General features: G+C 62.4%; 211 protein-coding genes, 11 tRNA genes and 1 riboswitch (1 of these 223 only partly in view). Of the genes, 144 read left to right on the forward strand and 78 right to left on the reverse strand.

Annotation, left to right across the window (positions count from 1 at the left end; genetic code table 11):
* Positions 1 to 365: 365 nt before the first annotated feature.
* On the forward strand, positions 366 to 1949 hold the full coding sequence (nadB, locus tag ACZ9XP_RS00005; RefSeq protein WP_465187745.1) for an L-aspartate oxidase: 1584 nt from the start codon (positions 366 to 368) through the stop codon (positions 1947 to 1949).
* 49 nt (positions 1950 to 1998) lie between these two features.
* On the opposite strand, the gene ACZ9XP_RS00010 is transcribed toward nadB, so the two are convergent.
* Entirely contained in the window at positions 1999 to 4287 is a 2289-nt protein-coding gene (locus ACZ9XP_RS00010; protein ID WP_465187746.1) for a PAS domain-containing sensor histidine kinase, read from the reverse strand.
* A gap of 189 nt (positions 4288 to 4476) precedes the next feature.
* Here ACZ9XP_RS00010 and ACZ9XP_RS00015 point away from each other — a divergent pair, with 189 nt between their 5' ends.
* From ACZ9XP_RS00015 to ACZ9XP_RS00050, 8 genes are all read left to right on the forward strand, one after another.
* Entirely contained in the window at positions 4477 to 5475 is a 999-nt protein-coding gene (locus ACZ9XP_RS00015; protein WP_465187747.1) for a TRAP transporter substrate-binding protein, read from the forward strand.
* 63 nt (positions 5476 to 5538) lie between these two features.
* Positions 5539 to 6150, forward strand: a complete 612-nt coding sequence (locus ACZ9XP_RS00020) for a TRAP transporter small permease (RefSeq protein ID WP_465187748.1) — start codon at positions 5539 to 5541, stop codon at positions 6148 to 6150.
* Positions 6147 to 7430, forward strand: coding sequence for a TRAP transporter large permease (locus ACZ9XP_RS00025; protein ID WP_465187749.1), 1284 nt, complete (start codon positions 6147 to 6149; stop codon positions 7428 to 7430). The genes ACZ9XP_RS00020 and ACZ9XP_RS00025 overlap by 4 nt, the downstream gene beginning before the upstream one ends.
* Before the next feature lie 140 nt (positions 7431 to 7570).
* Positions 7571 to 9847: an NADP-dependent malic enzyme gene (locus ACZ9XP_RS00030; protein ID WP_147683360.1), complete on the forward strand. Its 2277-nt coding sequence runs from the start codon at positions 7571 to 7573 to the stop codon at positions 9845 to 9847.
* A 125-nt stretch (positions 9848 to 9972) separates the two neighbouring features.
* On the forward strand, positions 9973 to 10215 hold the full coding sequence (locus ACZ9XP_RS00035; RefSeq protein WP_147683362.1) for a PhaM family polyhydroxyalkanoate granule multifunctional regulatory protein: 243 nt from the start codon (positions 9973 to 9975) through the stop codon (positions 10213 to 10215).
* Positions 10216 to 10328: 113 nt separating this feature from the next.
* Positions 10329 to 13763, forward strand: coding sequence for a DNA polymerase III subunit alpha (gene dnaE, locus ACZ9XP_RS00040; protein ID WP_465187750.1), 3435 nt, complete (start codon positions 10329 to 10331; stop codon positions 13761 to 13763).
* Between the two features lie 154 nt (positions 13764 to 13917).
* On the forward strand, positions 13918 to 14268 hold the full coding sequence (locus ACZ9XP_RS00045) for a DMT family protein (protein WP_017508910.1): 351 nt from the start codon (positions 13918 to 13920) through the stop codon (positions 14266 to 14268).
* Between the two features lie 122 nt (positions 14269 to 14390).
* Positions 14391 to 16064 (forward strand): SulP family inorganic anion transporter, encoded by a 1674-nt coding sequence (locus tag ACZ9XP_RS00050; protein WP_465187751.1) that lies wholly within the window; start codon positions 14391 to 14393, stop codon positions 16062 to 16064.
* Positions 16065 to 16145: 81 nt separating this feature from the next.
* Here the strand turns inward: ACZ9XP_RS00050 and ppk2 are convergent, their stop codons facing one another.
* Entirely contained in the window at positions 16146 to 16994 is an 849-nt protein-coding gene (gene ppk2, locus ACZ9XP_RS00055) for a polyphosphate kinase 2 (protein WP_465187939.1), read from the reverse strand.
* 354 nt (positions 16995 to 17348) lie between these two features.
* Here ppk2 and ACZ9XP_RS00060 point away from each other — a divergent pair, with 354 nt between their 5' ends.
* Entirely contained in the window at positions 17349 to 19034 is a 1686-nt protein-coding gene (locus ACZ9XP_RS00060; RefSeq protein WP_465187752.1) for a glutamine--tRNA ligase/YqeY domain fusion protein, read from the forward strand.
* A gap of 104 nt (positions 19035 to 19138) precedes the next feature.
* Positions 19139 to 20779, forward strand: a complete 1641-nt coding sequence (gene ushA / locus ACZ9XP_RS00065) for a bifunctional UDP-sugar hydrolase/5'-nucleotidase UshA (RefSeq protein WP_465187753.1) — start codon at positions 19139 to 19141, stop codon at positions 20777 to 20779.
* Positions 20780 to 20958: 179 nt separating this feature from the next.
* On the opposite strand, the gene ACZ9XP_RS00070 is transcribed toward ushA, so the two are convergent.
* From ACZ9XP_RS00070 to ACZ9XP_RS00090, 5 genes are all read right to left on the reverse strand, one after another.
* The gene (locus ACZ9XP_RS00070) at positions 20959 to 21846 is read right to left on the reverse strand and encodes a dienelactone hydrolase family protein (RefSeq protein ID WP_147683374.1); all 888 of its coding nucleotides are present in this window, start codon (positions 21844 to 21846) and stop codon (positions 20959 to 20961) included.
* A gap of 113 nt (positions 21847 to 21959) precedes the next feature.
* Positions 21960 to 22403, reverse strand: coding sequence for a DUF192 domain-containing protein (locus ACZ9XP_RS00075; protein WP_465187754.1), 444 nt, complete (start codon positions 22401 to 22403; stop codon positions 21960 to 21962).
* Positions 22404 to 22419: 16 nt separating this feature from the next.
* On the reverse strand, positions 22420 to 23445 hold the full coding sequence (locus ACZ9XP_RS00080; RefSeq protein WP_465187755.1) for an aminopeptidase: 1026 nt from the start codon (positions 23443 to 23445) through the stop codon (positions 22420 to 22422).
* A 137-nt stretch (positions 23446 to 23582) separates the two neighbouring features.
* Positions 23583 to 24197, reverse strand: a complete 615-nt coding sequence (locus tag ACZ9XP_RS00085; protein WP_147683380.1) for a PH domain-containing protein — start codon at positions 24195 to 24197, stop codon at positions 23583 to 23585.
* Between the two features lie 82 nt (positions 24198 to 24279).
* Positions 24280 to 24858 (reverse strand): TMEM175 family protein, encoded by a 579-nt coding sequence (locus ACZ9XP_RS00090; protein WP_465187756.1) that lies wholly within the window; start codon positions 24856 to 24858, stop codon positions 24280 to 24282.
* A gap of 163 nt (positions 24859 to 25021) precedes the next feature.
* Here ACZ9XP_RS00090 and ACZ9XP_RS00095 point away from each other — a divergent pair, with 163 nt between their 5' ends.
* The 7 genes from ACZ9XP_RS00095 (at position 25022) to ACZ9XP_RS00125 (ending at position 29036) form a co-directional block, all read left to right on the forward strand.
* Positions 25022 to 26086 carry an extracellular catalytic domain type 2 short-chain-length polyhydroxyalkanoate depolymerase gene (locus ACZ9XP_RS00095; protein ID WP_465187757.1) on the forward strand — a complete coding sequence of 355 codons (1065 nt, stop codon included), beginning with the start codon at positions 25022 to 25024 and terminating at the stop codon, positions 26084 to 26086.
* Positions 26087 to 26103: 17 nt separating this feature from the next.
* Complete coding sequence (locus ACZ9XP_RS00100; RefSeq protein WP_465187758.1) at positions 26104 to 26556, forward strand: hypothetical protein; 453 nt, start codon at positions 26104 to 26106, stop codon at positions 26554 to 26556.
* A gap of 126 nt (positions 26557 to 26682) precedes the next feature.
* Positions 26683 to 27501, forward strand: coding sequence for an AraC family transcriptional regulator (locus ACZ9XP_RS00105; RefSeq protein ID WP_465187759.1), 819 nt, complete (start codon positions 26683 to 26685; stop codon positions 27499 to 27501).
* A gap of 153 nt (positions 27502 to 27654) precedes the next feature.
* A complete protein-coding gene (locus tag ACZ9XP_RS00110; protein ID WP_147683389.1) occupies positions 27655 to 28623 on the forward strand; it encodes a DMT family transporter in 969 nt (322 codons plus the stop codon).
* Between the two features lie 164 nt (positions 28624 to 28787).
* Positions 28788 to 28863: transfer RNA gene (locus ACZ9XP_RS00115), tRNA-Ala, on the forward strand.
* A 13-nt stretch (positions 28864 to 28876) separates the two neighbouring features.
* Positions 28877 to 28952, forward strand: a tRNA-Glu gene (locus ACZ9XP_RS00120).
* A gap of 8 nt (positions 28953 to 28960) precedes the next feature.
* A tRNA-Ala gene (locus ACZ9XP_RS00125) sits at positions 28961 to 29036 on the forward strand.
* A 93-nt stretch (positions 29037 to 29129) separates the two neighbouring features.
* On the opposite strand, the gene ACZ9XP_RS00130 is transcribed toward ACZ9XP_RS00125, so the two are convergent.
* The 3 genes from ACZ9XP_RS00130 to ACZ9XP_RS00140 form a co-directional block, all read right to left on the reverse strand.
* Positions 29130 to 29654: a hypothetical protein gene (locus tag ACZ9XP_RS00130; protein WP_465187760.1), complete on the reverse strand. Its 525-nt coding sequence runs from the start codon at positions 29652 to 29654 to the stop codon at positions 29130 to 29132.
* Between the two features lie 45 nt (positions 29655 to 29699).
* On the reverse strand, positions 29700 to 30308 hold the full coding sequence (ribA, locus tag ACZ9XP_RS00135; RefSeq protein WP_147683985.1) for a GTP cyclohydrolase II: 609 nt from the start codon (positions 30306 to 30308) through the stop codon (positions 29700 to 29702).
* Positions 30309 to 30394: 86 nt separating this feature from the next.
* Entirely contained in the window at positions 30395 to 31090 is a 696-nt protein-coding gene (locus ACZ9XP_RS00140) for a GAF domain-containing protein (protein ID WP_147683987.1), read from the reverse strand.
* A gap of 66 nt (positions 31091 to 31156) precedes the next feature.
* Between ACZ9XP_RS00140 and ACZ9XP_RS00145 the strand changes: the two genes are divergently transcribed.
* Complete coding sequence (locus tag ACZ9XP_RS00145) at positions 31157 to 32236, forward strand: hypothetical protein (RefSeq protein WP_465187761.1); 1080 nt, start codon at positions 31157 to 31159, stop codon at positions 32234 to 32236.
* Here the strand turns inward: ACZ9XP_RS00145 and ACZ9XP_RS00150 are convergent.
* From ACZ9XP_RS00150 to ACZ9XP_RS00175, 6 genes are all read right to left on the reverse strand, one after another.
* Complete coding sequence (locus tag ACZ9XP_RS00150; protein WP_465187762.1) at positions 32231 to 33442, reverse strand: response regulator transcription factor; 1212 nt, start codon at positions 33440 to 33442, stop codon at positions 32231 to 32233. The genes ACZ9XP_RS00145 and ACZ9XP_RS00150 overlap by 6 nt on opposite strands.
* Complete coding sequence (locus ACZ9XP_RS00155; protein ID WP_465187763.1) at positions 33439 to 35151, reverse strand: putative bifunctional diguanylate cyclase/phosphodiesterase; 1713 nt, start codon at positions 35149 to 35151, stop codon at positions 33439 to 33441. The genes ACZ9XP_RS00150 and ACZ9XP_RS00155 overlap by 4 nt, the downstream gene beginning before the upstream one ends.
* Positions 35148 to 38228 (reverse strand): sensor histidine kinase, encoded by a 3081-nt coding sequence (locus ACZ9XP_RS00160; RefSeq protein WP_465187764.1) that lies wholly within the window; start codon positions 38226 to 38228, stop codon positions 35148 to 35150. Before ACZ9XP_RS00160 ends, ACZ9XP_RS00155 begins: the two co-directional genes overlap by 4 nt.
* Positions 38229 to 38379: 151 nt before the next feature.
* A complete protein-coding gene (locus tag ACZ9XP_RS00165; protein ID WP_465187765.1) occupies positions 38380 to 39558 on the reverse strand; it encodes a GGDEF domain-containing protein in 1179 nt (392 codons plus the stop codon).
* Between the two features lie 261 nt (positions 39559 to 39819).
* A complete protein-coding gene (gene alr, locus ACZ9XP_RS00170; RefSeq protein WP_465187766.1) occupies positions 39820 to 40887 on the reverse strand; it encodes an alanine racemase in 1068 nt (355 codons plus the stop codon).
* Between the two features lie 7 nt (positions 40888 to 40894).
* Positions 40895 to 42202: a D-amino acid dehydrogenase gene (locus tag ACZ9XP_RS00175; protein WP_465187767.1), complete on the reverse strand. Its 1308-nt coding sequence runs from the start codon at positions 42200 to 42202 to the stop codon at positions 40895 to 40897.
* A 192-nt stretch (positions 42203 to 42394) separates the two neighbouring features.
* Here ACZ9XP_RS00175 and ACZ9XP_RS00180 point away from each other — a divergent pair, with 192 nt between their 5' ends.
* From ACZ9XP_RS00180 to ACZ9XP_RS00190, 3 genes are all read left to right on the forward strand, one after another.
* Positions 42395 to 42871, forward strand: coding sequence for a winged helix-turn-helix transcriptional regulator (locus ACZ9XP_RS00180; protein WP_147684131.1), 477 nt, complete (start codon positions 42395 to 42397; stop codon positions 42869 to 42871).
* A 74-nt stretch (positions 42872 to 42945) separates the two neighbouring features.
* Positions 42946 to 43569, forward strand: coding sequence for a 4'-phosphopantetheinyl transferase superfamily protein (locus tag ACZ9XP_RS00185; protein WP_147684003.1), 624 nt, complete (start codon positions 42946 to 42948; stop codon positions 43567 to 43569).
* A gap of 216 nt (positions 43570 to 43785) precedes the next feature.
* A complete protein-coding gene (locus ACZ9XP_RS00190) occupies positions 43786 to 44985 on the forward strand; it encodes an ammonium transporter (RefSeq protein WP_465187768.1) in 1200 nt (399 codons plus the stop codon).
* 66 nt (positions 44986 to 45051) lie between these two features.
* Here the strand turns inward: ACZ9XP_RS00190 and ACZ9XP_RS00195 are convergent, their stop codons facing one another.
* Both ACZ9XP_RS00195 and ACZ9XP_RS00200 read right to left on the reverse strand, forming a co-directional pair.
* Complete coding sequence (locus tag ACZ9XP_RS00195) at positions 45052 to 45813, reverse strand: VirB8 family type IV secretion system protein (protein ID WP_465187769.1); 762 nt, start codon at positions 45811 to 45813, stop codon at positions 45052 to 45054.
* 33 nt (positions 45814 to 45846) lie between these two features.
* Entirely contained in the window at positions 45847 to 47223 is a 1377-nt protein-coding gene (locus tag ACZ9XP_RS00200; protein WP_465187770.1) for a tetratricopeptide repeat protein, read from the reverse strand.
* Positions 47224 to 47477: 254 nt separating this feature from the next.
* On the opposite strand from ACZ9XP_RS00200, the gene hemP reads away from it, so the two are divergent.
* From hemP to ACZ9XP_RS00230, 6 genes are all read left to right on the forward strand, one after another.
* A complete protein-coding gene (gene hemP / locus ACZ9XP_RS00205) occupies positions 47478 to 47648 on the forward strand; it encodes a hemin uptake protein HemP (RefSeq protein ID WP_465187771.1) in 171 nt (56 codons plus the stop codon).
* A 66-nt stretch (positions 47649 to 47714) separates the two neighbouring features.
* A complete protein-coding gene (locus ACZ9XP_RS00210; protein ID WP_465187772.1) occupies positions 47715 to 49814 on the forward strand; it encodes a TonB-dependent hemoglobin/transferrin/lactoferrin family receptor in 2100 nt (699 codons plus the stop codon).
* Between the two features lie 10 nt (positions 49815 to 49824).
* A complete protein-coding gene (locus tag ACZ9XP_RS00215) occupies positions 49825 to 50880 on the forward strand; it encodes a hemin-degrading factor (protein ID WP_465187773.1) in 1056 nt (351 codons plus the stop codon).
* Positions 50870 to 51685 (forward strand): ABC transporter substrate-binding protein, encoded by an 816-nt coding sequence (locus ACZ9XP_RS00220; protein ID WP_147684015.1) that lies wholly within the window; start codon positions 50870 to 50872, stop codon positions 51683 to 51685. The genes ACZ9XP_RS00215 and ACZ9XP_RS00220 overlap by 11 nt, the downstream gene beginning before the upstream one ends.
* Positions 51682 to 52686, forward strand: a complete 1005-nt coding sequence (locus ACZ9XP_RS00225) for a FecCD family ABC transporter permease (RefSeq protein WP_465187774.1) — start codon at positions 51682 to 51684, stop codon at positions 52684 to 52686. The genes ACZ9XP_RS00220 and ACZ9XP_RS00225 overlap by 4 nt, the downstream gene beginning before the upstream one ends.
* Positions 52667 to 53443, forward strand: coding sequence for an ABC transporter ATP-binding protein (locus ACZ9XP_RS00230; protein ID WP_465187775.1), 777 nt, complete (start codon positions 52667 to 52669; stop codon positions 53441 to 53443). The genes ACZ9XP_RS00225 and ACZ9XP_RS00230 overlap by 20 nt, the downstream gene beginning before the upstream one ends.
* A gap of 78 nt (positions 53444 to 53521) precedes the next feature.
* On the opposite strand, the gene map is transcribed toward ACZ9XP_RS00230, so the two are convergent.
* Positions 53522 to 54316 carry a type I methionyl aminopeptidase gene (gene map / locus ACZ9XP_RS00235; protein ID WP_147684034.1) on the reverse strand — a complete coding sequence of 265 codons (795 nt, stop codon included), beginning with the start codon at positions 54314 to 54316 and terminating at the stop codon, positions 53522 to 53524.
* Complete coding sequence (locus tag ACZ9XP_RS00240; protein WP_147694576.1) at positions 54316 to 54546, reverse strand: ParD-like family protein; 231 nt, start codon at positions 54544 to 54546, stop codon at positions 54316 to 54318. Before ACZ9XP_RS00240 ends, map begins: the two co-directional genes overlap by 1 nt.
* Before the next feature lie 253 nt (positions 54547 to 54799).
* Between ACZ9XP_RS00240 and ACZ9XP_RS00245 the strand changes: the two genes are divergently transcribed.
* Complete coding sequence (locus ACZ9XP_RS00245) at positions 54800 to 55924, forward strand: methyl-accepting chemotaxis protein (protein WP_465187776.1); 1125 nt, start codon at positions 54800 to 54802, stop codon at positions 55922 to 55924.
* A gap of 98 nt (positions 55925 to 56022) precedes the next feature.
* Positions 56023 to 56499, forward strand: coding sequence for a YbaK/EbsC family protein (locus ACZ9XP_RS00250; protein ID WP_147684040.1), 477 nt, complete (start codon positions 56023 to 56025; stop codon positions 56497 to 56499).
* A gap of 82 nt (positions 56500 to 56581) precedes the next feature.
* On the opposite strand, the gene ACZ9XP_RS00255 is transcribed toward ACZ9XP_RS00250, so the two are convergent.
* The 5 genes from ACZ9XP_RS00255 to ACZ9XP_RS00275 all read right to left on the reverse strand — a co-directional run bounded on the left by ACZ9XP_RS00255 (position 56582) and on the right by ACZ9XP_RS00275 (position 62929).
* Complete coding sequence (locus tag ACZ9XP_RS00255; RefSeq protein WP_147684042.1) at positions 56582 to 58276, reverse strand: methyl-accepting chemotaxis protein; 1695 nt, start codon at positions 58274 to 58276, stop codon at positions 56582 to 56584.
* A gap of 346 nt (positions 58277 to 58622) precedes the next feature.
* The gene (locus tag ACZ9XP_RS00260) at positions 58623 to 59210 is read right to left on the reverse strand and encodes an SIS domain-containing protein (RefSeq protein WP_147684044.1); all 588 of its coding nucleotides are present in this window, start codon (positions 59208 to 59210) and stop codon (positions 58623 to 58625) included.
* Positions 59211 to 59326: 116 nt separating this feature from the next.
* Complete coding sequence (locus tag ACZ9XP_RS00265) at positions 59327 to 60271, reverse strand: ABC transporter ATP-binding protein (RefSeq protein WP_465187777.1); 945 nt, start codon at positions 60269 to 60271, stop codon at positions 59327 to 59329.
* Positions 60255 to 61787, reverse strand: coding sequence for an ABC transporter permease (locus ACZ9XP_RS00270; RefSeq protein WP_465187778.1), 1533 nt, complete (start codon positions 61785 to 61787; stop codon positions 60255 to 60257). Before ACZ9XP_RS00270 ends, ACZ9XP_RS00265 begins: the two co-directional genes overlap by 17 nt.
* A gap of 128 nt (positions 61788 to 61915) precedes the next feature.
* The gene (locus ACZ9XP_RS00275; RefSeq protein WP_465187940.1) at positions 61916 to 62929 is read right to left on the reverse strand and encodes a thiamine ABC transporter substrate-binding protein; all 1014 of its coding nucleotides are present in this window, start codon (positions 62927 to 62929) and stop codon (positions 61916 to 61918) included.
* A gap of 55 nt (positions 62930 to 62984) precedes the next feature.
* Positions 62985 to 63079: riboswitch (TPP riboswitch) on the reverse strand.
* A 111-nt stretch (positions 63080 to 63190) separates the two neighbouring features.
* On the opposite strand from ACZ9XP_RS00275, the gene ACZ9XP_RS00280 reads away from it, so the two are divergent.
* Positions 63191 to 64534: a DUF1800 domain-containing protein gene (locus tag ACZ9XP_RS00280; protein WP_465187779.1), complete on the forward strand. Its 1344-nt coding sequence runs from the start codon at positions 63191 to 63193 to the stop codon at positions 64532 to 64534.
* Between the two features lie 10 nt (positions 64535 to 64544).
* Complete coding sequence (locus ACZ9XP_RS00285; RefSeq protein WP_465187780.1) at positions 64545 to 65732, forward strand: DUF1501 domain-containing protein; 1188 nt, start codon at positions 64545 to 64547, stop codon at positions 65730 to 65732.
* Between the two features lie 109 nt (positions 65733 to 65841).
* Here ACZ9XP_RS00285 and ACZ9XP_RS00290 read toward each other — a convergent pair whose 3' ends face one another.
* Positions 65842 to 67374: a methyltransferase regulatory domain-containing protein gene (locus tag ACZ9XP_RS00290; protein ID WP_465187781.1), complete on the reverse strand. Its 1533-nt coding sequence runs from the start codon at positions 67372 to 67374 to the stop codon at positions 65842 to 65844.
* A gap of 421 nt (positions 67375 to 67795) precedes the next feature.
* On the opposite strand from ACZ9XP_RS00290, the gene ACZ9XP_RS00295 reads away from it, so the two are divergent.
* The 9 genes from ACZ9XP_RS00295 to ACZ9XP_RS00335 all read left to right on the forward strand — a co-directional run bounded on the left by ACZ9XP_RS00295 (position 67796) and on the right by ACZ9XP_RS00335 (position 76710).
* Positions 67796 to 67871, forward strand: a tRNA-Thr gene (locus ACZ9XP_RS00295).
* A gap of 133 nt (positions 67872 to 68004) precedes the next feature.
* A complete protein-coding gene (gene phnF, locus ACZ9XP_RS00300; RefSeq protein WP_465187782.1) occupies positions 68005 to 68736 on the forward strand; it encodes a phosphonate metabolism transcriptional regulator PhnF in 732 nt (243 codons plus the stop codon).
* A gap of 144 nt (positions 68737 to 68880) precedes the next feature.
* Positions 68881 to 69894: a putative 2-aminoethylphosphonate ABC transporter substrate-binding protein gene (locus ACZ9XP_RS00305; protein ID WP_465187783.1), complete on the forward strand. Its 1014-nt coding sequence runs from the start codon at positions 68881 to 68883 to the stop codon at positions 69892 to 69894.
* A 43-nt stretch (positions 69895 to 69937) separates the two neighbouring features.
* Positions 69938 to 70504 carry a phosphonate degradation HD-domain oxygenase gene (locus tag ACZ9XP_RS00310; RefSeq protein ID WP_465187785.1) on the forward strand — a complete coding sequence of 189 codons (567 nt, stop codon included), beginning with the start codon at positions 69938 to 69940 and terminating at the stop codon, positions 70502 to 70504.
* Positions 70501 to 71637 (forward strand): putative 2-aminoethylphosphonate ABC transporter ATP-binding protein, encoded by a 1137-nt coding sequence (locus tag ACZ9XP_RS00315; protein WP_147684063.1) that lies wholly within the window; start codon positions 70501 to 70503, stop codon positions 71635 to 71637. Before ACZ9XP_RS00310 ends, ACZ9XP_RS00315 begins: the two co-directional genes overlap by 4 nt.
* On the forward strand, positions 71630 to 73321 hold the full coding sequence (locus tag ACZ9XP_RS00320; protein WP_465187786.1) for a putative 2-aminoethylphosphonate ABC transporter permease subunit: 1692 nt from the start codon (positions 71630 to 71632) through the stop codon (positions 73319 to 73321). The genes ACZ9XP_RS00315 and ACZ9XP_RS00320 overlap by 8 nt, the downstream gene beginning before the upstream one ends.
* Before the next feature lie 71 nt (positions 73322 to 73392).
* Positions 73393 to 74493 carry a 2-aminoethylphosphonate--pyruvate transaminase gene (locus ACZ9XP_RS00325; protein ID WP_465187787.1) on the forward strand — a complete coding sequence of 367 codons (1101 nt, stop codon included), beginning with the start codon at positions 73393 to 73395 and terminating at the stop codon, positions 74491 to 74493.
* Positions 74494 to 74503: 10 nt separating this feature from the next.
* Positions 74504 to 75319, forward strand: a complete 816-nt coding sequence (gene phnX / locus ACZ9XP_RS00330; RefSeq protein ID WP_465187788.1) for a phosphonoacetaldehyde hydrolase — start codon at positions 74504 to 74506, stop codon at positions 75317 to 75319.
* Entirely contained in the window at positions 75316 to 76710 is a 1395-nt protein-coding gene (locus ACZ9XP_RS00335) for an FAD-dependent oxidoreductase (RefSeq protein ID WP_465187789.1), read from the forward strand. Before phnX ends, ACZ9XP_RS00335 begins: the two co-directional genes overlap by 4 nt.
* Positions 76711 to 76720: 10 nt before the next feature.
* Here ACZ9XP_RS00335 and ACZ9XP_RS00340 read toward each other — a convergent pair whose 3' ends face one another.
* Positions 76721 to 77410: a thermonuclease family protein gene (locus ACZ9XP_RS00340; protein ID WP_465187790.1), complete on the reverse strand. Its 690-nt coding sequence runs from the start codon at positions 77408 to 77410 to the stop codon at positions 76721 to 76723.
* A gap of 113 nt (positions 77411 to 77523) precedes the next feature.
* Between ACZ9XP_RS00340 and ACZ9XP_RS00345 the strand changes: the two genes are divergently transcribed.
* Positions 77524 to 78948: a DUF945 family protein gene (locus tag ACZ9XP_RS00345; protein ID WP_465187791.1), complete on the forward strand. Its 1425-nt coding sequence runs from the start codon at positions 77524 to 77526 to the stop codon at positions 78946 to 78948.
* 53 nt (positions 78949 to 79001) lie between these two features.
* On the opposite strand, the gene ACZ9XP_RS00350 is transcribed toward ACZ9XP_RS00345, so the two are convergent.
* A complete protein-coding gene (locus ACZ9XP_RS00350; protein ID WP_147684076.1) occupies positions 79002 to 79796 on the reverse strand; it encodes an AraC family transcriptional regulator in 795 nt (264 codons plus the stop codon).
* A 96-nt stretch (positions 79797 to 79892) separates the two neighbouring features.
* Here ACZ9XP_RS00350 and ACZ9XP_RS00355 point away from each other — a divergent pair, with 96 nt between their 5' ends.
* The 6 genes from ACZ9XP_RS00355 to ACZ9XP_RS00380 all read left to right on the forward strand — a co-directional run bounded on the left by ACZ9XP_RS00355 (position 79893) and on the right by ACZ9XP_RS00380 (position 84627).
* Positions 79893 to 80780 carry a DMT family transporter gene (locus ACZ9XP_RS00355; RefSeq protein ID WP_147684078.1) on the forward strand — a complete coding sequence of 296 codons (888 nt, stop codon included), beginning with the start codon at positions 79893 to 79895 and terminating at the stop codon, positions 80778 to 80780.
* A gap of 94 nt (positions 80781 to 80874) precedes the next feature.
* Positions 80875 to 81594, forward strand: a complete 720-nt coding sequence (locus tag ACZ9XP_RS00360) for a phosphatase PAP2 family protein (protein ID WP_465187792.1) — start codon at positions 80875 to 80877, stop codon at positions 81592 to 81594.
* A 150-nt stretch (positions 81595 to 81744) separates the two neighbouring features.
* Positions 81745 to 82014 carry a PepSY domain-containing protein gene (locus ACZ9XP_RS00365; RefSeq protein ID WP_147684083.1) on the forward strand — a complete coding sequence of 90 codons (270 nt, stop codon included), beginning with the start codon at positions 81745 to 81747 and terminating at the stop codon, positions 82012 to 82014.
* A gap of 60 nt (positions 82015 to 82074) precedes the next feature.
* Complete coding sequence (locus tag ACZ9XP_RS00370; RefSeq protein ID WP_147684085.1) at positions 82075 to 82617, forward strand: cytochrome b/b6 domain-containing protein; 543 nt, start codon at positions 82075 to 82077, stop codon at positions 82615 to 82617.
* A 37-nt stretch (positions 82618 to 82654) separates the two neighbouring features.
* The gene (locus tag ACZ9XP_RS00375) at positions 82655 to 83317 is read left to right on the forward strand and encodes a winged helix-turn-helix domain-containing protein (protein ID WP_465187793.1); all 663 of its coding nucleotides are present in this window, start codon (positions 82655 to 82657) and stop codon (positions 83315 to 83317) included.
* Positions 83314 to 84627, forward strand: coding sequence for an ATP-binding protein (locus ACZ9XP_RS00380; protein WP_465187794.1), 1314 nt, complete (start codon positions 83314 to 83316; stop codon positions 84625 to 84627). The genes ACZ9XP_RS00375 and ACZ9XP_RS00380 overlap by 4 nt, the downstream gene beginning before the upstream one ends.
* Positions 84628 to 84714: 87 nt before the next feature.
* Here ACZ9XP_RS00380 and ACZ9XP_RS00385 read toward each other — a convergent pair whose 3' ends face one another.
* From ACZ9XP_RS00385 to ACZ9XP_RS00395, 3 genes are read right to left on the reverse strand one after another with little or no spacing between them, the layout of a single operon-like run.
* The gene (locus tag ACZ9XP_RS00385; RefSeq protein ID WP_147684091.1) at positions 84715 to 85068 is read right to left on the reverse strand and encodes a translation initiation factor Sui1; all 354 of its coding nucleotides are present in this window, start codon (positions 85066 to 85068) and stop codon (positions 84715 to 84717) included.
* Between the two features lie 28 nt (positions 85069 to 85096).
* Positions 85097 to 86062: an alpha/beta hydrolase gene (locus ACZ9XP_RS00390; protein ID WP_465187795.1), complete on the reverse strand. Its 966-nt coding sequence runs from the start codon at positions 86060 to 86062 to the stop codon at positions 85097 to 85099.
* Positions 86059 to 87300 carry an MFS transporter gene (locus ACZ9XP_RS00395; RefSeq protein ID WP_147684095.1) on the reverse strand — a complete coding sequence of 414 codons (1242 nt, stop codon included), beginning with the start codon at positions 87298 to 87300 and terminating at the stop codon, positions 86059 to 86061. The genes ACZ9XP_RS00390 and ACZ9XP_RS00395 overlap by 4 nt, the downstream gene beginning before the upstream one ends.
* A gap of 236 nt (positions 87301 to 87536) precedes the next feature.
* Between ACZ9XP_RS00395 and ACZ9XP_RS00400 the strand changes: the two genes are divergently transcribed.
* The gene (locus tag ACZ9XP_RS00400) at positions 87537 to 88109 is read left to right on the forward strand and encodes a hypothetical protein (RefSeq protein ID WP_465187796.1); all 573 of its coding nucleotides are present in this window, start codon (positions 87537 to 87539) and stop codon (positions 88107 to 88109) included.
* Positions 88110 to 88573: 464 nt separating this feature from the next.
* Here the strand turns inward: ACZ9XP_RS00400 and ACZ9XP_RS00405 are convergent, their stop codons facing one another.
* Positions 88574 to 89476 carry an NHL repeat-containing protein gene (locus ACZ9XP_RS00405; protein ID WP_465187797.1) on the reverse strand — a complete coding sequence of 301 codons (903 nt, stop codon included), beginning with the start codon at positions 89474 to 89476 and terminating at the stop codon, positions 88574 to 88576.
* 163 nt (positions 89477 to 89639) lie between these two features.
* Entirely contained in the window at positions 89640 to 91016 is a 1377-nt protein-coding gene (locus ACZ9XP_RS00410; protein ID WP_465187798.1) for an esterase-like activity of phytase family protein, read from the reverse strand.
* Positions 91017 to 91430: 414 nt separating this feature from the next.
* Here ACZ9XP_RS00410 and ACZ9XP_RS00415 point away from each other — a divergent pair, with 414 nt between their 5' ends.
* The 10 genes from ACZ9XP_RS00415 (at position 91431) to ACZ9XP_RS00460 (ending at position 98429) form a co-directional block, all read left to right on the forward strand.
* A complete protein-coding gene (locus ACZ9XP_RS00415; RefSeq protein ID WP_465187799.1) occupies positions 91431 to 91898 on the forward strand; it encodes a DUF4262 domain-containing protein in 468 nt (155 codons plus the stop codon).
* A 141-nt stretch (positions 91899 to 92039) separates the two neighbouring features.
* Entirely contained in the window at positions 92040 to 92336 is a 297-nt protein-coding gene (locus tag ACZ9XP_RS00420) for a VOC family protein (protein WP_206211208.1), read from the forward strand.
* A 772-nt stretch (positions 92337 to 93108) separates the two neighbouring features.
* Positions 93109 to 93621, forward strand: a complete 513-nt coding sequence (locus ACZ9XP_RS00425; RefSeq protein ID WP_465187800.1) for a hypothetical protein — start codon at positions 93109 to 93111, stop codon at positions 93619 to 93621.
* Positions 93622 to 93700: 79 nt separating this feature from the next.
* On the forward strand, positions 93701 to 94696 hold the full coding sequence (locus ACZ9XP_RS00430; protein WP_465187801.1) for a tetratricopeptide repeat protein: 996 nt from the start codon (positions 93701 to 93703) through the stop codon (positions 94694 to 94696).
* A gap of 86 nt (positions 94697 to 94782) precedes the next feature.
* Positions 94783 to 95178: a hypothetical protein gene (locus tag ACZ9XP_RS00435; RefSeq protein WP_465187802.1), complete on the forward strand. Its 396-nt coding sequence runs from the start codon at positions 94783 to 94785 to the stop codon at positions 95176 to 95178.
* Positions 95179 to 95191: 13 nt separating this feature from the next.
* Complete coding sequence (locus tag ACZ9XP_RS00440) at positions 95192 to 95581, forward strand: hypothetical protein (protein ID WP_465187803.1); 390 nt, start codon at positions 95192 to 95194, stop codon at positions 95579 to 95581.
* 87 nt (positions 95582 to 95668) lie between these two features.
* Positions 95669 to 96064, forward strand: coding sequence for a hypothetical protein (locus ACZ9XP_RS00445; protein WP_465187804.1), 396 nt, complete (start codon positions 95669 to 95671; stop codon positions 96062 to 96064).
* 458 nt (positions 96065 to 96522) lie between these two features.
* Positions 96523 to 96810 carry a hypothetical protein gene (locus ACZ9XP_RS00450; RefSeq protein WP_465187805.1) on the forward strand — a complete coding sequence of 96 codons (288 nt, stop codon included), beginning with the start codon at positions 96523 to 96525 and terminating at the stop codon, positions 96808 to 96810.
* Between the two features lie 81 nt (positions 96811 to 96891).
* Positions 96892 to 97590, forward strand: coding sequence for a hypothetical protein (locus tag ACZ9XP_RS00455; RefSeq protein ID WP_465187806.1), 699 nt, complete (start codon positions 96892 to 96894; stop codon positions 97588 to 97590).
* 83 nt (positions 97591 to 97673) lie between these two features.
* Positions 97674 to 98429: an antA/AntB antirepressor family protein gene (locus tag ACZ9XP_RS00460; protein WP_465187807.1), complete on the forward strand. Its 756-nt coding sequence runs from the start codon at positions 97674 to 97676 to the stop codon at positions 98427 to 98429.
* Positions 98430 to 99136: 707 nt separating this feature from the next.
* On the opposite strand, the gene ACZ9XP_RS00465 is transcribed toward ACZ9XP_RS00460, so the two are convergent.
* Positions 99137 to 100171: a phage portal protein gene (locus tag ACZ9XP_RS00465; protein WP_465187808.1), complete on the reverse strand. Its 1035-nt coding sequence runs from the start codon at positions 100169 to 100171 to the stop codon at positions 99137 to 99139.
* Complete coding sequence (locus ACZ9XP_RS00470) at positions 100171 to 101940, reverse strand: terminase ATPase subunit family protein (protein WP_465187809.1); 1770 nt, start codon at positions 101938 to 101940, stop codon at positions 100171 to 100173. The genes ACZ9XP_RS00465 and ACZ9XP_RS00470 overlap by 1 nt, the downstream gene beginning before the upstream one ends.
* Before the next feature lie 150 nt (positions 101941 to 102090).
* On the opposite strand from ACZ9XP_RS00470, the gene ACZ9XP_RS00475 reads away from it, so the two are divergent.
* From ACZ9XP_RS00475 to ACZ9XP_RS00575, 21 genes are all read left to right on the forward strand, one after another.
* Positions 102091 to 102906: a GPO family capsid scaffolding protein gene (locus ACZ9XP_RS00475; protein WP_465187810.1), complete on the forward strand. Its 816-nt coding sequence runs from the start codon at positions 102091 to 102093 to the stop codon at positions 102904 to 102906.
* A 31-nt stretch (positions 102907 to 102937) separates the two neighbouring features.
* Positions 102938 to 103951 (forward strand): phage major capsid protein, P2 family, encoded by a 1014-nt coding sequence (locus ACZ9XP_RS00480; protein WP_465187811.1) that lies wholly within the window; start codon positions 102938 to 102940, stop codon positions 103949 to 103951.
* Positions 103952 to 103974: 23 nt separating this feature from the next.
* Positions 103975 to 104625, forward strand: a complete 651-nt coding sequence (gene gpM, locus ACZ9XP_RS00485) for a phage terminase small subunit (protein ID WP_465187812.1) — start codon at positions 103975 to 103977, stop codon at positions 104623 to 104625.
* Between the two features lie 93 nt (positions 104626 to 104718).
* Positions 104719 to 105195, forward strand: coding sequence for a head completion/stabilization protein (locus tag ACZ9XP_RS00490; protein WP_465187813.1), 477 nt, complete (start codon positions 104719 to 104721; stop codon positions 105193 to 105195).
* Positions 105195 to 105407, forward strand: a complete 213-nt coding sequence (locus tag ACZ9XP_RS00495) for a tail protein X (protein WP_465187814.1) — start codon at positions 105195 to 105197, stop codon at positions 105405 to 105407. The genes ACZ9XP_RS00490 and ACZ9XP_RS00495 overlap by 1 nt, the downstream gene beginning before the upstream one ends.
* A 2-nt stretch (positions 105408 to 105409) precedes the next feature.
* A complete protein-coding gene (locus ACZ9XP_RS00500; protein WP_465187815.1) occupies positions 105410 to 105784 on the forward strand; it encodes a putative holin in 375 nt (124 codons plus the stop codon).
* Positions 105781 to 106143 (forward strand): phage holin family protein, encoded by a 363-nt coding sequence (locus ACZ9XP_RS00505; protein ID WP_465187816.1) that lies wholly within the window; start codon positions 105781 to 105783, stop codon positions 106141 to 106143. Before ACZ9XP_RS00500 ends, ACZ9XP_RS00505 begins: the two co-directional genes overlap by 4 nt.
* A complete protein-coding gene (locus tag ACZ9XP_RS00510) occupies positions 106134 to 106943 on the forward strand; it encodes an N-acetylmuramidase domain-containing protein (protein WP_465187817.1) in 810 nt (269 codons plus the stop codon). The genes ACZ9XP_RS00505 and ACZ9XP_RS00510 overlap by 10 nt, the downstream gene beginning before the upstream one ends.
* Before the next feature lie 3 nt (positions 106944 to 106946).
* Positions 106947 to 107165 carry a TraR/DksA C4-type zinc finger protein gene (locus tag ACZ9XP_RS00515; protein ID WP_465187818.1) on the forward strand — a complete coding sequence of 73 codons (219 nt, stop codon included), beginning with the start codon at positions 106947 to 106949 and terminating at the stop codon, positions 107163 to 107165.
* Positions 107162 to 107635, forward strand: a complete 474-nt coding sequence (locus ACZ9XP_RS00520; RefSeq protein ID WP_465187819.1) for a phage tail protein — start codon at positions 107162 to 107164, stop codon at positions 107633 to 107635. Before ACZ9XP_RS00515 ends, ACZ9XP_RS00520 begins: the two co-directional genes overlap by 4 nt.
* On the forward strand, positions 107616 to 108059 hold the full coding sequence (locus ACZ9XP_RS00525; protein ID WP_465187820.1) for a phage virion morphogenesis protein: 444 nt from the start codon (positions 107616 to 107618) through the stop codon (positions 108057 to 108059). Before ACZ9XP_RS00520 ends, ACZ9XP_RS00525 begins: the two co-directional genes overlap by 20 nt.
* A 79-nt stretch (positions 108060 to 108138) precedes the next feature.
* The gene (locus ACZ9XP_RS00530; RefSeq protein ID WP_465187822.1) at positions 108139 to 108810 is read left to right on the forward strand and encodes a phage baseplate assembly protein V; all 672 of its coding nucleotides are present in this window, start codon (positions 108139 to 108141) and stop codon (positions 108808 to 108810) included.
* A complete protein-coding gene (locus ACZ9XP_RS00535) occupies positions 108807 to 109169 on the forward strand; it encodes a GPW/gp25 family protein (RefSeq protein ID WP_465187823.1) in 363 nt (120 codons plus the stop codon). The genes ACZ9XP_RS00530 and ACZ9XP_RS00535 overlap by 4 nt, the downstream gene beginning before the upstream one ends.
* Before the next feature lie 2 nt (positions 109170 to 109171).
* Positions 109172 to 110170 (forward strand): baseplate assembly protein, encoded by a 999-nt coding sequence (locus tag ACZ9XP_RS00540; RefSeq protein WP_465187824.1) that lies wholly within the window; start codon positions 109172 to 109174, stop codon positions 110168 to 110170.
* Entirely contained in the window at positions 110167 to 110901 is a 735-nt protein-coding gene (locus ACZ9XP_RS00545) for a phage tail protein I (RefSeq protein ID WP_465187825.1), read from the forward strand. Before ACZ9XP_RS00540 ends, ACZ9XP_RS00545 begins: the two co-directional genes overlap by 4 nt.
* On the forward strand, positions 110898 to 111413 hold the full coding sequence (locus ACZ9XP_RS00550; RefSeq protein ID WP_465187826.1) for a phage tail protein: 516 nt from the start codon (positions 110898 to 110900) through the stop codon (positions 111411 to 111413). Before ACZ9XP_RS00545 ends, ACZ9XP_RS00550 begins: the two co-directional genes overlap by 4 nt.
* A complete protein-coding gene (locus tag ACZ9XP_RS00555; protein WP_465187827.1) occupies positions 111410 to 112219 on the forward strand; it encodes a hypothetical protein in 810 nt (269 codons plus the stop codon). Before ACZ9XP_RS00550 ends, ACZ9XP_RS00555 begins: the two co-directional genes overlap by 4 nt.
* Before the next feature lie 9 nt (positions 112220 to 112228).
* Positions 112229 to 112501 carry a tail fiber assembly protein gene (locus ACZ9XP_RS00560; protein ID WP_465187828.1) on the forward strand — a complete coding sequence of 91 codons (273 nt, stop codon included), beginning with the start codon at positions 112229 to 112231 and terminating at the stop codon, positions 112499 to 112501.
* Positions 112498 to 112917 (forward strand): hypothetical protein, encoded by a 420-nt coding sequence (locus ACZ9XP_RS00565; RefSeq protein WP_465187829.1) that lies wholly within the window; start codon positions 112498 to 112500, stop codon positions 112915 to 112917. Before ACZ9XP_RS00560 ends, ACZ9XP_RS00565 begins: the two co-directional genes overlap by 4 nt.
* Before the next feature lie 91 nt (positions 112918 to 113008).
* A complete protein-coding gene (locus tag ACZ9XP_RS00570) occupies positions 113009 to 113218 on the forward strand; it encodes a Com family DNA-binding transcriptional regulator (protein WP_465187830.1) in 210 nt (69 codons plus the stop codon).
* Positions 113166 to 113966, forward strand: a complete 801-nt coding sequence (locus ACZ9XP_RS00575; RefSeq protein WP_465187831.1) for a DNA adenine methylase — start codon at positions 113166 to 113168, stop codon at positions 113964 to 113966. The genes ACZ9XP_RS00570 and ACZ9XP_RS00575 overlap by 53 nt, the downstream gene beginning before the upstream one ends.
* On the opposite strand, the gene ACZ9XP_RS00580 is transcribed toward ACZ9XP_RS00575, so the two are convergent.
* Together ACZ9XP_RS00580 and ACZ9XP_RS00585 are read right to left on the reverse strand one after the other, a co-directional pair.
* Positions 113920 to 114165: a hypothetical protein gene (locus tag ACZ9XP_RS00580; RefSeq protein ID WP_465187832.1), complete on the reverse strand. Its 246-nt coding sequence runs from the start codon at positions 114163 to 114165 to the stop codon at positions 113920 to 113922. The two genes, ACZ9XP_RS00575 and ACZ9XP_RS00580, sit on opposite strands and share 47 nt — an antisense overlap.
* A 34-nt stretch (positions 114166 to 114199) precedes the next feature.
* A complete protein-coding gene (locus ACZ9XP_RS00585) occupies positions 114200 to 114628 on the reverse strand; it encodes a response regulator transcription factor (RefSeq protein WP_465187833.1) in 429 nt (142 codons plus the stop codon).
* A 130-nt stretch (positions 114629 to 114758) separates the two neighbouring features.
* Here ACZ9XP_RS00585 and ACZ9XP_RS00590 point away from each other — a divergent pair, with 130 nt between their 5' ends.
* Genes ACZ9XP_RS00590 through ACZ9XP_RS00620 form a run of 7 tightly spaced genes read left to right on the forward strand, consistent with a single transcriptional unit; the run spans position 114759 to position 121845 of the window.
* On the forward strand, positions 114759 to 115931 hold the full coding sequence (locus tag ACZ9XP_RS00590; protein ID WP_465187834.1) for a phage tail sheath protein: 1173 nt from the start codon (positions 114759 to 114761) through the stop codon (positions 115929 to 115931).
* Between the two features lie 38 nt (positions 115932 to 115969).
* Positions 115970 to 116482, forward strand: coding sequence for a phage major tail tube protein (locus ACZ9XP_RS00595; RefSeq protein ID WP_465187835.1), 513 nt, complete (start codon positions 115970 to 115972; stop codon positions 116480 to 116482).
* Between the two features lie 26 nt (positions 116483 to 116508).
* A complete protein-coding gene (locus ACZ9XP_RS00600) occupies positions 116509 to 116802 on the forward strand; it encodes a phage tail assembly protein (protein WP_465187836.1) in 294 nt (97 codons plus the stop codon).
* Between the two features lie 11 nt (positions 116803 to 116813).
* Entirely contained in the window at positions 116814 to 116930 is a 117-nt protein-coding gene (locus ACZ9XP_RS00605; RefSeq protein WP_465187837.1) for a GpE family phage tail protein, read from the forward strand.
* Positions 116927 to 120232 (forward strand): phage tail tape measure protein, encoded by a 3306-nt coding sequence (locus tag ACZ9XP_RS00610; RefSeq protein WP_465187838.1) that lies wholly within the window; start codon positions 116927 to 116929, stop codon positions 120230 to 120232. Before ACZ9XP_RS00605 ends, ACZ9XP_RS00610 begins: the two co-directional genes overlap by 4 nt.
* A gap of 3 nt (positions 120233 to 120235) precedes the next feature.
* On the forward strand, positions 120236 to 120670 hold the full coding sequence (locus ACZ9XP_RS00615; RefSeq protein WP_465187839.1) for a phage tail protein: 435 nt from the start codon (positions 120236 to 120238) through the stop codon (positions 120668 to 120670).
* Positions 120667 to 121845 carry a phage late control D family protein gene (locus ACZ9XP_RS00620; RefSeq protein WP_465187840.1) on the forward strand — a complete coding sequence of 393 codons (1179 nt, stop codon included), beginning with the start codon at positions 120667 to 120669 and terminating at the stop codon, positions 121843 to 121845. Before ACZ9XP_RS00615 ends, ACZ9XP_RS00620 begins: the two co-directional genes overlap by 4 nt.
* 310 nt (positions 121846 to 122155) lie before the next feature.
* Here ACZ9XP_RS00620 and ACZ9XP_RS00625 read toward each other — a convergent pair whose 3' ends face one another.
* Together ACZ9XP_RS00625 and ACZ9XP_RS00630 are read right to left on the reverse strand one after the other, a co-directional pair.
* Positions 122156 to 123262, reverse strand: coding sequence for a chymotrypsin family serine protease (locus tag ACZ9XP_RS00625; protein WP_465187841.1), 1107 nt, complete (start codon positions 123260 to 123262; stop codon positions 122156 to 122158).
* A 160-nt stretch (positions 123263 to 123422) separates the two neighbouring features.
* A complete protein-coding gene (locus ACZ9XP_RS00630; protein ID WP_465187842.1) occupies positions 123423 to 123770 on the reverse strand; it encodes a helix-turn-helix domain-containing protein in 348 nt (115 codons plus the stop codon).
* Between the two features lie 68 nt (positions 123771 to 123838).
* Between ACZ9XP_RS00630 and ACZ9XP_RS00635 the strand changes: the two genes are divergently transcribed.
* The 7 genes from ACZ9XP_RS00635 to ACZ9XP_RS00665 all read left to right on the forward strand — a co-directional run bounded on the left by ACZ9XP_RS00635 (position 123839) and on the right by ACZ9XP_RS00665 (position 129244).
* Positions 123839 to 124030, forward strand: a complete 192-nt coding sequence (locus tag ACZ9XP_RS00635; RefSeq protein WP_465187843.1) for a hypothetical protein — start codon at positions 123839 to 123841, stop codon at positions 124028 to 124030.
* Positions 124031 to 124081: 51 nt separating this feature from the next.
* Positions 124082 to 124534, forward strand: a complete 453-nt coding sequence (locus ACZ9XP_RS00640) for a YmfL family putative regulatory protein (RefSeq protein ID WP_465187844.1) — start codon at positions 124082 to 124084, stop codon at positions 124532 to 124534.
* Positions 124535 to 124536: 2 nt separating this feature from the next.
* On the forward strand, positions 124537 to 124827 hold the full coding sequence (locus tag ACZ9XP_RS00645) for an Ogr/Delta-like zinc finger protein (RefSeq protein WP_465187845.1): 291 nt from the start codon (positions 124537 to 124539) through the stop codon (positions 124825 to 124827).
* Positions 124828 to 124911: 84 nt separating this feature from the next.
* Positions 124912 to 127623 carry a toprim domain-containing protein gene (locus ACZ9XP_RS00650; RefSeq protein WP_465187846.1) on the forward strand — a complete coding sequence of 904 codons (2712 nt, stop codon included), beginning with the start codon at positions 124912 to 124914 and terminating at the stop codon, positions 127621 to 127623.
* A 24-nt stretch (positions 127624 to 127647) separates the two neighbouring features.
* The gene (locus ACZ9XP_RS00655; protein WP_465187847.1) at positions 127648 to 127977 is read left to right on the forward strand and encodes a helix-turn-helix domain-containing protein; all 330 of its coding nucleotides are present in this window, start codon (positions 127648 to 127650) and stop codon (positions 127975 to 127977) included.
* Between the two features lie 77 nt (positions 127978 to 128054).
* The gene (locus ACZ9XP_RS00660) at positions 128055 to 128384 is read left to right on the forward strand and encodes a helix-turn-helix domain-containing protein (protein ID WP_465187848.1); all 330 of its coding nucleotides are present in this window, start codon (positions 128055 to 128057) and stop codon (positions 128382 to 128384) included.
* Positions 128385 to 128515: 131 nt separating this feature from the next.
* Entirely contained in the window at positions 128516 to 129244 is a 729-nt protein-coding gene (locus ACZ9XP_RS00665; RefSeq protein WP_465187849.1) for a tyrosine-type recombinase/integrase, read from the forward strand.
* Between the two features lie 83 nt (positions 129245 to 129327).
* Here ACZ9XP_RS00665 and ACZ9XP_RS00670 read toward each other — a convergent pair.
* The 13 genes from ACZ9XP_RS00670 to ACZ9XP_RS00730 form a co-directional block, all read right to left on the reverse strand.
* Positions 129328 to 129414 (reverse strand) — tRNA-Leu (locus ACZ9XP_RS00670).
* Between the two features lie 98 nt (positions 129415 to 129512).
* The gene (locus ACZ9XP_RS00675) at positions 129513 to 130796 is read right to left on the reverse strand and encodes an acetyl-CoA C-acetyltransferase (RefSeq protein WP_465187850.1); all 1284 of its coding nucleotides are present in this window, start codon (positions 130794 to 130796) and stop codon (positions 129513 to 129515) included.
* Positions 130797 to 130993: 197 nt separating this feature from the next.
* Positions 130994 to 131488, reverse strand: a complete 495-nt coding sequence (locus tag ACZ9XP_RS00680; protein ID WP_465187851.1) for an RrF2 family transcriptional regulator — start codon at positions 131486 to 131488, stop codon at positions 130994 to 130996.
* Between the two features lie 49 nt (positions 131489 to 131537).
* Positions 131538 to 132752, reverse strand: a complete 1215-nt coding sequence (gene hmpA / locus ACZ9XP_RS00685; RefSeq protein WP_465187852.1) for an NO-inducible flavohemoprotein — start codon at positions 132750 to 132752, stop codon at positions 131538 to 131540.
* Between the two features lie 329 nt (positions 132753 to 133081).
* Positions 133082 to 133155: transfer RNA gene (locus tag ACZ9XP_RS00690), tRNA-Cys, on the reverse strand.
* Between the two features lie 50 nt (positions 133156 to 133205).
* Positions 133206 to 133281: transfer RNA gene (locus ACZ9XP_RS00695), tRNA-Gly, on the reverse strand.
* Positions 133282 to 133306: 25 nt separating this feature from the next.
* A tRNA-Gly gene (locus ACZ9XP_RS00700) sits at positions 133307 to 133382 on the reverse strand.
* 25 nt (positions 133383 to 133407) lie between these two features.
* Positions 133408 to 133483 (reverse strand) — tRNA-Gly (locus tag ACZ9XP_RS00705).
* Between the two features lie 25 nt (positions 133484 to 133508).
* Positions 133509 to 133584, reverse strand: a tRNA-Gly gene (locus ACZ9XP_RS00710).
* 25 nt (positions 133585 to 133609) lie between these two features.
* Positions 133610 to 133685: transfer RNA gene (locus tag ACZ9XP_RS00715), tRNA-Gly, on the reverse strand.
* Positions 133686 to 133782: 97 nt separating this feature from the next.
* Positions 133783 to 134364, reverse strand: coding sequence for a CDP-diacylglycerol--glycerol-3-phosphate 3-phosphatidyltransferase (gene pgsA, locus ACZ9XP_RS00720; RefSeq protein WP_017508599.1), 582 nt, complete (start codon positions 134362 to 134364; stop codon positions 133783 to 133785).
* 17 nt (positions 134365 to 134381) lie between these two features.
* Positions 134382 to 136184 carry an excinuclease ABC subunit UvrC gene (gene uvrC / locus ACZ9XP_RS00725; RefSeq protein WP_465187853.1) on the reverse strand — a complete coding sequence of 601 codons (1803 nt, stop codon included), beginning with the start codon at positions 136182 to 136184 and terminating at the stop codon, positions 134382 to 134384.
* Complete coding sequence (locus ACZ9XP_RS00730) at positions 136184 to 136582, reverse strand: DUF4124 domain-containing protein (RefSeq protein ID WP_147683643.1); 399 nt, start codon at positions 136580 to 136582, stop codon at positions 136184 to 136186. Before ACZ9XP_RS00730 ends, uvrC begins: the two co-directional genes overlap by 1 nt.
* Before the next feature lie 137 nt (positions 136583 to 136719).
* On the opposite strand from ACZ9XP_RS00730, the gene guaB reads away from it, so the two are divergent.
* Entirely contained in the window at positions 136720 to 138183 is a 1464-nt protein-coding gene (gene guaB / locus ACZ9XP_RS00735) for an IMP dehydrogenase (RefSeq protein WP_017508596.1), read from the forward strand.
* Between the two features lie 115 nt (positions 138184 to 138298).
* Here the strand turns inward: guaB and ACZ9XP_RS00740 are convergent, their stop codons facing one another.
* Entirely contained in the window at positions 138299 to 139144 is an 846-nt protein-coding gene (locus ACZ9XP_RS00740) for an AraC family transcriptional regulator (RefSeq protein ID WP_147683647.1), read from the reverse strand.
* A 57-nt stretch (positions 139145 to 139201) separates the two neighbouring features.
* Here ACZ9XP_RS00740 and ACZ9XP_RS00745 point away from each other — a divergent pair, with 57 nt between their 5' ends.
* The 3 genes from ACZ9XP_RS00745 to ACZ9XP_RS00755 all read left to right on the forward strand — a co-directional run bounded on the left by ACZ9XP_RS00745 (position 139202) and on the right by ACZ9XP_RS00755 (position 142173).
* Positions 139202 to 140095: an alpha/beta fold hydrolase gene (locus tag ACZ9XP_RS00745; protein ID WP_147683649.1), complete on the forward strand. Its 894-nt coding sequence runs from the start codon at positions 139202 to 139204 to the stop codon at positions 140093 to 140095.
* Positions 140096 to 140158: 63 nt separating this feature from the next.
* Positions 140159 to 141244, forward strand: coding sequence for an aminotransferase class I/II-fold pyridoxal phosphate-dependent enzyme (locus ACZ9XP_RS00750; protein ID WP_465187854.1), 1086 nt, complete (start codon positions 140159 to 140161; stop codon positions 141242 to 141244).
* A 68-nt stretch (positions 141245 to 141312) separates the two neighbouring features.
* A complete protein-coding gene (locus ACZ9XP_RS00755; protein ID WP_147683651.1) occupies positions 141313 to 142173 on the forward strand; it encodes an HDOD domain-containing protein in 861 nt (286 codons plus the stop codon).
* A gap of 58 nt (positions 142174 to 142231) precedes the next feature.
* On the opposite strand, the gene hslO is transcribed toward ACZ9XP_RS00755, so the two are convergent.
* Together hslO and ACZ9XP_RS00765 are read right to left on the reverse strand one after the other, a co-directional pair.
* A complete protein-coding gene (gene hslO / locus ACZ9XP_RS00760; protein WP_147683653.1) occupies positions 142232 to 143110 on the reverse strand; it encodes an Hsp33 family molecular chaperone HslO in 879 nt (292 codons plus the stop codon).
* Entirely contained in the window at positions 143107 to 143691 is a 585-nt protein-coding gene (locus ACZ9XP_RS00765; RefSeq protein ID WP_147683655.1) for an MFS transporter, read from the reverse strand. The genes hslO and ACZ9XP_RS00765 overlap by 4 nt, the downstream gene beginning before the upstream one ends.
* 178 nt (positions 143692 to 143869) lie before the next feature.
* Here ACZ9XP_RS00765 and ACZ9XP_RS00770 point away from each other — a divergent pair, with 178 nt between their 5' ends.
* The 3 genes from ACZ9XP_RS00770 to ACZ9XP_RS00780 all read left to right on the forward strand — a co-directional run bounded on the left by ACZ9XP_RS00770 (position 143870) and on the right by ACZ9XP_RS00780 (position 147209).
* Positions 143870 to 144712, forward strand: coding sequence for a class II glutamine amidotransferase (locus ACZ9XP_RS00770; RefSeq protein WP_465187855.1), 843 nt, complete (start codon positions 143870 to 143872; stop codon positions 144710 to 144712).
* Between the two features lie 83 nt (positions 144713 to 144795).
* Positions 144796 to 146604 (forward strand): putative nucleotidyltransferase substrate binding domain-containing protein, encoded by a 1809-nt coding sequence (locus ACZ9XP_RS00775; RefSeq protein ID WP_147683659.1) that lies wholly within the window; start codon positions 144796 to 144798, stop codon positions 146602 to 146604.
* A complete protein-coding gene (locus tag ACZ9XP_RS00780; protein WP_147683661.1) occupies positions 146601 to 147209 on the forward strand; it encodes a 3'-5' exonuclease in 609 nt (202 codons plus the stop codon). The genes ACZ9XP_RS00775 and ACZ9XP_RS00780 overlap by 4 nt, the downstream gene beginning before the upstream one ends.
* A 157-nt stretch (positions 147210 to 147366) precedes the next feature.
* Here ACZ9XP_RS00780 and ACZ9XP_RS00785 read toward each other — a convergent pair whose 3' ends face one another.
* The 3 genes from ACZ9XP_RS00785 to radC all read right to left on the reverse strand — a co-directional run bounded on the left by ACZ9XP_RS00785 (position 147367) and on the right by radC (position 148956).
* Positions 147367 to 147741 carry a Gfo/Idh/MocA family oxidoreductase gene (locus ACZ9XP_RS00785; protein ID WP_147683663.1) on the reverse strand — a complete coding sequence of 125 codons (375 nt, stop codon included), beginning with the start codon at positions 147739 to 147741 and terminating at the stop codon, positions 147367 to 147369.
* Between the two features lie 213 nt (positions 147742 to 147954).
* Positions 147955 to 148206 carry a hypothetical protein gene (locus tag ACZ9XP_RS00790; protein ID WP_147683665.1) on the reverse strand — a complete coding sequence of 84 codons (252 nt, stop codon included), beginning with the start codon at positions 148204 to 148206 and terminating at the stop codon, positions 147955 to 147957.
* 75 nt (positions 148207 to 148281) lie between these two features.
* On the reverse strand, positions 148282 to 148956 hold the full coding sequence (radC, locus tag ACZ9XP_RS00795) for a RadC family protein (RefSeq protein ID WP_465187856.1): 675 nt from the start codon (positions 148954 to 148956) through the stop codon (positions 148282 to 148284).
* Positions 148957 to 149122: 166 nt separating this feature from the next.
* On the opposite strand from radC, the gene coaBC reads away from it, so the two are divergent.
* Genes coaBC through ACZ9XP_RS00810 form a run of 3 tightly spaced genes read left to right on the forward strand, consistent with a single transcriptional unit; the run spans position 149123 to position 151774 of the window.
* On the forward strand, positions 149123 to 150307 hold the full coding sequence (coaBC, locus tag ACZ9XP_RS00800) for a bifunctional phosphopantothenoylcysteine decarboxylase/phosphopantothenate--cysteine ligase CoaBC (protein ID WP_465187857.1): 1185 nt from the start codon (positions 149123 to 149125) through the stop codon (positions 150305 to 150307).
* 6 nt (positions 150308 to 150313) lie between these two features.
* Positions 150314 to 150766 (forward strand): dUTP diphosphatase, encoded by a 453-nt coding sequence (dut, locus tag ACZ9XP_RS00805; protein ID WP_147683671.1) that lies wholly within the window; start codon positions 150314 to 150316, stop codon positions 150764 to 150766.
* A gap of 21 nt (positions 150767 to 150787) precedes the next feature.
* Positions 150788 to 151774 (forward strand): GGDEF domain-containing protein, encoded by a 987-nt coding sequence (locus ACZ9XP_RS00810; protein WP_465187858.1) that lies wholly within the window; start codon positions 150788 to 150790, stop codon positions 151772 to 151774.
* 75 nt (positions 151775 to 151849) lie between these two features.
* On the opposite strand, the gene ACZ9XP_RS00815 is transcribed toward ACZ9XP_RS00810, so the two are convergent.
* The 5 genes from ACZ9XP_RS00815 to ACZ9XP_RS00835 form a co-directional block, all read right to left on the reverse strand.
* Positions 151850 to 152674, reverse strand: coding sequence for an ABC transporter permease (locus ACZ9XP_RS00815; protein ID WP_147683675.1), 825 nt, complete (start codon positions 152672 to 152674; stop codon positions 151850 to 151852).
* A gap of 6 nt (positions 152675 to 152680) precedes the next feature.
* Positions 152681 to 153943, reverse strand: coding sequence for an ABC transporter permease (locus tag ACZ9XP_RS00820; RefSeq protein ID WP_147683677.1), 1263 nt, complete (start codon positions 153941 to 153943; stop codon positions 152681 to 152683).
* 72 nt (positions 153944 to 154015) lie between these two features.
* Positions 154016 to 155053, reverse strand: coding sequence for an ABC transporter substrate-binding protein (locus ACZ9XP_RS00825; RefSeq protein ID WP_147683679.1), 1038 nt, complete (start codon positions 155051 to 155053; stop codon positions 154016 to 154018).
* 68 nt (positions 155054 to 155121) lie between these two features.
* Positions 155122 to 156237 carry an ABC transporter ATP-binding protein gene (locus tag ACZ9XP_RS00830; RefSeq protein ID WP_147683681.1) on the reverse strand — a complete coding sequence of 372 codons (1116 nt, stop codon included), beginning with the start codon at positions 156235 to 156237 and terminating at the stop codon, positions 155122 to 155124.
* A 419-nt stretch (positions 156238 to 156656) separates the two neighbouring features.
* Positions 156657 to 161459: an NAD-glutamate dehydrogenase gene (locus ACZ9XP_RS00835; protein WP_465187859.1), complete on the reverse strand. Its 4803-nt coding sequence runs from the start codon at positions 161457 to 161459 to the stop codon at positions 156657 to 156659.
* A 517-nt stretch (positions 161460 to 161976) separates the two neighbouring features.
* On the opposite strand from ACZ9XP_RS00835, the gene ACZ9XP_RS00840 reads away from it, so the two are divergent.
* From ACZ9XP_RS00840 to ACZ9XP_RS00890, 11 genes are all read left to right on the forward strand, one after another.
* Positions 161977 to 162741 (forward strand): ABC transporter substrate-binding protein, encoded by a 765-nt coding sequence (locus ACZ9XP_RS00840; RefSeq protein WP_147683685.1) that lies wholly within the window; start codon positions 161977 to 161979, stop codon positions 162739 to 162741.
* A gap of 85 nt (positions 162742 to 162826) precedes the next feature.
* The gene (locus tag ACZ9XP_RS00845; protein WP_147683687.1) at positions 162827 to 163591 is read left to right on the forward strand and encodes an ABC transporter substrate-binding protein; all 765 of its coding nucleotides are present in this window, start codon (positions 162827 to 162829) and stop codon (positions 163589 to 163591) included.
* A 90-nt stretch (positions 163592 to 163681) separates the two neighbouring features.
* Positions 163682 to 164371, forward strand: a complete 690-nt coding sequence (locus ACZ9XP_RS00850; RefSeq protein WP_147683689.1) for an ABC transporter permease — start codon at positions 163682 to 163684, stop codon at positions 164369 to 164371.
* Positions 164368 to 165099, forward strand: coding sequence for an ABC transporter permease (locus tag ACZ9XP_RS00855; RefSeq protein WP_017508572.1), 732 nt, complete (start codon positions 164368 to 164370; stop codon positions 165097 to 165099). Before ACZ9XP_RS00850 ends, ACZ9XP_RS00855 begins: the two co-directional genes overlap by 4 nt.
* Before the next feature lie 9 nt (positions 165100 to 165108).
* Positions 165109 to 166236: a succinylglutamate desuccinylase/aspartoacylase family protein gene (locus ACZ9XP_RS00860; protein WP_147683691.1), complete on the forward strand. Its 1128-nt coding sequence runs from the start codon at positions 165109 to 165111 to the stop codon at positions 166234 to 166236.
* Positions 166233 to 167015: an ABC transporter ATP-binding protein gene (locus ACZ9XP_RS00865; RefSeq protein WP_147683693.1), complete on the forward strand. Its 783-nt coding sequence runs from the start codon at positions 166233 to 166235 to the stop codon at positions 167013 to 167015. The genes ACZ9XP_RS00860 and ACZ9XP_RS00865 overlap by 4 nt, the downstream gene beginning before the upstream one ends.
* Positions 167016 to 167188: 173 nt before the next feature.
* Positions 167189 to 168166: a GlxA family transcriptional regulator gene (locus ACZ9XP_RS00870; RefSeq protein WP_147683695.1), complete on the forward strand. Its 978-nt coding sequence runs from the start codon at positions 167189 to 167191 to the stop codon at positions 168164 to 168166.
* Positions 168167 to 168343: 177 nt separating this feature from the next.
* On the forward strand, positions 168344 to 168802 hold the full coding sequence (locus ACZ9XP_RS00875; protein WP_465187860.1) for a MarR family winged helix-turn-helix transcriptional regulator: 459 nt from the start codon (positions 168344 to 168346) through the stop codon (positions 168800 to 168802).
* Positions 168799 to 169335 (forward strand): cytochrome b, encoded by a 537-nt coding sequence (locus ACZ9XP_RS00880; RefSeq protein WP_465187861.1) that lies wholly within the window; start codon positions 168799 to 168801, stop codon positions 169333 to 169335. Before ACZ9XP_RS00875 ends, ACZ9XP_RS00880 begins: the two co-directional genes overlap by 4 nt.
* 29 nt (positions 169336 to 169364) lie before the next feature.
* On the forward strand, positions 169365 to 169910 hold the full coding sequence (locus tag ACZ9XP_RS00885) for a YceI family protein (protein ID WP_438696999.1): 546 nt from the start codon (positions 169365 to 169367) through the stop codon (positions 169908 to 169910).
* Between the two features lie 63 nt (positions 169911 to 169973).
* Positions 169974 to 170543 (forward strand): YceI family protein, encoded by a 570-nt coding sequence (locus tag ACZ9XP_RS00890; protein WP_147683704.1) that lies wholly within the window; start codon positions 169974 to 169976, stop codon positions 170541 to 170543.
* Positions 170544 to 170639: 96 nt separating this feature from the next.
* On the opposite strand, the gene ACZ9XP_RS00895 is transcribed toward ACZ9XP_RS00890, so the two are convergent.
* From ACZ9XP_RS00895 to ACZ9XP_RS00910, 4 genes are all read right to left on the reverse strand, one after another.
* Entirely contained in the window at positions 170640 to 172442 is a 1803-nt protein-coding gene (locus ACZ9XP_RS00895; RefSeq protein ID WP_465187862.1) for a sensor histidine kinase, read from the reverse strand.
* Positions 172439 to 174082: an EAL domain-containing response regulator gene (locus tag ACZ9XP_RS00900; protein WP_465187863.1), complete on the reverse strand. Its 1644-nt coding sequence runs from the start codon at positions 174080 to 174082 to the stop codon at positions 172439 to 172441. Before ACZ9XP_RS00900 ends, ACZ9XP_RS00895 begins: the two co-directional genes overlap by 4 nt.
* On the reverse strand, positions 174075 to 176171 hold the full coding sequence (locus ACZ9XP_RS00905; protein WP_465187864.1) for an ATP-binding protein: 2097 nt from the start codon (positions 176169 to 176171) through the stop codon (positions 174075 to 174077). Before ACZ9XP_RS00905 ends, ACZ9XP_RS00900 begins: the two co-directional genes overlap by 8 nt.
* Before the next feature lie 112 nt (positions 176172 to 176283).
* Positions 176284 to 176934 (reverse strand): pyridoxamine 5'-phosphate oxidase family protein, encoded by a 651-nt coding sequence (locus ACZ9XP_RS00910; protein WP_170253573.1) that lies wholly within the window; start codon positions 176932 to 176934, stop codon positions 176284 to 176286.
* A gap of 280 nt (positions 176935 to 177214) precedes the next feature.
* On the opposite strand from ACZ9XP_RS00910, the gene ACZ9XP_RS00915 reads away from it, so the two are divergent.
* The 18 genes from ACZ9XP_RS00915 to ACZ9XP_RS01000 all read left to right on the forward strand — a co-directional run bounded on the left by ACZ9XP_RS00915 (position 177215) and on the right by ACZ9XP_RS01000 (position 193767).
* Positions 177215 to 177877, forward strand: a complete 663-nt coding sequence (locus tag ACZ9XP_RS00915) for a type 2 periplasmic-binding domain-containing protein (RefSeq protein ID WP_170253575.1) — start codon at positions 177215 to 177217, stop codon at positions 177875 to 177877.
* 196 nt (positions 177878 to 178073) lie between these two features.
* Positions 178074 to 178691 carry a HyaD/HybD family hydrogenase maturation endopeptidase gene (gene hybD, locus ACZ9XP_RS00920; RefSeq protein WP_147683716.1) on the forward strand — a complete coding sequence of 206 codons (618 nt, stop codon included), beginning with the start codon at positions 178074 to 178076 and terminating at the stop codon, positions 178689 to 178691.
* Positions 178691 to 179017, forward strand: a complete 327-nt coding sequence (locus ACZ9XP_RS00925; RefSeq protein WP_147683718.1) for a HypC/HybG/HupF family hydrogenase formation chaperone — start codon at positions 178691 to 178693, stop codon at positions 179015 to 179017. Before hybD ends, ACZ9XP_RS00925 begins: the two co-directional genes overlap by 1 nt.
* Before the next feature lie 19 nt (positions 179018 to 179036).
* Positions 179037 to 179483 (forward strand): thioredoxin domain-containing protein, encoded by a 447-nt coding sequence (locus ACZ9XP_RS00930; protein WP_147683720.1) that lies wholly within the window; start codon positions 179037 to 179039, stop codon positions 179481 to 179483.
* Positions 179480 to 180370: a hydrogenase expression/formation protein gene (locus tag ACZ9XP_RS00935; protein WP_147683722.1), complete on the forward strand. Its 891-nt coding sequence runs from the start codon at positions 179480 to 179482 to the stop codon at positions 180368 to 180370. Before ACZ9XP_RS00930 ends, ACZ9XP_RS00935 begins: the two co-directional genes overlap by 4 nt.
* Positions 180367 to 180579: a rubredoxin gene (locus ACZ9XP_RS00940; protein ID WP_147683724.1), complete on the forward strand. Its 213-nt coding sequence runs from the start codon at positions 180367 to 180369 to the stop codon at positions 180577 to 180579. Before ACZ9XP_RS00935 ends, ACZ9XP_RS00940 begins: the two co-directional genes overlap by 4 nt.
* Positions 180576 to 181058, forward strand: a complete 483-nt coding sequence (hybE, locus tag ACZ9XP_RS00945) for a [NiFe]-hydrogenase assembly chaperone HybE (protein WP_147683726.1) — start codon at positions 180576 to 180578, stop codon at positions 181056 to 181058. Before ACZ9XP_RS00940 ends, hybE begins: the two co-directional genes overlap by 4 nt.
* Positions 181055 to 182053: a hypothetical protein gene (locus ACZ9XP_RS00950; protein WP_147683728.1), complete on the forward strand. Its 999-nt coding sequence runs from the start codon at positions 181055 to 181057 to the stop codon at positions 182051 to 182053. The genes hybE and ACZ9XP_RS00950 overlap by 4 nt, the downstream gene beginning before the upstream one ends.
* Positions 182046 to 182387, forward strand: coding sequence for a hydrogenase maturation nickel metallochaperone HypA (hypA, locus tag ACZ9XP_RS00955; RefSeq protein WP_206211189.1), 342 nt, complete (start codon positions 182046 to 182048; stop codon positions 182385 to 182387). Before ACZ9XP_RS00950 ends, hypA begins: the two co-directional genes overlap by 8 nt.
* Before the next feature lie 70 nt (positions 182388 to 182457).
* Positions 182458 to 183471: a hydrogenase nickel incorporation protein HypB gene (gene hypB / locus ACZ9XP_RS00960; protein ID WP_147683730.1), complete on the forward strand. Its 1014-nt coding sequence runs from the start codon at positions 182458 to 182460 to the stop codon at positions 183469 to 183471.
* Between the two features lie 3 nt (positions 183472 to 183474).
* On the forward strand, positions 183475 to 185787 hold the full coding sequence (gene hypF, locus ACZ9XP_RS00965; RefSeq protein ID WP_147683732.1) for a carbamoyltransferase HypF: 2313 nt from the start codon (positions 183475 to 183477) through the stop codon (positions 185785 to 185787).
* Positions 185766 to 186002: a HypC/HybG/HupF family hydrogenase formation chaperone gene (locus tag ACZ9XP_RS00970; protein ID WP_147683734.1), complete on the forward strand. Its 237-nt coding sequence runs from the start codon at positions 185766 to 185768 to the stop codon at positions 186000 to 186002. Before hypF ends, ACZ9XP_RS00970 begins: the two co-directional genes overlap by 22 nt.
* The gene (gene hypD / locus ACZ9XP_RS00975; RefSeq protein WP_465187865.1) at positions 185999 to 187123 is read left to right on the forward strand and encodes a hydrogenase formation protein HypD; all 1125 of its coding nucleotides are present in this window, start codon (positions 185999 to 186001) and stop codon (positions 187121 to 187123) included. The genes ACZ9XP_RS00970 and hypD overlap by 4 nt, the downstream gene beginning before the upstream one ends.
* Positions 187120 to 188157, forward strand: a complete 1038-nt coding sequence (gene hypE, locus ACZ9XP_RS00980; RefSeq protein ID WP_465187866.1) for a hydrogenase expression/formation protein HypE — start codon at positions 187120 to 187122, stop codon at positions 188155 to 188157. Before hypD ends, hypE begins: the two co-directional genes overlap by 4 nt.
* 40 nt (positions 188158 to 188197) lie before the next feature.
* Positions 188198 to 189634, forward strand: a complete 1437-nt coding sequence (locus ACZ9XP_RS00985; RefSeq protein WP_147683741.1) for a sigma-54-dependent transcriptional regulator — start codon at positions 188198 to 188200, stop codon at positions 189632 to 189634.
* A gap of 1 nt (position 189635) precedes the next feature.
* A complete protein-coding gene (locus ACZ9XP_RS00990) occupies positions 189636 to 190628 on the forward strand; it encodes an NADH-quinone oxidoreductase subunit B family protein (RefSeq protein WP_147683743.1) in 993 nt (330 codons plus the stop codon).
* A complete protein-coding gene (locus ACZ9XP_RS00995) occupies positions 190625 to 192070 on the forward strand; it encodes a nickel-dependent hydrogenase large subunit (RefSeq protein WP_147683745.1) in 1446 nt (481 codons plus the stop codon). Before ACZ9XP_RS00990 ends, ACZ9XP_RS00995 begins: the two co-directional genes overlap by 4 nt.
* Before the next feature lie 356 nt (positions 192071 to 192426).
* Positions 192427 to 193767 (forward strand): ATP-binding protein, encoded by a 1341-nt coding sequence (locus ACZ9XP_RS01000; RefSeq protein ID WP_147683748.1) that lies wholly within the window; start codon positions 192427 to 192429, stop codon positions 193765 to 193767.
* 57 nt (positions 193768 to 193824) lie between these two features.
* Here ACZ9XP_RS01000 and ACZ9XP_RS01005 read toward each other — a convergent pair whose 3' ends face one another.
* Complete coding sequence (locus ACZ9XP_RS01005; RefSeq protein WP_147683750.1) at positions 193825 to 194214, reverse strand: ribonuclease E domain-containing protein; 390 nt, start codon at positions 194212 to 194214, stop codon at positions 193825 to 193827.
* A gap of 463 nt (positions 194215 to 194677) precedes the next feature.
* On the opposite strand from ACZ9XP_RS01005, the gene ACZ9XP_RS01010 reads away from it, so the two are divergent.
* From ACZ9XP_RS01010 to ACZ9XP_RS01030, 5 genes are all read left to right on the forward strand, one after another.
* Positions 194678 to 195256, forward strand: a complete 579-nt coding sequence (locus tag ACZ9XP_RS01010; RefSeq protein WP_147683752.1) for a HupE/UreJ family protein — start codon at positions 194678 to 194680, stop codon at positions 195254 to 195256.
* A gap of 342 nt (positions 195257 to 195598) precedes the next feature.
* The gene (locus ACZ9XP_RS01015) at positions 195599 to 196708 is read left to right on the forward strand and encodes a hydrogenase small subunit (protein WP_147683755.1); all 1110 of its coding nucleotides are present in this window, start codon (positions 195599 to 195601) and stop codon (positions 196706 to 196708) included.
* Entirely contained in the window at positions 196708 to 198498 is a 1791-nt protein-coding gene (locus ACZ9XP_RS01020; RefSeq protein WP_147683757.1) for a nickel-dependent hydrogenase large subunit, read from the forward strand. Before ACZ9XP_RS01015 ends, ACZ9XP_RS01020 begins: the two co-directional genes overlap by 1 nt.
* 203 nt (positions 198499 to 198701) lie before the next feature.
* Positions 198702 to 199406, forward strand: a complete 705-nt coding sequence (cybH, locus tag ACZ9XP_RS01025) for a Ni/Fe-hydrogenase, b-type cytochrome subunit (RefSeq protein ID WP_147683759.1) — start codon at positions 198702 to 198704, stop codon at positions 199404 to 199406.
* 125 nt (positions 199407 to 199531) lie between these two features.
* A complete protein-coding gene (locus ACZ9XP_RS01030; RefSeq protein WP_147683761.1) occupies positions 199532 to 199813 on the forward strand; it encodes a HigA family addiction module antitoxin in 282 nt (93 codons plus the stop codon).
* A 4-nt stretch (positions 199814 to 199817) separates the two neighbouring features.
* Here the strand turns inward: ACZ9XP_RS01030 and ACZ9XP_RS01035 are convergent, their stop codons facing one another.
* Positions 199818 to 200249, reverse strand: coding sequence for a hemerythrin domain-containing protein (locus ACZ9XP_RS01035; protein WP_147683763.1), 432 nt, complete (start codon positions 200247 to 200249; stop codon positions 199818 to 199820).
* Between the two features lie 318 nt (positions 200250 to 200567).
* On the opposite strand from ACZ9XP_RS01035, the gene ACZ9XP_RS01040 reads away from it, so the two are divergent.
* Positions 200568 to 201230: a class I SAM-dependent methyltransferase gene (locus tag ACZ9XP_RS01040; protein WP_147683765.1), complete on the forward strand. Its 663-nt coding sequence runs from the start codon at positions 200568 to 200570 to the stop codon at positions 201228 to 201230.
* A gap of 64 nt (positions 201231 to 201294) precedes the next feature.
* Here ACZ9XP_RS01040 and ACZ9XP_RS01045 read toward each other — a convergent pair whose 3' ends face one another.
* Positions 201295 to 202155 (reverse strand): L,D-transpeptidase family protein, encoded by an 861-nt coding sequence (locus ACZ9XP_RS01045; RefSeq protein ID WP_240803386.1) that lies wholly within the window; start codon positions 202153 to 202155, stop codon positions 201295 to 201297.
* A 152-nt stretch (positions 202156 to 202307) separates the two neighbouring features.
* Here ACZ9XP_RS01045 and rlmD point away from each other — a divergent pair, with 152 nt between their 5' ends.
* Positions 202308 to 203903: a 23S rRNA (uracil(1939)-C(5))-methyltransferase RlmD gene (gene rlmD, locus ACZ9XP_RS01050; RefSeq protein ID WP_147683767.1), complete on the forward strand. Its 1596-nt coding sequence runs from the start codon at positions 202308 to 202310 to the stop codon at positions 203901 to 203903.
* 416 nt (positions 203904 to 204319) lie between these two features.
* Here the strand turns inward: rlmD and ACZ9XP_RS01055 are convergent, their stop codons facing one another.
* The 4 genes from ACZ9XP_RS01055 to ilvD all read right to left on the reverse strand — a co-directional run bounded on the left by ACZ9XP_RS01055 (position 204320) and on the right by ilvD (position 217911).
* Positions 204320 to 208051, reverse strand: a complete 3732-nt coding sequence (locus tag ACZ9XP_RS01055) for a pilus assembly protein (RefSeq protein WP_465187867.1) — start codon at positions 208049 to 208051, stop codon at positions 204320 to 204322.
* A gap of 233 nt (positions 208052 to 208284) precedes the next feature.
* Positions 208285 to 211917 carry a PilC/PilY family type IV pilus protein gene (locus ACZ9XP_RS01060; RefSeq protein ID WP_147683771.1) on the reverse strand — a complete coding sequence of 1211 codons (3633 nt, stop codon included), beginning with the start codon at positions 211915 to 211917 and terminating at the stop codon, positions 208285 to 208287.
* Between the two features lie 221 nt (positions 211918 to 212138).
* Entirely contained in the window at positions 212139 to 215753 is a 3615-nt protein-coding gene (locus ACZ9XP_RS01065; RefSeq protein WP_147683773.1) for a PilC/PilY family type IV pilus protein, read from the reverse strand.
* A 301-nt stretch (positions 215754 to 216054) separates the two neighbouring features.
* Entirely contained in the window at positions 216055 to 217911 is a 1857-nt protein-coding gene (ilvD, locus tag ACZ9XP_RS01070; RefSeq protein WP_147683775.1) for a dihydroxy-acid dehydratase, read from the reverse strand.
* A gap of 220 nt (positions 217912 to 218131) precedes the next feature.
* On the opposite strand from ilvD, the gene lgt reads away from it, so the two are divergent.
* Positions 218132 to 218926, forward strand: coding sequence for a prolipoprotein diacylglyceryl transferase (gene lgt, locus ACZ9XP_RS01075; RefSeq protein WP_147683777.1), 795 nt, complete (start codon positions 218132 to 218134; stop codon positions 218924 to 218926).
* A gap of 10 nt (positions 218927 to 218936) precedes the next feature.
* Positions 218937 to 219278: a hypothetical protein gene (locus tag ACZ9XP_RS01080; protein WP_147683779.1), complete on the forward strand. Its 342-nt coding sequence runs from the start codon at positions 218937 to 218939 to the stop codon at positions 219276 to 219278.
* 80 nt (positions 219279 to 219358) lie between these two features.
* On the opposite strand, the gene ACZ9XP_RS01085 is transcribed toward ACZ9XP_RS01080, so the two are convergent.
* Positions 219359 to 219802, reverse strand: coding sequence for an Lrp/AsnC family transcriptional regulator (locus ACZ9XP_RS01085; protein ID WP_017508524.1), 444 nt, complete (start codon positions 219800 to 219802; stop codon positions 219359 to 219361).
* 121 nt (positions 219803 to 219923) lie between these two features.
* Between ACZ9XP_RS01085 and ACZ9XP_RS01090 the strand changes: the two genes are divergently transcribed.
* Positions 219924 to 220538 (forward strand): LysE family transporter, encoded by a 615-nt coding sequence (locus ACZ9XP_RS01090; RefSeq protein WP_147683781.1) that lies wholly within the window; start codon positions 219924 to 219926, stop codon positions 220536 to 220538.
* A gap of 101 nt (positions 220539 to 220639) precedes the next feature.
* On the opposite strand, the gene ACZ9XP_RS01095 is transcribed toward ACZ9XP_RS01090, so the two are convergent.
* On the reverse strand, positions 220640 to 221539 hold the full coding sequence (locus ACZ9XP_RS01095; RefSeq protein ID WP_147683783.1) for a LysR family transcriptional regulator: 900 nt from the start codon (positions 221537 to 221539) through the stop codon (positions 220640 to 220642).
* Between the two features lie 98 nt (positions 221540 to 221637).
* On the opposite strand from ACZ9XP_RS01095, the gene ACZ9XP_RS01100 reads away from it, so the two are divergent.
* Positions 221638 to 222651: a putative sulfate exporter family transporter gene (locus tag ACZ9XP_RS01100; protein ID WP_147683785.1), complete on the forward strand. Its 1014-nt coding sequence runs from the start codon at positions 221638 to 221640 to the stop codon at positions 222649 to 222651.
* A gap of 346 nt (positions 222652 to 222997) precedes the next feature.
* On the opposite strand, the gene ACZ9XP_RS01105 is transcribed toward ACZ9XP_RS01100, so the two are convergent.
* Both ACZ9XP_RS01105 and ACZ9XP_RS01110 read right to left on the reverse strand, forming a co-directional pair.
* Complete coding sequence (locus ACZ9XP_RS01105) at positions 222998 to 223270, reverse strand: hypothetical protein (protein WP_147683787.1); 273 nt, start codon at positions 223268 to 223270, stop codon at positions 222998 to 223000.
* 86 nt (positions 223271 to 223356) lie between these two features.
* On the reverse strand, positions 223357 to 224577 hold the 3' portion of the coding sequence (locus ACZ9XP_RS01110; protein ID WP_465187868.1) for a heavy metal translocating P-type ATPase. It continues 1122 nt past the right edge of the window; 1221 of the gene's 2343 nt are visible here — the last part of the coding sequence; its start codon lies beyond the right edge, outside the window — the gene reads right to left on this strand; its stop codon occupies positions 223357 to 223359.

A 224577-nucleotide genomic window follows, 5' to 3' on the forward strand; every position in this document is an offset into this window, starting at 1 on the left:
AAGCAATTTTTTGGCACGCAAGTTCAAAGAAACATCGTTTCTCTAAATCTTTGCAGTGCAAGTATTTGGCTTAGCCAGACACTTACACCTATCGGTTATTTGGTCTGTTAAAGAGCGGTGCTGACTGGCTTGTTTCGTTTGCGTCGTCAGCTGAGGAGGCGAACTATACCCAGACGAGCGAAGGGCGTCAACACTTACCCCGCAATAAACTGCAAGTATTTGCTTAAGATATTGATTTGCAACGGCACACAAAAGCAAAAAAGTTGGCCGCAGGCAGCCCTAGTGCCACAAAAGACAGCGCGGCTGCGCTCTGCTACCCTTTAGGCCTTGTTTATCGACTGTATGCGACGATCGCACCCAAGGTAATGACCACTCTCAAGTTTGATGTGCTGATTATTGGCAGCGGCCTGGCGGGCATGACGCTGGCGCTACATTTGGCTGAAACCCGCAAGGTAGGCCTGATTACCAAACGCGACTTGCTGGAGGGCAGCTCCAGCTATGCGCAAGGTGGCATTGCCGCCGTGCTGGATACCGGGGATTCGGTAGAACAGCATATCAGCGATACGCTGATAGCCGGCGCGGGCCTGTGCAATGAGGCCACGACGCGCTTTATCGTGGAAAACTCGAAAGAGGCCATCGACTGGCTGGTGGACCTGGGCGTGCCGTTTACGCGCGACGACAGCCACCAGACCGGCTTTCACCTGACACGTGAAGGTGGTCACAGCCACCGTCGCATCATTCACGCTGCCGATGCAACTGGCGCAGCCGTCACCAGCACGCTGGGGCAGAAGATCAAAGCCCACCCGCAGATTACGGTGCTGGAAGACTTTATCGCGGTAGACCTGATTACCAGCAGCAAGCTGGGGCTAGAGGGCAAACGCTGCTACGGCGTATACGCACTGGACAAGCTGGCAGACCAGGTGGTGACCATTGCGGCCAACCATACCATTCTGGCTTCCGGCGGCGCCGGCAAGGTCTACCTGTATACCACCAACCCGGATACCGCTACCGGCGACGGCATTGCCATGGGCTGGCGTGCGGGCTGCCGCGTGGGGAATATGGAGTTCATCCAGTTTCACCCCACCTGCCTGTACCACCCGCACAGCAAGTCTTTCCTGATTTCGGAGGCGGTGCGTGGCGAAGGCGGCATTCTGCGCCTGCCGGATGGCACCCGCTTTATGCCCCACCACGATGAGCGCGCCGAGCTGGCACCGCGTGACGTGGTAGCACGCGCTATCGACTTCGAGATGAAGAAACACGGTCTGGACTGCGTGTATCTGGATATCTCGTACAAGCCGGCCAGCTTCATACAGGAGCATTTCCCCAATATTTACGCGCACTGCCTAGAACTGGGTATCGACATTACCCAGCAACCTATCCCGGTGGTACCGGCAGCACACTACACCTGCGGCGGCCTGATTACAGACCTGAAGGGGCGCACCGACGTGGAAGGCCTGTACGCTGTAGGCGAGGTGGCCTGCACCGGCCTGCACGGTGCCAACCGCCTGGCCAGTAACTCGCTACTGGAATGCATGGTGATCGGCAAGGCTGCGGCAGCCGACATCAACGCGGCAGCGCCCGTGAAACAGCCCTCGATTCCGGGCTGGGACGACAGCCGCGTGACCGACACCGACGAAGAAGTGGTGATCTCGCACAACTGGGACGAGCTGCGCCGCGCGATGTGGGATTACGTGGGCATTGTGCGCACCAACAAGCGCCTGGAACGCGCGCTGAACCGCATCAAGCTGCTGAATGAGGAAATTGACGAGTATTACAGCAACTTCCACATTACCAACGACCTGGTGGAGCTGCGCAACTTGGTGCAAACCGCCGAGCTGATCGTGCGCTCTGCCCTGGCGCGCAAAGAAAGCCGCGGCCTGCACTTTAGCCGCGACTACCCGGACACCTTGCCGCAAAGCAGCGATACCGTCCTGACACCACAGAAGTAAACTGCAACAAGGGTTGGCCGCACACTGCGGCCAACCCGCCTTCCCCGCCTCAATCCTGTACCACGAATACCGGCAAGGTGAACCAGAACACGCAGCCCCCCGCCAGCGGTGTACTGACACCAAACTCGCCGCGGTGGAATTCCACAATCGAGCGGCAGATATTCAAGCCAATACCCATGCCGTCTGTTTTGGTGGAGTAGAACGGCGTAAACAGGTTCTCTTTCACGCCATCTTGCAGCCCTGGCCCGTTATCGCTCACTTCAACACGCCAGAACTGCTTGCCCGTGGTGCTGCGCAGATGAATGGTTGGCCGCACACTGCCAGCTTCACGCATGGCTTCTATCGCGTTTTTGATGAGATTCAGCAGCACCTGCTCGATCAGCACAGGATCCATTTCCACCCGCAAGCCGCCGCGGGCAGGCTCCAGCAGCAAGCGCACGCCGTACTTGTCGGCCATGGGCTGTGCCAGTGCCAGTACGCGCCGCACTGCCAGGTCCGGGTCGCTCAGCTCCAGCTGTGGTGCATGCTTTTTCACGAAGGCACGAATACTGTTGACGATTTGCCCGGCGCGGCGCGCCTGGTCGGCAATGGCCTGCACCGCCTCGCCCACGCCACGCGTTTGCGCCAGCTCGGCGGGCAGTTTGCGCGCCAGGCCGGAGGCGTAAGTGGAAATGGCAGTCAGCGGCTGGTTCAGTTCGTGCGCCAGCGACGAGGCCATTTCGCCCATCGCGATCAGGCGCGAGGTGGTCTGGAAGCGCTCCTCCTGCGCCAGCTCGCGCTCGGCACGGGAACGGGCATCGGTAATATCCAGCAGCATGCACAGCCAGGCCGACTCGCCCCCTACCCAATTGATACGCCGGTATTGCAGCTGGAACCAGCTACGACCGCCATCGGGCGAACACTCCAGGTTGGCCGCAGTGGCGTGGCTATCCCCCATCAGGCCAGGCATCAGCGGGCAATAACTGCCGTCCACCGTAAAACTCGCCCAGCCTGCGGCAAAGGCCGGGTTGGCGTATAGCAGCTGGCGCGTATCACCATCAATCACGCACAGGCCACTTTCCAGGCCGTTCAGCACCGCCAGAAAGCGCCGGTGTGATTCATCCAGCGCCACACGCTTCTTCTTGAGCTCGGTAATATCGTACATGGAGGCGACCCAGCCATCGTGCCGCCCGCCTTCCAGCAACAGCGGCGTGGCGTACAGCCGCACCTCTACCTTTTCGCCGTCGCGGTGGCGAAACGGCAGCTCAAAGCCGTGCTCGGGCAGCTGGCCAGCCAGCATGGCCTGCATGGCCTGCATCAGCAGCGGGTAGTCTTCTTCTGCCCAGAAGCTATAGGGCAGCTGCTGGCCCACCAGTTCGTCAGCACTCAGCCCGGTCAGCTCGCTCATGGCACGGTTCACCCGCAGGATCTGGCCATTACCGGCAAAGGCGATCAGCCCGCTTTTCATGCTGTCTTCTACCGAGCGGCGCAGCGACATTTCATGCTGTAGCGCGCGTTCGGCGTGCGCCCGCACACGCACCTGCCCACGGATGCGCCACAACAGGAATAACAATGCCAACACCAGCAAGCCGATAAGCAGGCTGAGCACAGGCAGCGAAAACCCCACCCCGGCACGGTAGGTAATGGCACGCAGGCTAACGCCATAGCCTGGCGGGTCGAAGCTGAGCTCGTGTGACAGCGTGCCCACTGGCGAAGCCTGGTCAAACTTGCTGGCCAGCACCTTGCCCCCCAGGTCCACCAGGCTGATGTGGTATTTGGTCGCCAGCCACCACGGCACCTGGTTCTGCAACAGGCTGTCCATGCGGTACACCAGGCGCAGGCCGCCCAGATAGCGCCCGGCTTCAAAAGCGGGTACCGCCAGATCAAAGCGGTACTTGCCATCCTGCCCCAGGTATGGCGGGCTGTACGAGGCACGCCCCAGTCGCTCGGCGCGCCACAGCGCGTCGTAAGCATCGCCACCCAGCTGTAAACCGGCACGCTTTTGCGCGTCCAGCAGCACGGCACCGCGCGGGCCGACCCATTGCACCGCTTCTATTTCTTTGCTTTCGCGCTGCAACAAGGCGGCGGCGGCAAAAAAGCGCCGGGATTCGGCACGCGTCAGCGGCATGTCCAGCTGCATGGCCTCTACGCTTTGCTGGTGGTTTTCCAGGTGCAGGCGCAGGCTCTGGTCCAGCCACAACAGCTCCTGGATCAGGCCATCGCGCTGCTCGTCGCGCCAGTCCTTGTATACCACCCAGAACAGGCTACCCAACGCCAGTAGCAGCCCGATCAGGATAAAAGCCGCCCCCAACCATAAGCGGCGTGGGGCGGAGTGCGTTGGGTACTCGGTAAGCATCATGAGATTTTGTCTAGGTTGGCCGCAGGGCGCCAAAGTGCCGCTGACGCCCCGTCATCGATATTAGGGAATTCCCCAATGCCGAATTCCCTAATGGCTAAAGTAGTGCTTTGATTCTAGTGTTCAGCTTGCGATGAGCCTCAATAAGAAAATTGGCCTGAGCAACACAGACAAACACTGGAGAGTACACAAATGAAACTGAAATATGCAGCCCTGATCGCCAGCCTGGCATTTGGCGTAGCTGGCGTAGCCAACGCCGCCGACTTCGTGATCAAGTTCAGCCACGTGGTGGCGCAGGATACCCCGAAAGGCAAAGCCGCCGAGTACTTCAAGAAACTGGCGGAAGAGCGCACCAAAGGCCGCGTTCAGGTACAAGTATTCCCGAACAGCCAGCTGTACAAAGACAAGGAAGAACTGGAAGCCTTGCAGCTGGGTGCCGTACAAATGCTGGCCCCGAGCTTGGCCAAATTCGGCCCGTTGGGTGCCAAAGAATTCGAAGTGTTCGACCTGCCGTACATCTTTGACAACTACGACGAGCTGCACAAAGTCACCCAAGGCCCGATCGGCATGCAGCTGCTGGCCAAACTGGAAAGCAAGGGCATCAAAGGCCTGTCTTTCTGGGATAACGGCTTCAAGATCCTGTCGGCCAATAAGCCGCTCAAGACCCCTGCTGACCTGAAAGGCCTGAAAATGCGTATCCAGTCGTCCAAGGTACTGGAAGAGCAAATGCGCAGCATGGGCGCCCTGCCACAAGTGATGGCGTTCTCGGAAACCTACCAGGCGCTGCAAACCGGCGTGGTAGATGGCACCGAAAACCCGCCGTCCAACATGCTGACCCAGAAAATGCACGAAGTACAAAAGTACGCTACGGTCACCAACCATGGCTACCTGGGCTACGCCGTGATCGTGAACAAGAAGTTCTGGGACGGCCTGCCGGCTGACGTACGCACCGCACTGGACGGCGCCATGAAAGACGCCACCGTGTACGCCAACAAGATTGCCAAGCAAGAGAACGACGAAGACCTGGCCAAGATCAAGGCCAGCGGCAAAACCCAGGTCTACATCCCTACTGCAGCTGAACGCGCTGCATTCAAACAGGCTCTGGTGCCTGTGCATACCAAGATGGACGACCGTATCGGTGAAGGCCTGGTACAGCTGATCTACAAGCAGACTGGCTACACCCCGAACTAAGCCCCTTCTGAGCGCACCAGGTTGGCCGCAGCCCTGCGGCCAACCTTCCACCGGAGTCAACACATGAAATTCCTCGACCACCTCGAGGAGTGGCTGATCGCAACCCTGATGGCGGTAGCAACACTGATTACGTTTTTTGCAGTGGTGCACCGTTACGGCAGCGGTATCGAGTCACTTCAACCTTATCTGGCACACATTCACACCAGCTGGGCACAAGAACTCACTATTTACCTGTTTGTATGGATGGCCAAATTCGGCGCGGCCTATGGCGTGCGTACCGGCATCCACGTGGGTGTGGACGTGCTGATCAACAAACTGTCGGACCAGAACCGCAGCAAGTTCATCATCATCGGCCTGCTGTCCGGTGCCCTGTTCACAGGTATCGTAGGTACCCTGGGCGCCACCTTTGTATGGGAAATCGCCCATACCGACCAGACATCGGCTGACCTGGAAGTGCCAATGTGGATCGTCTACCTGGCCGTACCGCTGGGTTCTTACCTGATGAGCTTCCGCTTCTTGCAGGTGATGGTCAATTTCCTGAAAACCGGCGAGCTGCCCAAGCATGACCACAGCCACGTGGAAGGCATGGACGATGTCAACGAAGACAGCAACTGGTTTGCCATGGACGACAACCTGCACCCGCACGACCTGAAAAACGGAGGCGACAAAAAATGAGCGCACTCATCATTTTTGGCCTGCTGATCGTGCTGATGCTCACCGGCATGCCGATCTCCATCTCGCTGGGCCTGACCGTACTGACTTTCCTGTTCACCATGACCGAAGTACCGATCGAGGCGGTCGCGCTGAAGCTGTTCACCGGTATCGAGAAGTTCGAAATCATGGCGATTCCGTTCTTTATCCTGGCGGGTAACTTCCTGACCCACGGTGGCGTGGCCAAGCGGATGATCAATTTTGCGTCGTCCATGGTAGGCCACTGGCACGGTGGCCTGGGCCTGGCTGGCGTGCTGGCCTGCGCACTGTTTGCTGCCGTATCCGGCTCCAGCCCGGCTACCGTGGTCGCCATCGGCTCCATCCTGTTGCCCGCCATGGTGAAACAGGGCTTCCCGAACAGCTTTGGCGCTGGCGTGATCACCACCTCGGGTGCACTGGGCATCCTGATTCCACCTTCCATCGTGATGGTGATGTACTCGGTAGCCACCAACACCTCGGTAGGCCAGCTGTTCATGGCCGGCGTGATTCCGGGCCTGATGCTGGCCGGCTTCCTGGGCCTGACTACCTGGTACCGCGCCCGCAAGTTCGGCTACCCGCGTCTGGCCAAGGCCAGCATGAGCCAGCGCCTGAAAGCACTGCGTGAGTCGGTTTGGGGCCTGTTGCTGATCGTTGTGGTGATCGGTGGTATCTACACCGGTATCTTCACCCCAACCGAAGCTGCCGCCATGTCTGCCGTATACGCCTTCATCGTGGCCGTGTTCATCTATAAAGACCTGACGCTGAAGCAAGTGCCCAAGGTCTTGCTGGATTCGGCCAGCATGTCGGCCATGCTGCTGTACATCATCACCAACGCCGTGCTGTTCTCGTTCCTGATGACCAGCGAAGGTATCCCGCAAGCCATGGCCAGCTCGCTGATTGACGCAGGCCTGGGCCCGGTAGCCTTCCTGCTGGCCGTGAACGTGATCCTGCTGCTGGCTGGTAACGTGATGGAGCCATCGTCCATCGTACTGATCTTCGCCCCTATCCTGTTCCCGGTAGCCATGGCGCTGGGCATCGACCCGGTGCACTTCGGCATCCTGATCGTGGTGAACATGGAAGTGGGCATGTGCCACCCGCCAGTGGGCCTGAACCTGTACGTGGCATCCGGCATTACCAAAATGGGCATTACCGAACTCACCATCGCGGTATGGCCGTGGCTGCTCACCATGCTGGCTTTCCTGGGCCTGGTGACCTACGTACCGGCCATCTCGCTGTGGCTGCCCAAGACACTGGGCATGATGTAAACCGCGCCAAACGGCGACACGACGCGACGGAACCCTTCCGTCGCGTTTTTTGTCAGACACGCATAGCCCATAAGCAAGGGTTGGCCCTATAATGGCCGGCCTCTCCACACCCTCTGAAATAACAATCAGGAGCCAACAGAATGGACGAGCAACTGCGCTTAGCCGCACTCGATTTCCACCAGTTCCCGCAGCCGGGCAAGATCCAGGTCGCCCCAACCAAGCCGCTGGCCACCCAGCGCGACCTGGCACTTGCCTACTCCCCGGGCGTAGCCGCACCTTGCGACGCTATCGTGGAAGACCCGCTGAATGCCTATAAATACACCGCACGCGGCAACCTGGTTGCCGTAGTCACCAACGGTACCGCCGTACTGGGCCTGGGCAATATCGGCCCACTGGCCGGCAAACCGGTTATGGAAGGCAAGGGCGTACTGTTCAAGAAATTTGCCGGTGTTGACGTGTTCGACATCGAGCTGGACGAAAACGACCCAGACAAGCTGGTAGACATCATCTGCGCGATGGAGCCGACTTTCGGCGGCATCAACCTGGAAGACATCAAAGCCCCGGAATGCTTCTACATCGAGAAGAAGTGCCGTGAGCGCATGAATATTCCGGTATTCCACGACGACCAGCACGGTACCGCCATCGTGGCCGCCGCCGCCGTACTGAACTCGCTGCGCCTGGTGAACAAGGATATCGGCAGCGTACGCGTAGTCACCTCCGGTGCCGGCGCCGCCGCCATTGCCTGCCTGGAACTGCTGGTAGCCCTGGGCGTGAAGCGTGAGAACATCACCGTTTGCGATTCCAAAGGCGTGATCTACCAGGACCGCGACGACAAGATGGACGAATCGAAGAAACGCTTCGCCATCCCGGACAACGGTCAGCGCAAACTGGCCGACGCCATGGTTGGCGCCGACATCTTCATGGGTCTGTCCGGCCCGAAACTGGTCACGCAAGACATGGTGAAATCCATGGCTGCCTACCCGGTGATTCTGGCCATGGCCAACCCGGAACCGGAAATCCTGCCGCCGCTGGTAAAAGAAGTGCGCCCGGATGCCATCATCGGTACCGGCCGTTCGGACTTCCCGAACCAGGTCAACAACGTACTGTGCTTCCCGTTCATCTTCCGTGGTGCACTGGACGTCGGCGCTACCACCATCAACGACGAGATGAAGCTGGCTTGCGTACGCGCCATTGCCGACCTGGCCATGGCCGAGCAGAACGACGTGGTGGCATCGGCCTACGGTGATCAGGAGCTGTCCTTTGGCCCGGAATACGTGATTCCGAAGCCATTCGACCCGCGCCTGATCGTGAAAATCGCCCCGGCCGTAGCCAAAGCCGCCATGGATTCCGGCGTAGCGACCCGCCCGATCAAGGACTTTGACGCTTACGTGGACCAGCTGGCCCAGTTTGTGTACAAGACCAACCTGTTCATGAAACCGGTATTCGCCCAGGCTAAAAAAGAAGCCAAACGCGTGGTGCTGGCCGAAGGTGAAGACGAGCGCGTACTGCACGCCACCCAGGAAATCGTATCGCAAGGCCTGGCCAAGCCGATCCTGATCGGCCGCCCGTCCGTGATTGCCAAGCGTATCGAGAAGCTGGGCCTGAAGCTGGAAGCCGGCGTGGATTTCGAGCTGGTCAACAACGAATCCGACCCGCGCTTCAACGACTACTGGCAGGAGTACTACAACCTGATGAAGCGCAAAGGCGTTTCGCAGGAGCAGGCTCGCCGCCGCGTTATCGGCAACACCACGCTGATTGGCGCCCTGATGGTACGCCGCGGCGAAGCCGATGCGCTGATCTGCGGTACCTATGGCACCTACCGCCAGCACCTGGATATCGTGCGTGACGTGATCGGCTACGCCCGTGAAGACAAAGTGGCCGGCGCCATGAACGCGCTGATCCTGCCTACCGGCAACATCTTCATTACCGACACCTACGTCAACGAATCGCCAGATGCAGCGCAGCTGGCCGCCATTACCGAAATGGCCGCCCGTGCGGTAAGCCGTTTTGGTATCGCCCCGAAAGTGGCCCTGCTGTCGAACTCCAGTTTCGGCACCTGGAACACCGAAGGCGCCGGCAAAATGCGTGACGCGCTGGAGCTGATCCAGGCCGCCCACCCGACGCTGGAAATCGATGGCGAAATGCAAGGCGACGCCGCGCTGGTAGAAAGCATCCGCCAGCAAGCCATGCCGCAAAGCAACCTGAAAGGCGCGGCCAACCTGCTGGTCATGCCAAACGTGGAAGCCGCCAACATCAGCTACAACCTGCTGCGCGTATCGGCCTCCGACGGCGTGACCATCGGCCCGATCCTGATGGGCATGGCCAAGCCAGTGCACATCCTGACGCAAATCTCGTCGGTACGCCGCATCGTGAACATGGTGGCCATGGCTGCTGTGGATGCACAAAACGGCAACTGATCCTCACGGCGCAAGCCAGTGTGACAACGGGCACCTTCGGGTGCCCGTTTTTTATTGCCAGGTGCATGCCCGCCGCGGCAATCTGCACTAAGATACAGCCACAACAACCCGAACCAGGAGCCAGCATGAGTGCCGAATTCAACCCAGCCGACCCGTTTGCCCTGTTCCGCCAGATGATGCAGTCGGCCACCCCGCCAGGTGCCCAGCCCTTTCTGCCGCCCATGAGCGTGGAAGAGGTCGACCGCAAGATCGCCGAGCTCAAAGTGGTAGAAACCTGGCTTACCATGAACCTGGGCATGTTATCCATGCAAATCAAGACCCTGGAAATGCAGCGTGCCGCCATCGCCGCCCTGCGCCCGAAAGAGTAAGCCGACCCGCCCGGCCATGATTGGCCACCCCACCCTGCCATGGTTGGCCGCACACCCTGCGGCCAACCATGTTTCATTTGGACAGCACGCGCAGCACCGGTAGAATGCCCGCCATGAACGCACCCCGCTTTGTCCATCTTCGCCTCCACTCGGAGTTTTCCATCACCGACGGGATTGTCCGCCTGGACGACGCCATCAAGCGCGCCGTCAAGGACGGCATGCCGGCGCTGGGCATGTCCGACCTGATGAACATCTTCGGCATGGTCAAGTTTTACAAGGCCTGCCGTGGCAAGGGCATCAAGCCCATTGTGTCCTGCGACATCTGGCTGGAAAACGGCGAAGACCGCGACAAGCCCTTCCGGCTGATGCTGACGGCGAAGAACCGCGAAGGCTACCGCCGCCTGTGCGAGCTGCTCACCCGCGCCTTTACGCATAACCAGTACCGTGGCCGCGCCGAGATCAAGCGTGCCTGGCTGGAAGAAGGCGACAACAGCCACCTGCTGTGCCTGTCCGGCGCCCACCTGGGCGACGTGGGCGTGGCGTTTGCCAACGGCAATGCCGACGAAGCACGCAGCCGCGCCGAGTACTGGGCGCAGCTGTTCCCCGGTGCGTTTTATCTGGAGCTACAGCGCACCGATAGCGCCCAGGTAGAAAACATCCTGCAGTCCACCCTGTGGCTGGCCGGCGAAACCGGCCTGCCGGTGGTGGCTACCCACCCGATCCAGTTCATGGACCCGGACGACTTCAAGGCGCACGAAGCACGGGTGTGCATTGCCGAAGGCTATACGCTGGGTGACAAACGCCGCCCGCGCAGCTTTAGCGAATGCCAGTACTTCCTCAGCACCGAGCAAATGCTGGAACGCTTTGCCGACATCCCCGAGGCGCTGGAAAACACGGTGCAGATTGCCCGCCGCTGCAATATCAACGTGGTGCTGGGCAAAAACTACCTGCCAGACTTCCCCACGCCGGATGGCATGACGCTGAACGACTTTCTGGTGTACGAAGCGCAACGCGGGCTGGACATGCGCCTGGCACAGCTGTACCCGAATGAAGCCGAGCGCGAAGCACGGCGGCCGGAGTACGACGCGCGGCTGAAGTTCGAGTGCGACACCATCATCCAGATGGGCTTCCCCGGCTACTTCCTGATCGTGGCCGACTTTATCCAGTGGGGTAAGGCGAACGGCTGCCCGGTGGGCCCGGGCCGGGGTTCCGGTGCCGGCTCGCTGGTGGCCTACAGCCTCAGCATTACCGACCTGGACCCGCTGAAATACGCCCTGCTGTTCGAGCGCTTCCTTAACCCGGAGCGGGTATCCATGCCCGACTTCGACGTGGATTTCTGCCAGGAAAACCGCTGGCGCGTGATCGAATACACACGGCGCAAATACGGCGAAGAGGCCGTGAGCCAGATCGCCACCTTTGGCACCATGTCGTCCAAATCGGTGATCCGTGACGTTGGCCGCGTGCTCGACCTGCCCTTCGGCCTGTGCGACAAGCTGTCCAAGCTGATTCCGCTGGAGGCCAACAAGCCGCTGAGCCTGGAAAAAGCCATGGCCGCCGAGCCGCAAATTGGCGAAACCATCGAAAGCGAAGGCGCTGGCGAGCTGATCGAGCTGGCCATGAAGCTGGAAGACCTGACACGCGGCATCGGCATGCACGCCGGTGGCGTGCTGATTGCCCCCGGCAAGCTCACCGATTTCTGCCCGCTGTACATCGCCAGCGGCGACGGTGCCGCGCCGGTATCGATGTACGACAAGGACGACGTAGAACAAATCGGCCTGGTGAAGTTCGACTTTCTGGGCCTGCGCAACCTCACCATCATCGAGCTGGCGCAAAAGTACATCAAAGACCTGAGCGGCGAAGACGTCGACGTGGCCAAGCTGCCGCTGGACGACGCGCTGGCCTACAAGGTGTTTGCCAACGCCAACACCACCGGCGTGTTCCAGTTTGAATCCACCGGCATGAAGAAGATGCTGGTAGAGGCCAAACCCAGCAAGTTCGAAGAGATTATCGCCTTCGTGGCGCTGTACCGCCCCGGCCCGATGGACCTGATCCCCGACTTTATCCAGCGTATGCACGGTGCCAAATTCGAGTACCTGCACCCGCTGCTGGAGCCAGTACTGGCGCCTACCTACGGCATCATGGTGTACCAGGAACAGGTGATGCAGGCGGCGCAGGTCTGCGGCGGCTACAGCCTGGGCGGCGCCGACTTGCTGCGCCGCGCCATGGGTAAAAAGAAAGTAGAAGAAATGGTGGCGCAGCGCGCCATGTTCGTGGAAGGCGCGGCCAAGCAGGGCATCGAAAAAGCCAAGGCCGACGAAATCTTCGACTACATGGAAAAGTTCGCCGGCTACGGTTTCAACAAATCGCACGCCGCCGCCTATGCGCTGGTGGCCTACCACACTGCCTGGCTGAAAGCGCACCACGCGGCCGCCTACATGGCCGCCACCATGTCCACCGAACTGGACAACACCGACCAGCTGAAAGTGTTCTACGACGACGCCACCGACAACAAGAACGGCCTGCGTTTCCTGCCACCAGACGTAAACCACAGCTTCTACCGCTTTGTACCGGTAGACCGCAAACACATCCGCTACGCGCTGGGCGCCATCAAGGGCACCGGCGAGTCGGCGGTGGAGCACATTGTGCAGGTGCGCGAGGCAGGCGGCCCGTTTACCAGCCTGTTCGACTTCTGCCACCGCACCGACAAGAAAATCGTCAACAAGCGCGTGATCGAAGCGCTGATCCGCGCTGGCGCCTTCGACAGCATCGAGCCCAGCCGCGCCCTGCTGTTCAGCAACGTGGCCCTGGCCATGACCGCCGCCGAGCAGCAAGCGGCCAACGCTAACCAGGGCGGCCTGTTCGACATGTTCGACGACGACAGCGCGCCCAGTGTCGACATGGTGGCGTGCAAACCGTGGCCAGCCGCCATCCAGCTGGCCGAAGAAAAGCTCGCCATCGGCTTTTACCTGTCCGGCCACCCGTTCTCGGCCTACGAAAAAGAAGTACGCGGTTTTATCCGCACGCCGCTGGCCAAGCTGGCACCACGGCGCGAGCCGCAACTGCTGGCCGGTTTTGTCACCGGCATCCGCACCAAGGTAGGCAACCGCGGCAAAATGGCCTTTATCCAGCTGGACGATGGCACGGCCAAGGTAGAAGTAACCCTGTTTGCCGAGGCGGTAGACGCCAACCGCAACAAGCTGAAAGACGACGTGGTGCTGGTGGTGGAGGGTAAAGTCAGCGAAGACCGCTTCAGTGGTGGCATGCGCATCATTGCAGAAAACCTGTACGAGCTGGGCGAGGCGCGCAGCCGCTACGCGCGCAGCCTGTCGGTGCAGATGCACCCGCGCCACGACGTGGCCACGCTGCGCAATATCATTACCCCCTACCGCAGCGAAGACAGCGGCTGCCCACTGCGCATTACCTACCACACCGGCAAAGCCAAAGGCGACCTGATGCTGCCGCCACAGTGGGGCGTACGCCTGGATGATGCGCTGCTGATGACGCTGGAAGACTGGCTGGGCGACAACAGCGTCAAGATCCTGTGGTAACACAGCGGCCCCGCGGGGCCGCTCAGGCTGCTGACTTTGCATCCGCAGCTTTCCTGTTTACCAGACAAAGCCTGTTTGCGTTGCAGACAGGCTTTGTCATCGATCCCGGCGGCCCTGCAACGCCGCTTTTTCTTGATCCGATACGACACGCATCATGAACCTGCTTTCACCTTATCTGGCCACCCCTGTCCTGCTGGTACTGTCCAACGTCTTCATGACTTTTGCCTGGTACGCCCACCTGAAAGACGCCAGCCACAAAGCCTGGTACGTGGCGGCGCTGGCCAGCTGGGGCATTGCCCTGTTCGAGTACCTGCTGCAGGTGCCGGCCAACCGCATCGGCTACGGCACCTTTACCCTGTCGCAGCTGAAAATCATCCAGGAAGTCATCAGCCTGTCGGTGTTCATCCCCTTTGCCATTTTCTACATGAACCAGCCGTTCAAGTGGGACTACGTGTGGGCGGGCGCCTGCCTGGTGGGCGCGGTGTATTTCATGTTTCGCGGCTAGGGCCTGTTGCGGCCAACCTTGCGCTGGCGCACAGCATGGCGTGCTGACACGATTAAACCTTGAAACGGGCAGGGTTTATTGCTTAGTCTGGTAGCAATAAAACTCGAACAAGACGGCCTGCCATGCTCAATACCCTGCCGGGGCTGCGCCCCACACTGCTGGACACCCTGCGCCACTACAACCGACAGCTGTTCCGCCAGGACCTGATGGCCGGCTTGACGGTAGGCATCGTGGCCTTGCCGCTGGCCATGGCCTTTGCCATCGCCAGCGGCGTACCGCCACAAGCAGGCATTTTTACCGCGGTGATTGCCGGCTTCATTGCGTCGGCGCTGGGCGGGACGCGGCTGTGCGTTACCGGGCCCACCGGGGCGTTTATCGTGATCATCTACGGCATCGTGCTGAAGTACGGCGTGGCCAACCTGATTATCTGTACCTTCATGGCCGGGGTGATGCTGGTGATCATGGGCTTGTTGCGCCTGGGGCAGGTCATCAAGTTTTTCCCCATGCCGCTGATTACCGGCTTCACCAACGGTATTGCGGTGCTGATTTTCCTGACCCAGCTGAAAGACTTTTTCGGTCTGCCCATCGACAAGATGCCGGCCGGCTTTTTTGCGGTCATGGACCTGCTGCGCATTACCCTGCCACAGTTCGACCCGCTCACACTGGCGGTATCCATGGCGTCGCTGCTGCTGATTCTGTTCTGGCCGAAAAAACTGGGCAAAACGCTGCCCGGCCCCTTTGTGGCGCTGATCCTGGCCACGCTTACCGTTAGCCTGTTCGGGCTGCCACTGGCGACGATCGGCAGCAAATTTGGCGGCATTCCGCAGGGCTTGCCTGCGTTTCACGGCCTGAGCTTCGACCCGGAACACCTGTCCGACCTGCTGGCGCCAGCCTTTACCATTGCCCTGCTGGGCGCGATTGAATCGCTACTGTGCGCGGTGGTGGCCGACAGCCTGACCGGCGACAAGCACGATGCTAACCAGGAACTGATCGCTCAAGGCGTGGCCAATATGGTGGTGCCGTTCTTTGGCGGTATTCCCGCCACCGGGGCGATCGCGCGCACGGCCACCAATATCAGCAACGGCGGGCAAACACCGGTATCGGGCATCGTGCATGCGGTCTTGCTGCTGCTAGTGATTCTGGTCGCGGCACCGTTGGCCGCGTACATTCCGCTGGCAGCGCTGGCGGCCATCCTGATCTCGGTCGCCATCAAGATGGGCGACTGGGATATCCGCAAGGCCGCGCAGTTTCCGCGCCAGGACACCGCCGTGCTGGCGATCACCTTTGCCCTCACCGTGATCTTCGACCTGACCATTGCAGTAGAAATCGGCCTGCTGATTGCCGCGGTGTTCTTCATCAAGCGCATGGCCGGCAGCACCAGCGTGCAGCAGCTCAAACCGGAACACGCCGTGCTGTACGAGCGCCACTCTATTGCCGGCAAACACATTCCGCCGGGCTGCGTAGCTTACCGGGTAGAAGGTGCGCTGTTTTTTGGCGCGGCCGATACGGTAGACCACATCGCACAGGAAGCACCGGAGGCGCGGGTGATCATCTTGCAGCTGCACCGCCTGGTGCTGCTGGACACCAGCGGCCTGCTGGCGCTGTCGGCGCTGAACCAGCGCCTGGCGCAGCAAAACCGCACGCTGATCATTTGCGGGGCGGGTACCGAAGTCACCGCCATGATACGCAGCGCCCACCTGGCCGAGGAAATGGGGCCACGCAATATCCAGCCCGACCTCACCACCGCCCTGCAACGGGCAGAAGAGGTGCTGACCAGCGGCGTGGTATGGGGCTGAGCCGCCCGCTTTAAGGCATGCACGAAAAAAAGGCTGGCCGCGATGCTGTTGCGGCCAACCTTTTTCAGGCTACAGACAAGCTTAGAAACGGTTGATGTCTTTTTCGGCCGCCTCGAACACGTCGGCTGCGGCGCCGACAATGCGCTCGTCCGGCTTCAGGATGGCGGTGTTCTTATTGGGGTACGGCAGCGTCCACAAGAAGTGGCGCAGGCAGTTCAGCCGCGCGCGCTTTTTGTCATCGGACTTGATCACCGTCCATGGTGCATCGGCAGTGTCGGTATGGAAGAACATGGCCTTTTTGGCTTCGGTGTAATCGTCCCACTTGTCCAGCGACTGGATATCGATAGGCGACAGCTTCCAGTGCTTGAGCGGGTCATCGCGGCGCGAGATAAAGCGGCGCAGCTGCTCTTCGCGGCTTACCGAAAACCAGAACTTGAACAAGCGGATGCCGCTGTTTACCAGCATGCGCTCCAGCTGCGGGGTCTGGCGCATGAACTCCAGGTATTCCTGCGGCGTGCAAAACCCCATGACGCGCTCTACACCGGCACGGTTGTACCAGCTGCGGTCAAACAGCACCATTTCACCAGCAGTGGGCAGCAGCGGGATATAACGCTGGAAATACCACTGACCACGCTCCTGCTCGGTGGGTTTTTCCAGCGCGACCACACGGGCGCCTCGCGGGTTCAGGTGCTCCATGAAGCGCTTGATGGTACCGCCCTTGCCGGCAGCATCGCGGCCTTCAAAAATCACCACGATCTTCTGGCCGGTTTCTTTCACCCAGTTTTGCACCTTTAGCAGCTCTACCTGCAGCTCGGCTTTCTGGCGTTCGTAATCGGCACGCTTGATGCGGGTTTTGTACGGGTACGACGCTGGCAGCGGTGCACTATTGCTGTCTTCGGCGGTGCCATGCGGTGCGTGCGCTACCTGCATCGCCACGGGTGCATGGCTGACGGCTTCGATTTCGCGAGCCGCCGCCTCGCGCTGTGCCTGCGCCGAAGGTTTGCGCCGGCGCCCTGCTGGCCGCGCCGCCGCGGGTGACGCAGTGTTGCCCGCAAGTGCATCAGGCGTATCAGGGTTGGCCGCCATGGCCTTTTCGTTATCATTCATGGGCTTCTCCCGGTGGGTGGGTAACGATTCCATGCTACGCCGATGCTCTGCCACGCCAGCCAATTTCGATAAATCGACTTGATATGGCGCAAATCACCTGCCCCATTTACCCACTATCCGCGACACCGGGGTTATCGGTTACAATCGTCCGATTATCTATTGCTACAAGAAAAGTCGATGTCCGCAGAAAACAATGCCCCGGTGATCAGCAACTTCATCCGCTCGATCATCGACGATGACCTTGCCACCGGCAAACGCACTGCCGTGGTGACCCGCTTCCCGCCCGAGCCGAACGGCTACGCCCACGTAGGCCACGCCAAGGCGATCTGCATCAACTTTGGCCTGGCCGAAGACTACAACGGCCAGTGCAACCTGCGCATGGACGATACCAACCCGGAAAAAGAGTCCGACGAGTTCGTGCAGGCTTTCCGTGAGGACATCAGCTGGCTGGGCTTTGCGTGGAACGGCGAGATCCGTTTTGCCTCCGATTACTTCGGCCAGCTGTACGACTACGCCGTCGAGCTGATCCGTGCCGGTAAAGCTTTTGTCTGCGACCTGACCCCGGACGAAATGCGCGAATACCGCGGTGGCCTGACCGCCCCGGGCAAGAACAGCCCATACCGTGAACGCAGCGTGGAAGAAAACCTGGACCTGTTCACGCGCATGAAAAACGGCGAGTTTGCCGACGGCAGCAAAACCCTGCGCCTGAAGATCGACATGGCCTCGCCCAATATCAACCTGCGCGACCCGGCCATCTACCGCATCCGCCGCGTGCACCACCACCGTACCGGCGATGCATGGTGCATCTACCCGATGTACGACTACACGCACTGCATTTCCGACGCTATCGAAGGCATCACCCACAGCCTGTGCTCGCTGGAGTTCGAAGACCATCGCCCGCTGTACGACTGGGTGCTGGACAACATCAGCATCGGCCACCACCCGCAGCAGATCGAATTCTCGCGCCTGGAGCTGCTGTACGCGCTGACCTCCAAGCGCAAGCTGCAGCACCTGGTGAACCAAGGCGTAGTCACCGGCTGGGACGACCCGCGCATGCCGACCATCGCCGGTATGCGCCGCCGTGGCTACAGCCCGGCCGGCGTGCGCCTGTTTGCGCAGCGCATTGGCGTATCCAAGAGCGAAAACATTATCGATATGTCGGTACTGGAAGGCGCGGTACGCGAGTCGCTGGAAAACGAATCGCCACGCGTGATTGCAGTACTGGACCCGATCAAGGTGACCCTCACCAACTACCAGGACGGTGTAACCGGCAGCCGCAGCGCGCCGTTCCACCCGCACCACCCGGAAATGGGCGAGCGCGACATCCCGCTGGCACGCGAGATCTACATCGAGCGCGAAGACTTTGCCGAGGTACCGCCACCAAAATGGCAGCGCCTGACACCGGGCGGCGAAGTGCGCCTGCGCTATAGCTACGTGATCAAGTGCGACGAAGTCATCAAGGACGACAGCGGCAAGGTCATCGAGCTGAAGTGCTCCATCGACCACGACACCCTAGGCCAGAACCCGGTAGGCCGCAAGGTGAAAGGCGTGATCCACTGGATTGCCGCCAATCACGCTATCGAAGCCGAAGTGCGCCTGTACGACCGCCTGTTTACCGAAGCCCGCCCGGATGCGGTACGCGGTGAAGATGGCGAGTACGTGGACTTCATGAACTTCCTGAACCCGGCCTCGCTCACCACCATTACCGGCTATGTAGAGCCCGTGGTACTGCAAGCTGCGCCGGAAACCCGCTACCAGTTCGAGCGTATCGGTTATTTCGTGACCGACCGCCACGAACACCAGGCGGGCAGCAAACCGGTGTTCAACCGCACCGTTGGCCTGAAAGACAACTGGAGCAAATAAATCCAGCAATCACGGCAAGCCCTGCAACCGGGGCTTGCCGTTTTTTTTTGCCCTGCGCGATACTGCAGGGTCTGCGTCTATAAAACGAAACAAGGGGCCCATCCATGAAACTACGCCATCCGGTACTCTGCCTGTCTGTGCTGGCCGCACTGTCTGCCACCTCTGGTGCTGCACTGGCCAAGCCGGTAAAAGACCAGGTTTACAAGATCACCATCCTGCATACCAACGACCACCACGGCCGCTTCTGGCGCAATGGCGACGGCGAATACGGCATGGCCGCGCGCAAGAATGTGATCGAGCAGATTCGCGCCGACGTGCGCAAGAACGGCGGCTACAGCCTGCTGCTGGACGGCGGTGACGTGAATACCGGCGTACCCGAATCGGACATGCAGGACGCCGAGCCCGACTTCAAGGGCATGAACCTGCTGGGCTACGACGCCATGGCGGTAGGCAACCACGAGTTCGACAAATCCCCCGAGGTGCTGGCCAAACAGCGCCAGTGGATCAATTTCCCCATGCTGTCGGCCAACATCTACAAAGATGGCAAGCGCATGTTCGAGCCGTACCGCATCTTCAAGCTGGGCGATGTGCGCGTAGCGGTCATGGGCCTGACCACCGACGACACCAAAAAGCTCACCAACCCGGAAAACACCAAGGGTATCGAGTTCCGCAAACCGGCCCGTGAAGCCGCCAAGCTGGTACCGCAGCTGCGCAAACAAGCTGATGTGGTGATTGCCACCACCCACATGGGCCACTACGACAACGGCGACCACGGCGTGAATGCGCCGGGCGACGTGGAAATGGCGCGCGCGGTAAAAGGCCTGAACCTGATCGTTGGCGGCCATAGCCAGAACCCGGTGTGCATGAAAGCCGAAAACGTACGTGATACCGCCTACGTGCCGGGTAGCGACTGTGCGCCAGACCGCCAGAACGGTGCCTGGATCGTGCAGGCGCACGAATGGGGCAAATACGTTGGCCGCGCCGACTTCGAGCTGAAAAACGGCGAGTTCAAACTGGTGAAGTACCAGCTGATTCCGGTAAACCTGAAGAAAACCGTGAAAGACAGCGCCGGCAAAGAACAAAAGGTGTATTACACCCAGCAGATAGCCGAGCACAGCGAGGTGCTGGAATTCCTGCGCCCGTACCAGAACAAGGGCCAGGAGTCGCTGTCGGTAGAGATTGGCGCCACCGAAGCCAAGCTGAACGGCGACCGCAACCAGGTCCGCAGCCAGCCTGCCAGCATGGGCATCCTGATCGCCAGTGCCATGAAAGAAAAAGCCCAGGCCGACTTTGCCATCATGAACTCGGGTGGCGTGCGTGACTCCATTGCCGCCGGCAAGATCACCTACAAGGACGTGCTGAAGGTACAGCCATTCGGCAACACCCTGGTGTACGTGGACATGAGCGGCAAAGAAGCACTGGAGCTGCTGCGCACCGCCGCCAAGATGAGCCCCGGCTCTGGCGCCTTCCCGCAGTTTGCCGGCGTGAAGCTGGTGATCGAGGGGGGCGAGCTGAAACAGGCGCAAATCGGTGGCAAAGACATCGACGCAGCCAAAACCTACCGCGTGGCGCTGAACAACTTCACCGCGGCCGGTGGTGATGGCTACCCGAAACTGTCCAGCCACAAGGGTTACGTCAACACCGGCTACGCCGACGCGGACGTGCTGAAAGCCTTTATCAGCGCGCGCAATGGCGTGATCAAGGCCGGTGCGTTCGACCCAGCAGGCGAGATCGTGCGCAAGTAAGCCTCTGGCTCAAGGTTGGCCGCACGCGGCCAACCTGGGCGTTCGCCACGCCAAGCAGCCCCCGGTTTGCCAGCCCGGCCGGGGGCTGCTTACTGGCTGGCGCATTGCAGGGCGACACCCGCAAAGCACAAGGCCGCTGCAATGTAGCGGCCTTGTGCTTTGACGATACCCGCGATGCCTTACGCCAGCTGCTGACGCAGAAATGCCACGGTACGGCCCCAGGCCAGCTCGGCAGCGGCCTTGTCGTAGCGGGCGGCGTTGGTGTCGTTATTGAATGCGTGGTTTACGCCGGGGTACAGCTGCAGCGTATAGCGGCTACCGGCAGCCTTCAGCGCATCTTCAAACCCCGGAATACCGGCGTTGATGCGCTCGTCCAGCGCGGCGTAGTGCAGCAGCAGCGGCGCTTTGATGCGTGGCACGTCGGCGGCCGCCGGCTGCGCACCGTAGTACACTACCCCCGCACCCAGCGCCGGCGCATGCACGGCCAGCTGGCCAACCTGGCCACCCCCCCAGCAGAAACCCACCGCCCCGACCTTGCCCTTACCCTGCACTTGCAGATACGACAATGCCGCCAGCGACACATCGCGCGATACGGCCGCATCCAGCTTGCCGAATAGCTCGCGCGCCTTGTCTTCGTCTGCCGGTGTGCCGCCCTGCGTGGACAGATAATCCGGCGCCAGCACCACAAAGCCCTCCAGCGCCAAGCGGCGCGCCACGTCGCGGATATGCGGGTTCAGACCGCGGTTTTCGTGGATGACGATCACCGCCGGCAGCTGGCGCGCATCGGCACTGGCAGGCTGCACGCGATAACCGCTGAGGCTGGCGTCCCCAAGCCGGCCAAATACCGTATCAGCCGCCTGCAAACGGCTATCACCGGCCGCCACCTGCTGTGCCTGCGCGTAGTTGTTTTCCAGTAAAGGCAGGATGGCATACGCGGCAGCCGTGCCACCGGCCAGGCGGGTAAGCCGCTGGAAAAAATCGCGGCGGGATAGCGGTGCGTGGGTGTATTCGTCGTACAGCCGGATAATGTCCTGGTTCACAGCGTGCTCGGTAGGTTTCTGGCTCATGTCGGGCTTCCTGGCGGGGTTGAAAGGGCATTGGGCAAGCTAGCACAGACCATGCGGATACAGAAAAATTCCCCCCTGCCCGCGGGGGAGGCCAAAGCAGCCTGCGGCGCCAGCTATTGGCAGTGCTGCAGGCTGACCCGGGTACCCGGCTGCACCCCAAGCATGGCAAAGCTGCCACGCGGCAGCTCTAGCGCCGCCACACCGGCACGGCTGCTGGCGTGGATATCCAGCGTATCCGGCTGCATGTCGGCTATCTGGAAAATCACCCCGGCTGCGTCGATAAAACCTATCGACAAGGGCTGCCAGGTGTCGCGCATCCAGAAGCGCAGCGGCTGCGGCTGCGCAAAGGCAAACCACATGCCGCTACCCACATCGTGGCGGCGCGACAAGCCACGCATCTGCTGCTCGCTGGTTTCGGCCAGCGGCACCTCGGCCAGGCGTGCACCATTGTCAAACACCACCTGGCAATGGCGCATGGCCGGCGGGGCGTCACCTTCCACGGCTTGTGCGCCAGCCAGCAGGGGTAAAACACCTATCAGGTAGAGGATGTTTTTCATGGCAGGGCTCCGGGTATCACGGTGCCGGGCGGGCGCCGCTGGCCTCCAGCAAGAACGGCAGCAAAATACGCAAGGTATCGCGGGCGCGCTGCTCTAGCCGGCCGGGCAGTAGCTGTGGCAAGCGCGCCAGATTATCGATGTCGGGGCGGTGCCAGCTACTACCGCCGGTAATGCCCGGCAAGGCGGTTTGCATATAGCCATCACCCTTGCCCAGCGACCAATTCGTGGCTTCTACCGCCAGTACGGGAATGCCTGCTTTATCAAAGCTTTCCTGGTCGGAACAACAGCCGGTACCCGCGGGGTAATCAGGGTGTAGCCCGGGGTTGCTGCGGGCGTCGATGCCCAGCGCGGCGGCCAACGCCAGGGCACGGTCGCGCGCGGCGCCGGCGGCAGGGTTGGCCGCCACGGTACGCTTGCCGGCATTGAAATACAGCGTGTCACCGGTCAGCAGGCTGTCCAGGTTAACCATCAGCAGCGTGCGGCTGAGCTCGGCCGGTGGCAGGCTGTCCAGATAGGCCTGCGAGCCTTTCATGCCCAGCTCCTTGGCGCCAAATGCCACAAATTTGAGCGTGTGCTGCACCGGGGCATTGGCTAGCTCGCGCGCCAGCGCCAGCATGACGCCGACACCCGATGCATTATCGTCCAGCCCTTGCAGCTGCTCGCCGCCAAACACGCCTTCGTGTACTTCGTGCAGGGTGGTGGCGGTGTCAAAGTGGGCGCCAATGACGATGACCTGGCCGCTGACACCCGGTTTGGTAGCAATGACATTACGCGACTGCAACAGACGGCGCTGGCGCACATTGTTGGCAAACACGTAGTTGTATTCGGTATCAAACGCCTGGGTTTGCGTTTGATAACCCATGCTGGATAGCTGGATATGCAGGTACTCGGCGGCGGCAAACTCGCGCTCGGCCCCGGCCAGTCGGCCGGGAAACTGGCTGGCGATATAGCGCATTTCGCGTGCAGCCCACTCTGCTGCGGGCAAACCATCCGCCGCCACACCCGGCGGTATGCTTGCCAGCAAGCCCAGTACAAGCAGCATCTTATGCAATGTCATATTTATCCAGATTAAACATCATGCCCGGATGATAGCCGTAGTTCAGTGCCAGACCAACACCGCAACCGCATAATAAAAAAACCGCCTGCACGTGACAGGCGGCTGCGGCTTGCTTTTGCGGTCTAGCTGCGGATAAAGCACTCGAATACGCTGCTGTAGTCCTTGCGGTGCGCAGCGTGGCTGGCCTGTAGCAGGGTATCCTGATAAAACCCGTACAGCGCGCTGGCCTGCTGCGCCAGGTCTGTCTGCCCGCCGGCCTGCCGCGCCAGCGAGCTCACCACGCGGTCCAGGCTCTGCGTCACCAGGCCCAGCTTGTGGTGCTCGTCGGCCATGTGCTGGCTAATCTCGATCAGCGCCTTATAGATGTCTTTTAGCGGTTCAATGTGCTCTTTATGCACATCGATAGAAAACACCTGCTCGCCCAGCGCAAATTTCAACTCGATATCCAGATCGATCGTGCCAGCCGTTTCCAGCTGTACATCGCTGATGTCGTGCTGGTAGTAGTCGTAGCGCTTGAGCAACCGCTTTTTGCTGATGGCGCTATCACCATCCAGGTGCAGCAGTGCCAGGTTGGTAAAGCAGTATTCGTCGGTCTTGCTCTTGATCAGGAAGAAAATCTTCTCCCCTTTCTCGTGCATGATGTAGTCGTCGCTTTCTACCTTGTGATAATCCTGCGGGGCGATAACGCGGCCGATATCACTCAGGCCCAGTGCATCCGATGCCAGTTTGCCGAACATGTTTTCCTCCAGGGTTAGCCGGCTAGCGCCGGCATGGTGTCCCGCCTTGCAAGCTAAGACCACGCCACATTATGGCCATGCCTTATTGCTCGCGCAGCATCCGCTCGATGCGCCGATCCGGCACCAGCCACATCAGGGCGACCGCAGCGTACATGCCCCAAGCCAGCGACGGTAGCTGCGTAGCCACCACAATCCCCAGCAGGTACATCACTAGCGACAGCTTGCCTTTGACATCACGGCCCACGGCTTGTGACAGCAGTGCATTTTCCGGCGAACGTTTCAACGCGGCCTGCAATAGCCAGTACGCCAACGCCGACATCAGCAGCACCACGCCATACAGCGCCGTAGGCAGTGGCGCAAAGTGGTTTTCACCCATCCAGCCGCTGGCAAACGGCACCAGTGATAGCCAGAACAGCAGATGCAGGTTAGCCCACAGCACCAAACCGCTGACATGGCGCGTGGCGTGCAGCATATGGTGGTGGTTATTCCAGTAAATGCCGACGTACACGAAGCTGAGGATGTAGCTGACAAACACCGGCCACAGCTGTTGCAACACGGCCCAGTCAGCCCCATGCGGCACTTTCAGCTCCAGCACCATGATGGTGATGATGATCGCCAGCACCCCGTCGCTAAACGCTTCCAGCCTGTTTTTACCCATCATGATGCTGCTCTCTTTCTGTGTGTGAGCAGGCAGTATAAAAAGATTGCAGCGACTGTTTTAACGAAACCTTGCAGCAACAATAAATATAAAAATCATGCAAAATTCATATAAAAATCAGGCGCCTGGCCAACAATACGCGCATCACTCCCACAGAAAGCCCGACATGCCTCTACCTGCCCCCCAGATAGCCCAGCTTGGGCCATACAAGGTCACCCCTGGGGAAAGCTCCGTTTCCGGGCTCTCCTCCGGCGCTTTCATGACGGTACAGCTGCACCTGGCGCACTCGGCCAGCTTTATTGGCGCAGGCGTCGTCGCCGGCGGCCCCTACCGTGGCGTAGAAACCTTTCGTGGCGCCGCCTGGCTGGCCGAGGATGCCTACGCGCTGAACGCACTGCAGCTGTGCATGGCCCCGCTCACGCCAGAACTGGCACCACCGGCACGGCTATCGGTAAAGCTGGCACAAGAGGCCGAGCGCGATGCGCTGATCGACCCGCTGGCCAACCTGGCACGCCAGCGCGTGTACGTGTTTACCGGCAGTGCCGACAGCGTGGTAAACAGCGCCGTGGTGGCGCAAACGCACGAGATGTACCGCCTGCTGGGGGTACCAGATAGCCAGATTGCTTACTACCACCAGCTGCCGGCCGGCCACTCGCTGATTACCGATAACCCGGAAGACTCGCCGCTGGGCAGCAACCAGCCGCCCTACCTCAACAACGGCGGCTTCATGCAGTCACACCACATCCTGCAGCACATCTACCCCGGCCTGGCCGCGCCCGCAGCACAGGCCAGCGGCCAACTGCTGCGCTTTGACCAGCGCGAATTCTTCGGTAACGACCCACACGCCAGCATGGCCGACTTTGGCTATGTCTACGTACCGCGAGCGGTGCTGGAAGGTGCCCCGGCACGCGTGCACATTGCCCTGCACGGCTGCAAGCAAGGTTACAGCTATGTCAGCTACACCCTGGGCCAGGCCGATACCGCCAGCCAGCCGCCTTATGGGAACCGTTACATCACCACCACCGGCTACAACACGATCGCCGACAGCAACAACCTGATCGTGCTGTACCCGCAGGCCGCCGGTAGCGACAACACATTGGCCCAGAACCCCGACGGCTGCTGGGACTGGTGGGGTTACACCAGCCGCAGCGCTGACTACCCCGACTACTACTCGCGCCAGGCACTGCAAATCCGCGCCATCCACGCCATGCTGCAACGCCTGGGCGGCTAGCCCACAAAGGACACCCCATGACCCACGCAGATCACGCCCTCCCCCATGCCCTGGCACACAGCCCGGCCATACCGAAACCAGGCCACGCCCAGCTGCTGGGCAACCTGGCCACGCGCGGCCAACATAACCTTGGCGCCAGCCTGGCCATGCTGCCCGCCCTGGCCCATACCGAGACCTGGCTGAGCCTGACACAGCTGCAAGCAGCCAGCCTGCAAAAGCTGATAGCCCAGCAAGATGGCTGGCTGGCGCAGTGGCAAGGCTGGTTGCACAGCGCCTGCCAGCTTAGCCAGGCCAACACCGTGTCCAAGCTGCTGGAGCAAGAAGTCAACCTGACCCTGCGTGCGGTGCAGATCATGGGCCAGCAAGCCGTAGACCTGGCCACCCTGCAGGAAAACCTGGAAGTGAACTACGGCTACTGGGCCAGCCTGCATACACCGGCAGCGCCCGCCATGCAGCACGGCGCCGACTAGCCCCCGCCCAAGGTTGGCCGCACCCGCGGCCAACCTTGACCGCATGGCAGCCCCACTGCCCGTGCATTGCCAGCCTGCGCCGTGGCCGCTAAGCTGCCACTACCCGTTTCGATAAGCCATCCAGCCATGCAAGGCGTCCCCCGGCAGTTTGAATTTACCCATGACCAGGCACAGTTCTTTCACCCGCGCGCCCGCGCTGGTATCGAGCTGTACCGCGCCCATATCGTGCAGCACGCCTTCGAGCCGCACACCCATGCGGCCTACGGCTTCGGCACGGTAGCCTGTGGTGTGGAGCGCTTCCGCTACCTTGGCAGCGAGCACCTGGCCGGCCCCGGCAGCATCGTCACCATGAACCCCGACATACTGCATACCGGGCGGGCTGAAACCGACAGCGGCTGGCAGTACCACATGATCTATATCGAACCGCAGGTGCTGGATGAGATTGCCGGTGCGGGCGGCTGGTGGTTTGGCCAAGCCGTGCAACATGACCCGGCACGGGCACAGCGGCTGGCGCAACAGCTGGCAGCCCTGTGGCAAGAAGACGATGCACTGGCTTTCGACTGCCAGCTGGCACAGCTGGTAAGCACCCTGGCCCCGCTAGCCAGCACACGCCAGGCGCCGCAAGCAGGCCAGCGCTTTGACCGCGTCATCGACTACATGCACGCCCACCTGGCGCAGCGCCTGAACCTGGATACGCTGGCCGCGGTAGCCGGCCTGAGCCCGTTTCACTTTCTGCGCCAGTTTCAGGCGCAGTACCACGCCACCCCGCAGCAAATGCTGATGGCACTGCGGCTATACCGTGCCAAGCAGCTGCTCACCCGGGGCACACCACCGGCACAGGTAGCCGCAGACTGCGGCCTGGCCGACCAGGCCCACCTTAACCGCAGCTTCCTGAAACGCTACGGCACCACCCCTGCGCGTTACCAGAAAGCCATACGCGGCTAGAACCTGTCGTCCTCCGCCTGGCATTGGAAAATCTTGCGAGCCTGCGCAGCGGCAAGACATAGCGCTCACGGGCCCTGTGATACCACCGCAAGCTGGTACAAGACAGCCGCTGCAGGCTGCGCGACACTGGTGGCCACCCTTCTGGAGATGCCCATGTTGACCGGTATTGCCTTTGCCCTGGCCGCCGGCACGCTATGGGGGCTGGTTTTCATTGCCCCGCTATTGCTGCCCGACTACCCCGCCGCCCTGCTAAGCTGCGGCCGCTACCTGGCTTTTGGCCTCATTGCCCTGCCACTGGCCTGGCTGGACCGGCGCGAGCTGGCCCACCTCAGCCGCGCCGACTGGCGTGAAGCGCTACAGCTATCACTTATCGGCAATGTGCTGTACTACCTGTTCCTGGCCAGCGCCATACAACGCACCGGTGGCCCGCTGCCCACCATGCTGATCGGCACGCTACCGGTGGTCATTGCCATCAGTGCCAACCTGTTCAATCACCAGCGCGACGGGCACCTGCCCTGGGGCAAGCTGCTACCGCCGCTGGCGGTCATACTGGCCGGTATTGCCTGCGTCAATCAGGCGGAGTTGGCCGCACTGGCCCTGCAGCCCGGCATCGACATGGCACGCTACGGCAGCGGTGCCATCATGGCGCTGCTAGCCGTAGCGTGCTGGACCTGGTACCCGATACGCAATGGCAACTGGCTGCGCGCTCACCCGCAGCGCAAACCGCGCGGCTGGGCCACGGCGCAAGGTCTGGCCACCCTGCCGCTGGCACTACTGGGCTACGCCGGCTTCTGGCTGTACAGCGCACAGGTCACACCGGGGTTTGCCATGCCACTGGGGCCGACGCCGGGCAAGTTCATGCTGATGATGCTGGGCGTGGCCCTGCTGGCTTCCTGGCTAGGTACGCTGTGCTGGAACGAAGCCAGCCAGCGCCTGCCCACCAGCCTGGCAGGGCAGCTGATCGTGTTTGAAACACTGGCGGCATTGACTTTCGCCTACCTGTTAAGGGGGCAATGGCCCGGCGGGCTGTCGCTGGCGGGCATCGGCCTGCTGCTGGCGGGGGTGATGTGGGCCATGCGCGTACGCCCGGAAAAAGCGGCACCCGCTACAGCATTGCAATAAGTACCGACCCCGATCGGAAACGCTCCCATATAAATCATGCACTTGCAGATTAAGTGCATTTTTTTTGAAAAAATGTGCGGTAAAACGCTTGACGCCTACAGGGTGGCAAGTTAAAGTGCGCACCTCTTCGCAACGCAGCGATGCGAAACGAAGAGCTGGTGTCAGGGGGTATAGCTCAGTTGGGAGAGCGCTTGCATGGCATGCAAGAGGTCAGCGGTTCGATCCCGCTTACCTCCACCAGGAAACACACTAGGTCCCCATCGTCTAGAGGCCTAGGACATCGCCCTTTCACGGCGGTAACCGGGGTTCGAATCCCCGTGGGGACGCCACATTGCGTGGGGGTATAGCTCAGTTGGGAGAGCGCTTGCATGGCATGCAAGAGGTCAGCGGTTCGATCCCGCTTACCTCCACCACCAATTAAAAAAACCGGTCAGCTGACCGGTTTTTTGCATTTCCCGCACACTGAAGCACCACAGCCCGCCACGCAACAACACAGCGCCGCCGGGCTAGGCGGCAAATACCGCCTCGTACTGCCCCCATAGCCGGCTCTGCGCCTGCCAGTCTGCCGGCTCGGCACTGTGCTGCAACACCCGCAGCAAAAAATGCACCGTGACAAACAGCGCATGAATACGCCCACGCGCGGCCTCACAGGCTTCCGGCATGCTCAGCCACAGCCGCTGCCACAAATGACCCAGCCGCGCCACCACCTCGCTTATCTGCACCAGCTCGTTGAACAAACCATGCGCAGGTTGGCCGCCACCCAGTAGCGCCCGCTCTCGCATATCCGCCAGGCGCTCTTCCAGCAGCGCCAGCAGCTGACCCAGGGCGTGCGCCAGCTGCGCCGGGCTGGCATTCTCCCCCGCCTGCCCGTCCGGGTCCAGCAGCAAGGCATGCTGGCTGAGCAAGCTGGCACTAAACGTTGTGCCGGCTACTGCATGACCATGACCGTGCGCCTGACCGTGGCCAGGCAAGTGCTGTGACGTATGCTGGCTGATGGCCTCGGCACTGCCTACCGGTTCAATCTTGATCATGCTGCCCCCCTGTCTAGTGCTTTTATCGCCATCCGGGTGACAAACTTAACGGCCGAACAGATGGCCCAGCTTGGCGCGTTTGGTGTCCAGATAGTGGTCGTTGTACGGGTTGCGGCCAACCTGCAGCGGCACGCGCTCGGCCACCCGGATGCCTGCCTGCTCCAGCGTGGCAATCTTGCGCGGGTTGTTGGTCATGATGCGCACCGCATCCACGCCCAGCAGCGCCAGCATTTCGCGGGCAATGCGGAAGTCGCGCATGTCGGCTGGGAAGCCCAGCTGCTCGTTGGCCTCTACCGTATCGGCGCCGCCATCTTGCAGCTTGTAGGCGCGAATCTTGTTGATCAGGCCAATACCACGACCCTCCTGGCGCAGGTACAGCAAGATGCCGCGGCCCTCAGCGGCAATGGCCTCCAGCGCAGCTTCCAGCTGGAAACCACAATCGCAGCGCAGGGAAAACAGGCCGTCGCCGGTAAGGCATTCGGAATGCACACGGGCCAGCGGGGCATCGCCACCGCTGATATCGCCCAGCGTCAGTGCAACGTGCTCACGCCCGCCTTGTTCTTCAAAACCATGCATCTGGAACACACCCCAAGGCGTAGGCAGATTGCAACTGGCGACCAGATCTACACGGGGCTGGGTGTCGGCTTGGCTCAAAATAGACTCCGATTCAATGAAAACAGGCGGGGCATGGTAGCCATGCCCCCACCAAATGAGAAATATCAATCAAACGAACACATCAGTCAGCTTTTTTCAACAGCGCTGCCAAGCTGGCTAAACGGTACCGACAAGGCCATCGCCAGTGCCGCCAGCGCCGCTTGTTCGGCCTCGCCAAAAAAACCCGGGCGGGCATCTTCGGCGTCCAGAATACCCACCACGCGGCCATCTGCGGCCAACACAGGCAGGCACACCTCACTTTGCACCTTGGGGTCACACTCGTAATACGCACCGCCCGCTGCCTGCCAGGCGGCCACATCCGCCACGATGGCCGCACGGCCGCTCAGCCCCACACGGCTATTGTTGCTGAACAGGGCAAAGTCTTCGGTCAGCGGAAACTCGCCACGGCTGGGCAGCCCGCGGTAGGCCAGCTTGACCAGGCGCGCTTGGCCGTCGCGCTCGAAACGGCAGTACACGCCCAGCCAGTCGGCAGCAACCGACTGCAGCGTGGCCTCCACCAGCGCATGCAGTTGCAGTAGCGCCGCGTGTGCTGCCGCACTCTCGCCGCCCAGCCAGGGCGCCACGTCATAGGGCGTGTCATCCAGCTCGTCTACCAGCGAGCAGCTCCCCCCCTCACCCAGCTTGGGCACCGGGTAACGATACACATCCGCCGGTGCCGCCAGCGGCAAACCGGGCAATGCGGCGGCCAGCTGGCCTGTGGCACGGGTAACAGCAGCAGCCGGCAGGGCCAAGCCCACGGCATCCAGATACGCCTGAGGCATACAACAGACTCCGGTAAAGTAATTTAGTCGGGTATTATGACCGCTTTTGTACTAGACACTCCAGCCATGACTGCCATTATTCTGCGCCAGGCACCGGCCCTTACCCTGAAAGCCGGCCCTGCGGCACGCCGCAGGCTACAGCAAGACGGCCTGCAGGCTGTGGACATCACCACCCTGCCGGGTGCCGCTGGCGGGCCCAAGGCACTGGGGTTGTCCGGGCTGGACCAGGCGGTGTTCGGCTGGCTGGCCGAACAGCCTGCGGTGCGCGACCTGGTGGGGGCATCGATAGGAGGCTGGCGTTTTGCCTGCGCCATGCAGGCCGACCCCGTCGCTGCCTTGCAGCGCTTTGCGGCCAACTACGTAGCCCAGGACTACAGCCGCCAGCCCACCCGTGCGTTGATTTACCAGAACTGGCAAGCCCTGCTGCACGACACGCTAGGGCCGCATGGGCTGCAGGCCATACTGCAACACCCGCACTATCGGCTCAGCCTGGTGCTGGTACGCGCGCGCGGCCTGCTGCGCCATGAGCAGCGCGCACCGCTACTGGCCGGCCTGGCGCTGGCGGCGGCATGCAACACCGCAGGGCGCGGCCAACTGCGCCATGTCTTCGAGCGGCTGATCTGCCACGATGCGCGCAGCGCGCTGGCGTTTGCCCCGCAAGACCGTATCCCCACGCAGCGCGTGCCGCTGTCTGCGGCCAACCTGCTGCCCGCGCTGCTAGGTACCACCGGTGTACCGGGGCTGTTTGACGGGGTCGCCATACCCGGCGCCAGCGCCGGGGTATACCGTGATGGCGGGCTGCTGGACTACCACCTGGACTACCCGTGGCAGCAGCAGGCCGGCATAACGCTGTACCTGCACTACCAGCCGCGCATCGTGCCGGGCTGGTTTGACAAGATCCTGCCGTGGCGCCAGCCGGTCGCTGCACACCACCACAGCACGCTGCTGGTGACCCCCAGCCCGGCCTACCTGGCCAGCCTGGGGCTGGGCCGCCTGCCAGACCGCGGCGACCCGAAACGCTTTGCGCACGACGACGCCATGCGCCGCCGCTTATGGGGACAGGCGGTGGCAGAAAGCCAGCGCCTGGGGGACGAGTGGCGCGAGCGGCTGCTGCGCCAGGACTGGGGCGACGTTGCCCCCTTATGATGCAGCCCGGCCGGCATCCAGCGCCTGCAGCAGCGCCTTCATGCTGCTATCCACATCGGCACTCTGGTCGTACAGCTCGGTGGCTTCCTGCGTAGCACGTGCCACCAGCCCGGCCAGCATGCGCTCCTGGCCCTCGGTGAGCCCCAGGCTGACAAAAGCGCGATCGATGTCCTCGCGCAGGCGCAGCATGATGTCGTTGCTGCTCCACTGCTGCTGGCGAAAACGGTTATCGATAACCTGCAGCGTCTCACGGGTGCGCGACACCAGCTGCGCCAGCGTGGCCGCCTGATGCTGCTGCTGCCAGGCGGCATCCAGTGCAGCCAGGCGCGCGGTGGCGCCTTCTACCAGAAAAGCCAGGTTGTCTCGCAGGCGGCCATTGCGCTCTTCGTCTTCGCGCGGCATGTTTTTGACGGCCAGCGACACCTGGCCATAGGTAAACACCGTCACCCGGCCCGCATCCACAATCGGCCCGCGCCGCGCCAGGGTGTCGATCAGCCCGATTTCCAGCTGGCCACACGGGCCCTCGCCATTCACGGTACTGACACCACGGACAGAGCGCAGCTGCACGCTGGCATCCAGCCCCAGGTCTTGCAGCGCCTGCAGCATGCACTGCTGCAGGGCCGCGTTATCCGGCAACACAAAGGTGCTTTTCAAAAACTGCAGCACGATGCCGATCTCGCTGGCACTGGTCATGGCGGTAAACGCCGCCTGCATGGCATGGGCCACCTGGCCTTGCAGCTGCTGGCCTGCCTGGCGCGCCTCGCCATTACGCAGGGCCACGCCGATTTTGCTCAGCAGCTCGGCATTGACATACGGCTTGGCGATATAGTCTTCCGCCCCGGCCTCGTAGCCGGCCATTTTGTCTTCCAGCTCTACCCTGCCAGACAAAAAGATCACCGGCACGTGCGCCAGGCGGGCATCGGCCTTGATCTCGCGGCAGATATCGTAGCCTTCCATGTCCGGCAGGCCCACATCCAGCAACACCAGCTGCGGGCAGGTATGCCCCTGGCTGGCCAGCACGTCCAGCCGCGATAGCGCACTCATGCCGTCTGCGGCCTCTTCTACCGCAAAGCCTTCCAGCTCCAGCAGCTGCTTCAGGTTAAAGCGCAGCGGCGGCTGGTCTTCCACCATGAAAATGCGGATAGCTGGCGCGCTTTGGGCAACCGTCACGGTAGCCACGCTGTCTTCTTCAAAAAAAATGGTCATGTTGGCACCCTTGCTATCGTCCAGTCTGGCAAACGCTCCGTCACATCGCGGGCACTCAGCGGCGGGCTAAACAGATAGCCCTGATACGCATCGCACCCCATTTGCTGCAATAGCTGCTTTTGTTCTTCCCGCTCTACCCCTTCGGCAATCACCGACATGCCAAAGCTGCTGGCCAGGGAAATCACCGCCTGGGTAATGGCGCGGTCTCCGGCCGAGGTGAGGATATTGCGCACAAAGGACTGATCGACCTTCAGCACATCCAGCGGAAAACGCTTCAGGTAGGCCAGGCTGGAATAACCGGTACCAAAGTCGTCCAGCGCCAGCTTCACCCCTAGGCTTTTCAGCTGCAGCAAGGTACCCACCGTGCGCTCGGCATCCACCATGGCCGTACCCTCGGTGATCTCGATTTCCAGCAGCGTGGGGGGCAAACCGCTAAAGTCCAGCGCCGCTTCGATGCTGTGCAGCAAGTTGGCCGCAGCAAACTGCCGCGCCGACAGGTTTACCGCGACGCGCACGCCCGGTGCCACATGCTGCCAGCTAGCCAGGCGCTGGCAGGCTTCGGCCAGTACCCAGCACCCAATTGAAATGATCTGGCCATTCTCTTCGGCCAGCGGGATAAAACGTAGCGGCGACACCCGGCCCAGACGCGGGTGGTGCCAGCGCAGCAGCGCCTCGAAGCCGGTAAGGCTGCCGTCTTGCAAGGAAATCTGCGGCTGGTAGTGCAGCTCGAATTCATTGCGCTCCAGCGCACGGTACAGGTCGTTGCTCAGGCGCAAGCGCTCGCTGGCCTCGGCGTTCATTTGCGCGGTATAACCCAGCACATGGCTGCCGCCCATGCCCTGCGCCTGATGCAATGCCACCTCGGCCCGGCCCAGCAGCTGCTGCGCATCCGATGCATCGGCTGGATACAGGCAATAACCGATGCTGACCGGAATAAACATCTCCTCGCCCAGCACCGTCATGGGTTGCAGCCAGGCTTCCTGCAGGCAGGTAGCCAGCAGCTGCGCGGCGGCGGGCTCGCCCACCTGGGCCACCACGGCAAAATTGGGCCCCACCAGGCGGAAAGCACGCCCCATGTCACCCAGGGTTTGCTCCAGCCGGCGGCCACACTCACGCAATGCAGCATCGCCTGCCTGGTAGCCCAGCGAGTCATTAATGCGCGAAAAATGATCTACCCCAAGCACCAGCACCAAGACCAGCTGGCCAGGGGTTTCGCACAAGCCGCCCTGCCCGGACAGCGCCTCCAGCAATGCCATACGGCTGCCCAGCCCGGTCAGCTGGTCCAGATAGCGCAGGCGGTGTGCCTCGGCCTGCAAGCGATGTGCCTCTACCTGCTGCTGGGCGCTGCGGCCCAGGCGGGTTTCGATGGCATTCAGCAGGTCTTCACGCTGGAAAGGCTTAGGCAAGTAGTCGTCTGCGCCCAGGTTCATGCCCTGGCGCTGGTCTTGTTTATCTGCCAGCGCGGTGAGCAGGATCACCGGCAGCTGTGCGGTAGCCGGCTGGGTGCGCAGCTGGCGCAGCAAGGCGTAGCCATCCATGCGCGGCATCATCACATCACTGATGACCAGCGCGTAAACATGGCTGCGCAGGTAGTCCAGCGCTTCCTGCCCGTCACCCGCCGCATCGGCTTCGTAGCCTTCCAGCCGCAGCAACGCCATGATGTTGTTGCGAATGGCGATGTCGTCTTCCACTACCAGGATACGCCTCATGTTGGCCGCCCTTTCTGCTGTTCCTGCACCGGCAGGCGCACGCAAAAATGCGTGCCACGCCCCTGCTCGCTGCTCACGGTGATCTGCCCGTGGTGCAGCTCCACTGATTTGCGCACAATGCACAAGCCCAGGCCGGTACCGGGTATCGGCCCCACATTCTGGGCACGGTGAAAGGCATCAAACAGCTGCGGCAGGTCTTCCGGTGGAATGCCTATGCCTTGGTCTTGTACGTCAAAAATGATTTCGTTGCCGTCACAGCGCGCAGAAAAACGGATCTCGCCGCCTTGCGGCGAGTACTTGAAAGCATTGCTCAGCAAGTTGCCCAGAATTTCGCGTAGCAGCTTTTCGTCCAGCAGCAGCACCGGCTGCGGTAGCGCCATGTCCACCACCACACTGGCCAGCACTTCCTCGCCACGGGCGTGCGACGCCTGGCTGACCTCGTGCACCAGGTGGTGGCAGAAACGCGTCACGTCCAGCGGCTGCGGCACAAACTCGACACGCTCGGCCTCTACCCGGCCGATCAGCAAAATGTTATCCAGCATGTCGGTCATGCGCTGTACCGAGGTCTGGATGGACTCCAGCAGCGCTTCGCGCCGCTCTGGCGGCAGGCGGTCGTGATAGTGGCGCAGCAGCTCGGCCGACGACAACACGGTGGCCAGCGGGGTGCGGAACTCGTGCGAGGTCATAGACACAAAACGCGATTTCAGCACGTTCAGCTCTTGCTGCTTGGCCAGTGCGTCACGGATTTCCTGCTCTGCAGCATGGCGCTCGGACACATCCACCAGCGTCCAGATGGTGCCTTTGTCCGGCTGGCTCTTTACGATACTGGTACCGTTCATCTGCACCCAGATCAACTTGCCGCTTTTGGTTTGCAGCTGCCGCTCGGTCGTAAAAATCTGGCCGGCAGCCAGGCAGCCGTAGGCGTCGCGGCCAAAGCTGTCGAACTCCTCGTCGCTGCGGAAATAAATGCGGCTGCTCATGCCGATCAGCTCGGCCTCGCTGTAACCCAACAGCAGCGAAAAAGTGCGGTTGATCCACAGCAGGCGGCGGTTGGTGACAAAGGCCATGCCCACCAGGGCAGACTGCAAAATGGCCTCGCGCTCGGTATGGGTGCGCAAGAGCTCGAATTCCAGCTCTTTGCGGCGGCTGATATCCATCATTACCCATACCGTGCCCTGCGCCATCTGCTCGGGGTTGATGGGCTTGCCGGACAGCTGCACCCACAGTAGTTGGCCGCAGGCCGTGCGCATGCGCATTTCCGTGGCGTAGGCGCGGCCCTCGGCAAACGCCAGCCGCGCATCCCGTGTGGTACGCAGGTAATCCTGCTGTACATCGTAATAGCGCTCCAGGCTGCCACCCTGCATGCGCTCCGGCGTGGTCTGGAACAGCTCGGCGGCGGTGCTGTTGACCCAGCGCACAAAGCCCTGGCCATCGACAAATGCCATGCCGGCAATGGTGTTGTCCAGGATGGATTCGCGCTCGCGCAGCGTGCTGGTCAGGTCTTTTTCCAGGCGTTTGCGGTGGGTAATGTCGGTAAAAAACACCAGCGCGGCCTGACTGCCGTGCCACTCGATAAGCACCACACCGCTGTCTACCCAGCGCACCTCGCCATTCTTGTTCACCACCCGCAAATCATCGCGCGCTTCTACCGGCTCTCCCCCTACGCGACGGCGGTGCATCTCCAGTACACGGCCCTGGTCGTCCGGGTGAATCAGGCTGGCAAAATCCACCTCGGCCAATTCGGCAATGCTGTAGCCGCTGATCTCCGCAGCACGCGGGTTGGACAGCACAATGCGCATGCCTTGTACCACCACAATGCCGTCACGCACGTTATCGATCACCAGACGGTAGTGCTCTTCGGACTGGCGCAGGGCGTCTTCGCTGCGGCGGCGGGCGGAGATATCGCGAAAGAATGCCCCGATAAAGCCCTGCTGGCTGGACGAGAACGGCCAGAACGAGGCATCCACATGCTGCAGCTGGCCATCGCGCTGCAGGGTGAATTCCAGCGACGTGGCCTCGGCCAGCTGCATGCCCTGGTCACCCAGCAACAAGCCGGCAGGCAGCTGCTCGGGAGACAGTGGCAGCACCTCCAGCAGCGGCCGGCCTACGGCCTGCTCGCCGTGCAAGCCAAAAATCTGCTCGGCGTGGATATTCCAGTCGATGATCACGCCGGTGTGGTCCAGCACCACCATGGCGATGCTGGCGAACTCGAACAACATGCGCGCCCGTTCCATGTGCTCGTACAGCACCTGCTCGGCCACATGCTGGCGTGTCATGTCGCGCAGGGTAATTCCGCGATAAGGCAAGCCGGATAGCACAAACTGCCAGCCGGACAACTCTAGCGGTACGCGGCTGCCATTGCTGTGCAGCGCGGGGATTTCCAGCGGGCGCATGGTCTGCGCCATGGCGCCGCCGTCGTCAGAAAACAGCCAGTCGTGAAAACGGTTATGCAGCGGCGCGGGCACCAGCAGCGCCGCCAGCGGCCGCCCCAGCGCGGCACTGTCCGGCCAGCCCAGCAGGCGCTCTGCCTCGCGGTTCCACTCGCAGACATAGCCCTCGGCGTCCAGCACGATCACGGCAATGGCCGAGTAGGCAAACAGGTGGCGCAGGTTGTCGTCGTTGCTGATGCTGCGCTGGTACAGGCCGACCAGCTCGTCCACGATACTCTCCCGCCCGGCCAGCCAGTCTTCGGGCAGCTGTGCCGGGTCTGCCGGCTGCTCGAACAACACACCGGCCAGACGCGGCTCGCCACCAAACGGGGAAATCATGCTGAAGGTGCACTCGGCCACCGAGCGGTAGCTGCCATCCGGCTGGCGCAGGCGGAACAGGCGCTGGCGGCGGCCGGAAGCCATGGGCTGCGGGTCGGCGAACTGCGCCAGGTCATCGGGGTGTACCGAGGCCAGATAGCGCGACGGGTCTTCGTGCAATGCAGACACTGGCCTGCCCCACAGGGCTTCAAAGCCAGACGACACAAACAGGAAGCGGCTGCGTGCCATATCTGCCAGCCAGTAAGCGCAGGCTAAAGGCTGGGTGTCACCGGCGGGAGCCGACAACGACAGGGTAGACTCAAGCGGCATGAACGGGTCCTTGCAAACTGGCTTGCCAGCTTCATTCTTTCTTCATGCCGTTAGGGTTTTCAAGTAATTATTTATAAATATAAACGGTTTACGTAATAGTAAAATCTATTGCCAATGATAAAACAGCAGGATTTGACCAAGCGACCACCCACTAACCGCCCCCAGGCAATGCAGGCTCGTCACCGTATATCACCCGGTTTCGCCCCTGCTGTTTGGCCTGGTACATGCGGTTATCCGCCAGTGCCAACAGTGCCGGCCAGTCTGTGGCATCGTCTTCGTGCCATTCGGCCACCCCCATGCTGGCGGTCAATGGCTGGCCATCCGGGCGCAGGCCCAGCCCACGGCGGCGCACGCGGCGTAACACCAGCCGCGCCTGCGGCAGCGTGGTTTGCGGCAGCAGCAGCAAGAACTCCTCGCCGCCCCAGCGGCACAGAATGTCGCTTTTGCGCAGTAGCTGCGCCAGGTCTGCGGCCAACCTTTTCAAGGTCTTGTCCCCTGCGGCGTGGCCAAAGTTGTCGTTGATGGTTTTGAAATGATCCAGGTCGATAAACACCACCGCCAGCGGCATATCGCTACGCTGCGCTTGTACGGCGAGCAGCTCCAGCATTTCTTCGGCGCTACGGCGTGAAAACACACCGGTCAGCGGGTCGCGCACGGCCTGCTGCACCAGCGCCATCATGAAAGCCAGCTGCGTGGTACAGGCCAGTGCCGATACCCCGGCAATCAGCACCTGCAGCCAGAAAGCCCCCCAGAATACCGGCGGTACCATGGCAGACCACTCCAGATAGCCGGACAGCAAATGTGCCAGCAAGGCGGGCAGCGCAAACGCCAGGCACTCCAGCAGGGTAAGCGGGAAAATCGCCAGCCCGGCCAATAGCACAAAAGGCAAAAAAGTATAGCCGGCGCTGATAATGCCGGACACGCCTACCAGTGCGTAGTGGCTAAGCAGCAGGTGGGAAAACAGATAAAACAACGAAGGGATGGCAAACAGCATGGCCATGCCGCGCCACGCGTGCAGCAGGCGGCCATCGGGGCGCAATGCACGCGTCAGACTGACAAAGGCGACCGTGGCCAACACGCGCAGCGCCGCCAGTTGCCAGGAAAGCGGCGATGGCAGCGTGTAAAGGTCGACCACAATCCACAAGGGCGTCAGGATGGAAAACAGGCAGGCAAACAAGCGTACGCGGTTCAGCAGCATGTGGGCGCGGCGGCTGGCCAGCAACGGCATATGCCGATGCGGCGACAGCAAGCTGCCGGCATCGCCGTGGCCCACTTCGCCTGGCAATAAGCCCAAGACTTTTACCCAGAACAGCACAGACAGTCGGCCCATCACGTCCCTAGCATCATCAGTAAGTCGTTATTATCAAAATAATATCGTTTCGATAGTTTGCTAAAAATCAAGATCGCCGATACTTGCTATAGGGATAACCATTTTCTGCCAACTTGCAGGCTTGAATGGCAGCGCCATGCCCAGAATACCCGGTGCAGGCAGCCCTGCCTGCATGAAAAACCCCCTTGCCATGACTGCCAAGGGGGTTTTTATACAGCACAAAAAGCGCACAATCCTGCACTTCCATGCCATGGCTATGTTTTATTCGTAGCGGAAATGCGCTCGCTTCACATTGCACAATACTTCGTAGCCAATGGTGCCGGCATGCGCCGCCACGTCGTTTACGCTGATGTTGTCGCCCCACAGCTCCACGGTGCTGCCGACGCCCGCCTGCGGAATATCGGTCAGGTCTACCGTCATCATGTCCATCGACACACGGCCGATCACACGGCTTGCGATACCGTCGATCCGCACCGGGCTGCCGGTAGAAGCCAGCCGCGGGTAGCCGTCGGCGTAGCCGCAGGCCATCAGGCCCACACGGGTGGGGCGCTCGGTATGGAACGACGCGCCGTAGCCTACCGGCTCGCCCACGCCCAGCTCGCGCACGCCAAAAATACGCGTGGTCAGCTGCATCACCGCCTTCAGGCCAACGTTGGCCGCATGGCCGGCTGGCAGCGGCGTGGCGCCGTACAGCATGATGCCGGGACGGCCCCAGTCGCGGTGCGCGTCGGCGTGAATCATGATGCCGGCCGAGTTGGCCAGGCTGGTTTCCCCGCCCAGGCCGACGGTGGCGGCATCGAAAGCTGCGATCTGCGCGTCGGTAGCCGGGCAGCCCGGTTCGTCGGCACGGGCAAAGTGCGTCATCTTGACGATGGCGTCTACCTTGCCGCTGGCCTCCAGCTCACGGTAGGCGGCAGCGTAATCGGCCGGGAAGAAACCGGCGCGGTGCATGCCGGAATCCATCTTCAGCCACACGCGGTACGGTTTGCCCGCTGGTGCGGCCATCAGCATGGCCAGCTGCTCGCGGTTTTGCACCACCAGCCACAGGTCGTGCGCCTGCACCTCGTCCAGCTCGGCCGGCTCGAACACGCCTTCCAGCAGCAGAATAGGCAGACGGATGCCGGCGGCGCGCAGCTGCAGTGCTTCTTCCAGGCACGCTACGGCGTAGCCGTCGGCCACATCGGCTACCGCCTGGGCGCAGCGTACCGCGCCGTGGCCGTAGGCATTGGCTTTCACCACGGCCAGCGCGCGGCCACCGTGCTGCTGGCGCGCCAGCAGGTAGTTATGTCGGAAATGATCCAGGCGGATCGAGGCAATCAATGGGCGCATGGCAGTCTCAGACTTTGGCCGCAGCGGGCTGGAACATCGGCACCACCAGGGTTTCGCCTTGTTTGGCGTAACGCTGCATCGACAGGCCGTCTACCAGGATTTCCGGCTGCGTGCCGGTGATCAGGTCGGCCAGCACCTTGCCGGAACCGGCGCACATCGTCCAGCCCAGCGTGCCGTGGCCGGTGTTCAGCGACAGGTTGCTGTAGCGGGTGCCACCGATGATCGGTGTGCCGTCCGGGGTCATCGGGCGCAGGCCGGTCCAGAACTCGGCACGCGATACGTCGCCGCCGTCCGGGTACAGGTCGGTGACCACCATTTCCAGCGTGGCACGGCGTTTCGGGTTCAGGCTCAGGTCGAAACCGGCCAGCTCAGCCATACCGCCGACGCGGATGCGGTGGTCAAAGCGGGTGATGGCGATCTTGTAGGTTTCATCCAGCACGGTGGACACCGGCGCGCCCTTGACGTTGGTAATCGGCACAGTCAGCGAGTAGCCTTTTACCGGGTACACCGGAATGTCGATGCCGATAGCCTTGACCATCTCGCGCGAGTAGCTGCCGGTGGCGACCACGTAATGATCGGCGCTCAACAGCTCGCCTTCCACCACCACGCCGGTCACTTTGTCGCCGTAGGTCTGGATGCTGTCGATGCTCTTGCCCCACAGGAACTTCACGCCCAGGCCGGCGCACATTTCGGCCAGGCGGGTGGTGAACATCTGGCAATCGCCGGTATCGTCGTTCGGCAGGCGCAGGCCGCCTTTGAGCTTGTGCTTGGTCTTTTTCAATGCCGGCTCGATGCGGGCGCAGCCGTCGGCGTCCAGCACTTCGTATGCCACGCCGCACTCTTTCAGCACTTCGATGTCCTTGCCCATGGCGTCCACCTGCTGCTGGCTGCGGAACAGCTGCAGCGTGCCGCCTTCGCGGCCTTCAAAGCCCAGGCCGGTTTCGGCTTTCAGCTCGCGGATCTTGTCGCGGCTGTACTCGGCCAGGCGCATCATGCGGCCTTTGTTCACGTTGTACGCCTGCGGGTTGCAGTTGGCGAACATGCGCGCCATCCATTCCCACTGGTAGGTGCTGCCGTCCACGCGGATAGCCAGCGGGGCGTGCTTCTGGAACAGCCATTTCATCGCTTTGGCCGGGATGCCAGGTGCGGCCCACGGTGCGGCGTAGCCCGGGGAGATCTGGCCGGCATTGGCAAAGCTGGTTTCCAGCGCCGGGCCGGGCTGACGCTCCACCACGGTCACGTCAACGCCGGATTTGGCCAGATACCATGCCGTGGAAATACCGATAACCCCACCACCAAGAACGATGACTTTCATGTTTACCTCCAGGCTACCCTGTTGAAACAGGACAGCGCAGCTGTCCTGTCGTGTGTGCGATTGGCGGCTTTTGCCGCTCAGTGAATTTGCGTAGTATATTGATTAAAACGCAGTTTTTTTCACTTATATTTAACAACCAGCCAGTCAATAACCCTGCGAAAAAAGGCGAAAATAGTGAAACCGCAACGCACCATGGACAAAACGCGCCAGCTGGACAAACTGGACATCAAAATCCTGCAGCACTTGCAGGCCAACGCCCGTATCGCCATGACCGAGCTGGCGGAAAAAGTCGGCCTGTCCACCACGCCGTGTACCGAACGCGTGCGCCGGCTGGAGCGCGAGGGCGTGATCGAGGGCTACCATGCCCGCCTGAACCCGCAGGCGCTAGGTGCCAGCCTGCTGGTATTTGTCGAGATTAAGCTGTCGGCCAAGTCCGGCGATATCTTCGACGCCTTTCGGCGCGAGGTACAAAAGCTGCCCGACATCATGGAGTGCCACCTGGTATCCGGCGAGTACGACTATTTATTAAAGGTGCGCCTGCCGGACATGTCCATGTACCGCAAGATCCTGGGCGATATCCTGCTGAAACTGCCGCAGGCCAACGAATCGCGCAGCTACGTGGTGATGGAAGAAGTCAAGGAAAGCTGGCTGCTGAATCTGGACAGCTAGCGCGCATTGGCAGGTGACTTATCTGTGCTTCCTGCTAAGCTGCCGACCATGACAACCGTATCCACGTACCTGCAATGAATACCCTGATCCTGCTGGACCGCCTGCCGGCCCCGCCAGAAGATGCACCAGCACAGCGCGAAGCCCTGAAAACCCTGGGCCGCCAGCTGGCGCTACAGGCTGCCTCGCAGCTGATGTCGCTGCCGCTGCGCCACTTCGCCATGGATAGCGATAAGCCACCCTGTCTGCTGCTGGAAGGCGCACCTGCCCCGCTTGGCCTGTCCATCAGCCATAGCGGGCCTTGGGTCGCCGCGGCGGTATCGGCTTGCCACCCGCTGGGCCTGGATCTGGAACAAACCACGGCCCCCGCGCCCGCTGCGCTGGGCGAGCTGCTGGCAGCGGATGAGTCGGCATGGTTGGCCGCACAGCCAGCCGGCACCGTACCCGCGCCAGCTTTCTGGGCGGTATGGACGCTGAAAGAGGCGCTGGGCAAATACCACGGCCGCCGCTGGGAAACGCCGGCCGAAACCCGCCACATCCACCAGCTAAACCATTACGCCGCCCACCTGGCCCTGCCAGAGCACAGCCTGCTGCTGGCCATCAGCGCCCCGGCAGCGCTGGACTGCAAGCTGCAATACGCTGGCCAGCCGGCCCAGCGCGTTAGCTTGCAACGCTGGCCGGGCTACCAGGGGCAAAGCTAGCCTGCTGCGGCCAACCATACCGGTGCACATCAGCACAATAACGGTGCATAAAAAGGTATCTGCACCAAACACTTGCAGCAGCATTGCACCAAAGCCCATCACGCCAAACGCATAGCCATGCAGCCACACAGGCCGCATGGCTACCGCGCACCTAAAACGGTCATCTGGCACTGTTATTGCTCACCCTGCACCATAATATCCATCAGGGAGCAAGAGATGCCTGCCACTACCCCTAACGACGTACTGTTTCTGCTGCTGGGCGCCGTGATGATCCTGGCGATGCACGCCGGCTTTGCCTTTCTGGAGCTGGGCACCGTGCGCAAGAAAAACCAGGTCAATGCACTGGTAAAAATCCTGACCGACTTTGCCGTGTCAGCCATCGCCTATTTCTTTGTGGGCTACAGCGTGGCCTACGGCGTGGATTTTCTGGCCGATGTGAAACACATCAGCCAGGCCAACGGCTACGAGCTGGTAAAGTTTTTCTTCCTGCTCACCTTCGCCGCCGCCATCCCCGCCATCGTCTCTGGCGGTATTGCCGAGCGCGCCAAATTCCACCCGCAGTCGGCTGCCACCTTCTTGCTGGTAGGCCTGGTGTACCCGTTTTTTGAAGGCATCGCCTGGAACGGCCACTTTGGCGTGCAAGACTGGCTGACGGCCAACCTGGGCGCCCCGTTTCACGACTTTGCCGGCTCGGTGGTGGTACACGCCGTGGGCGGCTGGATCGGCCTGGCCGCCGTGCTGCACCTGGGCGCACGCCGTGGCCGCTATACCAAGGAAGGCCGTGTGGCGGCGCACCCGCCGTCGTCCATCCCCTTCCTGGCGCTGGGCGCCTGGATCCTGATTGTGGGCTGGTTCGGCTTTAACGTGATGAGCGCGCAAAAAGTGGCCGGCATCTCGGGCCTGGTAGCAATGAACTCGCTGATGGCCATGGTAGGCGGCACGCTGACCGCGATGTGGCTGGGCAAGAACGACCCGGGCTTTATCCATAACGGCCCGCTGGCCGGCCTGGTAGCCGTATGCGCCGGCTCCGACATCATGCACCCGGTGGGCGCGCTGATCGTGGGTGGTGTGGCCGGTGCCATGTTTGTGTGGCTGTTCACCCTGACACAAAACCGCTGGAAGATCGACGACGTACTGGGCGTATGGCCGCTGCATGGCCTGTGCGGCGCCTGGGGCGGCATTGCCGCCGGTATCTTCGGGCTGGAAGCGCTGGGCGGCGCGGGCGGCGTGACGCTGCTGTCGCAGCTGGCCGGCACGGTGGCCGGTGTGGTGGTGGGCTTTGGCGGCGGCTATATCGTGTACGGCGTGCTGAAGAAAACCGTGGGCATTCGCCTGAGTGATGAGGAGGAATTCAACGGCGCCGACCTGTCTATCCACCAGATCACCGCCACGCCAGAGCGCGAAAGCAACTGGTAAGGTTGGCCGCAAGACAAAGCGCCCGGCGTGTCGATGACACGCCGGGCGCTTTATTCATACCACAGCTTACAGACTGGCCAGATGCTGCTTGGTGGTGGCGATCTGCGCCGGCAGCGTCTCCAGTTTGTCCATCGCCGTATCGTTACCGATAACCCATTTACCCGCAAAGTCGGTGGCATCCAGCACTTGGGCCACAATCTCGCGCGACTGCGCCTCGCGCACTGCAAGCGTGATGGGTTTATCAAACGACAGGAAACCCACCATGCTGCCGGTAATGGTGGCCTCTTGCCCAGGGCGCAAACCATTCTGGAACTCGGCTAGCGGTTCAAAGGTATACAGCACCTCCGGCTGGCGGTTAATGCCCAAGGTGGCATGCAGCTTCACCGTGGAAAGCGGAATACTGGAACCATTGCGCACTTTCATGGTGTAGCGCACGTCCCATTTGTCAAAAAAACTGTCATGCGTGATCTCGCTGGACAGCACCGAAACCTGCACACGGGCGAAATCGGCCTTGGTTTTCAGCAGCTGGGGCTTCTGTTTCTCGATCTCTTGCCATTGTGCTTCCAGCCCCGACAGGTAGCTTTGCAACTCGCGGGTAGCAATATCACGGTAACTGCTGCCCTTGTACCTGGCCTTCAGCGTGTCAAAGTCCAGGTTGGATACCGCGTAGTTGAACGCCGCCACCTGCTCGGGCTTGGCCTCGGCAAAATCCTGCTCGATACGCACCTTGTACACGTCCAGGCTGCTGGTATCCGGCGTTTTATCAATGCCCTTGCTGCAGGCAGCCAGCAACAGCAGCAATAACGAAGCGTAGAGGGTCTTTTTCATCATCAACTCCTGGCGTCGTGGTCTGTGGCAGGCTCAGCAACCGCCTGCATCCCAGGTAGGCTGGTTGGTAAACGGGTCAAACTTGAGCTGGGCGCGAAAGCGCACTTTCTTGCCGGAATCGTAGGTACGGTAGCAGTCGGCGTTATGGCATACCGTATTGCAGGTAGTACGCCCCGCCACCCGTGCCGGGCGGGCCGGAAACGGATCGGCTGCCGCCTGTGGGCGTACCTGAGCAGGCTTGGCAGCCTTGGGGGCAGGCAGGGTTTTCTGGAAGCGGTCCAGTGCCGCCAGTAGCTGCCCCGGCTGCGACATCTGGCGCGACAGCTGCTGCGCGGTGGCTATCTCGCGGCTGGACATGTCTTGCTCCAGCCCACGCAGATTGTCGGCAGCCTTTTCATCACCCCCCGCCTGCGCCAGGTTGTACAGCGCGTAGGCCATCACGCTACTGGCAGGCACACCCTGGCCATAGCGATAGTTGACGCCCAGATTGTTCAGGGCAGCGGCATAACCCTGCTCGGCCGCCTTGCGGTACCAGGCCACCGCCAGCGCGGCGTCTTTCGGCACACCACGGCCATTGTCATACATCAAACCAAGATTGAACTGGGCCGCGGCATAACCCTGCTCGGCCGCTTTGCGGAACCAGGCCACAGCCAGTACTTCGTCTTTCGGCGCGCCTTCTCCGTTGGCATATATGCACCCAAGGTTGTACTGCGCTGCCGCATCACCCTGCTCGGCCGCTTTGCGATACCAAGCCACCGCCTGAGCGGCGTCTTTCGACACACCGTTACCGTATTCATGCATCACACCAAGGTTGAACTGCGCAGCGGCATAACCCTGCTCGGCAGCTTTACGGTACCAAGCGACTGCTTGGGTGGCATCTTTCGACACACCAATACCGTTGCCATACATCGCACCAAGGTTGAACTGCGCTGCCGCGATGCCCTGCTCGGCCGCTTTGCGGTACCAGGCCACTGCCTGAACCGCGTCTTTCGACACGCCATTACCGTTGGCATACCTCACACCAAGGTTGTACTGCGCTGCCGCGATGCCCTGCTCGGCCGCCTTGCGATACCAAAAAACGGCCTGAGCGGCGTCTTTCGGCACACCTTCGCCGTTGGCATATATGGCGCCAAGACTGTACTGCGCGTTAGCAGTGCCTTGCTCGGCCGCCTTGCGGATCCAACTAGCCGCTTGGGCTAAATCTTTTTGCACGCCCCAACTGGAGTAATACATCAAGCCCAGATAATACTGCGCGGCGGCGTTGCCCTGCGCGGCTTCCGGCTGCAGGGCGGCTAACGCGGCGGGATAATCCTGGCGTTTGTAAGCCGCTTCGCCGGCCTGAAAGTCGGCCAGGGCCAGAGCCGGGCTGGTGGCCAGCAAGACGGCCAGCAAGAGTGATCGCATGCGCATGGGAGTTCTCCATCGATAGTGACAGGGGTTGGCCGCACCTTAAAAATGACATAGGCACGGAAAAACATGTGAAAACTATAAGATGGATGGGTAAATCTTAAATCATCAATTTGAATGATTTTGGCCAGCCGGCTGGCAGCAGCCCTGCCCGAGCGCGCCTTCAACACCCCACACCCCACCGGCTCAGTACATGGTCCGCGTGGGGCTTGCCCTTAAAGTAAATAAGAATTATTATCATCAAAGGAGGTGACACCATGATGCATACACCCGCACCGCGGCCGCAAACGGCCGTAGACAAGCAGCCCTACACGGTACTGGATACGCGCACGCTGTTTGCGCGCGACCGCCAGCTGCTGATCTGCCACCGTGGCGAGTACTACCGCCTGCAACTGACACAAAACGACAAACTGATACTAGTGAAGTAACACCGCAACCCACCCCGCCGAGCCAGCCATCGCCAGCCACGGTGCCACGCATACAGGAGAAGATCCGTGTCCAAGGATCGTATTACCCTGGCGGGCATCTGTCTGACGACAGTGGCCCTGCCTGTCTTTGCCGACACCCCCACCGTGCTGGAAACCACCACGGTTACCGCCAACCGCATCAGCGAACAGCTGGCTGATACCGCGCCCCATATCTCGGCCGTTGGCCGCAAACAGCTGGACCGCCAGCACGCCAGCGACCTGGACAGCTTGCTCGCGCAGGAACCCGGCGTGTCGGTGTCGGGTGACCAGGGCCGCCGTGGCAACGCCGGCGTGACCATACGCGGCATCGACACCAACCGCATCCTGATGCAGGTAGACGGCACACGCCTGCCCGAAGCCTATATGAGCGGTAGCGGCGCCATCTCCGGCCGCGACCTGGTAGAGCCGGACACCCTGCGCCAGATCGACATCATCAAGGGCCCGGCGTCGGCGCTGTTCGGTAGCGACGCCATTGGCGGCGTGATTAGCCAGCACACCTTCGAGCCCGCCGACTTCGTCGACCGTGACAAACCCCTGCACTTCGGCCTGAAGCAATCGTACGACGGCGCCCGCCACGGCAGCGCCACCACCGCCAGCGTGGCGGCTGCCGGCGACAACACCGCCGCGCTGCTGATGCTGACCCAGCGCCGCGCCCATGCGCTGGACACCCCGGCCAGCCGCGACATAGAAGGCGGCCAGCGCACCGTGGCCGACCCGCAGCTCACCGACACCCGCAACCTGCTGGCCAAGGTAGCGCTAGGCCAGGACGGCCCGCACCAGCTGCTGCTGGGCGTGGAAAGCTTCGACCGCCAGCGCCAGACCGAGCTGCTCAGCGCCCGTGGCGCCGCCACCGGCTACACTGTGCGCGACCGCGATAGCACCGACGACACACGCCGCCAGCGCTACAGCGCCGAATACCGCTACCAGGGCGACGGCAGCCTGGCGGCGGCCAACCTCAAGCTGTACCAGCAAACGCTGCGCAACGAAGACAAAGCGGTAGAGGTACGCAACACCGGCACCCGCTACGAAAACCACCGCTTCGACCAGGACATCAGCGGGCTGGATGGCCAGCTGGAATGGCGCCTGGGTGAGCACCGCGTGCTCACCGGCGTGGAAGCCACCCGCACCGACACCAGCCGCCTGACACGCACCACCAGCGGCAGCACCACCAGCAGCAGCAAGACCTTCCCCGATAACCGCAGCGAGCGCCTGGGGCTGTTCGTACAAGACCAGTTCCGCCTGGGCAGCCTTACCCTTACCCCGGCGCTGCGCTACGACCGCTACACCATGACGCCGCAAAGCGACGCCATCTATCAGGCCAGCAGCGGCGGCGCGGTACCGGTCAGCCGCTTTCAGGACAGCGCGTGGTCGCCACGGCTGGGCCTGAGCCTGCCGCTAGCCAGCGGGTTCACCGGCTTTGCCAACCTCAGCACCGGCTTTCGTGCACCACCGTTCGACAGCTCGTTCATGACCTTCAACAACGCGCAGGCCGGCTACCGCATCATCCCCAACGCCAGCCTGAAATCGGAAACCTCGCGCGGCATCGAGCTGGGCAGCAAGTACCAGGGCGGCAGCGTGAGCGGCCAACTCACCGCCTTCTACAACCGCTACAACGACTTCATCGACACCGTCACCCTGGGTACCGACAGCACCTCGCCGCGCGGCATTTTCCAGTACCAGAACCTGGACAGCGTGCAAACCCACGGTGTGGAAGCCCGCGCCGGCTGGCAGGCCAGCAACGCGCTATTGCTGGACGGCAGCCTGGCCTGGGCCCACGGCAGCAACCGCAAAACCGGCACCCCGCTCAACAGTATCGACCCGCTGAAAGCCACGCTGGGCGCGCATTACCAGCAGGGGCAATGGGGTAGCGATGCGCTGCTGACCATGGTGGCCGCCAAAACCCGCGCCGCCAGCGCCAGCCAGTTCAAGGCCCCCGGCTACGCCACGCTGGACGTGGGCGGCTGGGTGAAGCTGGGCAAGCACACCACGCTGCGCGCCACCGTGCACAACGTGAGCGACAAGAAATACTGGCAGTGGGCGGATGTGAAGAACATCACCGGCAGCGCTGTCGACTTCTACGCCCAGGCCGGCCGCAGCGTGAGCGCCAGCCTGGAAACCCGCTTCTGAAAGGATAAACATGAACGCGCCTACTCCCCTACTGCAGCGCTACCAAGCACTGAAAGCCGAACAAACCCAGCTGCGCCAGCGTGACGCCGCCGCCGCGCTGGGCGTGAGCGAGGCCCAGCTACTGGCCTGCCTGCCCGGCACCCACCGCCTGCGCTGCGACCTGCCCGCCCTGCTGCCGCGCCTGGCAGCGCTTGGCACACTCAAGGCCATCACCCGCAACGACCTGGCGGTGCACGAAAAGGACGGCCGCTACGACAACCTGACGCTAGCCGACAAAGTGGGCCTGGTGCTCAACCCCGGCCAGCTCGACCTGCGGCTGTTCCCCGCGCACTGGGCGCACGCCTACGCCGCCGAGCAGGCCAGCCCACGCGGCACGCTGCGCTCGCTGCAGTTTTACGACGCCGCCGGCCACGCCATCCACAAGCTGTACCTGAAAGAAGACAGCGCCGTGCCTGCCTGGCAGGCGCTGGTGGCCGAGTTTGCCGACGCCGACCCTGCGCCGCTGTTCGATAGCAACCACCCCCAGGCCGCGCCGGCCAGCCAGCCGCTGCCAGACGGTTTCGACGCCAGCGGCTTTGCCGACGCCTGGCTGGCGCTGCAGGACGTGCACCACTTCCACGGCCTGCTGCGCAAACACGGCCTCACCCGCCAGCAAGCCTTCCGCCACGCGCCAGCCGGCCACGCCTGCCAGCTGGCCGGCGATGCGGTAGACAGCCTGCTGCGCGGCGCCGCCAATAGCGTGCTGCCGATCATGGTGTTTGTCGGCAACCGCGGCATGGTGCAGATCCACAGCGGTGCCATCCAGCGCGTACAGCGCATCGGCGAGTGGCTGAACATCCTCGACCCCGGCTTCAACCTGCACCTGCAAGACAGCCAGCTGGACGAGATCTGGCTAGTACGCCGCCCCACCCGCGACGGCATCATCACCGCCATCGAGGCGTTCGACACCCAGGGCCACAGCATTGTCAGCTTCTTTGGCCAGCGTACCGAAGGCGAACCGGAGCTGGCCGGCTGGCGCGAGCTGGCCGAGCACCTGCCACGCAAAGGGGGCGAACATGTGGCGTAAACGCCTTCCGCTGTTACTGGCGCTGGCCATGGCCCCCACGCTGGCCGCCACACCGGCGCAACCGGCGGCCAGCCCGCGCGTGGTAGCGCTCACCGCCGACGTGGCCGAAATCGTGCTGGCGCTGAACGCCCAGCACCTGCTGGTAGGCCGCGACAAGCTGGCGCGCCAGCCACAATTGGCGAAAGTGCCCGAGATCGGCAGCTCGCGCGCGCTAACGCCGCAGCCGGTGCTGGCCAGCAAGCCCGACCTGGTACTGGGCAGCGACCAGGCGCAGCCGCCAGCCATCTACGACCAGCTGCAGGCACTGGGGCTGAAGGTTGGCCGCATCCGCCACAGCGAAGACCCGGCCGCCTTTGCCGATGGTATCCGTCAGGTGGGGCAGGCGCTGGGCCAGGCGCCGCGCGCCGAGCAGCTGGCGGGCACCTGGCTGCAGGCGCTGCAACCCCGCAGTGGCAAGGGCAAACGCGTGCTGTTTAGCTACGACGGCAGGCTGGTGGCCGGTAGCGGCACAGCGGGTGACGCCATCATCCGCGCTGCCGGCGCCGTGAACGCCGCCGCCGACGTGCAGGGCTTTTTGCCGATGACGCCAGAGGCGTGGCTGCGCGCCGCGCCGGATGTGGTGATCGTGGCGGCGCACAACGCGCCGGTATTCGGCAGCCTAGCCGCGCTGAAAGCCCGGCCGGAGCTGGCCGCCAGCCCGGCGGTAAAAACAGGCCGTGTGCTGGCCTGGCCAGCGGCCGACTTCCTGCGCCTGGGCGTGGCTAGCCCGGCCACGGTGCAAAAACTGCGGGCGCTGGCCTCATGAGCAGCAGCCGCACACTGGGTGCCCTGCCCGCGTGGCCGCGCTTGCCGGGGGCAGGCTTAGGGTTGGCCGCACTGGCCGGGCTGGCGCTGATCTGGCTACTGGCCGGCTTTGGCGCCGGGCAATGGCAGGCACCGGACTGGCACGACCCCATCGTGCGCCAGCTGCGCCTGCCGCGCATCGCCAACGCGCTGCTGGTGGGCGCGGCACTGGCCATGAGCGGCGCGGCGCTGCAGGCGCTGTTCCGCAACCCGCTGGCCGACCCTGGGCTGATCGGCACCTCGTCCGGCGCCGCGCTGGGGGTCATCGCCGTGATCGCGCTGGGCATCGGCGGTCTCAGCGTGCCGCTGGCGGCGTTTGGCGGCGGCCTGGCCGTCACCGCGCTGATTCTGCTGCTGAACCGCCTGCTGCAAGGCGGCCAGGCCGGGCTGCTGATCATCGGCGTGGTGGTGGGGGCGTGCTGCGGTGCCATCGTCAGCCTGCTGCTGTTCCTGTCCGACGACCTGACGCTGCGCGGCGCCATGAGCTGGCTGTCCGGCAGCCTGGCCGAAGCCCGCTTTGCCGAGCACGGCTACGTGCTGCCGGTGATGGCGCTGGGCGCGGCCACGCTGCTGCTGGTGGCACGCGACCTGGACTGCCTGCTGCTGGGCGACGACACCGCCCGCTCGCTGGGCGTGCACGTTGGCCGCACGCGCACCCTCACCGCCATTGGCGCCGCGCTGCTGGCCGGCGGCGCAGTGACGCTGTCCGGCATCATCGGCTTTGTCGGCATGATGGTGCCCAACGCCATCGCGCTGCTGGGCGGCGGTACACGGCGCCAGCTGATGCTGTGGTCGGCTTGGGTCGGCGCCTTGTTTTTGCTGCTGATCGACACCCTGGGCCGCGAGCTGGCCTACCCGGTAGACCTGCCAGCCGGCGTGATGGCGGCCTTTGCCGGGCCGGTGTTCTTTTTATGGCTGTTCCGCCGCCTGCAAGGAGGCCGTCATGACCGCCCCCGCCTTTGAGCTGGACCACATCGCCGTGCACGCGGGCAGCCGCTGCCTGTTTAGCGCGCGCCAGCTGCAGATACCCGCCGGCAGCCTGTGCGCCATCATCGGCCCCAACGGCGCGGGCAAAACCACGCTGCTGCGTGCGCTGGCCGGTTGTCATGGCCACTGCCACGGCCACAGCCTGGGGCAGCCGCTGCGCGCTGGCCAGCCGCGCCCGCTGGCGTGGGTGGGCCAGCACGAAGGCGCCGACAGCCCGCTGTGCGTGGCCGACTACGTAATGCTGGGCCGCCGCCCGCAGCTGGGCTGGCTGGGGCGCAGTAACGCAGCCGACCAGCAGGCCGTGGCGCAGGCGCTAGGCAGCATGGCGCTGCAGGGCCTGGCCGGGCAGCGGCTGGCCACGCTGTCAGGTGGCGAGCGCCAGCGCGCCGCCATTGCCCGTGCCTTGGCACAAGACACCCCGCTGATGCTATTGGACGAACCGTGCAACCACCTGGACATCCGCCACCAGCAGTTGCTGCTGCGCCAGCTGCAGCGACTGGCGCGCGAGGGCCGCACGCTGGTCTGCGTACTGCACGAGCTGCAACTGGCGGCCAACTTTGCCGACTGGCTGCTGCTGGTGGCAGACGGCCAGCTGGTGGCGCAAGGCACGCCCGACACAGTGCTGCACGGCGACCTGCTCAGCCAGGTGTACCGCTGGCCGATACGCGCCGAACGCCAGCCCGCGAGCGGGCGCTGGCAACTGGACGTACATGGCCACGCCGCCGTGGCCTGAGCCGCACGCTTTAGCCACAGCGTTAAAACAAAAGCCCCTGTCTTGTGACAGGGGCTTTAGCTGGCTGGCCCGCCAGGGTCAGATCGGCGCGTAGCTGCCTACTCCGTCCGGCCAGCGCGTCAGCACGTCGTAGCCGTCTTCGGTGACCACCACCATATGCTCCCACTGCGCCGACAGCGAGCGGTCTTTGGTGACCACGGTCCAGCCGTCTGCCAGCTGGCGGATGTCGGCCTTGCCGGCGTTGATCATCGGCTCGATGGTAAAGATCATGCCGGGCGCCAGTGTCAGGCCGGTGCCGGGGCGGCCGTAGTGCAGCACTTCCGGCTCGGTGTGGTACACGGTGCCAATGCCGTGGCCGCAGTACTCGCGCACCACGCTAAAGCCCTCGCGCAGCGCCACTTGCTGGATAGCGTGGCCCACGTCGCCCAGGCGCGCGCCCGGGCGCACGGCGCGGATACCGGCGCACATGGCCTCGTAGGTGGTGTCCACCAGGCGCTTGGCCAGCGGCGACGGCGTGCCCACGTAGTACATGCGGCTGCTGTCGCCATACCAGCCGTCCTTGATCACCGCCACGTCGATATTGACGATGTCGCCATCCTGCAGCTTTTTATCGTTGGGGATGCCATGGCAAATCACGTGATTTACCGAAGCGCAGATGGTTTTGGGGTAGCCGTGGTAGCCGATATTGGCCGGTTTGGCCTGCTGCACATTGATGATGTACTCGCGGCACAGGCGGTCCAGCTCGTCGGTGGTGACGCCCGGCTGAACGTGCGGGCCGATCATCTGCAATAGCTCGGCGGCCAATGCCCCAGCACGGCGTGATTGTTCGATCTCGCCAGCGTTGCGGCGGATCACTTGTCGTTGGTTCGCCATCAGGCGTGCTCCTGCGTGGTAGGTGGCAAGGCAATACCCGGCAGACGCTCGCCGGCCTCGGCGCGAATCAGCAGCTGGCAGATATCGCTATAGCTCAGCTTGGGGTTCAGCTCGGCCAGCATGCCCACACGCAGCCAGTGCTCGGCCTGGGCATTGATGGAGCGGCTAAGCGCCCCGCTGGTCTGGCGCAGCGTCTCGTGCATCTGTTCGGAAATCTTGACGATGCCCATGGCCACCTCGTTATACGGTTTATATATGCTTCGTATATTAACAGCCACCCTATTAGTTGGCCACGCTTGATTGCACGGCACCTGCACGGCCTTACCCGTATTGCTTATTTAAAAAAGCGCGGTGTATTTCAAGTGCTACAACGAAATCGATAGGAATACGCCCATGTACCAGGTTGGCAGACAAAGAAACGCGCAACATGCTACACAGGAGCTATCAATAAAGTGCCGCGGCAGACACACAAGGGAGATAACCATGTTCGGTTTTATGAAACGCCAGCAAGCCAGCACCGCCCAAGACCAAGAAATCAACCAGCTGCGCCAGATGCTGGACTGCGTGGACAACCTGATCATGCTGGCCGATACCACGCCGGACAACACCATCATCTACATGAACAAGACAGCGCGCGACACGCTGGCACACCACCGCGCGGCCATGAACCAGAAGTTTCGCCCCGGCGTAGACGTAGACAAGGCCTATCAGCACTCCATCCACCAGTTCCACGTATCGCCAGACCGCATCCGCGGCATTCTGCAAGACCTGGCCAGCGGCAAGCTAGACGTACACAAGGCCATGATCCCGGTGGGCGACATTACCTTTGAAACCAAGATCTTCCCCATCTGGCGCCAGGGTAACAACCGCGAGCTGCTGTGCTTCATGGCCAGCTTCCGCGATGTCAGTGCCAGTGTGATGGCACAAAAGCTGGCCACAGAAACCGCCAGCCGCCGCCAGTTTCTGGAAGAGCGCGTGGGGGAAATCTCGCAGAACATGCAAGGCATGAGCGCCACCATCGAAAACGTGGCGGTGCAAACGGCGGCGGCGTCCGAATCGGCCGAAGTGATGCTGCGCGAAAGCCGGCAAGGGGTCGTGATTGTGGACGAAACCAGCCAGAGCATGAAAACCGTGGCCAATATGGTGCGCAGCACGGCAGACAGCCTGACATCCCTGGGGCAGCGCTCCGAGGCCATCGGCCAGATCGTGAACGTGATCAAAGACATTGCCGACCAGACCAACTTGCTGGCGCTGAATGCGGCCATCGAAGCTGCCCGCGCCGGTGAAATGGGCCGCGGCTTTGCCGTGGTGGCCGACGAAGTGCGCAAGCTGGCCGAGCGCACCACCGCCGCCACCCAGCAGATTGGCGGCATGATCAAGGAAATCCAGCAGGACGTGCAGCAAAACGTGGCAGCTATCGAACAGGGCCGCCAGCAAGTGGCGGCCACGGAAAGCGACTTCCAGCGTGCCGAAGCCGCACTGGAAAAAATCGTGCAGGAGGTAAACCAGATGCGCGATTTTGTGGTGCAGATTGCCCAGGCGAGCGAAGAACAGGCCGCTACCTCACAAGATATCTCGGACAAGCTGGGCGATATCGCACGCAGTTAGGCCGCCATACACCACCACCGTCACGGGCAGCGTACAGCTGCCCGTTTGCATGGCGCCGCCGCTGGCCGATAATGGCTTTTTTAACGAAAGAGCCCAGCATGAGCCTGCAATCTGTCCGTGACTTCTTTGCCGCCAGCCATCTGGCGATCGACATTATCGAACTGGAAACCAGCACCGCAACGGTAGCGTTGGCCGCAGCAGCGCACGGCGTGGAACCGGGGCGCATTGCCAAGACACTGGCGTTTCGCCTGGCCGACGAGCGCACCATCCTGCTGGTGGCACGCGGCGACGCCCGCATCGACAACAAGAAATTCAAGGCGGCTTTCGGCAAAGGGCGCATGCTGCCTGCCGAAGAGGTGCAAGCGCTGACCGGCCACCCGGTAGGCGGGGTCTGCCCGTTTGGCCTGGCCACGCCACTGCCGGTGTATGTGGATGTCTCGCTGCAGGATTTTGACGAGGTGCTACCCGCCGCCGGCGATGTGCATACCGCAGTACGCATCAGCCCGGCGCTGCTGGCACAGATCGTCGACGGCCAATGGGTGGATGCCTGCCAGGCACAAACGACCGAGGCCTGAGACACGCGCGGCCAGCACGCCAAAGCCCTGCCGATGCTGCCGGCAGGGCTTGGGATTGAGGTAACAAGGTTGGCCGCAGTACTTATGCCACCTGCACCGCCCCACCCACCGGCTGCATACCGTCACCACCGCGGCTCTGCCCGGGCTGCGGCAGGTTGAAGAATTCGATGGTAGCCTTCAGCTCGTGCGCCATCTGTTCCATCTGCTCGGCCGAGCTGGCTGTCTGTACGGCGGCGGTACTGGTTTCTTCCGACATCTGCGCCACCTGCTCGACATTGCTGGCGACCATGCCGCTGGCCGACTGTTGCTCGGCCAGCGCAATCGAAATAGCCGCTACCGAGTCGTTGATACGCGCCATATTGCCGCTAATGCCGCTCACTGCCTCGCGCGCCTGCAGGGTTTGCTGCAGGCCGGCGTCCATTTCATCTACCGTATCGTGAATGGTTTTCACCACTTGCTGGCTGCTGCTGACCATCTCGTTGATGATCAGGCTGATCTCGGCCGTAGACGACGCGGTGCGTTCCGATAGCTTGCGTACCTCGTCGGCCACCACGGCAAAGCCACGCCCTTGCTCGCCGGCACGCGCCGCCTCGATGGCCGCATTCAGCGCCAGCAAGTTGGTTTGCTCGGCCACATCGCGGATCACCTGTATCACATTGGAAATCTGCTGCGATTTGGCGCCCAGCATGTCGGCCTGTTGCTGCGAGCCGCGCGCCATATCGGCCACGGTGTTGATGGTACGCAGGGTGTGATCGATGATGCGCTCGCCATCACGCGCCAGGGTGCCGGACGCTTTGGCGTCTACCGACACATCACGCGCATTGTCGCTCACCGAGCTGATGCTCACCGACAGCTGCTCTACCGAGGCCGACATGGCCGCTGCCGCACGGGTTTGCTCCTCGGTGCTCACCGCCACCTGCTCCGACGCCGCCGCCAGCTCGCTGGCATTCACACTCAGGCGGGCAATGATGCTTTCCAGGTTGCGTACCAGCGCAATCAGCCCGCTTTGCATCGCGCCCATGGACGCCACCACACTGCTGTTGTCACCCGCACGAATCTGCAGCTTCTGGCTCAGATCGCCCTTGGCGATACGCTGCGCCAGCGCCACCACATCCTTGGGCTCGCCGCCCAGCTGCGCCAGCAGGTTACGGATGATCTGCCAGGCCAGCACTGCGCCAAACAGCACGCCGGCCACCATCAGCATGGCTGACAGGCGGGCGCTGAAATTGGCACTGGCCTCGGCATCGGCATACTCCTCGGCGGCAACTTTCAGCTGCAGGTCGATCAGCGCCGAGATGCTGCCGGATACCGGGTCCAGTGCCGGGTAAAGCTGTTTGTTATTGAATACCAGTAGCGGCGCTTCGTCGCCCGCCTCCACCAGGCGGCGCAGCTCGTCCACCGCACCATCCGCACGCTTCATGGCCTGCTCGGCCTGGGTCGCCAGTGCCAGCTCCTGGTCGGTCAGGTAGGTGGCGCGGTAGGCTTGCCACTCGCGGCTGATGGTGCCACGCGCCGTATCCAATTCTTTCAGGAAGGTGGCCTTATCCATGGCCCCGGCGTGCACTTTGTGCGCCGCATCTACAATGCTTACCGCGTAGCCATCGCTGACTTTTTTCAGCTGCTGCAGCGGCACCACTCTGTCGTTATAAGTACTTGAAAAATCTTTCAAAATGGCCGACTGCGTATACATGCCGTAACCACCCAGCGTCATGGCGATGGCGAGCAACACAATCACCAGCACGGTCAGTCGCTGGCCGATAGTCAAGGTAGGCAACATGGTAACGCTCCAAATTTCGATAAGTTTTGCAACTGAATTTTGCAAATTAAACTTATTGATATGTAGCGCCCGGCATCAAGGCCGTCAATCGCAAACATGCACTATAGGTATTTTTACCTAGCCACACGCACTGCAGGGCTAGGGGCAGAAAAAGCCAGCATGGCACGCCAAAACGGGTAGAAATAGCAGGGTCTGCCCCCGATGCGGCACCGCCGAAATAAAATACCAATCCAATACCAAACAAACACCAAACAGCATGGCCGCAGCCACGCGACAGATTACCCGAAAGACATGTGGGCATAAAAAAACCCGCCACCGGGGCGGGTTGGGCTAGCAGCGGGTCGGCTCAGGCATAGTTGGCCGGAAACAGTGCGCGCTCTACCGATTCGATCAGGATATGGATCACCTTGATATGCAGCTCCTGCACACGGTCGGCGTACTGGCCGCCGGGGGTGCACACATCGATATCGGCCAGGCTGCCGATCACTGAGCCAGGGCGGCCGGTGAGCGACACCACCACCATGCCGCGCTCCTTGGCGGCTTTTACCGCGGCCAGAATGTTCTTGCTGGTACCGCTGGTGCTGATGGCCAGCAGCACGTCGCCAGCGCCGGCGTGTGCTTCCAGGTAGCGCGAGAAGATGGCTTCGTAGCCGTAGTCGTTACCCACGCAGCTGATATGGCTGGGGTCGCTGATGCTGGCGGCAGGCAAAGCACGGCGGTCATTGCGGTAGCGGCCGGACAACTCTTCGGCAAAGTGCATGGCGTCACACATGGAGCCGCCGTTACCGCAGCTGAACACGCGCCGCCCCTGGTTGAAGGCATTCACCAGCGCATCGCCGGCTGCCTCGATGGCAGACAGCGCCTGCGGGTTGGACAGCAGGGCATCCAGCGCGCTGCGGGCTTCGGTGAGGGTGGCAACAATATGCGGTTTCATAGGCTGGGCGTGTTCTGTATAGCTAGTCGATGCGGCATTTTACCCGTGCTTTGCCGCGCCATCACCCACCATCTGTACACAAATGGCGGCAAAGCAGAAAAAACCGCCTGCCAACACTACCAGTACAGCAGCTGGCGGCGATCCAGCCCGATAGCCAGTTGCTGGCCTACACACGGCGCGCCCTGCCCCGCCAGCTCGCGCACGCCCAGCAGCAGCTGCCAGGGTTGGCCGCCGTCGCCTGCTACGGTAACGCGCCAGCCATCGGCCTGCGCCTGGGCGGCCACGATATCGCGTCGTGGCTGGCCGGGCCCCAGCACAAAGGCCTGCGGCGGGATGGCATGGTCGTCGAACACATTGTCCAGCCCGACAAAGCGTGCCACCCAGGCGCTGGCCGGTGCCTGCAGGATGGCCTGTGGCGTGCCCTGCTGCACAATGCGCCCGGCTTGCAAAATGGCCACGCGCTGCGCCAGCGCAAAGGCCTCGTGGCGGTCGTGCGTCACCAGCAGCGCCGGCACCTGCAAGGCCGCCAGGTGGCGGCGCACGTCGGCCAGCAGCTGTTGTTTCAGGTGGGTATCCAGGCTGGAAAACGGCTCGTCCAGCAGCAGCAGGCGCGGCTGGCACACCAGCGCCCGCGCCAGCGCCACGCGCTGGCGCTCGCCGCCAGACAAGGTATGCACGGCCGCTTCGCCACGCCCGCCCAGCCCTACTGCGTCCAGCATCTGCAACGCTTGCTGGCGTGCGGCCTGCTTGCCCGTGCCGCGCTCTACCAGGCCAAACGCCACGTTGGCCGCGGCGTCCAGGTGCGGAAACAGCGCGTGGTCCTGAAACATCATGGCGATGTGGCGCTGCTCCGGCGGTAGCCGGGTAATGTCCAGCCCGGCCAGCTGCACGCGCCCGGCATCCGGCTGCTGCAGGCCGGCCACCAGCGCCAACAAGCTGGACTTACCCTCGCCGGACGGCCCCAGCAGCGCCAGCGTTTCGCCCGCCGCCACCTGCAGGCTGACGCCTTGCAGCACGGTGCGCCGGGCGTAGGACAGGGTCAGGTCAATCAGCTCGAGCATGGTTTTTCTCCGGCCACTCGATGGCCACGAAGGCCAGCAGGGCAAACAGCATCAACAAACACGACAACAGCAGCGCCAGCTGCAGGTTGGCCGCACCGGGCCGCCCCAGGTGCTGATAGATCAGCGTGGTGAGCGTGGCCCACTCCGGCCGTGACAGAAACAGGCTGACGGCAAACTCGCCCACCGCCGTGGCGGCGGCAAAGGCCAGGCCACGGCGCAGCGCCGGGCGCATCAGCGGCAGGCTGACACGGTAAAAACTGCGCCACGATGTAGCGCCCAGCGTGCGAGCCGCCTGCGGCAGCTGCGGTGGCAGCGCGGCGGCGGCCGACAACACGCCCTTGGCCACAAAGGGGTAAGCCAGCAAGGCGTAGGCGGCAATCAGCAGCCACACACTGGCACTGTACTGCGGGTACAGCAGTAACAGACCGAAAGCCAGACACACCGGCGACACCATGAACGGCAAAAACACCAGCGCGCGCAAAGCCAGCCAGCGCTGCGCCGCCCAGCCGTGGCACAGGCCCAGCAGCAGCGACAGCCCCAGCGCAGCGCCGGCAAAGCGCAGCGTGTTGGCCAGCGCATCGGCGACCTCGGGCGTAGCCAGCATGGCCCACACCGCCGCCTCGGCCTGCAGCGCGCGCCACACAATCGCCAGCAGCGGCAGCAGGCAGCATAGCGCCAGCACCGCCAGCGCAGCTGCCAACAGCAGGCGCTGCGGCCAACCTTGCGCCGGCTGGCGCAGGGTGGGCGCCAGCCGCTGCGGGCGGGCCAGGCCGCGCTCCAGCGCGGCGTAAGCCAGCGCTACCGCAGCACCCACGCCCAGCGCCAGCAACGCCAGCACGCCCGCGTCGGCCAGGTTCAGCTCGTAGGCCACCAGGGTATAGATCTCCACCTCTACCGTGGCGTAGCGCTGGCCGCCCAGCAACAGCGCCAGGCCAAAGCCGGAAAAACAGTACAGAAACACCAGGCACAGCGCCGACGCCAGCCACGGCCGCACCACCGGCCATTCCACCCGCCAGAAGGTGCGCCACGGCGACGCGCCCAGCGTGCGCGCCACCGCCAGCCGGCTGGCCGGCACCTGCTCCAGCCCGTCCACCCCGGCGCGCACCAGCAGCGGCAGGTTATAGAACAGGTTGCCGTACAGCAGCAGCCACGGAGTGTCCTGCAAGTTGATGCCAGCCACACCGTGCGGGCCGAACAATGCCAGCACGCCCATGCCGGCCACCAGCGTGGGCATGACAAAGGGCAGCATGAGCAGCCGCAGCAACAGGCGGCGGCCGGCAAAGTCGAAACGCGCCAGCACCCAGGCCAGCGGCAGGCCGATCAGCAGCGCCAGCGCACAGGTGGCCAGCGCCTGGCCTAGCGACCATGCCAACCGCCACTGGATATAGCTGTCCTGCAGTAGCGCCAGGTTGAAACCGGCGTGCCCTTCCTGCAGCAGGCGCGCCAGCGGCGCGGCCACCATCAGCAGCAGGAAAGCCAGCGGCAGCAAGGCGGGCAGGGTTCGGTAGCGGTTCATGGGCAAAGGTCAGCGTTGAGGGGTGAGGGTGATCGGGCGGGGTGGTGATGCGACAAAGGGGCAAGGGCGCCTGCGGCGCCCTTGCTACGCGCGACGGCGGCCAACGTTGGCCGCAGGCGCCAGGTACATCAGTTGGCCTGTTTCACCACCAGGCGGTTCCAGCGGCCAACCCAGGCGGCGGTTTTGCTGTTCATGGCCGCCAGGCTGGGGTTGCTGAACTTGGCCGGTTTCTGCGCGTGGGCAAATACCGGGTCGATGGCGGTGCCGGCCACGGCCGGGTACATCCACATTTTGGTCTGCAGGCCGGTTTGCACGCCGTCGCTACGCAGGAAATCCACAAACGCCTGCGCCGCTTGCGGCTCTTTGCCGCCTTTCAGCAGCGCCACGCCTTCTACCTGCAGGAACACGCCGCCTTTGAGCAGCAGGTTGGCGGTAGGCGATTCGCTGATTTTTTCCTTGCTGTAGAACACCTCGGCTGCCGGGCTGCTGGCGTAGCTCACCACGATGGGCCGGCTGCCGCCGTTGCGGCTGAAGTCGGTGTAGTAGGCCTCGCTCCAGCCTTTGCTCACTTTCAGGCCGTTGTCACGCACCTTTTCCCACCATTTGAAGGCACCGTCTTCGCCACGGTCGGCGATGGTGGCCAGCATAAAGGCCAGGCCGGTACTGGACGTAGCCGGGTTTTCTACCACCAACAGGTCTTTGTAAGCAGGCTTGGCCAGGTCGTCCAGCGTGGCCGGCAACGGCAGCTTGGCCTTGGCAAACCAGGCTTTGTCGTAGTTCAGCGTCACGTAGCCGTAGTCCACCGCCACGGCGCCCGGCAGCACCGCGTCTTTCTCGGTGCGGCCAACCTTGCTGCTGGTAGGGGCCAGAATACCGGCGGCGCTGGCTTTGGCGATCAGGGTGTTATCGATGCCGTACACCACGTCGGCAATCGGGTTGGCGCGGGTCAGGATCAGCTTGTTCAGCATCTCGCCAGCGTCACCGCCCTTGATGATGGACAGCTTCACGCCGTTTTGCTTTTCGAATTCGGCAATACGGTCTTTGGGCAGGCTGAACGAGCTGTGCGTCATCACGCGCAGCTCGGCAGACAGGGCAGACAGGGACAAGCCGGCCAGCGCCAGCAGCAGTACAGACTTCTTCAACATTTCAGACATCCTCTTTTGGTGATGACGCAACCAAAAAAGAAAGCGGGACACGGGCAGATACCCATCACGCTCCCTCCGCTGGCATTATCCAGATCAGGTTCTGGGGTATGTCTCAGCCCGCACGCGCAGGCACCCCCGGTGATCGACCCGCGAGTATAGAGCTTTGTGTCACATTCGTTAACACCTGCCCGCCCCTGCTTCACACCCACCCAACAAATAACCGCCATACTTGATAGATAAATCTGTCAGGAGAACGCCATGATTTTGCTGCGCCAACTCGCCAGCCTGGTCTTGCTACTGCCGCTGCCGGCACTGGCAGCCCCCATCGGCGAAGCCGGTGCCCGCCTGCTGCTTGGCCGCACCGGCTTTGGCACCCCACCTGCGCAGGTGGCCGCGCTGGCGCCGCTGGAACGCGAGGCCGCCGTCGACCGCATTCTGGCGGGTAGCCGCAGCGAGCCCGCCAGCGCCCCGCCAGACTGGGTAAACACGCCGCTACTGCACCCGCCACGCAAAGAGCTCAGCGAAAGCGAGAAAAAAGCCCTGCGCGATACCGAAACCCGGCGCGGCCTGGCATTACGTGCCTGGTGGCTGCAGGAAATGGCCACCACGCCCAGCCCGGTCACCGAAAAGCTCACCCTGTTCTGGCACGGCCATTTCGTGTCTGGCCAGAACAAGGTGAAAAGCGCACAGCTGATGTACCGGCAGAACGCGCTGCTGCGCCGCGAAGCACTGGGCAACTTTGCCACCCTCCTGCACGACATCGCACGTGACCCGGCCATGCTGCGCTATCTGGATACGGCTGGCAGCCGCAAAGGCCAGGCCAACGAAAACTTTGCCCGCGAGGTGATGGAGCTGTTCACCCTGGGCGAAGGCCACTACAGCGAACAGGACATCCGCGAGGCCGCGCGCGCCTTTACCGGCTGGCAGCTGGACCCGGCCAGTGGCGAGCCGGTATTCCGCCCGCGCCGCCATGACGACGGCCAGAAAACCGTGCTGGGCCGCAGCGGCACGCTGGATGGCGACGCGGTGCTGGACACCCTGCTGGCACAGCCGGCCACCGCCCGCTTCATCACCCGCAAGCTGTGGCTGTACCTGGTGTCCCCTAGCCCGGATGACGCGACAGTGAACCGCTTGGCCGCCAGCTTTGCCCGCGACTACCAGATCAAACCCCTGGTACGCGCCCTGCTGCTGACACCGGCTTTCTGGCAAAGCAGCGGCCAGCAGGTGAAATCCCCCGTAGAGCTGACCGTGGGCACTGTCGCCACCTTTGGCATCAGCGTGCCCGACTGGCAAGCGCTGGCGCAGCTTAACCGCCGCATGGGGCAAGACCTGTTCGACCCGCCCAATGTACGCGGCTGGCCCGGCGGCGACACCTGGATCAACAGCGACAGCCTGCTGCTGCGCAAACAGTTTCTGGACAGCCTGACCCGACCCGGCGGCAACAAGCCACGGCCACAGATTGCGCCAGACTGGCTGCAGCAGTACCCGGCCGCCACCAGCTGGCTGCCCGCCCTGCCTGCGGCCAACCCGTTACCCGCCCATGCCGCGCCCCTGTTGGCGCTGCGCCAGCTGCTGCAAGACCCGGCCTGGCAGCTGCAATAAGGACACCACCATGCAAAGACGACAGTTTCTTGCCGCCCTCGGCGCTGGCCTGCTCACCGTGCAGCTACCCGGCCTGGCCTACGCCATCGACCCGGCAGGCTACCAGCGCCTGCTGGTGCTGGTGGAGCTGAAAGGCGGCAACGACGGGCTCAATACCGTCATTCCCTACTCCAGCCCCGACTACACCCGGCTGCGGCCAACCCTGGCCATTGCCCGCGAACAGGTGCTGCAGCTGGACGAGCAACGCGGCCTGCACCCGGCGCTGGCGCCGCTGCTGCCACTGTGGCAAGCCGGCCAGCTAGCCATCGTGCAGGGCGTGGGCTACCCCGAGCCCAACCTGTCGCACTTCCGCTCTATCGACATCTGGGACACCGCCAGCAATAGCACGCAAACGCTCAGCAGCGGCTGGCTGACCCGGCTGCTGCAGCAATATCCGGCCGGCGACGCCTTCGCCAGCGACGGCCTGATTCTGGGTAGCCAGACGCTGGGCCCGCTAGCCGGTGGCGCCCGCGCCGTGGTGCTGCGCAACGCGGCCGACTTTGCACGCCAGGCAAGGCTGGCCCAGGCAGCAGCCCGCCAGAGCGGCAGCAGTGCGCTGGCCCACGTGCTGAAAGTGGAAGCCGACATCCGCCGCGCCGCCAGCGATATTGGCAAAATGCCCCCCGCCCAGCAGGCCATGGGCAGCATGCAAGACCCGGGCCGCATCCCGGATGCCCCCGGCAATTTCGGCCGTGCCGTGCAGACCCTGCTGGAAACCCTGGCTGGCGGCAGCCAGGTGGTGGTGGCACGGCTGACGCTGACCGGCTTTGACACCCACGCCGGGCAAACCGGCACCCAGCAACGGCTGCTGGGCGAGCTGGCAGAAGGGTTGGCCGCACTGCAGGCAGGCCTGGCGGCGCAAGGGCGCTGGGACGACACGCTGGTGATGAGCTATGCCGAGTTTGGCCGCCGCCCGCGTGAAAACGGCAACCAGGGCACCGACCACGGCACGGCCAACAGCCACTTTGTGCTGGGTGGCCGCGTCGCAGGCGGCTTCTACGGCCAGGCGCCGCAACTGGCCGGCATCAGCGATGGCAACCTGCCCTACGCAGTGGATTTTCGCCAACTGTACGCCACGGTATGCGAAACCTGGTGGGGCAAACCCTCGGCTGGGGTATTAGGCGGGCGCTTTAAACCATTGCCTTTGCTGCGCGGCTAATATGCTCGCCGCTGGCCACCCGTCATCACCGGGCCATGGCCAGCGCTTCGGCTAAAAAAACACCCCGCCTGGCGTACAAGCGGGGTGGATCGTGCCGCGCGGGCAGACATCAAACCTTGGGCAGAATGCCCATGCCTTGCAACAGGGGCAGCTCGCCCTGCAGAAAGTGCTGCGCCAGGCCCTGCAGGTGGGCGAGCTGGGCGTCGTCGCTTTCCAGCATCTTGCCCTCGTGCACCACGCGCTCGCGGTTGTGCTGCAGCAGCGCGTGCACGTAGCGCGCCAGGCTATCTGCCGTGCGCTCGCCCGCCAGATATTGCTGGATAAACAACTGGCTAAAGCGCGATAGCGGCACGCCGCCGCCGCTTTGCGGGCTGGCCAGCGCCGCAATACGCGCACTGTGCTGCGCCAGCTGCACAATGTGCTGGTTCAGCCGGGCGGCAGCCTGGCCGTCGGTGGGGGGCTGCTCAGGCAGTGGCAGCAGCATGCGCGCGCCCACCAGCACACGTATCACCTCTACCAATTGGCTGCGCTGCATGGCAGGGCCCAGCAGCTGCCGGGCCAGCTCGCCCAGCGTGTGCGGCTGGCCATCGCCCAGCGCATCCAGCACCGGCTCGTACAGCGCAGGGGTGAGGGTGATGGTGCCACGCGGCAAGGCCAGCTTCATTTTTACCTGGTCGCGCGGCACCGCCAGCGCCACGCGCAAGCTCGCCCATTGCGCCTGCTGTTCGGCCGGTGCCAGCCTGCGGGCGCCTTTTATCCAGTAATCGCGGCGAAATTGCTGGTTCTGAATGTAGTCACGCACGGTTTCGCGAAACAGCGGGTCACTGATATCGTCCAGCAGTGCTTGCTGCGCCGGCGTAAAGTGCAGCACCGGCACCTGGTCCAGCGTGCTGGCCTGGCAGGCATAGGACAGCTTGGCCGGGGCAAGCGCGGCGGCCAGGTCGGCAAAGTACATGGGCTCCCAGTCACGATTGAAGTATTCATGCGCCAGATAGTGCGGGTCTTGCTTGGCAATGGTGCCCAGCCTGTCTTTTACCCGGCTATCGGACAGCGCACGCGGCTCTGCGGCCAACAGCTGCTGGCTGAAATCCAGCGCGGCTTTCACCTGCGCCTCGACACCGGCACCGGGGGCGCTCATGCGCTCGGCGTGGCTGGCAAACAGTTTGCGCAGCGGGGTAAATGCCGCCCATCCCGGCAGCGTGTTGTAGCTGATGTACAGCACGCCGCCCACACGCAGCTTGCGGCGTACAAAGTCGACGATCAGGGCGCGGTTGTCGGCCGAGATCCAGCTCCAGATACCGTGCAGGCCGATAAAGTCGAACGCTGGCAGGTCGTCGCGGGTGCAAAACTCGGCAAAGGACTCGTCACTGAGCACGGCACCGCTGCCACTGGCGGCGGCCAGTGCTTGCGCAAAGACGGCGTGCTGCGGGTTGAAATCGTTGGCGTACCATTGCAGGCTGCCGCCGGCGGCGTGCAGGTTGACGCTGATGCCCTGGCCAAAACCCAGCTCGCAGGCGGTATGCCAGGCCGGCAGCGCATAACCGGCATCCTGCAGCACAAAGCGCGCGTAGTAAGGGTTCAGCTCGCTGTAATAACCGTAGGTGTAATCCACATCCGTGACATAACCGGCAGACCAGGACATAAGGCGCTCCCCTTTGCAGTAATCCGTAACCGTTTAAGCCACCATAGCGCATGGGCCCGGCTACCGCAGCAATCAGCAACCCTATTTGCCCCTGTGGTTTGGCTATCGGCAGCGGCGCGACACCTTGGCGCAGTAGCTGGCCACACGGCTGCAGCCATAGTTACAATTTAGCTATTGAATTATTTAAATCAATTTAACTTTTAAATCACAATGCAGCATGATGGCGTTAACCCATCACACAGCAGGAGCCAGCACATGAAACGCCTCTTCCAGCACCGCATCCACCTGGACGAAATATGGGCCAACCTGGTGTGGCTGCAATAAACCCGCCTGCCACCCCCGCTCTACCTGCCTGCATGCAAAAATTTTGCATGCAGGGGCTTGCCAAAGCGGGCGGGCTTGTCTAATATTCGCGTCCTACGCCGGTGTAGCTCAGTTGGTAGAGCAGCTGACTTGTAATCAGAAGGTCGAGGGTTCGACTCCTTTCTCCGGCACCAAGCATTTAGGCCCCTGTCGCAAGACAGGGGCCTTTTGCCTTTTCGGCTACCGCCCAGCCAACGCACGCGCTGTCAGCTGTCAGCTGTCACATTGTCATGGTAATGTCGCGCAAATCCTTTTTGCCCGCACACCATGAACAAACGCACCGCCCGCCCCGCCGGCACGCCGCTATGGCTGCAGATCGAAGCCACCCTCAGCCAGGAAATCCTGTCCCGCACTCTCAGCGGCCGGCTGCCCAATGAAACCGCGCTGGCCGAACGCTTTGCCGTGAACCGCCACACCGTGCGCCAGGCCATCCAGCACCTGCAAGACAAAGGCCTGGTGCGCATAGAACGCGGCCGCGGCACCTTTGTACAAGAAGAAATCATTGCCTACCGCCTGGGCAAAAGCAGCCGCTTTTCCCACAGCCTTAGCGACCAGCACCTGGTGAGCGACGTAGACATCCAGTCCTGCCATTTCGAGCCCGCCAGCGACGCCGTGGCGCGGATGCTGGCCGTGCCCGCCGGTAGCCAGGTGCTGCGGGTAGAGGCGCTGGACCTGGCCGATGGGAAGCCGGTCAGCGTCTGTACCCAATACTTTCCCCTGCCGCGTTTCGATGGCTTTATCGAGCACTACCGCCAGAGCCGCAGCACCAGCGAAGCCTTTGCCCGCCTGGGCATCGCCAGCTTTCGCCGCAGCCTGAGCCGCATCAGCGCCCGCCTGCCGCGCCCCGAGGTAGCCGCCGCGCTGGGCCAGGGCAAGCAGCAGCCGGTGCTGTACGTGGAAAGCGTGTACACCGACAGCGCCGGCACGCCTATCGAGTACGGCATCACCCGCTTTGGCGGTGACAGCGTGCAGGTAGAAATCACCCCCGACAGCCTGTAAGCCGCAGCTGGCCGCCACCGTGCCATCGCAACAGCGTGTAGCATAAAGCCACACAAATTCATCTAGACATCTAGATGTAAATAGCCTGTAACGTTGGCCGCGTACAGTGCGCCTTGTCTCCTAACCCGACACAAGGCGCACGACATGCACACCCTCCGCACCCTGCTGGCCGCCGTGCTGGCCACCACCAGCCTGGCCGCCCTGGCCGATACCACCCTGACCGTATACACCGCACTGGAAGCCGACCAGCTGAAGGCCTACCAGCAAAAGTTCGAGCAGGAATACCCGGACGTGAAGCTGCGCTGGGTACGCGACTCCACCGGCATCATTACCGCCAAGCTCTTGGCCGAAAAAGCCAACCCGCAAGCCGACGTGGTGATGGGCGTGGCCGCGTCTTCGCTGCTGGTGCTGGAAAAGGAAGGCATGCTGCAGCCGTACGCCCCCAAGAACCTGGGCAAACTCGGCAAAGCCTACGTGGATGACAGCAACCCGCCAGCCTGGGTAGGCATGGATGTCTGGGGCGCCGCCATCTGCTTTAACACCGTAGAAGCCGCCAAGCAGGGCCTGAAAAAACCGGAAAGCTGGAAAGACCTGCTGAAGCCGGAATACAAGGGCAAGATCGTGATGCCAAACCCGGCCTCCAGCGGCACCGGCTATTTTGATGTCACCGCCTGGCTCACGCTGTTTGGCGAAAAAGAAGGCTGGTCCTATATGGACAAGCTGCACCAGAACATAGCGCAGTACACCCACTCCGGCTCCAAGCCGTGCAAACAGGCCGCTGCCGGCGAGTTCCCTATCGGCATCTCATTTGAATACCGCGCAGCCAAGCTGAAAGACGGCGGTGCGCCGATTGACCTGGTCTTCCCCAAAGAAGGCCTGGGCTGGGATGTCGAAGCCACCGCCATCCTGAAAGGCACGCGCAACCTGGCCGCCGCCCGCAGCCTGGCCGACTGGTCTGCTTCCCAATCGGCCAACGAGCTGTACGAGAAAAACTTTGCCATCGTGGCCATGCCAGGCATTGCCAAGGCCAACCCGCACATCCCTGCCGACTACGAAAAACGCCTGGTGAAACAAGACCTGCGCTGGTCTGCGGCCAACCGTGACCGCATTCTGGCCGAATGGACCCGCCGCTACGACAACAAATCCGAGCCGAAATAAGCCCCCCCCATGCGGCGGGCCCGCCCCGCCGCCGGAGTACCCCATGCCCCGCACCCCGCTTACCTGTCTGGACGATATCGCCCGCCTGCTGGCCGGCAGTGGCACCCGCCTGTACGGCGGCGAAGCCATCAGCCAGCTGCAACACGCCCTGCAAAGCGCCCACGCAGCCGAACAAGCGGGGGCCAGCGCGGCGCTGATTACCGCCGCCCTACTGCACGACCTGGGCCACCTGGTGTGCGAGCAAGGCGACGACGATATCGCCAACGGCATCAACGACCACCACGAAGCGGTAGCCGTACACAGGCTGCAACACCTGTTTGCGGACGAGGTATTACAGCCCATTGCCCTGCACGTGGCCGCCAAACGCTATTTGTGCGCCGTGCAGCCCGGCTACCACGCCGCGCTGTCGCCGGCTTCGCAAGCCTCGCTGGCACTGCAAGGCGGCGTGATGAGCGCTGCCGCCTGCCAGCGCTTTGCCGCCCGCCCGTGGGCAGCCGACGCGGTGTTATTGCGCCACTGCGACGACCTGGCCAAAGACCCTGCCGCCAGCCCGCCGCCACTGGCGCACTACCTGGCTATTGCGGCCAACGTTCTGAAAGCCACACCATGAAGCTCGACCCCACCACCCTGCTACACAAAGCGCCACCCACCGACGGTGCCGCCCCCCGCCCCTACCTGACCCTGGCCGGCATCAGCAAACGCTTTGGCCAACAGCAGGTACTGAGCCAGCTGGACCTCACCATCGGCAAGGGCGAGTTCGTCTGCCTGCTGGGGCCATCCGGCTGCGGCAAGACCACGCTGCTGCGCCAGATCGCCGGGCTGGATGTACCCGATAGCGGCCAGATCGTCATGGATGGCCGCGACATCACCCTGCTGCCACCGGCGCAGCGCGACTACGGCATTGTGTTCCAGAGCTACGCGCTGTTTCCCAACCTGACCGTGGCCGACAACATCGCCTACGGCCTGGGCGGTGCCCGCCGCGACAAACAACACCGCGTCGCCGAGCTGCTGGCGCTGATCGGCCTGGACGAGATCGCCGGCAAATACCCGGCGCAGCTGTCCGGCGGCCAGCAGCAGCGCGTGGCACTGGCGCGTGCGCTGGCCACCTCGCCCAGCCTGCTGTTGCTGGACGAGCCGCTGTCGGCGCTAGACGCCCGCGTGCGCGAACACCTGCGCCGCGAGATCCGCAGCCTGCAGCAAAAGCTGGGCATTACCACCATCATGGTCACGCACGACCAGGAAGAAGCGCTCACCATGGCCGACCGCGTGGTGGTGATGAACGGCGGGCGCATCGAGCAGTGCGCCACGCCGTTTACGCTGTACCGCGAGCCGGCCACGCGCTTTGTGGCCAGCTTTGTCGGCCAGGGCAACTGGTTGGCCGCACGCAGCCGCAGCACCCAGCACGCCACGCTGGGCGATGTATCCCTGCTGCTGCCCGCGCCGCACGGCACCGCGGCAGGCAGTGCGCTAACCCTGTTCATCCGCCCGGAAGACCTGGTGCTGCACCCGCGCTGGCCGGCCACGCCGGACGCGGTACTGGCCGACATCACCAAGCTGGAGCTGCTGGGCCCCATCTACCGCGTGAGCCTGCACGTACCAGCCTGGGGTGCGGCCAACGTGGTGGCCGACATCACGCACGCCCAGCTGGCACAGCTGGATATCAGCCCGCAACAGCGCGTACCGGTGTCGCTGAACGCCGCACGGCTACGCGTGTTTGCCGGCAAGGAGACCCAGCATGACTAGCCTGAGCACACCGCGCCGCCTGGCCGCCAGCCGCGACGAAACCCAGGCCGGCGCGCTGCTGTGGCTGCTGCTGACCCTGCTGGTGGTGGCCGTATTGCTGCCGCTGGCCGCCATCCTGGGCCAGGCCATGCTGGCCGGTGACGGCAGCTTTGCCGGCCTGGCACCGCTGCGCGACACGCTGGCGCAGCCGGGGCTGGCGCGTGCAGCGGGCGGCAGCCTGCAGGTGGCACTGGCCACCACCGCCCTGGTGCTGCCGCTGGCCTACGGCTACGCCGCCGCACTCACCCGCGTCGCCCTGCCTGGGCGTGCGCTGTTCCGCCTGCTGGCCCTGCTGCCACTGCTGGCGCCATCGCTGCTGCCGGGTATTTCGCTGGTGTACCTGTTTGGCCACCAGGGCCTGCTGAAAAGCTGGTTTGCCGACGGCAGCATCTACGGCTTTGCCGGCATCGTGCTGGGCGAGGCGTTTTATACCTTTCCGCACGCGCTGATGATTCTGCTCACCGCGCTGGCGGTGGGCGACGCCAGGCTATACGAAGCAGCGCGCACACTGGGCGCCGGCCCGCTGCGCCGCTTTGCCACCATTACCCTGCCCGCCACGCGCTACGGCCTGGTGTCGGCCGCCATGGTGGTGTTTACCCTGGTGGTCACCGACTTTGGCGTGGCCAAAGTGATAGGCGGCCAGTACCCGGTGCTGGCGGTAGAGGCGTACAAACAGGTCATCGGCCAGCAGAACTTCCCGCGCGGCGCGGTGATCGGCTTGCTGTTGCTGCTGCCGGCGCTGCTGTCGTTTGCCGTGGACCGCTGGCTGCAACGGCGCCAGGGCACCCAGGTCTCGGCGCGCGCACAGCCGCTGCAGCCGCTGCGCCAGCCACTGGTGCGCCTGCTGGCGCTGCTGTACTGCAGTGCGGTGGGGGGGGCGCTGCTGGTGCTGCTGGGTACCGCCATCGCGGCGGCCTTCATACAACAGTGGCCCTACCAGCTCAGCTTGACGCTGCAGCATTTCGACTTTGACCTGGTAGACGGCGGCGGCTGGCTGGCGTTTGCCAACAGCCTGAAGCTGGCGCTGTATACCGCGCTGGCTGGCACGGTACTGGTGTTTCTGGGCGCCTGGGGCAGCAGCAAGCTACGCACCGCCGGCACGGCAGGGCAGCTGCTGCACGCGCTGGCCATGCTGCCCATGGCGGTGCCGGGGCTGGTGCTGGGGCTGGGCTATATCTTTTTCTTCAACCATGCGGCCAACCCGCTGCACGGCCTGTACGGCACGCTGGCGATACTGGTGCTGTGCTCGGTGGCGCACTTTTACACCACTGCCCACATGACGGCGCGCACGGCGCTGGCGCAGCTGGATGGCGATTTCGAGCCGGTAGCCGCCTCGCTGAAAGTACCGCTGTGGTACACGCTGTGGCGCGTCACCCTGCCCACCTGCCTGCCGGCGGTGCTGGATATTGCCCGCTACTTTTTTGTATCGGCCATGACCACCGTATCGGCGGTGATCTTTCTGTACACGCCAGACACCGTGCTGGCGGCGGTAGCGGTGCTGAACATGGACGACGCCGGCGATACCGCCGCCGCCGCGGCCATGGCCACGCTGATCGTGGCCAGCAGCGGCGCCGCCTGCCTGCTGTTTGCCCTGCTCTCGCACTGCTTGCTGGCGCGTAGCCAGCGCTGGCCGCAGCCGCTGTAAACCCTGCCTCACCGGGCTGCGGCCCGGTTTTTCTGACCCCGCAAAGACATCTAGACAAGCAAGGAAACACCATGCGCGAACCGATACTGCTGACCCCCGGCCCGCTCACCACCAGCCTGGCCACCAAAACCGCCATGCTCACCGACTGGGGCTCGTGGGATAGCCGCTTCAACCAGCTGACCGCCAGCGTCTGCCACGACCTGCTGGCCATTGCCGGCGGCCTGGGCAGCCACGTGTGCGTACCGCTGCAAGGCTCCGGCACCTTTGCCGTCGAAGCCGCCGTGGCCAACCTGGTACCGCGCGGCGGCAAATTGCTGGTGCTGGCCGGTGGCGCCTACGGCCGCCGGATGGCCGACATTGCCCGCTATCTGGGGCGCGAACACAGCCTGTACACCACTGCCGACGACACCCCGCCGGACGCCGCCACCCTGGCCATGCTGCTGCACGACGACCCGGCTATTACCCATGTAGGCCTGGTGCACTGCGAAACCAGCACCGGCATGCTGAACCCGCTGGCCGAGCTGGCCGCCGTGGTACACGCCGCCGGCCGCCGCCTGATTGTGGACGCCATGTCCAGCTTTGGCGCACTGCCCATCGACGTGGCCGCGCTGCACATCGACGCGCTGGTCGCCAGCAGCAACAAATGCCTGGAAGGCGTGCCCGGCATGGGCTTTGTCATCGTCAACCAGGCCAGCCTGGCCGCCAGCCGTGGCAACAGCCACTCGCTGTCGCTCGACCTGGCGGCGCAGCACGACTACCTGCAAGCCACCGGCCAGTGGCGCTTTACCCCGCCCACGCATGTGGTTGCCGCGCTGCGTGCCGCACTGGACCAATACCTGGCCGAAGGCGGCCAGCCGGCACGCCTGGCGCGCTATGCGGCCAACGCGGCGCAGCTGCAGCGCACCCTGGGCGAAGCCGGGCTGGCGCTGTTTCTGCCCCCCGCGCTACAGGCCCCCATCATTCTGACCTTCCACGCGCCGGCGCACCCGGACTACCGCTTTGCCACCTTGTACCAAGCGGTGCGCGAACAGGGCTTTGTGCTGTACCCCGGCAAGCTCACCCACCAGGAAACCTTCCGCGTGGGCTGCATCGGCGCCATCGACCAAGCCGAAGTCGGCCAGGCCTGCCACGTCATCATTTCCACCCTGCGCCAGCTCGGCTGGCTTGCCTGAGGAACACACCATGCACACTTACCAACACCTTGAAGCCGTGATTTTCGACTGGGCCGGTACCGTCGTGGATTTCGGTTCCTTTGCCCCCACCCAGGTATTGCTCGACGTCTTCGAGCGCATCGGCGTACCAGTCAGTATGGCCGAAGCCCGCGTACCGATGGGCCTGGCCAAGTGGGACCACATCCAGGCGCTGGGCCGCCTGCCGGGCGTAGCCGAGCGCTGGCAGGCACGCTTTGGCCGGGCCATGCAGGATAGCGACGTGGACGCGCTGTACGCCCAGTTCATGCCGCTGCAGGTGGCACGCGTGGGCGAATACTCCGCGCCCATCCCCGGCGCCATTGCCACAGTAGACAGCCTACGCGCACGCGGCCTGAAAATCGGCAGCTGCTCCGGCTACCCGCGCGTAGTGATGGACCAGCTGCTGCCACTGGCCGCCGCCGCTGGCTACGCACCGGACCACACCGTGGCTACCGACGACCTGCCCGCCGGCGGCCGCCCCGGCCCGTGGATGGTGCTGGACAATGTGCTAGCACTGGGCGTGGGCGATGTGCGCCACTGCGTGAAGGTAGACGACACCGTGCCGGGCATTGCCGAAGGCCTGCGTGCCGGCATGTGGACGGTAGGGTTGGCCGCCAGCGGCAACGCCGTGGGGCTAACCGCCGATGAGTGGGCAGCACTGAGCCCGGCGCAGCAGGCCGAGTACCGCGCCCCGGCCGAGGCGCAGCTGCGCGCTGCCGGCGCGCACTACGTGGTGGATACCCTCGTCGAGCTACCTGCGGTGCTGGACGCCATCGAGGTACGCCTGGCCAATGGGGAACGCCCGTGAGCCAGCAAGCCTTCTGGCTACAACAGGCGCTGGCGGCCGAAGGCCAGCCGCCGCCGCTAGCGCTGCAGGGCGAGCTGCTGGCCGACGTGTGCATTGTGGGCGGTGGTTTCACCGGCCTGTGGACCGCCATCATGACGCAGCAAGCGCAGCCGCACTGGCGCATCGTGGTGCTGGAAAAAGACCTGTGCGGCAGCGGCGCATCGGGGCGCAACGGTGGCTGCATGCTGACCTGGAGCACCAAATACCTGTCGCTGTGCCAGCTGTACGGCGCCGAGGAAGCCGGCCGCCTGGTGGCCGCCTCGGAACAAGCCGTATACGACATCGACCGCTTCTGCCGCCAGCACGGCATCGATGCCGGCATACGGCTAGGCGGCGCCGTGTACGCTGCCAGCAGCGCCGCCCAAGCGGGCGCGCTGGATGGCGTACTGGCCGCACTGGACAAGGTTGGCCGCAACCGCTGGCAGCCGCTAGGCGCCGCCGCCACCGTGGCGCAGGGTGGCAGCGCTCAGCTGCAGCACGGGGTGTACAGCCCGGCAGCGGGCAGCCTGCAGCCGGCGCTGCTGGTACGCGGCCTGCTGCGCGTGGCGCGCGCCATGGGCATCCGCGTGTACGAACACAGCGCCATGACCACCCTGCAAGAAGGCGAGCAGGTGCGGGTGCATACCGCGCAGGGCTGCGTACAGGCACGGCAGGCGGTGATGGCGCTAAACGCCGCCATGCCGCGCCGCTTTGGCCAGCTGGCCGACAGCGTGGTGCTGGTATCGTCCGACATGGTCATTACCGAACCCGCGCCCGAGCTGATGCGGCAGCTGGGGCTGGACCGTGGCCAGGCCGTGTGCGACCTGCGCACCTTTGTGCACTACTGGCGCAGCACGCCGGATGGGCGGCTGATGCTGGGCAAAGGCGGCAACCGCATTGCCTGGGGCAACCGCCTGCACGCTTACTTTGACCAGCCCAGCGCCTACCGCGGCCAACTACAGGCGGCCATCGCGCGCTTTTTCCCGGCGCTGGCCGGGGTGCCGCTGGCGCAAAGCTGGACCGGCGCGTCCGACCGCTCGGCCACCGGCCTGCCCTTCTTTGGCGTGCTGCCCGGCTACCGGCGGGTGTTTTACGGCATGGGGTATTCCGGCAATGGCGTGGTGCAGTGCCACCTGGGCGGGCAGCTGCTGAGCAGCCTGCTGCTGGGGCAGGACAATGCCTGGACGCGCAGCCCGCTGGCGCAGGGGCCGTTGGCACAGTTTCCGCCCGAGCCGCTACGCTGGCCCGGTGCCATGCTGGTGCGCCAGGCCATACGCAGCGTAGAGGCCGCACAGGACGCCGGGCGGCACCCGGCCTGGCTGGCCACGCGGCTGGCGGCACTGGCCAGCATGGCCGGCAAGGCTGACCGTTAGCAATAGTGCCTCAAGGGCGGCATAGCGACGCGCAGGGGATGCCGTCGTGATTGCCGTCCAGCTTTTTCACGCCGCATTGCTGCAGGTAAAACTGCGCCTCGGCGCAGCTGGCCATCTGGCTGCAGCGGTTTTTGCTGCCGCACTGGAAAACCGCTGCTGGCTTGGCGGGGCTGGCTGGCGTACTACGGCCAGGGTTGGCCGCAACGGGGGCATCCGGCGGCGGCAAAGGGGTGGCGCGGCGGCTGCCACGGCGCCAGTCTTGCGGGCGCACCGGGCCGCTACCTGCCCACAAGCCGCGCCCGGCGGCGCGGGCGCTGTTTTCGGCGGCGATATAGTGCGGCTCTTTCAGGTAGTCACGGTAGGCCCAGGCCCAGCCGTCCTGTACCTGCGCCAGGTTGATGTCTACGCCGTCCAGCCACAGGCGGCCAACGATGCGGCCATATTTGTCGGTTTCGTGGCGCTCCAGCTGCACGGTGCGGCCAAACACCCGTGCAGCCAGTGCGGCGCGGGCACGCTGGCCGTAGGGCTGGGCTTTTTCAGGCGCGTCGATCTGGCCCAGGCGCACGGTCTGCTCGCGCCAGTCTTGCAGGCACTTTACCGTGTCGCCATCGCTAATCGCGGTAACACGGCATGCCTGCCCCGCCCCCCAGCTGGCGGCGGCCAGGCCAAGACACAACAACCCTGCAATGGCTTTTCGCACACGACGCTCCCGCAACATAAAAATGCACTGTAATGGCTGTGCCCGGGGCGGGCAAATTGACCCTGGCTATTCCACTGCCATACAGTGGTGTTTTCCCTCGCCCGAGCCCCGCCATGAAGCCCGCCCACCTCGCCCTTACCGCCGGCGCCGTCCTGCTGGCCACCTTCAGCGGTGCCTGCGCCTATACCGCCTGGCGCAGCCACCAGCAGCTGGACAAGCTGAACCAGGCCATGACGCAATACCCGCTGCTGAAAGTGATCAGCCGCAGCAAGACCTACAGCCTGTGGCAAAGCGAAGAAACCGTCAGCTACCAGCTAGGCTGCGAAAACGAGATTAACAGCGAGCTGTTTGGCGGCACGCGCCCGGGTATTACCGTGCGTAACACGGTGTCGCACAACCCGCTATCGCCCGGCGTGCGTACCGACATCATCTGGCCGGCCAGCTGGGCCGAGCCGATCAAGCAGCTGTTTGGCGATGCGCAGCCGCTTAGCATCCATACCCGTGCCGGCTGGCTGGGCCAGATGGAAACCCGCATCAGCAGCCCGGGCTTCCGCGTAGAGAAAAACGGCAACCTGCTGCACTGGAAAGGCCTGGACGCCACCTTCCAGTACGACCTGGACCTGCAAAAGCTGCAGCACGAGCTGGTGCTGCACGGCAGCGATGCCAGCGACGCGCAAGGCCGTTTCAAGCTCACCACCCAGGACCTGCTGTACAAAGGCCAGTACCAGCGCAGTAACAGCGGCCTGCTGCTGGGCCAGGAAAGTGCACGCTTTGGCGGCTTGCAGCTTGCCGCCAGCCAGGGCACCACCCAGCACAGCTTCAGTGCCGGGGTGCTGGAAACCAGCGCGCAAAGCAGCGAGCAAAACGGCATGCTGACAATCAACTTCAAAGGCGGCTGGGTGGGCCTGCACTACAACAGCAAACCGCTGGGCGACCTGTCCGCCCAGGGTAGCCTGAGCCGGCTGGATGCCAAAGCGCTGGCCGACTACAACAAGCAAGCGCTGACCCAGGGCATGCTGCAATGCCATTTCGGCAACCAGCTGGCCGACCCGGCACACCGTGCGCTGCTGGCCCGCCTGCTGTCGCACAGCCCTGCCTTTACCCAGCTGACCACGCTGGCCAACCCGGAAGGCAACAGCACGCTGAACCTCAAAGCCAGCCTGAGCGCGCCTAGCGAAGCCGAGCTGGCCGGCAACGAAGCCGCGCTGGCCAAAAAGCTGGCGCTGCAGGCACTGATCAGCTGGCCGCAAATCCTGCCCGAGCGCTGGATCAACGACTTTGCCCCCGAGGCGCAGCGCGACATGCTGGTACACGGCTACCGCACTACCGTGGCCAATATGCTGGCCACCGGCAGCCTGCAACAGGCCGGCGCGCTGCTGCAAACCCGCTTTGACCTGAGCGACGGCAAGCTGCTGCAAAACGGCAAGCCCTTCCAACCGCCCGCCCAGAGTGCGCCAGCGTACGAGGCCAGTGCGCCAGTAGACGAGCCGATAGACCAAGCCGTTCCCGTGGCGCCGGACGAAGCCCTTAGCCAGTAAACTGCCCTCCCCCGCCCATGCGGCCAACCTTGCCCGGGTTGGCCGCAGCCGTTTTACGCCCTGCCTGCCAGCAGCTGGCGCCGGTAGCGCTCTGGTGTCATGCCGGTATGGCGGGCAAACATGGCAATAAAAGCCGACGGCGTGGCATAGCCCAGCTCGGCGGCAATGTCGGCTACCGTGCGCCCGGCTTTGAGCCAGGCTAGCGCCTGCAGCAGCCGCACACGGTTGCGCCAGGCGGCAAAACTCATGCCCAGCTGCTGCTGAAAGCGACGTGCCAGAGTGCGCTCGGTGCTGTGCACGCGCGCGGCCCAGCTGGCCAGCGTGGTGTTGTCGCCCGGCTGTGCACGCAGGGTCTGCAACACGGGGCGTAACAGGCGGTCGTGGCTATCGGGCAGGTAGTCGCCCAGGCTGCCCGCCTGCACCATGCGCTGCACCAGTAGCTGCGCCTGCAGGGTGTCCCATTCGTCCACCATGGCGGTGACGCCGCGCTGGCAAAAATCATCCAGCAAGGCGCGCAGCAGCGGCGTTTGCGGTATCAGGCAGGGCTGTGGCGGCAGCTGTGCGGCCAACGCTGGCGCCACATACACCGACACATAATCCAGCGCCTGGCGAATGTGCGCGGCGTGCGCGACATCGGCCGGAATCCACACCAGGTACTCGGCCGGGGCCGCCAGCGTGCGGTCCGGCAGCTGCAGCTCCAGTATGCCCAGGCTGATACGGTTGATCTGGCCCCAGGGGTGCACGTGCCATTCAAAATCGGTATTGGCCAGGAACTGTTCGTGGCGGAAATACAGCGGTGCCGGGGGCGGCAGGTGCTGGTCGGTATCGCTGTAGGCTAGCGCATGCATCTTGTCGGCTCCGGCGTATGATTATGTCTGTTTTGAAGTATATACCCTTCAAAAGACAAGTTTACACTCGCAGCATTCTTGCTAACGGAGCCTGCCATGGCACGCTTTTTTCCCTTGCTGGCGGTACTGATCTGGGCCGCCAATACCGTGGTATCCAAGGCCGCGGCCAACGTGCTGGACCCGGCTGCAGTGTCGTTCTATCGCTGGCTGGTAGCCCTGCTGGTGCTCAGCCCCTTGATGTGGCGCCCACTGCGCGCGCAGTGGCCAGCCATCCGCCCCATGCTGCCGCGCTTTACCGTGCTGGCGCTGCTGGGCATGGTGGCCTACCAGTGCCTGGCCTACTACGCTGCCCACCTGACCAGCGCAACCAATATGGGCGTGATTTGCGCGCTGATCCCCCTGCTCGGCCTGCTGCTCAATGCCGTGGTGTTCCGCCAGCACATCAGCACTGGCGCGGTGGCGGGCGTGGCGGTGTCGCTGGCCGGTGTGCTGTACCTGCTGGGTGCGGGCCACCCACTGGCGCTGCTGGCGGGCGGCGTCAACACGGGCGATGCGCTGATGCTGCTGGGCTCGGCCAGCTATGCGCTGTACGGCATCCTGTTCAAGCGCTGGGCGCCGCCATTTGGCCAGTGGCTGAACCTGTACGTGCAGGTGGGGCTGGCGGTGCTGATGCTGATACCGGTCGCTGCCACCGCGCAGAGCATGGCCATCCCGGCAGCGGGTGTGCCACTGGTGCTGTTTGCCGGCATTGCCTCGTCCATTCTGGCGGCTTACTTCTGGATGCGCGGTATCCAGACGCTGGGCAGCGACCGCACGGCCATTTTCATGAACCTGCTGCCACTGTTTACCGCCCTGCTGGCCAGCGTCACACTGGGGGAAACCATTCACAGCTACCACTGGCTGGGCGGCGGGCTGATTCTGCTGGGTGTCAGCCTCAGCCAGGGGGTGCTGCGCCTGCCGGCTTGGCGCAAACAGCCCGTCTGAAGAGCCCAAAGACACGCCAGCAGCCTGTCTTAAGCACGTCATAAGCTTGGTGGCACAGCATGCCCGCTATTTCAGCAGATAGCGGGTTACCACCATGCCGGGCAATGTACTGACACAACAGCAGGGCACCAGCGCCCTGGCTACTACGTTTCCGGTGCTGCGCCGGGTAGCGATACAGCTGGGCGGCCTGGCCCTACTGGCTAGCGTGTTGCTGCTGCTGGAATACGACACCACGCTGGACGATACCGTTACCCGCCTGTTCTATAGCCCCGCGCTGCAGGGCTTTCCGCTGCAGGACAGCGTATGGCTGGACTGGCTCAACCACCGGCTGGCCAAATACGCCGTGGCAGGCTGCACGCTATGGCTGCTCTACAGCGGGCTACGCCGCCGTGACAGCCGCCGCACCTACACTGCCGGCATGATGATGCTGGCCTGCGCCGCAGTATCCACCCTGAAAGCACGCAGCGCCCACTCCTGCCCGTGGGACATGGCCGCCTACGGCGGTAGCGCCGAACACTTCCCCACCCTGGCCGTGACACCGCTGAACGCCGGCCCCGGCCACTGCTTTCCCGGCGGCCACGCCTCGGCCGGTTTTGCCCTGATGGCACTGTACTTTTACTGGCGGCCCAGCCACCCCGCCCGCGCCCGCATGGCGCTGTGGGGCGGCGTACTAGCGGGCATGCTGATGGGCCTGGGCCAGGTAGCGCGCGGGGCTCATTTCCTCAGCCATAACCTGTGGAGCGGCTGGGTAGTGTGGCTGGTGTGCGTGCTGGGCTTTGCCGTATTCGACTACCGCGCCGCACGGCGGGGCTGAGCCCGGCTGCGCTACACGACGCCCGCCAGCCACCAGCGGGCTTTTTTACGCCCGCTAGCTATCAAGCCACAAGCATAAGCTCACGTTAAGGCTGGCTTGCTTTAATGACCCTGTACCTGCACTGAGCAGGGGTCTACACGGAGCGTCACCATGAAAAAACTGTTTGCTGTTGCCCTGATCGCCGCCTTTGCCTCCAACGCTGCCCTGGCCGGTGCCGAGTGCAAGGCCCAACCGAAAGACAAATGGCAGAAAGAAGCCGACTTCAAGAAAAAGCTGACCGCAGAGGGTTACCAGATCAAGAAGTTCAAAGTGTCCGGTAACTGCTACGAGATCTACGGCAAAAACAAAGAAGGCAAAAAAGTAGAAATCTACTTTGACCCGGTAAGCGGCGCCGCCGTGAAAACCGACATCGAAGACTAAACGGCCTTGCCCCTGCCTGCTGGCACCTGCCAGCAGGCTTTTCATTTTATGGAGCCTGCTATGGATACCCTGCCCGTCACACCACGCCGCCAATACATCTGGGACCCGTTGGTACGCCTGTTTCACTGGAGCCTGGTGGCCTGCGTGCTGGCCAACTTCCTGCTGCTGGAAGAAGGCGACCCGCCGCACCGCTGGGCCGGCTACATCGCCAGTGCCCTGGTACTGATACGCATCGTGTGGGGCTTTGTCGGCAGCCACCATGCCCGCTTTGCCAGCTTCTTTCCCACCCCGGCACGCCTGCGACACCACCTGCTGCAACTGCGCAACGGCACGCTGCCGCACAGCGACGGCCACAACCCGCTGGGTGCCATCATGATGCTGGCGCTGATGGCGCTGGTACTGTCACTGGGTGCCACCGGCTACCTGATGGGCACCGATGCCTACTGGGGAGAAGAATGGCTGGAAGAACTACACGAAGGCCTGGCCAATACCCTGATGCTGGCGGTAGGCCTGCACGCGGCGGCGGCCATCGTGATGGGCAAGCTGGAAAAGGTAAACCTGGTCCGTGCCATGATCACCGGCTACAAGACCTGGCGGGGCTGAACGCAGTACACTGCCGGCATAAAACCACGGAGGCCGCATGCGCATCCTCATTATCGAAGACGACCCGCTCATCGGTGACGGCCTGCAAGCCGGCCTCACCGCCCTGGGCTTTAGCTGCGACTGGCTGCGCGACGGCAAGCTGGCGCTGTGCGGCCCCGACGCCGCCCCCTACGATGCTGCCGTACTGGACCTGGGCCTGCCCGGCGTAGACGGGCTGGACGTCCTGGCCAGCTGGCGCCGCAATGGCCACGCCCTGCCGGTGCTGATTCTTACCGCACGCGATGCGGTAGACGACCGCATTCGCGGCCTGGATAGCGGCGGCGACGACTACCTGGTGAAACCCTTTGCCCTGGGCGAGGTAGCCGCCCGCCTGCGCGCCCTGCTGCGCCGCCGCGGTGGCCAGGCCAGCCCGATGCTGCAGCACGGCCGCATCAGCCTGGACCCTGCCGCCCGCCGCGTGCTGCTGGACGGGCAGCCGGTAGAGTTGGCCGCACGCGAGCTGACCCTGCTGGAACTGCTGCTCAACAACAAAGGTCGCGTGCTAAGCCGCGCCCAGATCGAAGAAAAACTGTACGACTGGGCACACGAAGTAGAAAGCAACGCGGTAGAAGTACACATTCACCACCTGCGCAAAAAGCTGGGCAGCGAGCTGATCAAAACCCGCCGCGGCCTGGGCTATACCCTGGGTGACGAGGCATGAGCAGCAGCCTGCGTGGCACGGTTGGCCGCAGCCTGCTGAAAACCATCATGCCACTGTGGCTGCTGGCCTGCGTGGTCGTTGGCCTGCTGGCACATCACGAGGTGTCCGAGCTGTACGACGAACAGCAACAGCTGTTTGCGCGCCAGCTCTACCACACCCTGCCGCAGCTGCGCGCCGGGCAAAACAATACCCAGCTACACGAAGAAGACAGCGCCGACCACCAGGCGGTGGCCATCTGGGACAGCCAGGCGCGCGCGCTGGTAGCCGACAGCGACGGCATGCAGCTATCGCCCCGCCCCGGTTTTACCGGCTTTGTCACCAGCCTGCACCACGACGAAATCTGGCGCGTGTACTACTACAGCGGCGAGCTGGGCACCGTCGCCGTGGCGCAAGAAGAAGGCGAACGCTGGGAGCTGATGCGCGGCCTGCTGCTGGCGCAGCTACTGTGGCTCATTGTGCTGCCGGTCGCCATGCTGGCCATCTGGTGGGCGCTGGGCCGTGGCCTGCAGCCGCTGGAGAGCATCCGCCAGTTGCTACAGCAGCGCCGCACCGACGACGACACGCCGCTGCCCACCGATGTCCCCACCGAAATCCGCCCGCTGATCGACGCCATGAACCAGCTGATCGCCCGCGTCGCCAGCACCCTGCAACACGAGCGCCGCTTTACCGCCGATGCCGCCCACGAGCTGCGCAGCCCGCTGGCCGGCCTGCGCGTGCAAGCCGAGCTGGTGCAGCTGCTGGACGACCCGGCCGCCCGCCACGCCGCCATCGACAAGGTACTGGCCAGCGTAGACCGTGCCAGCCACCTGGTAGACGAGCTGCTGGCGCTGGCCAGGCTGGAGCAGCAAGACACCTTGCCATTTGCGCCACTGTCGTGGCCAGCCCTGGTCGACAAGGCCTTGGCCGAGGTGGCCGCCACGGCCACACAGCGCCAAACCCGTGTCAGCCTGCAGCTGGATGGCCACGGCCCGCTGGCCGACGGCGACGCCAGCCTGCTGCAGCTCATGCTGCGCAACCTGCTGGACAACGCCGTGCGCTATAGCCCACCCGGCAGCCAGGTGCTGCTGATCGTCAGCCCGCAACAGCTGGTGGTAGAGGACAACGGCCCCGGTATTGCCGCCGAGCACCTGGCGCGCATTGGCGAGCGCTTTTACCGCCCGGCCGGGCAAGATGCCAGCGGCAGTGGCCTGGGGCTGTCCATTGTTGGCCGCATTGCCAACCTGCACGGCCTGCAAGTGCAATGGCAAAACCGCCGCGAAGGCGGCCTGCGCGTGACGCTACAGCCGCACGGCCTGCCGCCTGTCAGCTAGCCGGGCCCGCTACTGGCGCGGTAAAAACGACAAGCCCCTGTCAGGCAGACAGGGGCTTGTTTGTTTTGAACTTGTGCGGTCACGGTGTTAGCCGCCGCTGCGCTTTACCGTATAGCCCAGCGCAGCCAGCCGGGACAGCACCGTGTCGACGTGGTCGCCCTGGATTTCGATATCGCCATCTTTTACCGTGCCGCCACTACCGCACGCGGCGCGCAGCTGCTTGCCCAGTGCTGCCAGCGCGTCGGCGGCCAGCGGCACACCACGCACCAGCGTGACCGTTTTGCCGCCGCGACCTTTGCGCTGGCAGCTGACCCGTACCACGCCGTCACCCGCTGGCAGCGCGCTGGCGCAGCTACAGGCCGCCTGCGGCTGGCGGCAGCCGGGGCACATCTGGCCATGCTCGGTGCTGTACACCAGCCCACCTTCTTTACCGTAGCGCATGTCTGCCCCCTTTATTGAAAGGCCCGCATCACACCACGGGCGGCGCGGCGTGTAAAGCGCTACCACGCACAAAGCCGGCTATGCGCTGGTAGGCGGCAGCGCAGGCCTCGGGCACCAGCGCCTCCAGCAGCATATAGGCGTGGATCTGGTCGGCGGCGCAGTGGTAGTCCACCGCCACCCCGGCTGCGGCCAGCTGGCGCGCATAGGCCAGGCCTTCGTCGTGCAGGGGGTCGAAACCGGCGGTGAGGATCTGCGTGGGCGCGTGCTGTGCACCAAGCTCGCCATACAGCGGCGAGGCGGCCTGGCGGTCGCCCCCTTCGCGGAAATAATGGCCGAAATACCAGCCGATGCGCTCGGCCTCCAGCAGGTAGCCCTGCCCCAGCGCCTGGATGGACGCCTGCGACAGGGTGTAATCCAGGCTGGGGTACACCAGCACCAGGCGGCTGATGGCCAGGCTGGCGTCGGCCTGCGCCCACTGCGCCACGGTGGCGGCCAGCGCGGCACCGCCGGAATCGCCCGCCAGCACGGGCAGGCCGTCGGCGATGTTTGCCCCGCGCGCCTGCATGGTTGGCCGCAGGCCGTGCAGCACGGTGCAGACATCCTGCAGCGCCGCCGGGTACGGGCATTCCGGCGCCAGGCGGTATTCCACCGATACCACCACGTGCTGCGTGGCTTGCGCCAGGCGGCGGCATACCGGGTCGTAGCTGCTGACACTGCCCGCCATGTGGCCGCCACCGTGGCAGTACACCAGCACCGGCAGCGCCTGCTCCGGCGCAGGGTGGTAGATGCGCACCGGCACCGGGTAGCTGCCCGGCACCATGGCCTCTTGCACCCAGGGCAATGCCGGGCCTGCCGGCACCATGGCGGCAATCAGCCCGGCCAGCGCCTCGCGCGCGCTGATGGGGGTGGTTTGCTGGCCTGCGGCCAACCTTTGCGCCTGGATGGCGTTCACCTGGGCAAGCCAGGCGGCCACGGCGGGGTGAAGTGTGTTCATGGTGTAGTGGTTTCCATACGGTCGCGCTGCGCCAGGGTGGGGAACAGCCGCATCCAGATTACCACTACCAGCAGGGTACCTGCCCCGCCCAATACCACGGCCGGCACGGTGCCGAACAGGTGGGCGGTAACGCCCGACTCGAATTCGCCCAGCTGGTTGGACGCGCCGATGAATAGCGAATTGACGGCATTCACGCGCCCACGCATGTCGTCCGGCGTTTCCAGCTGCACCAGCGTGCCGCGAATCACCACACTGATGATGTCGGACGCCCCCAGCACCATCAGTGCCAGCAAGGACAGCAAAAAGTGGGTAGACAGGCCAAAACCGATGGTGGCCAGGCCAAATACCGCCACCGACGCAAACAGCGTGCGGCCAACCCTGCGCTGCACCGGGTGGCGCATCAGCCATACCGACATGGCCAGCGCGCCCACCGCCGGTGCCGCGCGCAGCAGGCCCAGGCCCCAAGGGCCGGTGTGCAGGATGTCGGCGGCAAACACCGGCAGCAGCGCTACCGCCCCGCCCAGCAGTACGGCAAACAGGTCCAGCGAAATGGCCCCCAGGATATCCGGCCGGCTACGGATGAAGCGGATGCCGGCCAGCAGCGAATCCATGCTCACCTTGCGGCTGTCGGCTACGTGCGGCGGCAGCGGCAAACCCAGCACCAGCACCATGCCGGCCACGAACATCAGCGTATTGAGGCCATAGCTGAACGGCGCGCCAAAGGCAAACAGCAAGCCGCCCAGCGCCGGTGCCACGATGGTGGCCATCTCGTTGGCCGAGGCCGACGCCGCCACCGCCTGTGGCAACAGGGCTGGCGGCACGATATTGGGCAGGATGGACTGCATGGTAGGCATGTCGAAAGCACGGCAGGTACCAATAAGCAGCGACAGGCCAAAAATCAGCTCGCGGCTGACCGCCAGGCCCGCACCGCTATTGGCCAGCAGCATGGTGGCCGCCGCCAGCGCCTGCAGCAGCATGCTGATGGCCACGATACGCTGCCGCGGATAGCGGTCGGCCACCGTGCCGGTAACCAGCACCAGCAGGATGCGCGGCAAAAACTGCAGCAGCCCCACCAGACCCAGGTCCAGCGCGCTGCCGGTAAGGCTGTACATCTGCCAGCCCACCGCCACCCCCATGATCTGGAAGCCGCCGGTCAGCAGCAGGCGCGCACTCCAGAACTGCCAGAACGGGCGATGATGACGCAGGGACAACACGGTAGCAGGTGCAGGGCTGGACATGGCAATGGCAAGAAAAGGGGAAAGCCGGACAGGCTACGCCGCCAGCCGCCATTGCACCAGTGGGGATAACAGTACGCTGCGTTCCGTGCACCCGACAGCAGCACGCATCGAATGCCACGCACCAGCTTATAGCGTACGGCAGGTACGGTACGGCATCGTTAAAACAAGCAGCGCCGCCACTTTATGCTGGGTACCCGCAGGCCAGCACCGGCCTGCCTACCCACAGGAGAGACACGATGCACAAAACCTGCCTTGCCCTGCTGCTGGCCAGCCTGGCACTGCCCGCCACCGCACAAGCTGTAGACACCCCCAGCCTGAAGCGTGCCATCGTTGGCCAATGGGCCAGCGCCGCACCGGAAGCCTACGACCGCATTTTTGCCACCCGCCAGTTTCACATCACGCCCAAACGCTGGGGCGTGCTGTTCAAGGTGTACGCCGATGCGGCCGGCACCCAGCCACTGTTCCACCTGAACGTGGGCGGCCCGTACACGCTGGGCGGCCCGTCGGCCAAGGTGGACAGTGCCGCCGAAGGCATCTTTCCCGCCGACCATCGCCTGATTACCGCCGACTCGCCTGCCGGCGTACAGCTATTTGCCAGCCAGGGCTGCACCCTGCAGCAAGGAAAAGCGCTGCCGCTGGTGAGCCAGGGCTGCGGCTTTGTACCGGGGCTGATGCAGAACATGGGCGAGTACGACCTGGTCGCCATCAAAAACGGCCAGCTGTTTCTGGGCGACCGCAGCGGTGACCTGAGCAAAGCTCGCCCCGACAAGCTTACGCCCTACCCGCTGCTGCGCCAGGCCAGCCGCTAAGCCCGTAGCAGACACGACCAGGCGTGAGACAGCATGAAAAAAGGGGACTATCTGGCGTAATGCCAGTCAGTTAGCCGAATGTGCTTGGCTATCAAGTGGGAGGACGTGGGTGAAGCACCCCATCCCGTTGGCGCGAGCCGATCAAAATGGTGCGCCCCAGGTTTTAAGACGCCGATTTGTTTGAGTCCTGAGCCGTTAGCGAGGGGCGAGTTCGGCGGCGCCTGGGGCGTGCCATTTTGGACGGGGTTTCGAGCAGCCCCGGGTTGCGGGGGAATGAAAAGGGGGCGGCAACCCGCCCCCTTTCCCGTTTGCCGGGCGGAACCGGCATTTAAGCATCGTCCGCATCGCGGACACACTAGCATGGGTCAACGAAACACCCCCCCTGACCAAAAAAATGCCAGTCAGCGTTAACTGACTGGCATTAGCCACCAGGTACCCCTTTATCACCCGGCCCATGCGGCCAACTAGCGTGGCCAGGCACCAAAGCCGGCCAGCCGCACCAGGCGGCCGTTGCCACGCTCGGTGACCGTGACATCCCCCGCCGCCACCCCGACCCCGTGCCACAGCAGCGCCGACGTAGGCTGCGCTACCGCAGCCTGGCGCAATACTTGCCCGCTTTCGCTGACATGGCTGATGCGCCCGGCCAGAAATTCCGCCACCACCACGCCATCACTGCTCAGCGCAAAGTCATCCAGAAAGCCCCACGAGCTATACAGCACCGTGCCATCCTGCGGCCCGGCCGCGCCCAGGGTGTAGCGGCGCAACTGCGACAGCCCGGCGTAGGTCAGCGGGTTCAGTGACACGTACAGCCGCTGGCCGTCCACCTTCAGGCCGTTAGGCTTGTTGAGCACATAGCGGTAATACACCGACTGGCCATCCACCGCGCCGTGGGCATTGACGGTAAAGCGCAGCAGCTTGCCCGGCAGCAAGGGCGCGCCGCTGTCGGCCAGCAGCAGGCTGCCATCCGGCAATGTGGCCATGCCGTTGGGCAAGGCCACGTCGGTGGGGTTGAACATCTCGTTCAGTTCGCCCGCCGGGTCGGCCAGGTTCAGCACAAACAACCGCTTGGTGGCAAACGGGTTCAGCGCATTGTCGGTACACACCGTGTACAGCCGCCCCTTGCGCTCGGTCATGCCCAGAAAGTAGCACTGGTGCGCCTGGCCGTTCAGCAGCCGCGCGGTGAGCCGCTGCTTGCTGTACACCCGCCCGTCGAAACGCCCCTCGAACACGCCGTTCTCACCGCTGACAAACCAGCGGCCAGACTGCGTAAGCAGCTGGTTTTCTGCCGACTGCACGCCGTCAAACAGCGGCAAGGCAGCCTGTACCGCCAGCGGCAGCAGGCCCAGTAAAGCCAGTATCTTTTTCATGGTGTTGCCCTCTTTGTACCCGGCACGCTGCCGGTGAGACAACACCATGTCATGCCTGCGGCCAACGTTAAAAACACGCTGTCACCACCGTGGCCACACCTGCGAGCAAACGCAACAAGGCCCGGGCTGCCTGCAGCCCGGGCCTTGTTGCGTGGCACCCGCCTTAACGCGCGTCGATCAACGCCTTGATATCCAGCAGCGTCAGCTCGTTGTCGTCCGGCTTGCCCAGCTGGCGGCCAGACGAATACGGAAAGTTATTGTCGTTCACCAGCACGATATGATGGCCGTCCACCAGTGCCAGCCCTTCCGGCCCCAGGTGCGGCAGGCCGAAGCGGCCACTGGCATCGCTGTAACGCGACGCACGTTTAGGGTCGGCAATGCGGGTCAGGTCGATATAGGCCACCTTCTTCACAAAGCCGTCGGCGTCCGCCTGCGCCAGGTCGATCTTGTACACGCGCTTGAACGCCGCCGGTTTGTTAAAGCAGTCGGTGCGCGTCATCTCGCCAACGCACACCTGGCCCAGGCCCTCGCTGCTGTCGTCACGCTCGATCAGCAAGCCGGTGCTGGCGTCCAGCAGCTGGAAATCGGCCATCACGTTGCCATCCTGCTCAAACTGGTACTTCCACTGCTTGCCGGTGTAGCGGCCGGCCGCCACGTCAAACTCGAAAATACGGGTAAAGGTCTTGCCGTTGGCCGCACGCTCGAAACCCTTGCTGGCGGCGTCAAAAGCCGGCCATTCCAGCGCCGGATACAGCTTGCTGCCATCCGGCGATTTGGCCATCGGCTCGAAGCCGCCAGAGCGGCGCACATTCCAGCTGCCAATGCTGTCGGTAGGCAGGTTGCCCAGGCGGCCGTTCAGGTAGTGGTCCGGCGAGCGGTAGGCCACGTCACCCACTTTCATCTCGTGTACCGCCAGCACCTTGCCGTCCAGGTCGGCGCGAATCAGGTAGGGGCCAAACTCGTCACCGATCCACATTTCCTTGCCCACCAGCTGCAGCGATTCCACGTCGAAATCGACACCGGTGAGGTAGCGTTTGGCGCTGGCTTCGTTCTGGATGGCAAACGGCACCTTGCGGTCCGGGTCGTGCAGGAAGGTGGTGCCCTGCAGCCGGGTGCTGCCCTTGGCCCAGTCCACCGCCACGCGGTGCACCATCAGCAGCGCGTCCTGCGAGTTGATCTTGTTGCCAAAGCCGTTATCGGTAAGCGTCAGGTAATGGTTGCGGTCCAGCATGGCAATGCCGGAAAAGCCCTGTACCGCCTGCCCTTTTACCGGCAGCGCCCCGCCCGACGCACGCGGGTACTTGGGGTCGCCCACAAAGGTATTGGCCGCTTCCGACCCCAGCACCTCGTTACGCACGCGCTTGCCGTTGGCAAACTTGCCCGAGGTAGCAAAAAACGCCCCCGCATCCGCCGGCGGCGTAGCCACGGTATTGAACGGCACCACGGCGTGGCCGGCCAGCGTGGCCTCCACCGCCTGCTGCGCATGGGCAGCGGTTACACAACAAGCCAGGGCCAGCGTCAGGCTAAACAGGGGTTTCATTGCAGACAGCTCCGGTAACAAAAAAGGAAGCCGCTACGGTAAAGCGCCTCGGTGACGGCAGCGTGACGCGGGTGTGAAGGGGGCAAGACAGGCAGATGAGTTGTAACGTCGGGGTAAAAGACGGGGTTGGCCGCATGGGCGATAGCGCGGATAAGGCGTAGCCGCATCCGGGGAGTATAGGGATATCGTGTCCAATCGGGCTACCCGCCACAGTACGAAGTTAAAGACATGCGCCACATCCTTGTCAGCAGCCATGCCATACCAATACCATTGTCCACCCCCAAGCATACGCCGCAAAGGCACGTGCTTTAACAGCAGGTTTCAGCCTCAAATCAAGCACTCCCCTAAATTCGGGCGGCACCATGCTTTAACGATTGATGCTGCGAGCCACTTTCACTTTAAAGAGCACACCTCATGCAAGCAGGCGGCGACAACCAAACCCGAGACAATATTGCCAACCATGGCTGCACTGTCATGCACGTAATGGCTGAAGGCGAACTGCCACCCTTTGCGTACTCTATCGGCATCACCCAGCAAACCGGCGCCCCTGAGGTCATCGTTATCGGCCTCAAGCAGCCGTTAGCACATTTCATTATCAATCAGTACAACCGCCGCATTCGCGCCGGCGAACGGTTTGAGGCCGGCTGCTTTTACGCGGATTTTCTGGATGGCTTCGACGTTTTCGTGGATGACGTGCCTCTATCCGCATACGACGACTATGTCGGTCAAGCCATCGATTTCTATGATGGTTACGCGTTCAACGTGGTACAGATTGTTTTTCCAACCACCAAGGGCATCTGGCCCTGGGATGATGATGCCCCCGCGTCATTCAGGACTTGGCAACCCATCTTGTCAAAAACCGGTGCAGCAGATGTGGACTAACTATTCTGCCAGCGCGCCGCACCACTGACGCCTCCCTCACGACCGGACCCCACCATGCTGAAAGCCGTCGAATCCGTGATCATTTTTGTGTCCGACATCCACACCGCGGCGGCATGGTAAGCCGCGCTGCTAGGGTCGCAAGTGGAATACGAAAACCCGCACTACGCCTTTGTGCGCTGGCCGGGTGTGCTGCTGGGCCTTCACCCGGCTGATGAGAAAAGCCCAGGCGGCATTGGCGGCACCACGGTGTACTGGGAAGTGGCCAACCTGGCGCACAGCATGGCGCAGCTGGAAGCGGCCGGTGCCACGCGCTATCGCGGGCCGATGACCACCAGCCTGGATGCGCATGCGGCAATGCTGAAAGACCCGTTTGGCTGCTGCATCGCGCTGAACCAGCCGTCGGCAGCGTCACGCGCGGCCACCAGCGTGTCGGAGTGAGCGCACAGGATGGGCGAAGGCACTTGTGCCTTAACCCGTCAGGCAACCCCAAAGCCACAATGGGCTCCGCTAACCGCTAGATGCGATGATGGGCTGCGCTTCAGCCATCCTGCGCGCCGAACCACCTCTTTTTCGTGTCATAGACACGGTCTGGTTTCAGTTCTTGCCGCCTGATCTGAACCCGCCACCACCCATTAGCTGGTTGTGCGATCGCTACAGGTCGCCTCTGGTGTGCAATGCATGTGCAATCGTTTTGCACAGGTGACGGTATGGACAGCAATAAAAAAAGGCCCCCAGCAATGCTGGAAGCCTTGATTTATCTGGCTGGTGCCCCGGGCCGGGGTCGAACCGGCACAACCGTAAGGTCGAGGGATTTTAAGGCCGGAACACCAACACCAAACCATTGATTTCTAATGATTGCGATGTCTGCCAACACGTCTCAACCGGCCGAAATCCGTGCTTTTGCGTCACACAAATGGCACAGCAACCCGGCGTCTGCACGTATTGGTTTCACATAGCGATAGCACATGCTGCGGGAAGCTGCTGTTCATCCATGGAACCCCACCAAAGAAGTGATTACTTCCATGGTGATCAAGTCGCTCCTCACTTCAAAACGACTGTGCACTTCGAGACAGTCACTCAGTACGTGAGGCCATGCTTGCACCTCAATGCCATATTCAAATATCATCACCCTAACGACGAAGCAGTAACCTACTCTCAGCGTGCAGGTAGATAAACGCTCCTACACGCCTAGCACAAGCAAAAATACAAAATGCCCGATCAACAAAAAAATACCATTTCAAACAAAGAGATAATATCCTTCGTGCTCATCGAATTCTGCGTATTCATTGCACAGGTCTTAATAATTTTCATTGTCGCATATTTTATATCAGACTCACTTGATAGCGAGAAACGTCTCACCGAATTTGTGAATGGAAAAGTAAACCCAACCACAATGAAAGAACTTGGCCTGACCTTATTCTCCGCAACGTTCGTATTAGGACTACTTACTCTCGCAAAAGAATTCATCCCTTCCAAATTTGTCGAAACAATCAGCTCAGAGATTATTCTTGAATTACCAAGAACTATCTATTTGTTTGGAAGCAGCATAACAGCATCAACATTAGCAATTGCATCCTTCCTTTCGAGCCATCCCGAAGTAACCACACGCCCGACACCAAACTACCTTTGGGCATCTGCATTTTTTGCAGTCTCCTTTTTTACTTATGGCTGCGCCATAAAGCTCATACTGCTAATAAAGCAAAAGCACTCATCAAAAGCATGACAAGCACTAACCAATAAGAATAGCCTCTACCAACCTTGCGTACACCCCACTCACAGCACACACAGCTGAAGGAGAAACAATGGGTTTATTTGATTTTATTTTCAGCAAAAAGAAAACTGAAAATAAGGAAAATTTGGATATTGGTGATTCGACTCCTTTCAGGGTGAGTTTCATTGAAAATTTTATTGAAATACCTTCATTGAATTTCTTTGGTCCATTCAGCAAATCAGACTCGGGCGAGTGGATCATCTGCTGGAGTGACAGCGACGACGAAGACTACCGTGGTGGGTGCCGCGATGGGGGCCTTGGGCGTTATGTACTGTGTAACTCCATAAAAAAAACTGTCGTACTTGAGGGGCGGCTTGAGCGGCCAAACTCGGGACATGTTGCAGATAATGGTAGCTTTTCCATTGAAGACTGGCACTTCGGAAATAAGCTATCCGGCACCTTTTATGTTTTCTCCTACACAGGGCAAAAGCTCATTGAGCGACCGTTCCAGGCTAACCTGTATAACAGCGCGATATCCAATAGTGGGCGCTTTGCCGTTTGCCAAACAGCTAACGCACCTAGCAGTGCAGATGGTGACCGATTTACTGCTTTTGATGTAAACAATGGCTCCGAGCTATTTTCAATACACCCACCCACCGGATGGGCCGAAAGTTATTTATTTGCTGAGGACGCACCCCAATTTGGTGTAGTTCTGGACAAGATTGGTACTTTTTATTATGACAAAATCGGCAATTTAACTGATGCCGATCATTTCAACCAGGCACGGCTCCATTGCGAACGCTATGATATTGCGCTTTCTGCTGCCGAGGCCATCATCAAGTCTGATAACCTGACAGATGAGCATGCCTATGAAGCCTTAGAAGCTTGTTCCAAGGCACTAAGACTTGGTGCAGAGAATAACGAGTTCTGGAAAGCTTACGCACTGAAAATTCAGGGCTCAGCCCATGAGCACCTGAAAAACGACGAGGCCGCACTCGAAGCATTTCGTGCAGCACTGCTAATCAACCCTAAAATTGGCGTAAAACGAAAAGTAGATGCACTGAAGAAAAAACTATCCAGCAGATAAGCAGCAACTGAAAACTCCAGGCAAACAGCTCGCGGCCAATATTACGCTTCAAAACCAAAACACTTGCAAACATCACTCAGGTAAATATGCGCAAAATTATTATCACCTCATTACTCTCGCTATCCACATCGGTACTGGCAGGGGAAGTACCCGAAGAATTTCTTGGCGAATGGGTTCCCAAAAGAATGAGTTGCGAGTCACCTCTCCGAATGATCGTCAAACCAAACCATGTCATTCTTCAGAGTGACATGAAAAGAAAATACTATGGCAACCTGGATATTTGCTACTCGTGCGCAGGTGGCGCGAAGTATATTGGAAGACAAGTATGGGTCCACACGGAATTCTCTTCCGAGTCTGCCACTGGATTTGTGATTATGTTTAATGACAATGAAAGAAAAGGCATCGCCAAAATTCAAGACATCCAAGATGTAGATCTCAAACACTTCCCTCTCAACAATGTTGATTTAAAAAAATGCAAATAAGCACCAAGTAGGAATGATGCGCACAAAAAATTTCAAACTGGGCAGCGACTACCCTGCCGAGCACTTCATCCAGCAATCGGTGGAAGCCCATTTCATACGGCAAGGCTTCTGCCTCGATGCTTCCACGCATATCGATTTGATCTGCTGGCATCCGGCTACTGGTGAGAAATGGCAGATCGAGGCCAAAGGGATGACGTCGCAGCCAGGTTTGGATTTTCGGACGTGCCTGGGGCAGCTTGTGCAAAGGATGCAGGATGGTGATGTGCACTACGCGATTGCATTACCCAAGGAGCCGAAGTATCTGGCGCAGATCGATAAAACCAGCACCTGGGCGGTGAAGCAGCTGAATATCCGCTGGATCCTGGTGGATGCGGATGGGGTGCTTTCCATCCGTAACGAGTAACCTCGTCACCGTGCCCACTGCTTTATGAGTAACGTCCTTATGGTGCCAACAACTCTAGCCGCACTACGCCTCGACCTGGAACGTGCCATGCACTTTTTCAAGACGGATGACGCTGTGCGAGCACTGCCCTTCATGCACAGTTTCCCCCGTAATTGCTGCGAGGTTGCCTGTGCCGTATTAGCCAAGGTGCTGTCGGATAAGTACAACGATGCTGAGGTTTTGGTGGTGTGCGGAACAATACATGCATCAGCGTCACATCATTACTGGATTGAGGTTGGCGATACTGTCGTCGACCCCACGTCTTCTCAGTTCGATGGCATGCCCCAAGCTCTTGTCTGCGACAAGCCTAGCCCGCTTGCCGAGAGATTCCTCCCCGCCGAATACCACACACCTGACGCTGCACTGTCGTCCATCCTAGACATGGATATCGACCCGCATTTGCTGCGCGATGTCCTGACGAGCTTGGACGCACATTTAGGCTGAGCACGACCTTGACGGTGTGGCCCCCAGACCGTGTCCTGGCTTTTCCTAAAAGTAATCAGCAGTGCCCCGCGACTGTATTCGCGGTATTTTTGCGCCTTCTATCTGGCGTGCGTGCGCCTGCACGCGTGCTGCACAGATCAAGGGGGTGTCGGGTATCCGTAAGGACCCGGACGTTGCTTACGCACGTTAGGAGCGCCCTTACCCCCGCTTTGGGGTGGACTTCCTTAAAGATCCAAAGGAGCCATCATGGCTAAAGTCCTCCGCGCCTTGGCGCACCCCTTCCCGGCAGCTCCCTGCCCTCTTGCACGCTTTCAGCTTGAAAGCGAGGCCGTAGGCTTTGCCCGCCCCCATCTGTTCCAAACCGGCTTGTCGGTGTCAGTGGTACCAGACGATGCAGGCTTTCTCGTGATTTCTACGGGAGGGCGCTGATCATGGGCGCATCTAACCTGTATCACCTGATGGACCTGCAAACCCGCATGGAACGGCTGCGCGGCCTGGATAGCGATGTGCTGAAGGCGGCCGGCTTCGACAGCATGCTGGACGAGCTTCAAGCCGTTGCGGCCAACCTTTCGACGCTGCGCGATGTGGTGTCAGACGTGGCGGGCATTGACGAGGCGATTGCGCTGCTGGGCCTGCTCCATGCGGCGGAGGATAAGCCGCTGCACGCGGCCAGCCTGAAGCATTTGCTTGAGCCGTTATACGGTAGCCTGCACCAACAGACGGAACGGCTGGGTGGGTTGATCTGATGAGCTGACAGGCGCTATCCCCCATGGCGCCTATCCAGATCGTATAATCGGCAGCAGATGACATCTGTGCCGGGAGGCTCCTTGAAGCTTATGCTTGCCAAAATCAAATCTACCGCCAAGCCCCACCATGTTTTTTCCGGGTTGTTTTGCATGATTGTCCTGGCCTGGTCTTGCTATCCCTATATTTTACTCTGGCTGTTTTCTCCCGATGCTACGCTGGAGAAGCTTGGCCCCTTCGGTGATTTGTATGGAGGGCTGAATACCCTGTTTTCCGGCATGGCCCTGCTGGGTTTGGGGTTAAATATCTATATGCAGGGTGTGCAGATCAAGAAGCTGGAGGCAAAAGAGCAGCAGAATGAGGACTTGCTAAAAATTCAGGTTGATGTCATGAAAGACACTGCCATACTGAATTATTTTAACGAAACCATAGCTCAGATGAATGAGCACAAGAAAGAAATAAGCTTGCGGCTGGAAAATCAGAAAATAGAACTAGAAACGGCCATCAGAAGAATGGCAATTCTGAAAAAATCTCTAGATGATGCAGAAGTCACCAGGAGCAAAATGCGGCCAACCAACACGCACCCAATCGATCATAATGCAGAGGCCAACATTAAGAGAATAAGATCAGATATCTCAAATCAAAAAATGCCAGAAATCATAGAGCAAGAGATCCAACTAACGGAAAGCTCTCTCCGAATCTATTTGGGCCAGTTAAGATCTGTACAACAAAAGCGAAGGGAAGTTCTAAAACGCCTCAACTCTTCGATTGATGATGCATAGAAATTAATTTTTATCATGGCATAAATGCAAAATAGCGGGTTGCTCCGAAAATTCCGGAACAGGCCAGATGAGAGGAAACAGCCATGCCAAAGCAACGCTTTACTAGCACAGAAGCCGAGGCCATCCGCGCTGAACTCGCTGCGGGTGCGGACAAACACGAGGTGGCCGAACGCTGGGATGCGTCGGTTTCGACCATCGACCGGATCGCCGCCCGCATCAATCCGTACGATCAGGACGAGGGACAACCGAGCTCACTGATCCCCGTCTTCGCTGCAGACAGTACAGAGCGAAGCCAACTCCTGTGCAATGCACGTGACTTGCACGCCTTTCTGCAGATTGGCCGAGACTTTTCGAACTGGATCAAAAACAGGATTGAACAGTACTGTTTTGAGGAAGGGAATGACTTCATCTGTGTCGAAAATTTGAGCTCGCCAAATTTGGCGAGCTCAAAAGCGCGTGCGCAGATTATGAACGACTACCACCTTACCCTAGACATGGCCAAGGAACTGGCGATGATCGAGAACAACGAGGTTGGCCGCAGGGTACGCCGGTACTTCATCCAGATGGAACGGCAAGCCCGCTCGCTGTTGGAAGCAAGGGCCAACCAGATACAGCCGATCGAGCAGGTTAAACGGAAGCTGAAAGACACCGCCAGCCTGAAATTCACGCTGATCTTGCAAGATCAGAGCAGAAAGATCGCTAAGGCCCTATCGAAAGAGACAGATCATGGCGTGCGCTACAATCTGCACTGCCAGCTGCGCCAGGTTAACGAGTGCCTGGGAGTGCCCACATTATCCCTAGCTGAGCTAACTGCCGGCGGCCTCCCGAGCATCGAGTAGCAACCGCCAGCAAGACATGCAGGCCCCGAGCAATCGGGGCTTTTTTCATGCACAAAAGATAGCTCACTCATGCGCGCCCCTACGCGCGTCAAAAAGCCATTTTCAAAGTCATGGTGGGGGTCAAAAAAAAGGTAACATCGGTAACCTGCGCTACAGAAAACCGCTGAAAGCCTTGCCAGATAAGGCTTACAGCGATTTGGCCAAAAGGTAACATCGAGGTAACCAAAAGGTAATCAGGTTACCGATTGAGAAGTAACTTTTCCTAAAATAAATACACTTAAAAATCAATCACTTACAAAAATGTTACCTTTTGCGTTACCTCTAGTTACCTTTTGCAGTAACAAATAATATCCTTACATTTCAACAACTTAAGCATTAAAAAGCAGCCAGAAAACGTGAGGTTACCTTTTCTCAGCCCCCCCTACCCTGTCCTAGCGCAGAACAAACTGCCTGTGAGTCCCCGGCAACTGCATAAAACCGCACCGTTACAAATACCCAGCACGCTACCGAGAAGCCCAGCACTGACGCGGTTTAATGGCTTTCATGCACCTGCACGCTTTCCCATACATGAAGCGCGGGGGCGTGGCGGGGCAACGAGCGCGCACGCCGGGGGCTGGCGGCGGTCGAACGCATGGTGGACAGAGAGGCAGGCAACAGAAAGGCCACCCGAAGGTGGCCTGTGGTGGTAGCGAGGGATAATGGCCGCGTCAGGCTGGCGACGGTACCGCCAGCTGGTAAGGCCCGAAGGTGATCACCTGCTCGCCCAGGATCTCGTTGATCTCTTGCAGCCGTGTCTGCAGTGGCAGGATCTCGTTGTGGTAGAACACCTCGGCCGCCTTGCTCGCATCGCCAAAGCCACCGGTGTTGCTCGGTATGATGCCCATCAGCTGTGGCGGGACGCGGTGTGCGGCCAGCACGTCGTCGCGGGTGACGTTCTTGATGTTGAAGAACTCATCCTTGGCGCTGACTTCGCTGATCGGAATGATCTGGATGCCATCCTTCTTGCCTTGCGGCGCGTACATGAACAGGTTGCGAAAGTTACCCGGGCCTTTGCTCTCTTTCAGTGCCTTACGCAGCGCCTCCACATCAGCCGGCTGCTGGGCCGCATCGGTCATGTACAGGATGAAGCCGGCGTGGCTGCCATTCTGGTAGTACTTGCGGCGGAACAGCGTGGCGCTCTCGTTCAGCCAGGCACTGTTTAGCGCAGCCAGATACTCGGGCAACCCGTACACCTCCTGGTTGATGTCGTGCTCCATCAGGTGCAGCACGTTGTCGAGCTCCCGCTCCTGGTTGTATGCCGGCACCCACCAATAGCTTGCTAGGTCGATACCGCGCCGGGTGAATTTTGCCGGGGCCGGATCCAGCTTCAGCAGCCCGCCCAGCCGGTTGCGTACGACCTGCAGGAACAGGTTGCCGAACACCAGGTAATCGATCACCACCTGGGCAAAGTCGGAGCGCGATAGCAACGGGTGCGGTTTGAAGGTACTCACCAACACATTACGCTTCACGGCCAGCGCGCTGTTGTGATGTACCGATGCCCGCCAGCTGCGAGCCAGACCTTCCCAGCTGATCGGTGGCTCGTACCACTTGCCGGCATGCAAACACTCGGCGTAGTCCATGATTTCGCGGCGATCGAGCACCGGTGTCGGGTCACCAAAGGTAAAGGCCTCGATGGGGCAGGCAGCTGGCGCAACAGACTGCTGGCTGCCGGCCGGAGGGTGGAAAGCGCGACGCTTGGCCATCAGTAGATCTCCATGATGCTGGAGTTCGCCCCGTTCGGCCCCTCCAGCGGTTCGTTGCACAAGGCGTGCATGGTGGCCCAGGCAATATCAGCGTGGCTGGTCTGCTCTGACCGGCCAGCCTGGTAAGTGGCCTGACGCTGCGAAGGTGTCAGCGTCTTCTTGATCGACATGAAGCTGGCCGCGATATCGGTATGGCCGGCGTCGTACTCCAGCCGGCCATTGCTCAGTACGTTCAGCGCCTTCAGCACCATCCGGGTTTTCAGTTCCACGTTGTACGAAAAGGCCACCGTATCCGGCCGGAACTGCTTAACCAGCTGGTACACGGCCGAGCCGAGACCGCTCACATCCATGCCGATGTACGTCACGTTGAAGCGGTCGCAGGTATCCTGAAGGAACCTCGCCTGCGCCTCATAATCGGCACCGCGAAACTGGTGGCGTTCAAGAATGCGGAACTTGCCCCCGGGCACCCGGGGCGGTGCCAGCACCACCAGGGCAGCACAGTCGCCGGTATTGCTCGGGTCATAGCCCAGCCACACCTCGCCATAGCCGAAGGGGCGCAGCGAAAACGGTTTCCAGTCGCCCCACACCTCCCAGCTGTCCACCATTGCCCGCTGCATCAGGCCAAAGCCAAACACTGACTCCCCATCGTCAATGAACTGGCACATGAACAGCTGGGCAAACTCCTCCGGCGTGTTCTCCAGCTTCAGCCGTGCCAAATCGAACAGGTTGCAGCCCCCTGCCTGCGCATCCTGGATGGTGACGATCTGGCGCCACTGACCATCCGGGCACGTCACCCCGGCTGCCAGCGCCGTATGGCTGAGATCCAGACGCGGTATCTGCTCGTGCTTTGGCCGTCCCTTGTTGAACCACTCCCCCGTCCATACCGGATACGCCTCGTGGCTCTGCGCCGATGGCGTCGAAAAATACGTCATCCGGTACTGCACTTGCGACGCCATGCCGCTGGCCAGCTTGCGCAGCTCGCGATAGCGCGGAATCCAGAAATACTCGTCCAGGTATAAATTGCCATGACGGCCCTGCGCCGTGCGGCTATTGGTACCCAGAAACATCAACTCGGCCGCATTCGGCAGCTTGATCACCTCACCTCGCAACTCCACACCGGCCGCCTCTCGGGCAAAGTCGACGATATAGCTGCGGAACTGGAACGCCTGCGCCTTCGAAGCCGACAGGAATATCTGGTTGCGTCCTGTCTGCAGCGCATCGATCAACGCCTCATGGGCAAAGTAGTAGGTCGCACCGATCTGGCGGCTTTTCAGGATATTGCGCACCCGTTCAGCCAGGCCTGCCCGGTACCAGTGCTTCTGGTAATCGAACATCCGGTCAAGGAAGGCCTCCTCCAACAGCTTCTGCTGTTCCTCGCTGATCGCGTTCTTCTCCGGCATCCGCTTCGGTACCGCATTGCGCGCCGCAATCTTCGGGTTAAGGTCAGCCTCTTTGCCGGTCTGCTGATACTTGCCCACGCGGGCCATACGCTCAACCTGCCGCCCGAGCAGATCGATCTCTTTGAAGTCGATCCCTTCCTTGCGCTCTTTCAGGATCAGTTGCTGTAGCCGCGTCTCGATGGTCGATGCGATGCGCTCGGTCGGGTCGGATGCATCCCAGGCATCACGCCGCTTCCAGCTGTGAACCGTAGCCGGCTTCTCACCCAGATGCTCGGCAATACGGGCAATGCGCCACCCCTGCCAGTACAGGGCACGGGCAGTGCGACGGGGGTCCGGATCCGGGACCGGTAACGGGGCAATATCGCGCATGCCCGCCAGTCTGCCGCGCGCGCGTACCCGCGCCTTGCGGCATTGGTCGTGCCCGCTGCCGACACAACCGTAACCGGTTGAGCCTGGCGCTTCGCGGTTTCAGCATGGGCGCATCGCTACCGAACCGCTCCGCCCCCAAAGGAAACGCACATGGCAGGCAAGTCCAAGAAATTTCGCGTCGCCACCGAAGGCGCCACTACCGATGGCCGCATCATCGAACGCACGTGGATCCAGCAGATGGCCGCGAACTACGACCCGAAACGGTTTGGTGCCCGTGTCAACCTGGAGCACATCAAGGGCTACACCCCGGACAGCCCGTTCAAACGCTATGGCGACGTGCTGTCACTCAGCGCAGCCGAAAACGGCGACGGCAAACTGGAGCTGTTCGCCGTCATCGACCCGACCGACGAACTGATCCGCATGACCACGAAAGAACGCCAGAAGGTTTACACCTCCATCGAGGTCAATCCCAAGTTTGCCGGTACCAGCGAAGCCTACCTGGTCGGCCTGGCCGTGACAGACGACCCTGCGAGTCTCGGTACCGAAATGCTGCAATTCAGTGCGCATGCCGCACACAACCCGCTGGCCAAGCGCAAGTTCGACCCCGACAACCTGATCACCGAAGCCATCGAGTTCACCCTCGAGCTGGAAGACGACAACACCGGCCTGATCGAGGGCTTCGCCACCCGCGTAAAAAGCATCATCAGCGGCTTCAAGAAAACCACCGACACCCATTTCACCGAGCTGCAGGCAGCCATCACCGTCATCGCGGAAAGCCAGCACGCCCTGCTGGAAAAGTACAGCCAACTGGCAGCGGACTCCGCCGAGACCAAAGCCTGCAAAGCCAAGCTGGAGCAGCTATCGGCAGCCCATAGCGCACTGGTACAGCAACTGAGCCAGGCACCGGCTGACAAGCAACGCCAACGAACACCGGGCGGCACCGGTGCCATCCAGACCGACTGCTAAACCGCTCCCCGCCAAGAGACAGGAAACCGCCATGCGCAAAGAAACCCGCCTTGCCTTTAACGCCTACAAAGCGGCCATAGCCAAGCTGAATGGCACCCAGGATGTCAGCGAGAAATTCTCGGTCGACCCGAGCGTGCAACAGACGCTGGAAAACCGCATCCAGGAGTCCAGCGACTTCCTGACCCGCATCAACAACTACGGCGTCACCGACCAAAGCGGCGACAAGCTCGGGCTGGGCATCGGCAGCCCGGTAGCCAGCACGACCGATACCACGCAGAAAGACCGTGAACCGATTGACCCGACCACCCTGGACGCCACCGGATACTTCTGCACCCAGACCAACTTCGACACCCTCATCCGATACAACAAACTGGACGCCTGGGCCAAGTTTCCCGATTTCCAGACCCGCATCCGCGACCTCATCCTGAAGCGCTCGGCACTGGACATCATGGCGATCGGCTTCAACGGCAACCGCCGCGCCGCCACCTCCAACCGGGCGGCCAACCCGCTGCTGCAGGACGTCAACATCGGCTGGCTGCAAAAGTACCGCAGTCATGCCGAGCAACGGGTAATGGCCGAGGTGGTCCCAGGCTCCGGCCAGGTCCGTATCGGCGGCAACGGCGACTACCAGAACCTGGACGCACTGGTCATGGATGCCGTCAACAACCTGATCGACCCGTGGCACCAGGAAGATACCGAACTGGTAGCCATCCTCGGCCGCGACTTGCTGGCAGACAAGTACTTCCCGCTGGTCAACACCCAGCAGGCACCGACCGAACAAATCGCACTGGACATGATCATCAGCCAGAAGCGTGTCGGCGGCCTGCAAGCGGTACGCGCCCCTTTCTTCCCGGCAGGCACCATGCTGATTACCCGTCTGGACAATCTCTCACGCTACTACCAGGAGGGTGCGCGCCGCCGCACCATCGTCGACAACGCCAAACGCGACCAGATCGAAAACTACGAGTCCTCCAACGATGCCTACGTCGTTGAAGACTACGGCCTGGGCTGCCTGGTGGAAAACATCAGTCTGGTGACCGCGTGATCAGCCCTGCCAAAGCACATTTCATGCGGATCACCGCTGCCCAGGCCCAAGCCTCGGCAGCGGCAGACGAACAGCCGCTCGAAAACGCCAGTGCCTACGAACTGATGCTGCTCAAGCTGGACGCAGACCGGCGCCGTCTGAAAGAAGTGCAGTCGGTGGAAGCCAAAGCCGAGCTCAAGCGCAAGCTGCTGCCCGACTACGCTCCCTGGGTAGAAGCGGCCATTACTACCGGCAAAGGTGCACGGGACGAAGTGCTAATGACGGTGATGCTGTGGCGCATTGATGCCGGCGACTACGGCGGCGCACTCGACATCGCGGAATACGCCCTGCCATACCAGCTGGCCATGCCAGACCGCTACCAGCGCACGACAGCCACCACGCTGGTGGAAGAAGTGGCCGATGCGGCCAAGCGCGCCCGCGACGGCAAACAAGCCTTCGACCTCGCCACACTGCAACGCGCTGCCGGACTCACTGCCGACGAAGACATGCACGACCAGGTTCGCGCCAAGCTGCACAAAGAAATCGGCTTGCTGCAGATTGGCCACGACAACGCCTCGGCCCTGCAACAGCTGCAACGTGCCACCCAGCTCCACGACAAGGTTGGCGTCAAGAAAGAGATCGAACGGCTCGAGCGCGAGCTGAAGAACCCGGGCGGGGCCAGCGGCACCGCCTGACCAGAGCGTTACCCGCGCACCAGGGCGGCAGGGGGCGGCGATAGCCTTGTCTGATCAATGCCCCCTCCACCGCCCCCACGACACGGAGCCAGCATGCTGATCCAGCCCACAACCCCCAAACCCGGCAGCAGCCAGGCTGACGGCCCACCGGTGGCATGCGGCAGCTTCTGGCCGACAATCGACCCGGCAACAGTCCGCCAGACCATGCGGCTCGATGGCACCGTCACACCGCAACGCCTGCGCGCTGCCCTGATAGAGGCCTGCGCCAGTGTCGGCGTGCAGCTGGCGGCGTGGCGCCGTGGGCAGCAAGCCGCCGGCTTTGCCACGCTGACCGCCGTCTGCGCGGAAGAGATTGATGGCGCATCCGTACTGGTACAGCGCTGGCAGCGCGCCGTGCAATGCACAGCGGCAGCCAACCTGACCGAACGCTATCTGGGCTTTGACAGCACTGCCGCCGGCCAGCTACACGCCGACGCGCTGGCCCCCACCATCGATGACCTGCGTCGCGATGCCCGTTGGGCCATCAGCGATATCCGTGGCGAAAGCCGCAGCACCATCGAGCTGATCTGATGCGCGTTACCGCACTGCAAGGCGACACCGTCGACCTGATCTGCCACCGCCACTACGGGGTCACCGCCGGCACGACAGAAGCCGTCTATGCGGCCAACCCCGGTCTGGCAGAACTTGGCCCGATCCTGCCGCTCGGCACCAACATTACCTTGCCCGACTTCGCCACCCCGGCAGCGGAACCCGTGATCCGGCTGCTCAACCTTTGGGACTGAATATGGCAGAACCCACCTCTACGACCGCCACCACGCTTGCCGTGACAGGTGCCAGCCTGCTGGCCTTGTTCCCGGGCCTGGATGCCGGCTCGGTTCTTGGCGCCTTTGCCGGTGCCTCGGTATTCGTCATGTCGAGCAACGACCTGGGTACGGTCAGGAAGCTGGCCTTCCTCGGCCTGGCCATCGTAGCCGGCCTGATCGCCGCACCGATGGCTGCCGCTTTACTGTCCACCATCGTCCCCAAGGGCGTGCAGGTGTCTGCCGGCGTAGGCGCACTCACCGCCTCCGCCCTGGTCATCAAGGTACTGATCTGGCTGATCAACAAAGCCGACAACCCGGCCAGCTTGCTGGCAGGCCTGAAAGGAGACGACAAGTGAACAACGCCCTGCTGCTGATCAATGCGCTGCTCGCTGCCACGATCTGCCTGCGGCTTATCCTGTACCGCCGCGAACGCGGCACCCACCGGCCACTGGCAAGCCTGCTGGCGTATGTGCTGACCGTGGCGTCCGGCACCGTCGCCATGACCACCCTGTTGCTCAGCCTGCTGCCTGAAACCGGGCAACTGACCACCGCCCTGCTGCATGCCAGCCGGGATCATGCCCAGAGCCTGCTCAATCTGGCGCTGTGTGTGGCCGTCCTGACCATGCGCGGCAACGTGGTAGACCTGTTCCGGCGTCGCGATGAGATCGTGGATAACGCCATCACCCGCTGGCTGAGGAAAGACACATGGATCTGATAGGCAAAGGTGACCACGGCAGTGCCGTCGCCGAACTGCAACACACCCTCAACCGTCACGGCGCCGGCCTTGTCGTCGATGGCTGGTTCGGTGAGGCCACGGAGGCCACCGTAATGAGCCTGCAGCGCAGCGCCGGCCTGGTGGTCGACGGCGTCGTCGGCATCAAGACCCTGGAGTGGCTGCAAGGCAAAGAGAACGGCACGCGCCTACGCGAAGCCGACTTGATCGCCGCCGCCGAACATCTGGGCGTACCACTCGCCGGCATCAAGGCTGTCAACGCAGTGGAGTCGCGTGGCAGCGGTTTTCTACCCGATGGCCGCCCGGTAATCCTGCTGGAACGCCATGTTGCCTACCGCCAGGCCAATGCTGCCGGCCTGATGGCGGCAGCACTGCAATCGCGCTATCCGAACCTGGTCAACACTGCACGTGGTGGCTACGCTGGTGGCAGCGCCGAATGGGCACGCTTTGAAAACCTGCGCAGCATCACCAGCGACGCCATCGCCATCGAGGCCTGCAGCTGGGGACTGTTCCAGATCATGGGTTATCACTGGCGAGCACTGGGCTATGCCAGTGCCGCAGACTTCCAGGCAAGAATGACTGCCAGCGAAGGCCAGCAGTTGGCGGCCTTTGTCAGCTTCATCGAAGCCGATGCCACCTTGCTCAAAGCACTGAAGTCGAAAAAGTGGGCCGAATTTGCCCACCTGTACAACGGCCCGGCCTATAAGGAAAACCTCTACGACGCCAAGCTTGCTGCCGCTTTTGCACGGTTCAGCACCTCACGGGCCAACGGGACAGCCTGACTGATGAGCCGGCATTTTGACGAGGCACAGCAGCGCGAAGCAAACCATCGGCAAGCATCGCTCGCACGTCAGGCTGAACAGGCAAAAGGCCACCCCGGCGGCAGCTTCAGCCATTGCAAGGACTGCGGCACCCCTATTCCTCCGGCACGACAAGCCATCGTCCAAGGCTGCATGCGCTGCGTCGATTGCCAGGCCGACTACGAAAAAGTCAACAAACGATGAACAAACCCGCCAGTTGCCGCGCGGCACTCGAAGCTGCCTTACCCTACCTGGTAACCGAACCGGACCGGCTGGTCATGTTCATCGACGATGGTCACATCGGTGCCGGTTACAGTGGCCCCAGCTTCGAGTACCAGTACACGCTGACCATCGGGCTACTCGATTTCAATCAACACCCTGATACGGTGATGGTGCCGCTATTGCACTGGCTGCGGGAAAACGAGCCCGGTCTGTTACAGAACCAGGACCGCCGCAGCGAAGCCATCCGCTTTGCCGGCGAGATCCGGAACCACGACTGCTACGATCTGAGGTTGCAACTGCAACTGACCGAACGGGTGAAGGTCACCTCCGACAGCAGCGGCAGCATTGCCACCCACCTGCCAGAACCCGACCTCGCCGCGCCCTGGCCAGTGAACCAGAGGCTGCGCATTTTCGTGAAAGACGAGCTGGTCTATGACAGTCAGCCGCGCTGAGGCCGGGCTGGCCGCCCTGCTGGCCACCCTGGCACCCGCTGCCAGGCGCTCGCTGGCCATCAGCCTTGCCAGGCAGTTACGCCAGCGCCAGCAACAGCGCATTGCCGGCCAGCGCAATCCGGATGGCAGCCCCTTTGCCCCACGCAAACTCTCGCTGCGAGGCAGCAAAGGCGTAATCCGCCGGCAGATGTTCAGCCGGCTGCGCACGGCCAGCTACCTCAAAACAGAAGCCTCGCCGGAACGGGCGGTCGTCGGCTTCATCAGCAAGGTTGGCCGCATCGCAGCCGTCCACCAGTACGGGCTGCGGGATCGCGTCCGCCCAGGCGGCCCCGAGGTACCCTATCCCGAGCGCCAGTTGCTGGGCTTCACCACGGCAGACATCGAAGCCATAGCCGATCTCGTGCTGTCGCATCTGGCAAACTAAAGCCCGGCACTTGTCGTGCCAACCCACCACACGACACCCACCGCACGACCCGCCCACGCGCTCGGGGCACACTGGCCGCATGAACCAATCCGACCTGCTCCGCCGCCTGGAAAGTCTGGTCCGCCTAGGTACCATCGCCAGCGTACAGATGACACCGCCACGTGTACGGGTGAGATCCGGCGGCCTGCTTTCCGAGTGGCGCCCCTGGCTGTCGCTACGCGCCGGCACCACAACCGAGTGGGACCCGCCGACAGAGGGCGAACAATGCCTGCTCATCAGCCCAAGCGGTGAGCCAGCCACCGGAATTGCACTGGTAGGCCTGTTTTCTGACGCCCACCCGGCACCCAGCTGCAGCCCGGACGAGCATGTCCGGCTATACCCGGATGGAGCCCGAGCCTGCTACAACCACGTTAGCGGTGAGCTGTCGGTCACCGGTATCAGGACCCTTCGTGTGCAAGCCGCCGACCATGTCACCGTCGACTGCCCCGAATCGACGTTCACCGGCAACGTGACCATAGAAGGGCGACTGACGGTACTGGACGATGCCTTATTCCAGGCCCAAGCCAAGGTGATGCAGCTGTTCAGCTACCTGGGTGGCCTGGCTGGCCAGGCCGGCAGCAGTGGCAATACCACCATCGAAGGCCCCATCCGCCACAGCCATGGTGATCTCTCCAGCAACGGTGTGGTACTACACAGACACGATCACGGCGATGTCGAACGCGGCAACGATCGCACAGGCGGCCCCGCATGAATACGGCCTGCATCGGCATGGATGCGGACACCGGCCGGCCGCTTGGCGACCTGGCCCATCTTCGCCAGAGCATTGCCATCATCCTGACCACCCCGCTTGGCAGCCGTGTCATGCGCCGCGACTTCGGCAGCCATCTGCCTGACCTCGTCGACCAGCCACTGAATGACCGCTTGCGCATGCTAGTGCTGGCCGCGTCGGTCATGGCCATCAATACCTGGGAACCGCGTGTCGAGCTGTACAACATCCAGCTGACACAAGGAGCGCTACCCGGTGCGCTATGTGTCGACATCACGGCGGCACGCCGTGACGGCCCCGCCAGCGGCGAACAATTTACCCTGCGCATCCCGGTGAAGGGCTAAGCATGGCGATCGACCTCCCCGGACTACCGCCCCCAAAAATCGTCGAAGAACTGGACTATGAAACCTTGCTGGCCCAGCGTAAGGCTCGCCTTGTGGCCGCTGCACCGGCAGACCTGCGCAACGCCATTGCAGCTTCGCTAGCGCTAGACAGCGAACCCTTGTCTATCCTGCTGCAAGAGAACGCCTATACCGAGCTGATCCTGCGCCAGCGCATCAACGAAGCTGCCAAGGCCAGCCTGCTGGCCTACGCCACGGGCACCGACCTGGACAACCGCGCAGCCGACTACGGCGTCAGCCGGCTGCTGATCACGCCCGCTGACCCGCATGCCACCCCTCCTCTCGAGGCAGTATGGGAAAGCGATGACCGTCTGCGCTACCGCTGCCAGATGGCTCTGGAAGGGTTGTCGGTTGCCGGCTCGCGCGGAGCCTACCTGTTTCACACCTTGTCAGCTTCAGCCATGCTCGCCGACGCCTCGGTCGACGCGCCCACCTTCGTTGCGGCCAACGTCTCTGCCACCGTTCGTGCCCAGCTACCCGCCGGCGCCATCGTGCTGGTCTGCAGCTACGACGCCGGACTGGTCGACGCACTGCCGGGTGACGTGTCCATCGCCGTGCTGCCGGCCGCCACCAGCCCACTGCCGGTGGCCACGCTGGTGCAGACCGCCCAGACAGCGCTGTCTGACGATGACGTGCGCCCGCTCACCGACCATCCGCGAGTGCAGGCAGGTATCGCCACACCGTACCAGGTGGTGGCCTTCGTCGAACCCGAGAACGGCCCAGACGCCGACCTCGTGCTGGCAGCCGCCCGCACCCGGCTCGACGCTGCTATCGCAGCCGCCCGCAAGCTCGGCGGCCAGTTGCCGCGCTCGGCGATCTACGCCGCATTGCACGCCCCCGGCACCCACCGCGTCACGCTGTCCGAGCCGGCCGGTGACATCCTCTGCGACCTGCGCCACTACCCTGACTGCACCGCGATCCTGCTCACCAGAGGGGGGGCATGATGAGCCGCCACCTGCTACCGCCCAACCGCACCCTACTGGAAACCGCGCTGGCAGACGCCACAACGATCGACATCGACCCAACGCCTATCCGCTATCTGGCCGACGCCACGCGCTGCCCCGCCGCGCTGTTGCCGTGGCTGGCCTGGGCGCGCGCTGTCGATGGCTGGGACGAAGCCCTGTCCGAGCAGCCGCGGCGCCAGCTGGTGCAGCAGTCCTTCGCCATCCACCAGCACAAAGGCACCGCCGGCGCCGTGCGACGGGCCATGGCCGCGCTGGGCGTAACGATGGACTTCACCGAATGGCAGCACATACCCGGGGCCGTGCCCTACACCTTCGGGCTTATCGCCTGGGTAAACCAGAACGCTGCCAGCCACGAAACAGCGGTGCTCACCCCGCAGCTGTACCAGCGCCTGCACCGGCTGGTAGAGCAGACCCGCAACGAACGCAGCCACTTTTCCTTTCAGGTCGGCACTCGCTTTGACCAGGCCATACCGCTGGCCAGTGCCAGTCAGGCCGCGGCAGTTGGCCGCTGGCCTGGCCAGGCACAAGCCGTGCAGCCCGCACCCGCCATCCAGCCATGGCGGCTGGCCCATACCGCCCAGGCCGCAGCACTGGCCCGGGTCAGCGCCACCCCGGTGCCGGTGCAGCCGGCAGCCGCCATGCACCCCATGGGGCTGGCCTGCGCGGCCCGTGTGGTGTCCGTTTTACGTGTTTCGATGGAGATCCAATGACTCAGCCACTCCTGCCGACGCTTCTGGAAGTCGGCCTGAACGCCATCTGGCGGGCCGGTAACGATGGCCTGGCCGCCCAGATCACCCACATTGCGCTGGGCGATACCGCTTTTGTGCCGTCGCAAGCCATGACAGCCCTGCCGGGCGAGCGGGCACGCTACCCCATTGCGGATGGCAAAAAGATCAGCAGCCGGGACATTCACCTCACCGCGCTGGCCGATGGCGATGCCGAGTTCTGGGTGCGCGGCATCGCCTTCATGCTGGCCGACGGCACCTGCCTGGCGCTGTGGAGCGACCCGGCGCGGCCCCTGGCTTACAAAGCCGCCGGGGTCGACCTGCTGCTGGCCTACGACCTCACGTTGTCGGCGGTACCGGCCGACAGCGTCACCGTGCACAGCACCGGCGCCGGGCTGAACCTGGCCATGGCCGAGGAATTCGCCACGCTGGCCAGCGCCATGGTGGCGCTGCAGCACCTCACCCTGAAACCCTATCTGCAAGGAAACCACCCATGAGCCTGGAACAACAGATCGCCACCCTGGTGGGGCGTACGGCCAACCTGCTGGACGAGGTGGCCGCCAAGATGGCGTATATCGACCAGCGCGTTACCCAGAAACGTGACGAACTGGAGGCATGGCGTGGCAGCCACCTGGACGAGCATGCCGCCATGGCCATCAACTTCAATGCCCGCATGACAGCCCATGGCGGCAGCGGGCCGAACACGCTGCCACTGGCCATGGGCGTGAATGCCGGCGGGGACTTCTGGAGCAAATTCGATGCCGAGCTGATCCCGGTCCGCAGTGGCACCGACCCGTTGACACGCCCGCCCGTCGTGCGCGAGTTGCTGCAATACATGGGCTGCGACCGTGAACACTTCTCCGGCTGGTTCGACATTCTCAAACTCACCATCAAGAGCATCGGCAGCGGCTTTGGCCCCTATGTGTTCCACATACCCTACCAGCACGTAAAGGTGGGCACGTTCAACAGCGTGGTGATGTACCACAAGATCATCGGCGGGGCGGACTGGAGCTGGATGAACAATGGCGTCAAAGGGCAGTGGCATCAGGTTACCCACCACGCCAACAGCAACGATGCCGGTGGCTACAACCATGTGGATATCGGCATAGGTGGCCTGGCAGGCGTGGGGGACACCCTCTACCTCGCACTGCCGCAAATCATACCGGGCAAGTGGAATCCGGCACGCCGCTGCCCGCAGCTTTACAACGTGTACGACATCGTTCTGGATGTCGTCGCCAGCGGTGCCCCTCCGGCAGGCATGCTGGGTGGATCCTTTGCCGGCATCAGCAACCTCAATCGCTAAGGACATCCCATGACCCACCTGCCAGACAGCCATTCCGACCGTGACGGCAACCATACCCTGATCATGACCAGTAGCGGCCTGGCCTCACCAGACGCCCTGCAACAGGCGGCACTACGCGCCGAGCGCAACCGGCGCCTGGCCGAGTGTGACTGGACGCAGATCGCCGATGCCCCACTGGACAAAGCACAGAAAACCGCCTGGGCCGCCTATCGCCAGGCCTTGCGTGATGTACCGGAAACGACTGCCGGGCTACATGACGTCATGTGGCCGGAGCAGCCATGAAACTGCCCCACCTGGTGATCTATACCGACCGCCTGCCGGACGGGGTGGCCGGTGCGGCCAACGGCCCGCTGGTGCGCATCCGCCCGGCCTACCGCAGCGATGCCGGCCTGCACGCGCACGAATACCGCCATGTGCAGCAGTGGTACCACGCGGCCGCCATGACCGCCGCCATGCTGGCCTGCCTGGCCATGGCCAGCGGTTTGCCATGGTGGCAGTTGCTGCCCCTGCTGCCTGCCAGCCTGGCCAGCCACCCGCTGGCCTACCTGCTGTGGCCGCGCTACCGGCTATGGGCCGAGCTGGAAGCCTACCGTGTGCAGATGCGCTACGGCCTGTCGGTCGACCTCGCCGCGGCCAGGCTGGCCAGCCCGGTCTACACGCTGGGGCTGACCCGGTCGCAGGCGCGCGCGCTGCTGTAAAAGGTGGCCGGCACGGTGTATCACCACCGTGCCGGCCTCTCCCAACCCACTGTCCATACCAGTGAGCCGAAAGCCGGAAAAGGCTCACACCATGCACGACATCCGCTGCGGCCACTGCAACCGCAAGCTGGCCGAGGGCGAGATCATCAGCCTCAAGATCAAGTGCCCCCGCTGCCATACGCTGAATATGCTGAGCGCCGCGTGCGCCGAACCAGAGCGCCACCGAGCGTCGCCAGCAAGAGCCCATCATGAACAGCAGCCCCATCATTCCGTGGCTGGGTGGCAAGCGCCGCCTGGCTGACAAGCTGATACCGCTTTTCCCGCCCCACGAGTGCTATGTGGAAGTATTCGCGGGCGGCGCCGCGCTCTATTTCTTGCGGCCGGTACCGGCCCCCACCGAGGTGCTGAACGATATCAACGGCGAGCTGGTCAATCTCTACCGCGTGGTGCAACACCATATGGAAGAGTTCGTGCGCCAGTTCAAATGGGCCATCAGCAGCCGGCAAATCTTCAAGTGGCAGCAACTCACGGATCCCGCCATCCTCACCGACATCCAGCGTGCCGCCCGCTTCTACTACCTGCAGCAGCACGCCTTTGGCGGCAAGGTAGACGGCCAGACCTTCGGTACCGCCACCACCGGCCCGGCCATCAACCTGTGCCGCATCGAGGAGAACCTGAGCGCCGCTCACCTGCGCCTGTCCGGCACCTATGTCGAGAACCTGCCATGGCAAGAGGTCATGCACCGTTACGACCGCAGTCACACGTTCTTCTACTGCGACCCGCCTTACTGGCAGACCGAAGGCTACGGCGTGGACTTCGATTTCACGCAGTACCAGGCGCTGGCGACGTTCATGCGCAGCTGCAAGGGCAAGGTCATGGTGTCCCTCAACGACCACCCGGCCATCCGCCTCTGCTTTGATGGCTTCTGCATGGAAAGCCTGGAGATCCGCTATGCGGTAGCCAACCACCAAGGCACGCCCGCCACCAGCAAAGAGCTGGTCATCATGAACTGGCACCCGCCTGCGGGTGACTTGTTCGCCGGGCACTAGCCTGCAAGGCCTGCTGCTCGTAACGGAGCGCCGCTGCCAGACTGGCACAGAGGAACACGATACTGGGGTCGTCATGACGCACAGCCAGACTGCGGCCAACGTGCTCCAGACAGAGCAGCAAGTTCTCGATGGTATCGGCAGTCGATGCGCCAATCAGCGGGTTAACGTGGCAAGCCGTGCTGCGGGAGTCTTGTTGCATGGTGGCGCCTACCCTTGTCATGACGAAGAAATTATTACCTAGTCATGACGGTGGCGGTATTAGCCCAAGGGCTAATACCGGGTTGAATACCACGCACCAGCAACGCCAGCTCGGTACGGGTCTCTGCCCCGGTTTTTGCCAGTGCCGCACGCACATGCGCTTTGACCGTATAGGTAGTGACATCCAGCATGGCAGCGATCTTGATGTTCTCGAAATGCAGCAGCAGCGCCACTTCCAGCTCACGGCGGCTTAGCAGCTCGGCGATCCGGATGGCACGCATGGCGCGCCACGCCGCGTCCTGTAACAACAAACGCGCCTGCTGACCGGCCTGGAGATCAATCTGGGAGAGGTCACGGCAAACGCCGTGTGTTTTGACAAAAGCCTGAGATAACACGATCTGCATATCCTCCGCCGTTACCTGGCCCAGAAGGTCGGCCAGGTGCTCAGCGGTGAGGTAGCGCATACGGTCAGTCCGTGTTTTTTCTTTACGCTAACCGTTAAATGTCGTGCCGGCTAGTGGCACAGCAAGCAGCAGGCGCACGCGACGCCAACGCGCGGCACACTGGGCACGCATCCTCACACCGGAGATCAGCATGCCCCAGGACTATCACCATGGCGTCCGCGTCTTTGAGCTAACCGGCATCGTCCGCGCCATCAGGGCCATTTCCACGGCCATCATTGGCCTGGTCGCGGTAGCCGACGACGCCGACGCGACAACCTTCCCCCTCAATACCCCAGCACTGATCACCGATGTCGATGCGGCCATCGGCAAGGCAGGCACCACCGGTACGCTGGCCGCCGCGCTGGATGCCATTGCCGACCAGGCCAAGCCGGTGATCATCGTGGTACGCGTCCCCAAAGGCGCAACCGACGCAGAGACCACCAGTAACCTGATCGGCAGTACCACCGCGGACGGCAAACTTACCGGCATGAAGGCCCTGCTCACCGCACAAACCCGCTTTGGCATCAAGCCGCGCATTCTGGGTGTCCCGGGCCTCGACAGCCTGCCGGTAGCCACCGAGCTGGCCAGCCTCGCCATCAAGCTGCGCGGCTTTGCCTACGTCTCGGCCTGGCACTGCAAAACTCGGGAAGAGGCCACCGCCTACCGTCACAACTTCGGCCAGCGCGAGGTGATGCTGATCTGGCCCGACTTCGTCAACTGGGACACGGCTACCAATACCGAAGTCACCGCCAGTGCGGTAGCACGCGCCATGGGCCTGCGCGCGTACATCGACGAGACCGAAGGCTGGCACAAGTCGCTGTCCAATGTGCCGGTGCAGGGTGTACAGGGCATCAACCGCGATGTGTTCTTTGATCTGCAAGACCCCGCCACCGATGCCGGCTACCTGAATGCGGCCAACGTCACCACGCTTATCCGGCGTGACGGCTTCCGTTTCTGGGGCAACCGCACCTGTAGCGCCGACCCGGCGTTCGCTTTCGAGGTGTATACCCGCACAGCCCAGGTACTGATGGACACGATGGCCGAAGCCCATGCCTGGGCATCGGACAAACCGATTCACCCCACCCTGGTACGCGACATCATCGAAGGCATCTCGGCCAAGGGGCGCGAACTGGTCACCAGTGGTTACCTGCTGGGCTTCAGCTGCTGGTACGACGAAACCATCAACACCGAGGCCACCCTGAGCGACGGCAAACTGTATATCGACTACGACTACACACCGGTACCGCCGCTGGAAAACCTGATGCTGCGCCAACGCATCACCTCCCGCTACCTGGCGCAGTTTGCTGCCCGGGTCACCGCCTGACACGGCGCCCGCCCGCGCTGTACTGAAAGGACACAACCATGAGCAGCATGCCGAACACCTTGCGCATGATGAACGTCTTCCTGAACGGCATCAGCTTCATCGGCCAGGTGCTGGAACTGAAACTGCCGAAGATCGCCATGAAAACCCAGGACTGGGAAGGGGGTGGCCTGTTGGCACCGGTGAAGCTGCTGAAAGGCCTGGAAGCGATCGAGATCGAGCACACCTACAGCGCACCGATCCGCGAAATCTTTGCCGACTTCGGTATCGAGAAACACGACGCCTCGATGCTGCGCTTCATGGGCAGCTACAGCGAAGAAGGCACTGGCAACGACCTGGCTGTGGAGATCGTGATACGCGGCCGCCACAACGAGCTGGACCCCGGCGATGCCAAGACCGGTGACAACGGCAACTGGAAGTACAAGACCGACGCCACCTACTACAAGCTGTCGGTACAGGGCGAGGTCTGGCTGGAGATCGACACCGTGAACATGATCTTCGTAGTGATGGGCACCGACCGTCTGGCCGCCCACCGCAAAAACATCGGCATATAAACCACCCTTACCCGGGAGCACCCGCCATGCACACTTCCGCCCCTATCACGCTGAACACCCCGATACCACGCCACGATCAGGCCATCACCACCCTCACCTTGCGCAAACCGACAGCCGGCGAGCTGCGAGGCTGCAGCCTGATGGATCTGGTGCAGCTGGAGGTGTCTGTCCTGGTAAAGGTACTGCCCCGCATCACCGAGCCGGCCATCACCGAGCAAGAGGCGGCACGCCTGGATCCGGCCGATCTGCTGGTGCTGGGTACCGAGACCGTCTCTTTTTTGCTGCCGAAGCAAGTACTACCAGAAGCCTCCCTGCCGTAATCGAAGACGCCATGGCTGACATCGCGGTGATCTTCCACTGGGATCCGTCCGTGATGGACAACATGACACTGCCCGAACTGATGCGTTGGCGGGAGGCCGCCAGAATACGCAGTGGAGCCGACGAGTGAGCATCCGCAACATGAAGCTGGAGGTGGTGCTCGCCGCGATCGACAAGGCTACCCGCCCCATCAAGGCCGTACTTGGCAGCACCGCCAGCCTGTCACGACAGCTACAGGAAACCCGTAACCGGCTGAAGGCGCTGGACAGCCAGCAAAGCACACTGCAGAAGTTCAAGGACACGAGCCGGGGTTTGGCCGTTGCCAAAACCCAGCTGCAACGCGCCGCAGACAAACTGCACACACTCAAGACCGAACTAGCGGCCACCGCACACCCTACCCGGCAGCTGACCGACGCCATCCGCATCCAGCAAACCGAAACCGACAAACTGCGCCTGCGACACGGCAAGCTGGCCGCACAAAGCGTGCAACTGGCGCAGGGGTTGAAAGACTACGGGCTGGCAACCCGCCACCTGACGACACAACAGCAACGCCTGAAGGCCGAGGCCGACGCACTGAACCCGGTACTGGCGCAGCAGAAGCAGCAGCTGGCCCAGTTGAACAAGCTGCAGGCAGCACGCATGGCCGGCCGTGCCCGCTACGACAAGGCGCTGGCAACCCGCGACCGCATTGCCGGCGCGGGTGCCGGCATGATGGCGGCCGGTGCGACCACCGGTGCCGCACTCACGGTACCGGTGTCTGCCTACGCACAAGCCGAAGACGCGGCCATGCAGCTGCGCGTGTCGATGATGGACAAAGGTGGCCAGATACGGCGGGAGTACGCTGCCATCGTGGCGCTGGCCGAAAAGCTGGGCAACCACCTGCCCGGCACCACGGCCGACTTCCAGGAAATGATGACGGTGCTCCACCGCCAGGGCATGAGTACCAAAGCCATGCTGGGCGGCGTCGGCGAAGCCGCAGCGTACCTGGGCGTACAACTGAAGCTGCCCTATCTGCAGGCCGCCGAGTACGCGGCACAGATGCAGGACGCCACCGGTGCGCTCGAGCAAGACATGATGGGCGTGATGGATACCCTGCAGCGCAGCTACCAGGTTGGCGTGGACCCCGGCAACCTGGTTTCCGGCTTTGCCAGGCTGACCCCGGTACTGGACATGATCCGTCAGAAAGGGCTGGCCGGTGCGCAAACGCTGGCACCGCTGCTGGCCATGGCCGACCAGGCGCGGCTGGTGGGCGAGTCGGCCGGCAATGCCTACCGCAAGGTTTTCCAGCGCAGCATGGATAAGGACAAGGTTGCCAAGGGCAACCAGTTGGCCCGGCCGGCAGGCATCCAGCTGGACTTCACCGATGGCAAGGGCGAGTTCGGCGGGCTGGACAAGATGTTCAACCAGCTGGCCAGGCTGAAACAGCTGAACACCCAGCAGCGCAATGCCGTGATTGCCCGGATCTGGGGTGACGATGCCGAAACGCTGCAGGCCCTGAACATCATGATGGACAAGGGGCTGGCCGGCTACCGCGACATGCAGCAGAAAATGGCAGAGCAGGCGTCGCTGCAGCAGCGAGTGAATGCCCAGCTGGGCACCCTGAAAAACCTGTGGGATGCGGCCACCGGTACCTTCACCAATGCCATGGTGCGCTTTGGCGAGGCCATCGCGCCGGAGCTGAAAGCGCTCACCGCGTGGATCGCCTCCACATCAGAGAAGCTGGGTGACTGGGCCAAGGCCAACCCCGCCGTGGCCAACGCCCTCATGAAGGTGGCCGGTATCAGCGCCATCGCCCTCACCGCTCTGGGCGGGCTGGCAGTGGGCATGGCCGGCGTACTCGGCCCGCTACTGGCCCTGCGCTTTGCCCTGTCCATGACGGGTATCCAGCTGGGCAGCATGCTGCCCAAGATCGGCGAAGCACGCGCCAGCCTGCAACAGCTGCTGCCGTCGCTATCGGCCATCCGGACAACTGCCGGCAACACCGCCAGCACCCTGCGCACCACGCTGGCCAGTGCCTGGGCGGCGGCCAACCCGCTCACCGCCACCGCGAGCCTGGGCGACTACGCCATCGCCTTGCGCGAGCGTGTACCGGTGGCCATGACCCGCACCAGGCTGGCTACCGCACAGCTCTGGGCTTCCACCCGCCTGTGGCTGCTTGGCGTGGGCAGCAGCATGAAAGCCAGCCTGGCCAGCGCCGGTAACGCCGTGGCGGCATACACCCGCAAAGTATGGCTGGCCGTTATGGCGCAACGCGCAGCCCTGGCTAGCCGGTGGCAGGGCTTTACCCGCTACGCGGGCAAGGCCGGCGTGGCCGGCATGGGCAAGGATGCGCTCAAAGGCAGCGTTAACCTGGTCAAGGCTGGGGCTGTCGGCGGCATCCGGGGGGCCGGCACTGCCCTGCTAGGGCTAGGCCGCGTTATCCTGTTTGTAGGGCGGCTGGCCATGATGAACCCGATCGGCCTGGTGCTGGCGACCGCCGCCCTGCTGGTAGTGAAGTACTGGCAGCCGATCAAGGCCTGGTTCGCCGGCTTCTGGCTAGGGCTAAGCGCCGGGCTGGCACCGCTGGGCGCCCTGTTCCGCACTACCTTTGCCAGCTTGGGCAATGCCCTGGCCCCGCTCAAACCGGTATGGGACTGGTTGATCGGCGTGCTGGGTAGCGCTTGGGGCTGGCTCAGTCAGCTGTTCACCCCGATCAACGCCACCCGGCAGAGCCTGGCCGCCGCCAGCGCCTGCGGCCAGGGCTTTGGCCAGGTGCTGGCCAGCATCATCCTGGTGGCAGCCCGGCTACTGGCCGCCTTTGCGGCACTGCCCGGCCAGTTCCTGACGCTGGGCGTGAACATCATGCAAAGCCTGGGCAACGGCATCCTGCGCATGAAAGACTGGGTGCTGAATAGCGTGGGCGGCATTGCCAGCGATGTGGCAAGCCGCTTCCGCGCCATACTGGGCATCCATTCCCCTTCGCGGGTGTTTACCCAGCTGGGTGACTGGACCATGCAGGGCCTGGCCATCGGCCTGGGCCAGGGCAGCAGTACGCCGCTGGACACCATCCGCACGCTGGCCAGCCAGCTGGCAGACCACGCCCGGGCCATTGCACTACCCGCCATCACGCTACCGGCACTAGCCGGCGATATGGCCCACGGCTTCCACCTGGATGGTTTGCGTGACATCGTCGGCAAGCTCAGCACTGCCGGTGCCGGCATGGCCATCGGTACGGCGTCTGCCGCACCGGCCGTCAGCTTTGATACCCGGCCCCCGATCGGCAGCACCAGGGCAGCACCGCAGCAGCAGGCGGTACAGCCGATCACCATCAACGTGTATGCCACGCCCGGTATGAACGAGCAGCAACTGGTCAGGCTAATGAAGCAGACGCTGGAAGCACACCAACAGCAGCAAGCACGCCACCACCGCAGCCGGCTGGGCGACGAGGACTGAACCATGGTCATGATGACGCTGGGGCTGTTCCCCTTCACCCTGGTCACCCTGCCCTACCAGCAGCTGCAACAGCAGCTGAAATGGCGGCTACCCGGCAACAGCCGCGTGGGCCTACGCCCGGCGTACCAGTTTTTGGGGCGCGATGAAGAAACCATCACCCTGCCCGGCAGCCTGATGCCGGAAATGACCGGCGGCGATGCCGCGCTGGCGCTGCTGGTGCTGATGGCCGACCAGGGCAAGGCCTGGCCACTGATTGAAGGTACCGGCGCGATCTACGGCTTCTACGCCATAGAAAGCCTAGACACCACCCGCAGCGAATTCTTTGCCGACGGCAAGGCCCAGCGCATCGACTTCACCCTGGTACTGAAGCGGGTGGACAACAGCCTGCTGGACAGCGTGGGCGTCATCACCCGCAGGCTGCTGGAGATGGTGCCATGACGGCACTGGCCGCCATGCAGCAGGCCGCCAGCGCCGCCAGCGAGCTGGCCGATGCCCTGTCGGGCAGCCTGGTCTCTTCCACCCTGAAAACCCCGGTGTGGGATATCCGGCTGGGGGGCAAAAGCCTGGCACCGGTGCTGGCCAACCGGCTGATCAGCCTGACCATCACCGATAACCGCGGTTTCGAGGCCGACCAGTGCGAGCTGGTGCTCGACGATGCAGACGGCCGGCTAGACATCCCGCCGCGCGGTGCCCGGCTCACCGTGGCCATAGGCTGGAAGGGCAAGCAGCTGGTGGACAAAGGCAGCTACATCGTCGATGAAGTCGCCCACGATGGCACACCAGACCGGCTGACCATCGTCGCGCGCGCCACCGACTTGCGTGCCGGCATCAGCACCAAGAAAGAGCGCAGCTGGCACCGCACGACCCTGGGCCAGCTGGTGACGCAGATTGCCCGCGAAAACGGCCTGCAACCCGCCATACCGGGCTGGCTGGCGCAGCGGCCGGTGCCCCACCTGGATCAGACCAGCGAAAGCGACGCCAACCTGCTGACGCGGCTGGCCGGGCAACACGACGCCATCTGTACCGTAAAAAGCGGCAGGCTGATTTTCTGCAAGGCCGGCGACGCCGAAACCGTCACCGGTACGCCGTTCCCCACCCTCACCATCGTCCGTGCCAGCGGCGACCGGCACCACTGGAGCGCAGCCGACCGCAACGCGTACAGCGCCGTAAAAGCCTACTGGCACAACCTGGACAGCGCACAGAAGGGCGAAGTGCGGGTGGACGCCAACACCCGCTTTGAACGCAAGGCCACGGTCACCAAACGCGGCCGCGTCACCAGGCGCAAGAAGCTGACCGCCACCCAGCAGAAAGCGGCCGAGCCCAGCGCGGCCAACGTGAAGGTGCTGCGGCACATCTATGCCAGCGAAGGCACCGCGCTGCAGGCGGCGAAAGCGGCATGGGAGAAGATCCAGCGTGGTGTGGCCGAGTTTTCGATTGTGCTGGCCGAGGGGCGGCCGGAGCTGTTCCCCGAGCTGCCAGCCCGGGTGCAAGGCTTCAAGCCGCTGATCGACGCCTGCGGCTGGACGCTTGCCAAGGTCACGCACAGCCTGGGCGATAACGGCTATATCACCAGCCTGGAGCTGGAAATGAAGCTGGAAGACCTGCAAGGGTAGTTACCCACCGTTTCTGTGGATAACCACGCGGCCAAGGTTGGCCGCAGCCAAGAAAAAAGCGCCTCACATGGAGGCGCTTAATTTTTAAACAGGTCAGTGTAACGTGTAATTTGAGTAGTCTTGCACTTCGGTAAGAACTCTTACCCCTTCGTACACTTCAGGTATCTCCTTCACCACCGAACTGTACTTAGGCAAGACAAGCACACGTAAGACTTTTTCACCACTGGGGGTTGTGAAGGTCATCACTCTGACACCGCCACGTGGAACTTTGATGGCTTGGAGCAGATTACGACCAACCAATTCGACTAGGCTAGGTTGCATTATGTCCAGAGACCAAGGTTAGGTTGAGAGCTTCAAGTATAGGCTGGATTGGCAATATCATGGTCATTTTTCCACCAGGAGCCATCTGGTCAGGGCCACCTGCGAACACGATACCAACAGCAACACGCTCACCAGCAGCATTGCGGCCAACTACAAGCGAACCAGAGTCACCAGCATCAGAGAAAACGCCACCAGTTCCATGCACTAGATATACGCCATCGAACCAGATGTAAGCCTTAAAATCATGATTTTCATTCTCACAAAAAACAGGCTCAGGATTAAGAAATCGCCCGACTACTCTACCTACTGTGTGTCCAGTGGTTCGACCTACTTTCTCAACAATCATCGAGTCCTGTGGATCCATCACCAAATTTGGCGTGTCAAAAATTCCACCCTGCATTGACGAAACATCATTGATATTCTTAATCTTGAAAATTGCCGCATCAAGATTTAAAGCAACATTGACATTAGCCTGATCACCAGGCATAAGAGGCATCAATCGTGTGAAATGCCCAATAGTAAATGGATCAATACTGAGAGGCTGAGAGTCAAGTACTCCAGGTGCAACAATTGGCATCATGTTTGGGGTGTGGTTCATACCACCAACTACATGATTATTAGTCAAGCCATGTAATTCACCATGTTCATCAAGAACTAGAGCACCAACAGTTCCTGCAGACAGTTCATTAGCGACGGAGATAGAAGATCCGCAAGCATAGTATGCTGCACCAGGGTTCACCACAGAAGAAAACATGGCGTAAGCAGCGTACTCAGCCTGAGGGGGTGTAGCACCTACATTTTCAATTTTACCAACAGAATAAGAAATGGAATAACCTTCCATTTCTGTTGGCACAATCTCAAGCTCAGCCTTAGTGATTCTTCGATTTGTATAAATCGTTATCTGATTAGCCGAAGAGTTGAAGGCAATATTTTTCACATCGCGCGTCTTTAGGACTCTCACAGCCTCTTCACTTATTGCTGCCGCGTAATCCCCTACACGATAGGCATCTTCCCGACCACCAAGCATCGGCTTAATAACACCATCTTCGATAAATTTTGCTCTAATTCCGCTTGCAACCTCTGCTACTGTAGCCAAAATAATCCCCAATCAATTGTAGAAATTAAAAAATCAACCTGCACTTTCCTGCGACCAAATTAAAAAATAAGCAGAAAAAGTATCAGTTAGTATTTTGAAAATGCTAAACACTGCGGTCTAAAACATATTTACAGCGCATGCATGATGTAAAGCCTAGTCTTTACATATCTTCCCGTCGAATAGCCGATCCATATGCACGATAGAACTCAAGCCATGCGGCACGGAGTTCTTCAGGACTGTCACGCCAGTTGCTAAGCACAGTCATTTCATCAGGAGATATCGTCCCACCAGTTCCTTGCGTGCCAGTAACGACAAAAAGCACATCAACGCCATGCGCCGCCCAGCTCTGTAGCGCAACAGCATCAGGTGTGCTTTTGCCTTTTTCGTAGGCAGTGTAGGTGCTGAAACCAACACCACCGAGTGCGGCCATCTCCGCTTGAGTGCGTCCAAACCGTGTGCGCTCTTGCCACAGCCGGTGACCAATTTCTTGTTTTTGAGTATCAGACATTCAATTAATTCTCGATTTCGAGTAATATCCGATTGTGCAATAGTTGATTACACAAGGATAACAGCATCATGCCATCTGCAAAACGCCGTGCCCCACAGGGCATGCAATCGGACAAACCGGTTGCGGTGCGCTTCAAGCCCGAAGAGAAGCAGAACCTGACCCTGCTGGCAGAACGGGACGGCCGCACCCAGGGGGGCTTTGTGCGTGCGGTCTACCTGCTGGGCCTGGCGCAATACAAGGCCCGGCACGGTCTGGATTAACGATAGATCGCCTTGCAGTTTATCGACACCACACACGCCGGGGGCCACAGAGTGGATCGCATCAAGGGAAGCTGGCAGATGATGTGCCGCGCCACCAACGGTGGCTACGACGGCATGGCCCGGGCGCTGGGCACCTCGGTGTGCAGCCTGCGTAACCGCATTTTCGGCCGCAAGGGCCAGCAGATGCCGGTACGCCTGGCCATGGCCATGCAGGGTGCGTCCGGCACTACCTACTTTGCCGAAGCGGTGGCGATGGCCAGCGGGGGCGTGTTTGTGGCGCTGCCCCCGGTGTCGCACCTGCATGGTGTGGATATCCAGGAAAAGTACGTAGAGCTGCTGGACAAGGTGGGCGCGCTGGCGCGCGAGTACCGCCACGCCACGGCCGACAACGAGGTGTGCCCGGGGGAGCGCCGCGCCCTCACCGCCATCGGCAACGACATCTGCCAGCTGGTGACCCAGATCAACGAGATCACCTTCCGGCTTTACTGCAAGCAGGAGGACTGAACATGGCAACCAAGTGTGCCCATTGCGGCTGCGTGGCCTACACCCGATCCAGCCGCATGATCTCGCCCGTAAGCCAGGAAGAGTACTTCCAGTGCAGCAACGTGGCCTGCGGCCACACCTTTACGGCGGTACGCGAGCACCGCGAAACGCTGTCGCCCTCGGCCACGCCCAACCCGCTGGTGCGGCTGCCGGTTGCCAGCCGGGCGCGGTTGCTGGCGGTGACGTTGGCCATGCGGCAAAAGCCCGGCAAAGACGCACCACCCGAGCTGCCGGACGAGAAACCGGCCAACTGAGCCCGGCCAGGTACTGCCCTGCCGATTACCGCTTCGCGGCCCGCTAACAGCCGCGGGGAATGGTTTTGCCTACGGATACACGCTATGGATGCACAGCTACACCAACAGCTTCTGGACCGGCTGGGCCGCGACTTCCGCTTTCGCCCAGCGCAGAACGGCTGGTTGCGCCAGGGCGAGTGCCCAAGCTGCAAGAAGAAAGAGCTGTACACGCATGCCGACCACCCGTGGGTGGTGCGCTGCGGCCGGCTGAGCAAGTGTGGTTACGAAGCACATGTGCGCGAGCTGTATAGCGACCTGTTCGACAGCTGGAGCGACCGCTTTCCGCAGGCACCAGAAAACCCGAATGCGGCGGCCGATGCCTACCTGCAGCTGGATCGGGGGTTTGACCTGGGCGCGATCAAGGGCTGGTATACGCAAGAGCACTACTTCAGCCGCGAGCTGAACATCGGCTCGGCCACCGTGCGCTTTGCGCTGCCGGGCCTGGGTTACTGGGAGCGCCTGATCGACCGGCCGTATCGCTTTGGCAAGAAGAAGGCCCACTTCAACTACGGCTGCAGGTACCAGGGCACGTGGTGGCATGCGCCGGGCCAGCGCTGGGATGTGGACGAGATCTTCATTGTGGAGGGCATTTTCAAGGCCATTGCCCTGCTGCAGGCCGGCTACACGGCGGTATCGTCACTCACTACCAGCAACTACCCGTGGGCAGCCTTGAAAGCCCTGGCCGATGAGTGCGAGCGCACTGGCCGCAAGCGCCCGCGCCTGGTATGGGGGCTGGACGATGACCCCGCCGGCCGCAAGGTAACGCCGGAGTACGTGCGCCGTGCCCGCGATGACGGCTGGGTGTGCAGTGCGGCGCTGGTGCCATGCCGGGGCCGCAAAAAGCTGGACTGGGACGACATGCACCGCCTGGGCCGGCTGGCAGACAAGGACATGGCCGAGTACCGCCACCATGGTGCGCTGCTGATTGCGCAAAGCCCCGGCGAGAAGGCCGGGCTGATGTACGGCAAAACCGGCACCCTGAGCTTTCCCTTTGATTTTGACTGCCGGCTGTACTGGTTCAAGCTGGACTTCGACGCCTTTGGCAAAGAGATGGACGCACTGGCCGACACCGACCCCTGGCGGCCGGAAGACGAGCGCCGCGCCGAGGCGCTGGAAAAATGCGGCAGCGTGAGCGAGATCGCCAACTGCCTGCCTACCCCGCTGTACAACCTGCGCAGCGAGATAACGGACGAAAGCTGGTACTACTTCCGCATCGACTTTCCGCACGATGGCCCTTCGGTAAAGGGCACCTTTACTGCCGGCCAGATCGTGGCGGACAGCGAGTTCAAGAAGCGGCTGCTGCACCTGGGTGCCGGCGCGTACTGGTTTGGCAACAAGGCGCAGCTGGACCGGCTGGCCAGCCGCTGGACGTACAACATCAAGACGGTGCAGACCATCGATTACCTGGGCTACAGCATCGAACACGGCTGCTACGTGTGGAACGAGCTGGCGGCCAAGGGGGGTAACACCTACGAGATCAACGAGGAGGACTATTTCGACATCGACAAGATGGCGATCAAGAGCCTGTTCAAATCAATACGGCTGGAGGTGAACGCCAACCTGAAGGCGCACCAGGACGACTGGTTCGACAAGCTGTACCTGTGCTGGGGTGCCCGTGGCGTGGTGGCGCTGGCCGCATGGTTTGGCAGCCTGTTTGCCGAGCAGATACGCCGTGACTTTGAAAGCTGGCCGTTTGTGGAGATTGTGGGCGAGCCGGGCGCGGGCAAGTCGACGCTGATCGAAACGCTGTGGAAGCTGCTGGGCCGCGCCGGCTTTGAAGGCGAAGACCCGATGAAGGGTTCCAGCGTGGGGCTGATGCGCACCATGGCGCAGGTGTCGAATCTGCCTATCGTGCTGATCGAGTCGGACCGCAGCGACGATGGCGGCGACGGCAGCCGTGGCCGCCCGCGCCAGGCCTTTCACTGGGACAGCTTCAAGAGCCTGTTCAATGGTGGCAGCCTGCGTACCACCGGGGTGAAATCCAGCGGCCTGGATACCTACACGCCACAGTTCCGGGGCGCGCTTTTCATCAGCCAGAACGCGCCGGTAGCGGCTTCGCCGGCGATCATGGAGCGGATTGTGCACTGCTGGTTTGACAAGGCCCGCCAGAACGAGGCCGGACGCGAAGCGGCGCTGGCATTGAACCGGCTATCCGCCAGCGACCTGAGCGGCTTCATGGTGCGGGCGGTGCGCCACGAGGCAGACGTGCTGGCTGCGCTGGAAGAGAACCAGCGCAGCTACGAACGGCTGATCGGAGAAGAAGGTGTGAAAAACCTGCGGGTACAGAAGAACCATGCCCAGCTGATGGTGATGGTGGATTGCCTGAGCCTGGCGTGCCGCATCAGCGAACAGCAGCGCACCGAGGCCAAGAACCTGCTGCTGGACATGGCGATCGAGCGCGAGAAAACGCTGGCGGCCGACCATCCGGTGGTGGCGCGGTTCTGGGAGCTGTACGACTACCTGGAGGGCGAGCGCGACGAGTTTACGGATACCCGTGTGCTGAACCACAGCCGTGACGACAGCCTGATTGCCATAAACCTGAACCACCTGCACGAGGTGGCCGCCGAACGCCGGCAGGAGATGCCGGATATTACCGAATTGAAAAAGCTGCTGCCCACCAGCCGCCAACACAAGTTCATCGAGGCAAACCGCACGGTGAACAGTGCCATCAGCGCGCAGTACAACGTGCGCTCTACCGGCCAGAAACGCGCCGCCACGGTGAAGTGCTGGGTGTTCGAGGCCAAACGCAGTGCCTGATTTTGCCCCCGAAAGGAGCCAGATATGTTTGCAACCATCAAGAACCCGCGTGAAATCCGCCGCCAGCTGGGCATGAACCAGTCCGAGTTCTGGCACCGCGTGGGCGTTACCCAGTCCGGCGGCAGCCGCTATGAGTCCGGCCGCAACATGCCGAAGCCGGTACGCGAACTGGTACGCCTGGTACACATCGAGCAGCTGGATCTGGCTGCCATCAAGCGCGAAGACCTGCAGGTGGTGGCCTACATCAAGGAGACCCACCCCGACCTGTTCCAGAGCCTGCGCAAGGCCATGCAGCCAAAGGCAGGCAACAGCGGCAGCCTGGCGGCAGCAGGCCAGGATGAACCGAACGGCTGAACGCGTAGCCATGGGGGATGACGGCTACGGGCCGCCATCCCGGAAGAGGATGCCTTGCCTGACACGGTACCACGAGCATGGAACTGACCTATACCGCCCACGAAGCCGCGCTGGTACTTAAGACGCATTACCAGACGGTGCTGAAGCTGATCCGTGACCAGATACTGCCGGCGGCGCGCATCGGCCGTTGCTACGTGATCCGGGAGAGTGCCATTGCCACGTTGCTGGCCGAGTCCGAGAATGACCTGTGGCAGGCATCGCGCATCCAAAGGAGTGACCCATCATGGCCATCTACCGGCGCGACAACGGGGTCTGGTATGCCAGCATCAATCACGGCAGCCAGCGACTTAGATGCTCTTTGCGCACAACTGACCAGCAAGCCGCGCAAGAAGCACACGACAAAATAAAGCATGAACTCTGGAGAAAGGCATACCTGAACGAAAACCCGCGCCGCAGCTGGGACGAGGCGGCGCTACGTTGGCTGAAAGAAACCGCCCACAAGGCAGATCACAAAAAGGACGCTGCCAAGATCCGGGACATGAAGCGGCTGCGGGGCATGTGGCTGGACGAGATCGGCCGCGATGCGGCACTGAACGCGGTTGCCCCGTTTGGCCCCAGCAGTGCCACCAAGAACCGCTATCTGGCGCTGATCCGGGCGGTACTGCGGCGGGCACACCGCACCTGGGACTGGCTGGACAAGGCACCGTGCATCACGCTGCTGCCGGAAAACCGCAAGCGCATCCGCTGGCTTAGCCAGGAAGAAGCCAAACGGCTGATCGCCGCCCTGCCCGCGCACTTTGCGGAAATGGCGACTTTTTCGCTGGCAACCGGCCTGCGGCAGGCCAATGTGTTCGGGCTGAAATGGTCACAGGTTGACCTGGCCCGCCAGGCCGCATGGATCCACCACGACGAGGCCAAGGCCGGCAGGGCAATCGGCGTGCCGCTGAACCGCACCGCACTGGAAGTACTGCAACGGCAAGCAGGCCGGCACCCGCAGTACGTGTTTACCAATACGGACAACAAACCAGTGCGATCTCTGGGGCATCGAACCTGGCAAAGGGCACTGGCACAGGCCGGCATCCAGGATTTCCGCTGGCACGACCTTCGCCACACCTGGGCCAGCTGGCTAGTGCAAAGCGGTGTGCCACTGGCGGCATTACAGGAGATGGGCGGCTGGGAAACCGCCGCCATGGTGCAGCGTTACGCCCACCTGAGCCCGGCACATCTGCTGGCCCACGCTACGGCAATTGACACGCTTCTGGAGTAAGGAGGACACAAATCAGGCACAGCAGGACGAGCAGAAAAAACAAAGGCAGCCATGATGGCTGCCTAAGTCTTTGATTCATCTGCTGGTGCCCCGGGCCGGGGTCGAACCGGCACAACCGTAAGGTCGAGGGATTTTAAGTCCCTTGTGTCTACCAATTTCACCACCGGGGCACAGACAGGGTGCGGATTCTAGCCGAAAGCGGGCCGGGCGGCAATGCCGGCGGCGTGGGCGGCGGCCAACCCTGCCCTGCGCTACGACGCGTGGCGGCTTAGCGTTCCAGAATGGCGGTAACGCCCTGGCCGCCGGCGGCGCAGATGCTGATGAGGCCACGGCCGCTGCCTTTTTCGGACAGCAGCTTGGCCAGCGTGGCTACCACACGGCCGCCGGTGGCGGCGAAGGGGTGGCCGGCGGCGATGGAGCTGCCGTTCACGTTGAGGCGGCTGCGGTCGATGCTGCCCAGCGCGGCGGGCAGGCCCAGCTTGCTTTGGCAGAAGTCGTCGGACTCCCACGCAGCCAGCGTGCACAGCACCACGGCGGCGAAGGCTTCGTGGATTTCGTAGAAGTCGAAATCCTGCAGCGTCAGGCCGTGCTTTTGCAGCATGCGCGGGATGGCGTAGGCCGGGGCCATCAGCAGGCCTTCACGTTCGTCGATGTAGTCCACGGCGGCCACTTCGCCGGCGGTGATGTAGGCCAGGATGGGCAGGTTGTTGGCGCGGGCCCAGTCTTCGCTGGCCAGCAGCACGGCAGAGGCGCCGTCGGTCAGCGGCGAGGCGTTGGCCGCGGTGATGGTGCCGCCGTTGCGGTCAAAGGCCGGCGCGAGCTTAGCCATTTTGTCCAGGCTGCTGTCGGGGCGCAGGTTGTTGTCGCGCTGCAGGCCGTGGTAGGGCATGACCAGGTCGTCGAAGAAGCCGCGGTCGTAGGCGGCGGCCAGCTTCTGGTGGCTGGCCAGCGCCAGCTCGTCTTGTGCCTGACGGGTAATACCGTAGCGCTGGGCGGTGATTTCGGCGTGCTGGCCCATGCTTTTGCCGGTGCGCGGCTCGGCGTTGGCAGGCAGCTCGGGCTTGAGGTTGGCCGGGTTGAGCAGGCGCGGCAGCAGCTTGAGCTTGTCGGCGGTGCTGCGGGCGGCGTTGATGTCCATCAGCGCACGCTGCAGGCCACGGCTAACGGCCACCGGGGCGTCGGAGGTGGTGTCGGTGCCGCAGGCAATGCCCACGTCGATCTGGCCTAGCGCGATTTTGTTGGCTACCAGAATGGTGGCTTCCAGGCCGGTGCCGCAGGCTTGCTGGATGTCGTAGGCCGGGGTATGGGGGTGCAGGCCGCTGGACAGCACGCATTCGCGCACCATGTTCCAGTCTCGGGCGTGTTTCATTACTGCGCCGCCAACGACCTCGCCCAATAGCTTGCCTTGCAGGCCGTATTTGTCCACCAGCCCTTTGAGGGTGTCGGTGAGCATGGTGCTATTGGATAGCTGGCTGTAGGCAGTGCCGGAGCGGGCGAAGGGGATGCGGTTGGCGCCAACGATGGCGACTTTGCGCGGGGTGCCGTGCAGCATGGGGGATTCCTCGTGTTGGTGTGTGCGGGGCGGCTCTGCGGCCGCTGCCTGCTGCCGTGGCGGCAGCGCTGGCACACAGTTAAACACGCGTTTTAATTTGCCTCAAGCCCTGCTGCCCACAATGCTGCGGCCAACCTGGGGCCAGCCTGCCGGGCTGGGGTGCCGCGTACGCTATGCCGTGCCCTGCCCGCCTGCAGCTAGGCATCTGGCACGAGCAGGCTGCTGCTGCCCAGGCGATGCAGGATGGCAATGGCCTGGCCGGTGGGCTGGGCGACGACGTCGGCCAGGGTGTAGCGGTCCAGCACGGTAAAGAAAGCGCCCAGCGCTTCGTCCAGCACGCCTTTCAGCCGGCACTGGCCACGCAGGGCACAGGGTGGCTGGGCGCAATCTATCAGGGTGGTGATGTCTTCCAGCTGGCGGATAACCTGCCCTAGCCGGTACTGGCTGGCGGGCATGGCCAGCGCCAGGCCGCCGCCTTTGCCGCGGGTGGTGGCCAGCCAGCCTTGTTGCGCCATGGCGTGCACCACTTTTACCAGGTGGTTGCGCGAGATGGCAAAGCGCTCGGCGATTTCGCTGATGGTGACAGGCTGCTCGCGTTCCTGGTAGCTGAGGTACATCAGTACGCGCAGGCCCAGATCGGTAAATTGGGTGAGTTGCATGGGGGTACGCAGCGTGGAAACAGTGCGCAGCATACGCTGCCTGCCGCTGGCTGACAAAACCAGGCGGCAGGCAGCACGGGGCTTAGGCCGACAGGCCGTTACCACCGGTGCCAAAGGCCTCGGCGTGGATGTGGGCCGCCGGTACACCCAGCGCCAGCAGGCTGGCTTGCTGCGCCTGCATGAAGGCCAGCGGGCCGCACAAGTAGTACTGCGCATGCGGCAGCACGTTGGCCGCAGCCAGCTGCATGCGGCCAACCCTTGTCGCCACAGTTGCCTGTGCTGGCACGCTATCGGCATGCTCGTACCATACGGTGAGCTGTAGCTGCGGGTATTCGGCTGCCAGCTTGGCCAGGTGCGGGCCAAACGCTTGTACAGACGGGCTGCGGCAGGCGTGCAGAAACTGCACCGGGCGTACGCTGCCAGCCTGCAACAGCGCATCCAGCATGGCGATCATCGGCGTGATGCCGACACCGGCGCTCACCAGCACCACCGGTGTATCGGCGGCCGTATCCAGCCGGAAGTCGCCCATGGGCGGTGCCACGTCGATCAGTGCGCCTTCTTCCACCGTGTCGTGCAGCACATTGGACACCATGCCGGCCGGGCTATTCGCCGTGGCGGCTTCGCGCTTGACCGAAATGCGCAGGCTGCTGCCACCAGGCGCACACGACAGGCTGTACTGGCGCGGCTGCATGATGCCCAGCTGCGGCACCCTCACCCGCACGGTGACATACTGGCCCGGCAGGTAGGCCGGCACCGCGCCACCATCGGCAGGCTGCAGATAAAACGAGGTGATCTCGCTACTTTCTGCCACCTTGCGCACCACACGGCAGGCGCGCCAGCCGCTCCAGCCGCCGGGCTGGGTAGCAGCCTGCTTGTACAAGGCGGCTTCTTCGGCAATCAGCAGGTCGGCCAGCTGGCCGTAGGCGGCCGCCCAGGCCGCCAGCAGCGCCTCATCGGCAGCGTCGCCCAGCACCTCGGCAATGGACGCCAGCAAATGGCGACCCACCACCGGGTAATGCTCGGCACGAATCCCCAGGCTGGCGTGCTTGTTGGCCACCAGCGTGAGCACTGGCGCCAGCACCGACGGGTTGTCGATGTGCTCGGCGTAAGCCGCCACGGCCATGGCTAGCGCCTGCTGCTGGCTGCCAGCTTGCTGGTGGCCCTGGTTAAAGATCTGCTTCAGCTCCGGGTTGTGCTGGAACATGCGGGCATAAAAATGGCGGGTCAGTGCCACACCGTGTGTTTTCAGCACGGGGGCGGTCGCTTTGACGAGTTGGCGGGTGGCGATATCCAGCATGATGGCTCCAATAGATGAGTTAAAAATGCATCTTTAAGATGAAAAGCCAGGTGCCATGACAAAGCCACTGCGCCTGCTCTTTAAGATGTGCAAAATATACATCTTAAAGATTAGCCAGGCAAGCCATGATTGCCAGATGTGTGTCGCACCTTATACGGCCAACCTGCCCTGCTTGATGGCAAAACACGGCCAGCAGGCCAAGCACACAGTGCCCAGGACCAAGGTCACGCGGCCAAGGTGGCGGGCTAGCGGTTTCAGCAAGGCTGCGTCATGCGCGGAGGGATAAAATGAGAAAAGCCCGACAGATCGTTGATCTATCGGGCTTTATCTGGAGGCGCGGTCCGGAGTCGAACCGGACTGACCGGATTTGCAATCCGGGGCATAACCGCTTTGCTACCGCGCCAAAACTTGATTGCCTGAACATTAAACCATTCAAACAATTTGAACAATCTGTGGAGCGGGAAACGAGGCTCGAACTCGCGACCTCAACCTTGGCAAGGTTGCGCTCTACCAACTGAGCTATTCCCGCGTCGCATGGTGCTGCTTAAGTTTTATGGAGCGGGAAACGAGGCTCGAACTCGCGACCTCAACCTTGGCAAGGTTGCGCTCTACCAACTGAGCTATTCCCGCGTCGCATGGTACTGCTTAAATTTTATGGAGCGGGAAACGAGGCTCGAACTCGCGACCTCAACCTTGGCAAGGTTGCGCTCTACCAACTGAGCTATTCCCGCGTCGCATGGTACTGCTTAAATTTTATGGAGCGGGAAACGAGGCTCGAACTCGCGACCTCAACCTTGGCAAGGTTGCGCTCTACCAACTGAGCTATTCCCGCGTCGCATGGTGCTGCTTAAGTTTTATGGAGCGGGAAACGAGGCTCGAACTCGCGACCTCAACCTTGGCAAGGTTGCGCTCTACCAACTGAGCTATTCCCGCATAAAACTTGGTTTTTCTTAATGACTGCTGCGTCGTTTCCGTCGCTGCGTCGTTAAGAGAAGGCGAATTATAATGATCTTTTCGGGGGTGTCAACACTCAAACATCAATTTTTTTGCCTGAGAATTCCCGCGCTGCCATCTGCAGGTAATAAACCATTGACCACAAAGTCAATATGACAGCGACAATCATGAATAATTTTCCTGCCAGCATGGTGCTCAACCCCGGCACCAGCGGACCTGCGTACAGCAGCAGCAAAATCGCCACCATCTGGGCGGCGGTTTTCAGCTTGCCGATATACGCCACCGCCACACTGCCACGGCGCCCCATCTCGGCCATCCACTCGCGCAGTGCCGAAATGGCGATTTCGCGGCCAATGATGATCATGGCCATCCAGCCTTCCAGACGGCCCAGCTCTACCAGCAGGATCAGCGCGGCGGCCACGATGAGCTTGTCGGCTACCGGGTCTAGAAACGCGCCAAAGGCCGAGGTCTGCCCCAGGCGGCGTGCCAGGTAGCCATCCAGCCAGTCGGTGGCGGCAGCCAGACCAAAAATAAAGGCCCCCAGGCTATTACGGTGATGCTGCAGCAGCACGCTATCCGGCAGAAAGAATACCGCCACGCAGACAGGAATAAGGGCTACGCGCAGCCAGGTTAATAGAATGGGCAGGTTAAAGGGCATGTGTCGGCTCTGGTGTGCTAGTGCAGTGCATTATGAATTTTTTCGGCCAGCGCACGGCTGATGCCGTCTACTTGGGCCAGGTCGTCGATACTGGCTGCCACCACCCCGCGCAACCCGCCAAAGCGGGTAAGCAGGCGCTGCCTGCGCGTGGGGCCCACCCCCGGTATGTCTTCCAGCGTGGACGAGGTACGCGCTTTGGCCCGTTTGGCGCGGTGGCCGGTAATGGCAAAGCGGTGTGCCTCGTCGCGCACGGTTTGTATCAGGTGCAGGGCGGCGTGATCGCGCGGCAATTGTAACGTCTTTTGCAGATGCGGCACGATCAGCGTTTCCAGACCCGGCTTGCGCTCCTCGCCCTTGGCCACGCCCACGATAGGTACGTCTACCCCGACTTCGGCCAGCACTTCCAGCGCAACGCCCACCTGCCCCTTGCCGCCGTCTATCAGCAGCACGTCCGGCAGTTTGCCTTCTTCTGCAGCCAACCTGCTGTAGCGGCGAGTCAGTGCCTCGCGCATGGCGGCGTAATCGTCGCCCGCCGCTGCGGTTTCAATATTGAAGCGGCGGTACTCCGACGGCTGCATGCCGCCACGGTCGTACACCACGCACGAGGCCACCGTGGCCTCGCCCAGCGTGTGGCTGATGTCGAAGCACTCCAGCCGCGCCACCTGCTCGACTTCCATCAGCTCGGCCAGTGCGGCCAACCTGCTCTGCTGGCCGGCCACGCTGAGTATTTTCTGGCCAATGGCCAGCTGGGCGTTTTTTTCGGCCATCTCCAGCCACACGCGGCGCTCGCCGATAGGGTTGCCGACAAAGGCCAGGCGCTTTTCTGCCTGCTCGATCAGCAGCGCTTGCAGCTCGGGCGATACTTGTTCGTTATGGATAATGACAGCAGGCAGCGGCACGCCCAGATAATGCTGCGCCAGAAAAGCCTCCAGGCTGGCCGCCAGCGAGGCTTCGTCGGCGTTCTGCGGAAAGAAGCTCTTGTCGCCCAGGTGGCGCCCGCCACGAATCATTACCAGGTTCACGCACACCAGGCCGCCGTGCGCGGCAATGGCCACGACGTCGGCGTCCAGCTGGCTGGTATTGCTGCTGATGAACTGTTTTTCCTGCACCCGTGCCAGCGCCTGGATCTGGTCGCGCAGCTCGGCCGCCTGCTCGAACGCCAGCGATTCCGATGCGGCCAACATGCGCTCGGTCAGCGCATCGATCAGCTCGTTCTGTTTGCCCTGCAGGAACGCCACGGCACCGCGCACATCTTCGCGGTAGGCCTCAGCGCTGATTTCGCCGGTACAGGGCGCGGTGCAGCGCTTGATCTGGAATAACAGGCAGGGCCGCGAGCGGTTGCTGAACACACTGTCTTCACAGCTACGCAGGCGAAACACCTTTTGCAGGATCTGGATGCTCTCGCGCACCGCGTAGCCGTTGGGATAGGGGCCAAAGTACTGATGCGGCTTTTTCGGGTCGCCGCGAAAATAGGCCAGCTGCGGGTAGGCGTGGCCGGACAGCATCAGGTAGGGATAGGATTTGTCGTCGCGAAACAGGATGTTGTACTTGGGCGCCAGTGCCTTGATCAGGTTGTTTTCCAGGATCAGCGCTTCGGCTTCGCTACGTACCACCGTGGTTTCGATGCTGGCGATCTGCGCCACCATCAGCTGGATGCGCGGACTCAGGTCGTTTTTCTGAAAATAGGAGCTAACGCGCTTTTTCAGGTCGATGGCCTTGCCCACATACAGCACATTGCCCGAGGCATCGAGCATGCGATACACCCCGGGCAAGCCTGGCAGGCTGGCCAGTACCGGCCGGTAATCAAAAGCAGGCTGCATTATTTACCGCACCAGATCTGCACTTCCTCACGCGCACGTTTAAGCATGTCTTCGCGCCCCGCCTTGGCACCGGGGCGGTCCAGCGCGGCCAGGTTGGCCTGGGCGGTTTTGCAGTTTTGCGCTTTCACGTCGCGGTTGTGCTTTTCTATGCGTTCGTTCAGCGCTTTCACATCCGCGTCCAAGCCGGCGGCACCCTGCGCCGCAGCCGGCGCAGAGGCTGCCTGGCGTGGCGCCTGCACACCCCCCGGGTAGACTTTGATCTTGTCTACTTTTTTGCCTGGCGGCGGCTGGTCGGAAAATACCACGCGGCCGTTGGCATCTACCCATTTGTAGACCTCGGCCTGGGCCATGCCGCAGGCAGCCAGCAGCAGCGCTGCTATCACTATGTCTTTTCTCATGAAAACCGTCTTTGCAGTCAGCAGCAAACGGCCACTTTATACACTGCATGCACACTATAGGCAAAACCGCCATCACATTTTGCACTTGGGGCGACAGGTCGGTATAATGCGTTTTTGCCGCCTAAGGAAACGCGAAGATGCGCATCATCGAGAAAGCCTACACTTTCGACGACGTTCTCCTCGTCCCGGCCCATTCTGCAGTACTGCCGCGTGACGTTGCCCTCCACACCCGTCTTACCCGAAACATCAGCCTGAACCTGCCACTGGTTTCCGCCGCCATGGATACCGTGACCGAGTCGCGCCTGGCGATTGCCATGGCCCAGGAAGGTGGCATCGGCATCATCCACAAAAACATGAGCGCCGAAAAACAGGCCCTGGAGGTTTCCAAGGTCAAGCGTCATGAAAGTGGTGTGGTGAAAGACCCGATCACCATCGCCCCGGACATGCTGGTACGCGACCTGGTTCTGCTGACCCGCCAGCACAAGATCTCCGGCCTGCCGGTGATCCAGGATGGCAAGGTAGTCGGCATCGTAACCAACCGCGACCTGCGTTTCGAAACCCGCCTGGACCAGCCGGTAGCCAGCATCATGACCCCGCGCGAGCGCCTGGTTACCGTGAAGGAAGGTGCCAGCATCGAAGAAGCCCGCGAGCTGATGCACACCCACCGCCTGGAACGCGTTCTGGTGATTGGCGACGATTTCGAGCTGAAAGGCCTGATCACCGTCAAGGACATCATCAAGACCAGCGAACACCCTAACGCCAACAAAGACAGCCAGGGCCGCCTGCGCGTGGGCGCTGCCGTCGGTACTGGCGGCGACACCGACGAGCGCGTAAAAGCGCTGGTGGCTGCCGGCGTGGACGTAATCGTGGTCGATACCGCCCACGGCCACAGCCAGGGCGTGCTGGACCGCGTGAAATGGGTGAAGGAAACCTACCCGCAGGTAGACGTGATCGGCGGCAACATTGCTACTGCCGAAGCCGCCCTGGCCCTGGTGGCCGCTGGCGCTGACGGCGTGAAAGTGGGCATTGGCCCCGGCTCCATCTGCACCACCCGTATCGTGGCCGGTGTCGGCGTACCGCAGCTGACCGCTATTCACAACGTATCCGAAGCCCTGAAAGGCACCGGCGTACCGATGATCGCCGACGGCGGCATCCGCTTCTCCGGTGATATCTCCAAGGCACTGGCAGCCGGCGGCAACGCCGTGATGCTGGGCGGCATGTTTGCCGGTACCGAAGAAGCTCCGGGCGAAGTAGAGCTGTTCCAGGGCCGCTCTTACAAATCGTACCGCGGCATGGGTAGCCTGGGCGCCATGAGCCAGGGCTCGGCCGACCGCTACTTCCAGGACAGCTCCAACGCTGCCGACAAGTTCGTACCGGAAGGTATCGAAGGCCGCGTACCGTACAAGGGCCCGATCGCCCAGGTTATCCACCAGCTGGTGGGCGGCCTGCGCTCGTCCATGGGCTACCTGGGTTGCCCTAGCATCGACGTGATGCACGAAAAAGCCGGCTTTGTGGAAATCACTTCCGCCGGTATGCGTGAATCGCACGTGCACGACGTACAGATCACCAAAGAAGCACCCAACTACAACGTGGGCCGCTAAGCCCGCGCCAAGGTTGGCCGCAAAAACCCCGCAGCACGCTGCGGGGTTTTTCTTTGGGTGCATACCTTGCAGCCGCCAAGCGCATGCGCAACGGCAAGCAAGCCCGCCTGGCGAGCTACACCAGCGGTGCCCAGATTTCGGTCAGCAGGTCTTTCGGTGCCGTATCCTGCGGCGAATTCAGGTACGCCTCGACACACGGCCGGTCGGCCAGCTGCTCGCCACTGGCGGGCAGCCACACACCGTATAGCCAGCCATAAGCCTGCTCCAGCTCGCTGTACGGGCCACGGTGGCAAATCACCACGTAGCGGCCGGCCTCGATGCGCCACGCGTCCAGCCCGTCAGGCAGGCTAACGCCAGGCGGCAGCGTCAGACAGGCGGCCGAGCGCAGCTGGTCAACCGGCACCACGCGCGGGTCGTCCAGATAGATACCGTACCAGCGGCTATCCAGCCCCAGCCAAGGGCGAGCGATCGCACCCAGGCGCTCGAAAGCCTGGCCTATCTGCATATAGTCGCCACGGTGCGGCAGGGCCGCCAGGGCCAGTGCGCGGTCAAGGGTGCGGCATTCAGGTGTGTACATGGCATTCTCCAATCGGGACAAGGTTTGCAGGCGCAAGACACAGTGCTGACGATAGCGCCCCGGCGGCATGCCATAGGCCTGACGAAACGCGCGAACGAACGCGGCCGCACTGCCATAACCGGCACGCCGCGCCATCTGCTGCAACGGCACCAAGGGCTGGCGGCGCAGTGCCAATGCGGCCAACTGCAGGCGCAAACGCTGCCGCGTGTCGTGCACGCTCTCGCCCATCACCGCCACATAGGTGCGGTGAAAGTGATAAGGCGAAAAATGCGCCATCTCGGCCAGCAGCGCCAGCGGCGTGTCTTGCTGCGGGTGCTGCCACAGGTAATGCACCACCTGCAGAACACGCTGTACATGGCGCTGGCGGGTGTCGCTACTCGTCATCTGTGTCCTCCTGTGCGTACACTAGGCGCCTCCGATTGATTCAGGTTGCGATTCTGCATGCACCCCACCCCGCCCTACCAGCCACAACAGCCGCCACGCAGCGAGTGGCACACACTCAACGGCCACGCCTACCACATTCGCCGCTGGGGCCCGCCCGAGGCGCCACTGCTGGTGATGCTGCACGGCTGGATGGACTGCGCCGACACCTTCCAGTTTGTGGCAGACCGCCTGGCTGGCGGCTGGCAAATCGTGGCTCCCGACTGGCGCGGCTTCGGACACAGCGCGTGGAACCACGGCAGCTATTACTCGCCCGACTACCTGGCCGACCTGGATGCACTGCTACAGCACTACAGCCCGCACCGTGCGGCCAACCTTATCGGCCACAGCATGGGTGCCATGGTGGCCGGCCTGTATGCCGGGATCCGCCCCGATCGCGTGGCGCGGCTAGCGCTGGTAGAAGGCTTTGGCCTGGCCGCCACCCGCCCCGCCGAGGCACCCGGCCGCTACGCACGCTGGCTGCGCGAAAAACAGCAAGCCCCCGCCTTTGCCGCACTGGCCAGCCTGGACGAGGTCGCCACCAAACTGCAGGCGCGCAACCCGCGCATGGCCACCGCCCACGCACAGCACATGGCCGCCGCACTGTGCCATCAGCAAGATGGCCAGCTGCAATACCGCGCCGATCCGCGCCACAAGATGGTGAACCCCGTGCTGTACCGGCTGGAAGAAGCCAAAGCCTGCTGGCAGCGCATCAGCGCGCCGGTGCTGTGGGTAATCGGCGGCGATATGTGGGACCACCCCATGGCCAAGGGCGTGTTCGACACCCTGCCCGAGCGCCGCACCTGCTTTGCACAGCTGACGGAAACCACCATTGCCGACGCTGGCCACATGATCCAGTGGGAGCAGCCCGCCGCGCTGGCCGATACGTTGGCCGCGTTCTTTACTTATAAATAAGCGGCATGGCACGCCGCCGCGTTTTGCCTTAGTGTCATGCCATCAGTTTTTATGGATACCGCCATGCCACGCTACGCCCGCCACCTGCAAGACGTCACCATCAACAACCCTTTCCCCGGCCTGCCTCGGCTAGAGGCCCTGATAGGCCGCCGCATTGACAGCCGCATCGGCTCCAATGAAAGCATGGCCATTGCCGGCCACACCGTCAGCCAGCAATGGGGCGAAGCCCTGTACGAGCTGGCCCGGCTGTACCCGGACCCGTACGCCGGCGCCATCCGTCAGCGCGCCGCCGCGCTGAATGGCGTGGAAGCGGCCAACGTGGTGGTAGACGCCGGGGCCGATAGCCTGATTGCGCTCTTCCTGCGCGCACGGGTATCGCCGGGCGACGTGGTGGTGTGCACCGCCGGCACCTACCCCACCTTCCGTTATTTTGCCGAAGGCGTGGGCGCGCATATCGTGGAGGTACCGTATGCGCAGCACGGCGATAGCCTGGTAAACGATCTGCCCGCGCTATTGGCCGCCGCGCAGCAGCACCAGGCCGCGCTGCTGTACCTGGCCAACCCGGACAACCCCACCGGTAGCTACCTGCCCTTGGCCGACATCACCGCGCTGCGCGCCGCCCTGCCTGCCGACACCTTCCTGCTGCTGGACGAAGCGTATATTGATTTTTGCGACCAGGCCGAGCGCCAGGGCACGCTGCCCGACACCGCCCGCCTGCGCACGCTGTCCAAGGCACACGGCCTGGCCGGCCTGCGCATTGGCTACGCGCTGGCACCGGCAGAATGGGTGGCCAAGGCCGACCAGATCCGCACCCAGTACGGCACCTCCAGCGTAGCACAAGCCGCTGCCGTGGCTGCGCTGGACCAGCCCGAGTGCAGCCAGCAGCTGATTACCGAGACGCTGACCCTGCGCGATGCACTGCAGCAGGCGCTACAAGCAGGCGGCTTGCACGTCATTCCGTCGCATACCAACTTCCTGTCCATCGTCTATGCCGATGCTGATGCAGCACTGGCGCGGCAAAAAGCGCTGTGGCTTCAAGGCGTTGCCGTACACCGCCCGCCCCACCCTGCCATGCAGCACATTCTGCGCATTACCGCCCACCCCGACTCGCTGACAAAAAAGGTGATCCAGACACTGATTTCGCCATGAAATAGCCGGCCTTCACTGCTAGAATAAGTTGAAATTCCTATAACCCAGCCTATACCGGATCCTTAGCAATGAAGGTCCCTCAATTCGACGCCAGCACCACCGCCGACCTGGTGCGCAACCTGGTTATCCCGCCTCGCCCGGAAATTCTGGACAAGCTGGTAGCCCTGCGCAGCAACCCGGACATGAGCCTGATGGACGTGGCCGATATCATCGGCAGCGACCTGGGTCTGTCTGCCGCCATCCTGAAAGCGGCCAACAGCCCGTTTTTTGGTAGCGGCCGCACCCTGACCTCCATCATGCAAGCCGTCAACCTGCTGGGCGAACGCAATATCGTTCATCTGGTGCACGGCCTGCTGCTGCGCCTCACACTGACCAGCCAGAACCCGCCAGTCATCGAGCAGTTCTGGGAGCGCACCATGCACGAGGCGTCCATCGCCGCCAGCCTGTGCGAAAAGCTGGGCCGCCCGGCAGACGAATGCCAGAGCTTTGCGCTGTTCCGTAGCTGCGGCATTGCCGTGATGCTGATGCGCTACCCCAACTACGAACGCACGCTGCGTCTGATTACCCAGGCACGCGACCGCCAGATCAGCAAAATCGAGCAAGAATTCCACGGCACCAGCCATGACGTGGTGGGCTACCTGGTAGCACGTACCTGGCACATGCCGGAAGACTTTGGCCAGGCAATTTTGCTGCAGCACAACCCCGACCTGTTCCAGGACAGCAACGACGAACTGCTGGATCACGGCCATAAAATGATGATTGCCGTTGCCCGTGCCTCACAGCACATCTGGCGTACCAGTACCGACCAGAACGGCGACCCGGGCTGGAAAGACCGCGCTGAAGAGCTGATTGCCTACCTGGGCATGCACGAAGTGGAGTTTGAAGACTGGGTAGACGAGATGCACGACCGCATCCACGCCGGCCTGTAAGCCAGCGCGCACAAAAAAACCCGCCACACGGCGGGTTTTGTTTTTACGGCCGCAGATATTAGTGGCGCTGCTGCTCGGCGCGCACCGCGGCCACCACGTCCATGCCAAACAGGGCGTTTACATCTTCGTCGTCAAACACGTAACGTTGGCCGCAGTATTCGCAGCCCACCTCGATACTGCCCTGTTCCAGCACCACCCCGGCCACCTCTTCCCCGCCCAGCAGCTTCAGCATATCGCCTACGCGCTCGGTGCTGCAGTTGCAGGCAAAGCTGACCTGGGCCGGGTCGAAAATGCGCACGGCGTCCTGATGATACAGGCGGTACAGGATATCCAGCGCATCCAGCTGCAGCAGCTCGTCTTGCTGCAAGGTCTCCGCCAGCGCCTTCACGTGCGGCCAACCTTCGGCGTCGCCATGGCCATCGGGCAGGCGCTGCAGCAGCAGGCCGGCGGCAGTGTCGTCGTTACAGGCCAGCACCAGGTGGGTTTCCAGCTGCTCGGAGCGCTGCATGTAGTTTTGCAGCATGGCGGCAATGCTGTCGCCTTCCAGCGCCACAATGCCCTGCCACGGCTCGCCGTCTTTGGGCTCCAGCGTGATGACAAAAGTGCCCCCCTCGCCCAGCAGCTCGGCCAGCGGGGCATCGGTAATACCGTCGTCAAAGCGGGCGGTGGCACGCACGGTACGGTCGTTGGTGCATTCGGCTACAGCCAGGCGCAGCGCGCCTTTGCCGTGCAGCTGCATGATCAGCGTGCCGTCAAACTTCAGGTTGGCCGCCAGCAGGCTGCTGGCCGCCAGCATCTGGCCCAACACATGGCGAATGGCGGGCGGGTACTGATGGCGAGCCACCACCTCCTGCCAGGCGCTGTCCATGCGCACCAGTGCGCCACGAACGGGGATGCCGTCAAACAGGAAGCGTTGCAGCGTATCGTGTTGGCTCATGAGCGGGTGTCCTTTTCTTTCTGAATAGTGTGAATCGTCAACGGCAGCGAAGAGCTGGCGTCGAACTCGCAGCCGGCACGGATGGCCGCTTCGGCAATCTGGCTGGCTGTCATGTCGGTATCAAACAGGGCGTGCATGGCGCCCATGGCAAACTTGCGCCCCGAGCCGATGGCCCAATAACGGGCAAACTGGTACACCTCGCGCATGGGGTACACGCCAAAGATGCCGTGGGCGTTGGCCACCAGCACCATCATCTGGCTGGACTCGTACGGGTCGTCTTCTTCCTCTTCCGGGCGCAGGTAGAAGTGGTCTTTCAGCTTGGGGTGGATCTTGCGAAAGGTCTCGAACAAGCCGGCACGGCTGCTGAAGTCGCGCGACTTCATGCCTTTCAGTGCCGATTGCAATACCAGGTCGTGCGCAGCCGAGCCGGCAATGGCCAGGTAGCTGTCACCCAGCTTGAAGATCTTGTTGCTGTGCACGTCGTAGGCTGCCAGCAGCTTCTGGTCGTCGCCAAACGTGGTCTGGCTGTCGGCCGCAATGGCAATCTCTGCCCCTTTGCTTACAACAACGATGGTGGTCATGCCTGCCTTTCGGTTACATCGGGCCTGCCGCTACATGGCTGGCCGGCCCCGGAAAACACATATCGGGATTTTCTCATAAATCACAAGCCCACCCCAAGGCAGCCCGTTGGCCGCATGGCGCTTGGCGCAGCCGCCCCTGCATGAAACAATAGGCCATCTATTGAACACGGACACCCCCATGTGCCAGCTTTTGGGCATGAACTGCAATACGCCCACCGACATCCTGTTTTCCTTTGAAGGCTTCCACCGCCGCGGCGGGCTGACCGACCACCACGCCGACGGCTGGGGCATTGCCTTTTTCGAGGGCAAAGGCGTACGCCTGTACCTGGACGACAAACCCTCGGCCGATTCGCCGGTGGCCGCGCTGGTACGCCAGTACCCCATCAAGTCGGAAAACGTGATCGCGCACATCCGCAAGGCCACGCAGGGCGAGGTAAACCTGGCCAACTGCCACCCGTTCCAGCGCGAGATCTGGGGCCAGTACTGGATTTTTGCCCATAACGGCAACCTGGCAGGCTTCCAGCCCGACACCGGCTGCCACTACAACCCGGTAGGCAGCACCGACTCCGAGGCCGCCTTCTGCTACATCATGGAACAGCTGCGCCAGCGCTGGTGCCAGCAGCCCTCGCTGGATGAGCTGTTTGATGCCATCGAAGGCCTGGCCGCCACGCTGCGCGGCTACGGCGTGTTCAACTTCATGTTGTCCAACGGCCAGTGGCTGTTCACCCACTGCTCCACCAAGCTGCACTACATCGTGCGCAAGGCGCCGTTCCCCACCGCCCACCTGGTAGACGACGATGTCACGGTGGACTTTTCCACCGTCACCACGCCGGACGACCGCGTAGCGGTGATTGCCACCGTACCGCTGACCGATAACGAAACCTGGACCGCCATGCAGGACGGCGAGCTGGCCCTGTTCGTCGATGGCGTGGTACGGCGCAGCAGCATCACCCTCCCCGCCACACGCCCGGCCAACTGCTGCGGGAATGACGCAGCATCATCTGATCCAGCGCAAGGCTAGCCACATTGCACCGTACAGGTCTGGCCAGCCGTTTCGATAGCACCGTATGCTAAAGAAATGAGCCACCTACCGGACCTGCCAGCATGAGCCGCTTCGACTTTACCCACCCGCCGTTTACCCACCTGAGCCAGCAAGAACGGCTGGCCCTGGAGGGCGCGGCCGATATCGTGTTTTTTGATAACGACGAAGTGATCATGGCGCCAGGCGACAGCGTGGACAGCCTGTACGTGCTGATCAAGGGCGTGGTGCGCGAGATGGCGGACGACGAAGTGCTGGCCGTCTACCACGCGCAAGACACCTTCGACGCCCGCGCCATGGTGGCCGGGGTGGCCACGCAGCGCTTTGTGGTACACGAAGAAGCGCTGGCCTACTGCCTGCCGCGCAGCGTGGTGATGCAGCTCACCGAAAGCAACCCGCGCTTTGGCGCCTTTTTCTACGCCAGCGTGTCGCAGAAATTTGGCGCCCTGGCGCAAAACGCCGGCTCGCGCGAGCTGCAAACCCTGCTTACCGCCACCGTACGCGATGCCTGCAGCCGCCTGCCGGTATTCGTGGATGGCCAGGACAGCGTGCTGGATGCTGCCCGCATCATGAAGCAGCGCAAGAGCAAATCCATTCTGGTGCGCCACCGCGGCCAACTGGGCATGTTCACCACCACCGACTTTCGCGACACCATCCTGAACGAGCTGCCGCCCAGTACACCGCTGTACCAGGTGTGCCACTTCAACCTGATTACCACCGACATCGACGGCTTTCTGTTTGACGCCCTGCTCACCATGACGCAGCGCAATATCCGCCGCCTGGTGGTGATGGACCAGGGCGAACCGGTGGGCATTCTGGCGCAGGTGGATATCCTGTCCTATTTCTCCAACCACTCGCACCTCATTGCCCACAAGCTGGAACGCGCCGACACCCTGGACGAGCTGCAGGACATTGCCGGCCAGATCACGCGCCTGGTGGGCATTCTGTCTAGCCACGGGGTAAAAGCCCCGCAGCTGGGGCGGCTGGTACAGGCGCTGAACGCGCGGCTGTTCGAGCGCACCTGGCAGCTGATTGCCCTGCCCGAGGTGGTGGCCAACAGCTGCCTGATCGTCATGGGCTCGGAAGGCCGCGGCGAGCAGATCCTGAAAACCGACCAGGACAACGCCCTGATCATCCGTGACGGCTACGACCACCCCACCATCGCCGGCGCCTGCCAGGCCTTTAGCGATGCGCTGGCGCGCTTTGGCTACCCGCCCTGCCCCGGGCGAATCATGGTGAACAACCCGCAATGGTGCCAACACGAACAAGGCCTGCGCGACCAGCTGTACCGCTGGCTCTACCTGCCGGACGGCGACGCACTGATGAACCTGGCCATCTTTGTGGATGCCGAAGCAGTGGCGGGCGACCACGCCCTGCTGGCGCAGGGCAAACACTACCTGCACAGCCTGCTATCGGACGACGAAAGCTTCTACGCCCGCTTTGCCCGCGCTATCGAGCAGTTTGATACCCCGCTGGGCTTTTTTGCCCAGCTGCTCACGCGCGAACAAAATGGCGAGGCCACGCTGGACATCAAGAAAGGCGGCATTTTCCCCATCGTGCACGGTATACGCTCGCTGGCACTGCGCCACGATATTGCGGCCAACAATACCTTCGAGCGCCTGCAGCGCCTGGCAGAAAACGGCCATCTGGACCGGGATTTTGCTAACGATATCAACGAAACCCTGGCTTTCCTGCTGGGCCTGCGCCTGAGCCACGGCCTGGCGGAGCTGGCAGATGGCCGCCCGGCCAGCAACCTGATTCGCCCGGGCAAGCTGTCCACCCTGGAAAAAGACCTGCTGAAAGACGCGCTGGCGCTGGTGAAAAAGTTCAAAAGCCTGCTGCGCCACCAGTTCCGCCTGGGGGCCGTGGCATGATAGGCGCGCTGAAAAAACAGTGGGCGGCCCACCGCCTGAAAGACCCGCGCTTTGCCATGCTGCTGCAAGAGCAGAATGAAGAGCTGGTGAGTGTGGACTGCGAAACCACCAGCCTGAACGTGCGCGACGCCGAGCTGCTGTCCATCGGCGCGGTGAAGATACGCGGCCAACGCATACTGAGCAGCGAGTCTTTTTATGTGCTGGTGCGCCCGGAACGCAAGCCGGATGCGGGCAGCGTCCGCATACACGGCCTGCGCCCGCGTGACGTATCGGACGGGCTGGCACCGCAGGACGCCGTGACCCGGCTGCTGGATTTCATCGGCGGGCGGCCACTGGTGGGCTACTACCTGGAATACGACGTGGCGATCCTGAACAAATACGTGCAGCCGCTGACCGGCATCAAGCTGCCGAACCGGCAGATCGAGGTATCCGGCCGCTATTACGACTACAAGCTGCGGCAAAACCCGGACAGCAACGTCGACCTGCGCCTGGCCACGCTGGTGGATGACCTGCGCGTCCCCGCGCTGCCACGCCACGACGCGCTGAACGATGCCATCACCGCCAGCATGCTGTACCTGGCGCTGAAAAAACGCGGCTTCGGCTAGGCGCCTGCCCTGCTCATGTCCAACAGGCATGCGGCCAACCTTCAGCAGCTTGGCCGCATGAAAAAAGGGCGCGCTTGCGCACGCCCTTCAAGCCAGCCAGCGCAGTCGCACGCGGGCTGTTTACTGCATCGACCTGTTAATGACCCAGCAGAAGCCTTCAGTAGCTGAGCGAATCGTGGCGGGTTTCCACCAGCTCGCCTGCCGACAGCGACATCAGCAGCAGCGCAATGCGCTCATGCATGATGACCGTGTGAGTATTGCCGGCAAACTGCATGAAACGGCGCAAGTCTTCGCGCACTTTGCGCGAGCCGGTCAGGTCGATAATGATATCCACCCGCTCGCCCTGCTCGGCCAGCTCGATAAAGTTGTCGGTTACCGGGACACCGCGCTCGCGCGCCAGCGCCACACCCGGCAGGGCAAGGTTCAGCTCGGCCACACCGATCAGCTCCACATAGGACGCGTCCAGCAGCTGCCGCAACAGGGGTGTCGCTGTTTCACCAGCACCCACCATGGCAATACGAATCTTGTTCATGTCCATCCTCGCTTGCGCCTTCTGTAAAACGCATTGAAGCGCGTACTTTATCAAGCCAGCCCCGCCATGATTTGCGCCAGATCAAACCTGCCCATATTGCGTAGCAAGCAGGTGCATTGCGCCATTTCATGTCTGAAAATACCAAAATAAAGGCATAAAAAAACACCGGAAGCGCAGCCAAACGGCAGGCTTCCGGTGCGATCTGATGGCGCTTCAGTGCAGTGCGTGCCGACTGAGAAAACGGATGTAACCAACGCTTTCTATCCAGTAGGCCCCATCGGCCAGCGGCGTAGCTTCTTCCAGATCGGCCACGGTCAGCACCAGGTCGGCTTCGTTGATATGCGCTTCCAGCGCGATATCGTCGTCATCGGCGTAGTCTTCGCTGGCGTACATGAATGCCGGCTTCACCAGCTGGTTGTTCACCTGGATGTACTCGGACTGATTCATCAAACGCAGGATGTTCATGGCTTGCTCCTTTCGACCCGGCCACCCGGCAAGGTTGGCCGCACGACAACAGCAGGGGCAGCCACCCGGCTGCCGCTACACCCAACCACGCGCCGCCAGCGACTCGGCGTGCTCGCCCGTTACTACAAAATGATCCAGCAAATTGATATCGACCAGCTGCAAAGCCTGCTTGAGCGTGGCGGTAAGCTGCCAGTCCGCCTCGGAAGGCTCGGCCAAGCCCGACGGGTGATTATGTGCCACGATCACACTGCAGGCATTGTGCTGCAAAGCCCGCCGCACTACCTCGCGCGGGTAGACCCGTGTTTCGGTGAGCGTCCCCCTGGCCAGCTCTTCGACAGCCAGTACGCGGTATTGTGCCGTCAGGAAAATCACGCTGAACACCTCCACCTCGCAATACCCTATCGCCACCCGCAGGAAGCGCTGCACTGCCTCCGGGCTGTTCAGCACGTCGCCACTGGCCATTTCCTCGGCCAGCAGCCGCCGCGCCAGCTCGTGCATGGCCATGAACTGCACGTACTTGGCCGGGCCCAGCCCGGCCTGCTGCTGAAACTCGTCAGCCCGCGCGCCCAGCAGGCGCCCCAGGCTGCCAAAACGCTGCATTAATTGGCGTGCCATATCGACAGCCGAGCAGCCTTTTATACCTGTTCTTAGAAATATCGCCAGCAATTCGGCATCTGACAAGGCCTGTGCGCCCCGCGCCAGCAGTTTTTCACGCGGGCGCTCGGCCTCTGGCCATTCTGTAATCGGCATAATCCCTCCTGCGGGCTGGCTAAGCCTGCATCATCGGGTATGGCGCGACCTCCATAAAATGCATTTTTCATGACACCAACCATCTACCCATGCAGCACGACGGCCTGCGTGCAGGTGCAGCATTACGCTACAATCATGCCTCGCACGACACACGGCAGGCTGTGACATGACGCAAAAGCGCATTCTTTTAGGCATTACCGGCGGCATAGCCGCTTATAAATCGGCAGAACTGACCCGGCTACTGGTCAAGGCTGGCCACCACGTAGAAGTGGTGATGAGCGAAGCGGCTACCCGTTTTGTCACCCCTGCCACCTTCCAGGCCCTGTCCGGCCATGCGGTTTACAGCGATATCTGGGACCCGCGCCCGGATAACGCCATGGCACATATCGAGATGTCGCGCCGCGCCGATGTATTCCTGATTGTGCCGGCCACCGCCGACTGCATCTTCAAGCTGGCGCACGGCGCCTGTGACGACCTCATCAGCACCATGGCGGCGGCGCGTACCTGCCCGCTGGTGGTGGTACCTGCCATGAACCGGCAGATGTGGGAAAACCCGCCCAACCTGCGCAATATCGCCCAGCTGCAAGCCGATGGGGTACAGGTATGGGGCCCGGCGCATGGCGTGCAGGCCTGCGGTGAAACCGGCCCGGGGCGCATGCTGGAACCGGAAGAAGTGTTCGACCTGCTGGGCGGCGTCTTCAGCGCCAAATTGCTGGCCGGCAAGCGGGTGCTGCTGACCGCCGGCCCCACCTACGAGCCTATCGACACCGTGCGCGGCATCACCAATATCAGCTCCGGCAAGATGGGCTACGCGCTGGCCCGCGCCTGCCGCGACGCCGGTGCCGAGGTCACGCTGGTCAGCGGCCCTACCGCCCTGACACCGCCGGCCACCGTCCGTACCATCGATGTACAAAGTGCGCAGGACATGTACCAGGCCGTGTTGGGCGAAGTGGGCCGCAGCGATATCTTCATCAGCGTGGCGGCCGTGGCCGACTACCGCGTGAAAAACCGTGCCGAACACAAGATCAAGAAAGGCGATAGCCTGCCGGTGATCGAGCTGGAAGAAAACCCGGACATCCTGGCCACCGTGGCCGGCCTGCCGGCCGCACCGTTCTGCGTGGGCTTTGCTGCAGAAAGCCAGAACCTGCTGCAGTTTGCCGACCAGAAACGGCGCCGCAAAAAGGTCCCTTTACTGGTGGCCAACCTGGCACAGCACGCCATGGGCGCCGACAGCAATAGCGTGACCCTGCTGGACGACCGCGGCGAACACCCGCTACCGGACATGCCCAAGACCGATGTGGCCCGTGCCATCGTTCAACACCTGGCCCAGTGCCTTAACCTGAAAAGCTGACAACGCATGAAACCTGTTATCGACGTACAAATCCTGGACCCGCGCCTGAAAGACAACCTGCCAGCCTACGCCACCAGCGGCTCGGCCGGCCTGGACCTGCGCGCCGCTACCGAGGCCGAGATGGTGATCCAGCCCGGTGAAACCGTGCTGGTGCCCACCGGTATGGCTATTCACCTGGCCGACCCGGGCCTGGCCGCCATGATCCTGCCGCGCTCCGGCCTGGGCCATAAGCACGGCATTGTGCTGGGCAACCTTACCGGCCTGATCGACTCCGATTACCAGGGCCAGCTGTTTGTCTCGGTATGGAACCGCGGCAACATGCCATTCACATTGGCACCCATGGAACGTATTGCCCAGATGATTATCGTACCGGTGGTGCAAGTAGGGTTTAATATTGTAGATAGCTTTATCGATACAGAACGCGGAAGCGGCGGTTTTGGTAGTACTGGCCGCCAATAAACCCTGTTGATACGGATGAAAATGGATCAGCACTTCCCCCCCGCCAGCATCGCCACCCTGATGGAACAGATGGCGAAAATGACCTCGCAGCGTGAGCAGCGCGAGCTGGAGCGGGCGTTGCTGGAGCTGGTGGGTGCGTTTCTGCAAAGCGACAGCATTACCCTGTACGGGGTACGGCACGCCGAGTCGCTACCCGAGCTGAAACTGCTACAGGTGAGCGGGGAAGACGACAGCCTGATTTCTCCCGAGGGCTGCGGCTGGCTACCGGCGGGTGACGATGCGCGCAAAGCCATTGCCATCGGCCGTGACAACCGTGGCCCCTGGGAGTACGGCGAACATATCTGGCAGGTGATTTACCAGAAAAACAACATCATTGCCCTGCTGCAGATAGAACATGGCCCGCTGGACCCGGAGGAACGTGGCTTCCTCTCCGGGATGGTCCGCATCCATGAAAACTACCTGCGCCTGCTGTACGATGCCGAGCGCGACATGCTAACCGGCCTGATGAACCGCCGCTCTTTCGATGCCCGGCTGTACGAGCTACTGGACAAGCCGGACTACCAGCACACCCTGGCACTGGTCGATATCGATCACTTCAAGCTGGTCAATGACCGCTATGGCCATATCGTGGGCGATGAAGTGCTGCTGCTGGTGGCCCACCACATGGAGCAGGTCCTGGGCCTGCACGCCCAGCTATACCGCTACGGCGGCGAGGAGTTCGGCATCATCCTGCGTGACGAGCCCATGCTGGCCATGGCCCGGCTGGAAGCCCTGCGGGAAAACATCGCCACATTCAACTTCCCCCAAGTGGGCCAGGTCACGATCAGTATTGGTTACGTCTTGATCGACACCCAGATGCTGCCAGCCAATGTGGTAGAGCAAGCCGACCGTGCGCTGTATTACGCCAAGGAGAACGGCCGCAACCAGACGTGTGCCTACAGCCAGCTACTACAGCGCGGCAAGATTCAGCCACAGCAGGTTTACGAAGGCGATATCGAGCTGTTCTGACCCCGGCTGCGGCCAACCTTGCCCAGTAAAAAACCCCTGCCATCAGGCAGGGGTTTTTCATGCAAGCCTCGAAGATCAGGCCACGTTGGTACGGGTCTTCTCGGCACGGCCGCGCAGCCATTCCAGCGTCAGCAGCAAGGCGATGGAGAACAGGATCAGCACCGTTGCCGCAGCGGCGATCGCCGGGCTGATGTTTTCCTTGATACCGCCAAACATCTGGCGTGGCAGCGTGGTTTGCTCCGGGCCCGCCAGGAACAGCGTGACCACCACCTCGTCAAACGAGGTGGCAAAGGCAAACAGCGCACCCGAGATCACACCGGGTGCAATCAGCGGCAGCACGATGCGGCGATACGTGGTGATCGGGTTGGCACCCAGGCTGGCGCTGGCGCGGATCAGGTTGGCATTGAAGCCGCGCAGCGTGGCCGATACGGTAATCACCACAAACGGCACGCCCAGTGCGGTATGCACCAGAATCAGCGCAAAGTAGCTGTTGGACAGACCCAGCGGAGCAAAAAACAGGTAAGCCCCCACCCCCACGATCACTACCGGCACCACCATGGGCGAGATCAGCACGCTCATCAGCACCGACTTGCCGGGGAAATCCGACGACGTCAGGCCCACGGCGGCCAGGGTACCCAGCGTGGTGGCCAGCAGCGTGGCAGCGGGCGCCACGATGAAGCTGTTCTTCAGCGAAGTCAGCCATATGCCGTTACCGAAGAACTCCTCGTACCAGCGCAGCGAGAACGACTTGATCGGATACAGCAGGAAGGTATCGGCCGAGAACGACAGCGGCACGATGACCAACAGCGGCGACACCAGGAAAATCAGGATCAGCACGCAAAAGATGCGGAAGCTCCAGAACCAGATGCGCTCGATAGGCGAAGCATAAGTTGGCAACATGGCTTCTTACCCCAGGCTCAGTTTGTTGGCGCCAACCAGCTTGCTGTACAGGCCATACAGCGTCATGGTGGCAATCAGCAGCAGGCTGCCCAGCGCGGCGGCCATGCCCCAGTTGATGGTGACGTTGGTGTAGAACGCAACGTAGTAGCTCACCATCTGCTCTTCCGGGCTACCCAGCAGTGCCGGGGTAATGTAGTAGCCAATGCACATGATGAACACCAGCAAGGCACCGGCAGCCACACCGGCCACGGTCTGCGGGAAATAGATCTTCCAGAAGGCGGCAAACGGATGGTCACCCAGCGAAATGGCAGCACGCATATAGGTAGGCGGAATGCTCTTCATCACGCTGTAGGCCGGCAGAATCACGAATGGCAGCAGTATGTGCACCATGGCGATGTACACGCCCACACGGTTGAACGCCAGCTGTAGCGGCTCGCCGATAATGCCCAGGTTCATCAGGGCGCTATTGATCAGGCCTTCGCGCTGCAGGAGCACGATCCACGACGCCACACGCACCAGTACCGAGGTCCAGAACGGCAGCAGCACCAGAATCATCAGCAGGTTGCTTTTGCGTGCTGGCAGGTTGGCCAGCCAGTAAGCCAGCGGGTAGCCCAGCAGCAGGCAGAACACGGTGACCCAGAAACTGATCCACAGCGTGCGGCCGAAAATGCTGATGAAGGCACGCTCTTCCTCCGGCGCCAGCTCAGGCGTACCGGCCTTGGTTTCGCGCAAATCCAGCGAGCTGTACAGGTAGTACGGCGTCCAGCTCTTGGCGTTCTTGGCAATCACGTGCCAGTGGTCCGGGTCACCCCAGCGCTCGTCCATCTGGATGAAACGGTCGCGCATGGTTTCGCCTGCGGCCAACTCCAGCGGCATCTTGCGCGCGGTTTTCTGGATCAGCGAGCGGAAGCCGCTGATATCCATATTCAGGCGCTTGGCAACTTCGGGAACGGTCTTGGCTTCTTTGGCGGCGGTCAGGTCACGCGCCATGGCCTGGAAGACTTCTTCGGATGGCAGGGCGCGGCGGTCCCAGCTGGCAATCAGCTGGCTGGTAGCCGGCAGGTGGGTGACCACTTCGGGGTTATCCACGCTACGACCCAGCAGCATGAAAATGGGAACCAGAAAAGTCAGCAGCAAGAAAATGGCCAGTGGCGCAACCAGGGCCACGGCTTTCAGCTGCTTGTTGCGGTGCTCGCGTGCCAGCTTGACGGTCAGCAGCTCGCCATCAGCTGCGGTCAGCGGCGCATTCACGGTAAGGGTTTGGGACATGGTGGGCATCACTTCCAGCAAAGTCCCGCCAGCCCGGAGGGCATGGCGGGACGGTTCAGGCAGGTTGGCTACTTAGCGGGCAGCCCAGGCGTTGAAGCGCTCTTCCAGCTCTTCACCATGCTCAACCCAGAAGTTTACGTCCAGGGCCAGCGCGTTTTTCAGGTTGGCCGGCCAGGTTGGCAGGTTGGCCGCAGACTTCGGATCTACCTTCTGGATGGCTTTCAGGTTGGTCGGGCCGTAAGCGATCTTGTTGGAGTACACCGCCTGGTGTTCCGGCAGGCTGGCGTGCTTGATGAAGTCCATGGCTTCTTTCAGCTTTGGCGAGCCCTTGGGTACAGCCCAGGAATCCACGTCGTACACGCTGCCAGTCCATACCACTTTCAGGTTTTTGCCTTCTTTCTGTGCGGTATCGATACGGCCGTTATAGGCCGAGCTCATCACCACATCGCCAGAGGCCAGGAACTGCGGTGGCTGGGCACCGGCTTCCCACCACTGGATATTCGGCTTCAGCTGGTCCAGTTTCTTGAAAGCACGGTCCACGCCGGCCTTGGTGGCCAGCAGCTTGTACACGTCAGCCGGTTTCACGCCGTCGGCTTGCAGGGCAAATTCCAGGGTGTACTTGGCACCTTTACGCAGGCCACGTTTGCCCGGGTATTTCTTCACATCCCAGAAGTCAGCCCAGCCTTGCGGAGCTACCTTGATCTTGTCGGCGTTGTAGGCCATGGCGGTGGACCACACAAAAATACCCACACCGCACTCGGAAACGGCCGGCTTCACGAAGTCGGCTTTCTTGCCTACTTTGGCCCAGTCGATTTTCTCGAACAGGCCTTCCTCGCAGCCGCGCAGCAGCTCTGGCGACTCAACCTCTACCACATCCCAGCTCACCTTCTTGGCATCAACCATGGCTTTGATCTTGGCCATTTCGCCGTTGTAGTCACCGGCAACAACCTTGTTGCCAGTGGCTTTTTCAAATGTCTGGTAGTAGGCCACGGCTTGTGCGTCCTTGTTGGCACCACCGAAAGAAATCACGGTGATGTCTTTGGCCATGGCCGGGGCGGCCAACGCAACAGCAACAGACAGGGCCAACAGGCGCGGGGTGTTTTTGTTCATAGTCATACTCCTCTGGGGATATCGCTTTGCAGGACGTTGAAAGCGCCCGTGTGGTCGGGCTTTTTTATCTAGTGTGTGTAAACCGAGGCATCCAGCGCGCGAATGTCGCGTGCCATCCAGCCTATATCCAGCTTGTCGCCTACTTTCCAGCTGCTATCGAGCTCGCCGGCAGGCACTTTCACCATGAAACCGCTCTGCCCTGCTACATCCAGGCGCAGGCGGACGTGGTCGCCGAAATAAATGAACTCTGCCAGGCGGGCCTGCAGACGGTTTTCGCAGGCTTCGGCGTGGCGGTTCAGGCGCACGCGCTCGGGGCGAATCGACATGGAGGTGGCTTCGCCAGCCTGGCCGACGCAGACGGCTGCGGCCTGTACGGTATCGCCGTTACCCAGGCGTACGGTGCAGTGCTGGTCGTGCAGGGCGACGACTTCGCCGTGCAGAGTGTTGTTCTCGCCAATGAAGTTGGCCACAAACGAATTCACCGGCTTTTCGTACAGCACGTTGGCCGCATCGATCTGCTGGATGATGCCGTCCTTGAATACCGCTACGCGGTCGGACATGGTCAGCGCCTCGCCCTGGTCGTGGGTCACGTACACCACGGTAATGCCCAGGTTTTCGTGGATATGCTTGATCTCCAGCTGCATGTGTTCGCGCAGCTGTTTGTCCAGCGCGCCCAGCGGCTCATCCATCAGCACCAGCTGCGGCTCGAATACCAGCGCACGGGCCAGCGCAACGCGCTGTTGCTGGCCGCCGGACATCTGGCCGGGGTAGCGGTTGGCCAGCGCATCCAGCTTGACCATGCCCAGCGCTTTTTTCACGCGGTCGGTAATCTCGGATTTGCCCATCTTGCGGATGGTCAGCGGGTAAGCCAGGTTTTCTGCCACGGTCATGTGCGGGAACAGGGCGTAGTTCTGAAACACCATGCCGATGTTGCGCTTGTGCGGCGGCACGTGGTTCAGCAGCTTGTCGCCCAGGCGGATCTCGCCGTGGGTGGGGGTTTCGAAACCGGCCAGCATCATCAGGCAGGTGGTTTTGCCGGAGCCGGACGGCCCGAGCATGGTGAGGAATTCGCCTTTGCGAATATCCAAGTCCAGATTCTTGACGATCAGTGACGCGCCATCGTAGCTCTTCTGTACACCGCGAAAGCTGACAAGGGTGTCGGAGGCCGTGTGTTTCTCGCTCATCATGTCCTTCCTGATAGTTCCGCTTGGCGGAATGTTGTTTCAGTTTTTATCAGATTAACCAGCATCAAAACCGAAGTAAAGCGCATTGGCCCAAGTTAGCCGGCTGGTTTGTCCCCCTGTCTCTGTGTACAGGTGTCCATTAATTTAATCGCCCCGTTTAATAAAACAAACTACCTAAGCATGCTTTTTCAAAAAATGAATAAGTATTGAAGCAGGGCAAAGACATGCAGCACTATTGCGGTGCATGCAAACGGGATTTATTGAGAAGATTATGCGGCATTCACTAGGCAGGCCGCATGGAAATGCACCAAACGGCAACATCATTGCACCGCCATGTCAAACGGGCGTTTGTGGCATAAGGGCAACAAAAAAAGCCGACCTTGCGGTCGGCTTGAAGGGAGTAATGCGAAAAAGGGAACTTAGGCGAGCAGGTGGTTATTCAGCTCGCGCATGCCGGCAGACAGCATGGCCAGGTCCAGCGTCTCGAAAGACTGCAGCTCGGCAAACATCTGCTGGCACGCTTCAACCTCGGCAGCACGCTGCTGCAGCCACTGGCTGACAAAGCCCGCGTCTTGCGACACAGACAGCGCACGCTGGGTCAGCGAGCGGTGCTGGCGGTACAGGTCGTCACGCAGCGCGCTGCGCGCCAGCGACTGCCAGCGGTTGTCGCGCGGCAGCTGGGTGATGGCGGCACGCAGCCAGTCCAGCTGCAGGTCGCGGCCCAGTTGCAGGTAGTTGGCCGCAATGTCTTCCAGCGCCAGCTCGCCGCCCTCGCCGATCTCGATCAGGTCCATCAGCGGCACGGCAAACTCCAGACGCGCCAGCACGCTGGCCAGCTCGGCCGGTACGTTTGGCTGGGTCAGGCGTTTTTCCAGACGCGCTACCTGCGGGTAGGTATCGGCGCTGATCAGCTGCGGCAGCTTGGCCAACAGGGCTTGTACCTTGTCGGCAAACTGCGCAATGGTGGCCTCTACCGAGCCGCTGGCGCGGCGGTTGCGCAGCACCCAGCGCACCACGCGCTCTACCAGGGTACGCACCATCACCATCATTTCTACTTGCAGGTCGGCCGATACCAGGTTGTCCAGGCTTTCGATGCGGGTCCACAGCGCTTCGGCATCAAACACGCGGCTGGCAATCCAGAACGCGCGGGTGATGTCGGCAGCCGAGAACGACGACTCTTCCTGCATGCGGAACACGAAAGTGGTGCCCATGCGGTTGATGATCAGGTTGGCCAGCTGGTTGGCGATGATTTCGCGCTTCAGGTGGTGCTTCTGCATGGCATCGCCAAAACGCTGTTGCAGCGGTTTCGGGAAGTAGTTCACCAGCACCGGCAGGAAGTCGGCGTCGTCCGGCACGTCGGTCTTCAGGATGGCCTGATCCAGTGAGATCTTGCTGTAAGCCAGCAGTACGGCCACTTCTGGCGGGGTCAGGCCCTGGCGTGCCAGACGGCGCTCGTTAATCTGCGTGTCGGACGGCAGGTACTCGATCTCGCGGTTCAGCTCGCCGGTTTTTTCCATGTGGGCAATCATGCGCGAGTGGGTGCTCAGCATGGAGGCCGCATGGCTGCGGTTGACTGCCAGGATCTGGGTCTGCAGGTAGTTGTTGCGCAGTACCAGGTGGCCCACTTCTTCGGTCATCTCGGCCAGCAGGTCATTACGCTGTTTCAGCGTCATGTCGCCGGCTTGCATCACCGCGCCCACCAGGATCTTGATGTTCACTTCGTGGTCGGAGCAGTCCACACCGGCCGAGTTGTCGATGGCGTCGGTGCAGATGCGGCCGCCAGCCAGCGCAAACTCTACGCGGCCCAGCTGGGTGCACGTCAGGTTACCGCCTTCGGCCACCACTTTGACCTGCAGCTGGTTACCGTTGACACGTACCGGGTCGCACGCGCGGTCGCGGGCGTCGGCGTGGCTCTGGGTAGAGGCCTTCACGTAGGTACCGATACCGCCGTTGTACAGCAGGTCGGCCTTGGCTTTCAGCAGCTCGTGAATCAGCTCGTTCGGTGCCATGCTGTCTTTATCGGTTTCCAGCCAGGCTTTCACCTCGGGCGACAGCGGAATGGACTTGGCCGAGCGCTCGAAGATGCCGCCACCTTGCGAAATCAGCTCGCGGTTGTAGTCGGCCCAGCTGGAGCGCGGCAGGTTGAACAGGCGCGCACGCTCGGCAAAGCTGGCCGCCGCGTTTGGCGTCGGGTCCAGGAAGATGTGCAGGTGGTTGAACGCGGCTTTCAGGCAGATGTGCTCGGACAGCAGCATGCCGTTACCGAATACGTCGCCAGCCATGTCACCAATGCCGATCACGCTGAAATCTTGCTCCTGGGTATTGATGCCCAGGTGACGGAAGTGGCGTTTTACCGATTCCCACGCGCCGCGGGCGGTAATGCCCATACCTTTGTGGTCGTAACCGGCCGAACCACCCGACGCAAACGCGTCGCCCAGCCAGAAGCCATACGCCTCGGAAATGCTGTTGGCGATGTCGGAGAAGGTCGCGGTACCTTTGTCGGCAGCCACCACCAGGTACGGGTCATCCGGGTCCAGACGGCGTACGTCGGCCGGTGGTACCACCTGGCCATTCACCAGGTTGTCGGTCACGTCCAGCAGTGCGGAGATAAAGGTCTTGTAGCTGGCAATACCTTCGGCCATGAAGGCTTCACGGTCGCTCGGCGCAGGCAGCTGCTTGCCAACAAAACCGCCTTTGGAGCCCATCGGCACGATCACCGAGTTTTTCACCATCTGGGCTTTTACCAGGCCCAGTACTTCGGTACGGAAGTCTTCCATGCGGTCGGACCAGCGCAGGCCGCCACGGGCGACTTTGGAGCCGCGCAGATGCACGCCTTCCACACGCGGGCTGTATACCCAGATCTCGAACAGCGGGCGCGGCTGCGGTAGGAAGGAAATCAGATTGGATTCCAGCTTGAACGATGCGTACGACTTGAACTCGCCGGCTTTGTCTTTCTGCCAGAAGTTGGTACGGCGGGTCGCCAGAATCACTTGCAGGAAGCCGTTCAGGATGCGGTCTTCGTCCAGGTTGGCTACGCCATCCAGCAGGTCTTTCAGCTCTTCTTGCAGTGCGGCAGCACGGGCGTCGTCAAACGCTACCGGGTGCAAGCGGGCAGCAAACAGCTGTACCAGGCGGCGGGTGATTTCCGGGTAGTGGGCAACGCAGTTTTCTATATAGGTCTGGCTGAAGGTCAGGCCGCCCTGGCGCAGGTACTTGGCCAGTGCGCGTACCAGGGTGATTTCACGCCAGTCCAGGCCGGCTACCACCGCCAGACGGTTGAAGCCGTCATTTTCGCAGTCTTTGGCAAACACGCGCGACAGCAGTGCCTGGAAGTTTTTCTGTACGGCTTCGTCCTGCATGGATTCGGCCGCGCCGCCCAGCTCCAGGCCAAAGTCGCTCACCCACACGGTACCGTCGTTCAGCTCGATGCGGTACGGGTGCTCGTCGCGTACCTGCACACCCATGTTTTCCAGGATAGGCAGGCTGGCAGACAGGCCCAGCGGCTCGCCACCACGGAACAGTTTCAGGTTGAAGCCCTGGCCACGATGGAAGGCGCGGTACAGCTTCATGGTCAGGCCATGGCTGGCGGCGGCGTCTTCGATCAGCTGGATATCCAGTACGGCATTACGTGCGGCAAATTCTTCACGGTAGGCTACCGGGAAGGCGCCACGGTAACGGTTGAACAGCAGGTTGCCCTTCTCTTCACCGTGCGCTTCGACCAGCAGGTGGTGCAGCTCTTCCTGCCAGCCGCGCACCACGCGGGCGATGTCGGCTTCCAGTTCCTGGGTACGGAACTGCGGCAGGTGGCCGCCCTGGGTGCGGATGATGTAGTGCACGCGTGCCAGGGTGCTGTCGCTGATCTGTACGCTGAACTCGGCCGAGGCGCCATTAAAGGCATTCATCAGCACGCGCTCGATTTTCAGGCGGATTTCGGTATTGAAGCTGTCACGCGGCACGAATACGAGGCAGCTTACATAACGATGATAGCGGTCGGTACGGGTGTACAGGCGCACGCGCGGGCGCTCCTGCAGGTTCACCATACCTTCTACGATCGGGGTCAGCGTTTCGGCAGGGATCTCGAACAGCTCGTCACGCGGGTAGCTTTCCAGCACAAAGCCCAGGGTCTTGGCTTTGTAGCTGTTGTCGACGTAATCGCATGCCGCCACCACATGGGCCACTTTTTCACGCAGCAGCGGGATGTCTTTTGGCGACTGCTGGTACGCGCTGGCGGTATACAGGCCCAGGAAACGGCGCTCGCCGATAACCTCGCCCTTGTCGTTAAAACGCTTGATACCGACAAAATCCATATAAGCCGGGCGGTGCAGGATGGAGCGCGACTGGGATTTGTTCAGGATCAGCAGGTGCGGCTGGTGCGCCAGCTCACGCAGGTCTTGCGGCAGCGCCTCGAAGCTTTCGGAATACTCTTTGTCGCCCTGGTCTTTCAGGAAGCCCAGGCCGGCGTGTTTCACGATCTTCAGGCTGTCTTTGCCGTCACGCTTCACCAGGTCGTAATCGCAGTAACCCATGAAGATGAAATGGTTGGCCGCCATCCAGTCCAGGAAGGCGACGGCTTCGGCGGCTTCGCGCTCGCGTTCGCCTTTAATGGCAGCCAGCTCGGCGCGCAGGCCGGCCAGCACCTGGCGCATTTGTGGCTCGTCGTCCACCACACGGCGCAGGTAGGACAGCACATTGTTCAGGTCGGCTTGCAGTGCCTTCAGCACGGCTGGGTCGCTCACGCGGTCTACCTGTACGTGAATGAACGATTCCAGCGGCAGGCTGCGGTCTTCGGTGCGCTTGAATTCGGCAATGATGCCGTCTGCGGTGCGGCCAACCGACAGCACAGGGTGCACCAGCAGGTGCAGGTTCAGGTTGTGGCGTGCCAGCAGCATGGCGACCGAGTCGATCAGGAACGGCATGTCATCGTTCGCAATCTCGATCACGGTGTGGGTGCTCTGCCAGCCGTCACGCTCGAAATCAGGGTTGTAAATACGGGCTTTGGCCTGACCAGGGGCGCGCTTTTTGGCGAATTCGAAATGCGCCAGCGCTGCGCCGAACAGGTCCAGCGGCGAGAAGCTTTTCAGGTCTTCGTGTTCGGTTTCTTCAAAGTAAAGCGGCACAAAGGACCCCAGACTTGCGGCGTCCTGGCTGGACAGCTTCTGCTCTGCTACAGCCTGGATATCTGCTATCAGGCTCAGAAATTCAGTCTTGTTGGTAAGCGACATGTTGCTTCTCGTATTTGTTTTGGGAACACAGGTGTTGTGTGAGCGCATTGTAAGAGCGCCCACACCCTAGGGATTTCCTTATTGCGACATGCTCGTACACATTCAATAACCGCACTGCACAATGACAAAAACCTGCGTGACGGAAAATTGACAATCAGTGCACTTTTTGCCTTATAGCAATGCGACGGCAAATTACAAAATGACTATGCGTAAAAAACAGGCTTTACGCCAAAAAAATATTGCAAATCACTGTATATAAAGACATTTCCCTCCTGAACAAAAAGACAGTAGAATTCGCCCCCCGCACGCAAGCCCCGGCAAGCGCGCTGCTGGCGCATTGTGCCTGCTGCCGCTTGCGTGCAAAGATTTCGCCGTCCCCCGCAGAGGGGATGCGAAAACAACAATATTGCCAACAAGGTTAGGCCTGCACCGGGCCCGTACCGCTGCCGCGATAAGGCGGGGGTACTCCCTCCCCGGCGAGCCGGGGTTCACCATCTTCAAAGAGAGTTATAGCAGCATGAAAAAAGCGCTCATTCTGGCCGCACTGGCCCTGTCCGCTGCCGGCATGTCGGCACAAGCTGAAACCATCCGCTTTGGTATCGACGGCAACTACCCGCCGTTTGCCAAACAAGGCGCAGACGGCAAGCTGCAAGGCTTTGACGTGGATATCGCCAACGCGCTGTGCACGGCCATGAAAGTAACTTGCCAGATCGTGCCGCAAGACTGGGACGGCCTGATCCCGGCACTGAATGCCAACAAGTTCGACGCCATCCTGTCTTCGATGTCCATTACCGAAGAGCGCTTGAAGGCGGTGGACTTCAGCAACAAGTACTACCACACCCCTAGCCGCATGATTGCCAAAGAAGGCACCAAGGTTGACCAAGCCAGCTTCAAGGGCAAGAAAATCGGCGTACTGCGCGCGTCCATCCAGGAAAAGTTTGCCAAGGACTACTGGGCCAAGAACGGCGCCAGCCTGGTAGCTTACGGCAAGGTACCGGAAGCTTTCCTGGACCTGAAATCCGGCCGCATTGACGGCGTATTCGTGGATTCCGTGGTGGGCGATACCGACTTCCTGAAATCGTCGCAGGGCAAGGGCTTTGCCTTCGTGGGCCCGGACTACAACGACCCGAAATACTTTGGCCGTGGCGCCGGCATTGCCGTGAAAAAAGGCAATGGCGCACTGACCGAACGCCTGAACAAAGCCATCGAGCAGATCCGCAAGGATGGCAGCTACAAGAAAGTACAGGACAAGTACTTCAACTTTAACGTATACGGCAACTAACCCTGCCAGCCCCGCCCTGTCTCCGCCCGGAGACAGGGTTTTTCATACGTAAAACCAGAAAAACATCACCGTGCCGGAGAGAAACATGAAGAAACCCTTGCTTGTGCTGGGTGCGCTTGCACTCGCCCTGACCACTGCCGCCCACGCAGACACCCTGCGTTTTGCGACCGACGCCAGCTACCCGCCGTTTTCCAAACAGGGTGCCGACGGCAAGATGACCGGCTTTGACCCGGACATCGCCCAGGCGCTGTGCGCGGCCATGAAAGCGCAGTGTGAAGTGCTGCCACAGGATTTCGACGGGATTATCCCGGCGCTGAACGCCAAAAAGTTCGACGCCGTGATCGCCTCGATGAACATCACCGAAGAGCGCAAGAAAGCGGTGGATTTCTCCGACAAGTACTACAACATGGCTAGCCGCCTGGTCGCCCGCGAAGGCAGCCAAGTGAATGATGCCTGGTTCAAGGGCAAGAAAATCGGCGTGCTGCGTTCGTCCATCCAGGAAAAATACGCCCGCGAACATTTCGTGAAGCTGGGTGCCAAGCTGGTGAGCTATGGCAAGGCACCAGAATCCTTCCTGGACCTGAAAGCCGCCCGCGTGGACGCCGCTTTCGTGGATGCTGCCGTAGGTGACGTGGATTTTGTCAAAACCGCCAATGGCAAAGGCTTTGCCCTGGTCGGCCCGGACTATAACGACCCGAAATACTTCGGCGTGGGTTCCGGCATTGCCGTTCGCAAGGGCGACAAGGCCCTGCTGGCGCGCATCAACCAGGCGCTGAAACAGATTCGTGCCGACGGCACTTACGACAAGATCCAGAAGAAGTACTTCAGCTTCGATATCTACGGCAAATAAGCAGCACATAACACCCGCCGTCTGGCAATACCTGCGGCCAACCACGGGTTGGCCGCCTGCCGCATCAAGCAGGAACGATGGAGTAAAACAATGTTTCTACAGGGTTACCTACCCAGCATTCTGGAAGGCACCGTACTGACACTGCAGGTTGCAGTGGCATCGCTGGCTGTTTCCGTGGTGCTGGGCCTGATTGGCGCCATGTTCAAGATGGCCCCCTCCAAGCCGCTGGTCTGGCTGGCCGAGCTGTATTCCACCCTGGTACGGGGCGTACCCGATCTAGTGTGGATGCTGCTGCTGTTCTTTGGCGGCCAGATGCTGATCAACGACTTCTGTACCCGCATGGGCTGGCAGGCGCCGGAGATCAACTCTTTCTTTGCCGGGGTCATGACTATTGGCTTCATTTTTGGCGCCTACATGACCGAAACCTTCCGTGGCGCCATCATGGCGGTACCCAAGGGGCAGATGGAAGCCGGCCTGGCCTACGGCATGAGCCCGCTACGCGTGTTTCTGCGCATCACCTTTCCGCAGATGGTGCGCTTTGCCCTGCCAAGCTTTTCCAATAACTGGCTGGTGCTGGTGAAATCCACCGCACTGGTGTCGGTGATCGGCCTGAATGATGTGATGTACCGTGCCGATACCGCCAAATCCATCACCCAGGAACCCTTTACCGTGTACGCCGTGGTGGGCCTGATTTTCCTGGCCATTACCAGCGTGTCCGACTTTGCCCTCAAACGCCTGGAAAAACGCTACTCGCTGGGCGTACGGGAGACCGAGCTATGATCGACTTCAACCTGATCGTGGAAAAGCTCCCCGCCTTTCTGGGCGGGGCCGACGGCGCACCCATGATGTCCACCAGCGACGGCCTGCAGCTGACGCTGGAGCTGCTCTTCCTGTCGCTGGCCTGTGGCCTGCTGCTGGCGGTGCCGCTGGCACTGATGCGCGTGTCAAAAAACCGCGTAGCGTCCAGCCTGGTGTGGCTGTACACCTATGTATTCCGTGGCACGCCGCTGCTGGTACAACTGTTCATCATTTATTACGGCCTGTCGCAGTTTGACTGGGTACGCGACAGCTGGGCGTGGGAATACCTGCGCGAAGCCTACGCCTGCGCCATCCTGGCCTTCACGCTGAATACGGCGGCTTACACCACCGAAATCATCGCCGGGCAGATCCGCAATACCCACTACGGCGAGATCGAAGCGGCCAAAGCCATGGGTATGAGCAAATGGCTGATGATGCGTCGTATCGTGATCCCATCGGCGCTACGCCGTGCCCTACCGGCCTACAGCAACGAAGTGGTGATGATGATGCAGTCCACCTCGGTAGCCGGCCTGGTGACCCTGGCCGACCTGACCGGCGTGGCACGCCGCGTGTTCAGCGACACCTATATGCCGTTCGAGCCCTTCATTACCGTGGCCTGCTTCTACCTGGTCCTGACCTTTGGCTTCGTGTGGCTGTTCAAGCTGGCCGAGCGCCGCTGGCTGGCCTACCTGGCACCGCGCAAGCACTAAGGAGCCACCATGCAACGCATAGACCATCCCCTGCTCTCGCCCAGCCTGACCACCGGGCGCAGCATCAGCAGCTTTCACTATGGCCAGCCCGGCCAGGGTGAAAAGGTATATATCCAGGCCAGCCTGCACGCTGACGAGCTGCCCGGCATGCTCACCGCCTGGCATCTGAAGCAAAGGTTGGCCGCACTGGAAGCCGCGGGCCGCATTACCGGCGAGATCATCCTGGTACCGGTAGCCAACCCCATCGGGCTGGACCAGAACCTGAACGGCGTGGCACTGGGCCGTTTCGAACTGGGCAGCGGGCAAAACTTCAACCGTCACTACCCGGCTTTTGCCCGCCAGCTGTTCGAGCTGCTGCGCGAGCAACTGGGCCCGGACGCGGCGGCCAACACCCGCCTGGTGCGCCAGCATCTGCGACAGATGGTGGCCGCCATCGAGCCGACCAGCGAGCTGGCCTCGCAGCGTAAAGCCCTGATGCTGCTAGCGTGCGATGCCGACGTGGTGCTGGACCTGCACTGCGACCTGGACGCCGCCTTGCACCTGTACACCGGCACGCCCTTGTGGCCGCAGTGCGAGCCGCTGGCGCGCTACCTGGGCGCCGCCGCCACCCTGCTGGCCGAAGACTCGGGCGACAACCCCTTCGACGAAGCCTGCAGCCAGCTATGGTGGCAGCTACGCGACCTGGCGCAGGGCGCCGGCCTGAACGCCGCCATCGACATGGCCTGCCTGTCGGTCACCGTGGAGCTACGCGGCCAGGCCGACGTCAGCCACGAGCTGGCCGCCGGCGACGCCGACAGGCTGCTGGCCTTCCTGACCCACCGCGGCATTATCCGTGGTGATGCCCCGCCGCTGCCCGCGCTGGTCTACCCGGCCACCCCGCTGGCCGGCTCGGAAAGCCTGCTCGCCCCGCACGCCGGCGTAGTGCACTACTACGTACAGCCTGGCACCCAGGTAGAAAGCGGCCAGCACCTGGCCGATGTGATCGACCCGATAAACGACCGCGTTACCGCGCTGCGCGCCCACCGCGCCGGCATGCTGTACGCCACCGACAGCCGTCATTACGCTACTGCAGGCCAGTGGCTGGCCAAAGTTGCCAGTGCCGACGCCTTCAAAACCGGAAAGTTGCTCTCAGCATGAACCAGACACCCAATATCAAACTGCAAGTGCAAGACCTGCACAAAAGCTACGGCAGCCACGAAGTGCTGAAAGGCGTATCGCTCACCGCCCACGCCGGCGATGTAATCAGCATCATCGGCTCGTCCGGCTCGGGCAAAAGTACCTTCCTGCGCTGTATCAACATGCTGGAGCAGCCCAACAGCGGCAGCATTGCCGTCACCGGCGAGCAGCTGGCGCTGACCACGGACAAGCGTAACGGCGCGCTGAAAGCCGCCGACCAGACACAGCTGGCGCGCATCCGCACCAAGCTGGCCATGGTGTTCCAGCACTTCAACCTGTGGGCCCACATGACGGTGCTGGAAAACATCATCGAAGCCCCGGTACACGTGCTGGGCGTGCCCAAGGACGAAGCCATTGCCCGTGCGCGCAAGTACCTGGACAAGGTTGGCCTCAAGGGCGTGGAAGACAAATACCCGTCGCACATGTCCGGCGGCCAGCAACAGCGCGTGGCCATTGCCCGTGCACTGGCGATGGAACCGGAAGTCATGCTGTTCGACGAGCCCACCTCGGCGCTGGACCCAGAGCTGGTAGGCGAAGTACTGCGCGTGATGCAGGACCTGGCAAAAGAAGGCCGCACCATGGTGGTGGTCACCCACGAAATGGGCTTTGCCCGCGAGGTGTCCAACCACGTGATCTTCCTGCACCAGGGCCGTATCGAAGAGCAAGGCAACCCGCGTGAAGTACTAGCCCAGCCCAAGAGCGAACGCCTGGCGCAGTTCCTGTCCGGCAGCCTGAAGTAATCCCCCGGCTTGCCCTACCGGCGCCATGCAGGCTACAAAACCTGCATGGCGCCGGTTTTTACACGGTGTACGTTTTTTATACGGCAGCATATTGCCTGCCACCCGCAAGCACGACACAATGCGCGCTTGATTCACCCCGCTGCTACAGCACCTGGAGCACCCGGCTACCGGATATGGTCAACATCGCCCCACATCACAAACCCGTTCGCTTCGGTTTTCTGCTACTGCCCCACGCCTCGATGGCAGACTTGGCCATCGCTACCGAAGTGCTCACCCGTGCCAACCAGCTGGCCGAACGCCGCGCCTACGAGTTTCTGCCGCTCTCGCTCAGCGGCGAAATGGTCACGCTGAGCAACGGCATGCGCATGCCGGTAGACCTGCCGCTGGCGCATGCCCCCAAGCTGGACGTGCTGGTGGTACTGGCCGACGAAATCGGCATCGATGTCTCGGCAGACGAGCTGGGCAAAGCCATCGGCAGCCAGCTGTCCGACCACACCCAGCTGGCCGGCATAGGCTGCGGCAGCTACTGGCTGGCACGGGCCGGCCTGCTGGCGGGCCACCGTGCCACCATCCACTGGCAGGAAATCAGCCGCCTGACCGACGAGTTCCCGGACGTGATCGTGTCATCCAATCTTTTTGAACTGGATGGCAACCGCCTGACCAGCGCAGGCGGGGCCGCCACCTTCGATTTCATGATGGCGCTGGTCGCGGCCAACCTGGGGCAGGAGTTTGTGGCCACGCTGTCCGAGGTGTTCAGCATGGAGCGCCTGCGCCCCGGTAGCGAGCGCCAGCGCATACCGCTGGCCACGCGCATCGGCGGCAGCCAGCCCAAGCTCACCGAGGCGGTCAGCCTGATGGAAGCCAATATCGAAGAACCGCTGACCACCGACGATATCGCCTACTACGTGGGCGTATCGCGCCGCCAGCTGGAGCGCCTGTTCAAACAGCATCTGGGCACGGTACCGTCCAAATACTACTTGGAGCTACGCCTGAGCCGCGCCAGGCAGCTGCTGCAGCAAACCAGCAAATCCATTGTGCAGATCGGCCTGGCCTGCGGTTTTTCCAGCGGCCCGCATTTTTCCAGCACCTACCGCAGCCACTTTGGCATTACCCCGCGTGAAGAACGCGCCCAGCGTGGCACCGCGGCCTGAGCCGCACTTTGCTACCCGCACGAAGCCACCGCAAGGTGGCTTTTTTACTGCACATCTTGCCAACGCGGGTGGCAGCGATGCTTATTCAGTTTTACTGAAATTGTTTTACAGAAAAGATTGATTTTTTTTAGTACTAACTGGAACTATCCTAATCACAACTTACTCGGAGACACAGGCATGTCAGACCAGCCCGGCAAACACCGTTCCATACCACTGGTAAGAGAACTGGTCCGCACGTATCAGGCGTTCGAGCAGCTGAGCAGCCAGCGTATCAAGCAGCATGGCCTGACACACCCGCAGTTTGATGTCATCGCCACGCTGGGCAACACCCCCGGCATGAGCTGCCGCGAGCTGTCGGAACGTACGCTGATCACCAAAGGCACGCTCACCGGCGTGCTGGACCGGCTACTGGACAAGGGTCTGATTACCCGCACCGTGCCGGAACACGACCGCCGCAGCCTGTTTGTGGCCCTGACCCCGGCTGGCGAAGCGGTATTTGATAGCGCATTTCCGGACGTAATAAACCACTGTGGCGAGGCGTTTGCCCACCTGGACGACGCCAGCCTGAACCAACACATTGCCATGTTGGCCGCATTGCGCGCCGCCATTGGCCAGAAACTGGAGCCAGCAGAATGAAGCCAGCCAACCGTTACCACCCGCTGCAGATCGTGCTGCATGGCCTGATGGCCGTGCTGATGATCGCCACCTTTGCCTTTGGCAAATACTTGCACAGCCTGCCGCTGTCGCCAGCCAAGTTCCAGCTGATGAGCTACCACAAATGGGCCGGCATGACCGTGCTGGCGCTGGTACTGGTACGCATTCTGGTACGCCTGGCCAAAGGCGCGCCGGCACTGCCGGGCACTATGTCGCCAGCAGCACGCCTGGTTGCCCACGCCGGCCACCTGCTGCTTTACGTACTGATGGTGGCGATTCCGCTGTCCGGCTGGCTGATGAGCTCGGCCTACGGCATCCCTGTGGTGATGTTCGGCCTGTGGCAGCTGCCAGACCTGATTGCGGCCAACCCCGAGCTGGCACCACAGCTGGGCCAGCTGCACGGCGTACTCAATACCGTACTGCTGCTCGCCGTACTGGGCCACGTGGCCGCTGCACTGAAACACCATTTCATCGACAAGGACGGCCTGCTGAGCCGCATGAGCCTGCGCGGCTGAACCCGCCTGGCACACACAGGAACCCACCCATGAAAAAAGCACTGCTTCTGCCGCTGGCTGCCCTGCTGGCCGCCCCGGCCTTTGCCCAGCCGGTAGACCTGACCAAGAGCCAGCTGGCCTTTACCCTGAAACAGATGGGCGTGCCGATGTCCGGCAGCTTCAAGAAGTTTGCGGCCAACGTGGACTTCAATCCGGCACAGCCAGAAGCCGGCAAAGCCGACATCACCATCGACACCGCCAGCATCGCGCTGCCTACCGGCGAAGCCAGTGCCGAAGCACGCAAGAAAGAATGGTTCAACGCCGCCCAGTTCCCGCAGGCGCGCTTTGTGTCCAGCAGCATCAAGGCCCTGGGTAATAACCGCTACCAGGTGGCCGGCAAGCTCACCCTCAAAGGCATCAGCCGTGACGTGAGCGCCCCGTTTACCGCCACCGCACAGGGTAAAACCCTTACCGTGGACGGCACCCTGCCCGTGTCGCGCCTGGCGTTCAAGATTGGCGAAGGCAGCTGGAGCGATACCGGCACCGTCGCCGACAACGTCGACCTGAAATTCCGCCTGGTGCTGGTCAACCCCTGATACCGGGGTTCTGCATCAACCGTTATTAGTACTGATAGCCCCACCCTACTCTGGAGAGAGAACATGATCCGTACCGCCCTGTTTGCCGCCCTGTTTGCCACTGCTGGTGCCGCTTTTGCCGCCCCGGTGTCCTACAACATCGACCCTACCCACACCTACGCCAGCTACGAAGTGAACCACCTGGGCCTGTCGGTACAGGCGGGTACTTTCACCAAGATCAGCGGTAAGCTGACCGTGGATGAAGCCGCCAAAACCGGCGCCGTGGATGTTTCCATCGATGCTGCCTCGCTGCAGACCTTCCTGGGCGACCGCGACAAGCACCTGAAGAGCGCCGATTTCTTCAACGTGGAAAAATTCCCTACCCTGACCTACAAGTCCACTGCGGTTGAATTCAAGAACGGCAAGCCAGCCGCGGTAAAAGGCAACCTGACCCTGCTGGGCGTGACCAAGCCGGTTACCCTGAAACTGGTCAGCGTCACCAAAGCCAAACACCCGATGACCGGTGTGGAAAACTGGGGCGCCAACGCTGTCGCCACCATCAAGCGTAGCGAGTTCGGCATGAAAACCTTCCTGCCAGCCATCAGCGACGACGTAAAACTGAACATCGTGCTGGAAGCCGCCAAGGCCGAGTAAGCCCCGCTGCACGCCCCGCCTGTCGGGGCGAAAGCTGGCATAAACAAACCCTGTTTGCACTGGCAAACAGGGTTTGTTTTTTGGGGCACGGGCCGGCTAATCCGGCTGGCGCAGCGGTAGCGTTACGGTAAACATGGCGCCATTGCCCTCGCTGCTTTCCAGCTCGATGGTGCCATGGTGCATCTGCACCAGCTCCTTGACCAGCGCCAGACCAATGCCGCAGCCGGGGATGCCCTGTGCGGTACTGGCGCGGAAAAAGCGCGTAAACAGCCGGCCTTGCTCGCTCTCCGGCACCCCGACCCCCCAATCGCGCACCGAGATTTTTACCGTATCGCCCTCCTGGCGCAGGGTCAGTGCCACGCGCTGCCAGCGCGGCGAGTATTTGATGGCGTTATTGATCAGGTTGGAAAAAATCAGCCGCAGCAGCTCCACATCGCCCTCTACCTGCAGCGCCACCTCGGCCTGGGCGTCCAGCTCGATATGGCAGTCCGGATAAATGGCCTGGTTCAGCTCGACCAGCTCGCTGAGCAGCGGCAGCAGGCGCACCGGCACATGCTCCACACGAATCTGGTCCGACTCCAGCCGGTTGAGTGTCAGCACGCTGTCTGCCAGCGTCACCATATGCGCCACCATATCGCGCACGCGCTGCACCCGCTCGTGCAGCATGTCGCAAGTAAACTGGCCGGGGCTACGCAGGATGCGCTGGGCAATGCCGTCTATCACCGCCAGCGGGGTACGGTACTCGTGCGACACCATGGAAACAAAGCGCCGCTGCATTTCCATCAGCTCGCGCTCGTGCTGCAAGGTAGCTTCCAGCGAACGCTCGCGCTCGCGGATATGCGAGATATTCAGCACGCTCACCAGAATGCTGGGAATGCCGCGGTAGTCCACCAGGCAGCCGGTGAGGCTGGCGTCAAAGCGCTGTTGCTGGCGGTCGCGCAGCACGGTCTGAAAGTCGGACACCATGCCCTGCAGCTGCAGCAGGTCCAGAAAGCGTGCGCGGTCTTCCGGCTTCTCGTACAGGCCCAGCGATACCGGCGACATGCCACCACTGCTGCCCAGCCACATGCCGTACAGCTCGATGGCCAGCCGGTTGGCATAGCGTATGCGCCCGCCTTCCAGCTCGGAAATCACCATGGGTAGCGGCAACGCGTCCAGGATGCTCTGCAGCTCCTCGCTACGCTCGCGCTGCAGCTGCAGCAGCTTTTCGCGGTCGCCCACATCGTGCTGGCTCACCAGCAGCGCCTGGTCGCCGGTGGCCGGGTCGGCTACCTCGACCAGCTGCATCTGGTGGCGGGTGGTGCTGCCGTCGGCCAGGTTCACCTCGACGATACGGCGTACCGAACGGCTTTCCGACACCGCCGTACGCAGCTCGCGCGCGATGGCCGGGCTGTGCAGGTTGGCCGCAAAGGCATCATCTGCCTGCGGCAAATAGGCCTGCGCGGCGGGGTTGCGCAGCAGCACATTGCCGTGCAGGTCGTACAAGGTGACCATTTCGCGCACGTGGCGCAGCATTTCTACCGAGCGCGACACCTGGGTTTCAAAGTTCAGCTCGCTGGCTTCGACACGCATGATGTCCGGCACCGCTACATCCAGCTGTGCACAGTGGCAATGCAGCTGCACCGGGCGGCCCCGCGGGTAGATGGTCCAGGTTTCGCGCACGGTTTCGTGGCGGGCAAACGCAGCCTGGTAGCCCTGCAGGCGCAGACGGCCGCCTTCGCTGCTCATGCTCAGGTCGCGCTGCTGCAGCGCCTCCAGGTCGGGCGCATCCCACAGCTTGAGCGCAGCCAGGTTGGCCCACACAATGGTTTGCTGGCTGAAATGATAGAACCAGATGGCGGTACTGAGCTGGTTCAATGCCGGTAGTGCCGGCAACCAGCCGGGAGGAATGGCATTCATGGCGTCTCCAGCAGGGCAAGAAGTTCTTCTAGTGGCATGGGCCTATAGAAATAATAGCCCTGTGCGTAGCGACAGCCCAAGTGCAACAGGGCTTCGGCCTGTACGGCGGTTTCTACGCCTTCTGCCACCACGGTACAGCCCATGGCGCGGGCCAGGCCGATAAGGCCTTCCACGATCTGGGCGTCGATTTCTTGCCGGGCGATATCGGTCACAAAGCTGCGATCGATCTTGATGACCTCGGCACGCAAGCGCTTGAGATAAGCCAGCGAGGCATAGCCCATGCCGAAGTCGTCTACCGCCAGCTTGGTGCCCATCTCGCGCAGCCGGGCAATGGCCTGCTCTACCTCGGGTGTGAGGTGCGCCATGGAGGTTTCGGTCACTTCGATCTCCAGGTTGGCCGCCAGGCCCTGGGCATCGTCTTTCAGGCAGTCACTCAGGTAGGCTGGCACCCCGGCCCCCAGGCTTTGCCCGGACAAGTTGAACGACAGCACGGTATTGGGCGCACGCTGCACCATCAGCCGTACCGCCTGCAGCATGCGGCTGATCACCCAGCGGTCCAGCTCGGCGGCCAGGCCCATGCGCTCGGCAGCGGGGACAAAAAAACCTGGCGACAGCGCACCAATGGCCGAGCCGGGCCAGCGCAGCAGCGCCTCGGCCCCCACGATGCCACCGCTGGCAATATCCACCCGGGGCTGAAACACCAGCTCCAGCTCGCCATGGCGTATGGCTTCGGCCAGGTTGCGTTCGGCATAGCGGGCGGCTTCCAGCGCGTGGTAGTCGGCATCGCCCAGATAGATAAAGCGCCGCGCGTTACCGGCGCTCATGAAGTTAAGGTGCAGCGCGCATGCCTCTACCAGCGCACTGGCGTCCAGTCGGCGCAGCTCGGGCGATGTCCAGTCCACCTGGATGCGCAGCATGCTGAAGGTGTAATTCACCATTACCCCGCCCACCATGATTTCATGGCGCTGCATACTGGCCGGAATATCGCTGGCCTGGGTGTCGGCGCGCTCGATCAGCGCCCAGCAGCCATCGGCCCAGCCGTACACCTTGCCCGACTCGGCCAGCTGCGACAGCTGGGCATGTACCTGGCTACGCAACAGCTGCTGCTCGTCTGCAGCCAGGCGGATGGACAAACCCAGGAAACTGTCGATCTTGGTCAGAATCACGCTGACCGGCGACACCACGCGCCGGGCGGCTTCCAGTCTTTCCAGCAGCAGCGGGCGGCTCAGGAACTGCCCGCTGGCGTCGGCAAAGGTGTCGGAATGGCGGCGGCGCTTGATGCGCGAGGCCACCGCCGCCAGCAGCAGGTCAAAATCCACCGGTTTGACCAGGTAGTCCACCACCCCCAGCTCGCGCCCGCGTATCTGGTTCTGACGGTCGCCCAGTGCGGTGAGCATGATAAAAGGTACCGGGTCGTTATCGTTCAGGTTCACGGCTTCCAGCAGATCAAAGCCGTTCATGCGCGGCATGGAAATATCGCACACAACCAGGTCGGGGCTGTGCTGGCGCACCATGTCCAGCCCTTCGACACCGTCACGCGCCTGCAGTATCTGGTAGCCGGCAAAGGCCAGCTCCTCACAGATCAGCATGCGGATGGTGTTGTCGTCCTCTACGCACAGTACGGTTCTTTGCTCAGACATGGTCAGTCTCCGTCAGTGGCAGGTAGACGGACACGATCAGCCCTTCACCCTCTGCGGTGTCCAGCTGCAGGCGCCCCCCCATTTCAGCAACAAAGCGTGCCACCATGGTCAGCCCCAGGCCGCTACCGACAGCACGGTCGCTACTGCGGCGGTAGAAAGGCTGTAATAGCAGCGCCAGCTCGTCGGCAGGCAGTGCCGGGCCGCCATCGCTGACTTGCAACCGCCACGCATTGCCTTGCTGGCTGCTGGCGATACGCACATTGCCACCACCATGGTTGGCCGCATTGTGCAGCAGCTCTTGCACCACGGCGCGCAGCAGGGTTTCCCGCACAGCGGGGCTAAGAGGCGCGTCCAGCTGGCGTTGTATGCGCTGGTTGGTCAGGCCATCGGCGATCAGGCTGTCAAGCAACGCAGGCAGGGCTACCGGCACCCGTGGGGTATGACTATCGCTCACCGGCAACAGTGCCAGCAGGCTGCGGTCCAGCATGGCACCCAGGCGCTCGCTGGCCTCGCGGATCAGCCCCAGGCGGGCTTGCAGCGTGTCGGCATCGGTACTGCTGCCACGGCGCTGCAGCGCCTGGGCAACGGAATCGATCTGGGCCAGAGGGGTTCGCACCTCGTGCGACAGCACCTCGATAAAATGCTGCTGTTGCTGGTTGATCTGTTTTTCGGTTGCCAGCGCTTTTTCCGTTTGCTGGCGGGCTTGTTCTTCTACGCTGGCAGCTTGCTCCAGCTGCAGGGCCATCTGGCCGATGTGCTGGCCCAGGGCATCCAGCTCGGCAATCGGCTGCTGGGCAATGGCGGTGTGGTAATGGCCGGCACCGATCTGTTCGACCGCCTGCTGGAAGCTGGCCAGCGGTGCCACCACACGCTGGCTCATCTGTCGTGCACGGCGGGCTAGCAGTACGAAGAATATGGTGTAGAACGCCAGCAGCGCAGCCAGCATGAACCAGCCTACCGTGGTCATGCGCTGGTGCAACCGCTCGGCCTCGGCCAGGATGGCCGGCTCTTCCGCCACCATCAGCAGGGTCCAGTTCGGGCCGGCAACCCGCGACCAGGCCACCACTTCGCGCTGGCCGTGCTGCAAGGGGGCCGTGGCAATGCCCGACGCGCGCTGCTGGATCAAGGCCGCCAGATGTTTGCCTGCCGGGTGCAGGTCGATACGGTATTTCTCGGGCTTGAACACGTTCTGGCGAATGGCCTCGGTATAGCTGTGCTTGCCCAGCTCTTGCAGCCCCCAGTCGTGCTCGCCTTGAGGTGGCAGCGCCAGGATGGTGCCATCACGCCCGATCAGCATCACGTAGGCGCCCCAGGGCAGATCCAGCGCCAGCAGCTCGTCCACCACGGTTTGCAGGGTAATGTCGATGCCCACCACCCCTTCCAGGGTATCGCCCTGCCATACCGGGGCAATGGACGACACCATCCAGCCCTGGCCTGCCGGGTCCAGGTAGGCATCGGTCCATACCGGTTTGCGTGCGGGGTTATGTTTGCCGTCAGCTTCGTAATAAAAGTTGTACGACGGGATATCCATCTTGGCCGGGTACTGGCCTTTCACATCAAAATAGGGATAGATGCGGTTGTAGGAGTCTTTGGTATTCAGGTAGACCTGCGCGATCAAAGGGTTGGCCGCTTTCACGTCTTTCAGGATGGGGTCCAGCTGCACACTGCGGTGGATGGTTTGCTGCTGCTGCGGGCCCAGCGGCACGAGACCACTATAGAAGGCAGCCGCGCCGCCATTGTCACGGGTGGTAATGAGTGCGCCATCAGGCGTGCGCTGGTAGCGCGCCAGCTCGTCGGCACCGGGTGTGTAGGGGGTTTGCAGGGCACGGCCTGTCTGGCTGGCCAACAGCCCGGTGATGCCTGATATGGCATTCAGGCGCTCGGACAGCGCACGCGCCTCGGCCTGGACTTCTCGCGGCATCAAGGCTTTGGACACATCGCCTACCGTGCGGCTGTTATCCTGGTAGATCATCTGGGCACTCACCCAGTAGATCAGCAAGAACCCTAACTCGATGACCAGCAGGGGAATCAGTGCCGTGCGCAGGAAAGACTGCCAAAACCAGCGATCCAGCCTGATTTTCTGGCTCATACCTACCTCATCTTGTGAATTATTGTTTTAAATGAACCAATCAATTTTAAATCAATAATTATTATGCCGCATTTAAGCGGTGGCCACTACCTGCCCCCTGGCCTGTGTACCATTAGCGCAACTCGCCAGCGGCCAAGGCAGCACGCGTTCGTACCAGCAGCTGCCCCGCCGGCACCGCTTCGCCAAAATCCAGCCGCTGCCGTAGCCCGTGTACGCGGTAATCCACCCCATGGCAGTCGGCCCCCAGCACGCTAAGCTGCGGACCGGGTGTGGCCAGCTCTGGCAGCATGGCCGCCTCGGCAGCCAGATCCAGCTGCGGGAGGGCTTGCCAGGCGGCAGCCTGCACCCAGCCCATGTGGCCAAAGCCGCCAATAAAGCGCAGTGCTCGCAACGACAGGCGGTAAAAGCTGAAATCCCCCAGCGCCAGATACTGTTCAAACTCGGGACAGTAGCGCAGCAGCCGGGCCTGCAGGGCGGCGTCTGGCGTTGCTTGCTGCAGCTCGCCCACCAGCGTCATGCGGGCCTGCTGCAGCACATCCTCTGCGGGGGCTTGCAGCAGCAGGCTGACACGGGGGTCGGCCAGCGCGTTGCGGCTATGCTCGGCCAGTGCACTCATCAACAGCCACGGGCTGTGGTCCGGGCCGGGGGCAAACGGCAAAACGGTCACAAAGGGGTAGCCAGGCATGGCCTGCGAGTGGGTGCCCAAGGCGGCGGTGCTGCAGCGGTGCAGCAAGGACAAGGCTTGCAGTACAGGTATGTTCATGATGTTGACACCACAGTGCTGGTAATACAGCTTAGGGTGGCGGGCAACGCAGAGCAATAAATAGTCCATGAGAATAACGCGGTGCATGTCACCTGAAACACCCGCTACACGTAAATTTCAATAAATTTTCCACCCGCCGCACAAAAGCACTTAACGACGCAGGCATAGCACGCTAGAGTCATGAAACCTCGTTTACCAGCCAGCTTGCCCGCCTACCGTGCTCACTCGCCTGCTCCCTCTGCTGTTTTGTGCCCCTGCCTGTGCGGCTACCATCACAGCAGTGACTACCGAGTTCCCCCCGTTCCAGAGTGCCAGCCCGCAGCCGTGGGGCATTGCCCTGGAGACCGCACGCCAGCTGGCCAGGCAGAACGGCGATATCCTGGATATCCGCTTTTTGCCCTGGGCGCGCGCCTACCAGATGGCCGAAACCACGCCGGGCCTGATGATTTTCTGCTTGGCACGCACGCCACAGCGCGAAAAACAATTTGGCTGGATAGGGGAAATTGCCCCCAACGATGTCACCGTCTGGCGCCTGGCCGCACGACGGGAAATCAGCGCCCGCAACCTGGACGAAGCGCGCGTCTGGCAGCTGGGTGCCACCGCTGGCGATGTCAAAATGCAATACCTGCTGCAGCGGGGCTTTGTCGTGGGCCAGAACCTGCAGGAAAGCAGCGACGACCTGAGCAATATCCGCAAGCTGTTTGCCCGCCGTATCGACCTGCTGCCGTTTTCCAACCAGGTGGTGCTGCGCTACCGCAGCGCCCAGGCTGGGCTGGATAGCCGCCAGCTGCAAGCGGCATTTACGCTACCGGGGCTGTCGCAGCCGCTGTATATCGCCTTTAGCCCCGGCACCGCCACCGCCCAGGTAGCGCGCTATCAGGCCAGCTTTCGCCAGCTGCAACAACGCGGCTGGTTAAAGCGGCTGACAGCACGCTACCGCTAGACCACCGCAAGCGAAAACCTGCTTTCCACCACGCCCCGACAAAACGGAAGAATTCTTTCCACCCCCTCGCTGCCCGCGCGGCCAACTACCCGACAAAACCATAAAAATCAGCCACTTGCCCCGCACTGGCATAAACACAAAGCTGGCACGCGCTTTGTATATGTAACGGCCTCTGTAACAGGCCGGAACACACATCATGTCAACGCCGCATATCGTGGTACTGGGGCTGGGCAACCTTCTATGGGCCGATGAAGGCTTTGGCGTCCGCTGCGCCGAAGCGCTGTACGCCCGCTACGACCTGCCCGCCCACGTAGAGGTCATCGACGGCGGCACCCAGGGCCTGCTGCTGCTGCCCTATGTCGAAGCCGCCGACCACCTGCTGATTCTGGACGCCATCGATTTTGGCCTGCCGCCGGGCACCCTGCGCGCCTACCACGACGATGCCGTGCCCGCCTACCTCACCGCCAAGAAAATGAGCCTGCACCAGACCGGGTTTTCCGAAGTGCTGGCCCTGGCCGACCTGAAAAATGCCCTGCCCACCGCCATCACCCTCATCGGGGTACAGCCGGTCGAGCTGGAAGACTACGGCGGCAGCCTGTCGCCCGCCGTACGCGCCCAGCTGCCCGCCGCGCTGGACATGGCCGTGCAAACGTTGGCCGCATGGGGCGTACAAGCCAGCGCCCGCCCGGACGATGGCAGCCGGCTGAACCATGGCAGCCTGGATATCCGCCGCTACGAAGCAGAACGCCCGGCCGCCGACAGCGCCTGCCGTGTGGGCGATGCCCGCGTACTGTTTAGCGAGGAGCCGCGCTGATGTGCATGGGCATCCCGATGCAAGTAGTCAGCCCCGGCTGGTTTAGCGCCCGCTGCCGCGACCGCGATGGCAGCCTGGTCGACATCGACACCCGCTTGCTGGGCGAGGTGGCTGCCGGCCAGTGGCTACTGGTGTTTACCGGCGCCGCGCGCGAGCTACTGGACGACACCCGCGCCGCCGACATCCTGGCGGCCATCACCGCACTGGAAGCCGCACTGGCCGGCAACTACCAGCCAGAACAACACTTTGCCGACCTGCACCACCGCGAGCCGCAGCTGCCGCCACACCTGCAGGCGCTGCTGACCCCCACACCTCCATCAAGCTGACAACGCAAGGCCACCCACCATGCAATCGTACATTCCCACCTTCGACACCGTCGCCAGCCGCCTGACCGCGCTGGGCTACACCGAAACCGACGCCGCCACGCTGGACGCACTGGCCGCCGCCCACCCGCAGCTGGTACTGATGCTGAACGCCGACCCGCACCAGCACCCCGAGGTAGCCGACAACGCCATCATCGTGCCCGAGGTGCTCAAAAGCCTGCCCGGCACCGCCCCGCACATCTGCTGGGCCAACCCGGCTGCCAGCCGCCAGCTTGCCAGCCGCTTTGGCGTACTGAAATACCCGGCCCTGGTCTTCCTGCGTGATGGCGGCTACACCGGCGTGATTGTCGGGCTGATGGACTGGCCAGACGTGGTACACCGCTTTGCCGAGCTGCTGGCCGCGCCGGTACGCCGCCCGCCGTCAATCGGCATTCCTGTCACCAGCCACACCAGCGGAGCCTGCCAATGAGCGCCTTTACCCTGCCCAAGGCCTTTCCCATTCCGGTCGTCGGCATCGGCCCCGGCTCGCAGCCGGTTGACCCGGACCTGAACTACATGCCGCTGCCGCGTGAGCTGGATGGCTTCGACATGCCCTTCCTGCCCACCGCCGAAGAAACCGCCCACCTGGAAGATGCCAAGGCGCTGGTAGCCGAGCTGATCCAGCGCATGCACGCCTGGGATGGCCACAGCGAGCCCAGCCCCTCGCTGCTGCTGAACGGTTTGGGCCGCGACGAGCGCACACTGATCAGCCAGCTGCTGGGCGAAGGCGAAGTCAGCGCCCGCGTGCGCTGCACCAACGGCCACGAGCTGCTGATACAGGAGTCGGTCTTTGCCGGCGTGTGGCGCGTGCTGGAGCTGGACGCGGGCGGCCAACCCCTGGCTGACCGCATCGAAGCCTGCGCCATCCCCGCCGCCGTGTGGCAAGAGGCACGCGCCTTTGGCAGCCGTGAGTTCACCCCCTTCGACCCGGCAGGCGTGGCGCTGATGAACGCCCCCGCCGTGCTGGCCGAAATTGCCGAGCGCGTGGCCGCCTATCAGGACGGCGACGAAGACCACGTGATCAACTTCAGCCTGCTGCCGATGACCCCCGAGGACATGGCTTATATCGATGCCAACCTGGGCGGCGGCAACAGCGGCGTGTTCTCGCGCGGCTACGGCAAATGCCGCGTGATGGCTACCCGCCTGCAAAACGTGTGGCGGGTACAGTACTTCAACGGCATGAACGCCATTTTGCTGGACACGCTGGAAATCACCCGCATGCCAGAAGTCGCCCTGGCCGCCGCCGACGACATCGCCGATGCCATCGAGCGCCTGCAAGAGGCACTGGACTGGCTCAGCCTGGAGCAGCCCGCATGAACACCTTTGAAGGCAGCTTTCTGGGCCACGAAGACCGCCTGGCCGACGACGCACGGCTGGAATGCAAGATCTGCTGGTGGGTGTACGACCCGGCCGAGGGCGACGCCGTATGGCAGATCGCGCCGGGCACCCCGTTTAGCGCACTGCCCGAACACTGGCGCTGCCCGGTGTGCGACGGCGCGCACAGCCAGTTCATGGTGCTGCCATGAACGCCCCGGCAGTGCGGCAAGGTTGGCCGCACGACCCCAGCTTCGAGCTGGAGGCGGTGTATGGCCTGATCCACGCCACGCGCATGCAGGGCATTCCCATCCTGAACCCGGCCATCCGCGTGCAGGCCGTGGGGTTTCGCCCGTATCAGGGCTGGTGGGTCGGCACCCTTGTTACCCCGTGGTTCATCAACCTGATGATCCTGCCCGGCGACGCCCCGCTGCCTGCCAGCCAGCCCGGGGAAGAAGTGCTGGTGGTGCTGCCGGAAGGTGCCATGCCGTTTATCCCCGGCCATGAAGCCGCCATCGGCCCGTACCTGATGTGCTCGCTGTTTTCACCGCTGCCGCAGTTTGCCGACCACGACAGCGCGCGCGACACCGCGCAAGAAGTACTACGCCTGCTGTTCGAAGTCCCACCGCCGCCCGCCGCGCCGCCGGGGCCGGACCTGAGCCGGCGCCGCCTCTTCGGGCTGGGCGCATGAGCCGCGACAGCATCACGCTGCAGCGCCAGCATGGCCAGGTACAGCTGCATTGGCCCAGGTTGGCCGCAGAGCAGCTGTTCATCGGCCGCAGCGCCGACGACGCCTGCGCGCTGGCCGGCCGCCTGTTTGCCCTGTGTAGCCACGCACAAAGCCTGGCGGCATGCCTGGCGCTCGCCTGCGCCAGCGGGCAGGCCGCCGCCGCAGACAGCAGCGCGCTGGACAGCGTGCGCCAGGAAGCCATCCGCGAAACGCTGCGCCGCTGGCTGCTGGACTGGAGCCCTGCCTGCGGCCAGGCCCCGGACCCGCGCTGCCTCACCGCACTGGGCCAGGCCCGCACGCTGGCCGACTGCGCCGTGCTGGCCGAGCACAGCGTATTTGGCACCCGCACCCGCGCCTGGCGGCAATACGGCCTGTCCGGCTGGCAACAGTGGGCCGCCAGCGGCCACAGCCCGGCCGCCCGCGCCCTGCAGGTCTTGCTGCAACAGCCTGCCGAACCCGCACCCGCGCTACTGGTGCTACCCGACAGCCAGCAGCTGGCGGCGGCACCGCACTGGCTGGCGGGTGCCCACCCCGCTTGGCACGGCCAGGCGGTAGAAACCGGCGCGCTGGCGCGCTACCACCACGTGCTGCAACCGTGGCTGCACGCCGGCCACCTTAGCGCGGCGCGCCTGCTGGCGCGGCTCTTGGCCTTGGCCGACGCCCTGCTGGGGGTGCCACCGCACGCCTGCGCCAGCCCGCTGGCCGGCAGTGGCCTGGCGCGGGTAGATACTGCACGCGGCCCGCTGCTGCACCTGGCCACGCTGGGCGGCGATGGCCGCATCAGCCATTACCGCGTACTGCCGCCTACGCTATGGCACACCCATCCCGCCGGCTGCATGGTGCAAGCCGCGGCCAACGGTGACAGCACACAGATTACCCGCCGGCTCTTGCTCATTGACCCCTGTGTCAGCTTTACACTAGCGGGCTTCGATAATAAGGAACACGCTCATGCATGAAATGTCGCTGGCCGAAGGCATCGTGCAGCTGCTGGAAGAACACGCGCAGGCGCAGCAGTTCAGCCGCGTCAAACAGATCTGGCTACAAGTTGGCGAGCTGGCCGGCGTGGAGCCCGAAGCGCTCACCTTCTGCCTGGAGGTGGTACTACGCGGCAGCCTGGCCGACGGTGCCCGGGTACACCTGCTGCGCGAGCCCGGCCGTGGCTGGTGCCTGGCCTGCAGCCAGGAGGTGGCCATCCACGCACGCTTTGACGCCTGCCCCTGCTGCGGCCGCCACCAGGTACAAGTCACCGGCGGCGAAGAACTGCGCGTGGCGGAGCTGGAGGTGGAATAAGCCCTGCCAGCACCGTTAGCGCCTGCATAAAAAAGCACAACACCGAACAGAACAAGAAAGGACCCCACCCATGTGTACCGTTTGTGGCTGCGCCGAAGGCAATGTCAGCATCGAAGGCCAGAAACCGGCCGTGAAATACCCGTACCGCCCGCGCCGCGCCGGCGGCCACGCGCCTGGCCATCACCACCATCATGACCACGATCACCCGCACCATCATGATCACGGCCACGCGCACGCCCAGCCCGAAGCAGCCGACAGCGCACCGGTGCAGCTGGCCGATGGCAGCCTCCACTACGGCCAGGGCCCGGCACACGCCCACGCGCCGGGGCTGAGCCAGGCGCGCATGGTGAAGATCGAGCAGGACATTCTGGGCAAGAATAATCAGTACGCCACGGTAAACCGCCGCCGCCTGGCCGAGCGCGGCATTTTTGCGCTGAATCTGGTATCCAGCCCCGGCTCCGGCAAAACCACGCTGCTGACCGAAACCGTACACAGGTTGGCCGCCTCCACCCCGCTGGCGGTGATCGAGGGCGACCAGCAAACCGCGCACGACGCCGAGCGCATCCGCGCCGCCGGTGCGCCGGCCATCCAGATCAACACCGGCAAGGGCTGCCACCTGGACGCCCACATGGTAGGCCAGGCGCTGGACGCGCTGGCGCTGCAGGACGACAGCCTGCTGCTGATCGAAAACGTGGGCAACCTGGTGTGCCCGGCGGCGTTCGACCTGGGCGAAGCGCACAAGGTGGCTATCCTGTCCGTCACCGAAGGCGAGGACAAACCGCTGAAGTACCCAGACATGTTTGCCGCCGCCAGCCTGATGGTGCTCACCAAAACCGACCTGCTGCCGCACCTGGACTTCAATGTGGACGCTTGCATCGCCTACGCCCGCCGCGTGAACCCCGCCATCGAGGTGCTGCAGCTCAGCGCCCGCAGCGGCGAAGGCATGGACGCCTGGCTGCAGTGGCTGGCCTACGGCCTGATCGAAGCGCGCGCCCAGCGTGCCGAACGCCAAACCCAGCTGGACCAGCTGGCTGCGCTGAAAGCCCAGGTCGCCGCGCTGGAAGCACAGCTGGCGCAGGGCTAAGGCATGACGCTGCAACGCCGTTGCCTTACCGCCCGTGGCCGCGTGCAGGGTGTGGGGTTTCGCCCGCACGTATGGCGCGTGGCCAGCGCGCTGGGCCTGGCCGGCCACGTGGCCAACCACGCAAGCGGGGTGGTGATCGAGGTGGAAGGCCCGCCGGCGCAGCTGGACGCCTTTGCCGTGCAGCTGCTGGCCAGCCTGCCACCGCAAGCGCAGGTGGATAGCCTCACCAGCCACGCGCTGCCGCCGCAGGGCGGGCAGGATTTCGTCATCGCCGCCAGTGAAGGCAGCGCGGCGCAGGTACGGCTACCGGCCGACAGCGCACCGTGCGCCGCCTGCCTGGCCGAGCTGTGCCAGCCCGGCGGCCGCCACTGGCGCCACGCTTTCATCAACTGCACCCAGTGCGGGCCACGCTACAGCGTGACCCACGCCCTGCCCTATGACCGCAGCGCCACCACGCTGGCCGGCTTTGCGCTGTGCGCGGCCTGCCATGCCGACTACCACCACCCCGCCAGCCGCCGCTTTCACGCCGAACCGACCTGCTGCCCGGCCTGCGGCCCGCAGCTACAGTACCTGGGCGCGGAGGGCGCACCGCAAGCCGGCGACCCGTTGGCACTGGCGCTGGCCACGCTGCAGGGTGGCGGCATTGTGGCCATAAAAAGCAGCGGCGGCTTTCATCTGGCCTGTGACGCGCGCAACGCCGGTGCCATCGACCGTCTGCGCCAGCGCAAGCACCGCCCGGCCAAGCCCTTGGCGCTGATGGCGGCCAACCTGGCCAGCCTGCACGGCGTGGTACAGCTGGATGCCACCGCCGCCACGCTGCTGGCCAGCCCGGCGCGGCCCATCGTGCTGCTACCACGCGGCGAGCTGGCGCTGCCGCACGCACTGGCGCCGGGCCTGGCCGAGCTGGGCGTGCTGCTGCCGCCCACGCCGCTGCACCTGCTACTGTGGCACGAAGCCGCCGGCCGCCCCGCGGGTACCGGCTGGCTGGATCACGCCCAGCCCATGCTGCTGGTGATGACCAGCGGTAATGCCAGCGGCGCGCCGGTGGCCATCGATAACGAGGACGCCCTCACCGCGCTGGCCGGTATCGCCGACGGCTTTTTGCTGCACGACCGCGGCATCCACGCCCGCAGCGACGACAGCGTGCTGCGTGTCGACGCACTGGGCACGGCCACGCTGCGCCGCAGCCGTGGCTATGTGCCAGACGTGCTGCCGCTGGCGGCCGATGGCGCTACCGTGCTGGCCACCGGCAGCTACCTGAAAAACGCCCCGGCACTGCTGTACGGCAACGCGGCGCTGCCTGGCGCCCACGTGGGCGACCTAGCGCACCCGGCCGCCTGCGTGGCGCTGGAGCACGCCATCGCCGCGCTACAGCTGCATAGTGGCCACGCGCCGCAGGCCATCGCCTGCGATAACGGCGAGCACTTTGCCAGCCAGCTGGCGGCACAGCTGGCCGCTGCGGCCAACGTACCGCTGCTGCGCGTGGGCCACCACCACGCCCATATTGGCGCCGTGTGCGCCGAACACCTGCTGCACGGCCCGGTGCTGGGCCTGGCGCTGGACGGCCACGGCGTGGGCGATGACGGTGGTGCCTGGGGCGGCGAGCTGCTGCTGGTAAACGGCGCGCACAGCCAGCGCATCGGCCACCTGGCGCCGTTGGCGCTGCCCGGTGGCGATGCCGCCGCGCGCCAACCGTGGCGCGTGGCCGCCGCCTGGCTGCTGCAACACGGCCATGCCAACGAGGCAGAGCGGCGCTTTGGCCACCAGCCGGCCTGGCCGCTACTGGGCCAGCAGCTGGCACGCGGCATCAACACCCCGTACAGCAGCAGCATGGGGCGCTATTTCGACCTGGTAGCGGCGCTGGCCGGCGTGTGCCTGCAGCAAGGCTACGAAGGCGAAGCACCGCAACGGCTGCAGGCACTGGCCCGCCCCGCCGCGCCACTGGCGGGCGGCTGGCACATCGATGCGGCCAACGTTTTGCAGTTAACACCGCTACTACAGCAACTGCTGACCCAGCCCGACGCCGCTGCTATCGCCAGCCTGTGGCACGCCACGCTGGCCGCCGCACTGGCCAGCTGGGTGCTGGCGGCGGCACAACACCACACCGTTCGCACGGTGGCACTGGGCGGCGGCTGCTTTGCCAACCGCACGCTGCTGGCCGCCCTGCTACCCCCATTACAACAGGCCGGTCTGGCCGTCTACCACCCGCAGGCCTTACCGGCCGGCGACGGGGGGCTGGCCGTGGGCCAGGCCTGGGTAGCACGGCAGATGCTGGCCAACAAGGAGACTGACCCATGTGCCTGGCCATGCCGGTGAAAGTGACAGAGCTACTGGCGGGCGACAACGCCCGCGTCGAGGTAGACGGCGTGATGCGCGACGTATCCATCGCCCTGGTGCCGGGCGTGCAGCCCGGCGATTACGTGATCCTGCACGTGGGTTACGCCATTGGCCGGCTGGACGCCGCCGAGGCCGAAAAAACCCTGGCGCTGATGCACGAGCTGGCCGCGCTGCCACAGGGGGAACAGCCATGAAATACGTAGACGAATTCCGCCGTGGCGACGTGGCCCGCGGCCTGGCCGCGCGCATAGCCGAGGCGGTACAGCCCGGCCGTAGCTACCGGCTGATGGAATTTTGCGGCGGCCACACCCACGCCATCGCCCGCTACGGGCTGACCGGCCTGCTGCCGGCGGCGGTGCAGCTGATCCACGGCCCCGGCTGCCCGGTGTGCGTGCTGCCGATCGGCCGTATCGATTCCGCTATCGAGCTGGCGCTGCAGCATGGCGCCATCGTCTGTACCTACGGCGACTGCCTGCGCGTACCGGCCAGCAACAAGTTGAGCCTGTACAAGGCGCGGGCGCTGGGCGGCGACGTGCGCATGGTGTACTCCACCGCCGACGCGCTGCAGATCGCGCGCGACAACCCGGCGCGCCAGGTGGTGTTCTTTGCCATCGGCTTTGAAACCACCACCCCGCCCACCGCACTGGCGCTGAAGACGGCCCGTGCCGAAGGGCTGGCCAACTTCACCGTGTTCTGCAACCACGTGCTGACCCCTCCTGCCATGCAGCACCTGCTGGCTGCCGGCGACGCGGTGCAGCTGGACGGCTTCATCGGCCCCTCGCACGTCAGCACCGTGATCGGCAGCGCGCCGTACCAGGCGGTGGCCGACGCCTACGCCAAGCCGGTGGTGATTGCCGGCTTCGAGCCGCTGGACGTACTGCAATCGGTGCTGATGCTGGTGGAGCGCATCAACGGTGGCGAGGCCGGTGTGGCCACGCAGTTCACCCGCGCCGTTACCACCGACGGCAACGCCACCGCGCGCGCCGTGGTGGCCGAGACCCTGGTGCTGCGGCCAACGTTTGAATGGCGCGGCCTGGGCCAGGTGCCGCAGTCGGCGCTGGCCATCCACCCCGACTACGCCGACTTCGACGCCGAGCTGCGCTTTGCCCTGCCCTACCGCCACGTGCCGGACCACCGCGCCTGCGAATGCGCCGCCATCCTGCGCGGGCAAAAACAGCCGCAAGACTGCAAGGTGTTCGGCATTGTCTGTACCCCCGACAACCCGCTGGGCTCCTGCATGGTGTCCAGCGAAGGCGCCTGCGCCGCCCACTACCACTACGGCCGCTTTGTCACGCAGCAGGAGCAACCGGCATGAGCCACACCACCCGCAAGCTGGACTTTACCCACGGCCGCATCGACATGACCCACGGCAGCGGCGGCCGCGCCATGGCGCAGCTGGTGGACGAGCTGTTCGCCCCGGCTTTTCGCAACGACTACCTGGCGCAGGGCAATGACCAGGCCATCCTGCCGCCCCCCGGCGGCCGCCTGGCCATCGCCACCGACAGCCACGTGATCTCGCCGCTGTTCTTCCCCGGCGGCGACATCGGCAGCCTGGCGGTACACGGCACGGTGAATGACCTGGCCATGGGCGGCGCCACGCCGCTGTACCTGAGCGCCGGCTTCATCCTGGAAGAAGGCCTGCCACTGGCCGACCTGCAGCGCATCGTGCACAGCATGGCCGCCGCCGCGCGCGACGCCGGCGTGCGCATTGTGACCGGTGACACCAAGGTGGTGGAACGCGGCCACGGCGACGGCGTGTACATCAACACCACCGGTATCGGCGTGGTGGCCGACGGCGTACAGCTGTGCGGCAGCCAGGCCAAGCCGGGCGATGCGATTCTGGTATCCGGCAGCCTGGGCGAGCACGGCATGGCGGTGATGAGCCAGCGCGAAAACCTGGGCTTTGCCAGCCCCATCGTGTCCGACAGCACCGCGCTACACACGCTGGCGGCGGCGCTGATGGCGGCCAGCCCCGGCCTGCGCCTGATGCGCGACCCCACCCGTGGCGGCCTGGCCACCACGCTGAACGAAATCGCCCGCCAGTCCGGCGTGGGCATGCAGCTGCAGGAAGACGCCATTCCGCTGCAGCCGGCGGTGCGCGCCGCCTGCGAGTTCCTGGGCCTGGACCCGCTGTACGTGGCCAACGAAGGCAAGCTGGTAGCGATCTGCCCGGCCGCCGAAGCCGACGCCGCGCTGGCCGCGCTGCGCGCCCACCCGCTGGGCCGCCATGCGGCCAACATTGGCCAGGTAGTGGCCGATACGCACCACTTTGTGCGGGTACGCACGCCGTTTGGCGGCGAGCGCCTGCTGGACTGGCTGGCCGGCGAGATGCTGCCGCGCATTTGCTAATGCCCCGCTACAATACGCCCATGCTACAGAAAGACACGCCATGAGCCCCCAAGCTACCGTTTTGCTGGTGGACGATGAAATCCGCTCGCTGGAAGCGCTGCAACGCACGCTGGAAGACGACTTCACCCTGTTTACCGCCAGCAGCGCCGACGAGGCGCTGGCTATCCTGGAAAGCGAGTTCATCCAGGTCATCGTCACCGACCAGCGCATGCCGGACATGACCGGCGTAGCGCTACTGCGCCGCGTGCGCGAACGCCACCCGCAAGTGGTACGCATCATTCTGTCCGGCTACACCGACAACGCCGACATCATCGCTGCCGTCAACGAAGCCGGCATCTACCAGTACCTGCTCAAACCCTGGCACCCGGAAAGCCTGCTGCTCACCGTACAGGGCGCTGCCGAGCTGTTCCGCCTGCAGCAGGACAACGCGCTGCTGCACGTGGAGCTGAAAACCTCGGCGCCGTGGCTGCAAAGCCGGGTAGACAGCAAACGCCGCGAGCTCAAAGCCCGCCACGCCATGGCCAATATCACGCGCGCACCGGACAGCCCGCTGGGCCAGGTGTGCGCGCTGCTGGAGCGCGTGGCCGGCTTTGACATTGCCGTGCTGATCGAGGGCGAATCCGGCGTGGGCAAGGAGCTGCTGGCGCGCGCGCTGCATTACGCCAGCCACCGCCGCGAGCGCCCCTTCGTGGTGGAAAACTGCGCCGCCATGCCGGAACAGCTACTGGAAAGCGAGCTGTTCGGCCACAAGCGCGGGGCATTTACCGGCGCCTACCAGGACCACGTCGGCCTGTTTCAGCAAGCCGACGGCGGCACCATTTTTCTGGATGAAATCGGCGAAACCTCGCCCGCCTTCCAGGCCAAGCTGCTGCGCGTGCTGCAAGAGGGCGAAATCCGCCCGGTGGGCAGCCCGCGCCCGCTGAAAGTAGACGTGCGCGTGGTGTCAGCCACCAACCGCAAGCTGGCCGAGCTGGTGCGCGAGGGGCGCTTTCGCGAAGACCTGTACTACCGGCTGTCGGCCTTTGCCGTGACCGTGCCGCCGCTGCGCGAACGGCCGGCGGATATCCCGCTGATTGCCGAAAAGCTGCTGGACGAAGCCCGCCAGCACTACCAGCGCCCCGGCCTCACCCTGCTACCGGCCACGCTGGACGCGCTGCGGCTGTACCGCTGGCCCGGCAATGTGCGCCAGCTACGCAACGAGCTGAACCGCATGCTGGTGCTAGCCGATGGCGACGCGCTGGGCGCCGAGCTGCTCTCGCCCGAAGTGCTGCAAGCTGCCGCCGAGGAACAGGAAGCCGAGCTGGCGTTTCTGGCCGGCATCGAGGGCGACCTCAAAACCCGGCTGGAGGCGCTGGAACAACGCATCCTGAAAGAAACGCTTACCCGCCAGCGCTGGAACAAAACCCGCGCCGCCGAAGAACTGGGCCTGTCGCGGGTTGGCCTGCGCAGCAAGCTCACGCGCTACGGGCTGGAATGACATGACAAGCAAAACCCTGGTGTGGCTGCAAAGCGGCGGCTGCGGTGGCTGTACGCTGTCGGCGCTGTGTGCGGAAAGCCCCGACTTTTTTACCGCGCTGGCCGATAGCGGCATCCGCCTGGCCTATCACCCGTCGCTCACCGAGGCCAGCGGCGACGAGGTGGCCCCGCTGCTGGCAGGGTTGGCCGCAGACGGCATCGACATCCTGTGCCTGGAAGGCTCGGTGATGCTGGGTGCCGACGGGCGCTTCCACATCAGCGGTGCCGCACACCAACCGTACTACCAGCAGATCGCCGCGCTGGCCGCCCGCGCGCGCTACGTGGTGGCGGTGGGCACCTGCGCGGCCTACGGCGGCATTACCGCCGCGGGCGACAACCTGACCGGTGCCACCGGCTTGGCGTGGCAGGGCAGCCAGCCCGGCGGCCTGCTGGGCGACGGTTTTACCGGCAGCAGCGGCCTGCCGGTGGTCAACATCAGCGGCTGCCCCACCCACCCTGGCTGGGTGCTGGAAACGCTGGCGCTGCTGGCGGCCGACGCGCTGGCCGCCAGTGACCTGGATCCGCTGGGCCGCCCGCGTTTTTACGCCGACAAGCTGGTGCACCACGGCTGCGACAAAAACGAGTTTTACGAATTCAAGGCCAGCGCCGAAGCGCCCGGCCAGCAGGGCTGCCTGATGGAGTTTGTCGGCTGCAAAGGCACGCAGGCCCACGCCGACTGCAATATCCGCACCTGGAACGGCGAAGGCTCCTGCCTGACCGGTGGCTACCCGTGCATCAACTGCACCGCGCCCGACTTTGCCGACCCCGGCCACGCGTTTTTCGAGACGCCCAAGATTGCCGGCTTCCCGGTGGGCCTGCCGACCGATATGCCCAAGGCCTGGTTTGTGGCGCTGTCCACGCTGTCCAAGTCGGCGACGCCCACGCGGGTGAAAGTTAACGCCACACAGGACCGCATCACCATGCCGCCCTCGCTCCCCAAAAAGAACACCCCATGACACGACGCATACTGGGCCCGCTGGGCCGTGTGGAAGGCGACCTCACCCTGACGCTGGATCTGCAAGATGGCAAGGTAGCCGCCGCCGAGGCCACCAGCGGGCTGTTTCGCGGCTTCGAGCGCATTCTGGTAGGCCGCCAGGCGATGGACGCGCTGGCCATTGTGCCGCGCATCTGTGGCATCTGTTCGGTATCGCAGTCGGTGGCCGCTGCGCGGGCGCTGGCACAGCTGTACAACGTGACCCCGCCGGCCAACGGCGAACGCGTGACCAACCTGATCCACGCCGTGGAAAACGTGGCCGACCACCTGTCGCACTTCTACCTGTTCTTCATGCCGGATTTTGCCCGCGACGCCTACGCCGGGCACGGCTGGCACGCCGATATCCGCGCCCGCTTCAAAGCGGTAGAAGGCAGCGCCCACGCCCCCATGTTGGCCGCACGCGCCACGCTGATGCGCTTCATGGGCACGCTGGCCGGGCACTGGCCGCACACCATGGTGATCCAGCCTGGTGGCGTCAGCCGCACCGTTAGCGCTGCCGAGCGCGTACGGCTGGGGCAGTGGCTGGCAACCTTCCGCCGCTTTCTGGAACAACACACCTACGGCGTGCCCTTGCAAGAGGTGGCCGCCTGGGACAGCCCCGCTGCGCTGGCCGACTACGCCGCGCGGCAGCCGCAAGCCGACCTGGCGCGTTTTCTGCAGCTGGCCGACAGCCTGAACCTGGCCGCACTGGGCCGCTGCGACGCGCCGCTGATTGCCGGCCCGGCCTACCTGGAAGGCGAAGGCAGCAGCGCCTGGTCGCCCGCCGGAGTGTGGCAGCAGGGCAAAGCCGACGTGCTGGATACCGCGCAGATTCGCGAGCACAGCCGCCACGCCTGGCTGGTGGACTACGGCCCCACCCACCCGTTTGACGACGACACCCTGCCGGTACCGGACAAAACCGACGCCTACAGCTGGAGCAAGGCACCACGGCTGGGCGGGCAGCCGGCGCAAACCGGCGCCATCGCCCGCGCCCTGCTGCGCCGCGACCGCCTGACCACCACGCTGGTGCAGGCGCAAGGCAGCACCGTGTACACCCGCGTACTGGCACGGGTGCGCGAAATGGCGCTGCTGGTGCTGCAAATGCAGGGCTGGCTAGCCGCCATCGAGCTGGCCGCGCCGTTCCAGACCGCCCTGCCCGCCCACCCGCTGTACGCCCGTGGCGAAGGCCTGACCGAAGCCGCACGCGGCATGCTGGGCCACTGGGTGACGCTGGACGGCAGCCGCATCCAGCGTTACCAGATCATCGCGCCCACCACCTGGAACTTCTCGCCGCGCGACAGCCACGGCCAGCCCGGCCCACTGGAAGCCGCCCTGCTGGGTACCGTGGCCGACGACGCGCAGGCGCTGGCGGTGCAGCACATTGTGCGCAGCTTCGACCCGTGCCAGGTGTGCACGGTGCAGTAGAACAGGTTGTACCCCATGAGCGAATACAGACACTTTAGCCATGTGCCCCATCCCGTTGGCGCGAGCCGGGCAAAACGGTTTGAGACGCCGATTTGTTTGAGCCCCGCGCCGTTAGCAAGGGGCGAGTTCGGCGGCGCCTGGGGCGGGCCGTTAGGCGCGGGGTTTCGAGCAGCCCCGGGTCGCCTTTTCTTTGGTTACTTTCTTTTGGCGACGCAAAAGAAAGTAACCCGTCCGCCGGGCGGAACCGGCTATGTTCATCACCATCCGCAGCGCGGATTCACTATCGTCCGTCAATCATCCGGCCCTATTCACACGGCTCACAGAAAAAGCTGATAAACAGAGAAACGAGCAAAGCCATGCCCGACAAACTCAGCAGCAGCGCCGAAGCCACCCGTCTGGGCGGCGAGCTGGCCGAAGAAGCCTGGATCGACGTGATACGCCGCATGGACCAGGTGTACACCGAGCTGGTGCAATCGCAGGAAACACTGGAAGCCAAGCACCGCGAGCTGGCCGACGCGCACCGCTTTACCGAAGGCGTGCTGGAAGCCATGACCGACGTGATGGTGGTGTGCGACACCTTGGGCCAGGTGCGCCAGGTAAACCGTGCCATGGTGTCGCTGACCGGGCTGAGCGAAAGCCTGCTCACCGCCTGCAAGCTCACCGACCTGGTGCCGGGCGAGGCAGAGCGCGAGCTGCTGCTGCAAAGGTTGGCCGCAGGCAATGCCGAGGGCTGCGATATCGAAATCGCCCTGATCGCCCATAACGGCGAGGCCATACCGGTAACCTGGAACGTCAGCGCACTGTACGACGGCGAACGCCGCTACAGCGGCTTTGTGGCGGTGGGCCGCCCGGTGGGCGAACTGAAAAAAGCCTATGCCGAGCTGAAACAGGCGCACGAGGCGCTCAAAGCCGCGCAGGCGCAGCTGGTGCAAGCCGAGAAAATGGCGTCGCTGGGGCGGCTGGTGGCCGGTGTGGCGCACGAGCTGAACAACCCTATCAGCTTTATCGTGGGCAATACCCACGCCATGCAGCGCTACGCCGGCAAGCTGCAACAGTATCTGGCCGCCGTGCATGCGGCCAACCCTGACGCCAGCGCGCTGCGCCAGCAGCTAAAGATAGACCGCCTGCTGGCCGACCTGCCGTCGCTGCTGGACGGGCTGATGGAAGGCGCCCAACGCAGCAGCGCCATTGTGGACGCGCTCAAGCGCTTTTCCGCCATCGAAACCGACACCCGCCAGCGCGTGAACCTGGCCGAGGCAATACAGCGTGCGCTGCACTGGGTGGGCCAGGCCGCGCCGCACCGCGTCAACGTGCAGTGCCACGGGCTGGAAAGCGCGCTGTGGGTGACCGGCTCGGCCAACCAGCTGCAGCAGGTGCTGGTAAACCTGATCCAGAACGCCTACGACGCGGTGGAGACACAAGCAGCCCCCGCCCTCACACTCACCCTGGCCAGCGCCGAGGGCCGGGCGTGCCTGAGCGTGGCCGACAACGGCCCCGGCATTGCTGCGGCCAACCTGGCGCGCATCTTCGACCCGTTCTTTACCACCAAGCCGGTGGGCAAAGGCACCGGCCTGGGCTTGTCGATCAGCTACGGTATTGTGGAACAGCACGGTGGCACGCTGGCAGCGGCCAACCTGGCAGACGGCGGCGCCTGCTTTACGCTGACCCTGCCCACCGCAGCAAGCGGCACGCCATAAAGCAAAACCCCCTGCGCTGCATGGCGGCAGCCAGGGGGTTTTGCCCGTGCTGGCGGTTTATTCGCCAGCCGGTTTTTTCTTGCTGCGCGTGCGTTTGGCCGGTGCTGCCTTCTCTGCCACCTCGGTGGCAGGCGCAACATCGGCGGGGGCGGGCTGCTCGGGCTGCCGCTCGGGGTGCTGCTCGGCTTCGCTGGGCAGCATCAGCTCGGGGTATTCGCCAAACAGGCGCTCTATCAGCTTGCTGCGTGCGTCGATATGATGACCCAGGCGCCAGTCTTGCAGCAGCTGGATGGCAATCTCGAAAAACGGGTAGTCAATCTCGTACAGGCGGTGCAGCTCGTACGGCTGCTGTAGCTGCAGCGCCAGCGCCAGGTGTTTCAGTGTTTCCAGCTGCTGCGGGTCGGCCCCGGCGTCCATCAGCTTCTTGATACGTTTGGCAGCGTTCATACTGACTCCTTTGAGGTGACAAGACAAACCGTGTCAGGCTAACACACTGACAAACCAGCATTTAAGACCTGCATCAAGCCCTGCATCAAAAAGAAAGCCCGCCGCAGCGGGCCAACCATCCGAAACGGGACAGAAACAAAAGAAGGAGAGACGCGGCAAACCATGCAAAACCCGCGCAGGGCCCAATCTAAGGCAGCAACATGACAGCAGCGTGACAGATATTATTGCCACCATACAGTTGGCCGCGCCGCGCACAGGCAAGCTGCTTGCCAGCCCGGCCACGGCAGTGCAAAGCCGCTTGCCAGCCGCTGTAACGCCAGCCGTTACAGCGCAGCACCTTCCCTTTGAAAAACAGCCACTTGCCCCGCCAGCACAGCGCTTGCCGTAGCTGGCATGCTTCCTGCACTGCCGCCTGCATGCCCGGGCCAAAACGGGCAAGACACGCATCCACCTGGAGACACCGATGACCCCGACCCGCAGCTTGCTGGCTGGCGCACTGAGCCTGGCCACCCTGCCCGCGCTGGCCCACACCGGCCATAACGATACATTTAACCTGCTATCCGGCATGGCACACCCGGTAGGCGGGCTGGACCACCTGCTGGCCATGGTGGCCGTGGGCCTGTGGGCCGCCGCGCACCAGGGCAAGGTACGCCTGGCCGCGCCAGCCACCTTTGTGCTGGCCATGCTGGGCGGCTGCCTGCTGGGCGCTGCCGGTATGGCACTGCCTGCCGTAGAGCCCGGCATTGCCCTGTCGGTACTGGTACTGGGCCTGATGGTAGCCGCCGGCAGCCGCGTACCGGCCAGCATCGGCCTGCCGCTGATTGCCGCATTTGCTCTGGTACACGGCCATGCGCACGGTGCCGAAGCCCCCGCAGGCAGCCTGGCTGGCTATATGGCCGGCTTTGTCCTGGCAACCGCCGCCCTGCACGCCGCCGGCCTGGTAGCGGGCCACACCCTGCTGGCGCGCGCCAGCCTGTGGGCCCGTGCCACCGGTGCTGCCATTGCCGCCAGCGGTGCCTGGCTACTGGCAGGCAGCCTGTAATACCCCGCGCGCAGCCCTTGCCTGGCGAGGGCTGCACGAGTGGTATTGCCGCTCACACTCCTCCATCCAAACCTGGTTGTTATGCATGACAACAGCCGGGCAGGCCGCCCCCCGCGCCTGCCCGGTATTTTTTTGCCTGCACGGCAGACAGGCGGCCGCACAGTAGACAACCAGTTGGCCGCCCCCACTGCAAAGCGGCTTACCACCCCGCTGCAGGGTGCCGCACAAAATCCATTAAAAACAGCACCTTGCACACCAATTCAAGCTGGCACGCTTCTTGTAACAGGCTGCCACCCATGTTGTAACCACCCCCCTACAAAACAGAATAAGGCAGAGACCACGATGGAGACTTTCTACCAGGCCATGCGGCGCCAGGGTGTTACCCGCCGCAGCTTTCTGAAGTTCTGCAGCCTCACCGCTACCTCGATGGGTTTGGGCTCGGCGTTTGTGCCGCGCATCGCCCAGGCCCTGGAAACCAAACCGCGCACGCCGGTGATCTGGCTGCACGGGCTGGAATGCACCTGCTGTACCGAATCGTTTATCCGCTCGGCGCACCCGCTGGCTAAAGACGCCATCCTGTCGCTGATCTCGCTGGACTACGACGACACCATCATGGCTGCCGCCGGCCACCAGGCTGAAGCCATCCTGGAAGAGATCATGGAAAAGCACAAAGGCGAGTACATCGTGGCCATCGAGGGCAACCCGCCGCTAAACGAAGACGGCATGTTCTGCTTCCCTGGCGGCGAGCCCTTCGTGGAAAAACTCAAGCGTGTCTCGGCCGACGCCAAAGCGCTGATCGCCTGGGGTTCCTGTGCCAGCTGGGGCTGCGTGCAAGCGGCCAAACCCAACCCTACCCGCGCCACGCCGGTACACCAGGTAATTCTGGACAAGCCCATCATCAAGGTGCCGGGCTGCCCGCCCATCCCCGAAGTGATGGCCGCCGTGATTACCTATATGGTCACCTTCGACCGCATCCCCGAGCTGGACCGCCAGGGCCGCCCCAAGATGTTCTACGGCCAGCGTATTCACGATAAATGCTACCGCCGCCCGCACTTCGATGCCGGCCAGTTTGTGGAAACCTGGGACGACGAAGGCGCACGCAAGGGCTACTGCCTGTACAAGGTGGGCTGCAAAGGCCCCACTACCTACAACGCCTGCTCCACCGTGCGCTGGAACGGCGGCGTGAGCTGGCCGGTGCAAAGCGGCCACGGCTGCATAGGCTGCTCGGAAGACGGTTTCTGGGACAAAGGCTCGTTCTACGACCGTGTCACCAGCATTCCGCAGTTTGGCATCGAGGCCAACGCCGACCAGATCGGCATGACCGTGGCCGGCGGCGTAGGGGCGGCCATTGCCGCGCACGCTGCAGTCAGCGCCATCAAGAGCACGGTACTGAAAAAACAGGACCTGAAGCCGCTGGATGACAACCAGAACAAGAACAAGGAGAACGTGTAATGGCCTACCAGACCCAAGGCTTTACCCTGGATAACAGCGGCCGCCGCGTGGTAGTAGACCCGGTAACGCGCATCGAAGGCCACCTGCGCTGCGAAGTAAACCTCGACAGCAACAACGTGATTACCAATGCCGTGTCCACTGGCACCATGTGGCGCGGGCTGGAGGTGATCCTGAAAGGCCGCGACCCGCGCGATGCCTGGGCGTTTGTGGAGCGCATTTGCGGTGTATGCACCGGCACCCACGCGCTGACCTCGGTACGCGCCGTGGAAGACGCGCTCAAGATCAATATCCCCGAAAACGCCAACCTGATCCGCAACATGATGCAGGCGGCGCTGTACGTGCACGACCACCTGGTGCACTACTACCACCTGCACGCGCTGGACTGGGTAGACGTAGTGTCGGCGCTGAAGGCCGACCCCAAGCGCACCAGCGAGCTGGCACAAAGCATTTCCAGCTGGCCACTGTCCAGCCCCGGCTACTTCCGTGACCTGCAGTCGCGGCTGAAGCGCTTTGTGGAAAGCGGCCAGCTGGGCCCGTTCCGCAACGGCTACTGGGGCCACCCGGCCATGAAGCTGCCGCCGGAAGCCAACCTGATGGCGGTAGCCCACTACCTGGAAGCGCTGGATTTCCAGAAAGAAATCGTCAAGATCCACACCATCTTCGGCGGCAAAAACCCGCACCCGAACTGGCTGGTAGGCGGCATGCCGTGCGCCATCAACGTGGATGACACCGGCGCGGTGGGCGCCATCAATATGGAGCGGCTGAACCTGGTGAAACAGGTGATCGACCGCACTATCGAGTTCTGCGAGCAGGTTTACGTGCCGGATGTGATCGCCATTGCCGGCTTCTACCCCGAGTGGTTCAAGATCGGCGGCGGCCTGGCCGGCCAGAGCCTGCTGTCCTACGGCGACTTCCCGGCCCGTGCCAACGATTACAGTGCGGCCAACCTGCTGCTGCCGCGTGGCGCCATCATCAACGGCAAGTTCAGCGAGATCCACCCGGTAGACCTGTACGCACCGGACGAGATCCAGGAGTTCGTTACCCACAGCTGGTACAGCTACGGCGACGACAAAAAAGGCCTGCACCCGTTCGACGGCATTACCGAGCCCAAATTCGAGCTGGGGCCTAACCACAAAGGCACCAAGACGCGCATCGAGTCGCTGGACGAGTCGGCCAAATACTCGTGGATCAAGTCGCCACGCTGGAAAGGCCACGCCATGGAGGTAGGCCCGCTGGCGCGCTACCTGATTGGCTATCACCAGAACAAAGCCGAGTTCAAAGAGCCGGTAGACGCCCTGCTCAAGCACTTCAATGCGCCGCTGGAAGCCATGTTCTCCACCAACGGCCGCACCGCCGCGCGCGCGCTGGAGTCGGTATGGGCCGCCCGCCAGATGGCCAGCTTCTACGACCAGCTGATCGCCAATATCAAGAACGGCGACACCGCCACGGCCAACGTCGAAAAATGGGACCCGTCCACCTGGCCGGCGTCGGTAAAAGGCGTGGGCTTTACCGAGGCACCGCGTGGCGCGCTGGGCCACTGGCTGAAAATCGAGAACACCAAGATCGACAGCTACCAGTGCGTGGTTCCCACCACCTGGAACGCCGGCCCGCGCGACGACAAGGGCCAGATCGGCGCCTACGAAGCCTCGCTGATGGGCACCAAGATGGCGGTGCCGGACCAGCCGCTGGAGATACTGCGCACCCTGCACAGCTTCGACCCGTGCCTGGCCTGCTCCACCCACGTGATCGGCGACGATGGCGGCGAGCTGGTGAAGGTACAGGTGCGCTAATGGCTAAGGTTGGCCGCATGCGGCCAACCCTGTGGCCCCAGACCCGGCTGCCGCCACCGCACACCCCGGCGGCGGCCGGATCGCCGGAATGGCCCGCGGCGGGGGCTGCACTCCCCTGCCGCGGCGCTGCCGGTTTATCAGAGCCGCGTCACAGTCCGCGCCGCTGTCGTGGCTGGCTGTGACCCAAGACTCAGGAGCAAGCGATGAAAAGCTATGATTTTGACGGCAACGCCCCGCAGGGGCTGGGCCGCAAGGTAACGTCGGTTTACGTATACGAGGCACCGGTACGGCTGTGGCACTGGGTCACCGTGCTGTGCATCATCACCCTGTCGCTGACCGGCTATTTTATTGGCAAACCGCTGCCCAGCGTGCCGGGCGAGGCCACCTTCCAGTACGTGATGGGCTATATCCGCTTTGCCCACTTTGCTGCCGGCTACGTGCTGGCGGCCGGGCTGGTGGGGCGGATTTACTGGGCTATCGTGGGCAACCATCACGCCCGCGAGATCATTCTGGTGCCGGTGTGGGATAAAGCCTGGTGGCAGGAGTTTTTCTTTGAAATCCGCTGGTACCTGTTTATCGAGCGCTACCCCAAGAAATACATCGGCCACAACCCGGTAGGCCAGATCGCCATGGCCAGCTTTATCTGGGCCACGCTGTTCATGTGCGCCACCGGCTTTGCGCTGTACGGCGAAGGCACTGGTGAGGGCAGCTGGGCGCACAGCGCTTTTAACTGGGTGATTGTGGCGTTTGGCAATAGCCTGGACGTGCACAGCTGGCACCGCCTGGGCATGTGGGCGATTTTGCTGTTCGTGATGATCCACGTGTACGCCGCCATCCGCGAGGACATCATGTCCAAGCAGAGCATGGTCTCCACCATGATCAGCGGCTTTCGCATGTTCAAGGATTAAGGCCTGTCGGTAGGCTTTTTGTGTTACGCCGGCACGCTACGCAGTGCCGGCAAACGATAGTTGTAGAGTGTGTGGGTAAGTTTGGGCCGGGGGCGACCCCGGCCATTTTTTCAGAGGTTGGCCGCATGGCACGCAATATCCTGACCACCCGTACCCCTATCGCCCCCGGGCGCTTTCTGTACAGCCGCTTTCTGCGCCCGGCCGGCCTCACGCAAACGCACGCGGCCAACCAGCTGGGGCTGTCGCGCCGCCGCCTGAATGAAATCATCCAGGGCCACCGCAGCATTACCCCCGACACCGCGCTGCGGCTGTCGCTGCTGTTTGGCCTGCCACCGCGCTTCTGGCTGGACCTGCAGGGCGACTGGGACCTGGCGCAAGCACGGCGCAAGCTGCAGCAAGCCGCCTGAGCGCTCAGCCGGGTGGCACGCCCGGCCAGCGCAGCGCCACCCACTGTGCGGTACTGAGCTGGCAAAACGGGTAAAGAATGCTTTCCTCTTTTTCACAATGCTGCTGTAGCTGGCGTTGCAGTACCCCGGCCAGGGGGTTGCTCAGCGCCAGATCGTGCTGCTGTACAGCCTGGAATAACGCTTCCATCAGCTCGCGCAGCTGCTCGTGCTCGTAGCGCATCACCTCGGTAGGGCCGAGCTGCAGGCCGCTTAGCTGTTCGTACAGCGGGTACAGTACCTGCTCTTCGTCGGCAAAGTGGCTGTCCAGCTCGGCACAAAAATCATGGCAGGCGCGCTGCGCCTGTACCCAGTGTTGCTGCGCGATATGGCGCTGCAGCGCCTGGAGCAGCTGCTGGCAATGGCGGTGTATGTGTATCAGATAGTCTGCTGGTTTCATCGGGTATCCAGTGTCCTGGTAGCCCTGGCAGCACCGTGCTGTACGGGCTGATTCCAGTATTGCACCGCCCGCCCCCCCGTAACTGACGCGGATCAAGTACCGCCCCGACTACCCGCACAGCATGAAAAAACAGGCCAGCGCGGGCGCCAGGGCAGACTGTGGTATCATGCCGGCTCCGGTTTTAATCCGTTTCCCGCCTGCTTTACCCGATGTTCTCATCGCCCAAGCATCGCCTCTGCCCTTTGGTCGCGACGTCTGTTCGACGCACATAGAGTCCAGCTCGTACCGCACCAAAGGTTTGCCATGCCAGGCTATGCAGTGAAAATCCAGCACGTTCACGTGGCTGGGGCGCCCGATCTCGTCATCCGATCCCTGCTGGATAACCAGCAATACGCCGACCCGTTAGGCGAAGCCGCCGCACTGGGCATTTCCGAAGCCAGCTGGCCGCTATTTGGCCTGGTATGGCCATCGGCACAAAAGCTGGCCGACCTGATGCAGGGCTGGGAGCTGGGGACACAACGCATTCTGGAAATAGGCTGCGGCCTGGGGCTGGCCAGCCTGGTGATACAGCGCCGCGAAGGCAATATCACCGCCAGCGACTGCCACCCGCTGACCGCCGGCTTTCTGGCGGCTAACGTAGCACTGAACGCGCTGCCACCGCTGCCCTACCTGACCGGCAACTGGGGGCACACCAACCCCGGGCTGGGCGAGTTCGACCTGATCATCGGCAGCGATGTGCTGTACGAGCGCGACCAGCCACTAACGCTGGCCGCGTTTATTGCCCTGCATGCCGCACCAGCCGCACAAGTCATCATCATCGACCCCAACCGCGGCAACCGCAGCCTGTTTCATCGCCAGATGGCTTTGCTGGGCTTTACGCTGAACGAAAGCATGATCGAGGCCCCGCTGTGGGACGGCACGCCCTACCGTGGCCGCCTGCTGCACTACCAGCGTAGCCTGCCACCCGCCAGCCTGTGCTAGCCTTGCCAGACATGAAAAAAGCCCACCGCAAAAGGTGGGCTTTTTCTATATAGCAGGCAGCGCGCTAGCTCGGGCTCATCGCCGGGGCCTTGCTCTGCAAGGCACGCCCCTGCACCGGCACGGTGGCATCCTGCTGCACCGGCTCCGGGTCTACGCTAAGCCAGCGCTTCATGCTCAAGCCGCCTGTGACCGTGGCCGTGGCCGCATCCTTGCACGACAAGCACACTGGCTTGCCGGTGCGCTCGCGAATCGCCGCATCCACCCTGGCGCCATGCAGCACTTTGGCGTTGTCACGCTGCCACTCCAGCAGCGTATTGGCCAGGTGGCGGTAGGACGGGTCTTTCATGCCGTAGATATCACGGTAGGCGGTAAGCCACAGCTCGCCGGCTTCGTCTTCGTTCAGCACCAGCGGCTGGTAGGCAATGGTCACCTGTGCACCGTTGCTCACCCAATCGGCCAGCGCCAGCGCGTTTTCGTTCTTCAGGCGCACACAGCCATGGCTACGCACCCCCGGCACGCTGCCGGGCTGGTTGGTGCCATGAAAGCCCAGGCCCAGGCGCGGCTCGCCAAAACGGATGAACACCTTGCCCAGCGGGTTTTCCGGCCCCGGAGGCACCTCGGTTTTTACCGGCTGGCCTTTTTTGGCCATTTCAGCCTGGATGGACTTGGGTACATGCCAGGTCGGGTCGCGGTGTATGCCATTGATGGTGTAACTACCCGTGGGGGTACGCGTGATCTGCTTGCCCACCGCTACCGGGTAGCTGCGCAGCAAAACACCATCCTGGTACAACAACACGCGGGTTTGCGGCAGGTTTACCACCAGATGCTGGCCAACAGGGGCAATCTCGACATCCGGTTCCGGGGTAGAAGCCCATACAGTGCTACTGATTAAGGCAAAGAGGGCAAGGCTGGGCTTGAGTGTCAATTTGGTACTTTGAACAGGTTGCAATAGCGAGGATGGTAGCAGATGCGGCGCAGTTTGTTGCAATGCCATGCGGCCAACCTGGCACCGTGCGTTTTGCTGTGGTTTCTGCGACAATTGCGGCCTTTGCCAACGCATTTTGACTTTAAAAAACAATGACTCAACAGCAACAAATCGCCCAGATCGAATCCCTGGACCATGAAGGACGTGGTGTTGCCCACGTCGAAGGCAAGACAATATTTATCGAAGGCGCGCTGCCTTACGAGGTAGTTACTTACAGCAGCTTCCGTAAAAAACCCAGCTACGAGAACGCTGTAGCCGTGGATGTGTTGAAAGATAGCTACATGCGCACCCAGCCATCCTGTCCGCACTATGGCGTATGCGGTGGCTGCTCCATGCAGCACGTCGAGTTCACCGCCCAGGTCGCCATCAAGCAGCGCGTGCTGGAAGACAACCTGGCCCGCATCGGCAAGGTACGCCCGCAAGTGGTGATGACCCCTATCGCCGGCCCGGCCTGGGGCTACCGCCACCGCGCCCGCCTGTCCGCCCGCCTGGTAGAGAAAAAAGGCGGCGTGCTGGTCGGCTTCCATGAAAAGCGCTCCAGCTTCATCGCTGACATGAACGAGTGCCACATTCTGCCCAAGCACATCTCGGCGCTGATCACACCGCTGCGCCAGATGATCATCAAGCTGTCCATCAACAACCGCATGCCACAAGTAGAAGTGGCCGTGGGCTCGGACGTGGATATCCTGGTGTTCCGCAATATGGACGCCATTACCGACGCCGACTTCGCCATCCTGAAAGGCTTCTCCGACCAATACAGCCAACCCGGCCGCCCGCTGCAAATGTGGCTGCAGCCCAAAGGCCCGGAAACCTGCTACCCCATCTACCCGCTGGACGCACCACGCCTGACCTACCGCCTGGCAGATTTCAACGTGGAAATGCCGTACTACCCCACCGAGTTCACCCAGGTAAACCCGGACATCAACAACGTGATGGTCGCCCGCGCCCTGCGCCTGCTGGACCCGCAAGCCGGCGAGCGCATTGCCGACATGTTCTGCGGCATCGGCAACTTCACCCTGCCCATCGCCCGTAGCGGCGCCACCGTACACGGCATGGAAGGTAGCCAGGCGCTGGTAAAACGCGCGGTCGAAAACGCCACCCACAACGGCCTGCAGCACAAGGTAAGCTACGAAATGGCCAACCTGTTCGACGTAACCGAAGAATCGCTGGCATCGCTGGGCAAGTTCGACAAAATGCTGATCGACCCGCCCCGCGACGGCGCCATCCAGCTGGTCAAAGCCTTTACCGAGGAAACGGCCCCGCAGCGACTGGTCTACGTATCGTGCAACCCGTCCACCCTGGCCCGTGACGCCGGCATCCTGGTACACACCAAGGGCTACACGCTGAAATCGGCCGGTATCGTGAACATGTTCCCGCACACCGGCCACGTGGAGTCCATCGCCTGGTTCGAAAAAACCAGCCCGTGCAAGACCCATGCCGAAGTAGCGGAAATGGAAGCCCGCGAAGAAGCCGAGCGCGATGCCGCCCGTGCCATCGCCATTGCCGCCCGCGAAGTGCGCGAAACCCAGCTGGCCGAGCTGCGTGCCATCGAAAAGGCCGAAAAGCAGGCCGCCAAAGCCGCCCGCACCGCCGAGTTCCAGGCCCGCACTGCGGCCAACGCGGAAAAGCGCGCCGCTTTCGAAGCCCGCCAGGCTGGTAGTGATGCGGGTAGCGAGCAGGCGGAGTAAGCACCAAAACGGCAGCTAAACGCGAAAGCCAAAAACCGAGGACAGCACCGGTCACACCGGTGGCTGTCCTTTTTGTTGGCTGCTTCAGCTCATCACTGACAGGTCCTTTGCCTGATTGGGCAAGGGTTTGCGGGGGAAGCATTACCCCATCGTTCGCCATAGTCTTTCAGCTACGGACAAGCCCCTTGGCCTTTGCGGGCGAGGGTTTGAGGTCGTGGGATCGCCCGCAAGTACCCCGACTACCGGCACAGCACTTCTCGCGAGGTGAGCCATGGCTGTCAGATTGACGGATGGCGGCATCCAGAAACGCCCCTTTGCCAGCTAATGGCAACGAACCACCGTCGACTGAACCACAAACAGATGCACACACCACACCCCAACTTTGACTTGCCGCCAGGCCACCATGCCCGCGAGGGCTAATCCACGACCAGCTCGCGCCAGCTAACCCGCTTGACGGTACGATTACCGCTGCCCAGGGTATTACACTCGATGGTACCGCCTGCACCCGTATTGCATAGCGCCTGCTTGGCACCGGGCAACATCACCCTCAGTGTCCCGCCATAGTTCACGCCCGTAGACAGAGACTGCCGGTTGTACTTGGTATCACTACTTGTGACTTTGCCATCACCGTTCGTATCCATCAGCAGCATGTCCGGTGCAGCCCCACTGGCCAGGCTGACAATGGTACGGAACGATGCCTCCCCCCCGGCTGCACATTCTTGCCGCAATCGGATGCTGTCTATCACCACCAGATCATTTTTTTTCATGCTCAGGTAAAACGGTGAGGAGACGACTTGCTCATTCAATGTAAGCGGGAAATACCAGCCTTTCTGGCTGCTGGATGGGGTGCCGCTACTGGTTCGCGAGAAGCCCGAGTCCGCCGAGGGCATGGCCAAAGCCAGCAAGTCCAGGGGGGTACCGACTATCGCGTTGTTGTCGTACACACCATAAATGGCTTGACCGTCGGCGGCACGGTCGATTTCGGCGTAGTTGATGCCAGTGCCGAACACCACCACTTTTTGCCCGCCAGCCGTTTTCATCAGCACCGGTGCTGCCGTAATGGGCTGCCGCTCGCCTGGAGTCACACCGTTTATCCTGTGTGCGGTAAACAGGGGCTTGCCACCCAGTGCCACCGCCCAGCTTGCAGGGTTGGCCGCACTGATGTCGAACTTCCATACCTGGCCATTGAGGTCACCGGCGTACAGGTAGTCGGCCGTACCATTACCGTCGTCATCGTAAGTGCTGACATCGGTGATGCCATTGGGCGAATACAGCGGCGGATTATCAGCACTAACCGTCAGCTTGAAATAGTTGCGACCCTGCTGCCAAGATTCGCCAGGCGCCGTGTCCAGCATCAGCAAGAAAACACCGGCATTGCCAGCGGCCTGGTTGATGCCGTTACCCAATACGGCAGCCCACTTTCCATTATTCAGCTTGACCAGTTTGGGCAGAGTCATCATATTGCCCAGCGAACTATCGTTGGCCGAAGAGAACTCCCAGCGCACGCTTCGCTCATCCATGCTGCCGGGGTTGGTCACATCGATGGCGTAGATACTGCTGCTGCCATTGCCTTCGCTAGTGGTAATACCACGGCCAGAAGAGCCAATCAGCAAGGTTTTGGCAACATTACCCAGGCAGACATCCTTGATAACAGGGCTACCATCGTGCAGGCGCAAATACTCATAGTTTTTTGAAGCCAGGCTTGCGGCCTGCGGATAAACCGCCGAGGGCATGAAGGCAAACAGTTCTTTACCTTTATCTGCTACGTCTTTGTCACCGTAATTGAAGATATGCAAAAAGCCATCATTTGCCGGCACCGCGTAAATGGAAGGCCTATTTTTGGTATCGCCTGAAAAAGCGCCACAAGCAGCGGGGTCTACCGGGGCCCCGCCAAAAGCTACCTTGGCCAGCTCAATCGGCCCAAGGCGATAGCTACGCGCCCGGTAGGCCTTGGTACCGTTATTACCCGCATTCGTGTTATCGCCACGCAGGTAAGCCAAGCCATTGGCATCCAGCTTGATCTGGCTTTGCAGATAACTGCTGCCACTGTCAAAAGCAATGCCACTACGCTTGGTCTGATCGTAAGCGTAGATTTTGCGAGTCTCTGCGGTGCTCCCGAGCTGGCTTTCCAGCGTCAACTTGGTACTCCAGTCAAGTGTCAGCGCACTCGAGTTGAGCACATTATTGTTGAGGGTAACCTTATAGACCTCAATATCACCGTACCAGTCCGCCCCTGCCGTACCACTATTACTGGAAGGCCGCTCAAACGTGGTTCTAAACAGGTGGCTACCGGTATTCACCACATTACTACCGGCCGAGGTAGCCAATCCGGACAGTGATGGTTTGACGGCCAGCGCAGCGTAACGGAACGCACGATTCAGTGCCAGCGCCAAGGCTTCGGGGTTATTGGCAGGGGCATAATTATCCGGCACGCCATCCGGAAAAGCATCAATCGCTTGCAAGTCAGTCGACCACTCCGGCTTTCTATCTGGCGTCTTGCTGCCGTTACTGTCATCAAAGCTCCCCCAACGGGCTGCCAGATAAAACGAATTACATACCTCGGCCGTTTTGGGATTCATCTCGCAGTTCGGTGGTGTATACCAGCCACCTTCCACCGTATCAATCATGAAAGACTTGACACGTTGCGGACCTGATTTATCACTACGAATATCAACGACATTACCCCAGTACGCCAGTGCTGCCAGATAGCCCGGCGAGTTGGAGGAACCGATGCGATTTGACCAACCGGCACGCACCGTCGATAACAGACTGCTAACATTCAGATCTTGATCATCTGTCGGGACGCGCGGTGTGCCCCAAGAGGAACCAGGCAGGTCGATATCTGCATGCACGTTGGTATCGCCAATGTAGATAATAAAACTATTCTGGTCTGAACTTTTTAACGGATCATCCCAATCGGTTATGACTGGAAAGCTGTCTTTCTGGCGGTCATCGCTGATATTCGAATAAGCGGCATAATTACCCTTATTGCGCAGGTAGCGCTGGGCTGAGTAATAGAGCTCTGCTGCCGGGTCGTAAGATTTATAGCCATTCTCACCAAAACTATTCAAATAGTTCACAACGCCACTATTCTTGATCTGGCCGCCACTGGCGTTGCTATTAATGACCTGGGTATTACTGGCATCTGTAGCGTCGGGATTAGCGTAGAAGATGCCGGTTTTCGGATTCCACTCTTGACCAAGCGTGACAACATTACCTGAATTCGTAGTAACCGTCTGATTACAGCCAGGGTACTTAAGCCGGGCTCTCATCACACCACCATCACGGTTATAGTCATTATCCAGCAGATAACTGAAAACACCTACCCGCATGGTTTTGGCGTACTTCTGAATCAAACCCTCTGGCTTATAAACGGTTTTGCCACCAGATACCGGATAAGCCTTGCAAGTATGGGGTACACCCAAAGCAATCTCTTTATTACACACCTCGACAGCCATGGAAAAACTCTGCTCACCCCCTTGATTATAATGCACTTTAAAACCAAAAAAATCAGAAACAGCAGCATCACGCCGAAAAAGCAGAACACCGCCATCATAAGGTGAGTACTTAGCCAGATCAGGGCTGCTAAACTTCTTGGCGACCTCATCATTCATGTAGTAATTATTCGGACACCGACCATCTCCATCAGGATCGGATCTTTTACTCCCAGATCGGCATAGCTTCTCACCGGCATAACCTGACCTGGCCTGACGAAGCACTGTTTTACTTTCAGTATCAATCGATCGATAACCTCCAGTCATTAAAAGCCTGAATATATCAATCGCGCTCGCCGTTGCCCAATTCAATAGATTACCAGCCCACTTTCGCTGACACTCGCCTTGCTCATTGACCTTTGCCACTGCATAAAAGTACCCGAGCTCACGGCTATATTCATAACAAAGATTATTATTAAAGTAACCAATATATTTTACGTTAGGGGTAAATACTTTATCGCTTGGTCGAGCGCTATTTGGCTGATACGCCCAGCCTGCTGTTGGAAACTCAATCGATAAGGCTAGCAGTACGTTAGGGCCATCGGTATCGCCCGTACCGGCCAACGGTGAAGGCGCAACGGGAACCAAGGCGTGACCAGACGAGGCAAGCAGTGTGCTTAGCAGCAACAGGCAAGGTAACAGTGAACGGGGCACGAGAACTCCAACAGAAGAAACCGACAGACCTTAGTCGTTCCGCATATACTACTCGATAAATCATTCTATTGAAAATGGTAGTCTTTTTGCATTTTTAATGCCAATAGCTAGCCACAACACAACACGCAGCAGCTTGCCGACGACGCCATCCCCCTAAAGACAAAAAAGCCACCGCAATCATGAGATGCGGTGGCTTTATCGGTGCAGTAAGTGGCGGTGTTTGCGCGCTAATACTAGTCCTGTATCAGCTCGCGCCAGCTTACCCGGCTGACTACCCGGCTGGATGAGCCCAGCGGGTTGCATTCGATGGTGCCGCTCACGCCGGTGTTACACAGCACCAGCTTGTTTTTGTTACCACCAAGGGTCACCAGCAGCGATCCGCCGTAGTTCACGCCCGTGGAAAGCGACTGCCGGTTGACTCGGCTATCGCGGCTGGTCACGCGGCCATCACCATCGGTATCCATCATGGGCTTGTCTGGCGCGGCGCCATTACTGAGGCTGACAATGGTACGGAACGATGCCTCGCCAGCGGTGGAGCATTCCTGGCGCAGGCGGATGCTGTCTACCACCACCATATCGCTTTTCAGTACCGACATATAAAACGGCGACGACACGACCTGTTCGTTGGTCGTCAGCGGGATGTACCAGCCCTTCTGGTTGGCCGCCATGCTGCTGGTAGAAGTGCGCGAATAGCCGGAATCCGACGGCGGCGTGGCGTGCGCCAGCAGGCTGCGCGGGTCGCCTACCGCGGAGCCATTATCGTAAATGCCGTAGATGGCATGGCCGGTAGAGGCGCGGTCTTGCTCGTCGTAGTTGATGCCGGTTCCAAACACCACCACCTTCTGCCCACCTGTTGTCTTCATCAGCACCGGGGCGGCGGTAATGGGCTGGCGGCTCCCCAGGGTGCTACCGCTCATGGTGTAGGCGGTAAAGAGCGGAGAACCACTCAAAGCCACATTCCAGCTGGCTGGCGAGGCGGCGCGGATATCGAACTTCCATACATGACCGTTCAGGTCGCCAGCGTACAGGTAGTCCACGGTGCCATTGCCATCGTCATCATAGGTGCTGACATCGGTAATGCCGTTAGGCGCATACAGCGGGGTGGTAGAGGGGGTGACCGTGAGCTTGAAGTAGTTGTCGTTCAGCACCCAGGCTTGCCCGGCGGGCTTGTCCAGCATCAGCAGGAAGACCCCGGCATTGCTGGCGGTCTGGTTTATGCCGTTACCCAGCACGGCTGCCCAGCGACCGTTATTGAGCTTAACCAGCTTGGGCAGGGTCATCATGTTACCCAGCGTGCTGTCGTTGGCCGAGGAAAACTCCCAGCGCACGCTTGATGCATTCATGCTGCCAGGGTTGGTGACATCGATCGCGTAGATGCTGCTACTACCGTAGCCGTCTGCCTTGGTAATACCACGGCCGGAGGAGCCAATCAGCAGCGTTGCCGCCTGGTTATTCAGGCACACATCCTTGATCACCGGGCTGCCATCGTGCAGGCGTACATACTCGTAGTCTTTTGCGGCCAACTTGGCTGCCTGCGGGTAAACCGACGAGGGCATAAAGGCAAACAGCTCTTTACCTTTGTCTGCCGCAGCTTTGTCACCATAGTTGAAGATATGCAAGAAGCCGTCGTTAGCCGGTACGGCATAGATGGATGGCCTGGCTTTGGCAGAGACCGAGAAAGTACCGCAGCCTGTGATGTCGGTAGGCGCAGGACCAAAGGCGACTTTGGCCAGCTCGATGGGCCCCAGCCGGGCACTGCGCGCGCGGTATGCCTTGCTGCCATTATTGCCCGCATTGGTGTTGTCGCCCATCAGATAGGCCAGGCCGTTGGCATTCAGCCCGATCGCACTTTGCAGATAACTGCTGCCGCTGCTAAAGCTGATACCGCTTTCAGTGGTCTTGTTATAGGCATAGATATTACGGCCACTGGCGGTGGTGCCCAGCTGCGCTTCCAGCTTGGCTTTGGTGCTCCAGTCCAGCGACAGGGCATTGGTATTCAACACATTATTGGTGAGCGTTACCTTGTAGGCTTCTACATCGCCATACCAGTCGGCGCTGTCGGTAGACGAGCGTTCGAAAGTGGTGCGGAACAGGTGGCTGCCGTTGTTGACGTTATTGCTACCGGACGACACCGCCAGGCCGGACAGCGACGGTTTCACCGCCAAAGCGGCGTAGCTGAAGGCGCGGTTCAGCGCTTTCACCAGGGCTTCCGGGTTGTTGGCGGGCGCGTAGTTGTCTGGCACACCGTTGGGAAAAGCGCTAATGGTTTGCAGGTCGCTGGACCATTCCGACTTCACATTGGGTGTCTTGCTGCCATCGTTGTCTTCGAAACCACCCCACTTGGCCGCCAAGTAAAAAGAGTTGGTCGCTTCGGTCTTATAGGAGCCGCTTTCCACCACGTCGATCATGAATGCTTTGACATGCTGATCGCCGGATTTGTCGCTACGGATGTCAAACATATTGCCCCAGTAGGCCAATGCGGCAATATAGCCAGGGGAGTTGGTAGCGCCGATATTGTCGGTACCACCGCCACGCACGGTATTCAGCAGGGTGCTGACATTCAGGTCAGTATCATCGCTGGGCTTTCTTGGCGTGCCCCAGCTTGAACCTGGCAAGTCCACATCGCCGTGTACGTTGACATCCCCCAGGTAGATGATGAAGTTGTTCTGATCCGAATTCTTGAGCGGGTCATCCCAGTCGGTAATGACCGGAAAACTGTCTTTCTGGTTATTGCTGGTGGTGTTGGTGTAAGCGCTGACATTGCCCTTGTTGCGCAAATAGCGTTGGGCCGCGTAATACAGTTCAGCGGCCGGGTCGTAGGTTTTGTAGCCGCCTTCACCAAAGCGGTTCAGGTAGTTCACCACGCCACTGTTGCTGACACTGCTGTTGGTCGCATCAGTGGGGTCGGGGTTGGTGTAGAAAGCACCGGTTTTCGGGTCCCACTCGCGCCCTAGCTCGATGGTATTACCACCGTTGGTGGTCACGGTCTGATAGCAACCCGGGTATTTCAGCCGCGCACGCAACACGCCACCATCACGGTCGTAGCTGTTATCCAGCAGATAACTGAACACCCCTACCCGCATGGTTTTGGCGTACTTCTGGATCAGGCCTTCCGGCTTGTAATCCACCACCCCGGTGGACGGCGTGTACAGCGTGCAGTTACTGCCCATGTCAAAACTGCTGGACTGCACACAGGCGCGTACGTTCAGGTCGTAAAGCGTGGTGTCACTGAACGATTGCCAGTTAAAACCACTCCAGCGCTGGTAGCTGCGCGTCAGGTTCATCGAGTACGGGTTGGCGCTGGGTCGCACCAGCGTGGCACTCGCATTCTGAATATACGACGAAGTGCTGCTATGGCCAGACAACAGCGGCAGATAACCGCGAAAATCGCCGTAGTTGCGCGAGGCATCGCCGTAACCATGCCGGGAAAAACGCAAAATCGTCTTGCCGGTGAGTTCTTTCACCCGGTAACCACCAGTCAGGGTTTTGCGGAAGATATCGGTCGCCGTGCCCGCGGCCCAGTTCAGGAAGTTGCCCGACCAGTAGCCATCGTTGCACGTGCGATAGGTACTGTTGTTGACCTGGCTTACCGGGTTGAAATAGTTCACCCCCGCCGCGCTGTCGTTGGTGACGTAGCTGTAGCACAAGCCAGCGTCAAAATAGCCCAGATACTCGTTGGTGGTGGTGTAACCAGTCTGGTAGGCCCAGCCAGCGGTGGGGAACTCGATAGACAGCGCCAACAACACATTGGGGCCATCGGTATCACCCGTACCGGCCAAAGGGGAAGTACTGGCCGGTACCAGTGCTTGTACCGGTGCCGTTACGGTAACAGCCAGCGAGATGAGTGCCACAAGGCGGGACGACATGCGCAACACGGCGACTCCTGCTAATAATATAGGTGCATTTTTATCTTCATCTATATGATAGTCGATAAGATAACTTATGAAAATGCAACTTATCTATCCGCCCAATCCACCAAATATTCCATTGAGCTAAAGTCTTATATATCCAGTCTTTAGTACAGACACCAATACCAACCACAATAACAACACGGTTTTTACAGACGCCAGATAAAATTAATTTACAATTAATCCGAGATAATTTCCCGCCAACTCACCCTGCGTACCGTACGCCCTACAGGTTCGATAACCGGCCCACCGGTGCCGCCATTGGTATTGGCCAACAAGGTCGAGTTGCTAATCGCCGTGCGCCCCAAAGCCCCCTGCAGGCGCAGGCCCACCACATCAAAAGCGTCGGCCTGCTTGCTTGCCAGTGCCGCATCAAGCTGAGAATGCACAAAACGCGGCCGCGTGAACGGGCCGCCATTCTGGTAGTTCAGCCGCAAAATATAGCTGGCATCGTTGGCCGCACCACACACTTTGCTACCCACGGCAGACGGAATATACGTTTGCACCTCCAGACGCTTGCGGTCGTAACGCAAGTGGCCCACTACCCGCTCGCCCTCTGCAGGTAGATCGATAAACCAGCCTAGCCAATAGCTGCTGTTTTTTACCCGCTCGGTCTGGGGCAAGCCAAATGAAGGAAAAGCATAAGTGCCGCCAGGCCCGGCCAACTGACTGCGTGGGGTCACCCCGGCCATACAAGGCGTGTCATAGAGGGTTTGCGGCGGGTACACCAAGGCACGCTTGGTCACCTTGCGGAAGGTGCCATCCGCGGTGTTGGGAATACTGGCGTTGCTCAGCTCTTGCTGCTGCAACTCCTTGCGCTGGCACACCTGGCCACCGTAATCCCAGATGCCGTATATGGAGTCAACACTGTCTTCGCCAACACATTGCGCGCCGGCCTGATCGCAGGCATCCAGAAAGCGCCCGGTTCCCACATAGACCATCACCCCGGGGCGAGTGGCAGTGACCGGCACGGGTTTGCCGTCAGGGTGCGGGGCAAGCACCGGGGCAGATACGATAGGCTGCGGTAAATTATTCGGACCCAGCGCTTTGTACAGCGGCTGCCCTGCCAGCCCTACTTTCCAGTACAGCGGGTCCTTACTGCTCAGATCGAACTTCCACACATTACCTTTCAGATCACCGGCATAGACCAAGTCTACCGTACCGTTTTCGTCCATGTCGTACGGTGTAATCGCGGACAGCCCGTTACCCGGCAACAAACTGGCACTGAGCCGCCAGTAGTTGAAACCTGGCAACCACACGTGAGTCGGGTTGCTGACAGGCAAGACAAACAGATGCGCCCCGCCTAGCAGGCTGTTGTAACCATTCGGAGCCAGCACATAGTCCTTGCCGTCATTGAGTCGGGCAATGCGCGGAGCTGACTGGTACAGTTTGCCAAGATATGGATCGTTCAGTTGACTGAACTCCCACAGTAGCGGGCGGGCATTGGCTAGCGTGCTTTCCAGGATATTCTGCGGCTCGGTCACGTCCAGCAAAAACAGGCTTTCCCCACCACGACCCTGGCTGCCCGCCAGCAAAGTACGATATTCATTGCCTATCTGCGCCTCTGCCGTACTGAGCTGACCATCCATCAGATACTGGTGTTTGGCGCCGTAATCGGCATCAGCCAGGCTGGCCAAGCGGCCCAGTACCGCTGACGGGATATAGGCAAAGCGTTCGTCGCCGGTGGCCACGTCAAATGCGTGCAGCATGCCATCGTTGGCCGCAACGTATACCATGGCTGGCCGTAACTGATGCAAGGGTAACTTGTCCGATGGTTTACCTACATACAAGGGGCTGGAGTCGATGATGTCGCCAAGTAATGCAGTACGCTTGCGGTATTTCAAACCGGCAGGACTCTCATTGCTACGCCCGCCACGCAAGTAGTCCACCATAGACGGGTTCAGCCCATTCACGGCCAGTTTAACCACCCCGAGACCGGTAGCAGTGAACGGCAGCGTGCCGGCACCGTTCAGGGTACTGGTAAAGATTTGGCGGTTGCCATTCAGCGCTAAGCGTTCGCTGGCACGCCATTTGGGCGGATTCACAATGAAGTAACCCTTGCCCAAACGGGCCAGGCCATAGGCATCCAACTGCCCGTACCAGCCATTGGCGGAAAACTGCCCCTGAAAATACAGGCTGGCAGCGGTATAAGCCGCACCGCTTACCGCACCGGCACTGTGGCTGGACACACTATTGTCGATATCCTTGAAAGCATCTATCAAGCCAAGACGTAGCTGCTCCGGGTCTTCTGCAGAAATGAAGCTGCCACGGCTATTAATGGTGGCATGCCACAGATCATCCATCTTGGCGGCGCCGCTGCCAAACGGGTCCGGCCATCTAAGCGCACCACTGCTCAGGGCTGGCAGATCGGTTTTGGGGTCCAGCAGACCGTGCTTGCCCAGCGTTAAACCTATGGTGGTCATGTGTTGCTGGGTTTGCGGGTTGCTTTCTTTGGCCGGCACCAGGTTAGCCAGCGAGGAAAGGTCGGTCTTCCAGTAATACATCGCGACGTCAGCCAGCGTATCGGCGACCGTATCGGCGTAAGGGGCACCGGCATCACTGTCGACATTCCCCATCGACCAGCCTGCTTCAGCATTCCAGCTACCATCGGTGGTCATCAGCGCAAAAGCACGGCGACACTCGATACCATCTTGCCAGTATTCATCACGGTATTTGTTTCCGGCCCATCGCAACGCTCCCCGCAATGGGGTTCCATTCAGGCTGATGGGCAAAGCCAATAGGCGGTCAAAAAAAGTCTGCCGATTGCTACCGGAAAAGTTACCACTTTGCGGTACCAGAAACTCATAGCTGCTGGTGCCGCGCAGATTGATGCTGGCCAAGCCTATGCGGTAAGCCGTGCCTAGGTCGGCAAACGCATGGCTACTGGCTGCCTTGAAGGCCAGAAAACGGGAGCGGTAATACTGGAACCAGTTGGCAAAGTTGATCTGTTCCTCTGCTATGGTGCGGCGTATCTTGCCATCCGCCCAAGATAGCTCGGCCCCGGCATTGATCTCGGTGCCATTGGGCAATTTGCGCTTGTACAGCGTGTTGCCGCGCATCTGGTAGCGGGTATAACTACTGGCAAGATTTGGGTTACCCGATGGCCCGGCGTCGTAAACATAGAATGTCATCGGGTAATAACCCACCCCGGTAAGCTGGGACACACTGCGGCTAGCGGCGGCCTGACGATAATCGCTGGCCGTCGAGCTGAACCAGTGCACGGTAGGCTGCCCTGCTGCGGTACTGGTATTCAATACTGTCAGGTCGAGGCTGCCGCTGCTCTTACGGGCCGGGTTCCAGTACACCTTGCGCGGGTTGGCATTTTGCAATGGCTCATCGACACCAAAGGGCAGGCCATTACTGTCCAGCCAGGGGCGATAAATTCTGGCCGGGTCGTAGTAAACACTGTTATTACGGCTAGATCGCAAGTAAATACTATAGATGTTGTTATCAGCAAAACTGGGCAGTGCCATGTAAATCTGATACCAATCATACTTACCACCATAGGCTGTACTTAAATCGGGGGTGGTATAGTAAAGCGACGCACCATAAGTATCATCCGGCAGCGGAAACAGCCAGCCATGAAAAACATTGGTCACTCCCTCATCCGGCATGATGTCCCACATCATCGAGCCAGAATCATCCAGCAAATACAGCACATTGGGCTCTACCACCTGGCCGGCTCCCAACGGTGTCGCCGGTATGGTGAGCGCCAGCGCGCCCCCCGCCAACCATAAACATACCCCCATGAAGGCGCTACGCAGCCACCACGCCACATTTATCAATAAACGCATGCCAGCCCTTTCCTGCGCCAGGCATGGCAAATAAGCACCAAACAGCCTGACATATTACAGACCAGCCTATTCATATCGAAAGCAAAATCGATATAAAAGGCAGCCACGGTATTAAACATAAACCTGCATTTCAGATTGCAGCTTATTATGCACAGCCCGCAGCAAGGCATTTATCGACGGCAATAAAAGTAAATAGCACAGCCAACAGAAAACAACAACACGGGTGCCAAATATAAAACCGCCGCACTGCCCGGGGGCAATACGGCGGTTTTTTTAGCGTGTTAGCGTGATCGCGTCGTGCTTACTTACGCTCTACCTGCGATACATCGCGCACCGCACCGGTGTCGGCGCTGGTGGTCATGGCGGCGTAGGCGCGTAGCGCCGGGCTCACCACGCGCTGGCGGTCCAGCGGCTTCCAGGCCTGCGCACCGCGGGCTTCTTGTGCGGCGCGGCGTGCGGCCAACGTTTCCGCGCTGACGGCCAGATGGATGCCACGGTTGGGGATATCGATCTCGATGGTATCGCCCTCTTCCACCAGGCCAATGGCACCGCCTTCGGCGGCTTCCGGCGACACGTGGCCGATGGACAGGCCGGAGGTACCGCCAGAGAAACGGCCGTCGGTGAGCAGTGCGCAGGCTTTGCCCAGGCCTTTGGATTTCAGGTAGCTGGTGGGGTACAGCATTTCCTGCATGCCGGGGCCGCCTTTGGGGCCTTCGTAGCGGATCACCACCACGTCGCCAGCCACTACCTGGTCGGCCAGGATGGCGGCCACGGCGTCGTCCTGGCTTTCAAACACGCGGGCGCGGCCGGTGAACTTGAGGATGGAGTCATCCACGCCAGCGGTTTTCACGATGCAGCCACGCTCGGCGATATTGCCGTACAGTACCGCCAGGCCGCCGTCTTGCGAGTAGGCGTTGGCCTTGTCGCGGATGCAGCCTTCGGCGCGGTCGTCGTCCAGCGTCGGGTAGCGCATGCTCTGGCTGAAGGCGATGGTGGTAGGCACGCCGCCTGGCGCCGCGCGGTAGAAGCGGTGCGGCTCGCTGTCCGGGCCGTGGCGCATCACGTCCCAGGCCTCGATACCGGCACCCATGCTGGGGCTGTGTACGGTGGGTACGTCACGCTGGATCAGCCCGGCGCGGTCCAGCTCGGCCAGGATGGCAATCACGCCACCGGCACGGTGCACGTCTTCCATGTGGTACTTCTGCGTGGCCGGTGCCACCTTGGACAGGCAAGGCACGCTGCGCGAGATGCGGTCGATATCGGCCATCTTGAAATCCACCCCGGCTTCGCTGGCGGCGGCCAGCAGGTGCAGCACGGTGTTGGTGGAGCCGCCCATGGCCACGTCCAGGCTCATGGCGTTCTCGAACGCAGCCTTGGTAGCAATGCTGCGCGGCAGCACGCTGTAATCGTCCTGCTCGTAGTGGCGTTTGGTGATCTCCACAATCAGGCGGCCGGCTTTCAGGAACAGCTCTTTGCGGTCGGCGTGGGTGGCCAGCAGGCTGCCGTTACCCGGCAGGGACAGGCCCAGCGCCTCGGTCAGGCAGTTCATCGAGTTGGCGGTAAACATACCGGAACAGGAGCCGCATGTCGGGCAGGCGCTGCGCTCTACCTTGTCTACATCTGCATCGGATACGGCACTGTTGGCCGCTTCCACCATGGCGTCGACCAGGTCCAGCTTGCGGATGTCGTTGCCCCACTGCACTTTGCCGGCTTCCATCGGGCCGCCGGACACAAATACCACGGGGATGTTCAGGCGCAGCGCGGCCATCAGCATGCCGGGGGTGATCTTGTCGCAGTTGGAGATGCACACCAGCGCGTCGGCACAGTGGGCGTTTACCATGTACTCCACACTGTCGGCGATCAGGTCGCGGCTGGGCAGGCTGTACAGCATGCCGCCATGGCCCATGGCGATGCCGTCGTCCACGGCGATGGTGTTGAATTCTTTGGCGACGCCGCCAGCACGCTCGATTTCACGGGCGACCAGCTGGCCCATATTGTGCAGGTGGACGTGGCCGGGCACGAACTGGGTAAAGCTGTTGGCAATGGCGATAATGGGCTTCTGGAAGTCTTCGTCCTTCATGCCGGTGGCGCGCCACAGCGCACGGGCCCCGGCCATATTGCGGCCTGCGGTAGAGGTTTTGGAACGGTATTGCGGCATGGCTTTATCCTTTGGGTCTCTTTGCCTGCGCCACGGGGGCACAGCCTGAATCTTGTCCTGTTTGCGCGCATCGCCGCTTCTGTGAGCAGCTGGCAGGAACTTCCGGGTGCGTGAAGTTTCTGTTAATGGCACCATCCCGTCATGATCGCGTCGGGACGCCACCTGGCGCTTTCCGTATAATTTAGATCTTCCTTTTACCGCAAACGCACATTACTGACAAATGCTGATCCATCCTCAGTTTGACCCCGTCGCCATCCACCTGGGCCCACTGGCCGTGCACTGGTACGGCCTGATGTACCTGCTGGGCTTTGGCCTGTTTCTGTGGCTGGGCAATCTGCGCGTGAAAAGCCAGCCGTGGAGCGGCTGGCACGCCAAGGACCTGGACGACTTCCTGACCTGGGCCGTGCTGGGCGTGGTACTGGGCGGCCGCCTGGGCGAGGTGCTGTTTTACCAGCCGGGCTACTACCTGCAGCACCCGGCGGAAATCCTGATGGTGTGGAAAGGCGGCATGAGCTTCCACGGCGGCTTTATCGGCGTGCTGGTAGCCATGGCTCTGTTTGCGCGCAAGCAAGGCAGCAGCTTCTTGCAAGTCGCCGACTTTGTCGCTCCGCTGGTACCCACAGGGTTGGCCGCAGGCCGCGTCGGCAACTTCATCAACGGTGAACTATGGGGCCGCGTGGCACCCGCAGACCTGCCATGGGCGATGATCTTCCCGCGTGTGGACATGCTGCCGCGCCACCCGTCGCAGCTCTACCAGGCGCTGCTGGAAGGCCTGGCACTGTTTGTCATCCTGTGGCTGTTCTCGGCGCGCCGCCGCCCGGTGGGCCAGGTGTCGGCAGTATTCCTGATGGGCTACGGCAGCTTCCGCTTCATTGCCGAATACTTCCGCACGCCAGACGCCGGCATTTTCGGCCAGTCAGACGTGATCAGCATGGGCCAGTGGCTAAGCCTGCCGATGATCGTGGCAGGCATCGTGCTGTACCGCTGGGCAGCGCGCCAGCCGCAAACCGCGTAAGGAGCCTGCCATGAAAGCCTTTATCCCGCTGCTGCTGTGCAGCCTGCTGGCCGGCTGCGCCACCTACCAGTGGCGCCACGGCGACGGCACGCGCAACTTTGACGCGGAAAGCTACCCGTGCAAACAGGAAGCCGCCAAAGCCTTCCCCGCCGAGATGCGCGAGCGCGTGACACGCCCTTCGTCGTTTCAGCCGCCACGGCAGGTCTGCGGCGCCAACAACCAGTGCACCTGGACGCCTGGCTACTGGGAACCGGAACGCCGCGAGAGCTTTGATGCCAATGCCGAACAGCGCGACGATATGTACCGCAGCTGCATGAAAGCCAAAGGCTGGGCGTACATCCGCGTAGACTAAGCGCCTGCCACCAAGGTTGGCCGCAACGAACAAGGCCCTGCCATGCGGCAGGGCCTTGTTGTTTTGTACAGGAACACCACCTAACGTGGCGGGCACACCGGCCGCGCCGATAGCGGCGTAGACAGAATGATGCTGGTGCGCGTCTCGCCCAGATCATTCAGGTGCGACACCAGCAGCTCCAGATGCTGCACGTCGCGCGCCAGCACGCGGAACACATAGGAATCCACCCCGGTCACGTGGTGGCACTCCTGCACCTCCGGCATGGCGGCCAACCTGTCCAGCAGCGTTTTCTTGGCCGGCTGCGGCACTGTAATGCCCACCAGCGCCGACAGCGCGTAGCCGGCTTTCAGCGGCGCCACCACCGCGTGGTAGCCGCGTATCACCCCCGCCTCTTCCAGCCGCTTTACCCGCTCCGATACCGCCGGTACCGACAGCCCCACCGCCTGCGCCAGCTCGGTCAGCGATTGGCGGGCGTTGTCCTGCAAAGCGGCCAAAATGGCCCACGATTTGGCGTCTACTTCCATTTGTTAAGCCCTTCTGCTGTTTGGCCTGATTTTCTTAGTCCAGCATAGCGCATCGCCTGCATTACGGCATGGGCAGCCACCGCACGCCGCGCCACACTATGCAGCAGCAAAGGAGAACACCATGAACCTGTTTCTGGAGGCGGCCGCCATCGGGCTGGCCATCGCCGCGCCGGTCGGCCCCATCGGCCTGCTGTGTATCGAGCGCACGCTGCGCCGTGGCCCGGCCACCGGTTTTGTCACCGGCCTGGGCGCCGCCAGTGCCGACGGCCTGTACGCCAGCGCCGGTGCTGCCGGCATGGGCACGCTGCTGCACCTGCTCAGCGCCATCGCCACGCCGCTGGCGCTGGCGGGTAGTGCGCTGCTGCTGTACATGGGCGTGGGCACGCTGCGCCGTGCTGCGGCCAACCATGCCGCCGAGGCGAGCGAAGGCGGGGGGCTATTAGTTGCCTACCTATCAGCGCTGGGGCTCACGCTGAGCAACCCGATGACCATGCTGTCGTTTATTGCGGTGTTTGCCAGCCTGGCCAGCGGCCAGCAACCCGCCCCGGCAGACGCGGTACTGATGGTGGCGGGCGTGTTTGCCGGCTCGGCGCTATGGTGGTTGCTGCTGGCCTACGGCGGCGGGCGCCTGCTAGCCCGGCTGGGGCCGGCCGGGCAACGGCGCATCAACCAGCTGTGCGGTGTGCTGCTCATCAGCTTTGCCGTGCTGATGGCGTGGCGCACGCTGGCTGGCTAAGCACGGGTTGCAAACGCCGCTGACACACGCAGGTAGCACAACTGGGCCAAGGTAAGGATGCAGGCAATACAAATGCTACGGCCAGGCGGCACAAAGCAGACTCAGGGCTTTTGTGAGCGGCCCTCAGGCACCAGGCCGTCCAGCTGCAGAAAAGCACGCATGCTGCTGCCCGGCGCCTTGTCGCGGTGACGGATGCACCATAAAGTGCGCTGTAGCGGCGGCAAGGTGGTGCGCAGCGGCACCAGTGCGCCGCTGTCCAGCAGCTCGGCCACCACGCGGCGTGACAGGCAGCTCACCCCCAGCCCGGCCGCCACGGCGCGCTTGATGGCCTCGGAATCGCCCAGCTCCATTTCAACGTTCAGGCTGCCCAGATGCGGCAGCAGCACGCGTTCTACTTCCTCGCGGGTGCCGGAGCCGGCCTCGCGCAGCAGCCACGGCGCCGCCGCCAGCTCGGCCAGGCTCACCGCCCGCCCAGCCAGCGGGTGGTTGGCCGCAGCAAACACCAGCAGCTCGTCTTGCTGCCACGGCAAGCTGTGCAGCGCCGGGTGGTGGCACGGCCCTTCGATCAGGCCAAAGTCGGCCTGAAGCGCCGCCACCGCCGCCACGATGTCGCGGGTATTGGCCACCTGCAGGCTTACACGGCATTGCGGCCAACGCTGGCGCAAGGCGGCCAGCCGCTGTGGCAGCAAATAGTTGGCAATGGTGGTACTGGCGCCCAGCCGCAGCGACAGCGCTGCCTCGCCAAACAGGTCTTGCAGCGCCGCGGCTTCGTCCAGCAGCGCACGCGCCCGCGGCAGTAGCGCGCGGCCGTGTTCGTTCAGCTGCAGGCCACGACCGATGCGGTCGAACAGCGGCACACCCAGCGCCTGCTCCAGCTGCGCCAGCGCCTGGCTGGCAGCCGATTGCGACAGCGCCACCTCGGCCGCCGCGCGCGTCACTGACTCGCAGGCGGCCACCGCAGCAAACACTTCCAGTTCACGTAGCGACAGTCTTAGCGGCATGATTGATCGGTTTTAGTGATTAGTAGCATTCATATTATCTGTTTTACCACTGAATAGCCGCCTACTAAGCTTGGTTTATTCACGATGGTAATAACGATATGAATATTTCAGATAAACATCACGGCCTGCTGCTGGCAGGTGCGCTGGCACTGGCTTCGCTGTGGCTGGCCACCCTGCCCTGGTTGGCCGCACACGGCGTGTCTGCCCTCACGCTGGCCATGCTGCTGGGCATACTGGCGGCCAACCTGGGCCCGCGCCACACGCGCCCTGCCCCCGCCACGCTGGCGTTCTGCAAAACCACGCTGCTGCGCGCCGGCATCGTGCTATTTGGCCTGCGCCTGACGCTGGGCGAGCTGGGCCAGCTGGGCGCCACCGTGTGGCTGATCGACGCGGCCGTACTGGGCAGCACCTTCGCGCTAGCGCTGTGGGCCGGCCCACGGCTGGGCCTGGACCGCGAAAGCAGCGTGCTGATCGGCGCCGGTAGCGCCATCTGCGGCGCGGCGGCGGTGATGGCCACCCAGCCGGTGATCCGCGCCAGCGGCGAGCGCGCCAGCCTGGCGGTGGCGGGCGTGGTGCTGTTTGGCAGCATCGCCATGCTGCTGTACCCGGCGGCCTACCCGCTGCTGGCCAGCCTGGGGCTGAGCGAGACGGCTTACGGTGTGATGACCGGCTCCACCCTGCACGAGGTGGCGCAGGTGGTGGCCGCCGGCAAGGCGATAAGCGAGCAGGCGGCCAACGCCGCGGTGCTGACCAAGATGCTGCGCGTCATGATGCTGGCGCCGTTCCTGCTACTGCTGGCTGCGTGGTGGCAACGCCGCCAGCCGCAGGCCAGCGGCCAGCGTGGCCGCATCACCATCCCGTGGTTTGCCTTCGGCTTCGTGGCGATGGTGGCGCTGAACAGCAGCGGCTGGCTGCCGGCCAGCGTGGTGGCCCCGCTGCAGCAGCTCACCACCCTGCTGCTGGCCACCGCCATGGCCGCACTGGGGCTGGACACCCGCGCCAGCGCCATCCGCGCCGCCGGCTGGCCACCGCTGCTACTGGCCGGGCTGCTATTTGGCTGGCTGATGGTGGGCGGCGGGCTGTTTAACTGGCTGCTGGCGTCAGCGGTTTGAAAGTCGTCACCCGGATAAGCCGCAGGCGCATCCGGGTTCAATAATTGACCTCTATTGAGCAACATGAGAGGTAAGACTACCCGTGCGGCCAACCCTGGCTGGGCAAAGCCAGCGCGCTGTCCAGCTAGCCTCCTCCCCTCCCCGGATGCGCCTGCGGCTTATCCGGGCTACGAGGTGGACAAGGTCGACAAGTCACCAGCGCATAGGATGGGTGCAGGCGCTTGCGCCGTCACCGATCGCCTCGCTCGCATCATACCAATGGGTTACGCTACGCTTCACCCAACCCACGAGCTTCACCCATTCGACGTATTCCCCGGATGCGCCGTTGCTTATCCGGGTTACGGGCTTACCGCCAATAGAAGTAGCAATATAGCGTGACGCCTATCAGTAGCATCACCAAAGCGATCACGATCCAGGGCTTGCCCAGCTTGTGCTCAATAAAAGCTGGCAATAGCACTTCCAGCAGGTAGCGGGCTAGCCAGTGTAATACGCCAAGACACCACTCAATGACATTGCTCATTGTCGCTTCCTTGTCGCAGCACGCAGGATGGATACAGGCGGTTGCGCCGTCACCCATCGCCTCGCTCGCATCATACTGATGGGGTACGCTGCGCTTCACCCATCCTACGTGCGTCTCCCCTCCCCGGATGCGCCTGCGGCTTATCCGAGCTACAAGTGGCTACACACGCCACAGCACACCTCTCATCACCGCCAGCGCCGCAGCAGCAGCGCATTGCTCACCACCGACACCGAGCTGAGCGCCATGGCAGCGCCGGCCAGTACCGGGTTGAGCAGGCCCAGCGCGGCCAGCGGGATGCCCAGCACGTTGTAGACAAAGGCAAAGAAAAGGTTCTGGCGGATCTTGCCCAGCGTGGCGCGCGCCAGGCGCAGCGCGTCGGCCAGGTGCTGCAGGTTGCCGTGCATCAGTGTCACATCCGCCGTGTCGATGGCGATGTCGGCACCGGCGCCCATGGCAAAGCTGACGTCGGCCACGGCCAGCGCTGGCGCGTCGTTGATGCCGTCGCCCACCATGGCCACGCGGCGGCCGGCGGCTTGCTGGCGCTGGATGTAGGCAGCCTTGTCCTGCGGGCGCTGGCTGGCGTGTACCTGGCGTATGCCGGCCTCGGCGGCGATGGCGTCGGCGGTGGCCTGCTTGTCGCCGGTGAGCATCACCACCTCTACCCCCATGGCTTGCAAGGCGGCGACGGCAGCGGCGGAGCTTGGCCGCAGGCGGTCGGCCAGCGCCAGCAGCGCCAGCGGTGTATCGCCAGCGGCCAGCGCCAGCACGGTTTTGCCCTGTGCGTACAGCGCGGCGGCCTGCGGCGGCAGCTGGCCCAGCGCCCACTGTGGCTCGCCCAAGCGGTAGGGCTGGCCAGCAATCTGGCCGCGTACGCCGTGACCGATGTCGCTGTCAAAACCGGCCAGATGCGGCAGCGCCAGCTGGCGGGCGGCGGCGGCCTGCACGATGGCTTGCGCCAGCGGGTGCTCGGCCCCCTGCTCTAGCGTGGCGGCTAGCGTGAGTACCGCGTCGGGGTCGATGCTGGCCAGCGGGATGATGTCCGTGAGCTGCGGCTTGCCTTCGGTCAGGGTGCCGGTTTTGTCCACCACCAGCAGGTCGATGTTGGCCGCATGCTGCAGGGCGGCGGCGTGGCGGAACAGGATGCCGCGCCGCGCGCCCACGCCAACGCCGACCATCACTGCCGTGGGCGTGGCCAGACCCAGCGCGCACGGGCAGGCAATCACCAGCACCGCCACGGCGTGAATCAGCGCCTGCTGCCAGCTGCCGCTCCACCAGGCGCTGGCCAGTAGCGTGAGCGCGGCAATGGCCAACACCACCGGCACGAAGATGGCAGAAATGCGGTCGGCCAGCGCCTGGATCGGTGCCTTGCTGCCCTGCGCCTGCGCCACGGCGCGCACGATGGCGGC

It is taken from the genome of Vogesella perlucida (assembly GCF_979366545.1).

What these genes read in the sequence shown, in the direction of transcription:
- hypF (WP_147683732.1), top strand. Translation starts at nt 183,475, where the DNA reads ATGACGCTGCAACGCCGTTGCCTTACCGCCCGTGGCCGCGTGCAGGGT.
- ACZ9XP_RS00460 (WP_465187807.1), top strand. Translation starts at nt 97,674, where the DNA reads ATGCCAAAGCAACGCTTTACTAGCACAGAAGCCGAGGCCATCCGCGCT.
- ACZ9XP_RS00390 (WP_465187795.1), bottom strand. Translation starts at nt 86,062, where the DNA reads ATGAACACACTTCACCCCGCCGTGGCCGCCTGGCTTGCCCAGGTGAAC.
- hypD (WP_465187865.1), top strand. Translation starts at nt 185,999, where the DNA reads ATGAAATACGTAGACGAATTCCGCCGTGGCGACGTGGCCCGCGGCCTG.
- ACZ9XP_RS00470 (WP_465187809.1), bottom strand. Translation starts at nt 101,940, where the DNA reads ATGCGCGATATTGCCCCGTTACCGGTCCCGGATCCGGACCCCCGTCGC.
- ACZ9XP_RS00825 (WP_147683679.1), bottom strand. Translation starts at nt 155,053, where the DNA reads ATGAACAAAAACACCCCGCGCCTGTTGGCCCTGTCTGTTGCTGTTGCG.
- ACZ9XP_RS00575 (WP_465187831.1), top strand. Translation starts at nt 113,166, where the DNA reads ATGAACAGCAGCCCCATCATTCCGTGGCTGGGTGGCAAGCGCCGCCTG.
- hybD (WP_147683716.1), top strand. Translation starts at nt 178,074, where the DNA reads ATGTCAACGCCGCATATCGTGGTACTGGGGCTGGGCAACCTTCTATGG.
- ACZ9XP_RS00755 (WP_147683651.1), top strand. Translation starts at nt 141,313, where the DNA reads ATGAAGGTCCCTCAATTCGACGCCAGCACCACCGCCGACCTGGTGCGC.
- ACZ9XP_RS00030 (WP_147683360.1), top strand. Translation starts at nt 7,571, where the DNA reads ATGGACGAGCAACTGCGCTTAGCCGCACTCGATTTCCACCAGTTCCCG.
- ACZ9XP_RS00290 (WP_465187781.1), bottom strand. Translation starts at nt 67,374, where the DNA reads ATGTCCTGGTCTGCCGGTTATGTCACGGATGTGGATTACACCTACGGT.
- ACZ9XP_RS00465 (WP_465187808.1), bottom strand. Translation starts at nt 100,171, where the DNA reads ATGGCCAAGCGTCGCGCTTTCCACCCTCCGGCCGGCAGCCAGCAGTCT.
- ACZ9XP_RS00100 (WP_465187758.1), top strand. Translation starts at nt 26,104, where the DNA reads ATGACCCACGCAGATCACGCCCTCCCCCATGCCCTGGCACACAGCCCG.
- ACZ9XP_RS00775 (WP_147683659.1), top strand. Translation starts at nt 144,796, where the DNA reads ATGAGCCGCTTCGACTTTACCCACCCGCCGTTTACCCACCTGAGCCAG.
- ACZ9XP_RS00355 (WP_147684078.1), top strand. Translation starts at nt 79,893, where the DNA reads ATGGCACGCTTTTTTCCCTTGCTGGCGGTACTGATCTGGGCCGCCAAT.
- ACZ9XP_RS01085 (WP_017508524.1), bottom strand. Translation starts at nt 219,802, where the DNA reads ATGGAAGTAGACGCCAAATCGTGGGCCATTTTGGCCGCTTTGCAGGAC.
- ACZ9XP_RS00570 (WP_465187830.1), top strand. Translation starts at nt 113,009, where the DNA reads ATGCACGACATCCGCTGCGGCCACTGCAACCGCAAGCTGGCCGAGGGC.
- ACZ9XP_RS00260 (WP_147684044.1), bottom strand. Translation starts at nt 59,210, where the DNA reads ATGAAACCGCATATTGTTGCCACCCTCACCGAAGCCCGCAGCGCGCTG.
- lgt (WP_147683777.1), top strand. Translation starts at nt 218,132, where the DNA reads ATGCTGATCCATCCTCAGTTTGACCCCGTCGCCATCCACCTGGGCCCA.
- ACZ9XP_RS00255 (WP_147684042.1), bottom strand. Translation starts at nt 58,276, where the DNA reads ATGTTGCCTACCTTGACTATCGGCCAGCGACTGACCGTGCTGGTGATT.
- ACZ9XP_RS00855 (WP_017508572.1), top strand. Translation starts at nt 164,368, where the DNA reads ATGATCGACTTCAACCTGATCGTGGAAAAGCTCCCCGCCTTTCTGGGC.
- ACZ9XP_RS00990 (WP_147683743.1), top strand. Translation starts at nt 189,636, where the DNA reads ATGACAAGCAAAACCCTGGTGTGGCTGCAAAGCGGCGGCTGCGGTGGC.
- ACZ9XP_RS00415 (WP_465187799.1), top strand. Translation starts at nt 91,431, where the DNA reads ATGCAAGCAGGCGGCGACAACCAAACCCGAGACAATATTGCCAACCAT.
- ACZ9XP_RS00345 (WP_465187791.1), top strand. Translation starts at nt 77,524, where the DNA reads ATGAAGCCCGCCCACCTCGCCCTTACCGCCGGCGCCGTCCTGCTGGCC.
- ushA (WP_465187753.1), top strand. Translation starts at nt 19,139, where the DNA reads ATGAAACTACGCCATCCGGTACTCTGCCTGTCTGTGCTGGCCGCACTG.
- ACZ9XP_RS00550 (WP_465187826.1), top strand. Translation starts at nt 110,898, where the DNA reads ATGACTCAGCCACTCCTGCCGACGCTTCTGGAAGTCGGCCTGAACGCC.
- ACZ9XP_RS00490 (WP_465187813.1), top strand. Translation starts at nt 104,719, where the DNA reads ATGCTGATCCAGCCCACAACCCCCAAACCCGGCAGCAGCCAGGCTGAC.
- ACZ9XP_RS00050 (WP_465187751.1), top strand. Translation starts at nt 14,391, where the DNA reads ATGCTCAATACCCTGCCGGGGCTGCGCCCCACACTGCTGGACACCCTG.
- ACZ9XP_RS00200 (WP_465187770.1), bottom strand. Translation starts at nt 47,223, where the DNA reads ATGCGCATGCGATCACTCTTGCTGGCCGTCTTGCTGGCCACCAGCCCG.
- ACZ9XP_RS00995 (WP_147683745.1), top strand. Translation starts at nt 190,625, where the DNA reads ATGACACGACGCATACTGGGCCCGCTGGGCCGTGTGGAAGGCGACCTC.
- ACZ9XP_RS00530 (WP_465187822.1), top strand. Translation starts at nt 108,139, where the DNA reads ATGAACCAATCCGACCTGCTCCGCCGCCTGGAAAGTCTGGTCCGCCTA.
- ACZ9XP_RS00620 (WP_465187840.1), top strand. Translation starts at nt 120,667, where the DNA reads ATGACGGCACTGGCCGCCATGCAGCAGGCCGCCAGCGCCGCCAGCGAG.
- ACZ9XP_RS00080 (WP_465187755.1), bottom strand. Translation starts at nt 23,445, where the DNA reads ATGCTGCTTGTACTGGGCTTGCTGGCAAGCATACCGCCGGGTGTGGCG.
- ACZ9XP_RS00615 (WP_465187839.1), top strand. Translation starts at nt 120,236, where the DNA reads ATGGTCATGATGACGCTGGGGCTGTTCCCCTTCACCCTGGTCACCCTG.
- ACZ9XP_RS00605 (WP_465187837.1), top strand. Translation starts at nt 116,814, where the DNA reads ATGGCTGACATCGCGGTGATCTTCCACTGGGATCCGTCCGTGATGGAC.
- hmpA (WP_465187852.1), bottom strand. Translation starts at nt 132,752, where the DNA reads ATGCTGGATATCGCCACCCGCCAACTCGTCAAAGCGACCGCCCCCGTG.
- ACZ9XP_RS01090 (WP_147683781.1), top strand. Translation starts at nt 219,924, where the DNA reads ATGAACCTGTTTCTGGAGGCGGCCGCCATCGGGCTGGCCATCGCCGCG.
- phnX (WP_465187788.1), top strand. Translation starts at nt 74,504, where the DNA reads ATGCACACTTACCAACACCTTGAAGCCGTGATTTTCGACTGGGCCGGT.
- ACZ9XP_RS00445 (WP_465187804.1), top strand. Translation starts at nt 95,669, where the DNA reads ATGCACTTTTTCAAGACGGATGACGCTGTGCGAGCACTGCCCTTCATG.
- map (WP_147684034.1), bottom strand. Translation starts at nt 54,316, where the DNA reads ATGGCGAACCAACGACAAGTGATCCGCCGCAACGCTGGCGAGATCGAA.
- ACZ9XP_RS01080 (WP_147683779.1), top strand. Translation starts at nt 218,937, where the DNA reads ATGAAAGCCTTTATCCCGCTGCTGCTGTGCAGCCTGCTGGCCGGCTGC.
- ACZ9XP_RS01095 (WP_147683783.1), bottom strand. Translation starts at nt 221,539, where the DNA reads ATGCCGCTAAGACTGTCGCTACGTGAACTGGAAGTGTTTGCTGCGGTG.
- ACZ9XP_RS00810 (WP_465187858.1), top strand. Translation starts at nt 150,788, where the DNA reads ATGGATCAGCACTTCCCCCCCGCCAGCATCGCCACCCTGATGGAACAG.
- ACZ9XP_RS00930 (WP_147683720.1), top strand. Translation starts at nt 179,037, where the DNA reads ATGCAATCGTACATTCCCACCTTCGACACCGTCGCCAGCCGCCTGACC.
- ACZ9XP_RS00230 (WP_465187775.1), top strand. Translation starts at nt 52,667, where the DNA reads ATGACCGCCCCCGCCTTTGAGCTGGACCACATCGCCGTGCACGCGGGC.
- dut (WP_147683671.1), top strand. Translation starts at nt 150,314, where the DNA reads ATGAAACCTGTTATCGACGTACAAATCCTGGACCCGCGCCTGAAAGAC.
- ACZ9XP_RS00140 (WP_147683987.1), bottom strand. Translation starts at nt 31,090, where the DNA reads ATGCCTCAGGCGTATCTGGATGCCGTGGGCTTGGCCCTGCCGGCTGCT.
- ACZ9XP_RS00075 (WP_465187754.1), bottom strand. Translation starts at nt 22,403, where the DNA reads ATGAAAAACATCCTCTACCTGATAGGTGTTTTACCCCTGCTGGCTGGC.
- ACZ9XP_RS00070 (WP_147683374.1), bottom strand. Translation starts at nt 21,846, where the DNA reads ATGAGCCAGAAACCTACCGAGCACGCTGTGAACCAGGACATTATCCGG.
- radC (WP_465187856.1), bottom strand. Translation starts at nt 148,956, where the DNA reads ATGCCGATTACAGAATGGCCAGAGGCCGAGCGCCCGCGTGAAAAACTG.
- ACZ9XP_RS00025 (WP_465187749.1), top strand. Translation starts at nt 6,147, where the DNA reads ATGAGCGCACTCATCATTTTTGGCCTGCTGATCGTGCTGATGCTCACC.
- ACZ9XP_RS00105 (WP_465187759.1), top strand. Translation starts at nt 26,683, where the DNA reads ATGCAAGGCGTCCCCCGGCAGTTTGAATTTACCCATGACCAGGCACAG.
- ACZ9XP_RS00045 (WP_017508910.1), top strand. Translation starts at nt 13,918, where the DNA reads ATGAACCTGCTTTCACCTTATCTGGCCACCCCTGTCCTGCTGGTACTG.
- ACZ9XP_RS00545 (WP_465187825.1), top strand. Translation starts at nt 110,167, where the DNA reads ATGATGAGCCGCCACCTGCTACCGCCCAACCGCACCCTACTGGAAACC.
- ACZ9XP_RS01015 (WP_147683755.1), top strand. Translation starts at nt 195,599, where the DNA reads ATGGAGACTTTCTACCAGGCCATGCGGCGCCAGGGTGTTACCCGCCGC.
- cybH (WP_147683759.1), top strand. Translation starts at nt 198,702, where the DNA reads ATGAAAAGCTATGATTTTGACGGCAACGCCCCGCAGGGGCTGGGCCGC.
- ACZ9XP_RS00215 (WP_465187773.1), top strand. Translation starts at nt 49,825, where the DNA reads ATGAACGCGCCTACTCCCCTACTGCAGCGCTACCAAGCACTGAAAGCC.
- alr (WP_465187766.1), bottom strand. Translation starts at nt 40,887, where the DNA reads ATGCGCCCATTGATTGCCTCGATCCGCCTGGATCATTTCCGACATAAC.
- ACZ9XP_RS00240 (WP_147694576.1), bottom strand. Translation starts at nt 54,546, where the DNA reads ATGGGCATCGTCAAGATTTCCGAACAGATGCACGAGACGCTGCGCCAG.
- ACZ9XP_RS00090 (WP_465187756.1), bottom strand. Translation starts at nt 24,858, where the DNA reads ATGATGGGTAAAAACAGGCTGGAAGCGTTTAGCGACGGGGTGCTGGCG.
- ACZ9XP_RS00835 (WP_465187859.1), bottom strand. Translation starts at nt 161,459, where the DNA reads ATGTCGCTTACCAACAAGACTGAATTTCTGAGCCTGATAGCAGATATC.
- ACZ9XP_RS00380 (WP_465187794.1), top strand. Translation starts at nt 83,314, where the DNA reads ATGAGCAGCAGCCTGCGTGGCACGGTTGGCCGCAGCCTGCTGAAAACC.
- ACZ9XP_RS00860 (WP_147683691.1), top strand. Translation starts at nt 165,109, where the DNA reads ATGCAACGCATAGACCATCCCCTGCTCTCGCCCAGCCTGACCACCGGG.
- ACZ9XP_RS00925 (WP_147683718.1), top strand. Translation starts at nt 178,691, where the DNA reads ATGTGCATGGGCATCCCGATGCAAGTAGTCAGCCCCGGCTGGTTTAGC.
- ACZ9XP_RS00245 (WP_465187776.1), top strand. Translation starts at nt 54,800, where the DNA reads ATGTTCGGTTTTATGAAACGCCAGCAAGCCAGCACCGCCCAAGACCAA.
- ACZ9XP_RS00095 (WP_465187757.1), top strand. Translation starts at nt 25,022, where the DNA reads ATGCCTCTACCTGCCCCCCAGATAGCCCAGCTTGGGCCATACAAGGTC.
- ACZ9XP_RS00595 (WP_465187835.1), top strand. Translation starts at nt 115,970, where the DNA reads ATGAGCAGCATGCCGAACACCTTGCGCATGATGAACGTCTTCCTGAAC.
- ACZ9XP_RS00630 (WP_465187842.1), bottom strand. Translation starts at nt 123,770, where the DNA reads ATGTCTGATACTCAAAAACAAGAAATTGGTCACCGGCTGTGGCAAGAG.
- gpM (WP_465187812.1), top strand. Translation starts at nt 103,975, where the DNA reads ATGCGGATCACCGCTGCCCAGGCCCAAGCCTCGGCAGCGGCAGACGAA.
- ACZ9XP_RS00035 (WP_147683362.1), top strand. Translation starts at nt 9,973, where the DNA reads ATGAGTGCCGAATTCAACCCAGCCGACCCGTTTGCCCTGTTCCGCCAG.
- ACZ9XP_RS00370 (WP_147684085.1), top strand. Translation starts at nt 82,075, where the DNA reads ATGGATACCCTGCCCGTCACACCACGCCGCCAATACATCTGGGACCCG.
- ACZ9XP_RS00395 (WP_147684095.1), bottom strand. Translation starts at nt 87,300, where the DNA reads ATGTCCAGCCCTGCACCTGCTACCGTGTTGTCCCTGCGTCATCATCGC.
- ACZ9XP_RS00305 (WP_465187783.1), top strand. Translation starts at nt 68,881, where the DNA reads ATGCACACCCTCCGCACCCTGCTGGCCGCCGTGCTGGCCACCACCAGC.
- ACZ9XP_RS00315 (WP_147684063.1), top strand. Translation starts at nt 70,501, where the DNA reads ATGAAGCTCGACCCCACCACCCTGCTACACAAAGCGCCACCCACCGAC.
- ACZ9XP_RS00555 (WP_465187827.1), top strand. Translation starts at nt 111,410, where the DNA reads ATGAGCCTGGAACAACAGATCGCCACCCTGGTGGGGCGTACGGCCAAC.
- ACZ9XP_RS00790 (WP_147683665.1), bottom strand. Translation starts at nt 148,206, where the DNA reads ATGAACATCCTGCGTTTGATGAATCAGTCCGAGTACATCCAGGTGAAC.
- ACZ9XP_RS00885 (WP_438696999.1), top strand. Translation starts at nt 169,365, where the DNA reads ATGAAAAAAGCACTGCTTCTGCCGCTGGCTGCCCTGCTGGCCGCCCCG.
- ACZ9XP_RS00580 (WP_465187832.1), bottom strand. Translation starts at nt 114,165, where the DNA reads ATGCAACAAGACTCCCGCAGCACGGCTTGCCACGTTAACCCGCTGATT.
- ACZ9XP_RS00500 (WP_465187815.1), top strand. Translation starts at nt 105,410, where the DNA reads ATGGCAGAACCCACCTCTACGACCGCCACCACGCTTGCCGTGACAGGT.
- ACZ9XP_RS00985 (WP_147683741.1), top strand. Translation starts at nt 188,198, where the DNA reads ATGAGCCCCCAAGCTACCGTTTTGCTGGTGGACGATGAAATCCGCTCG.
- ACZ9XP_RS00870 (WP_147683695.1), top strand. Translation starts at nt 167,189, where the DNA reads ATGGTCAACATCGCCCCACATCACAAACCCGTTCGCTTCGGTTTTCTG.
- ACZ9XP_RS00645 (WP_465187845.1), top strand. Translation starts at nt 124,537, where the DNA reads ATGGCAACCAAGTGTGCCCATTGCGGCTGCGTGGCCTACACCCGATCC.
- ACZ9XP_RS00365 (WP_147684083.1), top strand. Translation starts at nt 81,745, where the DNA reads ATGAAAAAACTGTTTGCTGTTGCCCTGATCGCCGCCTTTGCCTCCAAC.
- hypA (WP_206211189.1), top strand. Translation starts at nt 182,046, where the DNA reads ATGCATGAAATGTCGCTGGCCGAAGGCATCGTGCAGCTGCTGGAAGAA.
- ACZ9XP_RS00970 (WP_147683734.1), top strand. Translation starts at nt 185,766, where the DNA reads ATGTGCCTGGCCATGCCGGTGAAAGTGACAGAGCTACTGGCGGGCGAC.
- ACZ9XP_RS00440 (WP_465187803.1), top strand. Translation starts at nt 95,192, where the DNA reads ATGATGCGCACAAAAAATTTCAAACTGGGCAGCGACTACCCTGCCGAG.
- nadB (WP_465187745.1), top strand. Translation starts at nt 366, where the DNA reads ATGACCACTCTCAAGTTTGATGTGCTGATTATTGGCAGCGGCCTGGCG.
- ACZ9XP_RS01005 (WP_147683750.1), bottom strand. Translation starts at nt 194,214, where the DNA reads ATGAACGCTGCCAAACGTATCAAGAAGCTGATGGACGCCGGGGCCGAC.
- ACZ9XP_RS00060 (WP_465187752.1), top strand. Translation starts at nt 17,349, where the DNA reads ATGTCCGCAGAAAACAATGCCCCGGTGATCAGCAACTTCATCCGCTCG.
- ACZ9XP_RS00680 (WP_465187851.1), bottom strand. Translation starts at nt 131,488, where the DNA reads ATGCTGCGCACTGTTTCCACGCTGCGTACCCCCATGCAACTCACCCAA.
- ACZ9XP_RS00895 (WP_465187862.1), bottom strand. Translation starts at nt 172,442, where the DNA reads ATGAATGCCATTCCTCCCGGCTGGTTGCCGGCACTACCGGCATTGAAC.
- ACZ9XP_RS00150 (WP_465187762.1), bottom strand. Translation starts at nt 33,442, where the DNA reads ATGACCATTTTTTTTGAAGAAGACAGCGTGGCTACCGTGACGGTTGCC.
- ACZ9XP_RS00740 (WP_147683647.1), bottom strand. Translation starts at nt 139,144, where the DNA reads ATGACGAGTAGCGACACCCGCCAGCGCCATGTACAGCGTGTTCTGCAG.
- ACZ9XP_RS00360 (WP_465187792.1), top strand. Translation starts at nt 80,875, where the DNA reads ATGCCGGGCAATGTACTGACACAACAGCAGGGCACCAGCGCCCTGGCT.
- ACZ9XP_RS01020 (WP_147683757.1), top strand. Translation starts at nt 196,708, where the DNA reads ATGGCCTACCAGACCCAAGGCTTTACCCTGGATAACAGCGGCCGCCGC.
- ACZ9XP_RS00270 (WP_465187778.1), bottom strand. Translation starts at nt 61,787, where the DNA reads ATGAACCGCTACCGAACCCTGCCCGCCTTGCTGCCGCTGGCTTTCCTG.
- ACZ9XP_RS00750 (WP_465187854.1), top strand. Translation starts at nt 140,159, where the DNA reads ATGCCACGCTACGCCCGCCACCTGCAAGACGTCACCATCAACAACCCT.
- hybE (WP_147683726.1), top strand. Translation starts at nt 180,576, where the DNA reads ATGAACGCCCCGGCAGTGCGGCAAGGTTGGCCGCACGACCCCAGCTTC.
- ACZ9XP_RS00560 (WP_465187828.1), top strand. Translation starts at nt 112,229, where the DNA reads ATGACCCACCTGCCAGACAGCCATTCCGACCGTGACGGCAACCATACC.
- ACZ9XP_RS00845 (WP_147683687.1), top strand. Translation starts at nt 162,827, where the DNA reads ATGAAGAAACCCTTGCTTGTGCTGGGTGCGCTTGCACTCGCCCTGACC.
- ACZ9XP_RS00520 (WP_465187819.1), top strand. Translation starts at nt 107,162, where the DNA reads ATGAACAAACCCGCCAGTTGCCGCGCGGCACTCGAAGCTGCCTTACCC.
- ACZ9XP_RS00950 (WP_147683728.1), top strand. Translation starts at nt 181,055, where the DNA reads ATGAGCCGCGACAGCATCACGCTGCAGCGCCAGCATGGCCAGGTACAG.
- ACZ9XP_RS00905 (WP_465187864.1), bottom strand. Translation starts at nt 176,171, where the DNA reads ATGAGCCAGAAAATCAGGCTGGATCGCTGGTTTTGGCAGTCTTTCCTG.
- ACZ9XP_RS00310 (WP_465187785.1), top strand. Translation starts at nt 69,938, where the DNA reads ATGCCCCGCACCCCGCTTACCTGTCTGGACGATATCGCCCGCCTGCTG.
- ACZ9XP_RS00730 (WP_147683643.1), bottom strand. Translation starts at nt 136,582, where the DNA reads ATGAGAAAAGACATAGTGATAGCAGCGCTGCTGCTGGCTGCCTGCGGC.
- ACZ9XP_RS00865 (WP_147683693.1), top strand. Translation starts at nt 166,233, where the DNA reads ATGAACCAGACACCCAATATCAAACTGCAAGTGCAAGACCTGCACAAA.
- ACZ9XP_RS00250 (WP_147684040.1), top strand. Translation starts at nt 56,023, where the DNA reads ATGAGCCTGCAATCTGTCCGTGACTTCTTTGCCGCCAGCCATCTGGCG.
- phnF (WP_465187782.1), top strand. Translation starts at nt 68,005, where the DNA reads ATGAACAAACGCACCGCCCGCCCCGCCGGCACGCCGCTATGGCTGCAG.
- ACZ9XP_RS00325 (WP_465187787.1), top strand. Translation starts at nt 73,393, where the DNA reads ATGCGCGAACCGATACTGCTGACCCCCGGCCCGCTCACCACCAGCCTG.
- ACZ9XP_RS00655 (WP_465187847.1), top strand. Translation starts at nt 127,648, where the DNA reads ATGTTTGCAACCATCAAGAACCCGCGTGAAATCCGCCGCCAGCTGGGC.
- ACZ9XP_RS00665 (WP_465187849.1), top strand. Translation starts at nt 128,516, where the DNA reads ATGAAGCGGCTGCGGGGCATGTGGCTGGACGAGATCGGCCGCGATGCG.
- ACZ9XP_RS00020 (WP_465187748.1), top strand. Translation starts at nt 5,539, where the DNA reads ATGAAATTCCTCGACCACCTCGAGGAGTGGCTGATCGCAACCCTGATG.
- ACZ9XP_RS01060 (WP_147683771.1), bottom strand. Translation starts at nt 211,917, where the DNA reads ATGTCGTCCCGCCTTGTGGCACTCATCTCGCTGGCTGTTACCGTAACG.
- ACZ9XP_RS00475 (WP_465187810.1), top strand. Translation starts at nt 102,091, where the DNA reads ATGGCAGGCAAGTCCAAGAAATTTCGCGTCGCCACCGAAGGCGCCACT.
- ACZ9XP_RS00410 (WP_465187798.1), bottom strand. Translation starts at nt 91,016, where the DNA reads ATGAAACCCCTGTTTAGCCTGACGCTGGCCCTGGCTTGTTGTGTAACC.
- ACZ9XP_RS00660 (WP_465187848.1), top strand. Translation starts at nt 128,055, where the DNA reads ATGGAACTGACCTATACCGCCCACGAAGCCGCGCTGGTACTTAAGACG.
- ACZ9XP_RS00675 (WP_465187850.1), bottom strand. Translation starts at nt 130,796, where the DNA reads ATGCTGCACGGCACCCCGCGCAAAGTCGCCATCGTTGGCGCCAACCGC.
- ACZ9XP_RS00525 (WP_465187820.1), top strand. Translation starts at nt 107,616, where the DNA reads ATGACAGTCAGCCGCGCTGAGGCCGGGCTGGCCGCCCTGCTGGCCACC.
- ACZ9XP_RS00350 (WP_147684076.1), bottom strand. Translation starts at nt 79,796, where the DNA reads ATGCATGCGCTAGCCTACAGCGATACCGACCAGCACCTGCCGCCCCCG.
- pgsA (WP_017508599.1), bottom strand. Translation starts at nt 134,364, where the DNA reads ATGCCCTTTAACCTGCCCATTCTATTAACCTGGCTGCGCGTAGCCCTT.
- ACZ9XP_RS00540 (WP_465187824.1), top strand. Translation starts at nt 109,172, where the DNA reads ATGGCGATCGACCTCCCCGGACTACCGCCCCCAAAAATCGTCGAAGAA.
- ACZ9XP_RS00590 (WP_465187834.1), top strand. Translation starts at nt 114,759, where the DNA reads ATGCCCCAGGACTATCACCATGGCGTCCGCGTCTTTGAGCTAACCGGC.
- ACZ9XP_RS01035 (WP_147683763.1), bottom strand. Translation starts at nt 200,249, where the DNA reads ATGAAACCAGCAGACTATCTGATACACATACACCGCCATTGCCAGCAG.
- ACZ9XP_RS00635 (WP_465187843.1), top strand. Translation starts at nt 123,839, where the DNA reads ATGCCATCTGCAAAACGCCGTGCCCCACAGGGCATGCAATCGGACAAA.
- ACZ9XP_RS00765 (WP_147683655.1), bottom strand. Translation starts at nt 143,691, where the DNA reads ATGACCACCATCGTTGTTGTAAGCAAAGGGGCAGAGATTGCCATTGCG.
- ACZ9XP_RS00880 (WP_465187861.1), top strand. Translation starts at nt 168,799, where the DNA reads ATGAAGCCAGCCAACCGTTACCACCCGCTGCAGATCGTGCTGCATGGC.
- ACZ9XP_RS00405 (WP_465187797.1), bottom strand. Translation starts at nt 89,476, where the DNA reads ATGAAAAAGATACTGGCTTTACTGGGCCTGCTGCCGCTGGCGGTACAG.
- ACZ9XP_RS01010 (WP_147683752.1), top strand. Translation starts at nt 194,678, where the DNA reads ATGACCCCGACCCGCAGCTTGCTGGCTGGCGCACTGAGCCTGGCCACC.
- ACZ9XP_RS01000 (WP_147683748.1), top strand. Translation starts at nt 192,427, where the DNA reads ATGCCCGACAAACTCAGCAGCAGCGCCGAAGCCACCCGTCTGGGCGGC.
- ACZ9XP_RS00085 (WP_147683380.1), bottom strand. Translation starts at nt 24,197, where the DNA reads ATGTTCGGCAAACTGGCATCGGATGCACTGGGCCTGAGTGATATCGGC.
- ACZ9XP_RS01030 (WP_147683761.1), top strand. Translation starts at nt 199,532, where the DNA reads ATGGCACGCAATATCCTGACCACCCGTACCCCTATCGCCCCCGGGCGC.
- ACZ9XP_RS00225 (WP_465187774.1), top strand. Translation starts at nt 51,682, where the DNA reads ATGAGCAGCAGCCGCACACTGGGTGCCCTGCCCGCGTGGCCGCGCTTG.
- ACZ9XP_RS00940 (WP_147683724.1), top strand. Translation starts at nt 180,367, where the DNA reads ATGAACACCTTTGAAGGCAGCTTTCTGGGCCACGAAGACCGCCTGGCC.
- hemP (WP_465187771.1), top strand. Translation starts at nt 47,478, where the DNA reads ATGATGCATACACCCGCACCGCGGCCGCAAACGGCCGTAGACAAGCAG.
- ACZ9XP_RS00145 (WP_465187761.1), top strand. Translation starts at nt 31,157, where the DNA reads ATGACTGCCATTATTCTGCGCCAGGCACCGGCCCTTACCCTGAAAGCC.
- rlmD (WP_147683767.1), top strand. Translation starts at nt 202,308, where the DNA reads ATGACTCAACAGCAACAAATCGCCCAGATCGAATCCCTGGACCATGAA.
- dnaE (WP_465187750.1), top strand. Translation starts at nt 10,329, where the DNA reads ATGAACGCACCCCGCTTTGTCCATCTTCGCCTCCACTCGGAGTTTTCC.
- hypB (WP_147683730.1), top strand. Translation starts at nt 182,458, where the DNA reads ATGTGTACCGTTTGTGGCTGCGCCGAAGGCAATGTCAGCATCGAAGGC.
- ACZ9XP_RS01065 (WP_147683773.1), bottom strand. Translation starts at nt 215,753, where the DNA reads ATGCGTTTATTGATAAATGTGGCGTGGTGGCTGCGTAGCGCCTTCATG.
- ACZ9XP_RS00770 (WP_465187855.1), top strand. Translation starts at nt 143,870, where the DNA reads ATGTGCCAGCTTTTGGGCATGAACTGCAATACGCCCACCGACATCCTG.
- ACZ9XP_RS00830 (WP_147683681.1), bottom strand. Translation starts at nt 156,237, where the DNA reads ATGAGCGAGAAACACACGGCCTCCGACACCCTTGTCAGCTTTCGCGGT.
- hslO (WP_147683653.1), bottom strand. Translation starts at nt 143,110, where the DNA reads ATGAGCCAACACGATACGCTGCAACGCTTCCTGTTTGACGGCATCCCC.
- ACZ9XP_RS00745 (WP_147683649.1), top strand. Translation starts at nt 139,202, where the DNA reads ATGCACCCCACCCCGCCCTACCAGCCACAACAGCCGCCACGCAGCGAG.
- ACZ9XP_RS00185 (WP_147684003.1), top strand. Translation starts at nt 42,946, where the DNA reads ATGAATACCCTGATCCTGCTGGACCGCCTGCCGGCCCCGCCAGAAGAT.
- ACZ9XP_RS00430 (WP_465187801.1), top strand. Translation starts at nt 93,701, where the DNA reads ATGGGTTTATTTGATTTTATTTTCAGCAAAAAGAAAACTGAAAATAAG.
- uvrC (WP_465187853.1), bottom strand. Translation starts at nt 136,184, where the DNA reads ATGCAGCCTGCTTTTGATTACCGGCCGGTACTGGCCAGCCTGCCAGGC.
- ACZ9XP_RS00890 (WP_147683704.1), top strand. Translation starts at nt 169,974, where the DNA reads ATGATCCGTACCGCCCTGTTTGCCGCCCTGTTTGCCACTGCTGGTGCC.
- ACZ9XP_RS00850 (WP_147683689.1), top strand. Translation starts at nt 163,682, where the DNA reads ATGTTTCTACAGGGTTACCTACCCAGCATTCTGGAAGGCACCGTACTG.
- ACZ9XP_RS00010 (WP_465187746.1), bottom strand. Translation starts at nt 4,287, where the DNA reads ATGATGCTTACCGAGTACCCAACGCACTCCGCCCCACGCCGCTTATGG.
- ACZ9XP_RS00820 (WP_147683677.1), bottom strand. Translation starts at nt 153,943, where the DNA reads ATGTCCCAAACCCTTACCGTGAATGCGCCGCTGACCGCAGCTGATGGC.
- ACZ9XP_RS00565 (WP_465187829.1), top strand. Translation starts at nt 112,498, where the DNA reads ATGAAACTGCCCCACCTGGTGATCTATACCGACCGCCTGCCGGACGGG.
- ACZ9XP_RS01100 (WP_147683785.1), top strand. Translation starts at nt 221,638, where the DNA reads ATGAATATTTCAGATAAACATCACGGCCTGCTGCTGGCAGGTGCGCTG.
- ACZ9XP_RS00195 (WP_465187769.1), bottom strand. Translation starts at nt 45,813, where the DNA reads ATGAAAAAGACCCTCTACGCTTCGTTATTGCTGCTGTTGCTGGCTGCC.
- ilvD (WP_147683775.1), bottom strand. Translation starts at nt 217,911, where the DNA reads ATGCCGCAATACCGTTCCAAAACCTCTACCGCAGGCCGCAATATGGCC.
- ACZ9XP_RS00165 (WP_465187765.1), bottom strand. Translation starts at nt 39,558, where the DNA reads ATGGGCCGACTGTCTGTGCTGTTCTGGGTAAAAGTCTTGGGCTTATTG.
- guaB (WP_017508596.1), top strand. Translation starts at nt 136,720, where the DNA reads ATGCGCATCATCGAGAAAGCCTACACTTTCGACGACGTTCTCCTCGTC.
- ACZ9XP_RS00815 (WP_147683675.1), bottom strand. Translation starts at nt 152,674, where the DNA reads ATGTTGCCAACTTATGCTTCGCCTATCGAGCGCATCTGGTTCTGGAGC.
- ACZ9XP_RS00585 (WP_465187833.1), bottom strand. Translation starts at nt 114,628, where the DNA reads ATGCGCTACCTCACCGCTGAGCACCTGGCCGACCTTCTGGGCCAGGTA.
- ACZ9XP_RS00280 (WP_465187779.1), top strand. Translation starts at nt 63,191, where the DNA reads ATGATTTTGCTGCGCCAACTCGCCAGCCTGGTCTTGCTACTGCCGCTG.
- ACZ9XP_RS00265 (WP_465187777.1), bottom strand. Translation starts at nt 60,271, where the DNA reads ATGCTCGAGCTGATTGACCTGACCCTGTCCTACGCCCGGCGCACCGTG.
- ppk2 (WP_465187939.1), bottom strand. Translation starts at nt 16,994, where the DNA reads ATGCAGGTAGCGCACGCACCGCATGGCACCGCCGAAGACAGCAATAGT.
- ACZ9XP_RS00515 (WP_465187818.1), top strand. Translation starts at nt 106,947, where the DNA reads ATGAGCCGGCATTTTGACGAGGCACAGCAGCGCGAAGCAAACCATCGG.
- ACZ9XP_RS00480 (WP_465187811.1), top strand. Translation starts at nt 102,938, where the DNA reads ATGCGCAAAGAAACCCGCCTTGCCTTTAACGCCTACAAAGCGGCCATA.
- hypE (WP_465187866.1), top strand. Translation starts at nt 187,120, where the DNA reads ATGAGCCACACCACCCGCAAGCTGGACTTTACCCACGGCCGCATCGAC.
- ACZ9XP_RS00425 (WP_465187800.1), top strand. Translation starts at nt 93,109, where the DNA reads ATGCCCGATCAACAAAAAAATACCATTTCAAACAAAGAGATAATATCC.
- ACZ9XP_RS00875 (WP_465187860.1), top strand. Translation starts at nt 168,344, where the DNA reads ATGTCAGACCAGCCCGGCAAACACCGTTCCATACCACTGGTAAGAGAA.
- ACZ9XP_RS00110 (WP_147683389.1), top strand. Translation starts at nt 27,655, where the DNA reads ATGTTGACCGGTATTGCCTTTGCCCTGGCCGCCGGCACGCTATGGGGG.
- coaBC (WP_465187857.1), top strand. Translation starts at nt 149,123, where the DNA reads ATGACGCAAAAGCGCATTCTTTTAGGCATTACCGGCGGCATAGCCGCT.
- ACZ9XP_RS00285 (WP_465187780.1), top strand. Translation starts at nt 64,545, where the DNA reads ATGCAAAGACGACAGTTTCTTGCCGCCCTCGGCGCTGGCCTGCTCACC.
- ACZ9XP_RS00900 (WP_465187863.1), bottom strand. Translation starts at nt 174,082, where the DNA reads ATGTCTGAGCAAAGAACCGTACTGTGCGTAGAGGACGACAACACCATC.
- ACZ9XP_RS00385 (WP_147684091.1), bottom strand. Translation starts at nt 85,068, where the DNA reads ATGCGCTACGGTAAAGAAGGTGGGCTGGTGTACAGCACCGAGCATGGC.
- ACZ9XP_RS00435 (WP_465187802.1), top strand. Translation starts at nt 94,783, where the DNA reads ATGCGCAAAATTATTATCACCTCATTACTCTCGCTATCCACATCGGTA.
- ACZ9XP_RS00400 (WP_465187796.1), top strand. Translation starts at nt 87,537, where the DNA reads ATGCACAAAACCTGCCTTGCCCTGCTGCTGGCCAGCCTGGCACTGCCC.
- ACZ9XP_RS00450 (WP_465187805.1), top strand. Translation starts at nt 96,523, where the DNA reads ATGGACCTGCAAACCCGCATGGAACGGCTGCGCGGCCTGGATAGCGAT.
- ACZ9XP_RS00910 (WP_170253573.1), bottom strand. Translation starts at nt 176,934, where the DNA reads ATGAACATACCTGTACTGCAAGCCTTGTCCTTGCTGCACCGCTGCAGC.
- ACZ9XP_RS00190 (WP_465187768.1), top strand. Translation starts at nt 43,786, where the DNA reads ATGCCTGCCACTACCCCTAACGACGTACTGTTTCTGCTGCTGGGCGCC.
- ACZ9XP_RS00175 (WP_465187767.1), bottom strand. Translation starts at nt 42,202, where the DNA reads ATGAAAGTCATCGTTCTTGGTGGTGGGGTTATCGGTATTTCCACGGCA.
- ACZ9XP_RS00780 (WP_147683661.1), top strand. Translation starts at nt 146,601, where the DNA reads ATGATAGGCGCGCTGAAAAAACAGTGGGCGGCCCACCGCCTGAAAGAC.
- ACZ9XP_RS00510 (WP_465187817.1), top strand. Translation starts at nt 106,134, where the DNA reads ATGGATCTGATAGGCAAAGGTGACCACGGCAGTGCCGTCGCCGAACTG.
- ACZ9XP_RS00650 (WP_465187846.1), top strand. Translation starts at nt 124,912, where the DNA reads ATGGATGCACAGCTACACCAACAGCTTCTGGACCGGCTGGGCCGCGAC.
- ACZ9XP_RS00160 (WP_465187764.1), bottom strand. Translation starts at nt 38,228, where the DNA reads ATGCCGCTTGAGTCTACCCTGTCGTTGTCGGCTCCCGCCGGTGACACC.
- ACZ9XP_RS00155 (WP_465187763.1), bottom strand. Translation starts at nt 35,151, where the DNA reads ATGAGGCGTATCCTGGTAGTGGAAGACGACATCGCCATTCGCAACAAC.
- ACZ9XP_RS00535 (WP_465187823.1), top strand. Translation starts at nt 108,807, where the DNA reads ATGAATACGGCCTGCATCGGCATGGATGCGGACACCGGCCGGCCGCTT.
- ACZ9XP_RS00935 (WP_147683722.1), top strand. Translation starts at nt 179,480, where the DNA reads ATGAGCGCCTTTACCCTGCCCAAGGCCTTTCCCATTCCGGTCGTCGGC.
- ACZ9XP_RS00495 (WP_465187814.1), top strand. Translation starts at nt 105,195, where the DNA reads ATGCGCGTTACCGCACTGCAAGGCGACACCGTCGACCTGATCTGCCAC.
- ACZ9XP_RS00785 (WP_147683663.1), bottom strand. Translation starts at nt 147,741, where the DNA reads ATGAACAAGATTCGTATTGCCATGGTGGGTGCTGGTGAAACAGCGACA.
- ACZ9XP_RS00600 (WP_465187836.1), top strand. Translation starts at nt 116,509, where the DNA reads ATGCACACTTCCGCCCCTATCACGCTGAACACCCCGATACCACGCCAC.
- ACZ9XP_RS00840 (WP_147683685.1), top strand. Translation starts at nt 161,977, where the DNA reads ATGAAAAAAGCGCTCATTCTGGCCGCACTGGCCCTGTCCGCTGCCGGC.
- ACZ9XP_RS00320 (WP_465187786.1), top strand. Translation starts at nt 71,630, where the DNA reads ATGACTAGCCTGAGCACACCGCGCCGCCTGGCCGCCAGCCGCGACGAA.
- ACZ9XP_RS00375 (WP_465187793.1), top strand. Translation starts at nt 82,655, where the DNA reads ATGCGCATCCTCATTATCGAAGACGACCCGCTCATCGGTGACGGCCTG.
- ACZ9XP_RS00180 (WP_147684131.1), top strand. Translation starts at nt 42,395, where the DNA reads ATGGACAAAACGCGCCAGCTGGACAAACTGGACATCAAAATCCTGCAG.
- ACZ9XP_RS00015 (WP_465187747.1), top strand. Translation starts at nt 4,477, where the DNA reads ATGAAACTGAAATATGCAGCCCTGATCGCCAGCCTGGCATTTGGCGTA.
- ACZ9XP_RS00220 (WP_147684015.1), top strand. Translation starts at nt 50,870, where the DNA reads ATGTGGCGTAAACGCCTTCCGCTGTTACTGGCGCTGGCCATGGCCCCC.
- ACZ9XP_RS00130 (WP_465187760.1), bottom strand. Translation starts at nt 29,654, where the DNA reads ATGATCAAGATTGAACCGGTAGGCAGTGCCGAGGCCATCAGCCAGCAT.